Origin of the sequence: Ruegeria sp. THAF57 (genome assembly GCF_903914075.1) — a bacterium.
In the GTDB taxonomy this organism is placed as follows: domain Bacteria; phylum Pseudomonadota; class Alphaproteobacteria; order Rhodobacterales; family Rhodobacteraceae; genus Ruegeria.
In genome coordinates, this window is the sequence record NZ_CAIWNQ010000001.1 from 396068 (window position 1) to 620964 (window position 224897).

215 protein-coding genes, 5 tRNA genes and 1 other RNA gene (1 of these 221 cut by a window edge) are annotated in these 224897 nt (G+C 58.3%); 90 read left to right on the top strand and 131 right to left on the bottom strand.

Annotated features, from left to right (window positions below; genetic code table 11):
- Nucleotides 1–42: 42 nt before the first annotated feature.
- The 19 genes from nuoG to RUESEDTHA_RS01995 form a co-directional block, all read right to left on the bottom strand.
- Nucleotides 43–2064, bottom strand: a complete 2022-nt coding sequence (nuoG, locus tag RUESEDTHA_RS01910) for an NADH-quinone oxidoreductase subunit NuoG (RefSeq protein ID WP_180883862.1) — start codon at nt 2062–2064, stop codon at nt 43–45.
- A 3-nt stretch (nt 2065–2067) separates the two neighbouring features.
- Entirely contained in the window at nt 2068–2517 is a 450-nt protein-coding gene (locus RUESEDTHA_RS01915; protein ID WP_180884580.1) for a DUF5333 domain-containing protein, read from the bottom strand.
- Between the two features lie 26 nt (nt 2518–2543).
- On the bottom strand, nt 2544–2939 hold the full coding sequence (locus tag RUESEDTHA_RS01920) for a hypothetical protein (protein ID WP_255431591.1): 396 nt from the start codon (nt 2937–2939) through the stop codon (nt 2544–2546).
- Nucleotides 2939–3355 (bottom strand): MAPEG family protein, encoded by a 417-nt coding sequence (locus tag RUESEDTHA_RS01925; RefSeq protein ID WP_180883864.1) that lies wholly within the window; start codon nt 3353–3355, stop codon nt 2939–2941. Before RUESEDTHA_RS01925 ends, RUESEDTHA_RS01920 begins: the two co-directional genes overlap by 1 nt.
- A 5-nt stretch (nt 3356–3360) precedes the next feature.
- The gene (gene nuoF / locus RUESEDTHA_RS01930) at nt 3361–4659 is read right to left on the bottom strand and encodes an NADH-quinone oxidoreductase subunit NuoF (protein ID WP_171120784.1); all 1299 of its coding nucleotides are present in this window, start codon (nt 4657–4659) and stop codon (nt 3361–3363) included.
- A 12-nt stretch (nt 4660–4671) separates the two neighbouring features.
- Entirely contained in the window at nt 4672–4890 is a 219-nt protein-coding gene (locus RUESEDTHA_RS01935) for a DUF5337 domain-containing protein (RefSeq protein WP_180883866.1), read from the bottom strand.
- A gap of 31 nt (nt 4891–4921) precedes the next feature.
- Nucleotides 4922–5971 carry an NADH-quinone oxidoreductase subunit NuoE gene (gene nuoE, locus RUESEDTHA_RS01940; RefSeq protein WP_180883868.1) on the bottom strand — a complete coding sequence of 350 codons (1050 nt, stop codon included), beginning with the start codon at nt 5969–5971 and terminating at the stop codon, nt 4922–4924.
- Entirely contained in the window at nt 5971–7194 is a 1224-nt protein-coding gene (locus RUESEDTHA_RS01945) for an NADH-quinone oxidoreductase subunit D (RefSeq protein ID WP_180883870.1), read from the bottom strand. The genes nuoE and RUESEDTHA_RS01945 overlap by 1 nt, the downstream gene beginning before the upstream one ends.
- The gene (locus RUESEDTHA_RS20800; protein ID WP_255431592.1) at nt 7194–7316 is read right to left on the bottom strand and encodes a hypothetical protein; all 123 of its coding nucleotides are present in this window, start codon (nt 7314–7316) and stop codon (nt 7194–7196) included. The genes RUESEDTHA_RS01945 and RUESEDTHA_RS20800 overlap by 1 nt, the downstream gene beginning before the upstream one ends.
- Before the next feature lies 1 nt (nt 7317).
- The gene (locus RUESEDTHA_RS01950) at nt 7318–7494 is read right to left on the bottom strand and encodes a hypothetical protein (RefSeq protein WP_171120778.1); all 177 of its coding nucleotides are present in this window, start codon (nt 7492–7494) and stop codon (nt 7318–7320) included.
- A gap of 5 nt (nt 7495–7499) precedes the next feature.
- On the bottom strand, nt 7500–8099 hold the full coding sequence (locus RUESEDTHA_RS01955; RefSeq protein ID WP_180883872.1) for an NADH-quinone oxidoreductase subunit C: 600 nt from the start codon (nt 8097–8099) through the stop codon (nt 7500–7502).
- A gap of 12 nt (nt 8100–8111) precedes the next feature.
- Nucleotides 8112–8645: an NADH-quinone oxidoreductase subunit B family protein gene (locus tag RUESEDTHA_RS01960; protein WP_037307875.1), complete on the bottom strand. Its 534-nt coding sequence runs from the start codon at nt 8643–8645 to the stop codon at nt 8112–8114.
- Nucleotides 8636–9001, bottom strand: a complete 366-nt coding sequence (locus RUESEDTHA_RS01965; RefSeq protein ID WP_050602775.1) for an NADH-quinone oxidoreductase subunit A — start codon at nt 8999–9001, stop codon at nt 8636–8638. The genes RUESEDTHA_RS01960 and RUESEDTHA_RS01965 overlap by 10 nt, the downstream gene beginning before the upstream one ends.
- 187 nt (nt 9002–9188) lie before the next feature.
- On the bottom strand, nt 9189–9977 hold the full coding sequence (locus RUESEDTHA_RS01970; RefSeq protein WP_180883874.1) for a crotonase/enoyl-CoA hydratase family protein: 789 nt from the start codon (nt 9975–9977) through the stop codon (nt 9189–9191).
- A gap of 8 nt (nt 9978–9985) precedes the next feature.
- A complete protein-coding gene (locus tag RUESEDTHA_RS01975; protein WP_180883876.1) occupies nt 9986–10840 on the bottom strand; it encodes a hydroxymethylglutaryl-CoA lyase in 855 nt (284 codons plus the stop codon).
- A 66-nt stretch (nt 10841–10906) separates the two neighbouring features.
- A complete protein-coding gene (locus tag RUESEDTHA_RS01980) occupies nt 10907–12835 on the bottom strand; it encodes an acetyl/propionyl/methylcrotonyl-CoA carboxylase subunit alpha (protein ID WP_180883877.1) in 1929 nt (642 codons plus the stop codon).
- Between the two features lie 5 nt (nt 12836–12840).
- Nucleotides 12841–13260: an ASCH domain-containing protein gene (locus RUESEDTHA_RS01985; RefSeq protein ID WP_180883879.1), complete on the bottom strand. Its 420-nt coding sequence runs from the start codon at nt 13258–13260 to the stop codon at nt 12841–12843.
- Nucleotides 13261–13265: 5 nt separating this feature from the next.
- Nucleotides 13266–14873 (bottom strand): carboxyl transferase domain-containing protein, encoded by a 1608-nt coding sequence (locus RUESEDTHA_RS01990; RefSeq protein WP_180883881.1) that lies wholly within the window; start codon nt 14871–14873, stop codon nt 13266–13268.
- Nucleotides 14874–16403, bottom strand: coding sequence for an AMP-binding protein (locus RUESEDTHA_RS01995; protein WP_180883883.1), 1530 nt, complete (start codon nt 16401–16403; stop codon nt 14874–14876).
- Nucleotides 16404–16539: 136 nt separating this feature from the next.
- On the opposite strand from RUESEDTHA_RS01995, the gene RUESEDTHA_RS02000 reads away from it, so the two are divergent.
- Complete coding sequence (locus RUESEDTHA_RS02000) at nt 16540–17148, top strand: OmpW family protein (RefSeq protein ID WP_180883885.1); 609 nt, start codon at nt 16540–16542, stop codon at nt 17146–17148.
- 50 nt (nt 17149–17198) lie between these two features.
- Here RUESEDTHA_RS02000 and RUESEDTHA_RS02005 read toward each other — a convergent pair whose 3' ends face one another.
- From RUESEDTHA_RS02005 to RUESEDTHA_RS02015, 3 genes are all read right to left on the bottom strand, one after another.
- Nucleotides 17199–18362 (bottom strand): isovaleryl-CoA dehydrogenase, encoded by a 1164-nt coding sequence (locus RUESEDTHA_RS02005; protein WP_180883887.1) that lies wholly within the window; start codon nt 18360–18362, stop codon nt 17199–17201.
- A gap of 155 nt (nt 18363–18517) precedes the next feature.
- Nucleotides 18518–19708 (bottom strand): DegT/DnrJ/EryC1/StrS aminotransferase family protein, encoded by a 1191-nt coding sequence (locus RUESEDTHA_RS02010; RefSeq protein WP_180883889.1) that lies wholly within the window; start codon nt 19706–19708, stop codon nt 18518–18520.
- 39 nt (nt 19709–19747) lie between these two features.
- Nucleotides 19748–20419 (bottom strand): HAD-IA family hydrolase, encoded by a 672-nt coding sequence (locus RUESEDTHA_RS02015; RefSeq protein ID WP_180883891.1) that lies wholly within the window; start codon nt 20417–20419, stop codon nt 19748–19750.
- Nucleotides 20420–20553: 134 nt separating this feature from the next.
- Here RUESEDTHA_RS02015 and glmU point away from each other — a divergent pair, with 134 nt between their 5' ends.
- Genes glmU through RUESEDTHA_RS02030 form a run of 3 tightly spaced genes read left to right on the top strand, consistent with a single transcriptional unit; the run spans nt 20554 to nt 24420 of the window.
- The gene (glmU, locus tag RUESEDTHA_RS02020) at nt 20554–21906 is read left to right on the top strand and encodes a bifunctional UDP-N-acetylglucosamine diphosphorylase/glucosamine-1-phosphate N-acetyltransferase GlmU (RefSeq protein ID WP_180883893.1); all 1353 of its coding nucleotides are present in this window, start codon (nt 20554–20556) and stop codon (nt 21904–21906) included.
- 3 nt (nt 21907–21909) lie between these two features.
- Nucleotides 21910–23730, top strand: a complete 1821-nt coding sequence (gene glmS, locus RUESEDTHA_RS02025; protein ID WP_180883895.1) for a glutamine--fructose-6-phosphate transaminase (isomerizing) — start codon at nt 21910–21912, stop codon at nt 23728–23730.
- 6 nt (nt 23731–23736) lie between these two features.
- Nucleotides 23737–24420, top strand: a complete 684-nt coding sequence (locus tag RUESEDTHA_RS02030) for a DNA alkylation repair protein (protein WP_180883898.1) — start codon at nt 23737–23739, stop codon at nt 24418–24420.
- On the opposite strand, the gene RUESEDTHA_RS02035 is transcribed toward RUESEDTHA_RS02030, so the two are convergent.
- Entirely contained in the window at nt 24408–24830 is a 423-nt protein-coding gene (locus RUESEDTHA_RS02035) for a hypothetical protein (RefSeq protein WP_180883902.1), read from the bottom strand. The genes RUESEDTHA_RS02030 and RUESEDTHA_RS02035 overlap by 13 nt on opposite strands.
- 90 nt (nt 24831–24920) lie before the next feature.
- Between RUESEDTHA_RS02035 and moaA the strand changes: the two genes are divergently transcribed.
- Both moaA and RUESEDTHA_RS02045 read left to right on the top strand, forming a co-directional pair.
- Nucleotides 24921–25931: a GTP 3',8-cyclase MoaA gene (moaA, locus tag RUESEDTHA_RS02040; protein WP_180883905.1), complete on the top strand. Its 1011-nt coding sequence runs from the start codon at nt 24921–24923 to the stop codon at nt 25929–25931.
- 1 nt (nt 25932) lies between these two features.
- The gene (locus RUESEDTHA_RS02045) at nt 25933–27255 is read left to right on the top strand and encodes a 3-deoxy-D-manno-octulosonic acid transferase (RefSeq protein ID WP_180883908.1); all 1323 of its coding nucleotides are present in this window, start codon (nt 25933–25935) and stop codon (nt 27253–27255) included.
- Between the two features lie 45 nt (nt 27256–27300).
- Here the strand turns inward: RUESEDTHA_RS02045 and RUESEDTHA_RS02050 are convergent, their stop codons facing one another.
- From RUESEDTHA_RS02050 to RUESEDTHA_RS02080, 7 genes are all read right to left on the bottom strand, one after another.
- The gene (locus RUESEDTHA_RS02050; RefSeq protein WP_180883911.1) at nt 27301–28464 is read right to left on the bottom strand and encodes a M20 aminoacylase family protein; all 1164 of its coding nucleotides are present in this window, start codon (nt 28462–28464) and stop codon (nt 27301–27303) included.
- Between the two features lie 40 nt (nt 28465–28504).
- Entirely contained in the window at nt 28505–29647 is a 1143-nt protein-coding gene (locus RUESEDTHA_RS02055) for an MFS transporter (protein ID WP_255431593.1), read from the bottom strand.
- A gap of 69 nt (nt 29648–29716) precedes the next feature.
- Nucleotides 29717–30994: a DUF3422 family protein gene (locus RUESEDTHA_RS02060; protein ID WP_180883914.1), complete on the bottom strand. Its 1278-nt coding sequence runs from the start codon at nt 30992–30994 to the stop codon at nt 29717–29719.
- A 108-nt stretch (nt 30995–31102) separates the two neighbouring features.
- Nucleotides 31103–31459, bottom strand: coding sequence for a VOC family protein (locus RUESEDTHA_RS02065; RefSeq protein WP_180883916.1), 357 nt, complete (start codon nt 31457–31459; stop codon nt 31103–31105).
- Nucleotides 31460–31622: 163 nt separating this feature from the next.
- Entirely contained in the window at nt 31623–33074 is a 1452-nt protein-coding gene (locus RUESEDTHA_RS02070) for an NAD(P)(+) transhydrogenase (Re/Si-specific) subunit beta (protein ID WP_180883919.1), read from the bottom strand.
- A gap of 13 nt (nt 33075–33087) precedes the next feature.
- Entirely contained in the window at nt 33088–34659 is a 1572-nt protein-coding gene (locus RUESEDTHA_RS02075; protein ID WP_171123554.1) for a Re/Si-specific NAD(P)(+) transhydrogenase subunit alpha, read from the bottom strand.
- Between the two features lie 131 nt (nt 34660–34790).
- On the bottom strand, nt 34791–35240 hold the full coding sequence (locus RUESEDTHA_RS02080; RefSeq protein WP_171120732.1) for an isoprenylcysteine carboxylmethyltransferase family protein: 450 nt from the start codon (nt 35238–35240) through the stop codon (nt 34791–34793).
- Between the two features lie 195 nt (nt 35241–35435).
- Between RUESEDTHA_RS02080 and kynU the strand changes: the two genes are divergently transcribed.
- A complete protein-coding gene (gene kynU / locus RUESEDTHA_RS02085; protein WP_180883922.1) occupies nt 35436–36629 on the top strand; it encodes a kynureninase in 1194 nt (397 codons plus the stop codon).
- Here the strand turns inward: kynU and RUESEDTHA_RS02090 are convergent.
- Nucleotides 36622–37215 carry a TetR/AcrR family transcriptional regulator gene (locus RUESEDTHA_RS02090; protein WP_180883925.1) on the bottom strand — a complete coding sequence of 198 codons (594 nt, stop codon included), beginning with the start codon at nt 37213–37215 and terminating at the stop codon, nt 36622–36624. The genes kynU and RUESEDTHA_RS02090 overlap by 8 nt on opposite strands.
- Nucleotides 37216–37297: 82 nt before the next feature.
- On the opposite strand from RUESEDTHA_RS02090, the gene RUESEDTHA_RS02095 reads away from it, so the two are divergent.
- Nucleotides 37298–37762, top strand: a complete 465-nt coding sequence (locus tag RUESEDTHA_RS02095; RefSeq protein ID WP_180883926.1) for a (2Fe-2S)-binding protein — start codon at nt 37298–37300, stop codon at nt 37760–37762.
- 3 nt (nt 37763–37765) lie between these two features.
- Nucleotides 37766–40006, top strand: a complete 2241-nt coding sequence (locus RUESEDTHA_RS02100; RefSeq protein WP_180883928.1) for a xanthine dehydrogenase family protein molybdopterin-binding subunit — start codon at nt 37766–37768, stop codon at nt 40004–40006.
- A gap of 46 nt (nt 40007–40052) precedes the next feature.
- Here RUESEDTHA_RS02100 and RUESEDTHA_RS02105 read toward each other — a convergent pair whose 3' ends face one another.
- The 3 genes from RUESEDTHA_RS02105 to RUESEDTHA_RS02115 form a co-directional block, all read right to left on the bottom strand.
- A complete protein-coding gene (locus tag RUESEDTHA_RS02105) occupies nt 40053–40832 on the bottom strand; it encodes a gamma-glutamyl-gamma-aminobutyrate hydrolase family protein (protein WP_180883930.1) in 780 nt (259 codons plus the stop codon).
- 204 nt (nt 40833–41036) lie between these two features.
- Nucleotides 41037–41462 carry a heme-binding protein gene (locus RUESEDTHA_RS02110; RefSeq protein ID WP_171120723.1) on the bottom strand — a complete coding sequence of 142 codons (426 nt, stop codon included), beginning with the start codon at nt 41460–41462 and terminating at the stop codon, nt 41037–41039.
- A gap of 82 nt (nt 41463–41544) precedes the next feature.
- Nucleotides 41545–43680, bottom strand: a complete 2136-nt coding sequence (locus RUESEDTHA_RS02115) for a malate synthase G (protein ID WP_180883932.1) — start codon at nt 43678–43680, stop codon at nt 41545–41547.
- Nucleotides 43681–43884: 204 nt separating this feature from the next.
- Between RUESEDTHA_RS02115 and pepN the strand changes: the two genes are divergently transcribed.
- Nucleotides 43885–46437: an aminopeptidase N gene (pepN, locus tag RUESEDTHA_RS02120; RefSeq protein WP_180883934.1), complete on the top strand. Its 2553-nt coding sequence runs from the start codon at nt 43885–43887 to the stop codon at nt 46435–46437.
- Entirely contained in the window at nt 46434–46862 is a 429-nt protein-coding gene (locus RUESEDTHA_RS02125) for a hypothetical protein (protein ID WP_180883936.1), read from the top strand. Before pepN ends, RUESEDTHA_RS02125 begins: the two co-directional genes overlap by 4 nt.
- Before the next feature lie 22 nt (nt 46863–46884).
- On the opposite strand, the gene RUESEDTHA_RS02130 is transcribed toward RUESEDTHA_RS02125, so the two are convergent.
- Nucleotides 46885–47061: a hypothetical protein gene (locus tag RUESEDTHA_RS02130; RefSeq protein ID WP_180884625.1), complete on the bottom strand. Its 177-nt coding sequence runs from the start codon at nt 47059–47061 to the stop codon at nt 46885–46887.
- Here RUESEDTHA_RS02130 and RUESEDTHA_RS02135 point away from each other — a divergent pair.
- The 3 genes from RUESEDTHA_RS02135 (at nt 47060) to RUESEDTHA_RS02145 (ending at nt 50399) form a co-directional block, all read left to right on the top strand.
- On the top strand, nt 47060–48250 hold the full coding sequence (locus tag RUESEDTHA_RS02135; RefSeq protein WP_255431594.1) for a hypothetical protein: 1191 nt from the start codon (nt 47060–47062) through the stop codon (nt 48248–48250). The genes RUESEDTHA_RS02130 and RUESEDTHA_RS02135 overlap by 2 nt on opposite strands.
- Before the next feature lie 71 nt (nt 48251–48321).
- Nucleotides 48322–49833: an Asp-tRNA(Asn)/Glu-tRNA(Gln) amidotransferase subunit GatB gene (gatB, locus tag RUESEDTHA_RS02140; protein WP_180883941.1), complete on the top strand. Its 1512-nt coding sequence runs from the start codon at nt 48322–48324 to the stop codon at nt 49831–49833.
- Nucleotides 49834–49991: 158 nt separating this feature from the next.
- Nucleotides 49992–50399, top strand: a complete 408-nt coding sequence (locus RUESEDTHA_RS02145) for a DUF4177 domain-containing protein (RefSeq protein WP_180883944.1) — start codon at nt 49992–49994, stop codon at nt 50397–50399.
- 12 nt (nt 50400–50411) lie between these two features.
- On the opposite strand, the gene RUESEDTHA_RS20805 is transcribed toward RUESEDTHA_RS02145, so the two are convergent.
- Nucleotides 50412–50636 (bottom strand): GDCCVxC domain-containing (seleno)protein, encoded by a 225-nt coding sequence (locus RUESEDTHA_RS20805; protein ID WP_255431595.1) that lies wholly within the window; start codon nt 50634–50636, stop codon nt 50412–50414.
- Between the two features lie 31 nt (nt 50637–50667).
- Nucleotides 50668–50922, bottom strand: coding sequence for a BolA family transcriptional regulator (locus RUESEDTHA_RS02150; protein WP_180883946.1), 255 nt, complete (start codon nt 50920–50922; stop codon nt 50668–50670).
- A 107-nt stretch (nt 50923–51029) separates the two neighbouring features.
- On the opposite strand from RUESEDTHA_RS02150, the gene RUESEDTHA_RS02155 reads away from it, so the two are divergent.
- From RUESEDTHA_RS02155 to RUESEDTHA_RS02185, 7 genes are all read left to right on the top strand, one after another.
- Nucleotides 51030–51656 (top strand): J domain-containing protein, encoded by a 627-nt coding sequence (locus RUESEDTHA_RS02155; protein ID WP_180883949.1) that lies wholly within the window; start codon nt 51030–51032, stop codon nt 51654–51656.
- A gap of 320 nt (nt 51657–51976) precedes the next feature.
- Entirely contained in the window at nt 51977–52960 is a 984-nt protein-coding gene (gene cobS, locus RUESEDTHA_RS02160) for a cobaltochelatase subunit CobS (RefSeq protein ID WP_180883951.1), read from the top strand.
- 7 nt (nt 52961–52967) lie between these two features.
- On the top strand, nt 52968–54452 hold the full coding sequence (locus tag RUESEDTHA_RS02165) for a glycosyltransferase family 25 protein (RefSeq protein ID WP_180883954.1): 1485 nt from the start codon (nt 52968–52970) through the stop codon (nt 54450–54452).
- Between the two features lie 169 nt (nt 54453–54621).
- A complete protein-coding gene (locus RUESEDTHA_RS02170) occupies nt 54622–54999 on the top strand; it encodes a hypothetical protein (protein ID WP_180883956.1) in 378 nt (125 codons plus the stop codon).
- Nucleotides 55000–55091: 92 nt separating this feature from the next.
- On the top strand, nt 55092–56969 hold the full coding sequence (gene cobT, locus RUESEDTHA_RS02175) for a cobaltochelatase subunit CobT (protein ID WP_180883958.1): 1878 nt from the start codon (nt 55092–55094) through the stop codon (nt 56967–56969).
- Nucleotides 56970–57023: 54 nt separating this feature from the next.
- On the top strand, nt 57024–58805 hold the full coding sequence (locus RUESEDTHA_RS02180; RefSeq protein WP_180883960.1) for an aminopeptidase P family protein: 1782 nt from the start codon (nt 57024–57026) through the stop codon (nt 58803–58805).
- 60 nt (nt 58806–58865) lie between these two features.
- Complete coding sequence (locus tag RUESEDTHA_RS02185) at nt 58866–59207, top strand: DUF427 domain-containing protein (RefSeq protein WP_180883962.1); 342 nt, start codon at nt 58866–58868, stop codon at nt 59205–59207.
- Here the strand turns inward: RUESEDTHA_RS02185 and RUESEDTHA_RS02190 are convergent.
- Complete coding sequence (locus RUESEDTHA_RS02190; protein ID WP_180883964.1) at nt 59204–60529, bottom strand: hypothetical protein; 1326 nt, start codon at nt 60527–60529, stop codon at nt 59204–59206. The two genes, RUESEDTHA_RS02185 and RUESEDTHA_RS02190, sit on opposite strands and share 4 nt — an antisense overlap.
- Before the next feature lie 599 nt (nt 60530–61128).
- The gene (locus RUESEDTHA_RS02195; RefSeq protein WP_180883966.1) at nt 61129–62754 is read right to left on the bottom strand and encodes a PQQ-dependent sugar dehydrogenase; all 1626 of its coding nucleotides are present in this window, start codon (nt 62752–62754) and stop codon (nt 61129–61131) included.
- 239 nt (nt 62755–62993) lie between these two features.
- Between RUESEDTHA_RS02195 and RUESEDTHA_RS02200 the strand changes: the two genes are divergently transcribed.
- Complete coding sequence (locus RUESEDTHA_RS02200) at nt 62994–64361, top strand: DUF3179 domain-containing protein (RefSeq protein ID WP_180883968.1); 1368 nt, start codon at nt 62994–62996, stop codon at nt 64359–64361.
- Here the strand turns inward: RUESEDTHA_RS02200 and RUESEDTHA_RS02205 are convergent.
- The 16 genes from RUESEDTHA_RS02205 to RUESEDTHA_RS02280 form a co-directional block, all read right to left on the bottom strand.
- Complete coding sequence (locus RUESEDTHA_RS02205; protein WP_180883970.1) at nt 64358–66043, bottom strand: chloride channel protein; 1686 nt, start codon at nt 66041–66043, stop codon at nt 64358–64360. The genes RUESEDTHA_RS02200 and RUESEDTHA_RS02205 overlap by 4 nt on opposite strands.
- 80 nt (nt 66044–66123) lie before the next feature.
- Entirely contained in the window at nt 66124–67773 is a 1650-nt protein-coding gene (recN, locus tag RUESEDTHA_RS02210) for a DNA repair protein RecN (RefSeq protein ID WP_180883972.1), read from the bottom strand.
- A gap of 35 nt (nt 67774–67808) precedes the next feature.
- Nucleotides 67809–68651, bottom strand: coding sequence for an outer membrane protein assembly factor BamD (locus RUESEDTHA_RS02215; RefSeq protein ID WP_171122526.1), 843 nt, complete (start codon nt 68649–68651; stop codon nt 67809–67811).
- 127 nt (nt 68652–68778) lie between these two features.
- Nucleotides 68779–69699: a UDP-3-O-acyl-N-acetylglucosamine deacetylase gene (gene lpxC / locus RUESEDTHA_RS02220; protein WP_180883974.1), complete on the bottom strand. Its 921-nt coding sequence runs from the start codon at nt 69697–69699 to the stop codon at nt 68779–68781.
- Nucleotides 69700–69912: 213 nt separating this feature from the next.
- Nucleotides 69913–71535, bottom strand: a complete 1623-nt coding sequence (ftsZ, locus tag RUESEDTHA_RS02225; RefSeq protein WP_180883976.1) for a cell division protein FtsZ — start codon at nt 71533–71535, stop codon at nt 69913–69915.
- Nucleotides 71536–71882: 347 nt separating this feature from the next.
- On the bottom strand, nt 71883–72296 hold the full coding sequence (locus RUESEDTHA_RS02230) for a hypothetical protein (protein ID WP_180883978.1): 414 nt from the start codon (nt 72294–72296) through the stop codon (nt 71883–71885).
- Nucleotides 72283–73617, bottom strand: coding sequence for a cell division protein FtsA (ftsA, locus tag RUESEDTHA_RS02235; protein WP_180884586.1), 1335 nt, complete (start codon nt 73615–73617; stop codon nt 72283–72285). The genes RUESEDTHA_RS02230 and ftsA overlap by 14 nt, the downstream gene beginning before the upstream one ends.
- Nucleotides 73618–73625: 8 nt before the next feature.
- A complete protein-coding gene (locus RUESEDTHA_RS02240) occupies nt 73626–74627 on the bottom strand; it encodes a cell division protein FtsQ/DivIB (RefSeq protein ID WP_180883980.1) in 1002 nt (333 codons plus the stop codon).
- Nucleotides 74615–75538 carry a D-alanine--D-alanine ligase gene (locus RUESEDTHA_RS02245; RefSeq protein WP_180883982.1) on the bottom strand — a complete coding sequence of 308 codons (924 nt, stop codon included), beginning with the start codon at nt 75536–75538 and terminating at the stop codon, nt 74615–74617. Before RUESEDTHA_RS02245 ends, RUESEDTHA_RS02240 begins: the two co-directional genes overlap by 13 nt.
- Before the next feature lie 101 nt (nt 75539–75639).
- A complete protein-coding gene (gene murB, locus RUESEDTHA_RS02250; protein ID WP_180883984.1) occupies nt 75640–76566 on the bottom strand; it encodes a UDP-N-acetylmuramate dehydrogenase in 927 nt (308 codons plus the stop codon).
- Nucleotides 76567–76611: 45 nt separating this feature from the next.
- Nucleotides 76612–76866, bottom strand: a complete 255-nt coding sequence (locus RUESEDTHA_RS02255; RefSeq protein ID WP_180883986.1) for a DUF2484 family protein — start codon at nt 76864–76866, stop codon at nt 76612–76614.
- Nucleotides 76863–77111, bottom strand: a complete 249-nt coding sequence (locus RUESEDTHA_RS02260; RefSeq protein ID WP_171210420.1) for a DUF2484 family protein — start codon at nt 77109–77111, stop codon at nt 76863–76865. Before RUESEDTHA_RS02260 ends, RUESEDTHA_RS02255 begins: the two co-directional genes overlap by 4 nt.
- 74 nt (nt 77112–77185) lie before the next feature.
- Entirely contained in the window at nt 77186–78595 is a 1410-nt protein-coding gene (gene murC / locus RUESEDTHA_RS02265; protein WP_180883988.1) for a UDP-N-acetylmuramate--L-alanine ligase, read from the bottom strand.
- A complete protein-coding gene (locus RUESEDTHA_RS02270) occupies nt 78592–79689 on the bottom strand; it encodes a UDP-N-acetylglucosamine--N-acetylmuramyl-(pentapeptide) pyrophosphoryl-undecaprenol N-acetylglucosamine transferase (protein WP_180883990.1) in 1098 nt (365 codons plus the stop codon). The genes murC and RUESEDTHA_RS02270 overlap by 4 nt, the downstream gene beginning before the upstream one ends.
- Nucleotides 79689–80852, bottom strand: a complete 1164-nt coding sequence (gene ftsW / locus RUESEDTHA_RS02275) for a putative lipid II flippase FtsW (protein WP_171120656.1) — start codon at nt 80850–80852, stop codon at nt 79689–79691. The genes RUESEDTHA_RS02270 and ftsW overlap by 1 nt, the downstream gene beginning before the upstream one ends.
- Before the next feature lie 173 nt (nt 80853–81025).
- On the bottom strand, nt 81026–81424 hold the full coding sequence (locus RUESEDTHA_RS02280) for a rhodanese-like domain-containing protein (protein WP_180883993.1): 399 nt from the start codon (nt 81422–81424) through the stop codon (nt 81026–81028).
- A gap of 139 nt (nt 81425–81563) precedes the next feature.
- On the opposite strand from RUESEDTHA_RS02280, the gene RUESEDTHA_RS02285 reads away from it, so the two are divergent.
- A complete protein-coding gene (locus RUESEDTHA_RS02285; protein ID WP_180883995.1) occupies nt 81564–82742 on the top strand; it encodes an NAD(P)/FAD-dependent oxidoreductase in 1179 nt (392 codons plus the stop codon).
- Here the strand turns inward: RUESEDTHA_RS02285 and RUESEDTHA_RS02290 are convergent.
- The 9 genes from RUESEDTHA_RS02290 to mraZ all read right to left on the bottom strand — a co-directional run bounded on the left by RUESEDTHA_RS02290 (nt 82739) and on the right by mraZ (nt 92419).
- Entirely contained in the window at nt 82739–83113 is a 375-nt protein-coding gene (locus RUESEDTHA_RS02290) for a glycine zipper family protein (RefSeq protein WP_254428667.1), read from the bottom strand. The genes RUESEDTHA_RS02285 and RUESEDTHA_RS02290 overlap by 4 nt on opposite strands.
- Nucleotides 83114–83218: 105 nt before the next feature.
- The gene (gene murD / locus RUESEDTHA_RS02295; RefSeq protein WP_180883999.1) at nt 83219–84619 is read right to left on the bottom strand and encodes a UDP-N-acetylmuramoyl-L-alanine--D-glutamate ligase; all 1401 of its coding nucleotides are present in this window, start codon (nt 84617–84619) and stop codon (nt 83219–83221) included.
- Nucleotides 84620–84767: 148 nt separating this feature from the next.
- Nucleotides 84768–85850: a phospho-N-acetylmuramoyl-pentapeptide-transferase gene (gene mraY / locus RUESEDTHA_RS02300; RefSeq protein WP_180884002.1), complete on the bottom strand. Its 1083-nt coding sequence runs from the start codon at nt 85848–85850 to the stop codon at nt 84768–84770.
- A gap of 24 nt (nt 85851–85874) precedes the next feature.
- Entirely contained in the window at nt 85875–87269 is a 1395-nt protein-coding gene (murF, locus tag RUESEDTHA_RS02305; protein WP_180884005.1) for a UDP-N-acetylmuramoyl-tripeptide--D-alanyl-D-alanine ligase, read from the bottom strand.
- Complete coding sequence (locus tag RUESEDTHA_RS02310) at nt 87266–88747, bottom strand: UDP-N-acetylmuramoyl-L-alanyl-D-glutamate--2,6-diaminopimelate ligase (RefSeq protein ID WP_180884007.1); 1482 nt, start codon at nt 88745–88747, stop codon at nt 87266–87268. The genes murF and RUESEDTHA_RS02310 overlap by 4 nt, the downstream gene beginning before the upstream one ends.
- Nucleotides 88748–88769: 22 nt before the next feature.
- Nucleotides 88770–90557: a penicillin-binding protein 2 gene (locus RUESEDTHA_RS02315; RefSeq protein WP_180884009.1), complete on the bottom strand. Its 1788-nt coding sequence runs from the start codon at nt 90555–90557 to the stop codon at nt 88770–88772.
- Complete coding sequence (locus RUESEDTHA_RS02320) at nt 90554–90922, bottom strand: cell division protein FtsL (protein ID WP_180884011.1); 369 nt, start codon at nt 90920–90922, stop codon at nt 90554–90556. Before RUESEDTHA_RS02320 ends, RUESEDTHA_RS02315 begins: the two co-directional genes overlap by 4 nt.
- Nucleotides 90919–91911 (bottom strand): 16S rRNA (cytosine(1402)-N(4))-methyltransferase RsmH, encoded by a 993-nt coding sequence (gene rsmH / locus RUESEDTHA_RS02325; RefSeq protein ID WP_180884013.1) that lies wholly within the window; start codon nt 91909–91911, stop codon nt 90919–90921. The genes RUESEDTHA_RS02320 and rsmH overlap by 4 nt, the downstream gene beginning before the upstream one ends.
- A gap of 4 nt (nt 91912–91915) precedes the next feature.
- Nucleotides 91916–92419, bottom strand: a complete 504-nt coding sequence (gene mraZ / locus RUESEDTHA_RS02330) for a division/cell wall cluster transcriptional repressor MraZ (protein ID WP_180884015.1) — start codon at nt 92417–92419, stop codon at nt 91916–91918.
- A gap of 912 nt (nt 92420–93331) precedes the next feature.
- Here mraZ and RUESEDTHA_RS02335 point away from each other — a divergent pair.
- A complete protein-coding gene (locus RUESEDTHA_RS02335) occupies nt 93332–93556 on the top strand; it encodes a DUF1127 domain-containing protein (protein ID WP_180884017.1) in 225 nt (74 codons plus the stop codon).
- A gap of 524 nt (nt 93557–94080) precedes the next feature.
- On the opposite strand, the gene RUESEDTHA_RS02340 is transcribed toward RUESEDTHA_RS02335, so the two are convergent.
- On the bottom strand, nt 94081–96474 hold the full coding sequence (locus tag RUESEDTHA_RS02340; protein ID WP_180884019.1) for an ATP-dependent helicase: 2394 nt from the start codon (nt 96472–96474) through the stop codon (nt 94081–94083).
- Nucleotides 96475–96720: 246 nt separating this feature from the next.
- Here RUESEDTHA_RS02340 and RUESEDTHA_RS02345 point away from each other — a divergent pair, with 246 nt between their 5' ends.
- The 8 genes from RUESEDTHA_RS02345 (at nt 96721) to RUESEDTHA_RS02380 (ending at nt 104144) form a co-directional block, all read left to right on the top strand.
- Nucleotides 96721–97857 carry an alpha-hydroxy acid oxidase gene (locus tag RUESEDTHA_RS02345; protein ID WP_180884021.1) on the top strand — a complete coding sequence of 379 codons (1137 nt, stop codon included), beginning with the start codon at nt 96721–96723 and terminating at the stop codon, nt 97855–97857.
- 146 nt (nt 97858–98003) lie between these two features.
- Complete coding sequence (locus RUESEDTHA_RS02350; protein WP_180884022.1) at nt 98004–101441, top strand: pyruvate carboxylase; 3438 nt, start codon at nt 98004–98006, stop codon at nt 101439–101441.
- A gap of 77 nt (nt 101442–101518) precedes the next feature.
- Complete coding sequence (locus RUESEDTHA_RS02355) at nt 101519–101902, top strand: MAPEG family protein (RefSeq protein ID WP_180884024.1); 384 nt, start codon at nt 101519–101521, stop codon at nt 101900–101902.
- 332 nt (nt 101903–102234) lie between these two features.
- Nucleotides 102235–102309: transfer RNA gene (locus RUESEDTHA_RS02360), tRNA-Gly, on the top strand.
- A gap of 37 nt (nt 102310–102346) precedes the next feature.
- A tRNA-Gly gene (locus RUESEDTHA_RS02365) sits at nt 102347–102421 on the top strand.
- Nucleotides 102422–102458: 37 nt separating this feature from the next.
- Nucleotides 102459–102533, top strand: a tRNA-Gly gene (locus RUESEDTHA_RS02370).
- An 84-nt stretch (nt 102534–102617) separates the two neighbouring features.
- Nucleotides 102618–103484, top strand: a complete 867-nt coding sequence (locus RUESEDTHA_RS02375; protein WP_180884026.1) for a GNAT family N-acetyltransferase — start codon at nt 102618–102620, stop codon at nt 103482–103484.
- A gap of 57 nt (nt 103485–103541) precedes the next feature.
- Nucleotides 103542–104144 (top strand): hypothetical protein, encoded by a 603-nt coding sequence (locus tag RUESEDTHA_RS02380; protein ID WP_180884028.1) that lies wholly within the window; start codon nt 103542–103544, stop codon nt 104142–104144.
- A gap of 1 nt (nt 104145) precedes the next feature.
- On the opposite strand, the gene RUESEDTHA_RS02385 is transcribed toward RUESEDTHA_RS02380, so the two are convergent.
- Nucleotides 104146–104385, bottom strand: coding sequence for an Lrp/AsnC family transcriptional regulator (locus RUESEDTHA_RS02385; RefSeq protein WP_050602861.1), 240 nt, complete (start codon nt 104383–104385; stop codon nt 104146–104148).
- Between the two features lie 155 nt (nt 104386–104540).
- On the opposite strand from RUESEDTHA_RS02385, the gene hisB reads away from it, so the two are divergent.
- Together hisB and hisH are read left to right on the top strand one after the other, a co-directional pair.
- Nucleotides 104541–105128: an imidazoleglycerol-phosphate dehydratase HisB gene (gene hisB, locus RUESEDTHA_RS02390; protein ID WP_180884030.1), complete on the top strand. Its 588-nt coding sequence runs from the start codon at nt 104541–104543 to the stop codon at nt 105126–105128.
- Nucleotides 105129–105767 (top strand): imidazole glycerol phosphate synthase subunit HisH, encoded by a 639-nt coding sequence (gene hisH / locus RUESEDTHA_RS02395; RefSeq protein ID WP_180884032.1) that lies wholly within the window; start codon nt 105129–105131, stop codon nt 105765–105767. It begins immediately after the preceding gene.
- 4 nt (nt 105768–105771) lie between these two features.
- Here the strand turns inward: hisH and RUESEDTHA_RS02400 are convergent, their stop codons facing one another.
- Nucleotides 105772–106173 (bottom strand): DUF2147 domain-containing protein, encoded by a 402-nt coding sequence (locus RUESEDTHA_RS02400; RefSeq protein WP_171120614.1) that lies wholly within the window; start codon nt 106171–106173, stop codon nt 105772–105774.
- A 134-nt stretch (nt 106174–106307) separates the two neighbouring features.
- Here RUESEDTHA_RS02400 and hisA point away from each other — a divergent pair, with 134 nt between their 5' ends.
- Nucleotides 106308–107027, top strand: coding sequence for a 1-(5-phosphoribosyl)-5-[(5-phosphoribosylamino)methylideneamino]imidazole-4-carboxamide isomerase (hisA, locus tag RUESEDTHA_RS02405; protein ID WP_180884034.1), 720 nt, complete (start codon nt 106308–106310; stop codon nt 107025–107027).
- 1 nt (nt 107028) lies between these two features.
- On the opposite strand, the gene RUESEDTHA_RS02410 is transcribed toward hisA, so the two are convergent.
- Entirely contained in the window at nt 107029–107475 is a 447-nt protein-coding gene (locus tag RUESEDTHA_RS02410) for a DUF302 domain-containing protein (RefSeq protein ID WP_255431596.1), read from the bottom strand.
- A 118-nt stretch (nt 107476–107593) separates the two neighbouring features.
- Here RUESEDTHA_RS02410 and hisF point away from each other — a divergent pair, with 118 nt between their 5' ends.
- Genes hisF through RUESEDTHA_RS02425 form a run of 3 tightly spaced genes read left to right on the top strand, consistent with a single transcriptional unit; the run spans nt 107594 to nt 109296 of the window.
- Nucleotides 107594–108355, top strand: coding sequence for an imidazole glycerol phosphate synthase subunit HisF (gene hisF, locus RUESEDTHA_RS02415; protein WP_180884036.1), 762 nt, complete (start codon nt 107594–107596; stop codon nt 108353–108355).
- Entirely contained in the window at nt 108352–108669 is a 318-nt protein-coding gene (locus tag RUESEDTHA_RS02420; protein WP_180884038.1) for a phosphoribosyl-ATP diphosphatase, read from the top strand. Before hisF ends, RUESEDTHA_RS02420 begins: the two co-directional genes overlap by 4 nt.
- A gap of 60 nt (nt 108670–108729) precedes the next feature.
- A complete protein-coding gene (locus RUESEDTHA_RS02425) occupies nt 108730–109296 on the top strand; it encodes a hypothetical protein (RefSeq protein ID WP_180884040.1) in 567 nt (188 codons plus the stop codon).
- Between the two features lie 4 nt (nt 109297–109300).
- Here RUESEDTHA_RS02425 and RUESEDTHA_RS02430 read toward each other — a convergent pair whose 3' ends face one another.
- The 4 genes from RUESEDTHA_RS02430 to rlmB all read right to left on the bottom strand — a co-directional run bounded on the left by RUESEDTHA_RS02430 (nt 109301) and on the right by rlmB (nt 111597).
- Nucleotides 109301–109771, bottom strand: coding sequence for a CoA-binding protein (locus RUESEDTHA_RS02430; protein ID WP_180884042.1), 471 nt, complete (start codon nt 109769–109771; stop codon nt 109301–109303).
- A gap of 199 nt (nt 109772–109970) precedes the next feature.
- Nucleotides 109971–110420 (bottom strand): YHS domain-containing (seleno)protein, encoded by a 450-nt coding sequence (locus RUESEDTHA_RS02435; RefSeq protein ID WP_255431597.1) that lies wholly within the window; start codon nt 110418–110420, stop codon nt 109971–109973.
- Between the two features lie 108 nt (nt 110421–110528).
- Nucleotides 110529–110843 carry a hypothetical protein gene (locus RUESEDTHA_RS02440; protein WP_180884590.1) on the bottom strand — a complete coding sequence of 105 codons (315 nt, stop codon included), beginning with the start codon at nt 110841–110843 and terminating at the stop codon, nt 110529–110531.
- Nucleotides 110824–111597, bottom strand: a complete 774-nt coding sequence (gene rlmB, locus RUESEDTHA_RS02445) for a 23S rRNA (guanosine(2251)-2'-O)-methyltransferase RlmB (protein WP_180884046.1) — start codon at nt 111595–111597, stop codon at nt 110824–110826. The genes RUESEDTHA_RS02440 and rlmB overlap by 20 nt, the downstream gene beginning before the upstream one ends.
- Nucleotides 111598–111713: 116 nt before the next feature.
- Here rlmB and RUESEDTHA_RS02450 point away from each other — a divergent pair.
- Nucleotides 111714–111797, top strand: a tRNA-Tyr gene (locus tag RUESEDTHA_RS02450).
- Nucleotides 111798–111831: 34 nt separating this feature from the next.
- Here the strand turns inward: RUESEDTHA_RS02450 and RUESEDTHA_RS02455 are convergent.
- The 7 genes from RUESEDTHA_RS02455 to RUESEDTHA_RS02485 form a co-directional block, all read right to left on the bottom strand.
- Nucleotides 111832–112953 (bottom strand): alanine racemase, encoded by a 1122-nt coding sequence (locus RUESEDTHA_RS02455; RefSeq protein WP_180884048.1) that lies wholly within the window; start codon nt 112951–112953, stop codon nt 111832–111834.
- On the bottom strand, nt 112950–114197 hold the full coding sequence (locus tag RUESEDTHA_RS02460) for a D-arabinono-1,4-lactone oxidase (RefSeq protein ID WP_180884050.1): 1248 nt from the start codon (nt 114195–114197) through the stop codon (nt 112950–112952). Before RUESEDTHA_RS02460 ends, RUESEDTHA_RS02455 begins: the two co-directional genes overlap by 4 nt.
- 87 nt (nt 114198–114284) lie before the next feature.
- A complete protein-coding gene (locus RUESEDTHA_RS02465) occupies nt 114285–114806 on the bottom strand; it encodes a DUF2478 domain-containing protein (protein WP_180884052.1) in 522 nt (173 codons plus the stop codon).
- Between the two features lie 69 nt (nt 114807–114875).
- Nucleotides 114876–115541 (bottom strand): NnrU family protein, encoded by a 666-nt coding sequence (locus RUESEDTHA_RS02470; RefSeq protein ID WP_180884054.1) that lies wholly within the window; start codon nt 115539–115541, stop codon nt 114876–114878.
- A gap of 103 nt (nt 115542–115644) precedes the next feature.
- Entirely contained in the window at nt 115645–117705 is a 2061-nt protein-coding gene (locus tag RUESEDTHA_RS02475; protein WP_180884056.1) for a proline/glycine betaine ABC transporter permease, read from the bottom strand.
- Nucleotides 117702–118751, bottom strand: a complete 1050-nt coding sequence (locus tag RUESEDTHA_RS02480) for a glycine betaine/L-proline ABC transporter ATP-binding protein (RefSeq protein WP_180884058.1) — start codon at nt 118749–118751, stop codon at nt 117702–117704. The genes RUESEDTHA_RS02475 and RUESEDTHA_RS02480 overlap by 4 nt, the downstream gene beginning before the upstream one ends.
- A gap of 10 nt (nt 118752–118761) precedes the next feature.
- A complete protein-coding gene (locus RUESEDTHA_RS02485) occupies nt 118762–119712 on the bottom strand; it encodes an ABC transporter substrate-binding protein (RefSeq protein ID WP_180884060.1) in 951 nt (316 codons plus the stop codon).
- Nucleotides 119713–120103: 391 nt separating this feature from the next.
- Here RUESEDTHA_RS02485 and RUESEDTHA_RS02490 point away from each other — a divergent pair, with 391 nt between their 5' ends.
- Both RUESEDTHA_RS02490 and RUESEDTHA_RS02495 read left to right on the top strand, forming a co-directional pair.
- Entirely contained in the window at nt 120104–120766 is a 663-nt protein-coding gene (locus RUESEDTHA_RS02490; protein WP_180884062.1) for a DNA-3-methyladenine glycosylase I, read from the top strand.
- Nucleotides 120767–120807: 41 nt separating this feature from the next.
- The gene (locus tag RUESEDTHA_RS02495) at nt 120808–121494 is read left to right on the top strand and encodes a hypothetical protein (RefSeq protein WP_180884064.1); all 687 of its coding nucleotides are present in this window, start codon (nt 120808–120810) and stop codon (nt 121492–121494) included.
- A 3-nt stretch (nt 121495–121497) separates the two neighbouring features.
- Here RUESEDTHA_RS02495 and RUESEDTHA_RS02500 read toward each other — a convergent pair whose 3' ends face one another.
- A complete protein-coding gene (locus tag RUESEDTHA_RS02500; protein WP_180884066.1) occupies nt 121498–121902 on the bottom strand; it encodes a c-type cytochrome in 405 nt (134 codons plus the stop codon).
- Between the two features lie 92 nt (nt 121903–121994).
- Between RUESEDTHA_RS02500 and RUESEDTHA_RS02505 the strand changes: the two genes are divergently transcribed.
- The gene (locus RUESEDTHA_RS02505) at nt 121995–122432 is read left to right on the top strand and encodes a DMT family transporter (protein ID WP_180884068.1); all 438 of its coding nucleotides are present in this window, start codon (nt 121995–121997) and stop codon (nt 122430–122432) included.
- Here the strand turns inward: RUESEDTHA_RS02505 and RUESEDTHA_RS02510 are convergent.
- A complete protein-coding gene (locus RUESEDTHA_RS02510; RefSeq protein WP_180884070.1) occupies nt 122416–123102 on the bottom strand; it encodes an ABC transporter ATP-binding protein in 687 nt (228 codons plus the stop codon). The two genes, RUESEDTHA_RS02505 and RUESEDTHA_RS02510, sit on opposite strands and share 17 nt — an antisense overlap.
- Nucleotides 123095–124390, bottom strand: a complete 1296-nt coding sequence (locus RUESEDTHA_RS02515) for a lipoprotein-releasing ABC transporter permease subunit (RefSeq protein WP_180884072.1) — start codon at nt 124388–124390, stop codon at nt 123095–123097. The genes RUESEDTHA_RS02510 and RUESEDTHA_RS02515 overlap by 8 nt, the downstream gene beginning before the upstream one ends.
- A gap of 367 nt (nt 124391–124757) precedes the next feature.
- On the opposite strand from RUESEDTHA_RS02515, the gene RUESEDTHA_RS02520 reads away from it, so the two are divergent.
- Nucleotides 124758–125120: a hypothetical protein gene (locus tag RUESEDTHA_RS02520; RefSeq protein WP_180884074.1), complete on the top strand. Its 363-nt coding sequence runs from the start codon at nt 124758–124760 to the stop codon at nt 125118–125120.
- On the opposite strand, the gene RUESEDTHA_RS02525 is transcribed toward RUESEDTHA_RS02520, so the two are convergent.
- Both RUESEDTHA_RS02525 and proS read right to left on the bottom strand, forming a co-directional pair.
- Nucleotides 125117–126028 carry a glycosyltransferase family 2 protein gene (locus RUESEDTHA_RS02525; RefSeq protein WP_180884076.1) on the bottom strand — a complete coding sequence of 304 codons (912 nt, stop codon included), beginning with the start codon at nt 126026–126028 and terminating at the stop codon, nt 125117–125119. The two genes, RUESEDTHA_RS02520 and RUESEDTHA_RS02525, sit on opposite strands and share 4 nt — an antisense overlap.
- On the bottom strand, nt 126012–127352 hold the full coding sequence (gene proS / locus RUESEDTHA_RS02530) for a proline--tRNA ligase (RefSeq protein ID WP_180884078.1): 1341 nt from the start codon (nt 127350–127352) through the stop codon (nt 126012–126014). Before proS ends, RUESEDTHA_RS02525 begins: the two co-directional genes overlap by 17 nt.
- Before the next feature lie 167 nt (nt 127353–127519).
- On the opposite strand from proS, the gene RUESEDTHA_RS02535 reads away from it, so the two are divergent.
- The 5 genes from RUESEDTHA_RS02535 (at nt 127520) to RUESEDTHA_RS02555 (ending at nt 133316) form a co-directional block, all read left to right on the top strand.
- Complete coding sequence (locus tag RUESEDTHA_RS02535; RefSeq protein WP_180884080.1) at nt 127520–128884, top strand: FAD-dependent oxidoreductase; 1365 nt, start codon at nt 127520–127522, stop codon at nt 128882–128884.
- Nucleotides 128884–129858 carry an isopenicillin N synthase family oxygenase gene (locus RUESEDTHA_RS02540; RefSeq protein ID WP_180884082.1) on the top strand — a complete coding sequence of 325 codons (975 nt, stop codon included), beginning with the start codon at nt 128884–128886 and terminating at the stop codon, nt 129856–129858. The genes RUESEDTHA_RS02535 and RUESEDTHA_RS02540 overlap by 1 nt, the downstream gene beginning before the upstream one ends.
- A gap of 91 nt (nt 129859–129949) precedes the next feature.
- Nucleotides 129950–131032: an AI-2E family transporter gene (locus RUESEDTHA_RS02545; RefSeq protein WP_180884084.1), complete on the top strand. Its 1083-nt coding sequence runs from the start codon at nt 129950–129952 to the stop codon at nt 131030–131032.
- Nucleotides 131033–131722 (top strand): DnaA ATPase domain-containing protein, encoded by a 690-nt coding sequence (locus RUESEDTHA_RS02550; protein ID WP_180884086.1) that lies wholly within the window; start codon nt 131033–131035, stop codon nt 131720–131722.
- A gap of 49 nt (nt 131723–131771) precedes the next feature.
- On the top strand, nt 131772–133316 hold the full coding sequence (locus RUESEDTHA_RS02555; protein WP_180884087.1) for a Ppx/GppA family phosphatase: 1545 nt from the start codon (nt 131772–131774) through the stop codon (nt 133314–133316).
- Nucleotides 133317–133319: 3 nt separating this feature from the next.
- On the opposite strand, the gene RUESEDTHA_RS02560 is transcribed toward RUESEDTHA_RS02555, so the two are convergent.
- From RUESEDTHA_RS02560 to scpA, 6 genes are all read right to left on the bottom strand, one after another.
- Complete coding sequence (locus tag RUESEDTHA_RS02560) at nt 133320–133709, bottom strand: hypothetical protein (RefSeq protein ID WP_180884089.1); 390 nt, start codon at nt 133707–133709, stop codon at nt 133320–133322.
- A 38-nt stretch (nt 133710–133747) separates the two neighbouring features.
- Nucleotides 133748–134752 carry an endonuclease/exonuclease/phosphatase family protein gene (locus RUESEDTHA_RS02565; RefSeq protein ID WP_180884091.1) on the bottom strand — a complete coding sequence of 335 codons (1005 nt, stop codon included), beginning with the start codon at nt 134750–134752 and terminating at the stop codon, nt 133748–133750.
- A gap of 5 nt (nt 134753–134757) precedes the next feature.
- Entirely contained in the window at nt 134758–135438 is a 681-nt protein-coding gene (locus tag RUESEDTHA_RS02570) for a molecular chaperone DjiA (RefSeq protein ID WP_180884093.1), read from the bottom strand.
- A 9-nt stretch (nt 135439–135447) separates the two neighbouring features.
- On the bottom strand, nt 135448–135972 hold the full coding sequence (locus RUESEDTHA_RS02575; RefSeq protein WP_180884095.1) for a GNAT family N-acetyltransferase: 525 nt from the start codon (nt 135970–135972) through the stop codon (nt 135448–135450).
- A complete protein-coding gene (locus tag RUESEDTHA_RS02580; RefSeq protein ID WP_180884097.1) occupies nt 135969–136571 on the bottom strand; it encodes a VOC family protein in 603 nt (200 codons plus the stop codon). The genes RUESEDTHA_RS02575 and RUESEDTHA_RS02580 overlap by 4 nt, the downstream gene beginning before the upstream one ends.
- Before the next feature lie 100 nt (nt 136572–136671).
- Nucleotides 136672–138798: a methylmalonyl-CoA mutase gene (gene scpA, locus RUESEDTHA_RS02585; protein ID WP_180884099.1), complete on the bottom strand. Its 2127-nt coding sequence runs from the start codon at nt 138796–138798 to the stop codon at nt 136672–136674.
- 169 nt (nt 138799–138967) lie between these two features.
- Here scpA and RUESEDTHA_RS02590 point away from each other — a divergent pair, with 169 nt between their 5' ends.
- Complete coding sequence (locus RUESEDTHA_RS02590) at nt 138968–139414, top strand: DUF4174 domain-containing protein (protein WP_180884101.1); 447 nt, start codon at nt 138968–138970, stop codon at nt 139412–139414.
- 76 nt (nt 139415–139490) lie between these two features.
- Here RUESEDTHA_RS02590 and RUESEDTHA_RS02595 read toward each other — a convergent pair whose 3' ends face one another.
- Nucleotides 139491–141536, bottom strand: coding sequence for an acetyl/propionyl/methylcrotonyl-CoA carboxylase subunit alpha (locus tag RUESEDTHA_RS02595; protein ID WP_180884103.1), 2046 nt, complete (start codon nt 141534–141536; stop codon nt 139491–139493).
- Nucleotides 141537–141650: 114 nt separating this feature from the next.
- Entirely contained in the window at nt 141651–141854 is a 204-nt protein-coding gene (locus RUESEDTHA_RS02600; protein ID WP_180884106.1) for a hypothetical protein, read from the bottom strand.
- A gap of 650 nt (nt 141855–142504) precedes the next feature.
- Between RUESEDTHA_RS02600 and RUESEDTHA_RS02605 the strand changes: the two genes are divergently transcribed.
- Nucleotides 142505–143659: a DcaP family trimeric outer membrane transporter gene (locus tag RUESEDTHA_RS02605; RefSeq protein ID WP_180884109.1), complete on the top strand. Its 1155-nt coding sequence runs from the start codon at nt 142505–142507 to the stop codon at nt 143657–143659.
- A gap of 86 nt (nt 143660–143745) precedes the next feature.
- On the opposite strand, the gene RUESEDTHA_RS02610 is transcribed toward RUESEDTHA_RS02605, so the two are convergent.
- From RUESEDTHA_RS02610 to RUESEDTHA_RS02620, 3 genes are all read right to left on the bottom strand, one after another.
- Nucleotides 143746–144099, bottom strand: coding sequence for a hypothetical protein (locus RUESEDTHA_RS02610; protein WP_180884112.1), 354 nt, complete (start codon nt 144097–144099; stop codon nt 143746–143748).
- Between the two features lie 124 nt (nt 144100–144223).
- Nucleotides 144224–144709: a DUF6497 family protein gene (locus tag RUESEDTHA_RS02615; RefSeq protein WP_219635807.1), complete on the bottom strand. Its 486-nt coding sequence runs from the start codon at nt 144707–144709 to the stop codon at nt 144224–144226.
- 101 nt (nt 144710–144810) lie between these two features.
- The gene (locus tag RUESEDTHA_RS02620) at nt 144811–146343 is read right to left on the bottom strand and encodes an acyl-CoA carboxylase subunit beta (protein WP_180884115.1); all 1533 of its coding nucleotides are present in this window, start codon (nt 146341–146343) and stop codon (nt 144811–144813) included.
- A 183-nt stretch (nt 146344–146526) separates the two neighbouring features.
- On the opposite strand from RUESEDTHA_RS02620, the gene RUESEDTHA_RS02625 reads away from it, so the two are divergent.
- Together RUESEDTHA_RS02625 and RUESEDTHA_RS02630 are read left to right on the top strand one after the other, a co-directional pair.
- Complete coding sequence (locus RUESEDTHA_RS02625) at nt 146527–147732, top strand: multidrug effflux MFS transporter (protein ID WP_180884118.1); 1206 nt, start codon at nt 146527–146529, stop codon at nt 147730–147732.
- A 65-nt stretch (nt 147733–147797) separates the two neighbouring features.
- Entirely contained in the window at nt 147798–149198 is a 1401-nt protein-coding gene (locus RUESEDTHA_RS02630) for a short-chain fatty acyl-CoA regulator family protein (RefSeq protein WP_180884120.1), read from the top strand.
- Between the two features lie 75 nt (nt 149199–149273).
- On the opposite strand, the gene RUESEDTHA_RS02635 is transcribed toward RUESEDTHA_RS02630, so the two are convergent.
- The 6 genes from RUESEDTHA_RS02635 to RUESEDTHA_RS02660 all read right to left on the bottom strand — a co-directional run bounded on the left by RUESEDTHA_RS02635 (nt 149274) and on the right by RUESEDTHA_RS02660 (nt 155051).
- On the bottom strand, nt 149274–149513 hold the full coding sequence (locus RUESEDTHA_RS02635; protein WP_171120501.1) for a YdcH family protein: 240 nt from the start codon (nt 149511–149513) through the stop codon (nt 149274–149276).
- Nucleotides 149514–149590: 77 nt separating this feature from the next.
- Entirely contained in the window at nt 149591–151249 is a 1659-nt protein-coding gene (betA, locus tag RUESEDTHA_RS02640) for a choline dehydrogenase (protein WP_180884123.1), read from the bottom strand.
- Between the two features lie 86 nt (nt 151250–151335).
- Nucleotides 151336–152844, bottom strand: coding sequence for a choline-sulfatase (gene betC, locus RUESEDTHA_RS02645; RefSeq protein ID WP_180884126.1), 1509 nt, complete (start codon nt 152842–152844; stop codon nt 151336–151338).
- Nucleotides 152841–153413 (bottom strand): transcriptional regulator BetI, encoded by a 573-nt coding sequence (gene betI / locus RUESEDTHA_RS02650; protein ID WP_171120494.1) that lies wholly within the window; start codon nt 153411–153413, stop codon nt 152841–152843. Before betI ends, betC begins: the two co-directional genes overlap by 4 nt.
- Nucleotides 153414–153502: 89 nt before the next feature.
- Nucleotides 153503–154411: a DMT family transporter gene (locus RUESEDTHA_RS02655; protein WP_180884129.1), complete on the bottom strand. Its 909-nt coding sequence runs from the start codon at nt 154409–154411 to the stop codon at nt 153503–153505.
- 40 nt (nt 154412–154451) lie between these two features.
- A complete protein-coding gene (locus tag RUESEDTHA_RS02660) occupies nt 154452–155051 on the bottom strand; it encodes a LysE/ArgO family amino acid transporter (RefSeq protein WP_180884132.1) in 600 nt (199 codons plus the stop codon).
- Between the two features lie 84 nt (nt 155052–155135).
- Here RUESEDTHA_RS02660 and RUESEDTHA_RS02665 point away from each other — a divergent pair, with 84 nt between their 5' ends.
- Nucleotides 155136–156023: a LysR family transcriptional regulator ArgP gene (locus tag RUESEDTHA_RS02665; protein WP_180884134.1), complete on the top strand. Its 888-nt coding sequence runs from the start codon at nt 155136–155138 to the stop codon at nt 156021–156023.
- Between the two features lie 8 nt (nt 156024–156031).
- Here the strand turns inward: RUESEDTHA_RS02665 and RUESEDTHA_RS02670 are convergent, their stop codons facing one another.
- Together RUESEDTHA_RS02670 and RUESEDTHA_RS02675 are read right to left on the bottom strand one after the other, a co-directional pair.
- Nucleotides 156032–157306 carry an MFS transporter gene (locus RUESEDTHA_RS02670; RefSeq protein ID WP_180884136.1) on the bottom strand — a complete coding sequence of 425 codons (1275 nt, stop codon included), beginning with the start codon at nt 157304–157306 and terminating at the stop codon, nt 156032–156034.
- Nucleotides 157307–157470: 164 nt separating this feature from the next.
- Nucleotides 157471–158211: a YebC/PmpR family DNA-binding transcriptional regulator gene (locus RUESEDTHA_RS02675; RefSeq protein ID WP_180884137.1), complete on the bottom strand. Its 741-nt coding sequence runs from the start codon at nt 158209–158211 to the stop codon at nt 157471–157473.
- 110 nt (nt 158212–158321) lie between these two features.
- Between RUESEDTHA_RS02675 and RUESEDTHA_RS02680 the strand changes: the two genes are divergently transcribed.
- From RUESEDTHA_RS02680 to RUESEDTHA_RS02695, 4 genes are all read left to right on the top strand, one after another.
- Entirely contained in the window at nt 158322–160094 is a 1773-nt protein-coding gene (locus RUESEDTHA_RS02680) for an SLC13 family permease (protein ID WP_180884139.1), read from the top strand.
- Nucleotides 160095–160110: 16 nt separating this feature from the next.
- Nucleotides 160111–160845, top strand: coding sequence for a glutamine amidotransferase (locus tag RUESEDTHA_RS02685; protein WP_180884141.1), 735 nt, complete (start codon nt 160111–160113; stop codon nt 160843–160845).
- 71 nt (nt 160846–160916) lie between these two features.
- Entirely contained in the window at nt 160917–161774 is an 858-nt protein-coding gene (locus RUESEDTHA_RS02690) for a bile acid:sodium symporter family protein (protein WP_180884143.1), read from the top strand.
- 11 nt (nt 161775–161785) lie between these two features.
- Nucleotides 161786–163447: an FAD-binding dehydrogenase gene (locus RUESEDTHA_RS02695; protein WP_180884145.1), complete on the top strand. Its 1662-nt coding sequence runs from the start codon at nt 161786–161788 to the stop codon at nt 163445–163447.
- A 12-nt stretch (nt 163448–163459) separates the two neighbouring features.
- On the opposite strand, the gene RUESEDTHA_RS02700 is transcribed toward RUESEDTHA_RS02695, so the two are convergent.
- The 3 genes from RUESEDTHA_RS02700 to RUESEDTHA_RS02710 all read right to left on the bottom strand — a co-directional run bounded on the left by RUESEDTHA_RS02700 (nt 163460) and on the right by RUESEDTHA_RS02710 (nt 166972).
- The gene (locus tag RUESEDTHA_RS02700) at nt 163460–164200 is read right to left on the bottom strand and encodes a YbaY family lipoprotein (protein ID WP_180884147.1); all 741 of its coding nucleotides are present in this window, start codon (nt 164198–164200) and stop codon (nt 163460–163462) included.
- A 97-nt stretch (nt 164201–164297) separates the two neighbouring features.
- Nucleotides 164298–166076 (bottom strand): SLC13 family permease, encoded by a 1779-nt coding sequence (locus RUESEDTHA_RS02705; protein WP_180884149.1) that lies wholly within the window; start codon nt 166074–166076, stop codon nt 164298–164300.
- Between the two features lie 80 nt (nt 166077–166156).
- Complete coding sequence (locus tag RUESEDTHA_RS02710; RefSeq protein WP_171239662.1) at nt 166157–166972, bottom strand: TIGR00282 family metallophosphoesterase; 816 nt, start codon at nt 166970–166972, stop codon at nt 166157–166159.
- A gap of 88 nt (nt 166973–167060) precedes the next feature.
- Between RUESEDTHA_RS02710 and RUESEDTHA_RS02715 the strand changes: the two genes are divergently transcribed.
- On the top strand, nt 167061–167288 hold the full coding sequence (locus tag RUESEDTHA_RS02715; RefSeq protein ID WP_180884151.1) for a DUF333 domain-containing protein: 228 nt from the start codon (nt 167061–167063) through the stop codon (nt 167286–167288).
- Nucleotides 167289–167296: 8 nt separating this feature from the next.
- Here the strand turns inward: RUESEDTHA_RS02715 and RUESEDTHA_RS02720 are convergent, their stop codons facing one another.
- Nucleotides 167297–167860 (bottom strand): 5-formyltetrahydrofolate cyclo-ligase, encoded by a 564-nt coding sequence (locus RUESEDTHA_RS02720; protein ID WP_180884153.1) that lies wholly within the window; start codon nt 167858–167860, stop codon nt 167297–167299.
- Entirely contained in the window at nt 167857–169251 is a 1395-nt protein-coding gene (gene mgtE, locus RUESEDTHA_RS02725; RefSeq protein WP_180884155.1) for a magnesium transporter, read from the bottom strand. Before mgtE ends, RUESEDTHA_RS02720 begins: the two co-directional genes overlap by 4 nt.
- A gap of 140 nt (nt 169252–169391) precedes the next feature.
- On the opposite strand from mgtE, the gene guaD reads away from it, so the two are divergent.
- Complete coding sequence (guaD, locus tag RUESEDTHA_RS02730) at nt 169392–170681, top strand: guanine deaminase (RefSeq protein WP_180884594.1); 1290 nt, start codon at nt 169392–169394, stop codon at nt 170679–170681.
- A 68-nt stretch (nt 170682–170749) separates the two neighbouring features.
- On the opposite strand, the gene RUESEDTHA_RS02735 is transcribed toward guaD, so the two are convergent.
- From RUESEDTHA_RS02735 to RUESEDTHA_RS02745, 3 genes are all read right to left on the bottom strand, one after another.
- Nucleotides 170750–172084, bottom strand: a complete 1335-nt coding sequence (locus RUESEDTHA_RS02735) for an 8-oxoguanine deaminase (protein WP_180884157.1) — start codon at nt 172082–172084, stop codon at nt 170750–170752.
- A 115-nt stretch (nt 172085–172199) separates the two neighbouring features.
- A complete protein-coding gene (gene hisN, locus RUESEDTHA_RS02740; RefSeq protein ID WP_180884159.1) occupies nt 172200–172991 on the bottom strand; it encodes a histidinol-phosphatase in 792 nt (263 codons plus the stop codon).
- Nucleotides 172992–173035: 44 nt separating this feature from the next.
- On the bottom strand, nt 173036–173407 hold the full coding sequence (locus tag RUESEDTHA_RS02745) for a helix-turn-helix domain-containing protein (protein WP_171120458.1): 372 nt from the start codon (nt 173405–173407) through the stop codon (nt 173036–173038).
- Between the two features lie 338 nt (nt 173408–173745).
- Here RUESEDTHA_RS02745 and RUESEDTHA_RS02750 point away from each other — a divergent pair, with 338 nt between their 5' ends.
- Complete coding sequence (locus RUESEDTHA_RS02750) at nt 173746–174702, top strand: NADPH:quinone oxidoreductase family protein (protein ID WP_180884161.1); 957 nt, start codon at nt 173746–173748, stop codon at nt 174700–174702.
- On the opposite strand, the gene RUESEDTHA_RS02755 is transcribed toward RUESEDTHA_RS02750, so the two are convergent.
- Entirely contained in the window at nt 174699–175580 is an 882-nt protein-coding gene (locus tag RUESEDTHA_RS02755) for a LysR family transcriptional regulator (protein WP_171120455.1), read from the bottom strand. The two genes, RUESEDTHA_RS02750 and RUESEDTHA_RS02755, sit on opposite strands and share 4 nt — an antisense overlap.
- A 127-nt stretch (nt 175581–175707) precedes the next feature.
- Between RUESEDTHA_RS02755 and RUESEDTHA_RS02760 the strand changes: the two genes are divergently transcribed.
- Together RUESEDTHA_RS02760 and RUESEDTHA_RS02765 are read left to right on the top strand one after the other, a co-directional pair.
- Nucleotides 175708–175917 carry a DUF1127 domain-containing protein gene (locus tag RUESEDTHA_RS02760; RefSeq protein ID WP_171120453.1) on the top strand — a complete coding sequence of 70 codons (210 nt, stop codon included), beginning with the start codon at nt 175708–175710 and terminating at the stop codon, nt 175915–175917.
- Between the two features lie 181 nt (nt 175918–176098).
- Nucleotides 176099–176875 (top strand): Bax inhibitor-1/YccA family protein, encoded by a 777-nt coding sequence (locus RUESEDTHA_RS02765; protein WP_180884163.1) that lies wholly within the window; start codon nt 176099–176101, stop codon nt 176873–176875.
- Nucleotides 176876–177042: 167 nt separating this feature from the next.
- Here the strand turns inward: RUESEDTHA_RS02765 and RUESEDTHA_RS02770 are convergent, their stop codons facing one another.
- Nucleotides 177043–177549, bottom strand: coding sequence for a hypothetical protein (locus tag RUESEDTHA_RS02770; RefSeq protein WP_180884165.1), 507 nt, complete (start codon nt 177547–177549; stop codon nt 177043–177045).
- A 216-nt stretch (nt 177550–177765) separates the two neighbouring features.
- Entirely contained in the window at nt 177766–177933 is a 168-nt protein-coding gene (gene rpmG / locus RUESEDTHA_RS02775) for a 50S ribosomal protein L33 (protein ID WP_005630270.1), read from the bottom strand.
- 490 nt (nt 177934–178423) lie between these two features.
- Between rpmG and RUESEDTHA_RS02780 the strand changes: the two genes are divergently transcribed.
- Both RUESEDTHA_RS02780 and RUESEDTHA_RS02785 read left to right on the top strand, forming a co-directional pair.
- On the top strand, nt 178424–179059 hold the full coding sequence (locus tag RUESEDTHA_RS02780) for a DUF1326 domain-containing protein (protein WP_171120449.1): 636 nt from the start codon (nt 178424–178426) through the stop codon (nt 179057–179059).
- A 48-nt stretch (nt 179060–179107) separates the two neighbouring features.
- Nucleotides 179108–179914 (top strand): DUF2182 domain-containing protein, encoded by an 807-nt coding sequence (locus RUESEDTHA_RS02785; RefSeq protein ID WP_255431598.1) that lies wholly within the window; start codon nt 179108–179110, stop codon nt 179912–179914.
- Nucleotides 179915–179923: 9 nt separating this feature from the next.
- Here RUESEDTHA_RS02785 and rnpB read toward each other — a convergent pair.
- The 5 genes from rnpB to gatC all read right to left on the bottom strand — a co-directional run bounded on the left by rnpB (nt 179924) and on the right by gatC (nt 183619).
- Nucleotides 179924–180321, bottom strand: an RNA gene (rnpB, locus tag RUESEDTHA_RS02790) — RNase P RNA component class A.
- Between the two features lie 122 nt (nt 180322–180443).
- Nucleotides 180444–181046 carry an N-acetylmuramoyl-L-alanine amidase gene (locus RUESEDTHA_RS02795; protein ID WP_180884596.1) on the bottom strand — a complete coding sequence of 201 codons (603 nt, stop codon included), beginning with the start codon at nt 181044–181046 and terminating at the stop codon, nt 180444–180446.
- A gap of 64 nt (nt 181047–181110) precedes the next feature.
- Nucleotides 181111–181800: a hypothetical protein gene (locus tag RUESEDTHA_RS02800; RefSeq protein WP_180884169.1), complete on the bottom strand. Its 690-nt coding sequence runs from the start codon at nt 181798–181800 to the stop codon at nt 181111–181113.
- 40 nt (nt 181801–181840) lie between these two features.
- Nucleotides 181841–183328: an Asp-tRNA(Asn)/Glu-tRNA(Gln) amidotransferase subunit GatA gene (gatA, locus tag RUESEDTHA_RS02805; RefSeq protein WP_180884171.1), complete on the bottom strand. Its 1488-nt coding sequence runs from the start codon at nt 183326–183328 to the stop codon at nt 181841–181843.
- A 3-nt stretch (nt 183329–183331) separates the two neighbouring features.
- Complete coding sequence (gatC, locus tag RUESEDTHA_RS02810) at nt 183332–183619, bottom strand: Asp-tRNA(Asn)/Glu-tRNA(Gln) amidotransferase subunit GatC (protein ID WP_170325838.1); 288 nt, start codon at nt 183617–183619, stop codon at nt 183332–183334.
- A gap of 227 nt (nt 183620–183846) precedes the next feature.
- Here gatC and RUESEDTHA_RS02815 point away from each other — a divergent pair, with 227 nt between their 5' ends.
- Nucleotides 183847–184005 carry a hypothetical protein gene (locus RUESEDTHA_RS02815; protein WP_180884173.1) on the top strand — a complete coding sequence of 53 codons (159 nt, stop codon included), beginning with the start codon at nt 183847–183849 and terminating at the stop codon, nt 184003–184005.
- A gap of 145 nt (nt 184006–184150) precedes the next feature.
- The gene (locus RUESEDTHA_RS02820; RefSeq protein ID WP_180884175.1) at nt 184151–184714 is read left to right on the top strand and encodes a DUF4202 domain-containing protein; all 564 of its coding nucleotides are present in this window, start codon (nt 184151–184153) and stop codon (nt 184712–184714) included.
- Here RUESEDTHA_RS02820 and RUESEDTHA_RS02825 read toward each other — a convergent pair.
- Nucleotides 184705–185361 (bottom strand): ceramidase domain-containing protein, encoded by a 657-nt coding sequence (locus tag RUESEDTHA_RS02825; RefSeq protein ID WP_180884177.1) that lies wholly within the window; start codon nt 185359–185361, stop codon nt 184705–184707. The genes RUESEDTHA_RS02820 and RUESEDTHA_RS02825 overlap by 10 nt on opposite strands.
- A 59-nt stretch (nt 185362–185420) precedes the next feature.
- Here RUESEDTHA_RS02825 and RUESEDTHA_RS02830 point away from each other — a divergent pair, with 59 nt between their 5' ends.
- Nucleotides 185421–186113: a metal-dependent hydrolase gene (locus tag RUESEDTHA_RS02830; RefSeq protein WP_180884179.1), complete on the top strand. Its 693-nt coding sequence runs from the start codon at nt 185421–185423 to the stop codon at nt 186111–186113.
- Between the two features lie 19 nt (nt 186114–186132).
- On the opposite strand, the gene RUESEDTHA_RS02835 is transcribed toward RUESEDTHA_RS02830, so the two are convergent.
- On the bottom strand, nt 186133–186594 hold the full coding sequence (locus tag RUESEDTHA_RS02835) for a nucleoside deaminase (RefSeq protein ID WP_180884182.1): 462 nt from the start codon (nt 186592–186594) through the stop codon (nt 186133–186135).
- Between RUESEDTHA_RS02835 and RUESEDTHA_RS02840 the strand changes: the two genes are divergently transcribed.
- From RUESEDTHA_RS02840 to RUESEDTHA_RS02910, 15 genes are all read left to right on the top strand, one after another.
- The gene (locus tag RUESEDTHA_RS02840; protein ID WP_255431599.1) at nt 186575–187465 is read left to right on the top strand and encodes a pseudouridine synthase; all 891 of its coding nucleotides are present in this window, start codon (nt 186575–186577) and stop codon (nt 187463–187465) included. The two genes, RUESEDTHA_RS02835 and RUESEDTHA_RS02840, sit on opposite strands and share 20 nt — an antisense overlap.
- Nucleotides 187466–187640: 175 nt before the next feature.
- Nucleotides 187641–188555 carry a 5-bromo-4-chloroindolyl phosphate hydrolysis family protein gene (locus RUESEDTHA_RS02845; protein WP_180884184.1) on the top strand — a complete coding sequence of 305 codons (915 nt, stop codon included), beginning with the start codon at nt 187641–187643 and terminating at the stop codon, nt 188553–188555.
- A 28-nt stretch (nt 188556–188583) separates the two neighbouring features.
- Nucleotides 188584–189774, top strand: a complete 1191-nt coding sequence (locus RUESEDTHA_RS02850; RefSeq protein WP_180884186.1) for a toxic anion resistance protein — start codon at nt 188584–188586, stop codon at nt 189772–189774.
- A 4-nt stretch (nt 189775–189778) separates the two neighbouring features.
- Entirely contained in the window at nt 189779–190735 is a 957-nt protein-coding gene (locus RUESEDTHA_RS02855) for a DUF2927 domain-containing protein (protein ID WP_180884188.1), read from the top strand.
- A 22-nt stretch (nt 190736–190757) separates the two neighbouring features.
- Nucleotides 190758–191906 (top strand): SPFH domain-containing protein, encoded by a 1149-nt coding sequence (locus tag RUESEDTHA_RS02860; protein ID WP_180884190.1) that lies wholly within the window; start codon nt 190758–190760, stop codon nt 191904–191906.
- A gap of 38 nt (nt 191907–191944) precedes the next feature.
- Nucleotides 191945–193033, top strand: coding sequence for a TFIIB-type zinc finger domain-containing protein (locus RUESEDTHA_RS02865; RefSeq protein WP_180884191.1), 1089 nt, complete (start codon nt 191945–191947; stop codon nt 193031–193033).
- A gap of 100 nt (nt 193034–193133) precedes the next feature.
- Complete coding sequence (locus RUESEDTHA_RS02870) at nt 193134–193802, top strand: nitroreductase (RefSeq protein ID WP_180884193.1); 669 nt, start codon at nt 193134–193136, stop codon at nt 193800–193802.
- 20 nt (nt 193803–193822) lie between these two features.
- On the top strand, nt 193823–194260 hold the full coding sequence (gene dtd, locus RUESEDTHA_RS02875; protein WP_180884195.1) for a D-aminoacyl-tRNA deacylase: 438 nt from the start codon (nt 193823–193825) through the stop codon (nt 194258–194260).
- Nucleotides 194260–195363 (top strand): DUF4147 domain-containing protein, encoded by a 1104-nt coding sequence (locus tag RUESEDTHA_RS02880; protein WP_180884197.1) that lies wholly within the window; start codon nt 194260–194262, stop codon nt 195361–195363. Before dtd ends, RUESEDTHA_RS02880 begins: the two co-directional genes overlap by 1 nt.
- Nucleotides 195364–195414: 51 nt before the next feature.
- A complete protein-coding gene (locus tag RUESEDTHA_RS02885) occupies nt 195415–197406 on the top strand; it encodes a CocE/NonD family hydrolase (protein WP_180884199.1) in 1992 nt (663 codons plus the stop codon).
- A gap of 124 nt (nt 197407–197530) precedes the next feature.
- The gene (locus RUESEDTHA_RS02890; RefSeq protein ID WP_180884201.1) at nt 197531–199117 is read left to right on the top strand and encodes an ABC transporter substrate-binding protein; all 1587 of its coding nucleotides are present in this window, start codon (nt 197531–197533) and stop codon (nt 199115–199117) included.
- Between the two features lie 16 nt (nt 199118–199133).
- Entirely contained in the window at nt 199134–200090 is a 957-nt protein-coding gene (locus tag RUESEDTHA_RS02895) for an ABC transporter permease (protein WP_171120413.1), read from the top strand.
- Nucleotides 200087–200902 carry an ABC transporter permease gene (locus RUESEDTHA_RS02900; RefSeq protein ID WP_171120411.1) on the top strand — a complete coding sequence of 272 codons (816 nt, stop codon included), beginning with the start codon at nt 200087–200089 and terminating at the stop codon, nt 200900–200902. The genes RUESEDTHA_RS02895 and RUESEDTHA_RS02900 overlap by 4 nt, the downstream gene beginning before the upstream one ends.
- Nucleotides 200899–202536: an ABC transporter ATP-binding protein gene (locus RUESEDTHA_RS02905; RefSeq protein WP_180884203.1), complete on the top strand. Its 1638-nt coding sequence runs from the start codon at nt 200899–200901 to the stop codon at nt 202534–202536. The genes RUESEDTHA_RS02900 and RUESEDTHA_RS02905 overlap by 4 nt, the downstream gene beginning before the upstream one ends.
- A 138-nt stretch (nt 202537–202674) precedes the next feature.
- Nucleotides 202675–203511 carry an alkaline phosphatase family protein gene (locus RUESEDTHA_RS02910; protein ID WP_180884205.1) on the top strand — a complete coding sequence of 279 codons (837 nt, stop codon included), beginning with the start codon at nt 202675–202677 and terminating at the stop codon, nt 203509–203511.
- Here the strand turns inward: RUESEDTHA_RS02910 and RUESEDTHA_RS02915 are convergent, their stop codons facing one another.
- The 8 genes from RUESEDTHA_RS02915 to RUESEDTHA_RS02950 all read right to left on the bottom strand — a co-directional run bounded on the left by RUESEDTHA_RS02915 (nt 203512) and on the right by RUESEDTHA_RS02950 (nt 212377).
- The gene (locus RUESEDTHA_RS02915) at nt 203512–204435 is read right to left on the bottom strand and encodes an alpha/beta hydrolase (protein ID WP_180884207.1); all 924 of its coding nucleotides are present in this window, start codon (nt 204433–204435) and stop codon (nt 203512–203514) included. It abuts the gene before it with no gap.
- 13 nt (nt 204436–204448) lie between these two features.
- On the bottom strand, nt 204449–206338 hold the full coding sequence (locus tag RUESEDTHA_RS02920; protein ID WP_180884209.1) for an acyl-CoA synthetase: 1890 nt from the start codon (nt 206336–206338) through the stop codon (nt 204449–204451).
- Between the two features lie 157 nt (nt 206339–206495).
- Nucleotides 206496–208316: an ABC transporter transmembrane domain-containing protein gene (locus tag RUESEDTHA_RS02925; RefSeq protein ID WP_180884211.1), complete on the bottom strand. Its 1821-nt coding sequence runs from the start codon at nt 208314–208316 to the stop codon at nt 206496–206498.
- 126 nt (nt 208317–208442) lie between these two features.
- Nucleotides 208443–208517, bottom strand: a tRNA-Gly gene (locus tag RUESEDTHA_RS02930).
- 142 nt (nt 208518–208659) lie between these two features.
- Nucleotides 208660–209793 carry an N-acetylglucosamine-6-phosphate deacetylase gene (gene nagA, locus RUESEDTHA_RS02935; RefSeq protein WP_180884213.1) on the bottom strand — a complete coding sequence of 378 codons (1134 nt, stop codon included), beginning with the start codon at nt 209791–209793 and terminating at the stop codon, nt 208660–208662.
- Complete coding sequence (locus tag RUESEDTHA_RS02940) at nt 209790–210818, bottom strand: SIS domain-containing protein (protein WP_180884215.1); 1029 nt, start codon at nt 210816–210818, stop codon at nt 209790–209792. The genes nagA and RUESEDTHA_RS02940 overlap by 4 nt, the downstream gene beginning before the upstream one ends.
- Before the next feature lie 19 nt (nt 210819–210837).
- On the bottom strand, nt 210838–211587 hold the full coding sequence (locus tag RUESEDTHA_RS02945; protein WP_180884217.1) for a GntR family transcriptional regulator: 750 nt from the start codon (nt 211585–211587) through the stop codon (nt 210838–210840).
- Nucleotides 211574–212377, bottom strand: a complete 804-nt coding sequence (locus RUESEDTHA_RS02950) for a BadF/BadG/BcrA/BcrD ATPase family protein (RefSeq protein ID WP_255431600.1) — start codon at nt 212375–212377, stop codon at nt 211574–211576. Before RUESEDTHA_RS02950 ends, RUESEDTHA_RS02945 begins: the two co-directional genes overlap by 14 nt.
- On the opposite strand from RUESEDTHA_RS02950, the gene RUESEDTHA_RS02955 reads away from it, so the two are divergent.
- The 7 genes from RUESEDTHA_RS02955 (at nt 212360) to RUESEDTHA_RS02985 (ending at nt 220743) form a co-directional block, all read left to right on the top strand.
- Nucleotides 212360–213511, top strand: coding sequence for an N-acetylmuramic acid 6-phosphate etherase (locus tag RUESEDTHA_RS02955; RefSeq protein WP_180884221.1), 1152 nt, complete (start codon nt 212360–212362; stop codon nt 213509–213511). The two genes, RUESEDTHA_RS02950 and RUESEDTHA_RS02955, sit on opposite strands and share 18 nt — an antisense overlap.
- Before the next feature lie 17 nt (nt 213512–213528).
- Nucleotides 213529–214782: an ABC transporter substrate-binding protein gene (locus tag RUESEDTHA_RS02960; protein WP_180884223.1), complete on the top strand. Its 1254-nt coding sequence runs from the start codon at nt 213529–213531 to the stop codon at nt 214780–214782.
- Between the two features lie 65 nt (nt 214783–214847).
- Nucleotides 214848–215762: a carbohydrate ABC transporter permease gene (locus tag RUESEDTHA_RS02965; RefSeq protein WP_171120388.1), complete on the top strand. Its 915-nt coding sequence runs from the start codon at nt 214848–214850 to the stop codon at nt 215760–215762.
- Nucleotides 215763–215772: 10 nt separating this feature from the next.
- Nucleotides 215773–216612, top strand: a complete 840-nt coding sequence (locus tag RUESEDTHA_RS02970; RefSeq protein WP_170384640.1) for a carbohydrate ABC transporter permease — start codon at nt 215773–215775, stop codon at nt 216610–216612.
- Nucleotides 216609–217643, top strand: a complete 1035-nt coding sequence (locus RUESEDTHA_RS02975; protein WP_180884225.1) for a Gfo/Idh/MocA family protein — start codon at nt 216609–216611, stop codon at nt 217641–217643. Before RUESEDTHA_RS02970 ends, RUESEDTHA_RS02975 begins: the two co-directional genes overlap by 4 nt.
- Complete coding sequence (locus RUESEDTHA_RS02980; RefSeq protein ID WP_180884227.1) at nt 217640–218632, top strand: ABC transporter ATP-binding protein; 993 nt, start codon at nt 217640–217642, stop codon at nt 218630–218632. The genes RUESEDTHA_RS02975 and RUESEDTHA_RS02980 overlap by 4 nt, the downstream gene beginning before the upstream one ends.
- A 221-nt stretch (nt 218633–218853) precedes the next feature.
- On the top strand, nt 218854–220743 hold the full coding sequence (locus tag RUESEDTHA_RS02985) for a PhoX family phosphatase (RefSeq protein WP_180884228.1): 1890 nt from the start codon (nt 218854–218856) through the stop codon (nt 220741–220743).
- A 45-nt stretch (nt 220744–220788) separates the two neighbouring features.
- On the opposite strand, the gene RUESEDTHA_RS02990 is transcribed toward RUESEDTHA_RS02985, so the two are convergent.
- Both RUESEDTHA_RS02990 and RUESEDTHA_RS02995 read right to left on the bottom strand, forming a co-directional pair.
- Nucleotides 220789–221355, bottom strand: a complete 567-nt coding sequence (locus RUESEDTHA_RS02990; protein WP_180884230.1) for a tetratricopeptide repeat protein — start codon at nt 221353–221355, stop codon at nt 220789–220791.
- Between the two features lie 42 nt (nt 221356–221397).
- Nucleotides 221398–221874 (bottom strand): Lrp/AsnC family transcriptional regulator, encoded by a 477-nt coding sequence (locus tag RUESEDTHA_RS02995; RefSeq protein WP_180884232.1) that lies wholly within the window; start codon nt 221872–221874, stop codon nt 221398–221400.
- 103 nt (nt 221875–221977) lie between these two features.
- Here RUESEDTHA_RS02995 and putA point away from each other — a divergent pair, with 103 nt between their 5' ends.
- Nucleotides 221978–224897, top strand: the 5' portion of a protein-coding gene (putA, locus tag RUESEDTHA_RS03000) for a bifunctional proline dehydrogenase/L-glutamate gamma-semialdehyde dehydrogenase PutA (protein WP_180884234.1). Its footprint extends 482 nt past the window's final position; the window shows 2920 of its 3402 coding nt (coding positions 1–2920); it begins with the start codon at nt 221978–221980; its stop codon lies beyond the right edge, outside the window.

Sequence of the window (224897 nt, forward strand, 5' to 3'; positions counted from 1 at the left end):
TCCTCACACCGTGGGTCGTCAGGGAAGTGTCAGCGGGTCGGATCATTCTGCGGCCATCCTGTCAGTCTTGAGGGCCTGCGCCTGCGCCGACAGCTCGGCCATCAACTGCGAGGCCCGTGCTATCGGGTTTGTCAGGTAGAAATCCTTGATCGCGGGGCGGAAGCTGGCCTTGCCCAGTGGCCCGGCCTCAAGTGGTTGAATTTCATTTTCAATCACTTCGTCAATGCGCGCCAGATGTGGCACCGCTTCGATCAGGGCCATGCGCAATTGCGCCAGCGAGTCAAATGGCAGCGCAGCACCCAATTCGGCTGAAAGCGCGCGCAAAACGGCCCAGTTCTCTTTCGCCTCTCCGGGTGCGAACCCGGCCCGCATCGCCAGTTGCGGGCGGCCTTCGGTGTTTACGAACAACCCGTTTTCCTCGGTATAGGCCGCGCCCGGCAGGATCACATCGGCACGGTGCGCGCCCCTGTCACCATGGCTGCCCTGATAGATGACAAAAGCGCCTTCGCCGATCTCGACCTCATCCGCACCAAGGTTATAGATCACGTCCGCCGCATTGACGGCGTCCATCCCTGCATCGTTCGTCGCGTCTACATCCAAGGCGCCCACACGCGCAGCGGCGGTATGCAGGATGATCAGCCCGCTTTCGGTATTGGCGGCAATGGCTTGCGCTGCGGCCAGAACGGCGGCTCCGTCAGCCTCTTGCAGGGCACCTTGCCCAACGATGATCAGCGACGGCTTGCCCTTGATCTCATCATCACCGCCCATATCGACGACTTCTTGCAGCGCCGCCCGGTCTTCGCCCATATGGTGATAAGGGTAAGTCAAATCTGCAGCAGGCCCAACCAACGCAATGTCTGCCCCATGAGCCCAAGCCTTGCGGATACGTGCGTTCAGAACCGGAGCTTCGTCCCGCGGGTTGGTGCCGATCAGCAGGATACGCTCGGCCATGTCGATGTCTTCGATGGCAGCAGTCCCGGCATAGGCCCCACGGTTGCCCGCAGGCAGCTTGGCCCCATCGGTGCGGCATTCGACAACACCGCCCTGCCCCTCGATCATCTGTTTCAGTGCAAAAGCGGCCTCAACCGGGGCCAGATCACCTACGATCCCGGCCGGTTTTTCGGCCCCTTTCAGCGCCTCAGCAGCTTTGGTCAATGCCTCGGGCCAACTCGCAGGGCGCAGCTTGCCATTCTCGCGCACATAAGGCTTGTCCAGCCGCTGACGGCGCAGGCCGTCCCACACAAAGCGCGTCTTGTCGCTGATCCATTCCTCGTTCACGCCGTCATGGTTGCGCGGCAAGAAACGCATCACCTCACGCCCCTTGGTGTCCACCCGGATGTTCGAACCCAAAGCGTCCATAACATCAACGCTCTCGGTCTTGGTCAGCTCCCACGGGCGGGCGGTGAAGGCATAAGGTTTCGAGGTCAGCGCCCCAACCGGGCACAGGTCGATAATGTTGCCCTGCAGGTTCGATTGCAGCGTTTCATTCAGGTACGAGGTGATCTCGGCATCTTCGCCACGCCCGGTCTGCCCCATCTGAGTGATCCCCGCAACCTCGGTCGTGAAGCGCACACAACGGGTGCAACTGATGCACCGGGTCATCGCGGTACCGACCAGTGGCCCCAGATCCAGATCATCCACCGCGCGCTTGGCCTCTTTGAAGCGTGAGCCCGACACGCCATAGGCCATCGCCTGATCCTGAAGGTCACATTCGCCCCCTTGATCGCAAATTGGGCAGTCCAGTGGGTGATTGATCAGCAAAAACTCCATCACCCCTTCGCGGGCCTTCTTGACCATGGGCGAGTTTGTTTTGACCTCAGGCGGCTGGCCTTCCGGACCCGGACGTAGATCACGCACCTGCATCGCGCAGGAGGCGGCGGGTTTCGGCGGCCCGCCCACGACTTCAACCAGACACATCCGGCAGTTCCCGGCGATCGAAAGACGTTCGTGATAGCAGAAACGCGGCACCTCGACCCCGGCCTGCTCACAAGCCTGGATCAGGGTCATCGCACCATCGACTTCAATTTCCTGCCCGTCGATATTGATCTTGCGGAGGTCAGACATGGTCTAGTTCGCCCTCAAATACACGCCGATGGCGCTGTTTCTTTCGATTTCCTTCTGCCCCAATGCGCAGAAAGTTGTGGGGTTGTCATAAGAGACACCGTTCTGCGCCAGGTATGCTTCGCCTTTTGAGCGCATCCTGTCTTTCTCAGAATCGGATTCCACATAGGCCCGGATTTCCTTGTCCGAGTACCCCAGCTTGTTTGCTTTCGACCGCAAATCCCACATCACGCCAATCGCCTTCAGGCGGCGCCCACTGATCGAAGGGCAAACCTCTGAAATCTCATTCGCTACCGCGATATAGTACAACTCGTTGTCGATCTCTTTCACATCTCGCAAAGGCGGCTTTGCGTCAGCCGGCACCGGTGACGCAAACACGCATATCGCTGCAATCAACGTCACCGCGCCCAATACGGACCCTCGCAGATTTGCTGGCCCCCGGCATTCAGCGCGCATAGCTGCGTGATATGCGAAACTGCGTGTCATGGGCGGAGGCATTTTCCTGCGAAAGTCAGTTTGTCGTCGGTGATCCGCAGGTTTTGCGGTTCGGTATCCGGCCCGACCTTCCAGTCAATTCGCGAAGACCCGTATTTTGCGATACAAAACTTGGTGCCTTCGTACCGTCCCGCCTCGCGCGCTCCGTCCAATGAAGCTGAAACACCGTTCACCACGACCGTGAAATCTGTAGGTGCTGTTTTCTTGTCCACGACTTTCGCTTTAGCGCGGAAGTATTGACCGTCAAAAACCACGCGGTCTGACGATGGGGTCACCAAACCACAGGACGCGACAAGTGCAGCCGAGGCACAGACCACCAATGCCCGACCACAGGTTTTCATCCGGCGCGTTTTACCGGTGACATGATGAACAGCGCTTAACATCAGAACGCGGCCACCATTGCCATAACCCCCATGATGAACATGCACGCCCATCCCAGAACATAAAGAACACTCCGCAAGCCCGTGTTAGGTTTGCCAATTCCCTGAATGTGAATGACCAGCATCACCAATCGTGCCAATAGCGCGGCCGAGGTCAGCAGATTTACCCAAAACGGGCTTACCGCCATCAGAATGGCCGCAATGGTCACAGCCGCATATGCCGGAAGGGTCTCAGTTCCGTTCAGATACGCTCGGTTCAGGCGATAGGTTTTATCGGCATAGTCCTGCTCGGGCGTGGAACCCGGAGCCAAGCCTTTTCCTTGCTTTGCCAAAGCCGTGAATGGGGCAAGTAACAACACAACCAGGGTGAAGATCATCAGCGAAACGATCGCATGGCCATATTCTGCAAATGCTTCCATAGGTTCTACTCCGCAGCCATTGCACCAAGGCGACCCGACTTTTGGGCCTTGATACGGTCTTCGATTTCGTCCCGGAAATTGCGGATCAGGCCCTGGATGGGCCAAGCCGCAGCATCGCCGAGCGCGCAGATCGTGTGCCCTTCGACCTGTTTGGTGACGTCAAACAGCATGTCGATCTCTTCCAGTTCGGCCTCGCCACGCACCAGTCGATCCATCACACGCATCATCCAGCCTGTGCCTTCGCGACAGGGCGTACACTGACCACAGCTTTCGTGCTTGTAGAACTTGGACAACCGCCAGATCGCCTTGATGATATCGGTGGACTTATCCATCACGATCACCGCCGCCGTCCCAAGGCCCGAGCCCAAATCGTTGCGAAGATAGTCGAAATCCATGATCGCATCGCGCATGTTTTCACCGCGCACGCAAGGAACGGACGAGCCACCGGGGATCACCGCCAGCAGATTATCCCAGCCGCCGCGAATACCACCACAGTGGGTCTCGATCAGTTCCTCGAACGAGATCGACATCGCCTCTTCGACCACACATGGGTTATTCACATGGCCCGAGATCGCAAACAGCTTGGTGCCCGCATTGTTCTGACGACCAAAGCCCGCGAACCAATCCGCGCCCCGGCGCAGGATGGTGGGCACAACGGCAATGGATTCCACGTTGTTCACCGTGGTCGGGCAACCATACAGCCCCGCCCCCGCCGGGAACGGGGGTTTCATCCGCGGCATGCCCTTCTTGCCCTCAAGGCTTTCGATCAGGGCGGTTTCTTCGCCGCAGATATACGCACCCGCGCCGTGATGCAGGAACAGGTCAAAATCCCAGCCCGAACCCGCGGCGTTCTTGCCCAGCAAGCCAGCGTCATAGGCTTCGTCAATCGCAGCCTGTAGCGCCTCACGCTCACGGATATATTCGCCGCGCAGGTAGATATAGCAGGTATGCGCATTCATCGCGAAGGACGCGATTAGGCAGCCTTCGATCAATGTATGCGGATCATGACGCATGATCTCACGATCCTTGCAGGTACCCGGCTCGGATTCGTCCGCGTTCACAACAAGATAGGCCGGGCGACCGTCGCTTTCCTTGGGCATGAACGACCATTTCAGACCGGTGGGAAAGCCCGCACCGCCACGACCACGCAGGCCGGAATCCTTCATCGTCTGGATGATCCAGTCGCGGCCCTTCTCGATCAGGCCAGCCGTGCCGTCCCAATGCCCGCGCGCCTGTGCGCCACGCAATGTGCGCTCGTGCATCCCGTAGATGTTGGTAAAGATCCGGTCCTGATCCTTCAGCATCGTGTATTACCTTCAGCTGTCCTGACGCATGCGCCAGAGTTGAAAAATGTTGACGCCCGCATAGATGAATCCTGCCAGAGCGGCAAAATCAAAAAGCAACGCATAGCGGCCCGGCAGTCCCAACTGCGGGCCAACAAATGTCATGACAAGCCACAGCACCATCGTCGCGGCGATGACTATGCCGATGTGACGGCCCTTTCGGGCTATGGCCTGTTCCTTGTCCTTGTCCATCTCATCCCGATGCCCCGAGTGGGCACCTATCTTAGTCCTCGTTCCCCGCGGCAAGGCTGGTTGCCTGCTCGACCCAGCCGTCGCGTTCGATCCGGCCCTTGAACTTCAGCTGCGTGTCCACCCAGGCAATATTCCCGGCCGTCCAGGTTGAGATCTGGTCGTAGTGATAGATCCCCAGATCGTTCAGCTTTTCTTCCAGCTTCGGCCCAACGCCCTTCAGCACTTTCAGATCATCCGCCTTCCCGTCGCGCGCTTGCGTCAGCGTTTCGGGCTTGTCTTCCGTAGCTTCCTGGGCCTGCTTCGCCGCCGGTTTGCCAACCTCACGCTCTTTGGGTGGTTTCGGAGCTGCCTTGGTCGCCGCCGCCTTGCCATCCTTACCCAACCACGGGGTCAGGATCGGTACCTCGGTCCCGTCGATGCGTTTGACCGTGTCGCCCAGATCAACAGCCAGTTCGACACTCGCATTATGCTCGGGCTTGTCCGTTGCATACTCGGTCAGGCTGCTCAAACCTTTCAGCGGCTCCGCGGCATAGCGACCGTTCTGTGGACCCGGCACCGGCACCTTGCCCGCGGCCAGATCGTCGATGATCTTGCCAAAACTTTCGGCTGTCAGATCTTCATAATAGTCCTTGCCGATCTGTGCCATCGGCGCGTTCGCGCAGGATCCGAGGCATTCAACCTCTTCCCAACTCAACTTACCATCAGCGGACAATTCATGAGGCTTGGCAGCAATCTTTTCCTTGCACACCGCGATCAGATCTTCGGCCCCACAAATCAAACATGAGGTCGTGCCGCACACTTGGATATGCGCAACTGTTCCAACGGGTTGCAACTGAAACATGAAGTAGAATGAGGCCACCTCAAGCACACGGATATAGGCCATACCCAGCATGTCGGCGACAGACTCGATCGCCGGGCGAGACAGCCAACCTTCTTGCTCTTGCGCGCGCCACAACAGCGGAATAACCGCACTGGCCTGACGGCCCTCGGGGTACTTGGTGATCTGCGCTTCGGCCCACTGCTGGTTAGCAGCGGTGAAGGCAAAGCTTTCGGGTTGATCGGGGTGAAGACGGCGGAGCATTAGCGGTCAATCTCTCCAAATACGACGTCCATGGTACCGATAATCGCGGCGACGTCGGCCAGTTGGTGACCCTTGGCGACGTGATCCATGGCTTGCAGGTGCAGGAAACCGGGGGCGCGCAATTTGGCGCGATAGGGCTTGTTGGTGCCGTCGGCGACCAGATAGACGCCGAACTCGCCCTTGGGGGCTTCGACGGCGGCGTAGACTTCGCCCGCGGGGACGTGGAAGCCTTCGGTGTAAAGCTTGAAGTGGTGGATCAGGCTTTCCATCGAGGTTTTCATGTCAGAACGTTTTGGCGGGGTGATCTTGCCACGCGCCAGAACATCGCCGGGGCAATCGCGGATCTTGGCGATGGCCTGACGGATAATGTGCAGCGACTGGCGCATCTCTTCCATTCGAACCAGATAGCGGTCATAGCAATCACCATTCTTGCCGACTGGGATCTGAAACTCGAACTCGTCATAGCATTCATAGGGCTGCGCGCGGCGCAAATCCCAAGCCAGACCCGATCCGCGCACCATCACGCCCGAGAAGCCGTATTTCTGGATGTCATCTTCGGTCACGATGCCAATATCGGCGTTACGCTGCTTGAAGATGCGGTTTTCAGTCAGAAGACCATCAATATCGTCCAAAACGGCAGGGAATTCGTGACTCCATGCCTCGATATCGTCCAGCAGTTCTGGCGGCAGGTCCTGATGTACGCCCCCGGGGCGGAAATAGGCGGCGTGGAGGCGCGCACCACAGGCACGCTCATAGAACACCATCAGCTTTTCGCGTTCTTCAAAGCCCCACAGCGGTGGAGTCAGGGCGCCAACATCCATCGCCTGCGTCGTTACGTTCAGCAGGTGGTTCAGGATGCGCCCGATCTCGGAATACAGAACCCGGATCAGCGAGCCCCGGCGTGGTACTTCGACCCCGGTCAGCTTTTCGATTGCCAAGCACCAGGCATGTTCCTGGTTCATCGGTGCCACGTAATCCAGACGGTCGAAATACGGCAGGTTTTGCAGATACGTCCGGCTTTCCATCAGCTTTTCGGTGCCACGGTGCAGCAGACCGATATGCGGGTCGCAACGTTCGACGATCTCGCCGTCCAGCTCAAGCACAAGACGCAAAACCCCATGCGCCGCAGGGTGTTGCGGGCCGAAGTTAATGTTAAAGTTGCGGATCTTCTGTTCTCCGCTCAGCGCGTCCGTGCTGCCGTCATCGTATCTTGAGCCGTCCATCAACGCCCTCGTTTCTTCTTCGCTTCGGCCCGAACCCGGACCTTTTCGGCCTCGGCCGCCTTCGCTGCGGCCCCTGCCAGCAACACTCCCAGCACGCCCAGAACAATCAGTTCGCCTGTCATATCAGCGTCGCTCCATCTCTTGCAGCTTCAGCGCCATCATCCACAGCAGGACGATCACGACCGGAGAGATGATGCACGCAAACGCCCAGTTCTTGTTGATCCCGAAATGCGGTAGCAGCTTGATCATTGGCACAACCGTCGCCACCACCAGAACAATCCAGATCAGGAACTCAAACATGGCGGCTACTCCTGCTTCTCATCCCCTGGCAGAATATAACTCGCACCTTCCCAGGGGCTCATGAAGTCAAACTGCCGGTACTCCTGCACCAGGCTGACCGGTTCGTAAACGACACGCTTCTGCGCCTCGTCATAACGCACTTCGGTATAGCCGGTGGTAGGGAAATCCTTGCGCAGCGGATAGCCGCGGAAACCATAATCCGTCAGAATGCGCCGCAAGTCCGGGTGACCCGAGAACAGAATGCCGAACATGTCGAACACCTCACGCTCGAACCAGTTGGCCGAGGGGTGAACATCTGCGATCGAGGGCACCATGTCTTCCTCACGAATGGAAACCCGCAAGCGAATGCGCTGGTTCTGATACATCGACAAGAAGTGATAGACCACGTCGAACCGCTTGGCGCGCTCGGGATAGTCGACGCCCGTAATGTCCACAAGGGTCGAGAACTTGCAATTCTGATCAGACCGCAGGAACTCTACAAACTCCACAAGGCTCGACGGTGCGACATCGACGTTCAATTCGTCATGGGTCACATCCCACGACACAACACAATCAGCCCGTTTAAGCTCCAACTGCGCGCCGAGTTCTTTGAGTGCTTCGCTCATCTTCCCTCTCCCTCAGCGCACGATGGTTCCGGTGCGGCGGATCTTCCGTTGCAACTGCATTAGACCGTAAAGCAGAGCCTCGGCGGTCGGAGGGCAGCCGGGGACGTAGATATCCACCGGAACGATGCGATCACAGCCCCGCACAACGGAGTAGGAATAGTGATAATACCCACCCCCATTCGCGCAGGACCCCATCGAGATCACATAGCGTGGCTCGGGCATCTGGTCATAAACCTTGCGCAGCGCCGGGGCCATCTTGTTGGTCAGGGTTCCGGCAACAATCATCACGTCGGACTGACGCGGCGAGGCGCGCGGTGCGATGCCAAACCGTTCCGCATCATAGCGCGGCATCGAGGTGTGCATCATCTCAACCGCGCAGCAGGCCAGACCAAAGGTCATCCAGTGCAATGACCCGGTGCGAGCCCAGTTGATGATGTCCTCGGTCGAGGTCAGCAGAAAACCTTTGTCCTGCAATTCAGCGTTCAGGGCCTGGGTTGCAACTTCCTTGTCGACGCCTGCGGTATTTGCACCCGTCATCACTCCCATTCCAGGGCCCCTTTCTTCCATTCATAGGCAAAGCCAATGGTCAGAACGCCCAGGAACACCATCATGGACCAGAACCCAACATCGCTGATGTCTTTGAAACCGACGGCCCAGGGGAACAGGAAAGCAATTTCCAGATCGAAAATGATGAAGAGAATCGAAACCAGATAGAACCGAACGTCGAACTTCATCCGCGCATCATCAAAGGCGTTGAAGCCACATTCATATGCGCTAACCTTTTCAGGGTCTGGATTGCGGACGGCCAGAACCACAGCAGCCAGAATCAGAACGATTCCAAGGCCAACGGCAACGGCCAGAAACACCAGAATCGGGAGGTACTCCCGCAACAGGTCTTCCACGTAAAGCTCCTTTCCTGTGCAGCGCTCGCAGCGACGCACCGTCAATTGGCGTGTTGACTGGACATTCTCTATCCCTGCGTGATCAGAGGGTCAACCGAACAGAAGCGCGCAGGCACCTAATATTCCGTTTCCCTCGTGGGATATTGAGTATGTTGGTTCTGTTTGCGCGTTAAGTGACTGTTGGAATTCAGACCTTACTGTTCCAAACAGGTTTTCTTTTAGCAAAAAACGCGCCGATTCCTTCTTGGGCTTCTTCAGTTTCCCAACGATCCACCAGCGCCCGGATCGTCCCGTCGATCACAGTATTGTCAATCGTCGGTCCCAGCATTCGCACCAAAGCTTTGGCCGAGGCCACGGCCCCCGGCGCACAGGACAGGTATGGCTCGACCTCGGCCTCGACCGCCCCGGCCAGATCATCGGCATTGACCGCCCTGGCAAGCAATCCCAGTTCCACAGCCTCGGACGCTTCAAAAAGACGTGCCGACATGACTACGCGCCGTGCCCGCGCCTCGCCCATGCGTGCAACAACATAGGGACCAATGGTCGCCGGGATCAGGCCCAATCTCGTTTCTGTCAGGCCCATTTTCACTGACTGAACACCAATTGCCACGTCACACACTGCGGCCATTCCAACGCCCCCTCCAAAAGCGTTGCCCTGAACAGCGCCGATCAACGGTTTCGGCATCGTGTTCAAAGCCTGCAACATTTCGGCCAGCTTACGCGCTTCGACAAAGCGCGTTTCGGGGTCGGCGGCCATTTGATCCTGCATCCAGCTTAAATCGCCTCCGGCGCAGAAGCTTTTGCCCGCGCCTGTCAGGACAACCACCCGCACCGCGTCGTCCCGTCCCAACTGTCCTGCCGCCTGTGTCAGTTCCGATATCATCTGCGCTGACATCGCATTGTGTTTTTCCGGACGGTTCAGCGTCAGCGTCGCGACGCCGCGCGGGTCCACTGCGATTGAAATGGTGTCGAGCATGGCCTTTCTTATTCCCCTCGCATGGCGCGCGCCATCTGCCCGGCCTGTTCCACGATCTCTGGGGTGATGCCGGTCTCATATCCCAGCCGATGTAAGTGCGACACAACCGTTTCGGTCGCTACATTGCCGGCCGCGCCGGGGGCGTATGGACACCCCCCCAAACCGCCAACCGCAGAATCGAACGTGCGCACGCCCAGCGCAAGGGCAGCGTCTATATTGTCGATCGCCCGCCCGTTGGTGTCGTGGAAATGGCCCGCCAGTCTGGTGACGGGCACCCGCTTTAGCACCGCCAACAGCATATGCGCGACAGTATCAGGCGTGCCCTGCCCAACCGTATCCCCCAGAGACACTTCGTAACAGCCCAGCGCAAACAGCGTATCCGCGACTTCAGCAACTTTTCCAGGGTCTGTCGGGCCATCATAGGGACAGTCCGTCACGCAAGAGACATACCCCCGCACGGGAAGGTCAATATGCCGAGCAGCCTCTAGAATCGGGGTAAACCGTTCGATCGACTCCGCGATCGAGGCATTGATGTTGGCCTTAGAAAAACCCTCGGAGGCTGAGGCGAAAACAGCAATCTCATCCGCCTTGGCCGCAAGCGCGTCGTCGTACCCGCGCATGTTCGGTGTCAGCGCGGCATAGCGCACACCGTCGGCACGGGAAATCCCGGCCAGCACTTCGGCACTGCCAGCCATCTGTGGCACCCACTTGGGCGAGACGAAGCTGGCCACCTCGATCCGGTTGAAGCCGGCGCGGCTCAGACAATCGACCAACGCGACCTTTTCGGCCACCGGGATTTCCCGCTTTTCATTCTGCAGACCGTCGCGCGGCCCCACTTCGAAGATTTCAACCCGATCACCCATGGCTGCGCCCCTCCCTTATTGCCGCTATGAACCCGACCTTGCCACGTTGCGCCCGCACGGGACAGATCATTCCTCCTCCAACCGGACCAGAGCGGCACCGGCTTCGACCTGCTCCCCGGCTTCGGCGAGCACTTCGGCAACGACGCCATCGCGTGCTGCCAGCAAGGAATGCTCCATCTTCATGGCTTCCAGAACGGCCAGTCGATCGCCTTCCTGCACCGTTTGCCCCACTGTCGCGAACATGGCCTTTACCAATCCCGGCATCGGTGCCTCGATCACATTGGTGTCGCCAACGGCGCTTGCGTCGCGGTCCAGAGGATCGACGATATCGAACGTCTGACCGTAGCATTCAAAAACCGTGATCCTCGACCCTGCCACAGCAACGCGCGGCATGGGCTGGCCGCCCACTATCCATCTCCCGGTCTTTCGTTCGGCCAGAACCGAGTCGTCCCCCACCTGCCAAAGCTGTCGGTCCGGCCCTTCGACCTGAACATCCAGATCAATCACGTCTTCCGCCTTCAGTTGGGCCGCCCGGTGCAAGGGTGCCCAAAGAGAGAACCCACATTCTTCGTTCGTATCCACCAGCCCCAACGCCGTCATCGCCGCCGAAACACAGGTAGACGCCGCAACCGGGATGGGCTTGATCAACGCGTCCAAGTCCCGCCCGATCAGTCCTGTATCCACATCCCCCGCCGCAAAACCGGTATGCCGTGTCAACGCCCCCAGAAACCCGAGGTTTGTAACTGTCCCGGCAACTTCGGTACGCGACAACGCCCGGTGCAGTTGCTCCAACGCAATCTGGCGTGTTGGCCCATGCACGATGACTTTGGCGATCATCGGATCGTACCAAGGGCTGATCGTATCGCCCGCCCGAACGCCGCTATCTGCCCGGCACGCCGCCGGGAACTTCAGATGAGTCAGCTTGCCCGTCGCAGGCAAAAACCCTTTGGGCACATCTTCGGCGTATAGCCGCGCCTCGAACGCGTGGCCGGTGATCGACAGTTCACTTTGTTTCTTTGGTAGCGTCTCGCCCGAGGCAACGCGCAATTGCCATTCGACCAGATCAACGCCCGTAATGGCTTCGGTCACAGGGTGTTCCACCTGCAACCGTGTGTTCATTTCCATGAACCAGAACCGATCCGGCCGCAGCCCTTCCGAGGCATCGACGATAAATTCAACCGTGCCTGCACCCTTGTAGCCAATCGCCTCGGCTGCCCTGACACCCGCCTGCCCCATCGCCTCGCGCATTTCGGGCGTCATACCGGGCGCAGGCGCTTCCTCAATCACTTTTTGATGTCGCCGTTGCAGAGAGCAGTCGCGTTCGAACAGTTGCACAGCGTGTGTGCCATCTCCGAAAACCTGCACTTCGATATGGCGCGGTTTGGCGACGAACTTCTCGACCAGCACGGCATCGTTACCAAAGGCTGTACGCGCCTCGCCACGTGCGCTGTCCAAGGCTGACGCAAATTCCTCGGGCTGCTCAACCAGCCGCATCCCCTTGCCGCCACCTCCGGCAACAGCCTTGATCAGTACGGGATAGCCGATGGTTTCCGCCGCACCGGCCAAATGCTCGGGGTCCTGATTGTCACCGTGATAGCCGGGCACAACCGGCACGCCCGCCTGCTCCATCAAAACCTTGGCCGCATCCTTGAGACCCATCTTGCGGATCGCATCCGCAGAAGGCCCGATAAACGTCAACCCAGCGGCTTCGACCGAATCCACGAAATCCGGATTCTCGGACAAAAACCCATATCCGGGATGGATCGCCTGCGCGCCGGTATCCAGCGCTGCCTGAATGATCACATCACCTTTCAAATAGCTCTCAGCCGGAGCCGCACCGCCGATATGCACCGCCTCGTCCGCCATTTGTACATGTTTGGCCGAGGCATCCACATCGGAATATACCGCAACGCAGGCCACACCCAACTTCTGAGCAGTTTCCATCACGCGGCAAGCAATCTCACCCCGGTTGGCAATCAGGATTTTGTTGAACATGTTTCTTACTCCTCCGACGCCAAATCTTCGATCAGCCGAAACCGTTCGCAAAGAAGTTCCATCTCTGGGTCAAATCCACCGTTGCGCTCAAAGTATCGACGGTGATCCTCGCGCCATCCTTCAAGCGTTTCATTCTCGCCCTCCGCCAGGGCAAACGCCTCGGTCATATCGCAAAACCGGCTGACCGTGACCTCAAGCGTCTCGATCACCAACGCCGGACGACCATCCCATTCAAGGGCGATATCACGCCGCCCGACCATTGGTGTCTCTGTGCTGCCATCCGGATAGTCCCGCAACGCGCCACAGGTTGCTGTTTTCCGCCCTGCACGAACCAACCCCAACAGTTCAGCGCTCATCGACGCGCTGTCACCAAACTTGAAGGTTTGCGCCCCGGGATAGCGGGTCAAAACGTCCTTTAAGGTCATGACGATCACATCCTGAACACGCCGAAACGTGTCTCTTCAATCGGCGCGTTTAGAGCGGCGCTCAATGACAATGCCAAGACATCGCGCGATTTGCGCGGGTCGATGATGCCGTCATCCCATAGCCGGGCCGAGGCATAGAGCGGGTGCGACTGTTCCTCGAACATGTCCAGCGTCGGACGCTTGAACTCGGCTTCTTCCTCGGGCGACCACGTGCCACCCTGCCGCTCGATCCCGTCGCGTTTGACCGTGGCCAGAACGCCCGCCGCCTGCTCGCCCCCCATCACCGAGATGCGCGAGTTCGGCCACGTCCACAGGAACCGAGGCTGATAGGCGCGACCCGCCATGCCGTAGTTTCCCGCGCCGAACGAGCCGCCCACCAGCATCGTGATCTTGGGCACCGAGGTTGTCGCCACAGCCGTCACCATCTTGGCCCCGTGGCGTGCAATCCCCTCGTTTTCATATTTCCGACCGACCATGAACCCGGTGATATTCTGCAGGAAAACAAGCGGCGTTTTGCGCTGCGAACACAGTTCGACAAAATGCGCGCCCTTCTGCGCGGCCTCGGAAAACAGCACACCATTGTTGGCGATGATCCCAACCGGGCAGCCTTTGACATGGGCAAAGCCAGTCACCAACGTCTCGCCAAAACGCGGCTTGAACTCATCGAACCGAGAGCCATCGACCAGCCGCGCAATCACCTCTCGGATATCGTAAGGCGTGCGCAGGTCGGCAGGGACGACACCCAGAATTTCCTCAGGATCATAAGCAGGTTCTTCCACAGCCTCGAACCGTAGGCCGGGCTTCAGCCCGGCACCGCCCAAAGACCCAACGGCGCGCCGCGCCAAAGCCAATGCGTGCGCATCATCCTCGGCCAGATAATCTGCCACGCCAGACAGACGCGTATGCACGTCGCCGCCGCCAAGGTCTTCGGCGCTCACCACCTCTCCGGTCGCGGCCTTGACCAAAGGCGGCCCGGCCAAAAAGATCGTACCCTGTTCTTTCACGATAATTGTCACATCCGACATCGCAGGCACATAGGCTCCGCCCGCCGTACATGACCCCATCACCACGGCGATCTGAGCAATGCCTTTGGCGCTCATCCGCGCTTGATTATAGAAGATGCGGCCAAAATGATCGCGGTCAGGGAAGACCTCATCCTGGTTGGGCAGGTTCGCGCCGCCGCTGTCGACCAGATAGATGCAGGGCAGATGGTTTTCCTCGGCAATCTCCTGCGCCCGCAGGTGTTTTTTGACCGACATCGGATAGTACGTGCCGCCCTTCACGGTGGCATCGTTGCACACCACCATGACCTCACGCCCCTGCACCCGGCCAATCCCCGCGATCACCCCAGCACAAGGCGCGGCGCCCCAATACATCCCATGCGCCGCCGTCGCGCCGATCTCCAGAAACGGAGACCCCGCGTCCAGCAGGTTCGCCACCCTACGCCGAGGCAACATTTTACCCCGCGATTCATGCCGTGCACGGGATTTTTCACCGCCGCCCATGCGGGCCGCTTCGGCGGCTTCGGAGATCTGTGCCAGTGCGTCCAGATGAGCGCTGCGGTTTGCCTTGAAGCCCTCAGAGGCGGGCATGGCTTTGGATGTGAGTTTCATTTACGTTGTCTCCAATTCCAACTTCGCACGACGCTTCAATTCCTTCCGAATGACCTTCCCAGTCACCGTCATCGGCAATTCCTCTAGAAACGCCACCTCGCGCGGGTAGGAATACTGCGCCAGACGGTCCTTGACCCAGTCTTGCAACTCCGTCCCTGACGCCTCGGCTCCCGGTTTCAGCACCACATAGGCCTTCACGATCTCGGTCCGCAGCGGGTCGGGCTTGCCGACTACGCCGACCGTTGCCACCGCAGGGTGGGTCAGCAGGCAATCTTCGATTTCGGCGGGGCCGATACGGTATCCGGCTGAGGTGATTACGTCATCATCTCGGCCCACGAAGCGCAGATATTCGCCCTCCCAAACGCCGCGATCACCGGTGATCAGCCAATCGCCCCGGAACTTCTCAGCCGTCGCCTCGGGCCGGTTCCAGTATTCCAGCAACATCGAGGCCGAGCCGCGCCGGATGGCCACGTCGCCCTCGTCCCTCGTGGGTGTGCCGTCCTCATCAATCACCGCAACCTCATGGCCCGGAACCGGTTTGCCGATGCAGCCGGGACGCACTGGAAAATCCTCGGCACAGGACGAGACGACCATGTTGCACTCGGTCTGGCCGTAGAACTCGTTGATTGTCAGGCCGAACGCCTGCTGCCCCCAGGTCAGCATCTCGGCCCCCAGAGGCTCCCCACCCGACGCGACCGAGCGCAGGCCGGGGATGGCCTGATCCGCCGCTTTCAGCATCCGCAGCGCGGTGGGCGGAAAGAACACGTTATGTACGCCACCGCGCGCGATCACGTCAGCGCAGATTTCTGGGGCAAATTTCTCAAGCCGCGCGGCGACCACCGGGATGCCCAGCGCCAGACCGGGCATCAGCACATCAAACAACCCGCCAATCCATGCCCAATCGGCAGGGGTCCAAAGGCAATCGCCGTCGCGCAGGTGATTGTGGCTTATGGATACGCCCGGCAGATGCCCCGTCAGAACCCGGTGCCCGTGCAGCGCCCCCTTGGGGCTTCCGGTTGTGCCCGAGGTATAGATCAGCACCGCAGGATCTTCGGGGCCCGAATCAGCAAAGGAAACCGGGTCATCCGAAGGTGCAATCTGGTCAACCCGCACCGAGTGAGCCAAAGCGCCCAACAGTTCCTCGCCTTCTGCATCCGTCAAAACTATCTGCGCACCTGCATCCCGAACCCTTGAGGCCAGCGCATCATGTTTGAATAGCTTGAACAGCGGAACCGAGATCGCGCCGATTTTCCAGATCGCCAGATGCGCTGCCGCGCACCATGGCGATTGGCTGAGAAGTACGCCCACCCGGTCGCCGCGTTGCACAGATATCAGAAGATGGCGCGCGATACCGTCCGCCATTCGTTGCAAGCGGTCAAAGGTGACGTCGTCCTGCGTACCCCCGGTTAGGTCGCGAATAGCCACGCGATCACCCGGTTGCGACAGACATTGCCGCGCAATGTTCAAGCGGTCGGGAATCGCCCAGCCACCATCGGGATGCAATCCGGGTATGCGCCTAGCGGGACACATTGCCGAAACCCCCTGTTTTCATGGCATTTCTTTGACGTCGGGCACGTTCGCCAATCACACGAACTTGACACAGATCAGAGTTGGCAGCGGCCCGTTCGCGCAAAACGCCTGCATCAACAAACCTAAAGGCAGTACAATGACCAACAAACTCGCCGCTCTGACCCTCTCCACCGCGCTTGTTGCGCTGGCTGTCCCAGCTTTCGCCCAATCTCGGGGTGATTGGACCGTCGGACTTGGTGTGGGCTATCTCGACCCGAAATCCGACAACGGCACGCTGAGCAATGGCGCCAGCGTCGAGGTTGACTCGGACACGCGCCCGATCTTCACGGTAGAATACTTCGTTCGTGACAACCTTGGCGTCGAATTGCTGGCCGCAACGCCCTTCAGCCATGACATTACCCTGGCTGGCAGCATCGACGGCGGGACCGTCAAGCACCTGCCGCCCACACTGTCGCTGAACTATCACTTCCCGACCAATAGCGCGTGGAAGCCTTACGTTGGCGCTGGTATCAACTATACCATCTTCTTTGACGAAAGCTCGGCTCTGGGCGATCTGGAACTGGATGACTCGGTTGGTGTCTCTCTGCAGGCTGGTCTGGATTACATGGTCACCGAAAAAGGCGCCGTGCGTCTGAACGTGCGCTGGTTCGACATCGACTCGGATGTCAGCCTCGACGGAAACGACCTCGGCACTGCCGAAATTGATCCGTGGCTGGTCGGCGTTTCCTACGTCCATCGCTTCTGATCCTTCGAAGAAACGCCCCGCAGTTCCCTCGTCTGCGGGGCGTTTTTTCATCACTCCATCCCGCTCATCAGTTCCCGGCCGATCAGCATCCGGCGGATTTCACTGGTGCCCGCGCCGATCTCCATCAGCTTGGCATCGCGGAAAATCCGGCTGACGGGAGAATCCGACAGGAACCCGGCCCCGCCCATTGCCTGCACCGCCTGATGCGCCTGCGTCATCGCCGCCTCGGACGCGTAAAGGCAGCACGCCGCCGCATCCTGACGCGTCACATCCCCGCGATCACACGCCTTGGCCACTTCGTACACATAGGCGCGGGCTGAATTCATCGCCGTATACATATCCGCGATCTTTCCCTGCATAAGCTGGAAGCTACCGATGGGTTTCCCAAATTGCTTACGCTCGGCCAGATAGGGCATGATCTCATCCAGACAAGCGGCCATGATGCCGGTGCCGATTCCGGCAAGCACCACACGCTCATAGTCCAACCCGGACATTAGAACCGCGACACCCTTCCCTTCTTCGCCAAGCACGTTGTCGAAAGGCACTTCGACGTCTTCAAAGATCAGTTCGGCCGTATTCGACCCGCGCATCCCCAACTTGTCGAAATGGGGTGAGGTGGAAAAGCCGGTCATCTCTTTCTCGATCAGAAAGGCGGTGATTCCACGCGACCCGGCCTCTGGGTCAGTCTTGGCGTAAACGACCAGAGTATCCGCGTCCGGCCCGTTGGTGATCCAGTATTTGCTGCCATTCAGACGATAGTGATCATTGCGCTTCTCGGCCCGCAACTTCATTGACACCACGTCGGATCCTGCCGACGCCTCGGACATCGCCAGTGCACCCACATGTTCACCCGAAATTAGGCGCGGCAGGTATTTCGCCTTTTGCTCATCCGTTCCGTTCAGCTTGATCTGATTGACGCACAGGTTCGAGTGGGCACCATAAGACAGTGATACCGAAGCCGAAGCCCGGGCAACCTCTTCAACGGCGACGGTATGGGCCAGATACGACATGCCCACCCCGCCGAATTCTTCGGGCACCGTAATGCCCAACATCCCCAAATCGCCCATTTCCTTCCAAAGCTCATTGGGAAACGCGTTCGAGGCGTCAATCTCTGCGGCCATCGGCTTGACCCGCTCCTGCGCCCAGCGGTGAACCATTTCACGCAGAGCATTCACATCCTCGCCCAGATCAAACTGCATGGTCGCCGCGAACATATGCGATCTCCTCCCTCGCATTAATGAACAGTTGTTCAATAAGTATCAGCGAATCTTTTCCGGGTCAACGACGGCCAAGCAGAAACACACCACCGCCCCGTCAGGGGTGGTGGTGTCAAAGCATCAAGCGTGCGCCTTCAGCGCACTCCTTTGGATTACGATTGGTAGACGGCCCCGACCTCGGCCCGGATGATCCGCGCAATCAGGCGGCAATCGTCCAGCGAGAATGTCAGCGGCACGCGCATGTCCATGATCCCGGCCAACACCCGGTCACTGGCAGGCAAAGGCGCGCTGTCGGCGTAGCGCCAGCTATCATAGCGCGAGGTAAACCCGGTGGGCTCGGCCCCGCCAAACCACTTCAGCTCGACCCCGCGCGCAGCACAGCGGCGGATCACTTCGGCAATGCGCTCGGGTGACCAGTCCAACAGCAGGAACTGAATGGACGAGCCCACATAGGTCTCACCCTCGGGCCGCTCCACAATCGTCAAGCCAGGCGTGCCGCACAGCCCCTTTTCAATCTCGGCATAACGCTCATTCCACCGTGCGACCTGTCTATCCAGATCCCGTAGCTGAGGCCGCAGGATCGCCGCCCTCAGATTATCCATCCGACCCGAGACATTGGGCGTAGTATATTTGATCCGTTCGAACACTTCAGGTCCCGGCGCGGCCAGATGGCGTTCATACAGCATATAGGATCCCGACAGCATTGTGGCCTTGGCCGCCAACTCCTCATCATCGGTGATCAGCAAGCCGCCCTCGCCCGAGTTCACGTGTTTATAGGTCTGACAAGAATAGCACCCGATGGCCCCCTGCCGCCCTGACAGTTGCCCACGCCACGCGGCACCCATCGTATGCGCGCAATCCTCGATCACAGTCACACCCGCGGCGTCGCACATCTGCATCAGCCGATCCATGTCACACAGATGCCCGCGCATGTGGCTAAGCATCAGCACCCGCGCCCGATCCAGCTTGGCCTCTAGATCCTCCAGATCAATCACCAACCCCTCGGTGACGCCCACGAAAACGGGCTTTGCCCCGACCGAGGCGATGGACCCCGGCACTGGGGCCAGCGTGAAGGCATTGGTCAGAACCGGATCACCGGGCCGCACACCCACCGCACGCAATGCGGTCGCCAGCGCATAGCCGCCCGAGGACACAGCCAGACAGTATTTCGCCCCCATCTGCGCGGCAAATTCTTGTTCCAGCAAAGCAGTTTCACCCAGCTCTCCGGGCGTCACGTTATAGCGATGCAAACGACCGTGACGCAGAACCGCCAATGCGGCCTCGATCGCTTCGTCGGGGATGGGTTCCTGCTGCGTGAAACTGCCAGTGAATGTCTCGGTCATATGCCCGTTCTGAGGCCGCGCGTGCGCAGCGTCAAGGGTTTACGCCACCGCTCCGATAAGGCTGGTCACAACCTCGGGCAGATCATCGAAGTGATGCAGCAACGCTTCGGGTTCCAGCGCAGCCATATCCGCGCCCGACGGACCAAACGTTACCAACACCGAAGGAACCCCAGCTGCACGCGCTGTATTACGGTCGGTATCGGAATCTCCGATCAGAACACAAAGATCGGGATGCCCCCCAGCCCGTCGCGCGGCCTCGCGCAGCGGTTCAGGATCGGGCTTGCGAACCGGCAGGGTGTCGGCCCCCACCAATGATGAGAACTGATCCCGCACGCCCATCTGGGTCAGCAACTGATCGGCAAGAGCTTCGGGCTTGTTCGTGCAAATCCCCACGCCGTACCCCGCGACCTTCAATGCCTCAACCGCATTAAGTGCACCGGGGTAGAATTGCGTATGGGTATCAATGGCCTGCGCATATGCGTCCAGCAGCATCGGATAATATGCGTGAATCGCCTGTTCATCATAAGCCCCGACACGCTTCAATCCGTGCGTCAGCATCATCCGGCCACCCCGCAGCGCGACCGCAGCATCCTGCCCGTGAACCAGAACATCCCCGTGCCCCATATGGCGAAAACAGTGGTTCGCGGCCTCAAGCAAATCACCCGAGGTATCGGCCAATGTCCCATCCAGATCGAAGATAACCGTTCGCATCGTGCCTCCTGCTTCGGCGGTTTTTCGCCGTATCCTGTTGCAAACGGCAATCTTGTTTGATGGCTGAACCGCTTGCGCCTTTGCACTCAGCGGATAAAACGGACCGCAACAAAACACAAAGAGAAAACGATTTCATGAGCACCGCCCTTGTCATCCTTGCCGCAGGTAAAGGCACCAGGATGAATTCGGACATCCCTAAGGTCCTTCATCCGATTGCCCAGACACCGATGCTGGCTCACACCATGCGCGCCGGATCGGTCCTGTCGCCCGAGCGTACCGTGATCGTCACCGGACACGGGTCCGAGGCCGTGGCGAAAGTGGCGACCGCCGAAGACGAAACAGCCCGGATCGCAGAGCAGACCGAACAGTTGGGCACCGCTCATGCCGTCGCTCAGGCACGCACTGCGCTGGAGGGGTTCAGGGGTGACGTGGTGGTGTTGTATGGCGACACTCCGTTCCTTCAACCCGAGACACTGGAGCGGATGATCGAGGCGCGCGCTCAAAACGATCTGGTTATCCTCGGGTTCGAAGCCGCCGATCCCGCGCGCTACGGTCGCTTGGTCATGAACGGAGATCATCTTGAACGAATTGTCGAATTCAAGGATGCCTCAGATGAAGAGCGCGCGATAACTTTTTGTAATTCTGGTCTTTTGGCGTGCAACGCAGAGGTGTTGTTTTCCCTGATCGACGCGGTGAGTAACGATAATGCGGCCGAGGAATACTACCTGACCGACGTCGTGGAAATCGCCCGCAGCCGTGACTTGAAAGTCACCGCAATTGCCTGCGACGAGGCCGAGACGCTGGGGATCAACTCGCGCGCTGATCTCGCCGCTGCCGACGCTGTATTCCAAACCCGCGCGCGGTCAGAACTGCTGGACCTTGGCGTGACTTTGATGGCCCCTGAGACCGTTTATCTTGCCTCGGACACGATTATCGGACGCGACACGGTTATAGAACCGAATGTGGTATTCGGCCCCGGCGTCACGGTCGAAAGCGGCGCGACGATCCGAGCCTTTTCGCATCTGGAGGGCTGTCACGTCAGCCGAGGCGCTATCGTCGGCCCCTATGCCCGCCTGCGCCCCGGCACCGAATTGGCGGAAGACACGCGCATCGGAAACTTTGTGGAAATCAAGAACACCGAGATCGCTGAGGGCGCAAAGGTCAACCACCTGAGCTATGTCGGCGACGCGATTGTCGGCGCGGCCACGAATATCGGTGCGGGTACGATCACATGTAACTATGACGGCGTAATGAAACACAAAACGACCATTGGTCAGAACGTGTTCATCGGATCGAACACGATGCTGGTGGCTCCTGTGACCATAGGCGATGGTGCCATGACAGCGACCGGAACAGTGGTGACGCGCGACGTAGAGCCTGATGCGCTGGCACTGGCCCGAGCCAAGCAGGACAACAAACCCGGCTATGCGCGCAAATTGTTTGAGATGCTCAAGGCGAAGAAGGCTCGCCGCGATAAAGGAGCTTGACCTATGTGTGGAATTGTAGGCGTTTTGGGGCGGCACGAAGTCGCCCCCATTCTGGTTGAGGCGTTGAAACGTCTGGAATATCGCGGTTATGACAGCGCCGGGATCGCAACAGTGAACGGTGGTGATCTGGGGCGTCGCCGGGCCGTGGGAAAGCTGGTGAACCTCAGCGATCTGCTGGTGCATGATCCCCTACCTGGCAAGTCCGGCATCGGCCATACACGCTGGGCCACCCATGGCGCGCCCTCGGTAACAAACGCGCACCCGCACAGGGCAGGTCCGGTGGCCGTGGTGCATAACGGCATCGTCGAAAACTATCGCGATCTGCGTACAGAGCTAGCCGAGCACGGCGTGGGCTTCATGACCGAAACCGACACCGAAACCGTCGCGCTGATGGCCGAGCACTACCTGTCTACGGGGCTATCCCCGGTTGAGGCCGCCTTTAAGACAATTGACCGTCTGGAAGGCGCGTTTGCGCTGGCGTTTCTCTTCGAGGGGCACGAAGACCTGATCATCGCCGCGCGCAAGGGATCGCCGTTGGCGATCGGGCATGGGGATGATGAGATGTTCGTTGGTTCGGATGCGATCGCGCTGGCGCCGCTGACGGATCGCATCACCTATCTTGAAGAAGGCGACCGCGCGGTGCTGACCCGTACCACGTTGGAAATTCGTAACGAAGCGGGCGATCTGGTCAACCGCGACGTCCGCCGGATCAAGCTAGACACTGCGCGCACCGACAAAGGTGGGCACAAGCACTTTATGGCCAAGGAAATTGCGGAACAGCCCGTGGTCGTGGCCGAAGCGATCCGTTCGTATTTGCCCACCGGCGGAGATGAGGTCACCCTGCCAGCAGAACTGGACTTTACCAAGCTCGACCGTCTGACGATGGTTGCGTGCGGCACCGCCTTTTTTGCCTGTCTGACCGCCAAGTACTGGTTCGAGAAGCTGGCCAAAATGCCGGTCGAAGTCGATATTGCCAGCGAATTCCGATACCGGGAACCTCCGATCAGTGACCGGACCGCGGCGCTGTTCGTTAGCCAGTCCGGGGAAACAGCAGATACGTTGGCGGCCTTAAGGTACTGTGAAGGCAAGGCGGACAAGATCGTTTCGGTGGTCAATGTCCCCGAAAGCTCGATCGCGCGCGAGAGCGATGTGGCGTTGCCCATTCATGCCGGGGTCGAGATCGGAGTGGCATCGACCAAGGCTTTCACATGCCAATTGAGCGTGTTGCTGATGCTTGCATTAAAAGCCGCCTCGGATCGCGGGACGTTGACGGCAGAAGAACTGGCCGACCACGCCGCCGCATTGCGCGGCTTGCCTGCGGTGCTCAACGTCGCGTTAGAGCAGAACGACGCGATACGCGCATCAGCCCAACGACTATCTGAGGCGCGGGACGTTCTGTTTCTGGGGCGCGGCCTGATGTATCCGCTGGCCATGGAAGGCGCGCTAAAGCTAAAGGAAATCAGCTATATACACGCCGAAGGTTATGCGTCTGGCGAGCTGAAACACGGCCCCATCGCCCTGATCGACAAACATATGCCGGTGGTTGTGATGGCGCCGCGTGACGCGGTTTTCGACAAAACCATATCGAACATGCAAGAAGTGATGGCGCGCAAAGGCAAGGTCATTCTGATTTCGGATGGCGACGGGATCGCCGAGGCTGAGGACGGCGTCTGGAGCACGATCCGCATGCCGCTTGTTCACGAAAGCCTCGCCCCGATCCTCTATTCGGTTCCTGCGCAGTTGCTGGCGTATCACACGGCCGTCGCCAAGGGCACAGACGTGGACCAGCCACGCAATCTGGCAAAATCTGTTACGGTGGAGTAGCGACACTTGGACGCCTATCTGGATCAGATCAAAGAACATGCCGATCCCGAGCGCGCTACGCAGATGGCGGCCTATCACAAAGCCGCCCGTCCTTATTTAGGGGTCGCAAACCCTATCTTGAACGACCTGACAAAAGCGTGGCGGCAAGACCTCGACGTGGCCTCTCGGGTTCAATTGGCCGATGACCTTTGGCAGACAAACATTCATGAGGCTCGCTTGGCCGCCGCCAAATTGCTGACTCAGGCGCGCATACGGCCGGATGATGCAGTTTGGGATGTGCTGCAAAGTTGGTTGCCGGATTTCGATGCCTGGGCCGTTGCGGACCACGCGTGCATGGCCATGCAAAAGCGATTGTCAGCCGACCCAGACAGGCTGATTCAGGTCGAAGGTTGGACATCCTCAGACCACATGTGGACACGTCGCGCAGCATTGGTGGCGACCCTGCCGTGGACCAAGCAAAACCACCCCAAGCCGGATGATCTGGACCGTCGGGATCGCATTTTGACCTGGGCCGCAGGATATGTCCCCGACCGTGATTGGTTCATCCAGAAAGCCATCGCATGGTGGTTGCGCGAGCTATCCAAGCACGACCCATCCCGCGTTGTCGCGTTCCTGCAGACATATGGGGATGCAATGAAACCCTTTGCGCGCAAAGAGGCCGGAAAGTACCTGAAGGATCAGTTTGAGTAGACCTCAAGCTCGACCAATTCATCGAAAGGCAGCAGCAATGCCCGCATCGCATCTAACGACAACCGGCTGCCCCCGCCTTCCGGCCCAGAAGCAGGCACCAGCGTAATGTAGGCCTGAGCGCCAGTTTTCGGAACCACCACCCGCCCGGTGAATTCGGTCTCGACCAGCGGTGTTTCCAGCCAACGCCCCGGTGTTGTGGGGTCGCCTAGGCTGGCCACAGTGGTTTTCGGTCCAGCCCAACTGGGGGCAGACACAGCAACAGGCTCGGGGTCAGCTTCGTCTGCGACTTCTACTGCTTCGGGCTCGGCTTGAGCCTTCTCACTGTCGGCGCCAAAGACGCGATCTGTCGTGGATCGGACGGTGTCGCACCCCGCAACAACCGCGAACAAAACAAAAAATGCAATCCTCATACCGGTAATCTACCGTTCCAACGGCCTCTGATCTAGACCAAAGCACAGTTCGCCCTTGTCGCAGCGGGGTCACCGCTTTACCTATGGTGCATGACTGCTGCTCCACTAATCGACCCGTTTGCCCGTGCAATCACCTACTTGCGTGTTTCCGTCACGGACCGCTGCGACTTTCGCTGTGTTTATTGTATGTCCGAAGACATGAAGTTCCTGCCCAAAAAGGATCTTCTGACTTTGGAGGAACTGGACCGGATGTGTTCGACCTTCATCAACATGGGCGTCGAAAAGCTGCGCATCACGGGGGGTGAACCTTTGGTGCGCCGGAACATCATGGCGTTCTTCAACGCGATGACACGCCATCTGGAAAGCGGGGTACTTAAGGAGTTGACCCTCACAACCAACGGATCGCAACTTCATCGTTTCGCAGACGACCTCTACGCAGCCGGCGTGCGCCGCGTGAACATCTCGCTGGATACGCTGGACGAGGACAAATTCGCCCAGATCACACGCTGGGGACGCCTGAAACAGGTCTTGAAAGGCATTGACGCAGCTCAGAAAGCCGGGCTGCGCATCAAGATCAACGCCGTTGCCCTTAAGGGTTTCAACGAAGAGGAGCTCCCTCAAATCACGCGGTGGTGCGCCGAGCGCGACATGGATCTAACCTGGATCGAAGTCATGCCCATGGGTGATATCGGCAATGAAGACCGCCTTGATCAGTACTGGTCGCTGAAGGACGTGCGCAAAGAGTATGAAAACCACTACACAGTCTCTGATCTGGCCGAGCGCACGGGCGGACCGGCGCGCTATGTACGGCTTGAAGAAACCGGACAGAAAATCGGGTTCATTACACCGCTGTCCCACAATTTCTGCGAAAGCTGCAACCGTGTACGCCTGACCTGCACCGGTGAATTGTATATGTGCCTTGGTCAGGAAGACATGGCCGACTTGCGCAGCTCACTTCGGGATCATCCAAACACCGAAGAGCCGCTGGAACACGCAATCCGCGCGGCCATCAATCTGAAACCCAAGGGCCACGATTTCGACTATTCCCGCCAGTCCGTCGACGGAAAGATGAGCCGTCACATGAGTCACACAGGCGGCTGACATGCCCGATCATTCAGAACGACCAACGCTGCTATACACCCTGTATTGCGGCCTGACCGGCGTTGCCGCGCCAATCGTTTGGCAGACGGTTCGAAAGAAACTACAGGCGGCCGATGTCCCGGTCGAGCGTCAGCACGAACGGTTGGGCCATGCAAGCCTGCCGCGACCAAATGGCCAACTGATCTGGTTTCATGCGGCAAGCGTCGGCGAAACCCTGTCCGTCATCACCCTGATCAAACGCCTGGGTCAACGCCTGCCCCAGGCCGAGTTCCTCATAACGTCCGGCACGCCGACCTCAGCCTCGTTGATCGCAAAGCGGATGCCCCCGCGCACGCGCCACCAATTCCCACCGCTTGACACGTCCGGACCCGTTCAGCGCTTCCTCAACCACTGGCGACCGGACGCTGGTATTTTCGTCGAAAGCGAAATCTGGCCCCGGCTCATCGTTGAAAGTGCAGATCGCAAAATCCCACTGGCCTTATTGAACGCCCGTCTCTCAGACAAATCTGTGGAGGGATGGAAAAAGCGGCCAGTAACCGCACGTTTCATTCTGGATAAGTTCAGTCTGTTCCTGACCCAACATGACAAGGCGGCCGAAAACTTGCGCCAAATGGGGGCTACACCCGAACGGGTTCAGTCAGGCACCAACCTCAAAGCTATGTCCGACCCCCTGCCTGTTGACCAGAACACAGTATCGCAAATCCAAAACCAGATTTCAGGCCGCCCCATGTGGATTGCCAGTTCCACCCATCAGGGCGAGGAAGGCGCCGTTCTTGGCGCACATGCACAGTTGCTCAAACATCGCCCCGACTTGCTATTGCTTCTGATCCCCCGCCACCCGGAACGACGGGACGAGGTTGCCGCCCTTATCAAACAAGCTGGACTAACAGCCGCCTTCCGGTCCTCTGACCAAGCGATCACGGACACAACACAAATCTACGTGGCCGACACTTTAGGGGAAACCGGCACATGGTACGCAATCTGCCCCATCGTGTTCCTCGGCGGCTCATTGAAGGAAATCGGAGGGCACAATCCCTTTGAACCCGCGCAAGCTGGCGCTGCGGTCATCACCGGGCCCGGCTACTACAATTTCGCTGAAACATTCGCGCCCCTGATCGAAGCCGGAGGTGCGGTGGAAATAAACTCTGCCCCGCAACTGGCAGCTATCGTTGACAAATGGCTATCGGACCCAAGCGCACTGAATTCAGCCCGAGCAGCCTCAAAATCCTGCGTCAATACACAGAAATCGGCCCTGAATGATGTCGTTGAAACCCTCCGTAACAGGCTTAATCTGGGGCCAAAGGATCCCTCTTCATCTGGCTAAAATATCCCGGGGGTGTGGGGGCAGCGCCCCCACCTACGCCGCCATTCACGCAGCGGGCATTCGCTGTTCCACAATCTCCGCCCACCAACTGCACCCCGCAGGAATGGCCTCATCGTTGAAATTGTATTCAGGGTGATGCACAGCCGCTGAATCGCCGTTTCCTACAAGAATATAGGCTCCCGGTCGCTCCTCTAGCATAAAGGCAAAGTCTTCGCCCCCCATGACCAAAGGTGCCTCGGCGCACTCACCGGCCACGGATCGCGCGACATCCGCTGCAAAATCAGTTTGCTCTTCGCTGTTCACCATCACGGGATAACCGCGGTAATACGTGACTTCTGCCGCTCCGCCGAATGTGGCGGCAACCCCGTTGCAAATTTCGCCGATCCGCTTTTCAGCCAGCCCCCGCATTGCTTCGCTCATCGTGCGCACCGTACCTTTTAACCTGACCGTCTGGGGGATCACGTTGAAAGCTGTCGAAGACGTTTCAAAAGAAGTGACCGACACGACAATCTGATCAATGGGATCGGCATTGCGCGACGCAATGGTCTGCAAGGCCATGACCGCTTGCGCGGCAAGGACAGTCGTATCGACTGTTTCATGCGGCTTGGCCGCATGGCCCCCTTTACCTTCAAATACGATATCGAACTGGTCGGTCGCTGCAAAAAAGGCACCGGGGCGTATCGAAAAGCTTCCGACCGGACGTCCGGGCCAGTTGTGCATCCCATAAACTTCCTGAATGCCCCAACGGTCCATCATCCCGTCTTCGCACATCTCACGACCACCGCCGCCGCCCTCTTCGGCGGGCTGAAAGATGACAGCCACAGTGCCATCAAAGTTTCGCGTCTCCGAGAGGTATTTCGCCGCCCCCAACAGCATGGCCGTATGCCCGTCGTGACCGCAGGCATGCATGGCGCCCTCGGTCTTGGACGCATAGTTCAACCCTGTCGCCTCATGAATCGGCAGCGCGTCCATATCAGCCCGCAATCCGATCACCTTGCCCTTTGTATCGACCTTGCCTTTGATGATGCCCACGACACCCGTGCGCCCGATCCCGGTCACGACCTCGTCACAGCCAAATTCCCTCAGCTTTTCCGCGACCAAAGCACTGGTGCGATGGGTTTCGAACAGGATTTCGGGATTCTGGTGGATATCACGCCGCCACTCGGTGATTTCGTTTTGCAGTTCCGCGAACCGGTTCTTTATCGGCATGTCTACCTCCCATATTGTTCTTGTTCCCTGCTCTTGGCAGTCAATCCAGTGCAGCAGGTCGCAACGCACCGGACAAGATAACTATCATGATTGCAAGCGGCAGCAGGGCCATAAACGCCAACCGCAATGTAAGCATCTCTGCCAAAAACCCAATAAGCGGAGGCCCGATCAACAACCCGCCATATCCCAGTGTGGCTACGCTTGCGATGGCTTGGCCGGGCGGGACATTTGGATCGTTGGCCGCTCGACTAAACGCCAAAGGCATAATGACCGCATAACCGATGCCCATCAGCGCAAAGCCTGCCAGCGCCAATTGGGGCTGCACCGCGGAAACGACGCCTAGAACACCCAATGCCGCGCACACGCCACCAAATCTGGCCGTCGCGACAGGCCCAAACCGGGCGATGACGACGCCTCCGGCCAACCGAAAGGCAACCATGGTGACTGAGAATACAGCGTACCCCAAGGCCGCGACACTCTCGGCTGCGCCCGTCACGTCCCGCAAGAAAATCGCGCTCCAGTCTGCAACTGCGCCCTCTCCCAATGCACCGCAGAGGGCTGTAAATCCAACAAGGATCAGGGCCCCGGATGGCAGGGCAAAAACCGCCCCGCCGGGCGAAGCCGACCGGCGCGACGTCCAGCGCACCCAAGACAAAACCAGCGCCAAACCAACCACGACGCCGCCCGCAAGAAGAAAGTGCTGCATTACAGTCATTCCAAGCTGAACGGCACCGTACCCACTCAGCGCACCCAGCCCGGCCCCAAGGCTCCACATCGCGTGAAACGAAGACATGACGGGCTTATCATAGGCTTGTTCAACTTCAGCAGCCCATGCGTTCATCGCAACGTCCATCGATCCGTGAAACGCCCCGAATATGAATAGAAAGGCCGCCAGCGCCCAAAAACTACCGGCAACAGCCAACAGAACCAGCGAAAGCGTGTAGAGAACCGCGATGACACGCGTGATGGAAACCGCCCCAAACTTATCCGTCAAACGACCGGTTATCGGAAAGGAACAAACGGCCCCGGCCGCCATGAACAGCAAGCCAAGACCCAAAGCCTCGTGCGTCAAGTCCAGCCTGTCCCGTACCGCGGGGATACGGGACGCCCATATGCCAAACAACGCACCATTCAGGATGAACATGGCGGCTACAGCCCGCCATGCGGCTACGATTCCAATCACCGGTCTACCCTCAGCTCTCCGCCTGCCCCGGTCAGTACTACAGACACGGCACGGAATGGCAAACGAGGTTTACTCCAACCGTCTGCGAATTTGCCGGATCGCAAACCAAACGATAAGCACAACCGGGATCGTGACAATCGCCGTCAGCATGCCTTTGCTTATCCCGGCCTTGGTCAAAGGGTACAAAAGGTAGCTGACCAAAGAGACCGCATAATAGCTGATGGCAACCACCGACAACCCCTCGACCGTATGCTGCAAACGCAGGGCCAGATCAGCGCGACGGTCCATACTTTCCAACAGCGCCTGATTCTGCGCACTGCGTTCCACATCCACCCGGGTCCGCAACAGCTCTCCTGCGCGGATGGCCCGATCCGACAGGGCCTGCAAGCGTCGCTCGGTCGACTTCACGGTGCGGATCGCGGGGTCATAGCGCCGCATCATGAAATCGGCAAAGCTCTGACGGCCCTCAAACCTCTGCTCGCGCAACACCTCGATGCGTTGATTTACGATGGCTTCATATGCGCCCGTTGCACCGAACCGAAACGAACACCGGGCAGACAATGTCTCCAGCTCAATCGACGTGGCAAGCAGGTCCGGCAAAAGCTCGTCAGGATGGGCCGAATTGTCGGTCATCTGCCCCATCAAATTGGTAAGTTGCGCGTCCAACTCACCAATCCGGGGCGTCAATTGCTTGACGCGGGCAAAACCCAACATCGACATCGCCTTATATGTTTCGATCTCGCACAAGCGCTGAATGATCCGCCCCGTCCTGCGCCGCCCGGTGCCTTGGTTCACAAACAGCGCGAAGCGCATATGTCCAGCCGGATCAATCCGAAAGTCGCTCGCGCATATGGCCGCATCATCCAACACTCTCGCCACAGCAAGACTTTCCGGTTCGAACCAATCGGCCAAGGCGTCCTTGGCCGCCGCATCGCTTTCCAGGTCCACCACCCGCATCATGGCCGAGGTGACACGCTGACCCGGACTCGCCATCAGCCAGTCCTGTGGGAACACCTCAAAATCGGCAGGATTGAAGGCACGGTCGCTGACATTCTGCGTGATCGCAGTATACGTCACAAACTCGGTATGCTGCTCCCACTTGAGCCAATGACGGCCAATCTGACCCGCATAATGGGTGGCCTCAGGCTGCGGATGCGGCGCGCCATGGCGATCCAGCAGATTGATCAAATGCACCATATCTTCGTGCCGATCCCGCCCGACAGCCTCAGTGGTTTTCTTTATGGCCAGAAACACCACCGTGCAGGGCGTCGACGCCACCGGAAATGGGCGCGCATGCAGTTCGTTGGCCAGCGCATAGCGCAGCGGATGATCATCAATAGGCGTCATTCAGGGCTCCGGGTCTGACCAGCGCACTATACGATACCTTAAAAATACATCAATTCTCTTTTTATTTCATATGCTTACAAGGATACTACGGTATACAAATCCGCTATCTCATTGATTTGGTTGCCACAGCTCGATCGGGTTGCCCTCGGGGTCGTGAAGTCTGGCGAATTTTCCGACCTCGCTGTCCCATTCGGCCCGAGTCTCCACAGGGATACCAGCGGCCTCAAGCTGCGCGATCATCCCGCCCAAATCGTCCACTCGAAAATTAATCATCCATTGCTGTTCGGAGCGCCCGAAATAGTCCGTATCCTGAGCGAAGGGCGCAAAGACCGTGTACCCAGCGCTCTGTTTCCAAGGCAGCGGGTTGAGCTGGTTCACACCAAGATGTTCTTCATACCACCGTCCAAGCGCCTCCGGATCACGAGCGCGAAAGAACACACCGCCTATGCCATTTACTTTCTGCAAAACCTACCCATTCGCGAACACCTTCTCCCCAAAGATACCACATCTCGCCCGCTTCATCTGGCCAAAAATATCCTGGGGGGTTTGGGGGGCAAAGCCCCCCATCATTCACCAAAAAGAAAAGGGCGCCCATCGGCGCCCTTTCCAATCTACCTGTACGAATAGATCAGTCGATCATCGGCAGCAGCTTGTCCAGCGAAGCCTTCGCGTCGCCATAGAACATGCGCGTGTTTTCCTTAAAGAACAGCGGGTTTTCGATGCCCGAATAGCCAGTACCCTGACCACGTTTGGACACAAACACCTGCTTAGCCTTCCAGCATTCCAGAACCGGCATCCCGGCAATCGGGCTGTTGGGATCTTCCTGCGCCGCAGGGTTCACGATGTCGTTCGACCCGATCACGATGGCCACATCCGTGTCCGGGAAGTCCTCGTTGATCTCGTCCATTTCCAGAACGATGTCATAAGGCACCTTCGCCTCGGCCAACAGCACGTTCATGTGACCTGGCAGACGACCCGCAACGGGGTGGATCGCAAAGCGAACCTCTTTGCCCTCGGCACGCAGCTTGCGGACCAGTTCGGAAACCGACTGCTGTGCCTGCGCAACCGCCATGCCATAACCTGGAATGATGATCACACTGTCAGCGTCGTTCAGGGCTGCTGCAACGCCATCGGCGTCAATCGCCACCTGCTCGCCCTCAACTTCCATCTGCGGCCCCGAAGTGCCACCAAAGCCGCCCAGGATCACGCTGACAAAGTGACGGTTCATCGCCTTACACATGATGTAGGACAGGATCGCACCGGACGAGCCAACCAGCGCACCAACCACGATCAGCAGATCGTTGCCAAGGCTGAAACCAATCGCTGCCGCAGCCCAACCCGAATACGAGTTCAGCATCGACACAACCACCGGCATATCCGCGCCACCGATACCCATGATCAGGTGATAACCGATGAACAGCGCCGCCAGCGTCATCAGGATCAGCGGGAACAGACCACCCGACGCGGTGTACCAGACCAGACAGATCAGCGAGAGCCCCGCCGCCGCCGCGTTCAGCGCATGACCACCAGGCAGCTTGGTCGCCGCAGATGTCACTTTGCCCGCCAGCTTGCCATAAGCCACGACAGAACCGGTAAAGGTGATCGCACCGATGAAGATTCCCAGGAACAGTTCCACATGCAGGATCGTCAGTTCCGCCGCCGTTTTCTTGGCGATCAGCTTGGCAAATGCGCCAAGATCGGACAGGTCCGCTTCTTTCGCACTGTCGGCAATCGCCATGACCTGCGCAACGTTGCCGATCTCAAAATGAGCGTTGAAGCCAACGAACACAGCCGCCAGACCCACCAGTGAGTGCATCGCGGCCACAAGCTGCGGCATCTCGGTCATCTGCACGCGTTTGGCCACGTAGGAACCAATCAGACCGCCGCCTGCGATCAGCAGCAGCGACAGCAGCCACAGGCCGGAACCCGGACCAACCAGCGTGGCGAAAACCGCCAGCGCCATACCGACAATGCCGTACCAGACGGCGCGTTTGGCGCTTTCCTGGTTCGACAACCCGCCCAGAGACAGGATGAAAAGGACAGCCGCGACAACATAAGCGGCAGTGGTGAAGCCAATCATCTACCCGGCCTCCTTAAGATTTCTGGAACATGGCGAGCATGCGCCGGGTGACAAGAAAGCCGCCGAAGATGTTGATCCCGGCCATAAAGACAGACAGCGCCGCCAGCAGAATGACCAGGAAAGAACCCGACCCGATCTGCATAAGCGCCCCAACGATAATGATCGACGAGATCGCGTTGGTGATCGCCATCAGCGGGGTGTGCAAGCTGTGTGCCACGCCCCAGATAACTTGGAAGCCGACGAACACGGCCAGCACAAACACGATAAAGTGCTGCATGAAGCTGGCCGGAGCGACCAGACCAACCAGCAGCATCAGCGCGCCGCCGACACCCAGCAGGGTGAACTGCTGCTTGGTCTGCGCCTTGAACGCCGCAATCTCCTGCGCCTTTTTCTCTTCCGGGGTCAGCTCCTTGACCTCGGGCTTTTTCTGCGCCGCGATGGCCTGCACTTTCGGCGGTGGCGGAGGGAAGGTGATCTCACCCTCAAAGGTCACGGTCGAGCCGCGGATCACGTCATCTTCCATGTCGTGATTGATCTGACCGTCCTTCTCGGGCGTCAGATCCGACATCATGTGACGGATATTGGTCGCATACAGCGACGAAGACTGCGCCGCCATCCGGCTGGGGAAGTCGGTATAACCGATGATGGTCACGCCATTGTCGGTCACGATCTTCTCATCCGCGACGGTCAGCTTACAGTTGCCACCCTTTTCCGCCGCAAGGTCAACGATAACCGAACCCGGCTTCATGCTTTCGACCATATCCTTGGTCCAAAGCTCGGGCGCTTCGCGGTTCGGGATCAGCGCGGTGGTGATCACGATGTCCATTTCAGGGGCCAATTCACGGAATTTGGCAAGCTGTGCGTTGCGGAATTCTTCCGACTGAACCGACGCATAGCCACCGGTGGCTGCGCCATCCTGCTGCTGCTCTTCAAAGTCCAGATAGACGAACTCGGCGCCCATGGATTCGACCTGCTCGGCCACTTCGGGGCGCACGTCGAACGCATAAGTGATCGCACCCAGCGAGGTCGACGTCCCGATCGCGGCCAGACCGGCCACACCGGCACCAACGATCAGGACTTTCGCCGGGGGCACTTTGCCCGCAGCTGTGACCTGACCGGTGAAGAAACGGCCAAAGTTGTTGCCGGCCTCGATCACGGCACGGTAGCCTGCGATGTTCGCCATCGACGACAGCGCATCCATCTTCTGCGCACGGGAAATACGCGGAACCATTTCCATGGCGATCACGTTCGCGCCCTTGGACTTGGCCAGCTCCATCCCTTCTTCATTGCCCGCCGGGTTGAAGAACGAAATCAACGTCTTGCCCTTGGTCAGGCGCTTCAGCTCGGTTTCATTCGGCTGACGTACCTTGGCAACAATATCCGCCGCCTTCCAAAGGGCCGCGGCGGTTTTGACAATCTCAACGCCTGCGGCTTCATAGGCTGCATCCGAAAATCCGGCCGCAGCACCCGCACCGGTTTCAATGGCACAGTCATAGCCCAGTTTTTGAAGCTGAACGGCAGAGTCCGGAGTCATCGCGACCCGGTTTTCACCGTCCATAATCTCTTTTGGTGTTCCTATCTTCACCGGCATTATCCCCCTAATTTTCACTCACATTGAGCGGGTGGTCGGTATTGTTCATCAAGCATCCATGTATCCTGCGCAATATTATTTCGCAAGCGCAGCAATATTAACGTGGTGTCATTTTACGTGAGTCCTCAGATCCATCGGCGCGTGCTGCGCTCATATCGCGCGAAGTCTGCGCGGAACGTTCTGCGCATTCTATCTTCTTCGGGAAGAATAAAACGCCGTTCCAGCAGCCAGACAAAAACAGGTATCAGTGCCAGCGATAAAACTGCATCAAAGCGCAGAACAAGCCCCGTCAGAATCAGAACGTCACCCAAGTAGATCGGATTGCGGCTGCGTTTGAAAATACCGCTTTGAATCAAAGAACTGGGCGTTTCATGCGGGATAACTGTTGTCCGGTGTTTGCGGAACTCGGTAATGGCAAGCAGGATAAGGATAAGCCCGCCTCCGATCAGAATGCCACTAAGCAAATCCGTGAAGCCACCGTCCAGCGACAATCCCATCGACAGGTATCGGGCCTGTAGCCACGCCAGAACCGCGCAGCCCAACAACCAGACCGGAGGAATGTCAATTTTGCGCATGGTCAAGTAACTTTCTGCTCGGTAGCGAGGCTAAATGTCGCTTTTGCAAGATGATCTATCGCTTTCCGACAGGAATCGCAAAATCGCAGAAAGTCGCAGGAAATTTATCTCACCCTTTGCCCTCTCCGCCCCCGATAGACAGACAAGGTCGGATGAGCTAGCCGTTGGTCGACACACAGAGACGAAGGCCCGCCAATGACTGACTTCAAAGCAACCAAGGCTATGTTCGACCTGCCGGATGGCGTGGTTTATCTGGACGGCAATTCGCTGGGCCCCGTACCCAAGGCAGCGACGTCGCGCGTTGCTGAGATGATGACCGAGGAATGGGGCAAGATGCTGATCACCGGCTGGAACAAGGCCGGATGGATGGGGTTTCCGATCGGATTGGGTGATCGCATCGGCCGACTGATCGGAGCAGAGCCCAGCAGCGTGGTAACCGGCGACACCTTGTCGATCAAGGTTTATCAAGCGGTGGCCTCGGCGCTGGAACTGTGCCCGGATCGCAAGGTCGTGTTGTCGGACAACGGCAACTTCCCATCCGACCTTTATATGGTGGACGGGCTGCTGCGCTCTTTGGGGCCGGACTATGAATTGCGCGTTGTCGCACCCGAGGATGTGGCTGCGCACATCACCGAAGACGTGGCCGTTTTGATGCTGACCGAGGTCGATTACCGGTCGGGCCGGATGCACGACATGAAGGCGCTGACGGAACTTGCCCACGCCAACGGAACCATAACGGTCTGGGATCTGGCCCACTCTGCCGGGGCGATTCCTGTGGACTTGTCTGGCTGCAATGCCGACTTTGCGGTGGGATGCACCTACAAATACCTCAATGGCGGCCCCGGAGCGCCTGCGTTCATCTACGTCGCACCACGCCTGACTGACCGTGTTCGCCCCGCGCTCTCAGGTTGGCTTGGGCATGAGGCACCCTTTTCTTTTGACCTCGAATATCGTCCGGGCAGCGGGATCGAGAGGATGCGGGTAGGCACCCCTCCGATCATCCAGATGACCGCCCTGTCCGCTGCAATGGATATCTGGGACATGGCTGACATGGCAGACGTGCGCGCCAAGTCCATCGCGCTGACTGAATTGTTTATCAACCGGGTCGAAGCCACCTGCCCCGAGTTGCGCCTTGCCAGTCCGCGCGACGCAAAGCAGCGCGGCAGCCAGGTCTCATTCCGCTTTGAAGAAGGCTATGCGGCTATGCAGGCGCTCATCGCACGCGGTGTTATCGGAGATTTTCGTGCGCCCGACATCATGCGGTTCGGATTTACGCCGTTATTCATCGACGAGCAGGATGTTGAACGCGCGGTGGACATTCTGGCCGATATTATGGCGAACCGGTTGTGGGACACCCCGGAGTACAAGCAACGCCAGCGGGTTACCTGACCACAAGCCCAGCACCGACAATCGTGGCAAAGTTCGTGTTCATGCGGTCGAACTGCTGGTAATCAGTGGCGGCGATCTTGTTACCGCGCAGCGCAGCGCCAATCATTCTGGCCGTTTCTCGCGGGCTGTCGAACAGGCGTATCCGCCCGTTTTCTGCCTCGCGTTCAAGCCAGTTTGCGTAAAGCTCCAGCAACTGCGCCTCGCCTTGCGTGACAATGTCAGATGCCATTGAAATACCTGCGTCCAGCAGTTCGAGCCCATGTGCTGAAGACATGATCTCTGCCATCCCGTCCGTCTGAACGCGGATCGCGTTTCCGAAAACCTGTGACACAGGCCCGTCCACATTCAGCGCCTTGGCAACGGCCGCTGCCTTTTCCTCGTAGTGCAGCTCTGTCAGTTTTCGCAGGATGGCTTCTTTGTTCTCGAAGTACAGGTACAAAGCTGGGCGCGACATCCCCGCACCTTTGGCTATGTCATCCATCGAGGTCTTCTTGAATCCATAGGTCGAAAAGACCCGCAGCGCGGATTCAAGGATAGCCCGGGTTTTTTCGTCGAGCGCAAAGTCTCTCATCTGAACCTTTGACATTTTTTGTTTCATTTGTCAGTTGACTGACTGACATCTCGTATTAAATATGTCAGCACGTCAGCAAAGCCAAGAGGGGAACACCATGGCGACCAATTTGAACGTTAACGGTACGTCGTATCAGGTAGATTTGCCTGACGATGTTCCCCTGCTGTGGGTTCTGAGGGATGAGGTCGGCCTGACCGGCACCAAATTTGGCTGCGGTGTTGCCGCCTGTGGTGCCTGTACTGTCCATATCGACGGCGAGGCCGTGCGGTCCTGCCAGGTTGCGTTGTCTGATGTCTGGGGCGACGTAACAACCATCGAAGGTCTCGGCACGCCGGACTCGATGGCCAAGATCCAGCAAGCCTGGGTCGACCATCAGGTTGCGCAATGCGGATACTGCCAATCGGGTCAGATCATGCAAGCGGCGGCCTTGCTGGCCGAGAACTCCTCTCCGACCGATGCTGACATCGACGACGCGATGCAGGGCAACCTGTGTCGTTGTGGAACCTATCCACGCATCCGGGCCGCAATCCACGATGCGGCTTCCAAGTTGAAGGAGGCGTGAGCAATGGCATCTGTTGGTAAAATCCTTCGCCGCACATTCCTGATCGGTTCGGCAGCTATCGTCGGCGGCGTTGCCTTTGGTGCGTATTACGTTACCCGCCCGGCAGCGAACCCGCTGAAGCCGGCAAAAGGTGAAACCGCACTCAGCCCGTTTATCCTGATTGACCAGCAGGGCGTGACCTTGTTCGCCCCACGCGCCGAGATGGGACAGGGCGTGATGACCACCTGGGCTGCCCTGATCGCAGAAGAACTGGACGTGGAAATGGACGATATCCGCGTTCTGCATGGTCCTGCTGCGGCAGCCTACTATAACTCTGCTCTGGTTGGTGAAGGTCTGCCGAACAAGGGATATGACATCTCCGACTTCCAGCACAATCTGGGTGAAGCCCTTGGTGTCCTCGGCAAAACCCTCAGCTTGCAAGTCACCGGCGGCTCGACCTCGATGAAAGACGGATTTGAGCGTATGCGCGAGGCCGGAGCAACCGCGCGGGAAACCTTGAAACAGGCGGCGGCGGATCGGCTGGGCGTTGACCGTGCGCAGTTGAAAACCGAAGCGGGCGTGGTGATCGCACCGGATGGCACACGCATCCCCTATACGGAACTGGCCGAAGCCGCAGGCCGGATCGACCCGCCTCATGCGGAACTGCGCGATCCATCGGACTGGCGTCTGCTGGGGCAGAATCTGCCGCGCGTGGATATCGTAGGTAAAACCACCGGCACCGCCGAGTACGGCATAGACGTGCGCCCCGAAGGTCTGAAATTCGCTTCGGTTCGGATGAACCCCAAGCTGGGCGGCGCGATGAACAGCTTTAACGCGAGCGCGGCCCAATCCATGCCCGGCGTTGAAATGGTCGTGGATCTGGGCAATGGCGTTGCGGTTGTCGCCACCAACACATGGCTGGCCATTCAGGCGGTCGAGGCGATCGACGTCGATTGGGCCGACGCCCCCTACCCGTCTGAGACCGACGACCTGTTCGCCACGATCGCCCAGGCGTTTGAAGACGCGCCGAACTCGACCATGCGCGACGATGGCGATGTGGACGTGCTGCCCGACGGCGCGACCGAGATCACCGCCGAATACCGCGTGCCCTATCTGGCGCATTCCACGATGGAGCCGATGAACGCCACCGCGCTGTTCACCGGCACCAAATTGGACCTGTGGTGCGGCAATCAGGCCCCGACCCTGTTGCAAATCCGCGCCGCAAACACCGCCAACCTGGACAAGGAGGCGGTCGAAGTTCACACCACTTATCTGGGCGGCGGCTTTGGGCGGCGCGGAGAGCTGGATTTTGCGGAAATCGCCACGAAGGTCGCGATGGCCATGCCCAACGTTCCGGTCCAGACCACCTGGAGCCGCGAAGAAGATATGCGCCACGATTTCTACCGCCCCGGCGCGCTGGCGCGGATGCGGGGTGCGGTAAAGGATGGCGCGGCGGTTCTGATCGACGGCAAGGTTGCGGCCCAATCCTGCACCCAGCAAGCTGTCGAGCGGTATACCGGTATGCCGGGCGGCGGCCCTGACAAGGTGCTGGTCGAGGGGCTGTTCAATCAACCCTATGCGGTTCCGAATTATCGCATCAGCGGTCACATTGCCGATCTGGACGTGCCTGTGGGTTTCTGGCGTTCGGTCGGCAACAGCCATAACGGATTCTTCCACGAGACGTTCATGGACGAGATGGCCCATGCCGCTGGCCGCGACCCGTTGGAGTTCCGTCTGGAACTGGCCAAGGCCGAATTCGCCCCGGCTGCGGGTGTTTTGCAGGCCGTAAAGGAAATGTCGGGCTGGACCGGCCAAACCCCAGATGGCGTCGGACGCGGCGTTGCGATGACCTACAGCTTTGGTACGCCAGTCGCACAAGTGATCGAAGTTGTTGACGAAGATGGCACCATCCGCATCGCTAAGGCGTGGATCGCCTGTGACGTCGGCCTCGCGCTGGACCCCGGCACGGTCAAGGCACAGATGGTCGGCGGCATGATCTATGGACTGTCGGCGGCGGTAACGGGCGAGATTACTTTCTCGGACGGTGAAGTCGAACAGTACAACTTCCCCGACTATGACGCCCTGCGGATGCACAACGCTCCGCTCACCGAAGTTCGGGTTCTTGAAACTAACCCCCGTCTGGGTGGTGTTGGTGAGCCTGGAACACCTCCGTCCTTGCCAGCTTTGGGAAATGCGCTTTTTGACCTGACAGGTGAACGCGCGCGGACGCTACCCCTGATCAATCAGTTCAATCTGCTGGTTTGATCGCGTTGCGCCGGTCTGGTTCTTCCCTCCCGGACCGGCGCACGAATTACGCGCTCTGCTGGATGAGCCTCGCGCCGGACCCTTCAGACCAAGCATGAACGGCTGCTCCGAACGCTTTGAACAATGGGCGCGACACGGGATCGTTTTCAGCATCCCATTCCGGGTGCCATTGAACCGACAGGGTAAAACCCGGCGCATCCTTAACATAGATCGCCTCTGGCGTCCCGTCCGGCGCATGGCCTTCAATCACGATCCTATGTCCCACGGTTTTGATACCCTGCCCATGCAGCGTGTTTGTCATCACCTCACAAGCGCCCATAAGTCGGTGGAACACACCACCATCGGACAGGGTCACGATATGGCGCAGCGCGAATTTCTCCTCCAGTGTTCCATCGGGCGGCATACGGTGGTTCATCCGACCAGGCAGCTCGCGGATTTCCGGATACAACGTCCCGCCCATTGCGACGTTGACCTCTTGAAACCCCCGGCAGATTCCAAAGAACGGCTGCCCTCGCTCGACGCAGGCTCGCACCAACGGCAGGGTGATCGCGTCACGGGCACGGTCAAATTCACCATGTGCTTCAGTCTCGGGTTCACCGTATTCTTCCGGGTGCACGTTGGGCCGACCACCCGTCAGTAGAAAGCCGTCGCACACCTCAAGCAATTCCTCGACCGAGACATAACGCGGATCAGCCGGGATCAGCAGCGGCAGACAGCCCGACACGTTCGCCACGGCTTCAGAATTCATCGTCCCGCCCGCATGGGTCGGGTATTCATCGTTCATAAGGTAAGAGTTGCCGATGATACCGACGACGGGCCGAGACATTCCGTTTTCCTAATCTGTTGCGCGTTTCACGAAAGCTATCCGCAGGGTCAAAAGCGTGCAATAGCACACCCCCTGTGTATCAGCGCAAGTACTTGTTCAACCCTGCACATTGGGGCACCTGCGACGGCACTTGCCCATTTCTTCGTCGTTCCGCGAACTCCGCAGATCAAAGAGCATCTGCTGCTCGCGGAAAATTTCAACCAATCAGACTTCGCCGACCAGACCAGCAGCCTCAATCCCAGCCATCGCCGCAACCGCATCATTGTCCGAGGTATCGCCAGTCACGCCAACAGCCCCAATCACAGCGCCCTTCTTATCGCGCAGCAACACGCCGCCCGGAACCGGGACGACCTGTCCCCCATACACTCCGTTCACGGCGGCCATGAAATAAGCCTGCGCCTCGGCCCGCGCCATCTGCGCCGTACCCGCCATGCCCAGCATGACCGAGCCATAGGCCTTGCCCTGCGCAATCGCAAAACGACCCGGCGCAGCACCATCTTCGCGTTCAAACGCGATAACATGCCCGCCGGCATCCAGAACCACAACCGAAAGCGGTTTCAATTCCAACTCACGGCCCTTTTCCAAAGCCTTGCGCACAATGGTGCGCGCCTTACGCAATGTAACAACCATCCCTGATCCCTTTCATCTGGCTAAAAATATCCTCGGGGGAGCGCGAGGGGGCAGACAGCCCCCTCGTTCCCGCCGTACCCACTCACGCCAGGCTGGCTTTCAGCTCCAAACGGCGGGCGTGCAGGACCGGCTCGGTATAGCCCGAGGGCTGCACCCGACCTTTGAAAACCAGATCACAGGCCGCTTGAAACGCAATACCGTCAAAATCAGGAGCCATCGGGCGGTAGCTTGGGTCGCCCTCATTCTGACGATCCACCACGGCGGCCATCTTCTGCATCGCGGCCATCACCTGTGCCTCGCTGACCACATCATGATGCAGCCAATTGGCTAGCGCCTGAGACGAAATCCGGCAGGTCGCGCGGTCTTCCATCAGGCCGATATCGTTGATGTCGGGCACTTTCGAACAGCCCACCCCCTGATCGACCCAGCGCACCACATAACCAAGAATGCCTTGCGCGTTGTTCTCGACCTCACGCGTGATTTCATCATCGCTCAGATTGCGGCCTCCCAGCAACGGCACGGTAAGCAGATCATCCAGAGTGCCCCGTGCACCGCCTGCGGCCAGTTCGTCCTGACGGGCCAAAACGTCGACCTTATGGTAATGCGTGGCGTGCAGGGTCGCAGCGGTCGGTGACGGCACCCAAGCGCAGGTTGCGCCGGATTTCGGATGGCCGATCTTCTGATCCAGCATGTCCCCCATCCGGTCGGGCATCGCCCACATACCTTTGCCGATCTGCGCCTTGCCCTTCAGGCCACAAGCCAAACCGATATCGACATTGCGATCCTCATAAGACGCAATCCACGGCGTCACCTTCATATCGCCCTTTGGCAACATCGGGCCCGCCTCGATCGAGGTGTGAATCTCATCCCCCGTGCGGTCCAGAAAGCCGGTATTGATAAAGGCGACGCGCGACTTCGCAGCGCGAATACATTCCCGCAGGTTGGCCGAGGTGCGGCGTTCCTCATCCATGATGCCCAGCTTGACGGTGTTGCGCGGCAGGCCAAGGATGTCTTCGACCATATCGAAAATCTCGACCGCAAAGGCCACTTCGGCGGGGCCGTGCATCTTGGGCTTGACCACATAGACCGACCCCTTGACCGAGTTCCCGCCCTCACGCTGAAGGTCATGCATCGCAATCAGCGTGGTGCAGAGCGCGTCCATCAGGCCCTCGCCAATCTCATTGCCATCACCGTCCAGAACGGCCGGATTAGTCATCAAGTGACCCACATTTCGGATCAACATCAGCGAACGGCCTTTTAGTACGTCCTGTTCGCCGCCTGCGGTGATATAGGTCAGGTCGTCAGACAGCTTCCGAGTGAAGGTCGTGCCTCCCTTGGTCACCTCTTCGGCCAGATCGCCTTTCATCAGACCCAGCCAGTTGCCATAGGCCACGACCTTATCCTCGGCATCCACACAAGCGACCGAGTCCTCGCAGTCCATGATGGTAGACAGCGCCGATTCCAGATGAACATCGGCAATCCCAGCCGGATCAGCCGCGCCAATGTTGCTCGAGGCATCGACGACAATTTTCACATGCAGGCCGTTGTTCTTCAGCAGAACGAAATCGGGCTTCTCAGCCTCAACGCCAAAGCCCACAAACGCCGATGGGTCGGCCAGCGCGGGTACCAGCGCGCCGCCTTCGACGCGCAGTTTGGGCACATCGGCCCACGACCCTGCGGCCAGCGGCACAGCATCATCCAGAAAGCCTTTGGCCCATGCAATCACACGGGCACCGCGCGCTTCGTCATATCCTCCTGCAGAAGGCAGATCGCCCATGGCGTCGGTGCCGTACAGGGCATCATACAGGCTGCCCCAACGTGCGTTGGCGGCGTTCAGCGCAAAGCGGGCATTGGTGATTGGCACAACCAATTGCGGGCCGGGCGTTGAAGCTATCTCGGGGTCGACATTGGCGGTTTCGATCTGGAAATCTTCGCCTTCTTCGACCAGATAGCCGATCTCACGCAGGAAGGCTTGATAGGCGTCGGCGTCGTGATCCTGACCTTTGCGGTCCACGTGCCATGCGTCGATCCGGCCCTGAAGCTCTTCTCGTTTGGCTAGAAAGTCTCGGTTCTTCGGCCCCAGCTCGGCTACCATCCGCGACAGACCATCCCAGAACGTATCGGCGGATACACCGGTTCCCGGCAGGGCCTTGCCCTCGATGAATTCGGCCAGAATCGTATCGACCTGAAGTCCGCTGCGTGCCTGTCTGCTGCTCATTTGGTGTCTCTCCGCCATTGTGCGCCATTGTATGCAGCCAGCATTTAGGCCGATTGTTTCCGATAGGCAACTTTCGACGTCACATTTAAAGCCTTCGGCGTTGCACGAAGCTGCTTCAAATACGACAAGGCAATGAAGCCGCGGTTGCAGCCCATCGCCTCAGACCATAACGTCGCGCCAGTTATCAAATGATGCGAGGTCCCGATGCGCGACGCTGCCCCCCAAACGATCTACCTGAAAGACTACACGCCATTCGGCTACATCGTGGATAGCGTGCATCTGACCTTTGATCTGGCGGCCCATGCGACCCGCGTGACCGCGCGCATTGCGTTCCGCCCCAACCCCGAGGCGACGGACCCCACATTCTTCTTGCACGGCGAAGACCTGACCCTGATACGCGCGACCATTGACGGCGTCGATGTCACGCCCGAGATCACCGACAAGGGCCTGACCGCCCCCGCCCCCGATGCGCCCTTCATCTGGGAGGCCGAGGTTGAGATCGACCCCGGCAACAACACCGCGCTTGAGGGGCTTTATATGTCGAACGGCATGTACTGCACCCAGTGCGAGGCCGAAGGGTTCCGCAAGATCACGTATTACCCCGACCGGCCCGATGTGATGTCCACCTTTACCGTGCGCATCAATGGCGATCTTCCGGTATTGCTGTCCAACGGCAACCCAAGCGGCAAGGGCGACGGATGGGCCGAATGGACCGACCCATGGCCCAAACCTGCCTATTTGTTCGCGCTCGTCGCGGGCGATCTGATCGCGCATCCCGGCCAGTTCACCACCATGTCGGGCCGGGACATCGAACTGAACCTCTGGGTCCGTCCCGGCGACGAAGGCAAATGCGCCTTCGGCATGGAGGCGCTGAAAAAGTCGATGAAATGGGATGAGGACGTCTATGGCCGCGAATACGATCTGGACGTGTTCAACATCGTCGCCGTGGACGATTTCAACATGGGCGCGATGGAGAACAAGGGGCTGAACATCTTCAACTCCTCCGCAGTTCTGGCCAGCCCCGAGACCTCAACCGACATGAATTTCGAACGGATCGAGGCGATCATTGCCCATGAGTATTTTCACAATTGGACCGGCAACCGCATCACCTGCCGCGACTGGTTCCAACTGTGCCTGAAAGAGGGGCTGACCGTGTTCCGCGATGCGCAGTTCACCTCAGACATGCGATCAGCCCCGGTGAAACGCATCCACGACGCCATTGACCTGCGCGCACGGCAATTCCCCGAGGACAACGGGCCTTTGTCCCATCCGGTTCGACCCGAAAGCTTTCAGGAAATCAACAACTTTTACACCGCCACCGTCTATGAAAAAGGCGCTGAAGTCATCGGGATGCTAAAACGGCTGGTCGGGGATAAGGCGTACGCGAAGGCGCTGGACTTGTATTTTGATCGTCACGACGGTCAGGCCTGCACCATCGAAGACTGGATCAAAGTGTTCGAGGATACGACGGGCCGTGATCTGTCACAGTTCAAACGCTGGTACAGCCAATCCGGCACCCCCCGCGTGACCGTGGCCGAGGATTGGGCCGACGGCACCTATACTTTGACCCTGTCGCAACGCACCGAACCCACGCCGGGGCAGGACGAAAAGCTGCCTCAGGTGATCCCGGTTGCCTTGGGCTTGTTGGGCCCTAACGGGGATGAGGTCCGCGCGACCGAGGTGCTGGAACTGACAGAGGCCAGCCAGAGCTTTACCTTCACAGGGCTGGCCGCCAAACCGACGGCTTCGATCCTGAGGGATTTCTCGGCCCCGGTCATTCTTGAACAAGATCAGAGCAATAGCGAACGCGCCTTCCTGCTGGCCCATGACACGGACCCGTTCAACCGCTGGCAGGCCGGGCGTTCGTTGGCCGAAGACACTCTGTTGGCGATGATCCAAACCGGCGCGTCGCCTGATTCCGACTATCTTGACGGGCTGCTGGCCGTGCTGCGCGATCGTGATCTTGACCCGGCCTATCGTGCACTGATGTTGGGCCTGCCGACACAATCGGAACTGGCGGCAGCTCTGCACGAACGCGGTGTAACACCTGATCCAATGACGATCTGGACCGCCATAGAAACCCTGCGGCAGGTCACGGCGCAACACGTGCAGGACTTGCTGCCGCGCCTGCACAGCGAAACCATGATTGATGCGCCCTTTAGTCCTGACGCCGATCAATCAGGCAAGCGTGCACTGGGTGGGGCGGCACTGGCGCTGACCACGCGATTGGACAGCGGAGCCAAGGCCGCTGACAGCTATGAGACCGCCGACAACATGACCCTGCAACTTTCCGCCCTATCCTACCTTTTGCGCGCTGGCAAAGGTGAGGCTGAGTTGACCGCCTTCTACGATCAGTGGAAGCACGATCGGCTTGTGGTGGACAAATGGTTCGGTCTACAGGTCGCTATGGCCGCGCCTGAATCCACTGCGGATGTGGCACGCAAACTAACCAAGCATCCGGATTTCAACTGGAAAAACCCCAACCGATTCCGCGCGGTCATGGGGTCTTTGGCGATGAACCACGCAGGCTTCCACCGCGGAGACGGCGCTGGGTATGCGTTGCTGGCCGACTGGCTGATCAAGCTGGACCCGGTCAACCCGCAGACTACTGCAAGGATGTGCTCGGCCTTTCAGACTTGGAAACGCTATGACGCGGACCGTCAGGACCTGATCCGCACACATCTGAGGCGCATTGCAGATACAGCGGACTTGTCGCGCGATACGACCGAAATGGTCTCGCGTATTCTGGGCGCATGACACCGTTCACTTATACACGTCACAACCGAACACCCCGGACGGTCGTGATCCTGATCCTTGTGTATGCGGCATTGATTTCGCTGGTGATCCTGTTTGACGCCGTCTGGTGGCTGATTGGCTTGCTGGCGCTTCCAACGCTGCCGGCCCTTTGGGACGTTGTACGGGATACAAGCGCGGGCCTGTCGCTTGATCAGAACAAGCTGAATTGGTTCACCGGCAACCGAACAGCCGAGGTGAAATTGTCGGAAATTGACTATGTCCGCTTTGACACCCGCTGGGATTTTTCCGTGCGCGTTTCGTTGATTACGATCTCGGGAAAACGAATTCGGCTGCCGGATGAGTCGATCCCCCCACACGCAGAGTTTGAGTCCATCTTTGAGCAGGCTGGGATCCGAGTGGAACGGCATCACTTCAGTGTATTCTGACAGCAATACCGGGAAAAAAGTCTCACTGTTCACCAAAACGACACAAATACTCCCCCAAATCTTGAATTTGATGCAAATTCCAGAGAAGCTTGGTTCCTAAGTTACCAGTTTTTACAGTTCCGAGTTTCACCATGTTACGGTTGTTCCGCACCTCTTCATCCAATGCACAGGCTTCTTCTCTGACGATGCCGTCCGACATGGCGTTTTCGCCTGAGGTCGCTGCGGCAATGCCTGATCAGGGGCAGTTGAATATCCCTGTAGCAGAGCTTCAGGCCGAAGATCTGGTGGGGCGCAAGACGATCGAATCCGGGCGTCATCTGGCGCGTCAGGGACGCTGGTCCGAGCTGTCGCGGCAAATGCGAGCCGCGGACGATGCTCGGGAGTCGGCGCCTGACGGTATGCCGATCGCAGACCTTCTGGCCTTTGGTGCCCGCGCCGACGTCGTTTTGGCGGTCGAGCACGCGCTTTCTGATTGGAAAGCGCTGTCTGACTACGACGTGCTGTGTGGCATTTCCGAACTGGAAGATGAAATGCGCGATCACGAAGGCGATCCGATGATCGCGTTGGTTGTTGCTCTTGCGCATATTGATCTGGCCTGGGCATGGCGCGGAACGTCCACGGGCACCAAATTGCCGCCCCTGCACCAATCGCGCTGCGCTGCACATTTCGACCGGGCGGCAGCAATCCTTCCGAAATGCCGCGAGGCCGCGCCCGAAAGCCCGCTGGTTGCTGCGGCTGACTGCGCTCTGCTGGCCGGGCAACGTAAGTCGAACATCCGGGTGGCCGACAAATACGAGCGTCTGATTACTCTGGACCCGCACAATCAGCGTCACATGCGTGCTATGGGCACACACCTGCTGCCGCGTTGGTTCGGCAGCTATGAAGAGCTTGAGGTTCAGGCCCTTCGCAACGCCGCACGGACACACGAAATCTGGGGTGCTGGCGGGTATACCTGGGCGCAGTTCGACGCGATTGCCCTTGATCCGGAGGCATGTGCCCGGCTGGACGTGGAATATTTCCTGGAAGGGCTGCGTGACATCCTGCGTCAACGCCCCGATCAGGAGACCGTCAATATGTTGGCCGCTTATTGCGCCATCACCATTCAGAACGGGCGTGGCCTGAACGAAAAGGCTGATGAAGTACGCGCGCAAATTCATGAGGCCGCGAACTGGCTGATCCGCGATCACATGACCGAGCTGCATCCGTTGATCTGGGCGCATGCTGCGAATGGGTTCAACAACTCGGTCCGCATCACCTCGCCCGAGAGGTTTGCGGCGCGTGGTCACCGCGATGCCCTGCGTGCGATTGGCGATTTGTTCCGTGAAGAATTGCGCAGCGGCATGGACGTCACCTTTACGCCTTCGGGTCTGCACCTGTCAGGTCACTGATTCCCCCTTGCTCCTTTGGCGCAGCGCGCCTAATACGCAGGCTTAGACTTCTGCGGAAATAGAGGCGCGCCATGCTCGACCTGACATACGAAATGCCCAAAATCAAAACCATTGCCGGGGCCAAGCACGATTGGGAACTGGTGATCGGGATGGAGGTGCACGCGCAGGTCTCATCCAATGCCAAGCTGTTCTCCGGTGCCTCGACCCAATTCGGGGCCGAACCGAATTCGAACGTGGCCTTTGTGGACGCCGCGATGCCGGGGATGCTGCCGGTCATCAACGAATATTGCGTGGAACAGGCGGTGCGCACCGGGCTGGGCCTAAAGGCGGATATCAACCTGAAATCGGCCTTTGACCGCAAGAACTATTTCTACCCCGACCTTCCGCAGGGCTACCAGATCTCGCAGCTTTATCACCCCATCGTGGGCGAAGGCGAAGTGCTGGTTGAGATGGGCGACGGCACTGCGCGCATGGTCCGTATCGAACGTATCCACATGGAGCAGGACGCGGGCAAGTCGATCCACGACATGGACCCGCATATGTCCTTCGTCGATCTGAACCGGACGGGCGTCTGCTTGATGGAGATCGTCTCGCGCCCCGACATCCGTGGCCCCGAAGAAGCCGCCGCCTATATCGCCAAGCTGCGCCAGATCATGCGCTATCTGGGCACCTGCGATGGCAACATGCAGAACGGCAACCTGCGGGCGGACGTGAACGTGTCGATCTGTTTGCCGGGGGCGTATGAGAAATATCAGGAAACACAGGATTTCTCGCAACTGGGCACACGGTGCGAAATCAAGAACATGAATTCGATGCGCTTTATTCAACAGGCCATTGAGGTTGAAGCCCGCCGTCAGATCGCCATTGTCGAAGGTGGTGGTGAGGTCGAGCAGGAAACTCGCCTGTACGACCCGGACAAGGGCGAAACCCGTTCGATGCGGTCCAAGGAAGAAGCGCACGACTATCGCTATTTCCCCGACCCTGACCTGCTGCCGCTTGAGATCGAGCAAGCGTGGGTCGACGACATCGCCTCCAAACTGCCCGAACTGCCCGACGCCAAGAAAGCGCGCTTCATTGAGGTGTTTGGCCTGACCGATTATGACGCCTCGGTCCTGACCGCCGAAGTAGAAAGCGCCGCGTATTTCGAAGAAGTCGCCAAGGGTCGCAACGGCAAACTGGCCGCGAACTGGGTGATCAACGAACTGTTCGGCCGGTTGAAGAAAGAAGACCACGATATCACCGATAGCCCCGTGTCTCCGGCACAGTTGGGTGGGATCATCGACCTGATTTCCTCGGATGCCATCTCAGGCAAGATCGCCAAGGACCTGTTCGAGATCGTCTATACCGAAGGCGGCGACCCCGCGCAGATCGTGGAAGAGCGCGGCATGAAGCAGGTCACCGATACCGGTGCGATTGAGGCTGCGCTGGACGAGATCATCGCCGCCAACCCTGCGCAGGTCGAAAAGGCCAAGGTGAACCCCAAGTTGGCAGGCTGGTTCGTGGGTCAGGTGATGAAAGCCACCGGCGGCAAGGCCAACCCCAAGGCTGTGAACGAGCTGGTGAGCAAGAAACTGGGCGGCTAAGTCATCGAAAATTAGTGCAAGGGCGGCAAGGGGCATCCCCTCTGCCGCCTTTCTTTTGCGCTGTGCCGTGGCAACACACGCTGCGGACTGCGCGAAGATGACTTTCCCAATAGCCTCAACATGCTAGATTGCCGGGAACGAACAGGTAGGAAGAACCGATGCCGCGCTACGAATACAAAGTTGTCCCCGCCCCGCAAAAAGGCGGCAAGGTGAAAGGGGCCAAAACCGCCGAAGACCGGTTCGCCGTCTCGATTGAACAGGTGCTGAACCAGATGGGTCAGGACGGCTGGGAATACCAGCGCGCGGAATTACTGCCCAGCGAAGAGCGTTCGGGCCTGACCAGTTCCACCGTGAACTGGCGCAACGTTTTGGTCTTTCGGCGCGAAATTGAAGTGAACTTTGTCTCAACCCGTGGCCCGAGCGAAACGCCCGAGGGTGTACCGCTGGCGCAGCCCTTGCCCGGACCCGAGACCGTTGTAGCCCCGGCCCCTATTGCCGAAGAGGTGAAAGAACCCCCACTGTCGCTGAAAGGGGCAGAAGCACCCGAGCAACAAGAGAAACCCTAGCGAAGTTCGAACTTATCCGCAGCACGTCTGCCCCGCCTGAATCGGCGGGCATGGTACTGTCGCGTAAGAGCAATAGACACAGCAATCACCTTCCAGCGGCTTCAGAACTTCACGACACGATTTGCATTCGTAAAACCACTGGCACGCGTCTGTTGGCATATTTTCCGTTTCGGCGTGTCCACAAGCGGGACAAGTCAAAGTCGACTCGAGAATTATGGTTATCTCTGTTGCTTCCATTTACCCCTCACCGCTCAGCGTATTGGCGCGTTCACACCCCAATATCCAGCGCCAGCGCGTGAATACGTGGAACGATATCGCCGAGCGCCTTATGCACAGCCCTGTGACGCGCGACGCGTGATTGCCCCTTGAAGGCAGCCGCGCGGATACGGACGTTGAAATGGCTCTCGCCGCCCTCTTGATACCCCGAATGCCCACGATGGCTTTCGCTGTCGTCAACCACCTCAAGCTCATGCGGATCAAAGGCCGCTTGCAGGCAAGTACGGATTTCGTCGGTCACAGTCATTTTTACGCCTAGCGGCAAAAATTTTACCGCTCCCCTCTTCTACTTTCGGCTGCTTAGACTAAACTGCTGCCTCCGAGTCGAGAAGATGCGTTCTTAAGGATCACAGCATGACGAAATCAGACCCTTTCGGATTCGATATGTCCGTCTCCAGCGCCAAGAAAAAGAACCCGCGCGGGCGTCGGGGGATGTCGGGCGCGTCTGAGACATCGGTGCGAATCTGCGATCATCCCGGTTGTGAAGAGGCCGGTAAGTTCCGCGCGCCCAAAGCCCCGGATGTACTGGATGATTTCTTCTGGTTCTGCCAGCAACACGTGCGCGAATATAACCAGAAGTGGAACTTCTTCGACGGCACGACCGAGGCCGAACTGAACGCGCAGCGGTCGAAGGACAAAGTGTGGGAACGTGAAACCAAACCCATGGGTGACCCCGAAGCCCGCGCATGGGCCCGTCTGGGCATCGAAGACCCGCATCAGGTTCTGGGCGCAAACGCCACCAAGAACCCCGGGCGCACTTCGGGCGGTGGTGGTCGTCGTTTGCCCCCCACGGAACGCCGCGCGATTGAGATTCTTGAAGCGAATGACAGTTGGACCAAAGCCGAGGTGCGCAAGGCCTACAAGAAGCTGATCAAGGTGCTGCACCCGGATATGAACGGCGGCGACCGGTCCCAGGAAGAACAGCTGCAAGAAGTCGTCTGGGCCTGGGATCAGATCAAGGACAGCCGGAACTTCAAATAAATCGGCAGATCACCACTACAAACCTTGCAATGGGTTGGCTTCGGCCCGCTCGAGGCATGGCAACCGCGCTTGCAGCTTTGACGTGACGCGCTCCAGAAGGCGAAGGGCGCAAGAAACTCGGCCGTGTCATCACGATCGAAGGCCATCAGCGACATTTCTCAGTGACGAAAAATACACGACTTTTGGGCTGGCACCGAAGAAACACCTGCCTGCGCCACCGCACAGGCGGCTTTCCCTTGCCCTTGCTCTCAATATGTTGCACCACACACAGTGTCGAAGGCCCCTCGTGAGGCTGCGGTATCAGGATAAGGACGACAGGCATGGATTGGCCGATTGACGCAAACGCAAAACCATCAGAAGAGATTTCGGTTCGCGAAGTCTTCGGCATCGACACCGACATGCAGGTCAAACGCTTCTATGAGTCGACCGAGCGGGTGCCCGAGATTGATCCGACTTACAAGTTCGACCCTGATACCACGCTGGCGATTTTGGCAGGATTTACCCACAACCGCCGGGTCATGATCCAAGGCTATCACGGCACGGGTAAATCGACGCATATTGAACAGGTCGCCGCGCGTTTGAACTGGCCTGCCGTGCGCGTTAACCTCGACAGCCACATCAGCCGGATCGACCTGATCGGCAAGGATGCGATCAAACTGCGCGATGGCGTTCAAATCACCGAATTCAGCGAAGGCATTCTGCCTTGGGCCCTGCGCAATCCGGTTGCGATCGTGTTCGACGAATATGACGCCGGGCGTGCGGACGTGATGTTCGTGCTGCAGCGCGTGCTGGAAGCCAACGGCAGCCTGACCCTGCTGGATCAGAACGAAATCCTGACGCCGCACCGGTATTTCCGTATGTTCGCCACCGCCAACACTGTTGGTCTTGGTGACACAACGGGCCTGTACCATGGCACCCAGCAGATCAACCAGGCGCAGATGGACCGCTGGTCTCTGGTCGCAACGCTGAACTACCTCAGCCATGATGCCGAAACCATGATCGTTCTGTCCAAGGCCCCCCATTATAACACGGCGGAAGGACGTAAGATCGTTAGCCAGATGGTCACCGTTGCAGACCTGACGCGAACCGCCTTCATGAATGGCGATCTGTCCACAGTCATGAGCCCCCGAACGGTCATCAACTGGGCACAGAATGCCGAGATTTTCCGCAATGTCGGCTACGCATTCCGCCTGTCTTTCCTGAACAAATGTGATGAGCTGGAACGTCAGACGGTTGCCGAGTTCTACCAGCGCTGCTTTGACGAAGAACTGCCTGAAAGCGCGGCAAACGCCTCATTGGGGTAAGCCGTAAATGCTGTTCGGATCTGACCCGCGTCCGTCCACCGGGCTAGGTGTCTTTGAGGGCATTGTCGACCGGATCATTGTCCTAAGCCTACCTGAGGCTCAGGAGCGTCGCGATCGCATCCCCTCTCATCTGGCAGAGTTCGGGATCACTGCATTTGAATGGCATGACGCTTTTACGCCGGATCATCCAGCCGTTCAGTCGCTCTATGAAGAACAACGCATAGCGACGTTCCCGCCGTGTTTTCGGTGCGGGATGGACGATTGCGACTGCCCGAACAACGTACTGATTCCTCAGCAAGTTGCCAATTTTGCCAGTCACCTGGACATTTGGCGCCTGACCAGTCGACAGGACGGTCGAATCCTCGTCATGGAAGATGATATTGTGCTCCACCCGTGGACGCGCCGCGTGTCGCGCAAGCTTTGGCAGGGGATCGAGCGTGGAAACATCGACTTCACTCCAAAATCAACAACGTTGCTGCGACTAGGGTGGGCGTTGTCCAAGGATCATGGCCGTTTCAAACGGTTCCGCACAAGTCACAAGGTCAGGATGTCGAACCCGTGCTATGCGTTGACCCCGGGGTTTGCGGTTAATCTGATTAATCACTTCGACCGGGTGGAAACGACGTCGGATGTGTTTCTGCATGACGAAGTCGCGACATCCGAGGATTCTCTCACGATTTTCCCGCCTGTTGCTTCGGATTTGTCCTGGTCCGAAGGCGCAACGGATTCCTACATTCACCCCAAGAAAAACCGCTTGGAATACCTGAAGAAACACAATCGGGACACTGAACTTGCCGAGTTTGAGCGTCGGTTGAAGCACCATGTTCAGCATGTATATCAACGAGCAATTTTATGCGTAGGTCATCCTCGAACCGGAACTGGTTTCGTGGCTGAACTGTGTACCAAGTCCGGGGTGGAAGTTGGCCACGAAGCTGACGGTAAGGACGGCATTAGTTCATGGATGTTTGCGGTGGACGCGGCTGAAAACCCTTGGGCTGCTGACCCGGTCGCCCAAACACGCAAGGCCTTGAAGTGGCAGTTCATGATCCAGACGGTTCGGGATCCGGCCACAGCCATTCCCTCGATTATTCGTGAAAACGCGCATGCCCCTGCATCATACGAGTTTCGCCGCTCGCACATTCTTGCAGAAACAGGGATTGATCTGAACGGCTTTGAGACTGACATCGAACGGGCTGTCGCGTCGCTTTGCTTATGGGCGTCCATCATTCGTGGGCAGAACCCGGACTATGTATTCCGAATTGAAACGGGCTCTGAGGCTCTGATCGACTTTCTTAGCGAGAATGGTTTCGAGGTTCACAAAGACAATTTGGATATCGGCCCTGTTAACGCCGAGAAGCTGTATAAGGGCAAGCACCACGAAAAACCTCAGATCGACGCGGAACAGTGGGAAATGATCGGCCCACAAGCCCAGGCGCTTCTGAGTGAATACTGTGAGGAATACGGCTACAACTCCCCCGTGGGAGCAACCTAGTCAAATTTTCCGCCTTATCGGGCCCCGATTTAGCGTTCACATTGGTTAAAACCATATATCAATGTTGTGTTTTGATCACGTAGCGCGATGTATTTTGTATAAGTAAAGTATATACAATCAATATCCATACTACATTCACCACATGTCATGTTTCAGATTACTTTTAATCGTGGTCACGATTGCCGTTACGTTTTCCTCACCGGTTGCGGGCCTCCCTTCCAAGCCCACTGACCGGGCAGAGTTGTTTGCCGTATGTTCAGGACGGCTCGAAGCATTGGCCGCGCGTCAAAAGGCTCACTTGGGTGAAACGGCGGGTTCGGCAGAGACCCTTCACATTCAATTCGACCAGATGCTCGAAGCGGTCTTGCCATGGGCACTGTCCGAAGGTGTTGAAGAGCATCAGCCCAAACGCTGGCGTGTGCGAGGCTGGGTTGAGGTCGCGTATCTATTGGCCGATATGGATTACAGCTTTGACGCCCAGATCGCTGCTGGAGCTGAACGCCAGTTGGAGCACCACATATCCGAATGCCGCGCTATCCTGTTGTAACCCTGTTTGCATGAAAACAGGGCTGGCCCTATGGTCAAGACCCCGGAATGGTTCTAGGTTGCCGGGACAGAACACAACCGGACCTGCCGCCGATGAGCAAACCAATCGATAACCCCGCTGATCCGTTCAAGAAAGCTTTGGCCGAAGCCACGAAAGTGATGGCCGATGATCCCGAGCTGAACGTCTCATACACGGTCGATCCGTCGGGCATGTCGGGTGAATCGATGCGCCTGCCGCAAGTCAGTCGTCGCATGACGCGCGAAGAGGTTCTGCTGGCGCGCGGAACCGCCGACGCGCTGGCGCTGCAACGCAGGTATCATGACGACGCCACCCACGCACGCTATGCTCCTCCGGGAGATATGGCGCGCGATCTGTACGAAGCGATGGAGACCGCCCGGTGCGAGGCGATGGGCGCGCGGGACATGCCCGGCACTGCATCCAATATCGACGTCAAAATTGAACATGAAGCCATCCGCCGTGGGTATGACCAGTGCAAACAACCTGCTGATGCACCTTTGGCCGTCGCGGCAGGTTACCTGATCCGCCATCTGGCCACTGGTCGCGACCTGCCCCAGGCAGCAGATAACATCATGAACCTTTGGCGCGGATTTATCGAGGAACAAGCTGGGGGAACGCTTGAAAGCCTCGATGATATACTCTCGGATCAGGCAGAGTTTGCAAAGTTTGCCCGCCAGATGATCAAGGATCTGGGATACGGCGACCAATTGGGGGATGACCCTGACGAGCTGGACGAAGAACAGGAAGATCAGGCCGAGGACGACGCGGAAGAACAGCCCGATCCTGATAGCACCGGCCAAGACGATCAGGATGAACAAGAAGCCGATGCCACCCCTGAGCAATCTCAGGAAGAGCAGCAGGACCAATCTCAGGCCCAGGTCTCGATGGACGAAATGGCCGACGACGAGATGGGCGAAGAGGCAGAGATGCCCGAGGGCGAAGCCCCGCTAGAGCCGCCCGCGCCGCCTCCGGCCTCTGAGGCGGACCCTGATTACAAAGTCTACCTGAATACCTTTGACGAAGAAATTGCCGCCGAAGATTTGGCTGAACCGGCCGAGCTGGAACGCCTGCGCGCTTATTTAGACCAACAGCTTGAACCCTTGAAAGGGGCAGTCAGCCGTCTGGCCAACAAATTGCAACGCCGCTTACAGGCTCAGCAGAACCGCTCATGGGAATTCGACCTTGAAGAAGGAATTCTGGACGCAGGCCGTTTGGCCCGGATTGTAGCTAATCCCACGACTCCGCTGAGTTTCAAAGTCGAGAAGGATACCGAATTCCGCGACACCGTCGTGACGCTTTTGCTGGATAATTCCGGGTCGATGCGCGGGCGTCCGATCTCGATAGCGGCGATTTGCGCTGATGTTCTGGCGCGGACGCTGGAACGCTGCAACGTAAAGGTCGAAATTCTGGGCTTCACCACCCGTGCTTGGAAAGGTGGACAGGCGCGCGAGGCGTGGTTGAACGACGGCCGCCCCCAACAGCCCGGTCGGTTGAACGACCTTCGCCATATTATCTACAAGGGCGCGGATGCTCCGTGGCGTCGCGCGCGCCCCAATCTCGGCCTGATGATGAAAGAAGGTCTGCTGAAAGAAAACATCGACGGCGAGGCGCTGGAATGGGCGCATCGTCGGATGATGGCCCGGCGCGAACAGCGCAAGATCTTGATGGTGATTTCCGATGGTGCACCGGTGGATGATTCAACTCTCAGCGTTAACCCCGCGAATTATCTGGAAAAACACCTGCGCGACGTGATTGCAATGGTTGAAAAACGCAAGATGGTCGAACTACTTGCTATCGGGATTGGCCATGATGTGACGCGTTATTACGACCGCGCGGTTACAATTACGGACGTCGAACAACTGGCCGGTGCAATGACCGAACAATTGGCAGCACTGTTTGACAGCGACCCAAGGGCGCGCGCCAGGGTCATGGGGATGAGGAAAGTAGGCTAACGCGCCTAATCCTAAAACTAAACGGAGTGCACTCCGATCTGAATGAGGTGAGACATGTTTCAATCCTTTGCCGTGACCGCACGTCCGGAACAAGGCCCCCCGCGCTTGGCTGCGCTACGGGCCGAGCTAGCGCAAGCGGGGTTGGATGGGTTCCTGATCCCGCGTGCGGACGCGCATCAAGGCGAATATGTCGCCCCCCGGGACGAGCGTCTGGCGTGGTTGACTGGATTTACCGGATCGGCCGGATTTTGTGTTGCCCTGTCGGACATCGCGGGCGTGTTTGTTGACGGACGCTACCGCACTCAGGTCAAGGCTCAGGTCGCATCCGACTACACCCCGGTGCCTTGGCCCGAAGTCGGCCTAAGTGCGTGGTTGAAGGAACAACTGCCGAACGGGGGAAAAGTTGGCTTTGACCCTTGGCTACACGCCGCCGGGCAGATCTCAGCCGCCCAGAAAGAACTGTCCGGCAGTGGTATCGAACTGGTGCGCAGCGATAACCTCGTCGACCGTGTTTGGAACGACCAACCGGAGCCGCCGTTAAACCCCATCAAGGCTCACCCACTGGAATTCGCCGGAGAAACCGCAGAAAGCAAAATCACGCGTTTGGCCAAGGGCCTGCGCGATGCAGGATGCTCGGCCGCTGTGATTACCCTGCCGGATTCGATCATGTGGCTGCTAAACATTCGCGGCTCGGATATCGGCTACAACCCCGTGGCACATGGTTTCGCGATCCTACATGCCGATGGGCTGGTGGATCTGTTCATGGCCAAGGAGAAACTGGTCATTCCTCTGGGTGACAGTGTGAATATCCACGAACCGAACGCGTTCTTGGACAGCCTCGCTGCGCTTGATGGCAAGGTACAGGTCGATCTGGGCACGTTGCCACAAGCCGTAGCGGATATCTTGTCAGATCGGATGATAGACGGCGGCGATCCATGCGCCCTGCCCAAGGCCTGCAAAAACCCGGCCGAAATCGCTGGCAGCGCCGAGGCGCACTTGCGCGACGCTGTGGCGGTTGTGGAAACCCTGTGCTGGCTAGATGCACACTCCCCTGGCACAGTGACCGAGACCCAAGTCGTTACCCGGCTGGAAGAAAACCGACGCAGGGACAATGCGCTGCAGGACATCTCGTTCGACACGATCGCCGGAACCGGACCGAACGGTGCGATCATGCACTATCGGGTGACAGAAGAAACCGACAGTCTGCTGAAAGACGGGCACATACTGGTTCTGGACAGCGGCGGCCAGTATTTGGATGGTACAACAGACATCACCCGGACCATCGCCATCGGAGAGGTTGGCGAAGTGGAAAAAACCTGCTTCACCCGCGTGTTGAAGGGCATGATTAACATGTCCATGTTGCGCTGGCCCGTTGGTTTGGCAGGGCGCGACATTGAATGCATTGCGCGCGCGCCGCTCTGGGCGGCGGGGCAGGATTTCAATCACGGGGTCGGCCACGGGGTTGGCGCTTATCTAAGCGTTCACGAAGGCCCCCAGCGCCTGTCGCGTGTCAGCTCTGTCCCGCTGCAACCCGGTATGATCCTGTCGAACGAACCGGGCTACTACCGCGAGGACGCTTTCGGAATCCGGATCGAAAATCTCGTGGCTGTGCAAGAAGCCCCCGCCCTGCCCGGTGGTGATGCCGAACGCGCGATGCTGAACTGGCGTACTCTGACCTTTGTCCCGATTGACCAACGATTGATTGTAGTTGAGATGCTTACCACTGACGAGCGCGATTGGCTGAACGCCTATCACCGCGACGTTGCGGAAAAAATCAGGCCTAGGCTGGGCGCAGAGGCGCAGCTGTGGTTGGATGCCGCAACAGGGCCGGTCTGACACCGGACTGTTACAAACACCGGGCAGAGGAGAAGCCCAGAACAAAGGGATGGAATACGTATGACCAAGATCACAATCCGTAAAGCGCCGGGGAAATGGAGCGTCCGTTCCGGCGGCGCTGTCCTTGGTGAAAGCACGAATGCGCTGGAGCTTTTGGAAGGCGATCTTGACCCTGTAATCTACTTCCCTCGGTCAGACATTGCCATGGCGTTTCTGGATCGCACCGAAAAACGCACACATTGCCCGCACAAGGGCGATGCCACGCATTTTTCGATTGTGAACAAATCCTCTGTCACTGAAAACGCAGCGTGGAGCTACGAAGACCCGATCCCATCAGCCCTGGAGATCAAGGGCTACGTTGCCTTTTATAAGATCGATTCGGTCAAGGTCGAACAAATCTAAATCGCCTCTTTCATCGCCTCGACAGTTGCCATGTCATGACGGACACGTCCGAACGCCTGCGCCATTGACGTCAACGTATGCGGAGGGCACCCAATCTCAGGCAGGCAGGATGCGTCGATCACACGGACCTTGCCGTTGAAAGCAGATCGCACGACCTGATCCACGGGATCATTCCGCTGCCCTAGGGTCAACCTGTGATAGTGAAACCCTTGACCGGGGTCAGTGATGCCCAATGCGCTGCGCACGCCGTGAGAGGCGAGCCAGTCGAGAAGATGCTGCAAGTATTCGTCCATATCCGGTTTCGGCGTCTGTATCGCCTCAATCCGGCCCTGCCCCGGCAAATGGCGAAACTGTACTAGCGTTTTGGGTGTCCAGATCCGCACTGGCTGAACAAAATCAATAATGCGTCCTATACGTCGACCACGGAAATGAGGCCCCAGACCGAACCGGGTCGTCAGCATACTCAGCGGGGCTTGGGACACCGTGTAGACCGAGGCAAACAGCTTACAAAGTCCGTCTTGTTTCCACTTGAGTGTTAGCGCGTTGAAATTCCCCCGGTTCGTATAGCTGCGCGGCGACCCAAGTATACGGGCGAGCCTGAGGCAATTGATCGTGTAGGGTGCATGATCACGAAATCTGATTTCGGTAGCCGCCCTTAGGCTACGTGCCAGCAAAGTTGCCGTGCCAAGAACACCGGCAGCCAGAAACACACGGCGAGCCTTAATTCTGGTACCGTCGTCAAGCTCTAACCGAACAAGTTCCTGTTCGGTTTCTATACGCTGTACGCGACCGTTGTGGATTTCGACATCCGGCATTTCACACAGGCGCTTTTCCACCGCATTAGCCATAGCGCGCAATCCAGACCCGGGCTTGTCCTTGGTTCCCGTCAGAAGACGCGGTGCGCTTTTTTCAAATCCGTTTTCCAGTTTCTGCCGACGAACGCCGCCAACCACTTCGAAATCGGATTGGACTGCGTCGCACGCATCGCGGTAAGCCTTCCAGTTTTCAAGGAATCGTCCCTGCCCCCAAGGGTCATCCCTGTCATAGACCTGAAGCTGTTTTCCCCAATAATTGGCCAAACCACCAATTTCTGCGGCAACAAACATCGGTGGGGCATCTCCGGACACGGCCGTTCGTTCGGCCAAATAGGCGGGCTCGCGCCGTTCATAGGCCACCGAAACTATTTTGGCCGGCCCCCCCTCAAAGGGTTGGGACGTCGCACCCGTAACAACAACCAACGATCCGGAAAAACCCTTCATCGCGGTCAGGGCGGCATAACCAGCAGGGCCAGCGCCGATCAATGCGGCATCAAAAACGCGCATGCAACGACCCTTTTCTACACGAAACCGGATTTTGAATCCGCTTTCCGCCCCGGCAATTCATCGGAACACGGGCGTGAACCAAAGGGTACTCTGCGCATCTGAAAGGTTCAAAGCGGAGTATTCGGAACTTCCACAGGCAATAGATGGCCCAAATTCTGCCAAGCGGCCGCAAAAGGGCCAAACACCATGCGCGCGCAGAGGCAGTAGTGTAATTTGATGAACACAAAGCGAGACGCAGTAAAAACATAATAAGTTGCCCCCAAATCTCATGAGCCTTGGTGCAAGTTCGTATATTTGTCGTCTAGTCGTTTGAAATTACGTGTATTCGTAGTGCCAGATACCCGGTTAAGAAGAACGAATACTAATTGAACTCAATAAATTATCCGGGCCAACTTTGCCGATAATAGCTGAAAATTGCTGTTTGAATCAAGAAAACAAGCCATTTCAAGGGGCGTCGAACATGTTCCACAACGGGTTCGGTGCGTTCTTAAGCACGCAAGAAAGCCCAAAGCCCAACTTTGCGGTCATTACTATTACCAAGCAAAAGTCCGTGCAGCTTAAGACGCGCCCGAAGCCTTCATTCACCCGAACATCCGAGGTTATTCAGCCTGCTCGCGCAGAGAAATCAGGATATCCACCAAGGCGTTAATAACCTCTGGGTCGCCCAGCGCCGGGTCAGGCATCGAGGTGTCCTGGGCCACAGATTGCGGATTGTCCAGAAATGCGACCAACTGCTCGCGTGTCCACTCTCCTCCAGCCGACGAAAGCGACTGCGAATAATCAAAATCCGTGAGACCCGCGATCTTTCTGCCGTAGACCTCGCCCAATGACGGGGCGCTTGCGCTTGGAAGTACGCCAAAGCCGTGACATTCGGCGCAGCCGTCCAGCGCGGTTTCGACCGCGCCGGCGGTTCTGTTCGACAAACCAAGATCGCCAATTTTGGCAACGGCGAACTGGTAGCTTGGATCAAACTCGCCGACCGTCAGATGCAGCACTTTCTTCTGATCGGTCCAAAGTGCGATCGTGTCACCATGCTGATGGACATAGCGGATGCGAAAGCCAAGCGGAATGCGCTCGGCGAACAGGATGCCTTCGCCGTTCGTGCGGATGCGGAACAGGCTGTTTCCGGCCAAGGACCCCGCCAGCATGTCACCGTCCCACGCCGGATGGAAATCGTCCACCGGCGCCAATGAGCTTACGGCGACCGAGGGCAACCACGAATAAGCTGGAAGCTGAAATTCTGGGTGGCGTCCATAGTCGAGCGTATCCGGCAAAGGCAACTTATTGTACCGTGTACCCAGCGAAACCTGCGGCCACCCGTAATCTGAGCCCTCACGAATGAGGTTCAGCTCATCCCCTCCGCGACGGCCATGCTCGACCGTCCACAATCGGCCATCGGCATCAAACGCGATCCCCTGCATGTTCGAGTGGCCCTGACTGAAAACGCGGTGCTCACCGGTTGCCGTATCGATGGCAAGTACCTTGCCGTACATCTGGTCAGGATCCTGCGACAGCGCCACCGGCGAATAGGTTCCGTCCATCGCATAGTCGCCAGCGGCCAGATACAATGTCCCATCATCGTCCACACGGAACCGACCACCCGCCATATGGCCCTGAATCGCGCGCCCGTCCGGGTTGGGCGCAAGACAGGGGTCCGTCGCGTACAGAATGGTCCAGTCATCCGGACTGATAGACACCGCATCGACAGAGGTGCCGTTCAGCGGAGCAGTGGACAAGGTCGTGCGATAGCAATTGTCTGCTTCTACCCACTCGGTGAATGAGACAATCAGCTTACCGTCCACGACGTCTACGTCGTTGTAACGAAAATAGAAATGCGCAAAATTGTAATCCGGGTTGGCCTCTTCGAAATCAAGCATGGCCTGCCACCCGTTGGGCGGCGGCGCAATATCAAGCGTCACGGCTTCATCGCCGCTGACTTCGAAAAACCCGCCTTCATGGGTCATGACGATCAGGTCATTTCCCAAACTGGTCAACGCTCCACCGCTGCCCGCACGGTCAACGGGGACGTCCAGTTCTTTCATGTTGAGGGCGGTGAAAATGGTTTCGACTTGCGCAACGCGATCCCCAGACCAGACCGGAGCGGAATGAGTTATCCCAACATGACTTGTGCGCAGTTGGTGCACTTCCCACATCATCAGGCCCAGCGAACCTGCCAATGTCACCGTGATAACGGGGCTTCTCAACAGTCGTTTCGCGATGCTCATTGCCTGACCTCAACCAAGTTTTTTTGTTATCCGCAATTACTGCGGGTGCTGCTCGGGCTCATAGAAACCGGAAATTTCATCAGTATCAACCCGGCTTGCCAATTCCTGCGAATGATTGCGGCCAATAGACTTCAACCACACCCCAAACCGAACAAACTTCACGCATTCCTCACGCGCCTGTTCAATGCAAGTGAACCGATTTGCGGGCAAAATGGCACAAAACACCATCGGAGGATGCCATGTCGATCACCCGCCGCAGTTTCGTCGGAGCACTTGGCGCTGGGTTTGCCCTGCCCACAGCGTTGTGGTCGCAATCCGATCCTGTTTTGCAAGCCGTGCGCTCCACCCTGTATGGCAGCAATTCCGAATTTGCCGAGGGTATGGCCTATCTGGTCGCGCGCGGAAATCCGGATGTCGTCCCTGCCCTGCTGACCGCGATGCGGTACGGGCGGCAGCGAAGTAACGAGATCACCGGCGTGATGCGCGATCTCACGGGCGAGACTATCGGAACCGATTGGTTCGATTGGATGCTCTGGCAAGAGAACAACCCGCAGCTCACCCCGCATCCGTCGCTGATCCCATTCAAGCGCGAAGTGCTATTGGGGATCGACTCAAATTTCGACGATTTTCTGCGCCCTGAATACCTGCAGCCCGAGAAGATGAAAATCCGGCTGGAAGAGATCACTTGGGGTGGGGTTCACAAGGATGGAATCCCTTCACTAGACAATCCGGCACTGGTGCCGGTGTCTCGGGCGGAATACCTGAACGACAGCGATCTGGTTTTCGGCGTCTCGATCAACGGGGACACACGCGCCTATCCGTTGCGGATTATGGGCTGGCACGAAATGTTTAATGAGGTCATCGGCGGCGTACCTGTCGCGTTGGCCTATTGCACGCTGTGCGGCTCGGGAATTCTGTTTGAAACGCAAGTGGCAGGGCGAAGCAAGCCTCTGGTCTTTGGCTCGTCAGGTTTTCTGTACCGTTCGAACAAGCTGATGTTCGACCGCGAGACACACTCGTTATGGAACCAGTACACCGGCAAACCGGTTGTTGGCCCCTTGGTCAGCAGCGGTATTGAGTTGAAGCAGCGACCAGTTGTGATCACCACATGGCAAAGCTGGAAAACCTCGCACCCCGACACCAAGGTTCTGTCCCTCAAAACCGGGCACCGCAGAAACTATGGATCAGGCGTGGTCTATCGCGACTACTTCGCATCACCCGAGTTGATGTTTCCGGCGCTGGTTGATCAATCCAAACATCAGCAAAAAGACTATGTGTTCGCCATCCGTCAATTTGGCGCGGCACGGGCCTGGCCTTTGGACGCGTTCAGTAAGACCCGCGTGATCAATGACGCAATTGATAACAAAGCGCTGGTTCTGGTTGGAAATCCGGACAAGCGCGCAGTCCGGGCCTATGAGCGGAAGTCAAACCAATTCACGGCATCTGACGGCGGTTTGGTTGATCAGGCGGGCAGGAAATGGACAATGACCGAAGAGGCCTTGATCGGCCCTGATGGCACGCAATTGCCACGCGTTGCGGGACATATCTCATACTGGTTTGCGTGGGACAACTATCTGGGGGACGCTGCGACTGTGTATCCCGGTTAAGAATGCTCCTCGGCCGCCGTCGCCGCCAAAGCCCGATTATAGGCTTTGAGCGCGTCAATGTGGTACAGGGCACCAACGGGGTTTTCGCAGCCGTCCTCATCCACCACGACGACCGGAATGCACGGGATGTCCACCCGATCAAAGTAAGGCATTGCGGCCTCTAATGTGGCGCTGGCCTGAACGCACAGGCCTTGTTCTATCAGCTCCTGTGCTTCGTCCTTGGTGATTGACCGTGGATCACCGATGGGGCGCATCACTGATCCGGCGCGTAACATCGCCAACAGGTAAGCCTGCGGGCCAGCGGCCAGGTGAACATCGCGGCGCTCAAGCTGTGTCAGGAAGAACGACCTGTCGACTAGGCGCGAGGCCAGCGCGGTCGACATGGACACCGAAACCATAACGGCCAGACCGATCTGCCAGTCTCCGGTCAATTCAAAGACTATCATCGTGGTCGATATCGGCGCACCCAGCACCGCGGCGGCAACGGCCCCCATTCCCGCAAAAGCATAGAGGGTATGTGTTCCCGATACATCCGGCAGCAACCCGGTTGCGATCAGGCCGAACGCCAACCCGGTCAATGCGCCAATCATCAAAGAAGGCGAGAAAACTCCGCCCCCCATCCGGCCACCCATCGTGATGGCCAACGCAATTGTTTTAACCACGGCAAAGACGATGGCGGCGGTGAGCACCAAATCTCCGGTCAAGGCACGGACCGTGGTTTCGTATCCAACCCCGATGATGTGCGGGAACCAGATCGCCAGAAGCCCCAGCATCGCGCCTGACACGGCTGGCCGCAACCAACGCGGCAGGGACAATCGGGCCTGAATGTGGTTGCCGAAGTCCTCGGCGAAAAAGATTGATCGCATCAGCAGCAGGGAAACAAGGCCGCAAATCAAACCAAGGATCAGAAAGGCGGGTAGCTCGACATAGAATTGCAGCGAGCCGGGCGTTTCCAAAACGAACTCGGTGACGTCGCCATATTCCAACCTGTTGATCACCGTGCCCGCGACCGACGCGATGACGATCGGCGCAAATGCATGCACCGCAAAATGCCGCAAGACGACTTCGAGCGCGAAAAGCGCACCCGCGATCGGAGAATTGAAGCTGGCCGATACCGCAGCCGCCACTGCACATCCCAAGAGGTCGCGCCCGGTAATGCCGTCGGCGTTAATACGGTCGCTGACCCATGTCGAGATGACACCGGCCATATGCACCACCGGTCCTTCGCGGCCTGTCGATCCACCCGTACTTAGTGTAATCAGGGACGCAAACAAAGACGCAATCCCGGCCTTGCGTTCAACCCGGCCATCCGTAAGCGCCGCGCCCTCAATCACGTCGGCGACAGAACGAACGCGCCCGTCATCAGTGAATCTGTGCAGGATGATGCCAACAACCAGACCGCCAATGATCGGCGTGATCAGGATCACGAACCACGGCAGCTTTTCTGCATGACTATGCAGCAGCAGGATATCTTCGGTGTCATAGACATAGGCCTGAAGTGCCCGGATTGCCTTGCGAAATCCCAGCGCCATGAAGCCAGCCGCGATCCCAATGGCCAAAGCAATGAACCAGAATTGAATTTGACTGGGCCCCCGACGCCGCATCACCCGCCACGCATCCTTCATCGCGGCCAGAGCCTGATTGAGCTGGTTGCGCAAAACGGTGCGGGTCGACTGAGTCATGTGCCCTCGGGGGTCAATTCATATGCCTTACTAAGCCACGGTGGGCACATATAAAAGGCGGATCGCGCGGGTGTGAGCAGCTATGCGTCCAACAAGGCACGGGCGGCGGCGCGTGCTTCGTCAGTTATGGTATCGCCGGCAACCATTCGGGCAATTTCGTCCACCCTGTCAGGATCAGCCAGCGGGATCACCGTCGAAAGCGTCTGACCGTCCGTGACATGTTTCTGAACCCGCCAGTGATGCGCGGCTCGGGCGGCAACCTGCGGTGAATGCGTCACCACAAGAACCTGCCCACCATGCGCCAAAGACGCCAGTCGACGGCCAACAGCATCCGCCGTGGCACCGCCAACACCCCGATCAATCTCATCAAAGATCATGGTGTGCGCACTGTCTTCCCCGGTCAAGCACACCTTGAGTGCCAGCAGAAACCGACTGAGCTCCCCGCCGGACGCGATTTTGTTCAGCGGGCCGGACGGGGCGCCGGGATTGGTGGCAACCGTGAAGGCAACCGCGTCAACACCTTCGGGGCCGGGTTCGCCTGGGATCACTTCGGTCCGAAACACCGCACGCTCCATTTTCAACGGCGCCAATTCAGCCATTACGGCTGCGTCCAACTCGGCGGCGGCCTTTTGCCGTGTGGCGCTCAGAGCCGCAGCAGCCGCGTCATAACATTCCTGCGCGGCCGCAACCGCAGCGCGCTGATCGACCAGATCTGCATCCCCTGCTTCCAGCCGGTTCAATCGATCGCGCAAAGTCTCGGCAAAGCCACTCAGATCATCGGGGGCAACGTCGTGTTTTCGGGCCAGCGCGCGAATAGCAAAAAGACGCTCTTCGGTCAGCTCCAATTCGGCTGGGTTGAACTCCAGCGCGTCAAGACAGGCACTGACACCGTCTTGTGCCTCACCCAATTCGATCAAGGCACGGCCCAACGCGGCAATCGGTTCCTCCAACTGCCCACCGGCATTGTCGGATACACCTTCCAACCAACGCACGGCGTCAGACATCGCACCCTCTGCGCCGTCGCCGCCCAGAAGATCAAAAGCGCGGGCAACGTCGTCACGGATACGCTCGGCACCCTGCATCAATCGACGACGGGCATCCAGTTCGGCATCTTCGCCCGGTTGCGGGTCCAACTGGTCAAGTTCGGCTACCGAATGGCGCAGAAACTCTTCTTCGGCGCGCATCGCTGTCAAAGCAGCCTCGGTCTGGGCAAGAGCTTTGCGGGCGCGCGACGTCTCAGACCACGCGGTACGAACGTCGGCAAGCTGCTCATCGGCGCCCGAATAGCTGTCCAGCATGGCCCTGTGACCGCGCGGGTTCAACAATCCGCGATCATCGTGCTGGCCATGCAATTCCACCAGAGTCTCAGACAGCGCTCGCAGCACCTCGCCCGAGCAGCGCCTGTCATTGACCCAGGCTGTCTTGCGCCCTTCGGCTGTGTTTACGCGGCGCAGGATCAACTCCTCTCCGGCAGGCAATCCGGCCTCCGCCAAGATCGTATGGGCTGGATGGTCCGGGGACAGCTCGAATTCGGCCACAACTTCGCCCTGCACAGCGCCCTGACGCACCAGTTCAGCCCGGCCGCGCCACCCCAGAACGAAGCCAAGGGAATCCAGCAGGATCGACTTGCCTGCCCCTGTCTCGCCGGTCAACGCGTTCAAACCCGGCTGGAACGTCAGTTCCAACCGGTCGATGATCAGCATGTCGCGGATATCGAGGGCGCGCAGCATCGGGTCTTAGCGTCCCACGCCTTTGGTCATGGCGATTACAACCACTCACCCTTGATCGTCTGGCGATAGATCTGGCTGAGCCAATTATTTCCTCGGCTCTTCAAGTCCAGCCCACGCGAGGTCAACAGCTTGTAACCCGCGTCGTACCACTCGGACGACTGATAGTTGTATCCCAAAATCGCACCGGCCGACTGCGCTTCGTCCACCAGACCCAGCGACAGATAGGCTTCGATCAAACGATACAGCGCCTCGGCGGTGTGCGACGTGGTTTGAAAATCCTCTACCACGACACGGAACCGGTTGATGGCTGCGGAATAATGATCTTGGCGCAGGTAATAGCGGCCAATCTCCATTTCTTTTCCGGCCAGATGGTCAAAAGCCAGATCGAATTTCAGCACCGCCGACGTTGCGTATTCACTGTCGGGATAAACTTCGATGACCGTGCGCAAGGACTGAAGCGCCTGAAATGTCAGGCCCTGATCACGCCCGACCTCGTCAATCTGATCATAATAGCTCAGCGCAAGCAGGTACTGGGCATAGGCCGCATCTTCATCCGTGGGGTAAAAGTCGATATACCGCTGCGCCGCTGCGCGGCTTTCTTCATAGTTCTTGTCCGAATGGTATGAGAACGCCTGCATGATCAGCGCGCGTTTGGCCCAATCGGAATAAGGATACAGACGTTCGACTTCCGAGAAGTACCACGCCGCATCATCCGAACGATTCTGCGACAGCTCATATTCGCCGCGCGTGAAAATCTGTTCCGGAGTGAACCCTTCCAGGTTCTGATCGCGGTCTGCGCCTTGTCTGCCGCAAGCCGTCAAAACTGCTGCCAGAAGAATCGCCCCTGCGAATCTGACTGCCGCTTTGGTGCCAACCATTCCGCCTATCCTCGTCGTCTTGATTATTGGGGCAAACCCCGGATTTGGCCTTGGTTTAGCACATATAATTGCGGGGCAAAACGCCTTAGTAAGCCCTCTGGCGCAATTGTCGACAGAGTTGATCCAATCAGGCGACTTCGGGGATTTCGTCCCACACAAGGCCTTGCCCCGGCAGACGCGCGGCCTGTTCGGGCGTGCAAAGGATCGGACGAACGGCCCCTGGCGTTTCAAACAGTTTGCGCAGCAAGGTGTTTGTCATCGCATGGCCCGACTTATCGCCTGTGAAATGACCCAGGATCGGCCCTCCGGCCAGATAAAGGTCACCCAGAGCGTCCAGCATCTTGTGACGCACGGCTTCATCAGCGTGGCGAAGTCCGCCGGGGGTCAACACTTCGTCCCCCTGAACAACCACGGCGTTTTCCAATGTTCCACCAAGCGCAAGACCGTTCTCGCGCATTTCTTCGACGTCTGTGCGGCGGCAGAACGTACGGCAATCACTCAGTTCGCGCGCAAAGGATCCGTTACGCATATCCAACGTCTTGGTCTGGCTGCCAATCGCCGCGTCTTCGAAATCTATATGGAAGTCGATGATCAGGCCATCGGCGGGCGCGATTGAGGCGCTTGCCCCTTCGCGGGTCGCTGTTACGGGCTTGAGCACTTCGTAGGCCAGAACCGGGCTCGCCTGCCGACGCACACCTTTGGCCATGATGCCGCGCACGAAGTCGATCGACGATCCGTCCATGATCGGAACTTCGGGGCCGTCAATCTCGATCAGAGCGTTATGAACACCGCACCCGGCCAAAGCTGCCATGATATGCTCGATGGTCGACACCGACACACCCGCGTCATTCACCAGACGGGTGCAAAGCGGGGTGCGTTCAACCACGTCGTAGATCGCCGGGATCAGCGCGTTGCCCAGTTCGATATCCGACCGCTTGAACCAGATGCCGTGACCGGCAGCCGCTGGTTTCAGGACCATCGTCGCTGGTTTGCCGCTGTGCAGCCCGACGCCTGTAAACGTGATCGGAGTTTTGAGCGTATGTTGCAAAGTGAACCTCAGTGAGTGGTGTCCGGCCCATCCCGACCGTGTTGGACATTCAGTTAAGGAACACGGGCAAAAGGCTCAACTCACTCTTTGTAACTGAATGAAACATGTATGTAACAGATCGGCAAAAGACTGCTTACAGCCGTTTAAACTTGCGTTTTTAAAAGAAAAAGGGCCGCCAAACGGCGACCCCCTAAACGTATATTGTTACCGCGATCAGTTCGCTTGACGCCGCAGAAATGCCGGAATTTCGATGCGATCCTGTTCGGGATCGGCCTCATCCTGTGCTGGTGCCGTAGCGTCAGATTGGCGCATAACCGGCTGTTGGCGCGGTGGTTGCGCCGGTGTATCGGCCGCGTGACCGGTCATCCGGTCGATCAAACGGTTGAAGCCAAACCGGGGGCGATCAGCCTCAGTATGGGCCGTCGGCTGAGGTGCGGGCTGCGGTGCCGCCGGGCGCGGCGCTGGGTGGCCACGCTCGGACGCCGGAACGTTCTGAACCGCGGCTTGCAGGCGCTGCAGGGCCTCTGGCGACGGGGTGCCCGCCGCTGGTTGAGGCTGAGGCGCGACATAGTTTTCCGGAGCAGGTTCAACCGGCTCGGGGGTCGGTTCGAACTCAGCGACCTGCGGCTGATAGGCCGGGGGGGGCAGGCCATCATCGTCTTGCTCGGCACGCGGCTGGTACTGTGGTTCCGCCGGTTCCTCGGTCGTTTCAAACAACGAAGGTTCGCGGTTCACTTCGGGCAGCGACTCAGGGGCTGCCTCTTCCGCTGCAACGGGGGTCTCTTCTTGCAGCGGTTCCTCTGCCGAAACTGTGCGTGTCAGTGGGGCTGACATCGAACGGCGGGCAACGGGGACGTCATCGTGCTTTTCACTGGCGTCAATACCGGTTGCGACAACCGAAACGCGCATGCCGCCTTCCATCGCGGTATCCAGGGTCGAACCAACGATGATGTTCGCCTCGGGATCGACTTCTTCGCGGATGCGGTTGGCGGCTTCGTCCAGCTCGAACAGGGTCAGGTCGTGCGAACCGGTAATGTTGATCAGCACGCCCTTGGCACCCTTGAGGCTGATTTCGTCCAGCAGCGGGTTGGCGATTGCTTTCTCGGCCGCCTGAACTGCGCGATCTTCGCCAGTGGCCTCGCCCGTGCCCATCATCGCCTTGCCCATCTCGTCCATCACGGCGCGCACATCGGCAAAGTCGAGGTTGATCAGACCGGGACGGACCATCAGATCGGTCACGCCTTTGACGCCCTGATACAGAACATCATCGGCCATCGAGAACGCTTCGGTGAAGGTGGTCTTTTCGTTAGCCAGTCGGAACAGGTTCTGGTTCGGAATGATGATCAGCGTGTCGACGACCTTTTGCAATGCCTCAACACCGTCTTCGGCCTGACGCATCCGCTTGGCCCCTTCGAACTGGAAGGGCTTGGTGACAACACCAACTGTCAGAACGCCCAACTCACGCGCAGCCTGAGCGATGATCGGAGCAGCGCCCGTACCGGTCCCACCGCCCATGCCGGCGGTGATGAAACACATATGCGCGCCCGCCAGATGATCGACGATCTGTTCGATGCTTTCTTCTGCAGCCGCAGCCCCAACCGTCGGTCGCGCACCAGCGCCCAGACCCTCGGTCACTTTGACGCCCAATTGCACCCGCGCCGAGGAATGGCTTTGCTGAAGTGCCTGTGCGTCAGTGTTGGCGACCACGAAATCCACGCCATCCAACTGTTTTTCAATCATGTTATTGACAGCGTTACCGCCCGCGCCACCAACGCCAAATACAGTAATCCGAGGCTTCAGTTCGTCGTGCCCGGGCATCGAAAGATTCAATGTCATGCTCTGTCCGCCTGTTTATATGATCCGCCAAAGCGGTGTTTTTCTTACCTATCCTTCAACAATCCTACCGACCGAAACGCCAAACGTCACGCCAAAAATCGCCAGAATCCACAAAATATGGAGGAAATAAGGCGGATCACCGCCGTATTTTGCATTGATTGTCAGATGTTGCGGATTGAACTCAAAGCACCACGAAAAATGCGACCGGCACACCGCAATTGATGGGCGCGTCACCTGAAAAATCATCATCTTCTGTATGCGGAAAACTGCTCAGTTCCTGCCGCGGGACCTCTGACGGGCCTTGTGGATATTTTGCGGGATTTCAGCGGCGTCCGCAACACATTTCTTTAGCCAATTGGGGCACTTGGACAGTTCAGGCCGTCTTCGGAAACATCACGAACTTCTTGGATTTCAGTATAGGCGAATGTTGCCAGACGAACCATCAGCCGATCCTCATGCACAAAGGGCCACCAGCAAACCGGAATGCCGTCGACGTCATCATCATAGAGAAAGCAGATCTGCCCGTCAGGAGTTGTAATCTGGCCATAGACACAACCCCTGCCCTCCATTCGCCAAACGGAGAGAGTCGGACTGAGGAATTCTTCGGTCCCCACCAGATCGCCGCTCGGGTAGTCGTGGAACTTGACGGTTTTGCCCTCGACCGCACTTAGAAACGCCTCGGGCGAGATGCGTGTCTGAGCTGATGGGGCAGTGGGAATCGCAGCGACAAGCGCCGCGACCAGAACCCTACCAATTGTCACGGAACCAGCGCACCGCGCGCTTGAAAGGGCGCGCCGCATAGGTATCGACCGGGATTTCAAAGTCCCACCATTCATCCTGCGGATGCGCCGCGAACAGGCTAAGGCCGACCGCCGAGGAAAATCCAGGCCCGGTTGCCGATTGCGGCAACCCATGAACGCGAAGGGGGCGCCCCAAGCGGACGCGCTGACCCAGGATACGGGTCGCAAGCCCATCCAGGCCCATGATCTGACTTCCACCGCCCGTTAGCACAATCTGCTGACTGGGCATGTGTTCGAACCCCGCAGCATCCAGACGAATGCGGACTTCTTCGAGGATTTCTTCCACACGGGGACGCATGATCCCGATCAATTCGGCCCGGCTTACGGTCCGGCGATCGTGTTCCCAGTCGCCAGTATCGCCACCGATGTCGATCAGGTCCCGGTCATCTGCGCCGGTCGCATGAACCCCACCATTGAATGTTTTGATACGTTCAGCCACATGGGCCGGAACACCCAGCCCCATCGAGATATCCGAGGTCACGTGATCACCGCCCATGCGCACGCAATCGGCGTAGATCATGTGTTTCTTCATGAAGATCGACACGCTGGTCGTGCCACCACCCATGTCAATACAGGCCGCGCCCAGCTCCTGCTCGTCCTCGACCAAGGCCGAAACACCCGACACATAGGCCGAATTCGCGATTCCAGCGAGCTCCAGATCGCAACGCTTGATACAGCGCACGATGTTCTGGATCGCAACGGCGTCAACCGTGAGCATGTGCATGTCAACGGCCAGCGATTGCCCCATCTGACCGCGTGGGTCGATCAGACCAGAGCGGTTATCCAAAGCAAAGTTCACCGGCTGCGCATGCAGCACTTCGCGCCCCGCACCGTAATCCGGAACGTCGCAAGCATTCAGAACGCGACCGACCTCGGCCTCGGTCACGACCTGCCCTTCCAGATCGACCTGAGCGTCCAAACCGTAAGATCGGGGATTGGCCCCCGAGAAACACGCGATCACGTGATCCACGCGGATATCGGCCATCTTCTGCGCTGTTTGCAGCGCCGTCCGAATGGCGCGCTCAGTCTCCTGCATGGCCGTAACTTCGCCGAACTGCACGCCACGGGACCGGGTCGTTGCAGCACCGATCACGCGAAAGCCGGACTGACCGGCGAGCGATCCGATCCCGCTGTCTTCGTTCAGGCGACTGGCACCATCAAACCGAAGCACAAGGCAGGCAATCTTTGAGCTGCCGACATCCAGAATGGCAACCACCCCGCGCTGCATCGCCTGTCTGCGCATTTGCCGCATGGCCCGTTGAGACTGATAAAGGTCGGTCATCATAATCGTTACTGCCCGCTACTTACATCTACTTTTGTATTCCACCAGTCTTCGCTGGCAGCTTTGGTCATTCGGATGGTTGGTCGCTGACCCAGACGCATGTCGACCACGGCCACGTCGCGTTCCAGCAGATCCTGAACTTCGTTTACGGCCAGTACGCGCTCCAACGCCCGGACGGGGCGTTCGGTTGGCAGCATGATGCGCTGACCCCGATCCAGCACCAGATCCCAGCGGCGTTCGCCTATACGCACAAGCCCGCGCACCCGGTTGCCAAGGCTGCGCGCCGTCGCCAACAGTTCCAACGCTTGCTGCACATGGGCATCGGCACCCTTGCCCGCGATCAAAGGCAGGCCGGAATGGTCCTTGCGCGAGACAATTCGTTCGACATGCGCGCCAGTGTCATCCAGCAGTTCGATACCGCCACGGGTTCGCCAGACGACAACAGGCTGTCGCTCGACAACGTCCACCTGAAGGATTCCACCTGGGCGCACGCGCACAGTCGCTGATTTGACAGGGTCCAACCCCGTGATCGTGTCGCGGATCTGATCGGCATCCAGATCCCAAGAACTGATCGGGAAATCCAACGGCACCACCGCACGGATATCATCCGCCAGACCGGGGCCTGCCCCATCGATCGCCAACAGGTTGACCATGAATTCGGGGCGTTGCTGGATAGAAGTCTTGATATCGTTGGCATAAGCCACCAACGCGTCGCGCCGCTCTGCCGCGCTGAAATAGAGGCCAACAGCCGCGCAGATCGCAAAAATCGGCAGTCCAACCTTCAGGCCACGCCGCACACCCGGTGTCAGCATCCAGCGCTGCATCCGGTAGCTGAGGCGCGAGGGCGCAGGGTCAAAGCGACGGGACTTGCGGCCAAACAGCTTTGCGCCTTGCAAACGCAGTTTCGGCTCAACATCGTGATGTTCGCCCGACGCGAAATCCGCATCCGGCCCTGACAACGGTTTTGATCGGTGTATGACAGGTGCGCGGGTGGCTCTTAACGGTCGCATGAAGCATCCTCCACCATCCAGGCGCATAGCTGTCCGAACGTCATACCGCAATGTTCTGCCTGCTCGGGCACCAAAGACGTTGGCGTCATGCCCGGTTGCGTGTTGGTCTCAAGCAGGAACAACCCGTCCGCGCCCATACTGTCATCCCAGCGATAGTCGGTACGGCTTACGCCCTTGCAGCCCAAAGCGTTGTGGGCCTTCACCGCGTAATCCATACAAAGTTGGAAGATGTCCCGCGGAATATTAGCAGGCAGTACGTGCCACGATCCGCCCGGCTTGTACTTGGCGTCATAGTCGTACCAGCCGCCATCCGTCATGATTTCGGTCACGGTAAGGGCGCGATCCCCCACTACCGTCACCGTCAATTCACGCCCGGCCACGTATTTCTCGACCATGACATGCTCGGGCATATCATCCGACAGTTGCGGCGGTCCGTTGGACCCTTCGTGAACGATGTAGATCCCTACGCTGGACCCTTCGTTATTGGGCTTGGCCACGTAGGGTGGCTCCATCACGTGAACTTCGACAACCTCGACCTTGGGCACGATCACGCTGGGTACGATAGGCAGACCCTCGGTCTGGTAAATTTCCTTGCTGCGCTGTTTGTCCATCGCCAAAGCCGAGGCCAGCACGCCGGAATGCGTATAGGGTATCCGAATCCATTCCAGCAGACCCTGCACGCAGCCATCCTCACCCCAGCGGCCATGCAGGGCGTTGAAAACAACATCTGGCTTGATGTCCAAAAAGCGCGCGTAAAGGTCGGGACCCGCGTCCAGCTCGACCACTTCAAAGCCTTCTCCCCTGAGGGCGGCTGCGCATTCGCGCCCGCTGCTGAGTGACACCTCGCGTTCTGCCGAGGGGCCACCCATCAATACCGCCACCTTGGGGTGTGTCCTGCTCGACTTACCCACTTAGCGCCTCAATGTCCCCGGACCTTATCTGGTGGTCCGTATACGTTTATACCCTTGATCCGTCGCCTGAATTTGCCTGTTTTGGTCTGACGGTTGGGGTCTTAATCTGTCTGCGGATCACCGACCCGCATGATTTCCCACTCTAGCGTGATGCCGCTTGTTTCGTAAACCTTTTTTCGCACCTCTTCACCGAGACCTTCGAGGTCGGCGGCGGTTGCGGTGCCAGTATTGATCATGAAATTCGAATGCTTGGAGCTCATCTGCGCGCCGCCTCTGGTCGCACCGCGCATTCCCGCATCGTCAATCACCTTCCACGCCTTCAGATCATGCACATCATCGGCTTGGCCAGTCGAGGAATAACCCGCCGGATTGCGAAAAGTGGACCCCGCGCTGCGGTCCTTGGTGGGCTGGGTTTCGTCACGTTTCTTCAGTTGCGCGGTCATGCGATCATGCAAAACCTGCGGATCAGCAGAAGGCCCCTCAAACGTCGCCGAGATCAGCACCGCGCCTTCGGGCAGGTCCGACTGGCGATAGCTGAAGTTCAGCTCGTCAGGGGTCAGGTCCACAACGTCGCCCTTACGGGTCACGATGGTCGCTTTGCGCAGGACATCCGCCGTGTAACTGCCATAACACCCCGCGTTCATGCGCACGGCACCACCGATGGACCCGGGAATGGTGCGCAAGAACGTCAGATCAACCCCCGCATCCGCCGCTTTGCGCGCCACATGCGCATCCAGCGCAGCAGCCCCTGCCGTTACGCGGTTGCCTTCGACGGAAATGCCATTGAAACCCCGCCCCAAACGGATCACAACCGCCCTCAGCCCCCCGTCGCGCACAATGAGGTTAGAGCCGACACCCATCGGAAAAACCGCCATTTCGCCGGGAAGCCGCCGCATGAATTCCCGCAGGTCCTCCAAATCGGCTGGCTGAAACAGATAATCCGCCGGCCCACCAACGCGCAGCCAAGTGAGATCGTTCAAAGGTCGGTTTTCAGAGAGTTTGCCGCGTGGCGTGGGAAGAGCTGTCATGCCTGCTAATTCGCGGATTTGCCCCCGCAACGCAAGCTGTATTGGTCAGAGCGTCGCGCGAAGTACTTTGCGCACCCACCGCCCCAGATAGATCACCGGCCAGCGCAACACGGACATTCCCGCCGCCAGAACGACCAAGCCAATCCAGGGACCGTTTTGCAAAGTCACGTAGCCAAGGATCGGAATGCCAACAGCAATCAGAACATAAGCCCTGGTCCAGTGGTTGTCTTTGCTTGGTATCATTGCCAGCACATTCGCAGCAATCCCCCAGACGAAAGCAAGGGCAAGAGACACGTTCACTCTTCTACCTCCTGCCCGGTCCAACGGTGCCAGTAATGACGGATTGGATTGCGGAACATTGACGCAAAGGCAGCAAAGGCCAGCACTGAAAAGAACCAGCCGAAATCATGGCCTAACCAGACGATAAGTGCAGGTGCGGCCACAAACAAAACAACGCCGGGTGGAAATTGCAGACGCATCGGCAGCATGGCCACGACGGTCGAGGCCACCACCCACAATCCTGCAAATACCACTGAATAAACCATTCGCCCCTCCAAGGACGCTTTCTGGCGAGTCCGACCACGCTCTTTAAGGTTGCGCGCCGGCAGAGTCCATTACCTTATCCAGCCTGCTTACGCAGCAACCGTTCCGGCAAACCATTGGCCCATGCGCTGATCGTACCGGCCCCCAAACAGACGACCATGTCGCCGGGGCGGGCTTGTTCGCGGACCAGCCGTTCCAGATCGTTTTCATCCAGCAGCGCGCGGGCATGGCGGTGGCCGTGACGGATCAGGCCCTGCACCAGATCATCGCGGGATGCCCCCTCGATCGGGTCTTCTCCGGCGGCAAAGATTTCGGCAATGGCGACCACGTCGGCGTCATTGAAACAGGTGCAGAAATCATCAAACAGGTTCGACAGGCGTGAATACCGGTGCGGTTGATGCACTGCGATTACGCGGCCTTCGGAAGCCTGACGTGCTGCTTTTAGTACGGCGGCGATTTCAACCGGGTGGTGGCCGTAATCGTCGATAATGGTGACACCGTCGACCTCTCCTACCTTAGTAAAACGGCGATTGACGCCGCCGAAATTGGCCAAAGCCTCGCGAATTTCCGCGGTTTTCATACCCAGATGACGGGCAACGGCCACGGCGCTTAATGCGTTCGAGACATTGTGGTCGCCCGGCATTGGCAGCGTGCAGCCTTCGATCACCGTGTCTTCATATTGCAGATGAACATCAAAATGCGCGACTCCGCCCTTATAGGTCAGGTTCACAGCCCGCACGTCGGCCTGCGCGTTAAACCCATAAGTGCGCACGCGGCGGTCGGTGATACGACCCACCAACGTCTGCACCTCGGCATGATCCGTGCAACAGACCGCGAGGCCGTAGAAGGGAAGGTTCGAGACAAACTCATAGAACCCGTCGCGAAGCTTGTCGAAATCGCCCCAATGCTCCATATGCTCGGGGTCGATATTGGTGACAATAGCAATGGTCGCGGGCAATCGGTTGAACGAGCCATCCGATTCGTCGGCCTCGACCACCATCCATTCGCCCTGCCCCATCCGCGCGTTGCTGCCATAGGCGTGAATAATACCGCCATTGATCACGGTGGGGTCGAAATCGCCCGCCACCATCAACTCGGCCATCATTGTGGTGGTGGTGGTTTTGCCATGGGTTCCGGCGATAGCGATGTTGGACTTCAAGCGCATCAGCTCGGCCAGCATGTCGGCACGGCGCACCACTGGCAGTCCTTGCGCGCGGGCCCCGTCCAATTCGGGATTGCCAGCCTTGATCGCGGTAGACACCACAACAACGGCTGCGTTTTCAAGGTTTTCGGCGCGCTGACCCACGAAAATCTCGGCCCCCAAACTGGCCAGACGGTCGGTGATCTTGGACGCTTTCAGGTCCGAGCCCTGCACCCTGTAGCCCAGGTTCAGCAGAACCTCGGCAATCCCGGACATCCCAATCCCGCCGATCCCCACAAAGTGGATCGACCCTACGTCTTGCGGCAGTTTGGTTGCTGGATTCATGTGGTCTCCTTCTGCGCCAACTGTTCGACGAGGTGCACCAGACGCTCGGTCGCATCGGGCGCGCCAGTCGAGAGGGCGGCGTGGGCCATCTTTTGCGCGGCTTCGGGGTTTGTCAGAACTGCGGTGATTTGCTGCGTCAGCGCGGGAACGTCAAGCAGGTTTTCTGGGATCATGATCGCGCCCCCGGCCTGCACCAACCCACGCGCATTGGCGGTTTGGTGATCTCCGGCAGCAGCGGCAAATGGGATCAGGATCGAAGGCCGCCCGATTACCGAGATATCGGCAACGCTGGAGGCACCCGAGCGGCTTATGACAAGTTGCGCATCGGACATGCGTCGCGGGACGTCATCGAAGAATGGCAGGACTTCGGCGCGAATTCCGTTGTCAGCATAAAACGCGGTGACACGTTCGCCGTCCTCATCCCGCGCCTGATGAGACACCCGGATATGAGCACGCAGGTCTTCGGACAATGCCGCAATCGCACCGGGCACAACGTCGCTGAGGATACGTGCCCCCTGCGAGCCGCCCATAACAAGCACAGACATCGGGTAGTCGCCGGGGGGGATGTACCCAGACGCTGCACGCTCTAACACGGCTGCACGGACCGGGTTGCCGGTGTGAACCCCCTGCGCGCCGTCTGGCAGGTCCGTGGGCCACACGCCGCAAGCCACCTGCGCCACGCGCTTGGCGAACAACTGGTTCACGCGGCCCAGCACACCGTTCTGTTCGTGGATCATGCGCGGGATGTTCAGCAACGTTGCCGCCCCCAACGCAGGGATTGAAGGGTATCCACCAAAGCCAACAACCACGTCTGGTCTGTCGCGCATCATCTGCATTGCCATGCTGGTCACGCCGCCCGCGATCTTTGGGCCCACCATCGCTTTGGCGGCCAAACCGCCCCGCGCGAACGTGGCCGAGGATGCCTCGACTATCTCGGTCGAATGGGGAAAGCCACCTGTATAACGCGCACCGCGCGCATCAGTTGACAAGCGGACGCGCCAGCCTTTGTGCAGCATTGCCTCGGCCAGCGCCTGTGCCGGGAACATGTGCCCCCCGGTGCCGCCCGCCGCAATCAGAAGGTAAGGTGCTGTCATCAACCTCGTCCGCGCAGAATATCGCCCAGTTCGCCCTGTGGCCGGGTACGGGTAAAGGCCAGCAGCATGCCGACTGCAATACCACCCGCAATCAGCGAGGAACCACCATAGCTGACGAACGGCAGCGTCATGCCTTTGGCGGGCAGCAGACGCACGGCCACCCCCATATTGATCATCGCCTGAACACCAAACATGCAGGCCAGACCTGTCCCTGCCAGACGGATAAACATGTCGCGTTCACGCATCAGCCGCAGGAGCGAACGCACGACGATCAGGGAATAAAGCGCGATGATGATCAACACCAGGATCAGGCCATATTCCTCGGCCGCGACAGCGATGATGAAATCCGTATGCGCATCGGGCAACGACCATTTCACCTGCCCCTCACCCACGCCCACACCGAACAGCCCACCCTCGCGGATCGCATTGGTGGCATAGCCAAGCTGCGTGGTCGGATCGACCTCTTGGTTCAGGAAACCGTCAATGCGGCGCGCAAAATGTTCCGAGTTCGAGTAGGCGAACATCCCGCCCAGAACGACCGCGCCCGCCATGCCGACCAGCAGCAGCATCGGCGCACCGGCCACGAAATACATTACGCCCCAGCCAAACAGGATCAGGCAGGCCTGACCAAAGTCGGGTTGCAGCACCAACATCGCCACGATCGCCATACACAGCGCAAAAGACCACAACCGCCCCGGAGGGCCGTTGATTTCCTGCGACGCGGCCAGCAGCCATGCAGCCACGACGATGAAACCGGGTTTCAGAAATTCGGACGGTTGCAGCGAGGCAAAGCCCAACGAATACCAGCGCACCGCCCCTTTACCGAAATCGGTCCCGAAGACAGGCAGAAAAGCCAGCGCCACAAACGCGCCGAGAAAGCCCAGCACGGCCAGTCGCCGCACCAAAGTCGGCGACATCATCGAGGTCAGCAGCATCGCAATCAGAGCCAAGCCGCCGAACAGCGCCTGCCGCTCAACGTAGTGAAAAGGATCAAACCCATTGCGGCTTGCCAGCGGCGGCGAGGACGCCAACCCCAGCAACAAGCCAATGACAAACAGGATCAGAACGCAGGACATCGTCCAGCGGTCAATCGTGCGCCACCACTTTGGTAGAATCGGTTCGCCGCGCTGGTCCTGGACCGCGCCATACACCATCTCAGTCATGAGATACCGCCACTCTCTGCCTCGTTCACGTCCCGTTTTCGGGATCTAATTGGGAGTCTATCCCGGTTTTTACCTTTGGGCCAGTAAAATGAGGGGTTTGAGCGAAAACAAACCGCCGTCAGCAAAGTCCCGCCGGGACGGGGGTTTGCAGAATGATGTTGGCCTAAATCTGACTACTCAACTTCTTCAACCGGTGAACCGGACTTGGCCCAAGCGGTAAACCCACCGTCGATATGAACAACCGGCTTTAGCCCCATCTCCATCGCGATTTTGGCACTAAGCGCCGACCGCCACGCGCTGGCGCAATAGAACACGTATGTCTTGTCCTGATTAAAGACGTCCTTGTGATACGGGCTTTCGGGGTCAATCCAGAATTCGAGCATCCCTCTGGGGCATGAGAATGCCCCGGGGATCTTGCCAGACCGCTTTAATTCACGAAAGTCGCGCAGGTCGATCAGAACGTAGTCCTCGCTGTCTAGCATGGCTTGGGCCTGCTCAACCGATACTGACGAAACAAGTGCATTCGCTTCGGCCAGCAGTGCCTTGATTCCCTTTGTTATTGTCTGGGGCATATTGGACCTTTCCTGAAAACATCATGCGCCGATACAGAGAATACCTGACAGTTCATAGCATCAAAGAAAGGGACGCGACATAAAAGGCACGCACCATGTCCCCCTTGCCATCCCCGGTAATCCGCGCCATGCGCAGCACATGGACTTTGACACGATCATCCTTGGTGCCGGGGCAGCCGGTATGATGTGCGCTTTTCACTGTGGAGGGCGCGTATTGGTGATCGACCATGCGAAGGCCGCTGGTGAGAAAATCCGTATCTCCGGCGGTGGACGCTGCAACTTTACGAACATGTACGCAGAGCCCGGTAATTTCCTGTCGCATAACCCGCATTTTTGCAAGTCCGCATTGGCACGGTACACCCAGTGGGATTTCGTCGATCTGGTCGGGCGGCACAAGATTGCGTGGCACGAGAAAACGCTGGGGCAGTTGTTCTGCGACGGTTCCTCAAAACAGATCATTCAGATGCTGATGGATGAGATGGCGAATGCAGGGGCCGAATTGTGGGTCCGGACCGAGTTGCGGGACCTTCGCAAAACCGAAACCGGCTTCGCCCTTGATGTTGATCGTGAAGGACAGCGCGTTTCCCTGACCTGCGCCAATCTTGTGCTGGCCACGGGCGGCAAGTCGATCCCCAAAATGGGTGCGACGGGGCTGGCTTATGACATCGCGCGACAATTCGGGTTAGGCATTACTGATACAAGGGCGGCGCTGGTGCCATTCACGTTTTCGGACGAAAAATTCAAAGAGCTTTCAGGCGTTTCCCTGCCTGCCCGATTGTCGAACACCCGCACCAGTTTTGACGAAGCGCTGCTGTTCACCCATCGCGGCCTAAGCGGTCCGTCTGTTCTGCAACTGTCCTCTTACTGGCGCGAGGGCGAAGACATCAGCGTCAATCTGATCCCAGATCTCGCTCTGTTTGATGTGCTGCGCGATCAGCGGCAGGCTGGGGGGCGCAAAGCTCTGACCACTGAGCTGGCCCGGCACCTGCCCGGTCGTCTGGTGGAATTCCTCAGCCGCATCATCCCCATGCAAGGCAATCTGGCTGACCAATCCGATGCCGCGCTGAGCGAACTGGTCAAAGCCCTGTCAGACTGGCAACTGACCCCATCCGGCACTGAGGGCTACCGCACCGCCGAGGTCACATTGGGTGGGATCAACACCGACGACCTTTCGTCCAGAACGATGGAGGCCAGGGATGTCCCCGGCCTCTATGCAATTGGCGAAGCAGTGGATGTCACTGGCTGGCTGGGCGGATACAACTTCCAGTGGGCGTGGTCATCGGGCCACGCCGCCGGAACTGCAATCGCAGGCCGTTAACCTACGACGTTATACCCACGTCCGCGCATACAATTGCGCACGATCACTTCCTGATTTTGAGTATTGTTAATCGCGCTCGCACCCGCACCTACAAGCGCACCCGCAACGGCGGCACGTCCCAGATCGCTGGCGCTGTCGTCAATGATCGCCTTGGTGCCAGCAGCACCCGCCGCGCCGATGGCAGCAGCGCCAGCCGTCCGGCTATCCACTGTCGGCTGAGACCGTGCAAGCGCCTGACACTGGGCCAGATCTGCATTGTAGTTTGGCCCAACCGGTCCATCGACAACCGGCTGGTAATTGGCACCGACATTGGAGCAGGCTCCGACCACCAAAATAGCAGGCAGGATCAAAGAGAATTTACGGTATGGCATAATCATAACCTCACGTTGAATTTGAAGGCAGGCAAAACCAATAATCTTGGCGCGTCAAGCTGATAGCAACTCAGCTTCGCTCAACCGGCGATCAATTGCAAACCTCTATTCTGACAGCCTCTGCCGAACCTGCGCCTCAAAGTCTTCTCCGCGTCGCTCGAAACTGTCGTATTGGTCGAAACTGGCCGCCGCTGGTGCCAATAGCACAGTTTCGCCCGGCTGGGCGTCCGACATGGCCTGCGCCACGGCCTCGGCCATCGTCGTGCAAACCAGCGTTTCTGCGTCAAGTTGCATGGCAAATCCGGCCGCCTCGCGCCCGATCACATAGGCTTTGATGACCCTGTCCGAAGCTGCGTTCAATGCCGACAATCCGCCCTCTTTCTCTAGCCCACCGCATATCCAGCGGATTTTGCCAAATGCGTTCAGCGCCTTCAGAGCACTGTCCACGTTGGTGGCCTTGGAGTCATTCACAAAGGTAACGCCATCTGCCTCGGCGATGATCTGGCTACGATGCGGCAGGCCGGGATAGCTGTGCAAGGCGTCCTCGATCACGCGAGGGGCCAATCCCAGCGCGCGACAGGCTGCGTAGGCTGCGCAAGCGTTCTGGTGGTTATGCGAACCGGGCAGTCCCTTGATCCCACGCATGTCAATCGACCCGGCCTGCCGACCTTTGCGGTATTCCGACAAGAACCCCTTGCGCGCGAAGACCTGCCAACCGGGGCCCGTCAATTTGCGTGCGACCGATACGCGGATCACCCGGTCGTCAGAAGGCCCCTCGGCAAGCTGACCAGCCAAAAACGCTCCTTCTTTCTCGTCGATGCCAATCACAGCGCGATCCGGTCCGCCTTCGGCGAACAGCCGACGCTTGGCCGCAAAGTACCCGCCCATCCCGCCGTGTCGGTCCAGATGATCCGGCGAAAGATTGGTGAACACCGCGACATCCGGCGTCAAAGCGCGGGCAAGTTCTGTCTGATAGCTGCTCAGCTCCAGCACCACGACAGAGCCATCCCCGCCCGGCTCAATATCCAGGACACCCCGCCCGATGTTCCCCGCCAACTGAGCCTCTCGCCCCGCTTCGGTAAGGATATGATGGATCAAAGCGGCCGTGGTCGATTTACCGTTCGACCCCGTCACCGCAATCACGCGCGGAGGCATATCGTAGTTGTTCCATTCCGCACCCGCGAAAGAGCGGAAGAACAGCCCGATGTCGTTGTCTACCGGCACGCCCGCATCCAATGCAGCGGCCACCACAGGGTTCGGGTCAGGATAAAGATGCGGAATACCCGGCGAAACGATCAGCGTGGCGATGTCGTCAAACACGCCGTGGCGCAAAAGGTCGGCGCAGGCAAAACCTTCACCTTCGGCCTTCTCGCGGGCCGCTGGGTTGTCATCCCAACAGACCGGCTCTGCGCCGCCAGCCCTTAATGCGCGTGCAGCGGCCAGCCCTGACCGACCAAGCCCCAGAACCGCAACTTTATGTCCTGAAAACCCTTTGACCGGGATCATGCTGCCCACCCTTTTTTGACTTTGGCTTGGGCGTCACCCTGCGCAGAAGACCCCCTCATTGGCAAGGGAATAGACAGGCTCGCGCCAGCGCGAGCCGGGCCCAACAGGTGGCAGGTGGACCGGAGGTCCGCCGAACCTGGCGGGAGCGCTACCGAACTTTCAGCGTTGCCAGACCGATCATCGCCAGGATCAGGGAAATGATCCAGAACCGGATCACGATCGTCGGTTCCGCCCACCCCTTTTTCTCATAGTGATGGTGGATCGGCGCCATCAGGAACACGCGGCGACCGGTGCGTTTGAAGTACAATACCTGAATGATCACGCTCAGGGCTTCGACGACAAACAGGCCGCCGACAACAGCCAGCACCAACTCGTGTTTGGTGGCAACTGCGATAGCACCCAGCGCGCCCCCCAAGGCCAGTGACCCGGTATCGCCCATGAACACAGCAGCAGGCGGCGCGTTATACCAAAGAAACCCAAGCCCCGCGCCGAAAAGCGCCGAGGTAAAGATAAAGATTTCGCCCGTTCCCGGCACATAGTGCACGTCCAAATATTCGGTAAAATCGACCCGGCCCACCGCATAAGCGATGATCCCCAACGTCGATGCCGCGATCATGGCAGGCATGATCGCAAGCCCATCCAACCCATCCGTCAGGTTCACGGCATTCGCCGCTCCCACGATCACAATAATCGAGAACGGAATATAGAATATCCCCAGATTGACCAGCGTGTCCTTGAAGACCGGCACGGCAAGCTGGTTCTGCAAAGCCTCGGGATGGTGCAAAGTCGCCCATAGCGACGCCAGAACCGCAATAATGATCCCCAGAGCAAGCCTCATTTTACCCGAAACACCCTTGGTGTTCTGCTTGGAAACCTTGGCGTAATCGTCGGCAAAACCAATGGCTGCGTAAGCCAAAGTCACGAACAGCACCATCCAGACATAGGGGTTGTCCCACCGTGCCCAGACCAAAGTCGACGTCACAAGCGCCCCGACGATCAGCAAGCCGCCCATGGTTGGCGTTCCCGCCTTTGAGAAATGCCCTTCGGGACCGTCATCCCGGATCGGCTGACCCTTGCCCTGCTTCTTGCGCAACACGTTGATCAGCGGTTTTCCAAACAGGAACCCAAAGATCAACGCAGTCATGAAAGCCCCGCCTGCACGGAACGTGATGTACCGAAAGAGGTTAAAGAAATCCCCCCCGTCCGACAGGCCGGTCAACCAATAAAGCATCTTAAAACCTTTCTCGTGCGGCGATCATGGGTCAGGCGCGCTCCCTTGCCCCATTTTCCGCAAACCGTCAACAATCTGCGCCAATGCCATGCTCAGAGAGCCTTTGGCCAATACGGTATCACCGGCTTGGATCAGCTCTGGCAAATGCGCGGTCATTTCAGTGCTGGTTTCAAACCAAAGGCCGCGTTTTTCGTCCGGCAAAGCGTCGTTAAGCGCCTTCATCAGCGGGCCAATACAGTGAACGCGATCAACACGTTGCATGGCATCCACGTTGGCCATATTGGCGTGCATTTCGACTTCTTGTGCGCCCAACTCTTTCATATCGCCCAAGAACGCGATCCTACGGTCACCCTGCGACGCGGCCAGCACATCCAGCGCGGCCTCCATCGAGGTTGGGTTGGCGTTGTAGCTGTCGTCCAGCAATTCGACCTGACCGCCCCCAATCAGCGCAATCTGCTCTCGCACCCCGCGCCCCTTGACCGGAGACCACCTGGCCAACCCAGCAATCGCGTCGTCCAGTTCAACGCCCATCTCGACACAAGCGGCCAATGCCCCCAGCGCGTTCATCGCAAAATGCGTGCCGGCAGATTGTACGTCAAACGTGAATTGGACATCGCCAACGGTCGCCGACGCATGTATAGAAGCCGAGGCCTGCGTGACATCGTTCAGCACATAGTCCACTGCGGATCGTCCGAACTCCACGACCCCAGCCCCATTTTCCATGGCACACTCACGTAGAATTTCTGCGTGTTCCACATCCGCGTTGACAATCGCAGCGCCACCTTTGGTCAGACCTTCGAAAATCGCGGCCTTTTCATGGGCGATCCCGGCAACAGATTCGAACGCCTCTAGGTGGACAGCCGCCACAGTGGTCACCAACGCCACGTGCGGGCGGGCCTGCCGCGCCAAGGGCGCGATCTCTCCGGGGTGGTTCATGCCAATCTCGATTACCGCATACTCGGTGTCGCGCGGCATCCGAGCCAATGTCAGGGGAACACCCCAATGATTGTTGTAGCTGGCTACGCTGGCATGGGTTTTTCCCTGCGTTTCCAAAATAGTAGAAAGCATTTCCTTGGTTGAGGTTTTCCCGACGCTGCCAGTAACTCCCATAACCCGCGCGTGCGTGCGCGCGCGCGCGGCCTGCCCCAGCGCCACCAACCCTGCCTGAACGTCGTCCACGATCAGCAGGGGCGCATCTTCGGGCACACCTTTGGGCACACTGGACACAAGCGCCGCACCTGCCCCTTTTTCCAATGCCTGCGCAACGAACTCATGCCCGTCGCGCGCCGCTTTCAACGCTACAAAAAGATCGCCGGGCTGCAGGGTTCGCGTGTCAATGGACACGCCGTTTGCTGTCCAATCCCCCGTCGCACGCCCACCAGTAGCTTGAGCGGCTTCGGATGCGGTCCACAAGGTCATGCAACCCTCCCGTCAAGTGCTGCGACGCTTATGCTGGCCTGTTCCACATCGTCAAATGGCAGAACCTGATCGCCAACAATCTGGCCTGTTTCATGCCCTTTGCCTGCTATCAGCAGCGCGTCGCCGGGTTGCAAGGCATCGACACCGCGCAGAATGGCCTCGGCCCTGTCTCCGACTTCGGTTGCACCCGGTGCCCCTTGCATCACGGCCTCGCGGATCACTGCGGGGTCTTCGCTGCGCGGGTTGTCATCCGTTACAAATACCACATCGGCGTTGTTCGCCGCAGCCTTGCCCATCAAAGGGCGCTTTCCTGCATCCCGATCGCCACCGGCACCAACGATAGCAATCAGCCGACCCATGACATGCGGGCGCATCGCCTTAAGCGCGGTCGCAACCGCGTCCGGAGTATGGGCGTAGTCCACGAACACTGCCGCCCCGTTCTCTCGTGTTGCGGCCAGTTGCATGCGTCCACGCACGGTTGTCAGGTGCGGCAAGGTTTCGAAAACGCGATCGGGGTCATCTCCGCCCGCGATCACAAGCCCGCAGGCCAAAAGGACATTCTCGGCCTGAAACCCCCCAATCAGGTTCAGGCGCGTTTGAAAGACCTTTCCTTTCCACGAAAAGCGCAGGTCTTGACCCGTGGCATCGAAACGCTGGTTCATCAGACACAGGTCTGCATCACCCAAACCAACGGTCAGCACATCCTGCCCCCGGTCTTCGGCGATCTTGAGGACTTGCAGTCCTTTGGGGTCACTCATGTTGATAACGACCGTTCCGTCCTGCGGCAGAACGCGATCGAACAAACCGGCCTTGGCCGCAAAATAGGCCTCAAACGTTTCGTGGTAGTCCAGATGGTCCTGCGTGAAGTTTGAAAAGCCCGCCGCAGTCAGATTCACCCCGTCCAGGCGCCGTTGTTCCAAACCGTGCGACGACGCCTCCATCGCGGCGTGGGTCACGCCGTTTTCTGCCGCTTCTGCCAGACACCGATGCAAGGTTATAGGCTCTGGCGTAGTATGGGCCAGTGGCGCGGTCCAGGCACCTTCGACACCGGTTGTGCCAAGATTGACCGCAGCGTGGCCCAGTTCCATCCAGATCTGACGTACAAAGGTTGCGACCGACGTCTTGCCGTTTGTCCCGGTCACGGCAACGATGGTCTGCGGTTGAGAGCCAAACCAAAGCGCCGCACATCCCGCCAGCGCCTGACGAGGGTCTTCAACGACGACCAGCGCAGCGTCCGAACCCGACAGCTCATCCGCTGCGATCGCAGCCCCCTCGGCATCCGTCAGGATGGCCGCAGCGCCCATCCGCAAGGCAAACTGAATAAACTCGCCCCCGTGAACCCGCGTACCGGGAAGGGCTGCGAACAAATAGCCGTCCTTGACCTCTCGGCTATCGACGGCCAACCCGGTAATTTCCGGGTTTGCACCACCTCGGGCGGTCAGGGCCAGTTGGCTGAGTTTCTTTGTCCTTGTGCCCATCGCCCACCTCTTGCCGGACAGTCTAATTTGAGGTCAGCGTTATAGCAGCGCGCGCCTCAGGCTCAAGCCGGGGACGCAAGCCCAGCAAGGGCGCGACACGACCAATCAATTCGGCCGCCACGGGCACCGCTGTCCAGCCCGCCGTGCGGCGCTTTTCGCCGTAGGCTACGATGGAAGGTTCATCCAACGTGACGATCAGAACGTATTTGGGATCATAGGCCGGAAAGATCGTCGCGAACGTCGCGATGACCTTGTCGTCATAGTAACCGCCGCGTGGCTTCGGCTTGTCGGCTGTACCGGTTTTACCGGCGACGTCATACCCCGCCACGTCCCCAAAACTGGCCGTCCCGTCCGTGACCACCTTGCGCAACATCTTTTGCGCCTGAAGCGCGGCACCATGTGACAGCACGCGGGGACCATACTGAGGGCCGTTCTTACGCAACACCGTTGGACTGACGTAGTGCCCGCCATTGGCGATCGCCGCGTAACCGGCTGCCAGATGCATTGGGCTGGTCGACAGCCCATGACCATAGGAAATGGTAACGGTACTCAGCTCGCCCCACTTCTTGGGCTTGAGGGGCTCGCCACCCGCGGCTTCGACAATCTCAAACGGTGTGGGTTCGAACATACCAAGCGCGCGTAAGAATTCCTGTTGACGCTGCGCGCCGATCTGCAGCGCCAGCCGCCCGGTCCCCCGGTTCGAACTGTGGACAATCACGTCCGCGACGCTGATCTTGCCATAGTTCTTGCCGTTGAACTCACCAATTGGAAAGCGTCCGATCCGCATAGGCCCAGACGTGTCGATGATTGTCTCAGAGTTCACCAGCCCCAGTTGCACCGCCTGCGCGGCCGTGAAAATCTTGAAAACTGATCCCAGCTCGTACACGCCCTGCACATAGCGGTTGAACAAGGGGCTGTCAGACGGATCAAACCCCGAGGTCGGCGGGCGCGGACGGTCGTTTGGGTCAAATGACGGCAACGACGCCGCCGATATCACTTCGCCCGTATGCGCGTTCATCAAAACGGCCGAGGCACCCTTGGCGTTCATGATATTCATACCGCCGTACAAGACCTGCTCGACCGCGGCCTGAATGGTCAGGTCCAGCGACAGTTGCAGCGGCTTGTTGCCGTTCGCCGGGTTGCGCAGATAGTCGTCGAACTGTTTCTCGACCCCGGCAACACCAATCACCTCGGCTGCGCTGACGCCTTCACGCCCGAAACCCGAGCCGCCCAGAATATGGGCAGCCAGCTTGCCGTTGGGATACAGCCGCATCTCACGCGGGCCGAACAGGATGCCGGGGTCACCAATGTCGTGAACGGCCTGCTTCTGTTCCGGCGAGATACGTTTTTTGATCCACAGGAACTTGCGGTCGCCGGTGAAATCCTTGACCAGACGTTCTTTTTCTAGATCAGGGAAAATCGCGACCAACTGATCTGCAGCAGCCACCGGGTCGATCATCAGGGGAGGTTGGGCATAGACTGAATAGGTATCCAGATTGGTTGCCAGAATACGCCCCTCGCGGTCGACGATATTGGCCCGCTGCATGGCGATCGCGGCACCAGGGGCGCTGGCCAGCGGCTCTTGCGCCTCGGATGTTGCCAGCATCCCCATGCGAAACCCAACCACTGCAAAGGCACAGAAGAAGAACAGGCCAAGCACCAGAAGTCGCCCTTCCGCACGGGCGCGGGCGTGGTCCTTCATGTCTTCGTGGCGCTTCCTGATGTTTTCACGCTCGATGGCCTTGGGGTTTTCCCCGCGCGCGCGCGCGTCCAGGACACGGGCCAAAGGTCGGAGGGGCGTGCGCGTCATGGAATCTGCACCTCGCCCAAAGCCTGAATGTTGGTCAGCGACTGCAGCTCAATCGGGTCTACGATCGGCAAGTCGGGGTCTTCTGCATATGCAATCTGGTCGGCGCGCCCGAACTGCTCGGCACGCAGGGGAAGCAAACCCAGACGTTCAAAATTCAGATCAGCCAGTTCGCGCAGACGATCGGGGCGATTAAGATACGCCCATTCCGCGTTCAAAACCGCAAGCCGGACCTGAGCCACGCCAATCTCGCGCTGTAACTTCTGCGTTTCCTTAACGACCTGCTGGGTACGGTAGTTCTCTTGATACGCCCAAAGCGCCAATCCGAACACGGCCAAGGCAGTCAACGCATACAAAACACTTTTCATTTTGCCCTTCCCCCAAGTTGCGGCATCCCAATGGCGCGGGCATCAATTTCCCCCGCCGGTGCCTCGGTCCGCACAGCGACACGCAGCTTAGCCGAGCGCGCGCGCGGATTTTCCTGTAATTCCTGTTCATCCGGTCCAACAGCCTTGCGCGTCTTAAGCGTAAACTGCGGCTGGTCCTGCTCCACCTCAGGCGCATAGCGGTTTGCACGCCCGGTCTTGCCAGCACGCGACTGAAAGAACCGTTTGACCATGCGGTCCTCAATAGAATGGAATGTCACAACGGCCAGTTGCCCGCCCGGCTTCAAAGCACGCTCCGCAGCCATAAGGCCTTGGAACAGCTCTTCATATTCCGCGTTCACCGCGATCCGCAGACCCTGAAAGCTGCGTGTAGCTGGATGCGATTGACCCGGTTTCGGACGCGGGAGGCAGGATTCGATAATCTCAGCCAGTCGCAGTGTTGTGGTAATCGGCGCCTCGGCCCGCGCCTTCACAATCGCCTTGGCAATCCGGCGGCTAGCACGTTCCTCGCCAAAATGGAAAAGGATGTCGGCCAGTTGCGCCTCGGTCGCCGAATTGACCAGATCGGCGGCACTCTCACCTTCCTGACTCATCCGCATATCCAACGGACCGTCCTTCATGAAGGAAAAGCCACGCTCGGCCTGATCCAACTGCATGGACGAGACCCCAAGGTCCAGCACCACCCCATCCAGACCCTGCGCGTATTCATCCATGCGAGAGAACACACCCTGCTGCATCACCAGTCGGTCACCGTATTCGCCGACCCAATCAGCGGCCATCTCAAAGGCCAGCGGATCACGGTCCACACCGATAACCTTCTCGGCCCCAGCTTCCAGCAAGCCGCGCGTGTACCCTCCCGCTCCAAAGGTGCCGTCGAGCCAGATGCCCGAGACAGGCGCCACGGTCGCAAGTAACGGGCGCAGAAGGACAGGGATGTGAGGTTTGTCGGAAGGGGTCTCAGCGCCGGCCATGCCGTTACGCATCCCCGGTGCCGTCTAGGAACTCCAGAGGGTCAAAGTCCCCCGGCTGTTCGTCCAACCATTCTTCGGCCGAAGCCAGTTCTTCCGCTTCATATGTTTCGGGCTTCCAAATCTGGAACGTATCCCCGGCGGCAATAAAGAACGCTTCGCCCTCAAGTCCGATCTTGTTGCGCAGCTTGGCCGGCAACACCAGCCGACCGGTCTCATCCACCGTGGTCGGGAAAGACTGACCATGAAACATGCGTTGCAACAGTTTCCGCTGCATCGAACCGCGCGGCAGCGCGTCGATCTTGTCATCAACCTCGTCGATTGCCCGCATCGTATAGCATTCAAGAAACTTCCGGCGGTGATCGCCGTAGACAATTACAAGTTCTGGATTATCGCCGGGCTGCCAATTGGGGTCGCAGGATTCAAGCACACGGCGAAAAGAGGCCGGGATCGAGACCCTGCCCTTCGTGTCCACCTTATGGTGGCTTTCACCTCTAAACCTGCGCGCCAAGACGACTGTCCCTTTCGCTTGCGCCCCACCTAAAATTCACGTTCCCCCGGATGAAAAACGGCGGGTTGATCTGCTGCCACTGATCAACCCGCCGCATTGACCCGCTGAGCGGGAAGTCCAGCTGCGCGCGCCACCTGGGGGGATGTCTGCTCGCCCGCGCGCCGGATCTCTTGAGTGATGAAAGCGAGATGCCTGTATGAAACCTGAATTTTTTTGGTTCGGGGTCGTTTGGTGCCCCATGTGCCTCGTCCTCATCGGATGAATAAGGGATGACATGGGAATTCATGGAAATCAACAGAAAAAATCACCATCGCAACGCGGAAGAACCATCCTAATAAGGTCACAGCTAAAAGAAAAGATCACTTATTGCACTACAATTTGACTACTAGCGTAGGCAGAACACCACATATAGACAAAGTTGCACCAACCCAATCTATCCCACGATTTCCCAAAAAATTTTCACTTTAGGTGATTCTTGGCCCAGTCACACAGCAACGCCACACAAAATCAGTCGAATCACCCAGCCTCAGACACGGCTACTCCACCCGAATTCAACTGCAGCCCAAAGCGCGGCCCATGAATTCCCATAACCCTGATTTTCGCCCAACCCGCGCCTCAAGTCTCAACACGGGATTTACAATTTGCACAAATTTCGGAATATGCCGCCCAATCAAGGGGCAAACCCAAGCGCCCTGAAATCGCGCCAAGGCTATGCCCCTCATGCGCAAGCGGCCAAAAGTCATATTTTAAAGGCACTTTCACCGCCAGGTTTACAACTTGTTGATATCCATGCGTTTGCTGCATAGCAGCAATGATCACGTTGGCTATTGTGCAGGCGCAGCATTTGCCTATTTTTGTAATCAAGCAAGCGCTGGAACACTCCGGCGACAACATACAAACCGGGTTACGCACATGGCTGTAGCAACACATCATACTGCGCTGAAGAACGCGCCCGCAACCGGCTTGGCTTCGCTGATCGAGGTCGCGAAAGCCCGGTACGCACGTCACCGCGTCTATCGCCAGACCGTAAATGAACTGTCTGAACTTTCGAACCGCGAACTGGCTGATCTGGGCCTGCACCGTTCGATGATCCGCCGGCTGGCACTTCAGGCCGCAGAAGAATTCGCCGCGCGTTAATCGCGGCACGACATAACCGAGATCAGGTCCTTCCTCCTCCCTTTAGGACCTGTATTACAGCAGCGGCATCTCTCCTCCTCCCTGATGCCGCTGCACCAAATACCGGCCCAACCTGCCGGAAACCGACACACCGGGTACTCCTCCTCCCTTTCCCGGTGTTGAAAGCGCGCGGCGACGTCTCTCCTCCTCCCTGACGTCGCCGCGTCTTACAGATACCGGGGTCAGACCCGGAGACGGATACATCGGGGCTCTCCTCCTCCCTGCCCTGATGTTGAAAGAGCGCGACGACACCTCTCCTCCTCCCTGGTGTCGTCGCGACTTACACATACCGGGATCAAACCCGGGTTCGGATACATCGGGACTCTCCTCCTCCCTGTCTCGATGTTGCAAAGAACGGCGGTTTCCTCTCCTCCTCCCTGGAAACCGCCGTTTTTCTTTGCCCAAAAACAAAAAAGGGGACGCAAACGCCCCCTGCTTCTTCTGTTCAAAATACTTCGGAGCGCGAGGCAGAGCCTCGCAATAACTCAGAACGGCACGTCATCCTTGGCAGATAAGAACCGCGAGACGACCTTCTTCACCCCGGCCTTGTCGAAATCGACTTCGACCTTGTCACCCTCAATTCCGATCACCGCGCCATAGCCGAACTTCTGGTGAAAAACCCGTTCACCCAAGGTAAAACTGGCCACCGCTGTCGCATCAATCACAGTGCTCCGGCTTTCGCGGGGCTGAGACGTCCCATATTGCCCCTGACGCGCCTGCATCCTTTTCCAACCCGGGGAATTATAGACATTCGCTTCGGCTGCCCGGCTTTCGATGCTGGCCGTTACCTGCCCGCCACCGTAAAGACCCGGAGGCGTCAGAACCTCCACGTGATCTTCAGGCAATTCGTCGATGAATCGCGAAGGCATGGAGTTCTGCCACTGCCCGAACACCCGCCGATTGGCGGCAAAGGAAATCGTGCAAACTTCTTCGGCGCGGGTAATTCCCACATACGCCAAGCGCCGCTCTTCCTCGAGCCCCTTGATCCCGGATTCGTCCATCGACCGCTGCGAAGGGAACAAGCCATCTTCCCAGCCCGGCAGGAATACGGCCGGAAACTCCAACCCCTTGGCCGCGTGCAGCGTCATGATTGAGACTTTGGCCCCGTCGCTGTCCTGCTCGTTATCCATAACCAGACTGACATGTTCCAAGAACCCTTGCAGATTCTCGAAATTGTCCAACTGGTTGACCAGTTCCTTGAGGTTTTCCAACCGCCCCGGAGCCTCGGGCGTTTTCTCATTCTGCCAATGGGCGGTGTAGCCGGATTCATCCAGAATGATCTGCGCCAACTCGATGTGCGAGACCTCGGGCTCGCCAAACCGCAGCGGCGCGCCGTCGTCGATGACTGAAACATCCTCAACCTCGATACGCGGCCCGCGCGTCATCGCGTTCCAGCGCGCCAACCCCTCGATTAACTCGCGCAGTGCCTTGCCACCTTTACCCTTGATCAACCCGTTATCAACCGCGATCCGTGCCCCGTCGACCAATGACACGCCATGCTCGCGCGCAGTCATCTGGATCGTCTGCTGCGCCTTGTCACCCAAACCGCGCTTGGGCGTATTCACGATCCGCTCGAACGCCAGATCATCTCCGGGGCTGACCACCAGCCGGAAATAGGCCATTGCATCGCGAATCTCCATCCGCTCATAGAACCGAGGGCCTCCGATCACCTTATAAGGCAACCCGATGGTCAGGAACCGATCCTCGAAGGCGCGCATCTGGTGCGAGGCGCGGACAAGGATGGCGATCTCGTCCAGAGTCATCGGACGAATCCCGCGCGTGCCGCCCTGCAAGGCGTCGATTTCCTCACCGATCCAGCGGGCCTCTTCCTCGCCGTCCCAATGGCCGATCAGATTGACCTTGTGGCCGTCCTCGGCATCCGTCCAAAGCTCCTTGCCCAGACGGTTTTCATTGCCACGAATGACATTCGAAGCCGCGGCCAGAATATGCGGGGTCGAGCGGTAATTCTGCTCCAGTCGCACCACAAATGCGCCGGGAAAATCCTTTTCGAACCGCAGGATGTTGCCCACCTCGGCCCCGCGCCAGCCATAGATCGACTGATCGTCATCGCCCACGCAGCAGATGTTCTTATGGGCCCCGGCCAGCAGCCGCAGCCACAGGTATTGGGCGACGTTGGTATCCTGATACTCGTCCACCAGAATGTACCGGAACCAGCGCTGGTATTGCTCAAGAACATCCGCGTGGGTCTGAAAAATCGTGACCATGTGCAGCAGCAGGTCACCGAAATCGACCGCGTTCAGCTCGCGTAGGCGGGTTTGGTATTGGGCATAAAGCGCAATACCTTTGTTGTTATACGCCCCCGCATCCGCAGCTGGCACTTTATCAGGCGTTAAAGCACGGTTCTTCCAATCGTCGATAATCCCCGCCAGCATCCGCGCAGGCCAGCGTTTGTCATCAATATTAGCGGCCTGGATCAGTTGTTTGAGTAACCGAAGCTGATCATCCGTATCCAGAATGGTGAAGTTCGATTTCAGATCGACCAGTTCCGCAAGACGGCGCAGCAGCTTGACGCAAATCGAGTGGAACGTCCCCAGCCACGGCATTCCCTCGGCAGGCTGCCCAAGCAGGCGGCCCACACGCTCTTTCATCTCGCGCGCGGCCTTGTTGGTGAAAGTGACCGACAAAATTTCGTTGGGTCGTGCGCGCCCAGTACTGAGCAGATGTGCAATCCGCGCCGTCAGCGCTTTGGTTTTACCTGTCCCGGCACCGGCCAACATCAGCACAGGACCATCCAACCGCTCGACAGCTTCACGCTGCGCTGGATTCAATTCGTCCAGATAAGGCATAGGCCGCGCGGCCATGGCCCGCGCAGACAGCGATGCGCCTTCGAAGGCGTCCATTTCGTCGAAACTGCTCATATCGTCAAACTACGCTGGTTATGTCGCGAGGGAAAGAGTTTGTTCACGCCTTGTTCACAAGACATTCTGCATTGATTTCACACCAATTCTACGCGGATTGGTATGGTGGCCCGACAGACCGTTGGCCTTCTTTCAACGCTTGTGTGCGATGTTTACCGTCGGATTTACGGGTGCCAGAAAGTGAAACCAAACGCGCCAAAAGGCTAATGTCCTTGCCGAATCGCGCCTTAGGTCTGATCAATCCGTATGGACCTACACAGCAGCTATCCCGGAATTGCCGACCTAAAACACCGCGCCAAACGCAGGATTCCGCATTTCGTGTGGGAGTATCTGGATAGCGGAACCGGGTCCGAGGCAACTTTGCAGCGCAACAGGGTCTCACTGGATCGCGTGGGCTTTTTGCCGTCGATCTTGCATGGCCCGTTGGAGTTTGACACACAGCGTCAATTTTTGGGTCAAACCTATCCATTGCCGTTTGGGGTCGCACCGATCGGCATGGCGGGGTTGATCTGGCCCGACGCCGAGGGGTTGTTGGCCCGGGCGGCAGCGACGGCTGGCCTTCCCTTTACCCTGTCAAACGTCGCCACGCAAAGCCCCGAGGATGTGGCCCCTCATCTGGGGCAGAATGCGTGGTTTCAGCTTTACCCGCCAAAAGACCCCGACATTCGCCGGGACTTGCTGGATCGGGTAAAGCAGGCAGGATTTTCGACACTGGTGATGACTGCTGATGTTCCGGTCGCCTCACGACGCGAACGCCAGACGCGGTCTGGCCTGACCAACCCACCTAAACTGACCCCGCGCCTTCTGATGCAGATTGCGCAGCGTCCGGCATGGGCCATGGCAATGGCACGTAGTGGCCCGCCAAGGATGCGGACACTGGACAAGTACACCGACAACTCCAGCAACCTGCCCCCGACGGCGCATGTCGGATATCTGCTTAGAACATCGCCGGATATGGAGTATGTGCACTGGCTGCGCGATGCATGGGATGGCAACCTAATCGTCAAAGGCGTGATGCGGGCCGAGGACGCAGGGCCCCTTAAGAAGGCCGGCGTTGACGCGATCTGGATTTCGAATCACGGGGGGCGGCAGTTTGATGGCGCACCATCCAGCATTGAGGCCCTGCCAGCGATCCGGGCGGCGACAGACCTTCCCCTTATCTTCGACAGCGGGGTTGAAAGCGGGCTGGACATACTACGTGCGCTGGCACTTGGGGCTGATTTTGTCATGCTGGGCCGTGGTTTCATGTATGGTTTGGCAGCATTGGGTCAGAATGGACCGGCGCATGTGATCGACATATTACGGCAGGATCTACAGGCGAATATGGGCCAACTGGGCGCCGAAAATCTGGAACAAATCCGACCCATCCTAACACTGGATTGATGCCGCAGCGCAGCACGTGTAATAAGATAGCGCTAACAGAAGGCGTTTGCGAGCGTTAACATGCCGGTTCTACCCAGAACGACTGATATACGTGCGCGTATTGTCCGCCTATCAACACGGCCAAAGAAGTAGGACCGGGAACTGACATGACCGACTTTAACAAGATCCTGATCGCCAATCGCGGCGAGATTGCCATTCGCGTGATGCGCGCGGCCAACGAGATGGGCAAACGCACCGTCGCTGTCTTCGCCGAAGAAGACAAGCTGGGCCTGCATCGCTTCAAAGCGGATGAGGCATATCGCATTGGCGAAGGGATGGGCCCGGTAGCGGCATACCTCAGCATTGATGAGATCATTCGCGTCGCCAAGGAATGCGGTGCTGACGCGATCCATCCCGGCTATGGCCTGTTGTCGGAAAACCCCGATTTTGTGGATGCCTGTGTGCAAAACGGTATCACCTTCATCGGCCCCAAGGCCGAAACAATGCGCGCCCTTGGTGACAAGGCCAGTGCACGGCGCGTTGCGATCGAGGCGGGCGTGCCGGTCATCCCGGCGACCGAGGTTCTTGGTGACGACATGGACGCGATCCGCGCCGAGGCCGCCGAGATCGGCTATCCTCTAATGCTGAAAGCATCTTGGGGCGGCGGCGGACGCGGGATGCGTCCCATCGAATCCGAGGATGAACTGGAAGAAAAAGTTCTGGAAGGCCGCCGCGAGGCCGAAGCCGCCTTTGGCAATGGCGAAGGTTATCTGGAAAAGATGATTACCCGCGCCCGTCATGTCGAAGTGCAGATTCTGGGCGATAAGCATGGTGAGATTTACCACCTCTATGAACGCGATTGTTCGGTGCAGCGCCGGAACCAGAAGGTCGTGGAGCGCGCCCCTGCCCCGTATCTGTCCAACGAACAGCGCGCGGAAATATGTGAACTGGGCCGCAAGATCTGCGCCCATGTGAACTACGAATGCGCGGGCACGGTCGAATTCCTGATGGATATGGAAACCGGAAAGTTCTACTTCATCGAGGTAAATCCCCGCGTACAGGTCGAACACACCGTCACCGAGGAAGTCACCGGTATCGACATCGTGCAGGCGCAAATCCTGATCGCCGAGGGGAAAACTCTGGCCGAGGCCACCGGAGCAGCCAGCCAGTCGGATGTGCATCTGAACGGCCACGCGCTGCAGACCCGCGTCACCACCGAGGACCCGCAGAACAACTTCATCCCCGATTATGGCCGCATCACTGCTTATCGCTCGGCCACTGGGATGGGCATCCGTCTGGATGGCGGCACGGCCTATGCAGGTGGGGTGATCACGCGGTATTATGACTCGTTGCTGACCAAGGTGACAGCCAAGGCCCCCACACCGCAGGCCGCAATAGCGCGGATGGACCGGGCCCTGCGTGAATTCCGTATTCGCGGCGTCAGCACAAATATCGACTTTGTCATCAATTTGCTGAAACACCCGACCTTCCTGTCGAATGAATACACCACCAAATTCATCGACACGACACCTGACCTGTTCAGTTTTCAGCGCCGCCGCGACCGGGGCACCAAGGTTCTGACCTATATCGCGGACATCACCGTGAACGGGCATCCTGAAACCAAAGACCGGCCCGAACCCCGCGCCGACCTGAAAGAGGCCAAGCCCCCCGCACTGAAGGCCGAGCCGCAGATGGGCACGCGTAACCTGCTGGAACAAAAAGGTCCGCACGCCGTGGCCGACTGGATGAAGGCCCAGCGGCAGTTGCTGATCACCGACACGACCATGCGCGACGGGCATCAGTCGCTGTTGGCGACCCGGATGCGGTCAATCGACATGATCAAGGTCGCTCCGACTTATGCGGCGAACCTGCCGCAACTGTTCAGCGTTGAATGCTGGGGCGGTGCGACCTTTGATGTGGCTTATCGGTTCCTTCAGGAATGCCCATGGCAACGACTGCGCGACCTGCGCGAGGCGATGCCGAACTTGATGACCCAGATGCTGCTGCGTGGCGCGAACGGGGTTGGGTACACCAACTATCCCGACAATGTGGTGCAGGAATTCGTCCGGCAAGCATCGCAGAATATCGACGTGTTCCGCGTGTTCGACTCGCTCAACTGGGTCGAGAATATGCGGGTGGCCATGGATGCGGTCGTCGAGAACGGCAAAATCTGTGAAGGCACCGTTTGCTATACCGGCGATATTCTGGACCGCGATCGCGCCAAGTACGACCTGAAATACTATGTCGGCATGGCGAAAGAGCTGCGCGACGCGGGCGCGCATGTCCTGGGCCTGAAGGATATGGCGGGGCTGATGAAACCGGCCTCGGCCAGGATCCTGATCCGCGCGCTGAAAGAAGAGGTTGGCCTGCCGATCCATTTCCACACGCACGACACTGCAGGCATTGCCAGCGCCACCATTCTGGCGGCGTCCGAGGCGGGCGTAGACGCGGTGGATTGCGCCATGGACAGTTTCAGCGGCAACACCTCTCAGGCGACGTTAGGCACCGTGGTCGAGGCCCTGCGCCACACGGATCGCGACACCGGGCTGGACATCAAGGCGATCCGCGAGATCAGCGATTACTTCGAGGCCGTGCGCGGCCAGTACGCGGCCTTCGAATCCGGCCTTCAGGCTCCTGCGTCTGAAGTGTATCTGCACGAAATGCCCGGCGGTCAGTTTACCAACCTCAAGGCACAAGCGCGGTCATTGGGGCTGGAGGAGCGCTGGCACGAGGTTGCACAGATGTATGCGGATGTGAACCAGATGTTCGGCGACATCGTGAAAGTGACGCCCTCATCCAAGGTGGTGGGTGACATGGCGCTGATGATGGTCAGCCAGGGCCTGACACGCGCCGACGTGGAAAGCGCGGATACGGATGTGGCCTTCCCCGACTCGGTCGTCGATATGATGCGCGGCAATCTGGGTCAGCCTCCGGGCGGGTTCCCCGACACGATCATCAAAAAGGTGTTGAAGGACGAAGCCCCCAACACCGAACGCCCCGGCAAGGACGTGCCCGCCGTCGATCTTGAGGCCACCCGCGCCGAGTTATCCAAACAGTTGGAAGGCAAAGAGGTCGATGATGAGGATCTGAACGGGTACCTGATGTATCCCAAGGTGTTCCTCGACTATATGGGCCGCCACCGGGTCTATGGTCCGGTCCGAACCCTTCCCACACGCACCTTTTTCTATGGCATGGACCCCGGCGAAGAGATCACGGCCGAAATCGACCCCGGCAAGACGCTGGAAATCCGCTGTCAGGCGATCGGTGAGACTGACGAGAATGGCGAGGTCAAAGTCTTCTTCGAACTCAACGGTCAGCCCCGTGTGATCCGGGTTCCTAACCGTCTGGTGACGTCATCCACACAGGCCCGACCCAAGGCCGAGGCCGGCAATCCCAACCATATCGGTGCGCCAATGCCGGGGGTTGTTGCGACCGTGGCCGTATCCGCCGGTCAAGAGGTCAAAGAAGGTGACCTACTGTTAACCATCGAAGCCATGAAGATGGAAACCGGCATCCATGCCGAACGTGACGCGGTGGTCAAGGCCACTCATGTCCAGCCCGGTGGCCAGATTGACGCAAAGGACCTGCTGGTCGAACTGGAGTGAACGCTCTAGTTTCATGATCAAGTGACGGGCCGCTCGGACAACCGGGCGGCCTTTTTCGTAAGCTAAGGAAGGAAACCATGTTGTCCATTACACCGATCTACGCCGCTTTGCTGGCAATCGTTTATGTCTTTCTCAGCGGATGGGTCATCAATACGCGCCGGACACAGAAGATTTCCTACGGCGACTCTGGTGACGACAGTATGCTCAAGTCCATCCGCACGCATTCCAACTTTGCGGAATACGCGCCGTTTGCCTTGTTGCTGATCGCGATGGTCGAGCTTCAGGGTGCCGGGGCCGTATTGGTGAACATTCTGGGCCTTGGCCTACTGACGGGCAGGGTGTTCCACGCCTATGGGTTCGGCAAAACCCCGCAGATCGTCATTCTGCGTCAGATGGGCATGATTCTGACATTCGCTGTTTTGCTGATTGCTGCTGTCGCCAACCTTGTTCTAGCGCTTTGAGTTGTTCTCGGGCTGAAACGCCGAAAGGCGTTCAGCCTGTCAGAGGTTTGGACACTATCGTATGGGCTGACCTCCAGACCTGAGTTGGCTCGGCACTCTGTTCTGCAGGAATATGCGATAAGATCGCGGCAATTGTCATCAAAATGGCCAATGCCGTGATTTTATATCTTTCTTTGGGTTTCACCTGTCACCTCCGTCGTTTTTTACAACTCTCTGAACCTTCAACGCATTCACAGAAGAGTTCCGTCGCCGAAAAAGAAATTTTCCAAGAGATGCGTTTTTCCGCTTGCAGCCCCGCTTGGGAATTTATACATCCCTCCTCACTCAACGGCGCGGGCGTAGCTCAGGGGTAGAGCATAACCTTGCCAAGGTTAGGGTCGGGCGTTCGAATCGCCTCGCCCGCTCCATTGAGAGGTCTTTAGGACCGACACATATGTATCTGATGCGGGCGTAGCTCAGGGGTAGAGCATAACCTTGCCAAGGTTAGGGTCGGGCGTTCGAATCGCCTCGCCCGCTCCATTGAGAGGTCTTTAGGACCGACACATATGTATCTGATGCGGGCGTAGCTCAGGGGTAGAGCATAACCTTGCCAAGGTTAGGGTCGGGCGTTCGAATCGCCTCGCCCGCTCCAGATACGATTGTTTCCTAAACTTTTCTGGTTTCCTGCCGAATGTTGCGCCATTGTATTGGCATTAACGATTGCAGGATTTTAACGATGTCAGATTATTCTATCCGGCCCCTTTCGGCCGCAGAGTTGCAGTATGCCGTCGATTGGGCAGGCAGCGAGGGATGGAATCCGGGCCTGCGCGATGCGGAATGTTTCCGCTCCACCGACCCAGATGGGTTCTTGGGCGGGTTCCTTGATGGGGACATGATCGCCTCGGTCTCAGCGGTGAACTACGATGACGCGTTTTCCTTCCTGGGCTTTTACATCGTGCGCCCCGAGTTTCGTCACCACGGTCACGGGCTAGAGATCGCGCAGCACGCTCTGGCGCATTGCGAAGGGCGCAACATGGGGCTGGATGGCGTGGTGGAGCAACAGGACAACTACCGAAAGTCAGGCTTTTCCTTTGCTTATAACAATTATCGGTTCGCCGGGACCATCGGTGAAGTCCTGCCGGAACTTGGTCAGGTGCTGGGTAACGGCGTTGCGCCACTGGAATCTGCCTCAAGTGCGCTGCGCGCCTATGATCGCAAATTGTTCCCTGCCCCGCGCGACGCGTTCCTGCAAAGCTGGCTGGGCGCATCGGATCATATTTCACGTGTTTATTCCGAGAACGGTCAGATAAAGGGCTATGCCACCCTGCGCCCCTGCCAATCGGGTTACAAGGTTGGTCCACTTTTTGCGGATGAGGTGGGCATCGCGCGGGCGCTTTTGGCCAGCTTACTGGCCGCTGTACCCCAAGATCATCACGATCACGACGTCTTTGTCGACATGCCACAACCCAACGATGCCGCGTTTGCAATGGCCAGACAGTTAGGGTTGACCAAAGTCTTCGAAACCGCCCGGATGTATTCTGATCACGAACCGGAAATTGACCTCAACCGAATCTTCGGAGTGACCACGTTCGAACTTGGCTAACGCCAGATTTCGAGACCCCTACTTCGACGTCCAACCTTATGCGCAGGGACTTTATGTATGCTGGGAGAACACCAAAAACGGTTGTTGCAAGACATGTTCGAGAACCTGCCGGGGATCAGCTTTTTGATCCTGTCCCGCGCCACTGACGATTTGCGCCTGGCCGGGTGGGTCGGAACCGTGCTCGCGACCCTTGTGTGCCTGGCGTATGTTAAACGGGTTCTGCGCGCGCATCCCATCTTGTTGGGGATCAATATTTTCATGGTAGTTATAACCCCGCTGATAGAAATTCTGGTGCTGTCAGGCAGTCGGAACTCGGCTGATCTGTTGATCGGCAATATCGACTCACTTGTGCTGGGCAGTGTTTTCGTAACGGGCGTTGTGTTGACCCTATTCACAGCCAAAGGCTTTCTGACCTATGACGCAAAAAGCGCCAAGCAAATGCGCATCCATTCCACGGCGATGTTGACGCTGTGCGTCGCCGGGATTGTCTGGTCCGCAGCCATGGGACAGAACTACCTGATAACGCTGGCGGTTCCGCTCATGGTGCTTTTTGGATGTCAGCGCTTTCTGCGTGCGGGCGCAACAGACCGTCAATCGCGCGGAGGCGTTTTACTAGGCGGGACCATACCGATAGACCCGCCCGCCGAGACCGTCGCCTGACCTAGAACGCCTTGAAGGTCATCGTGGTCAGCGACCTTTCTATGTTCGGTATCACCAGCAGATGTTCGTTGATGAAATGCCCGACATCTTCGGTCTCGGGGATATAGAGCTTTAGCAGCAGATCGTATTCGCCGCTGGTCGAATACAGCTCGGAATGGATTTCGCGCAGGGCGATTTCCTCGGCCACCTTGTATGTTGTGCCGGGTTTGCAGCGGATTTGGATGAAGACGCAGGTGGACATGGGCCGAGCCTTGGTTGTTCAAGTTGCTTGCAGGCTGGCACGGGCCGCGCCGGGGTGCAATCCCCTGCAACAGTTTGGCGGGAATGACAGATGCGGTCTGGAAAGTGCTGCCCCTCCGCGTCTATAAGCGCGGCTGTAGCAAAAGGAATTCGCCCATGCGCAGCGCAAAGATCAGCCGTCAGACCGCCGAGACCGAAATCTCGGTCGAGGTCAATCTGGACGGCACCGGCCAGTATGACAACCAGACAGGCGTCGGGTTCTTCGATCACATGCTGGACCAGCTTGCGCGCCATTCGCTGATCGACATGACGATCCGCGCCAAGGGTGATTACCACATCGACGACCACCACACCGTCGAGGATACGGGGATTGCGCTGGGTCAGGCGCTGACGCAGGCGTTGGGTGACAAGAAGGGCATCCGCCGATATGGCGAATGCCACCTGCCCATGGATGATGCGCAGGTACGCTGCGCGCTGGATCTGTCTGGCCGCCCGTTCCTGATCTGGAATGTCGAACTGCCCACGCACAAGATCGGCACGTTTGACACCGAGTTGGTGCGAGAGTTCTTTCAGGCACTGGCCACCCATGGCGGCGTCACGCTGCATATCGACCAATTGCACGGGTTCAACAGCCACCACATTGCCGAGGCCGCGTTCAAGGCGGTCGCGCGCGCGTTGCGTCTGGCGGTTGAAACCGACCCGCGCAAGGCCGATGCGATTCCGTCCACCAAGGGCGCGCTATAAATGCTGACAGCCATTATCGACTATGAAAGCGGCAATCTGCACTCGGCAGAGAAGGCGTTTCAACGCATGGCGCGCGAGTTGAATGCGGGCGAGGTGGTTGTGACCGCGGACGCAGACGTCGTTGCGCGCGCGGATCGTCTGGTTCTGCCGGGCGACGGCGCGTTTCCCGCCTGCGCTGCCGAGTTGCGGGGCCACAAAGGTATTTATGACGCCATGGTCGAGGCGGTCGAACAAAAGGGAAGACCGTTTCTGGGTATCTGCGTCGGGATGCAGCTTATGGCGTCAAAAGGCCATGAATACACCGAGACTGACGGTCTGAACTGGGTTGCCGGGGACGTAGTGCGTATCACCCCTTCGGACAGCGTGCTAAAGGTGCCGCATATGGGCTGGAATAATCTGGTGCTCGAAATTGATCACCCGGTCTTTGACGGGGTCAGGTCGGGCGACCATACATATTTCGTCCACTCCTACCATTTTCGCGTCACCGATCCGGCGCAACGGCTGGCCTATGTGGATTATGGTCAGGAAGTCACGGCCGTGATCGGCCGCGACACGATGATTGGTATGCAATTTCATCCCGAAAAAAGCCAGGATGTGGGCCTGCGTATGATCGGGAATTTCCTGACCTGGGCCCCCTGAGCCCTTATTGAACGCGGGTCCAGGTCTGACCACGGCAGACCAGACCACCCGCGACACAACCCTTGACGGTCAGCGCATTCTGGCTGTCCAGCGTCATCTTCGAGTTATAGGTCTTGTCCCGGTCCGGCGCCCAGATCTTGCCGTTGTCATAAGCGCCGTTGCCCTCGGGCTCCATGTCCCAGATGATCTTTTTGCCCAGATTCTCATAGGAAAGTTGCTGATTGCCGTTGCCATCAAACGCGGTGTCGATGGTGCCGCAGATCGCACTGCCGCACGGCGCGATCGTCACGTGCAGATAGCCGCCTTCGTCGCCGGGTTCGGTCTTCCACAGGCCGTCAACTGGGTCAGCCGATGCAACCGTGGAAAAAACGCACAGGGCTGCCGCTGCAATGATTGAGTGTTTCATGATGTTCTCCCTTAGATGGCGGTACTGTGTCGCGCAGCAACCGAACCAGCAAGATTAACCCCACGTCGCGTTGCATCCCCTGTCCGGCTTGTGCGATATCCCGCGCGTACAACTCTGATATAGGGCCGCCCAAAATGATCCTCTACCCCGCTATCGACCTCAAAGACGGCCAGGCCGTGCGCCTGCTGCGCGGTGAAATGGACAAGGCAACCGTGTTCAACGAAGACCCTGCGGCGCAGGCCAAAGCCTTTGTTGATGCCGGGTGTGACTGGCTGCATCTGGTTGATCTGAACGGTGCCTTCGCGGGCGAGCCTGTCAATGCTGCACCGGTCGAGGCGATTCTGGCGGCCTGCAACGTACCCGCACAACTGGGCGGCGGCATCCGCGACATGGCCACCATCGAAACATGGATCAGCAAAGGACTGGCGCGGGTTATTCTGGGCACTGTGGCAGTGGAAAACCCGGACCTGGTGCGCGAGGCGGCGCGTGAATTCCCCGGCAAGGTCGCCGTGGGCATCGATGCCCGCAACGGCATGGTTGCCACCAAAGGCTGGGCCAAAGAAACGGACGTGCAAGTTACCGATCTTGCCCGCAGCTTCGAGGACGCCGGCGTCGCGGCCATCATCTATACCGATATCAACCGGGACGGAGCCATGCAGGGCCCCAATATCGAGGCAACTGCCGACCTTGCCCGGGCCGTGTCAATTCCAGTGATCGCGTCAGGCGGCGTCAGTTCTTTGGACGATCTGATCGCTCTGCGTGATTGCGGCGTGGAACTGGACGGCGCGATTTCAGGGCGCGCACTCTACGACGGCGCGATTGATCTGGCCGAAGCCATCCGCGCCCTGAACTAGGCTATTGCGCAGCCGCAGCGGTCAACTTGGCCAATGCGCCGCGCATTTTGTCGATAACCGGCGAATCCTCGACCTCGTCCAGCTCGTCCATCGTCTCTTTCGGGTCTTCGTAGGCCAGCCAAACCTGACCATCAGCGTCTTGATAGGCTTGAACCTTCAACGGCAGGAACAGTCCGGCCCTTGGGTCGATTTGCATCGCGGGTGTGCCCAACGCAGGGTTGCCAAAGATCAGAACCTGATTGGCGGGAATCGGGGTACCAACTTTTTCGGCACCGGCTGCATGGTCGACCCGGGCGAATACAGTTGCACCCGCATTGCCGACGGCTGCCTCGAGCGCATCCAGTGCTTCAGCGACAGATTTGTCTGTAGGGATTTTGATAATATCGTCAGCCATAGCGGACAGAGCACCTCCGAAAATCAGAAACGTTGCCAGTATCAGTTTGTGCATATCGGAATTCCTTTGTTGAATTTCACCCCAGTTTTCACAGCTTTGCGCCGTGCGGCAATCACAAGTCTGGCATCGGCGGGGCTTTGCCGTTAGAGGTGCCGACTATAGAGGATACCACATGCTAAAAACCCGCATCATTCCCTGTCTGGATGTCGCCGATGGCCGGGTGGTCAAGGGCGTCAATTTTGTTGGCCTGCGTGATGCGGGCGATCCGGTGGAGTCGGCAAAAGCTTATGACGCAGCCGGAGCTGACGAGATCTGTTTTCTCGACATCCACGCCACCCATGAAAACCGAGGCACCATGTTCGATGTGGTCCAACGGACTGCCGAACAGTGTTTTGTGCCTCTGACCGTGGGCGGCGGTGTGCGCACCAAAGAAGACGTGCGCGCCCTGCTGCTGGCCGGTGCTGACAAGGTCAGCTTCAACTCGGCGGCTGTGGCGAACCCGGATGTGATCGCGGAATCGGCGGATCAGTTTGGCAGCCAGTGCATCGTCTGCGCGATCGACGCCAAAACTGTCAGCCCCGGAAAGTGGGAGATATTCACCCATGGCGGGCGCAAGCCCACAGGTATCGACGCAGTTGAATTCGCGAGAACCGTAGTCGCCAAGGGTGCCGGGGAAATCCTGCTGACTTCGATGGACCGCGACGGCACGAAAGCTGGGTTCAACCTGCCTCTGACCCGCGCCATTTCCGACGCCGTAGACGTTCCGGTTATCGCTTCTGGTGGTGTTGGCAATCTTGACCATCTGGTCGAAGGCGTGACCGAAGGTGGCGCAAGTGCTGTTCTTGCCGCCTCGATCTTTCATTTCGGCGAATACACGATCCGCGAGGCCAAAGAGCATATGGCCGCCGCAGGCATACCGATGAGGCTGACATGAGCATCCTGCAAGATCTGGCCGCAACCATTGAGACCCGCAAAAAGGCTGATCCAGACAGCAGTTGGACCGCCAAGCTGCTGGCCAAAGGCCCGGAAAAATGTGCCGAGAAGTTCGGAGAAGAGGCCATCGAAGCAATTATCGAGGCTGTCAAAGGTGATCAGGCAAAGCTGACCTCCGAGGCTGCGGATGTGTTGTATCATCTTCTCGTAATGCTGGCCGCGCGTGACGTCGCTTTGGACGATGTGCTTGATGAGCTGGCGCGGCGCCAAGGCGCCAGCGGTCTGGAAGAAAAGGCAGCGCGACCAAAGGGGTGACGCCTGCCCTCGCAATCTCGTAGTGTGGTTCGGCAAGGTTCACGGATTGAAGGCGCGGATATGATCAAAGCTTTGGCGTTTGTATTTGCGCTTGCAATACTGGGTGCCTGCTCAGTCGCACCGTCGTCAACCGGAGACGAGGTTCAACGGCTTGCGGCCGAAATTCGCAGCCTTGGCCCGGATATCGACCCCGAAGAAGCAGACCGCGCGGCGCGCATCGCTTATTCCTATACCGCGCAGTTAGCACAGGAATACGAAATCACCGATCCCCCACTGATTCACAACGCCAAGGTCAACAAGGGTTTGCGCCCCCGGGGGTTGTGCTGGCATTGGGCCGAAGACATCGAGCGGCGGCTGGATCAGGAAGGCTTTCAAACGCTGGAGATGCATCGCGCCATCGCCAATGCGGACAATCCGTTCCGCATCGACCACAGTACCGCCATCATCAGCCGCAAAGGGGAAACTATGTACGATGGCGTCGTACTGGACCCTTGGCGATATGGTGGCACCTTATTCTGGTCTCCGTTGCCGGAAGATACGAAATACGAATGGGTACCGCGCGAAATTGTTTTGGAAAAACGGCGGCTAGAGCAGGTCGCACGACTTAAGCCCCTGCCCGGCACCTGAACTTTCAAAGCTTGGACGATATGAGCCCGGTCGCGAAGCCGCCCATGCGCAGCTCTCCGAATAGGCGTTGATATTCGATTTTCGGGCAACGATTCATCACAACATCAACACCACGTGCTTCGGCTACGGCGGCGGCATTGTCATTTTCCACGCCGATCTGCATCCAGATTGTGCGTAGACCAGGAAACGCCCCAAGCGCATCATCAACGATTGGCGGAACTGCTTCTGAGCGCCGGAAGATATCCACCATATCCACCTGCTCTGGAATATCAGACAGCGAAGCCCGCACTGTTTGACCAAACAGTTCCTTGCCTGCATGGCCCGGATTCACAGGAATAACGGTGTACCCCTTGAGCGAAAGGTAACGCGCCACATAGTAACTTGGCCGCACCGGATTCATCGAAACACCAACAACGGCAATCGACTTGGTTCGCTGGAGGATGTCTTTAAGAAACGCATCAGAGTATTCGGTCATGCGCCCACCCTATTCGGACCATACAGAATAAAAAAGCGCCCAGGTAAAAACCTGAGCGCAAGTTGTTGGAACGAGGGACAGTGAAATGACCCGCGGCAGTTCCGTTCCGCGGTCACTGTGACATTTAGGCATAAGTTGAGAGAAAAAAAGAGGGGGTGCGCGATTTTGTGATGACAGATCACAAAAAGCGGAAACCCGCCTATTGCTCGTACAGGGCGGTGGGCCAATGTGCTTCGGCCATGCGGATGTATTCTGCGGTGTCGGTGTTCCATACTTGCTCGATCCCCGGTGAGTGCGTCAGGTACAGTCGTCCGTCAATCACTGTCCAAAGCTTGGGGTCTGTACTCACCAACTCTCCCATCGCCATGGCATATGCGCAGTATCCGCCGAACTGCGGCGCATAGGCCCGTGGGTTCATCTCGAAAGCATCGCGATTCTCGGCCGAGGCAAAGTGCCATTCGGCACCCTTCCACTTTACCGAAAATTCAGGAAGCCCAAGGCGCGGGGTGTCTTCGGTGAAATACGAAACCGCATCATACCCGGCCATAACTGCCCCGTCCGTCTGAAAAAAGACGGGCATGTCCTGGGCAAACGCCGCCGGAGCAAACACGGTGGCGGCCATCGCGCCAAGTAGGAAACGTCGGTTCATAATCACCAAGTCATGGTTTGAGGTTCAGTGTATCAATTTGCAATTTTTTGACACATCCGAAACCCCCATTAACGAGGTTGTGATCGCCTGAGATGCGAATACGTCCCCTCAATCAAAGATATCTTCAACCACGTCCCAGGCTTCATCCAGAACGCGCGAAAACAAACCCTTTTTCCTTTTTTTCTTCTTGTTCTTGTACGGGTGCTGGTTTTTCGCGGCACTGCGAACCGGCTTGGTGTCCGAAAGTTTGCGCTTGGGCACCATTTTCAGGTCGTGCAGAGGTGCGCCGCAGCTTGAACAACTTAGCTCATGACGCTGCTTTCCTTTTAGAACCAGCGCCGCGCGGGTTCCACAATAGCAGCAGGTGGCGATTTTTGAGGGCGTGGAAATGGTGCTCTCCTGTTTATCTGTGCCTTGAGGCATATAGGGCAATCGCAGCCGCATTTGAGACGTTCAAGGACCCAAACCCACCCGCTGCGTCGATTTTCACCAGATGATCAACGGTTTCCTTGGTCTTCTGGCGCAAACCCGGCCCTTCGGCGCCAAGCACCAACGCCACCGGTTGATCCAGTTTGCCGTCCAAAGTGGCCTCGATCGTAAGGTCCGCTTCGCCGTCCAGCCCCAGCACCAAAAAGCCCATGCCCTGCAACTCGACTATTGCGTCGGCCAGATTGCGAACACGAAGGTACGGCTGCCTTTCCAGCGCCCCACTTGCAGTTTTTGCCAATGCCCCCGTTTCCGGCGCCGAATGATGGCGCGTTCCGATAACTGCGCTAGCCCCCAGCACTTCGGCCGAGCGTAGAATCGCACCGACGTTGTGCGGGTCTGTAACGCGGTCCAATAGGATCACACGCGGGTGCTCGCGCCCGATACAGTTCTCGGCCAGCCCACCCCAGTCCAAAGGCTTCACTTCCAACGCCGCGCCTTGATGCACAGACCCCGGATCAATCGGGGCGGTGAATTTGCGTGGATCGACCATCTCGGGCTCAATCCCTGCAAACTCAATGGCTTCGGTCAGCTTGTCCCGCGCGTTTCGGGTCACAATCAAGCGCAGTTTCTGCCTATCCGGGTTCATTAGGGCGTCGCGCACAGCGTGTAGACCAAACAGCCAGACGGTTTCCGACGCCGCAGCTTTGCGCGCCTGCTCCTTTTCAACGACCCACTTGGGTTTCTTCATTTCTTGGGCCTCCGGGCCGGGAAATCGGTTTCCTGCGTCAAAGCGATATTTTCCTGTTGACGCTCCTTTAAGGCGCTAGTAATCACGCCTCCACGTCAGGTGCAACGCCTGACAGTGGGCGACAGGCCGCAAGGTGTGGCAGGGGACTGTAACTCCCTCGCGGAGACGCACGCCTGGTTCGATTCCAGGGTCGCCCACCATCTTCTTCAGATGGCGGGAAAGTTCAACAGGCCGTTAATTCGGCAGGCATTGCCATTCATCCACCACCTGCCCTCCTTTCAAAACCAAAAGCGGCCCGAACTGGTTCAGTACCGCCTCGCTTTGCGTTGGTCGCAATAGGGCGATGTCCCCGGGTTTCACGCTGGAATCCAAGGGACCGGTCCATACTTCCTGATTGCTTGATCGGCCGAAAATCGACGAGTAGGAAAAACCGTCTGGAGACACGGGCTGCCCAAGAAAGTGCCCGCCGAATATCGCCAAGTCCGTCTTCCGTCTGGGCAGAAAGTCCAAACCCGGCAACGCGTTGCCCTGCATCACCTTCAGGATTGGCGAGGCGATAAAGGCCGCTGGTTGGAATGCTGCCGTCGTCGGGTGGTCAAAGTCCGTGGGCTTGACCAGAACGGACCCAAAGGCGACCTCATTTGCGGCGCTGCCAGCAGCATAGGACTGGAACGTCAGGCTGCCCCCTGTATTCAGGCAAAGCCCCTCACCTGCATTTGGCAGCCCTGCTATCGCACGTTGGAAGGCGTTTGCGCTGGACCGCATGGCGCGGGATTTCAGAACATGCGGCAGCTTGGCCAGATGCGCCTCATACCCCATGACCCCGGCCAACGTCGCATAAGGATGACTGCCAATACGTTGCGCGATCTGAGGAATGTCTTCAGGACGCAACCCGCCCCGGTGTAAGCCGATATCAACTTCAAGCGACAGACGAAGCCGAAGATTGAGAGCTTGGGCCAACCCCAGATAGGCATCCAGATTTTCAGCCGTGTCGATAAGCCATTGGACGCGTTCCGCCGCGGTCGGGTTCTTTTTCAGCACACGTGCCGCCGAACTGATTGGCAAAGGCTTACCGATCAAATGGTCGGTATCAGGCTCTGCATCCAGCAGCGCCGACAGCATGGGCTCGGAAAAGGTCATGAGCCCTGACGCCGGAACCTTCGCCCGAATGTGATCCAGCAGCGGCAGACAAGGCAGGGATTTAGCCACAAGACGGCTTGCCAAGCCCGGAGCAACCAAACCAACCGCCAGCGAGCAATTTGCGTCGAGCCGATCAAGATCGACGACGGCCACTGGTTTATCTACCCCATAGTCACGCAGTGCTGCGGACAAGTTTTGCAAATATTCCGCCGTCATGGTCGGAACAGTTTGCTCAAAGCGGGCGTAAGAAACTTTCCGTTTGGGTCCAATTGCTCTCTCATCGCGCAGAAACGGTCGAAGTCGGGATACAGGCGTGAAAGCTCTTTATACGTCAAACTATGGATCTTACCCCAATGCGGGCGCCCTCCGGCCTCAAGGAGAATTGGCTCGATATCGGCAAAGTAACGCGTGTGATCTTCGGCGGCGTCGGTATGGATCGCAACCGAAACACGCGGGCCACCCTGAAACGGTGAAATACAGGCCGTATCGCCAGCGGTCTGTCTGACCTCAATCGGAAAATATATGTCCGGATGGTCACGGTGCAGACGCGTGAACACCTCCCGAAGCGCATCCCCGGCGACATCGGGCGGCAGGTGATACTCCATCTCATTGAACCGAATGTGGCGATCACTGCACAGCACGCGCCAGCTTTCGCCGACATAATCCTCATCCGACTGGGCCAGCGTCAGCAGCTTGAGTAGCGCACTGCGCAAACCGCTGCTGTAGCGTCCCGCGTTTCTAGCCAGCTTCAGCACCTTGACCGCAATCATGTCCAGATCGCGCGGGGCCTTGGTCTCGGACGCGTCGGTCATTTCATGGCGAATCTCCACGGCCTTGCCGGTGAAGGGAATGTAAAAAAACTCAAAATTCCGAAACTCCGCCCATTTTCGGTGCATGCTGGCAATCGTTTCTTCAAGCGGTGCCAAAGTTACACGACGACGTAAGTTAAACTTCGGAATTACGGCGATTTGCGCGTCGGTCAGTACGCCAAGTAACCCAAGCGAGACCTGAGCCATCTCAAGGGGGATATCCTCGGTCGACAGGATGTCTCCGCATGCCCCGACAAAACTGGCCGCCGTGATTTCGGCGGAAATGCAGGGTAATTCCCGGCCGGTTCCGTGTGTTGCGGTCGCAGCCGCACCCGCCAGCGATTGCGCGTTGATGTCCCCAAGGTTACGAAAGGCCAACCCGTGATCGGCCAACGCCGGAGAAAGATCGCGCAAACGCGCGTTGGCGTTCACCCAGACACGATCTTCGCTGACCTGACCCAATGTCGGTAAATTCAGATTGGACAAATCCAGAATGCGATCCGCACCAACGACGATCGGCGTAAAGGAATGCCCCGCCCCAACAACGCGCATACCGTCTGGCTGTGCGACGGCGTGTTGTACTTCAGCAAGGGTAGAAGGGCGCAATATGGGTGCGCTTGAGCTTTGGCCACCTGACCAGTTGGTCCACATCTGCAATCTCCTCCCAATTGAAGGATTGCAGCACATCAGCCCCAAAACAAGTCAGGTTTCCAGCAAGTTACCCAACGGCAAGTAAGATCAGGCGGCCGCCGCGCGCTCTGCTGTTACGCGGGCGAACCACTCAATGATCGCGTCGACCTCGGGTGCGATCTGTTCGGCTGCGCCATCGGTGAAGGCTTCGAATTTTTCCCGGTTCAACCCGTTCACCCCGACCAGAACCGGAATGTCCAACGCAAGCGCCTCGGCGATAACAGGGCGAAAACCGCGCCCGTCGGCTTCGTGTTTGCCGAACTTGTTCACGACCAAGAGTTGAGGTGCATCGGCCAGTGACGAAGTGACATACCCCACGGCCTGCTCTAGTGCGGCGGGGTCCAGACGACATCCGCGCGACTGTTCGCCCAGCGACTGAGAAATGCGGATCGTTTCGCCTGCGGGCAGAACACGTACATCCATGTCGCATTTGCTGCTGTCCGCGCATTCGGTGTTGGTTTGCACGACACCCGATAGCTGCGCACCGGTTTTTAGCAACTGCTCAGCGGCCGCGCTAAGCAGTCGATCGGTTGCGCCACGCTCTGTCGTGGTTACGTAGGCCAGGTACATTCAAAGACCCCTTGATAAAACTGTGACATTCCAGATAGCACGCAAGTCGCCTTCGGACCACTCTTTGCATTATGGCAGCGGTGAAAGTCCGATCACAGACTCGTGCGCGCCAAGCAGAACCAGGTACGCCACCAGTGACGCGACCCAAACCCAAGCACGTGGCCATGGCTGCGGGACTAGCAGAGACAGCCGCGCAGTGTTGCGCGACAAACGAACCCATTCCGGTCCCATCTCCCGAGACTTGCGGCGGTCAATCACGGCCATCCCCATGGCTGCGAACCCAGCGAACAGACCAAATAGGATCACATGTGACAAGCTGCCATTGGCCAACAGATGCGCCACAGCCCACAGCATCAGGGCGGCCAGAACAGGATGGCGGGTGGTGCGCAATATGCCGGGGTTCTCGGGATCAAACGGACGATGACCCAAGCCACCGAAAGAGAACGGGTTTTGCACAGACACACCACTGACAGCCAACCAGCACACAACGGGCATACACAATAGCGGAATCCACCTCAGGATCGCGAGTGGCGGAATGACCTCAACATAGGGCGCGTGGGCGGCTGCGACGATCAGCCAGACGAGAACCACCAGAGACAGGACAGAATATGCGCTGTAATACCCCCGCCGACCAAGCAATGAGATCAGGTATCCGCGCACAGCGGGCCGCGCTGGAATCATATGGCTCAGAAGAAATACAATCAGCGCGGCAAAGAATGGTCCCCAGCCCATCATCATAGACTCCGTAAGTTCTGCACCTGATTTACGGCAGCGCGGCTGGGCGAAACTTGTCCAAAATCAAGTCGGGGCGGGGCAGTCGCGCTGCCCCTGCCCTTTTTTATAGGCCCAGCGCCTTGCGGCGTTCTTCGGCAAAGCCCTGCACCATGCGGTCGGCGATCAGCGCCAGAATCGCCATTGCAGCACCAGCCGAGATGCCCAGACCGACATCCGCCTGCCCCAGCGCCAGATAGATCGACTGGCCCAGACCGGTGGTGCCGATCAGCGCCGCAATCACCAGCATCGCAAAGGCATAAAGGATGGTCTGGTTCAGCCCCAGAAGGATGGTCGGAGCGGCATAGGGCGCACGCACATCGCGCATGATCTGCCACTCGGTCGCGCCGCTGGAGATCGCGGCCTCCATCATTTCCTCGGGCGTGTTGACCAGCCCATGCCGCGTGTAGCGGATCATCGGCACGATCGCGTAGGCGCAGATCGCAAGGAAGGCCGAGAACTCTCCGATCTGGAACACCATCAGCACCGGGATCAGGAACACGAACAGGGGAATTGTCTGCAACATGTCGCAAACGGGTCGAACGACCTTCCACACCGGCGTCCAGACCGCGCTGGCCAGACCGATCAGCCCGCCGACCACAGCGCAGGAAAACACCGCCGCACCGCTGAGGTAGAGCGACAGCAAAGCGCGCTCCCAAAGCCCCGAGACAAGGATGGTGCAAAGCAGCCCCACCGACAGCACCGCCAGCCGCCAGCCGCCCGCCACATAGCTGAGCGCGGCCGCCCCGGTCAGAACGAAGGGCCACGGCAGGTTTGCGATGCCGGTTTCCAACATGCCGATCAGGATCAGCACGACCAACCCTCCGGTCAGATGCCCGCGCCATGCCATCAGTGCGGCGATGACGGCGGCAACGATGAACAGGCCATAGCTCATGCCCGGCGTCCACTGAAATCCCCATGTGAACGGCAGCACCGCTTGATCCAAGCCAATCCGCAGCGGCAGCAGCACGTAGAACAGAGAATTGTTCTTGAGCGCATCCAGCCACGGGCCGTTGGCCTGCGTAAAGGCGGTCAGGCCACTGTCGATCGCCTCGGCCATCGGGTCCAGCAGGGTCAGCTCGGACGGGTTCGGCAGCCACAGCCAGAAGGCGGCCGTGAACAGCACGGTAAAGCCCAGAACCGCCCAGACGACACGCTGGTCATATCGTTTGCGCTCGGTCGCCAGCGTCCCGCTCATCCGGTCGATGACGACGGCAAAAACCACGATCACCAGACCGGCCATCAAGGATTCGCCGAACTGCGCCTTGCGCATGGTCAGCAGAACCTCCCAGCCGATATCATTGAAGCCACCGATTACCGCCGCGATGATCACCATCGAAAGCGCCGCCATCAGGCATTGGTTCACACCGACCATGATCTGCGTTGCCGCCGCCGGGATTTCCACCTGAAACAGCTGCTGGAACCGCGTGCCGCCGGACATGATAGCGGCTTCTTTGATCTCGGGTTCGACCCGTTCCAGCCCCAGCATCACATTGCGCGCCATCGGCGGAGCGGCGTAGATGGCCGAGGCGATCAGCCCCACCACCGGGCCAAAGCCAAAGAGCAGAAGCAAAGGCGTCAGATAGGCGAATGTCGGCACCGTCTGCATGACGTCCAGCACCGCCTGAACAAAACTTTTCACGCGGGGGATTTCATTGGCCAGAATGCCGATCCCCCCGCCCGCAACCAGCGCCACGGGAACTGAGACAGCGACCAGCGCCAGCGTGTTCATGCTCTCGGCCCAATAGCCCGAGGCAAGTACGAATGTCAGGCCAAAAAATCCAAGCGCCGCCATGGGCAACCCGCCCAGATACCAGCCCAGCGCGGTGACAAGCCCGATCAGGATCGGCCACGGGGTATTCCCCAGCACGAAATTGGCCGCATCCATCGGATAGGTCATTAGGTCCGAGAACAACCGCATCGCCGGTTTGATGCCGTTCAGGAACCAATCAAGAAAGGCTCCGACCCACTGGGTTGCGGGCAGCTCCCACGCGGTGGGCCATTTGACCAGCCACGGGGCAATGCCCTCAAGCGCAAGACACAGCGCGCCAACCACAGCGGTTATCAGCGCGGCCTTGGCCCCGACCGTCAAACGCGCCTGCGCGGGAACGTCGGTCATCGCGGTCATGTCTCGTCCACCTGAAGTGCCGCAGCCAGATCGGACGGGTGTACCGTGCCAACGATATTGCCCGCCTCATCACGCACAGGCACCGGTTCATACAACTCCATGCAATGGGCCAGCGCGGCGTCCAGCGTCATACTGGTGGTCAGACCGGGATCATCCGGGCCACGCTCGGAATCATCACGCATGACCGAGGCGACCTTGGCGTGCTGACCCTTGGCAACATCTTTCGAAAATTCGCGCACATAGTCATCGACCGGGCGTAGAACGATGTCCGTCGGTGTCCCGATCTGAACGATCTTGCCATCGCGCATGATGGCGATGCGGTCGGCCAGCTTCAGCGCCTCTTGGATGTCGTGGGTGATGAACACGATGGATTTCTTCAACGTCGCCTGAATGCGCAGGAACTCATCCTGCAACTGGCGACGGATCAACGGGTCGAGGGCCGAGAACGGCTCGTCCAGAAACCAAATATCGGGGTTCACGGCCAAAGACCGCGCAATGCCCACACGTTGCCTCTGACCACCGGAAAGCTGCCGGGGGAAGCTGTCTTCGCGCCCCTCCAGACCCACCAGCGAGATCACCTCTTGCGCGCGGGCCAGACGTTCCTTTTTGCCGACGCCCTGAACGCGCAGCGGATAAGCCACGTTTTCGGCAACAGTCATATGCGGGAACAGGCCAAAGTGCTGGAACACCATGCCCAGCTTTTTGCGGCGCAGATCGGTCAGCACCTTTTTCGACGCGCCCATGACATTCTCGCCATCCACGCGAATCTCGCCACCCGTACCGGGCAACAATTGCGAGATACAGCGGATCAACGTCGATTTACCTGAGCCCGACAGGCCCATGATGACGAACAGTTCGCCCTCTTTGACCTCGAAATTGGCGTCTTGCACGGCGGGGATGAAGCCTTGTTCCCTCAGATCCGAGGCGGCCTTGTCGGCGTCATTCCCTGACCGAGACAGCGCGTCGGTCAGGGCCTTGTCAGCACCTTGGCCAAAAACCTGCCAGAGGTTCTGGCAGGCGATGGCTGGCGTTTTAGCGTCAGTCACTTAGGCTGGCTCACTGCGTTGCTGCGTCAACGACCGGACGCCACTTGCCTTCGTTCTCGGCCATCCATGTCGCGACGACCTCTTCGACTTTACCGCCGTCGACGTCAATCGCGCCCATCATCGGCTGCTGGTCTTCGACCGCCAGTTGATAGTTGGTCAGAATCTCATAAGCAGCAGGCCATTTGTCTTCCATGCCGCTCCAGCTTGCCTTGAAGATGCGCGAGGGCGAGAAATCACAGTCGTTTACCGCGTTCGGGTTCGGCCCCCAGGATGGGTCATTAAAGCATGCTTCTTCACCTGCTGGCAGCTCGACGAATTGCACGTCATAGGCCGACATCGCCCAATGCGGCTGCCAGAAAGTGATCAGCAACGGCGATTTACGCTCGGTCGAGGCACGCAGTTCTGCAATCAACGCGCCTTCAGACCCGGCAGGAACGGCTTTGAACGGCAGCTCCAGGCCAGTCATCCGGTCCGCGCCGGGAGTGCCCCAATCGGCTGGGTAATCCACCAGTCGACCGCCGGGCAGCGTTTCCGCCGTTGCAAAGACCTGTGCGCAATCTTTCAAGGCTTCCCAGGCAGGCAGCCCCGGGCACAATTCGGCCACGTGCGCGGGATATGCAATGCCTTCCTTGGCATCGAGGCCCAGATCACCGATTTCAACGACGGTGCCTTCCTCGACCTTCTTGGCATATTCATCCGAGACATTCGACGACCAGATTTCCAGCGTCGCATCGATGTCACCATCGGCCAACGCCTGGAATTGGTTCATCATGCCTGCAGTCACATATTCCACGTTATAGCCCGCAGCCTTGAGCATTTCACCGGCAACATGTGTCGTGACATGCTGACCGGTCCATTCATTGATCGCCAGTTTGATCGGTTCGTCCACAGCGCCCATATCGGCTGCGTATGCAGATCCAGCTACCGTCATCGCCAAAAGGCTTACACTCAGTTTTTTCATCGACATTCTCCCTGTCTTCTATTCTTTGCCCAGACCGGCGCGATCACGCGCCGGAAAGCTTGTCGCATGACAATACCATGTCGCAACATGCACAAATTTGGCTGGGAAAGGAAAGTGAACAGTTTGATGCATGGTCGGATCGCCATGATCGAAATCCCACCTGATTCCCTGCCTTTCACTATGCGCCGTGCCCCACCCCTTGTGTTTACGCCCTATTCATCGAGGCGGGAAGTTGATTGACGAGTCAATCACAAACCAAAATCCTACAGTTTGTCGAGCATTTCTTTTAATTGATGTGTGATTTTCTGACCCTCGCCCAGGAATTGATCTTCCGTACATGCCTTGCATCACCAGCACTTAAACGCGACCCTATGGTCGGAGGGCGTTTTTCATGCATCATTTCGACGAGATCTTTTCCATAGCAGCCAAACGGCATGGCGGTCACGACGCGCTGGATCAAAAACTCAGCAAACCCAAAACCATAGATGAACTTGCTGCGCTTCCGGATGACCGCTGGCTTGCGATCATTACCAAGTGCATATTTCAGGCTGGGTTCAACTGGAAAGTCATTGAGGCCAAATGGGATGGTTTTGAAGCGGCCTTTGATGGGTTTGATGTCGGGCGCTGTGCTTTCATGGATGACGAAAAGTTCGACTCGCTGCTGCAAGACACCCGAATCGTGCGAAACGGTACAAAAATCGCGACCGTCAGAGACAATGCGGCCTTTCTTCTTGAACTGCGGCAAGAAGGAGGTGCAGGCAAGGTGCTGGGCGGATGGCCTTCGACAGATTTCATCGGATTGCTAACGATGCTGGGCAAGCGCGGGTCGCGCCTGGGTGGGGCCTCTGCCCAATACGCCATGCGGTTTGCCGGGCGCGACAGCTTCATCCTTTCGCAGGACGTGACCGCCCGGCTGATTGCAGAAGGAGTTGTGGACAAGGCTCCGACGTCCAAAAAAGCTATGACTGCCGTTCAGGATGCGTTCAATGTCTGGATGGACCAATCGGGTCGGTCGCTAACCGAAATCAGCCGTGTTTTGGCAATGAGTGTATGAAAACGGGTTACAGAGCGATTGCAACGCATTAGGCTTTGAACATGACGCGCCTTATTTTGATGACGTTTCTATTGCTGTTTGCCTCCTGTGGGCGGCCGCTGACGGATCAGGAGGTTGCCTTTGCCAGCGCTGTTCAGGGCGACACGCTGAATCTTGAAAGCGTGCGACTTGTCGAGGGCGCCCCGGTCGCGCCGATTACGTTTTATCGCGAAAAGCGACCGCGCCTTGCCTGCCGGGAACGTATTCTGCCCCCCGCCGAAGAAGGTGTCGTTACAGCGAAGCCCGCAGCCGTTGCCCTGTTCAATCGCGTCTACTTCACACGCGAATGGTATCTGGAAGACTATATGTCTGACTTTCCGGAACAAATGAACCTGATCGCCGCGATGCTTCTGGCCCACGAACTGACCCATGTCTGGCAGTGGCAGAACCGCAAGACAACGGGATATCACCCCTTGCGGGCGGCGGCCGAGCATGGCGGCAACAAGGACCCATACCTGTTTGATCTGGATACCTCGCCTGATTTTTTGTCCTACGGGTTTGAACAACAGGGCGCGATTGTCGAGGAATATGTGTGCTGCCGGGCGCTGGACCCGACCGCTCCGCGTACAATGCGGCTGCACGAAATGCTGGGCCAGCATTTCGACCTGTCGCCATTGCCACAGCAGGAACGGGAACGGGCCGTGGTTATCCCCTGGTCCGAGGCAAAGGTTGAAGGCATCTGCCGCTAATAATCAGCCACCCTGTATCGTCTCAAGATACGCGACCAGATCAACGATCGGCTGGCTGGTCAGGATAGGCTGACCTTCGGGCGTTTTCATTGAGGTATCCTGCCCGTCAAAATAAGGCCCGTATACCGGCATAGGGCTGCCGTGGCTGACCAGAGGGTCGCGCCCGTCAATGCGGGCCACAACCCGGGCCGTCGGGAACACACCGCCGTCACCGGCAAGCTGGGTCAGGTCGGTCGGTTGAATAACCAGAACACCGGCCATAGGCCCATGACCAGTTGCGTCGATCCCGTGGCAGGTCGCGCAATAGTGTTGATAAAGTTCGGCCCCGGTCTCAACGTCCTGGGCGACTGCCTGAGAGGCCACCGCCATCAGCCCTAAAGAAACAGCCCCGAGTATCTGTCTGGTCATCCTATCCTCCTGTCGTGATTGACATTTGCAGGCTTGCCCGAAGCCCCACTTGGCGCAATGATCCAGATCAACGAAGCAGGAGGGTTCGGGCGATGACACAATACGCAGCTATTATGCTGGCAGCCGGGATTGGTGTGCCAATCCTTGCGGCCCTGAACGCGGCATTGGGAAAACTGATCGGCTCACCTACCACAGCCGCAGTGATCCTGTTTGCCATCGCCTTTCTGTCATCCGCTTTGGTGATGCTGTTGTTTCCCGGTGTCAGCGCATTGTCCAAAGTCACTGACGCCCCCAAACACCTTTTGCTGGGCGGCGTCCTGATCGCCTTTTACGTCCTGTCGATCACCCATGTCGCGCCACATTTCGGCGTTGGCAACGCGGTGTTTTTCGTGCTTGTGGGGCAGTTAATCAGCGCGGCCGCCATCGACCACTTTGGGCTGTTTGGCGCGCAGGTCGCACCTTTGACCTGGATTCGCGCGGGCGGCATCGCAGTTATGGCGGTCGGGGTCGCAATTACTCAACTGGCTTAAGCACACCACTGTCCAGCCGCAGCTTGCGGTCCATCCGCGCCGCAAGATCCATGTTATGTGTCGCGATCAGGGCTGAAAGCCCTTCGTCCCGCACCAACGCCATCAGCGCGTCGAACACCTGATCCGAGGTCTCGGGGTCCAGATTGCCCGTGGGCTCATCGGCCAGCAAAACACGGGGTTTGTTGGCCAAAGCACGGCAAAACGCCACCCGTTGTTGCTCGCCCCCGGACAAGGCCGCCGGACGGTGATGAGCGCGTGCCGAAACGCCGACCCGATCCAGAAGGGTCATCGCTCTTCTCTGAGCATCTTTTTCCGAAACGCCATTGGCCAGTTGCGGCAGGGTAATGTTCTCAAGCGCCGTGAACTCGGGCAACAGATGATGAAACTGATAGACGAACCCGACATCCTGCCGCCTGAGTGCAGTACGGGTGCGGTCGCCTTTTCCGGTCACGCTTTGCCCGGCTATTTCCACCGTCCCCGCATCAGGCGTGTCCAACAGCCCGGCGATATGTAAAAGGGTCGACTTGCCCGCGCCCGACGGCGCGACAAGCGCAACCGCCTCACCCGTGCGCAGGTCCAGATCAACGCCGCGCAGAACCTGCACCTCGCCCGGTGTTCCTTTCAGGTAGGTCTTGGTCAGACCATCCAACCGCAACGTGACATCACTCATAGCGCAGCGCCTCTACCGGGTTCAGCCGCGCCGCGCGACGGGCCGGGAAATAGGTGACAAAAAAGGACAGACCCAGAGACAATCCAACCGCCTTTAACACGTCGGCCAGGTGCAACTCGGCGGGCAAAGCGTAGATCCCGCGTATGGATGGATCCCAGACCCCGCCGCCCATGACAAAGTTCACAAAACTGAAAATCGGATCGATATAGATCGCGAACAAACACCCCAAGGCCACACCTATCCCGGTGCCGATGATCCCCGTAAAGGCCCCGCAGATAAAAAACACCCTGAGCACCGACCCTTCGCTCAGGCCGATTGTTCGCAGAATTCCGATGTCGCGACCCTTGTTTTTGACCAGCATGATCAACCCAGACACAATGTTCATCGCGGCAATCAACACAAGGATCGACAGGATGATGAACATGACGTTGTCCTCGACTTCAAGCGCGCGCAGAAACCCGCCCGACGCGTCCTGCCACGTCCAGATACGGCTGTTTTCTCCAGCGGCCTGCAAGATCAGATAAATGGTCGGGTCCAGCTCTTCGGGCTGGTCCACCATGACTTCGATCTCGTCAGCAACGCCTTCGCGGTTAAAAAAGCCCTGCGCCTGTTCGAACGGCATGTAGACCCGTGTGCGGTCAATGTCATAGCGTCCCGCCGAGAACACATAGACCACGCGATAGGCATTGACCCGCGGCGACGTACCAAACGCGGTCTTCACGCCGTTGGGCGATGTCAGTTTGACCGTGTCCCCAACGGTCGCGCCGATGCTGCGAGCCACCCCTGATCCGATGGCGATCACGTCCTCGCCGTTCTGAAATTGCGAAAGATCCCCGGCGGCCTGCTCACTTTCGGCCACACCCGGCAGATCAAGCAGGTCATCAGGCTGGATGCCAAATACCTCGACGCCGCTGCTGCGGTCGCGGTTGGTGATCAACACCTGTCCTTTGACCAAAGGCGCGGCTCGGTTCACTCCGGGGACCTCTGCAATACGCCCAGCCATGTCTGTATAATCCGCGATGGTGCGATCCAAGCGGCCCTGCGCATCCAACTCTCCGGCCGAGTAAACCGTGACATGCGCATTAGCCCCCAGAATGGTCCCCACAAATTCAGACCGGAACCCAGACCGCACTGCCAATGTCGCAATCAGAGCGAAGACTGCCAGTGTGATCCCGATCAGCGAGATCCACGTCATGACACTTACGCCACCTTCTGCACGCCGCGCGCGCAGGTACCGCCAGGCGATCTTCCATTCAAAGGGGGCAAAGGGCGGGGGCGTCGTGGCCATGTCTGCTCCGGTTCTTATTGCTTGGCGCGACCCTTTCGGCATTTCACCCGATGGTCAAGTTCGTTATGCGCCACGTGGGCGCTGATGGGCAACAGCACCTTCTGACCCAACGCGAATCACCCGCGAAGCCAGATCACCCACTCTGGCGAAAGGAGAGAGGTGCGGCATTCCCTACACCCTTGGTTGTGACGCCCTTCACAGACAGACAGCAATTGTTTCAGCTATGAAGCTAATGTGGCAGTTGCGTGAACGACTGAACTCGAAATGCAACATTCATCAAGCAACTTTATTTCGCCTTTTGCTTATTTTCAGAAACTTTGTCACCCTGAATGTAAGGGGGATACCATTTTCAGAGCGGGAGACGCTCATGTTAGTAAAGAGTAGTACGGAATTGATGGACCCGATATTGGTCCGAAATGCATCTTCAGAGTTGGATTGCGAAACCGCTGCGCTATTGCGCGCAACCATCCGCCCGATATTCGACACTGCGGCAAGCTGGGCAAGTTTGTCCGATATCCTAAGAGATAAAGGTTACCGCCTCGCCTTTCGCGAAGGGCGGATGTGCATCACAGATCGCACGACGGATGAACGTGTCTGCGGGATTCGTTTTCTTGGGTTCGAGTTCAAGGAACTGGTCAAACGTCTGGGACGCCCGATTGTCGTTGCACGTGGCAACAACAGCGCGGATGGCGACATTCTTTCTGAACGGCCGGACGCACAGCGCGGCTAGTAGCTGCGCCAGAATTGAGCTTTGCGTCTTAGTGTCTTTGACAGGCTGTATAGCGCAGCGCGTGCGATCGCTGGATTCGACAGGGAATTCATCAATATCGCACCGGACACCCGAACCGGCAGATGGCCTTGTTTGTACCACCCCACTCGATCTTCATCGGTATATCGGGACATATCGCAGAACTGGCTATAGTTCTTGAGCCAACTCGCGGCCATTTCAGCACCCGCGGCATCTGTGTCCGCAGATACCCCACCAATCCGAAACAGAGACACCGGCATCTGTAACCGATGACCAGAATGGCCGGACAAAATCATCCGCAAAACCATGTCGTAATCCGCAGCAATCTGAAACTGCAGGTCATGTCCACCCATTTCCAGAAACAGAGATCTTTTCAGGACCATCGCATTGTGACCGAATGGCAGGCGTAGAAGAATGGACTTTGGTGTCAGTCGGCGCGCGTGGCGCCGGTTGCCTTCATCGTCAAAGAAAACCGTTTCGCCATAAACGAAATCAGGCTTCCCGGGCACGATGGCTTTCTGGACATTCGCCAGGCTGTCTGCATCCGCGATCAAGTCGTCCGAATTCAGAAACAGCACATATTCCCCGGTACAACGCGCAACCGCTTGGTTCATCGCATCATAAAGGCTTTTGTCCGTCTCACAGAAATACCGCACCGGGATCGGATCGCCTGAGTTTTCGATCTTTTGAATCGCGCCCTCAAGCAGCTCTTGCGTGCCATCGGTGGACTGGCCGTCCCAGACCACATGCTCAACGTTGCGGAACGTCTGCGCCTGCACGCTGTCGAGCGCGGCGAGGACTTGGTCACCCCGCCCCGCTTCGATCAGGTTTCTGGTAACAGTAACGACCGAGATCAACGAGCCGGGATGCTGTTCAGGCGAATTGCTCATAGATTTCGGCAACTTTCGTAACGGCAGCCTCTGGACTAAGCTCTTCGCTTTCACCGGTTCGGCGGCAGGTCAGTTCAACCACACCGTTTTTCAAACCGCGCGGGCCAACGGTGATGCGCCACGGCAGACCAATCAGGTCCATAGTCGCGAACTTGCCCCCTGCCCGTTCGTTGCGGTCATCATAAAGCGGCTCAAGCCCCAGAGCGGTAAGCGCGGCGTAGAGTTTGTCACAAGCGGCATCCGCCTCTTCATCGCCCTGTTTTAGGTTGACGATACCACAGTGGAACGGGGTCACGCCCTCGGGCCAGATGATGCCCTTGTCGTCATGGCTGGCTTCGATGATCGCGCCAATCAGGCGACTGACGCCGATGCCGTGGCTGCCCATGTGAACGGGGGTCGGTTTGCCATCGGGACCCTGTACCGTTGCGCCCATCGCCTCGGAATACTTGGTGCCGAAATAGAAGATTTGCCCCACTTCGATCCCGCGCGCCACGCGGCGGCGCTCTTCCGGTACTTGGTTGAACAGCCCCTCGTCGTGAGTTTCATCGGTGCGCGCGTATTTCGAGGTGAACTCCTCGAGAATGGCCTGACATTGATCGCGGTCGTCATAGTCGATCTGACGATCACCAAAACTCAGGTCGGTTACGGCGCTGTCATAGAAGACCTCGGATTCGCCGGTATCGGCCAGCACAAGGAATTCGTGGGTATCATCGCCGCCAATGGGGCCAGAGTCCGCACGCATCGGGATGGCTTGCAGGCCCATACGTTCATAGGTGCGCAGATAGCTGACCAGATGGCGGTTATAAGCGTGCAGCGCGTCCTCTTTGGTCAGGTCGAAATTATAGCCGTCCTTCATGTAGAACTCGCGCCCCCGCATCACGCCGAAACGCGGACGGATTTCATCGCGGAACTTCCACTGAATTTGGTACAGGGTCAGCGGCAGGTCTTTATAGCTGTTGACGTGACCACGAAAGATGTCGGTGACCAACTCCTCGGCGGTGGGGGTGAACAACATATCCCGATCATGCCGGTCCTTCATCCGCAGCATTTCCTGACCGTAATCGTCATAACGCCCGGATTCGCGCCACAGGTCTGCCGATTGGATGATCGGCATCTGGATCGCGATGTGACCCGCGCGCGCCTGCTCTTCGTGGATGATGTTCTCCAGCTTGCGCAGCACTTTGAAGCCCAGCGGCAGCCACGAATAAATCCCGGCGGATGCCTGCTTGATCATCCCCGCGCGCAGCATCAGCCGGTGGCTGACGATCTGAGCCTCGGAGGGGTTTTCCTTGAGAACGGGCAGAAAGTATCGGCTCAGGCGCATTGGGTGACCTTCAAAGGTGAGAATTTCGCTGCAAGGTGATTATGCCAAAGCCTCGCCGGGGGCAATCACGCATTGGCGTTTTTGCGACCTCGGGTCAGTCGCATTTTTTATTGACCCACCAGTCAGGAACCTCAAATGTGACGGGAATGTAAAAGCAAGAGGCCGCGATGCAGACAATCTCGGAACCCGCCCGCCAAATTCCTGTTGTTCACCAGACGGATGTTCTGGTTGTGGGTTCCGGCCCTGCTGGACTTGCCGCTGCGCTGGCCGCCGCACGCGCAGGGGCCGAAGTGTCGCTGGTCGACCGGTTCGGCTGTATGGGCGGCAACATCACCGCCGTGGGGGTCGAAGGGTTCGCCTGGTATCGCCATGAACAAACGGTCGAGGCAGGCGGTATCGGCATGGAGTTCGAAACCCGTGCCAAGGACATGGGCGCGGCGGTGCCTGAAAGCCAATCTCTCAGCTATGAGCTGGACAGCGAAGGGTTCAAGCTGGTGGCTGATAAACTGGTCGAAGAAGCAGGCGTGCATCCCATGCTACATCGTCAGTTCGTTGCGCCCATCATGGAGGGCGACCGGATCACCGGCATCATCACCGAATCCAAAGCCGGACGCGAGGCGATTCTGGCGCGCGTGGTAATCGACGCCACCGGCGATGCCGACGTCGCCCACCGCGCAGGCGCCCCCACCCACAAAACCGCGCGCGAGGATATGATGGCGGCCTCGGTCATGTTCCATCTGGCCGGTGTCGACAAACGCGCGTTTATGGAGGGCGTAAAGGCCGATCCCCAGACCTATAAAGACTGGGGTGGCGGTGGTGAGTGGAACATCGAGACCTCGGGCAAAGAAGACGACATGTTCTCGCCCTTTGTTCACAAACCCTTCCAACAGGCGATTGATGCGGGGATGATTCCGCCGCACCTGAATACGATCGCAGGCACATGGGGCGCGATGCACGACACGGGTGAGCTGACCTATATGAACCTCATCCATCTGGCTGAAATCGACGGCACAGACCCCGACAGCCTCACAAAGGGTGAGATCGAAGGCCGGCGTCAGTCCATGCTGGCCATCGAAGCGCTGCGCCGTTTCATGCCGGGGTGCGAGAACGCCCGTCTGCGGAATTTCGGGATGACCATCGGCATCCGCGACACGCGCAAGATCGACGCAGTTTACAACATGACCGAGAATGACGCCCGCCATCAGGGTCGGTTCGAGGATACGATCGGCATCTACCCCGAGTTTATTGACGGGTACGGGATCCTGATCCTGCCCACCACGGGGCGGTATATGCAGGTGCCCTATCGCTCGATGCTGCCCAAAGGCATCAAGGGGCTTTTGGTTGCCGGGCGCTCGCACGGGGCCGACAAGGTGGCACATGCGGCCACGCGCAATATGGCGTGCTGCGCCGTGATGGGGCAAGGTGCGGGGATCGCCGCCGCGCTGTCGTTGAAAAGCAATCAGGACGTTCACGACATGAACCTGGCCCCCGTTCACAAGGAACTGGACCGCCAGGGCGTCAGGATTCACTGATGGATCACATCCCGACGATAGACATCGCGCCGCTGTTTGAACCGGACCACCCGCTTTATGGGCAAAAGGTGGATCAAGTCATCGACGCCTGCACCGGCATCGGTTTTCTGTCCATCACCGGCACTGGAATTGAGCCCGAAACAGTAAAGACGGTACGTGCCTGTGTTCGGGAAATCTTTGCTGTCGAAGAAACCTCGAAATGGGATCAGGCGATCACGCGCGAGAATTACAGGGGGTATATCCCCATGGGGTTTTTCACCCCAAATGACGGGACGGGTAAAGCCGACAAATACGAAGGCTATAAGCTGCACTATGACGTTGCCCCTGACGCAACTGTCCGGACGGATTGCAGTCTGTACGGCCCCAACATCTGGCCCAGGGAAGTGCCAGAAGCCCGCGGGATCATTCTGGACTATTGGGCCCAACTGGATGGTGTCACTGACGTGTTACTGTCCGCGCTGGAAGCCGGGTTTGGGTTGGAAGACAAGGTGTTAGGCAAGGCATTTCACACTCCGATGACCAATATGACCCTGCTGCACTATCCGCCACAGGCCGCCGACGAAGCCGGTTATGGCATTCATCCGCACAAGGATACTGACGCCTTGACGATCATCGCGCCAGATCCGGTCGGCGGCTTGGAGGTGCAGACCCGCGACGGAGGATGGATCACCCCGGACTGCCCACCGGATGGGTTTATCGTGAATATCGGCGACATGCTGGAGCTGTGGTCAGGCGGCAGGCTCAAGTCGACGCCTCACCGAGTCGTCAATCGCTCGGGAAAAGAGCGATACTCGTTCCCCTATTTCGCGGTGCCACGCCATGATGTAGTTGTCTCACCCTTGCTGCGCCCCGTCGACGGCTTTGATCGTCCCTCGGTCCATTGTGGCCATTGGTCTGCTGAAATCTGGCGCACCAACTGGCCCGACGAAATAGCCCACGATCAGACGCCCGAACTGGGCACGCTAGGCGGTTAACCGCGCCAATAGTCCAAAGAAATGAAACGCTTGCATCACGGGCGTTCATAAGCCAATAACTTGTCCAAGAACCGATAAAAAGGGGATGAGCATGGCTTTGCCCGTGAAGGATCAACTCAGATACTGGGGCATTGCAGCGGCAATTTTTGTGCTTCTGTTATGGGCACTTGGCGACGTTTTGCTGCCTTTTGTGATCGGTGGCGCAATTGCTTATTTTCTGGATCCCGTTGCCGACCGGCTTGAGGGGTGGGGCCTGTCGCGGATCGCGGCAACCGGCCTGATAACCGTCGTTGGCGTATTGGGATTCGTCCTGATGGTGCTGATGGTCGTGCCAGCGCTTGTCACGCAGTTGATCGAACTGATCGAGGTCCTGCCCAGCCTGATCAAGCAGCTGCGCGGTTTCATCGAACAACAATTCCCCTCACTTCTGGACCGCGAATCCAGCTCGCACCAGTTCCTTGTGTCGTTGGGGGAAACACTGAAATCCAAGTCCGGCGACGTGCTGCAGTCTGTCGCCGCATCGTTCAGCTCGGCCATCAATGTGGTTGTCCTGCTGGTGATCGTGCCGGTTGTTGCCGTTTACCTGCTGTTGGACTGGGATCGCATGGTCGCCCGTATCGGAGAACTGCTGCCGCGCGATCACGCCCCCACCATCAAACGACTTGCTGGGGAAATTGACGGCGTCCTTGCCTCGTTCGTGCGCGGCATGGGCACGGTCTGCCTGATCCTTGGTACATATTATGCCGTGGCGCTGATGGCCGTTGGTTTGCAATTCGGCCTTATCGTCGGATTCATCGCCGGGCTGGTTACCTTTATTCCCTATCTCGGCGCGCTCATCGGCGGCATGTTGGCCATTGGGCTGGCCCTGTTTCAATTTTGGGGAGATTGGGTGCAAATTGGCCTGGTCGCCGGGATATTTGCATTGGGTCAGGTGACCGAGGGGAACTTTCTGACCCCGAAACTGGTCGGTAATTCAGTCGGACTGCACCCGGTGTGGTTGCTACTGGCCTTGTCGGTATTCGGGGCCTTGTTCGGATTTGTCGGCATGCTGATTGCCGTCCCGGTGGCTGCGGCGTTGGGCGTATTGGCACGGTTTGCCACGTCGATCTATCTGGAAAGCCGACTATACACCGGTTTAGAAAGCCCCGAACCGGCTGACCAGAAAGACGAATAAATGGCCCAACAACTGAGCTTTGATCTTCCGGCCAAGACTGCGCTGGGGCGAGAGGACTTTTTCGTTTCCCCGGCAAACGCGCTGGCCGTTGCCATGATCTCTGCAACGTCATGGCCGGGAAACAAGCTGGTCCTCAGCGGCCCCGCCGGGGCAGGCAAGACGCATCTGGCCCATGTCTGGGCTGCCGAAACGGGCGGGCGCATTGTACAGGCCAAGGACATCGCGCACGACGACGTACCAAACCTTGCCCAATCAGCGATAGCCATCGAGGATGTGCCCATGATCGCTGGTGATATCGAGCAGCAGAAAACGCTGTTTCACCTGCACAATCTGGTTCTGGCCGAAGGAAATGCCCTGCTGATGACAGGGCGCATGGCTCCGAAGTTCTGGGAATTGCCCCTGCCCGATCTGCAAAGCCGGATTGAAGGCGCACATCATGTTGCCCTGGACCCGCCGGATGACGCGCTGTTGGGGGCGGTTCTGGCCAAGCTATTTGTCGACCGGCAACTGAACCCCGGCCCCGAGGTCATAGCATATCTGGTCAAGCACATGGACAGGCGGTTCGAAACCGCCGCCAGTGTCGTCGCACAACTGGACCAATTGGCGTTGTCGGAAAAACGTGAAATTACGCGGGCTTTGGCCGTACGTGTCCTAAGTTCAGAGCGTAATGAATTCCAATCTGGTAATTGACCCGCACACGGCGATTTCGCATTCTAAGCCCGGAATATCTGGAAGAAACATGGATCAGACCGTCGAAACCGACATCCCCGATTGGGGACCTTTCGGAAAACCTCTGTTCGACGACCCCGAGGCTCGCGCCCTGTCGCGGGTGGGTGTCGTTGATGTCGGCTCAAACTCGGTCAGGATGGTGATCTTTGACGGGGCCGCGCGATCTCCGGCGTATTTCTACAATGAAAAAGTCATGTGCGAACTTGGCGCTGGCCTCTCTGAAACTGGTCGCCTGAACCCGCGCGGACGCGTGCGTGCGCTGTCTGCCTTGCAGAGGTTCAACCAACTGGCCGAGGATCTGGGCCTTCCGGGGTTGCATGTCGTGGCCACCGCCGCCGTACGCGAGGCCGAAGACGGACCTGAGTTTTGCGCAGAGGTTTACGACCAAACCGGCCTGACGGTATCGGTTATCGACGGCGAAGAAGAGGCGCGCCTGTCTGCGCAGGGTGTCCTGTTGGGGTGGCCCGGCGCCTATGGTTTGATCTGTGACATTGGCGGGTCTTCCATGGAGCTGGCCGAAATCGGCGGAGGAGAGGTCGGACGACGTGTCACCTCGGCCCTTGGCCCGCTTAAGCTGAGGGATATCAAGGGCGGTCGACGCGCGCGTAAGGCCCATATCAAAGAGACAATGGAAGACCTGCGCGCCCGGATGGGCCCGCAACGTGACCGTCTGTTTCTGGTCGGGGGTAGTTGGCGGGCCTTCGCACGTCTGGACATGCTGCGGCGGGGGTATCCGCTGAACGTCTTGCACGAATACCGCATGACGACGTCGCAAGTTCGCGAAACCATTAAGTTCATCGAAAAGAGCGACCCTGAGAAACTGCGCAGTCAGGCCGGGGTTTCGGGATCTCGGATGTCGCTGATCCCCTATGCGATGGACGTGCTTGCGCGGCTAGTTCGGACGTTCAAACCCAAGGACATCGCCATATCCAGTTATGGCATCCGCGAGGGCCTGCTTTACGAACAGATGCCGCAAGTCTTACGGGACCGTGATCCGCTCATTGAAGCCAGCCGGTTTTCCGAGGCCAAAGACGCGCGTCTTCCCGGGTTTGGCAAACACCTCTTTGATTTTGTGATGCCGCTTTTCAAATCGGCCCCCCCTGCACAGGTCAGGCTGATCAAGGCTGCGTGCCTTCTGCATGACGTAAGCTGGCGCGCCCATCCCGACTATCGTGCGGAAGTCTGTTTTGACAATGTTACACGTGCCAATCTAGGCGGGCTGAAACATTCTGAACGCGTTTTCATCGGCCTTGCGCTGCAACATAGGTACCGCAACAAACGAGAAGGCAACAGGTTCGCGCCTCTCTATGAATTGCTGGGCGAGAAGGACCAGAAGCAGGCCGAAATTCTGGGCAAGGCCATGCGGTTTGGCGCAATGCTTTGGATGCAAAGCAACGCAAAAATGGGAACATTGCGGTTCTATCCCAAAAAGCGGCAGCTAGATCTGTATCTGCCGAAATCAGCCTGTCTGCTGTTCAACGAAGTTGCCGAAGCGCGGCTAAATTCGCTAGCGTCCGCGCTGAAATCTGACACGCGCGTCATCACAAAAGGCTAAAGCTCAGATATCGGTCGCGCCTTCGGGCAGGTCCTCGGATTGATCGGGGGCAATTTCTGGTTTCGGAGTATCTTCGGAAACGGGCGGCTTTTTCCTGATGATGATATCGCCATTGGGCAGAATTTCCGGAGCTTCATACGCGCTCCAATCCTGAATCTCGCTCGCCAGCTCTGCCAACGCCGGCCCCATTTCTTCAAAGAAGGACTGCATGGCCGGACCAAACTGATCGGCCAGTCCCAGCAAATCCTCCAGCGCCGGTTCCATTTCCTGACGCAGCCCTTCAAAGAACAGTTCTGCGCCCTGCTCCATCAAGGACGGCCCGGCTTCATCCTCTGCGTACGCAGGCGTCGCCAGAGCCAGTGTGACTGCACAAATCGAAACAAGGTTTTTCATACTAAAAGATATATGCGTTTGAGGCAGTTGATTAAAGATCAAAGGTCTATATCCAAAGTGACCGGGAAATGATCCGACGCTGTCAAAAGCGCGTCGTGCAGGTCTGTTTGGGCTTTACAGATCGGATCATGAAATGGGTGCCAGATACGCCACTCGGGGCGGTGCGCGCGTAATCTGTCGCAGATCATGATGTAGTCCAGCAGCGCCTCAAGATGCCCACCAGTATTGGGTCTTGGAAAACGCGCGGTCGAGGGCGCGACACCCGGCTCTGGCCCATATGCCGTGGTTGCATTCGGATCGAACAGCCCCGCCCCAAGCAGAATCTCGACCGAAGACCGCCCAAACAGGTTCTCAAACTCATCAAGTCCCGGCCCGTCATTCAGGTCACCCAAAAGAATGACGTCTTCGTCATCGGCGATATGGGCCTTGATCCGCCGCGCTAACCAAACCGCTTGCGCAAGTTGCTTTCGGCGATTGGCGATAGAAATTCGGACCGCTTCATCCCGACTGCCCGCCCCGTGCGGGGCCTTAGACTTCAAATGCGCTCCGATTAAGCGAAACGAGGCACCGGCCCGAGTCCTGACGGCCAATTCCATAGGAGGCTTAGAAAATTGTACCTGATCCTCGGTCGCGTCGATATCGAGGTCAATTTCAAACACCGAATCGAAACGGGGCGCATCCGATCGCGCGCCATCATCACCGATCGGATCGTGGCGTACCGAAAGACAGGCCGGATCATACAGCAAGGCCAGTTCCTGATGCGTGTCGTTCGGAAAACCCATGACCGCATGACTTGTCCGAAGGTCAAAAACCTCGGCAAACCGCTGTAAGGCACGGACAGTATTCTGAGTTTTTCCGGTATTCGGCGCTTCCACGATCAAAATGGCGTCGGCGTCTATTGCGGTCAGGACCTTGGCAATCGCTTCGACCTGCTGGGCGGTCGTGACATCATGTCTGCCTGACCACGTATCGTCGCAGATCAACCGGTCTTTGCGATCAAAAAGATTGGCAAACCACTCGATATTGTAGGTCGCCAACCGCATGGGTATCAGGCTCGGGCGCCGTTGATCTGATCCCAAGCGCGATTGATGTCGATCATCTTCTTTTCGGCCAGGCGAATGGCTTCTTCGGGGACCCCGCGGGAAATCATTGCATCGGGATGAGTTTCGCGCACCAACTGCCGCCAGACCTTGCGGATATCGGGCAAAGGCATGTCGCGCGGGACGCCCAGCACCGTATAAGGATCCTTGGGCGCATCCGGTACAAACCTTTCCCGCAGCGCAAGAAACTGGGCTTCGGTCTGCCCGAATATACGGCTAACCTCTTCCAGAAACTCATTTTCGTTCGGGTGATAGAACCCGTCAGCCATCGCGATATGGAACAGCCCTTCCATCAAATCGCAAAGCGTGGTGCTGTCATCGGCGAACATTCCGGCGATCTTGCGGGCATATTCCTGATACCCGGCGACGTCAGTCCGGGCCATGTCGAAAACGCGGGCAGCGTTGGCTTCATCTTCGCGCGCGATCTGGAACACATCACGAAAGGCTGTGACCTCGTCCCGCGTCACCTGCCCATCGGCCTTGGCCATTTTTGCGCCCAGCGCAATAACAGCAATGGTAAACGCGACCGACCGTTCAGGCGGTGTGCGAAGAATTTCAAAAACAGCGGTCAGGCTTTCGCCCTGTGCAAGCGCGCTTAGCGCGTCGGATATGCGGGTCCAGATCGACATGAGGGCACCCTAGCGCCCCAATTCGCCGGTGTCAGGTGCAACCAATGGGTCTGCGGCAAGAATTTTCTGCATCAGCACAAGATCCAGCCTTTTGCCCCACTTGGACCCAACTTCTGGCATGCACCCAACTTTTTCGAATCCGATGGCCGCGTGAAACGAAATTGCCGCCGGGTTTGCCGACGATATTCCTGCAACCAAGACATGAACGCCCTCGTCCCTTGCCGCGGCCTCTAGCGCGGCCATTAACGCTCGGCCGGTGCCATGCCCACGCGACTTGGGAGCGAGTTGGACGGAGTGTTCCCGGCATTGGGCGTATCCGGGGCCTGAGCGAAACGGGCCGTAAGTGGCAAAACCCACAACCTGCCCGTCCAACTCGGCCACCAGAAAAGCGGGCCCACGGGCTTGGATGTCGCTTGCTATACTGCCCACATCCCGCTCGGCTATGGTAAAGGTCACAAGCGTATCCCGAATGATCTGGTTGGTGATCTTGGCAACGGCATCAGCGTCCGTAACTTTTGCCTTACGGATGATCATTCCAACACGCGTAGGCCATGGGGCGTTTCAAATTCCGCACGCATCGCGGCTGGGCCGGAATCAAATACCACGCGGTCCAAAGCGCCAAGCAGTCTTGCCAGCTCCAGTGCTTCGGGATGGAACACAATCAACTGCCGCAGGCGGCATCCGCTATCTTGCAACATCTGTGCCGGGTGAAGGTCACCGCGCCATTGGATTAGCGCGGGAAACAGATTGTCAAAAGGCAGCCGTCCGCTGGGGGGAACAGCCATACGCCAGCGCAGCGCGCCTCTGGTCAGGTCAATAGGATGTCCGACGCCATCCGGGAACACATCCAGCGATGCTTCGATGTTCGGAACACGACAAATCCAGTTCGTCAGCCGCGGGCTTCCCTGAAACCGGTCAAGATCGAACCAGCGTGTCCGTTCGGGGCGAGGTGCGGACGGGTCAATCGCGATCGCCTCAAGGTACAGGCCATCCGCCAGACCCAGAAGCCGATTATAGGTTCCGAATTTTTCGTGCTTTCCGCCGTCCTGTAGGGAAATACCCAACGCCTGCTCGACATGAGCAGCGGCTTCTTCAAGCGTTTCACCCGCAACAGCCAGATGATCGAGCAACATGCGCGCCCTCCTGCAAAAAAACGACCAGACCCAAGCGGATCTGGTCGCATGTTTCCGTCAAAGACGCGGGATCACAAGAGGTTTCGGCAGGAAACCCGTATTATCCCTTGGTCTTGCCGATCAGGCCCAGAATGTCCTGCGCCGCCTCGGGGATGTTTGTCCCCGGACCAAAGATCGCCTTGACGCCGTGATCGTAGAGGAACTGATAATCCTGCTGCGGGATCACGCCGCCACAAATGACGATGATATCCTCGGCCCCAGCCTTTTTCAGCTCTTCCACCAGTTGCGGCGCGAGCGTCTTATGTCCCGCCGCCTGAGATGAGATGCCGACCACATGCACGTCATTATCCACCGCATCCTGCGCCGCCTCGGCGGGTGTCTGGAATAGTGGGCCAACATCCACGTCAAACCCGATATCGGCAAAGGCGGTCGCGATCACTTTGGCACCCCGATCGTGACCGTCCTGCCCCATCTTGACCACCAGCAAACGCGGACGGCGGCCTTCAGCCTCGGCGAATTCCTCGATGGACTTCTGGATCGCGGCAAAGCCTTCGTCGCCCTCATAGGCGGCACCGTACACACCGGCCAGCGTTTTCACTTCGGCGCGGTGGCGACCAAATTCCTTTTCCATTGCCATGCTGATCTCTCCTACGGATGCGCGGGCGCGCGCGGCTTCGACCGCAGCAGCCAGCAGGTTTCCGCCCTCTTGGGCAGCCTTCGTCAGGGCGTCTAGCGCCTGTTCGCACGCGGCCTCGTCACGGGTAGCGCGGATGCGCTCCAGACGTGCCACCTGCGCTTCGCGCACGGCGACGTTGTCGACGTCCAGAATGTCGATCGGGTCTTCCTGTTCCTTGCGGTACTTGTTGACGCCAACGATCACCTCTTCGCCCCGGTCGATCATGGCCTGACGGCGCGCAGCGCTTTCTTCGATCCGCAGCTTGGGCATGCCTGAGGCGACGGCCTTGGTCATACCGCCCATCTCTTCGACCTCTTCCATCAAGGCCCAGGCTTTTTCGACCAGCTCATTGGTCAGGCTTTCGATGTAATAGGACCCCGCCAACGGATCGACCACATCGGTCACGCCAGTTTCTTCCTGCAGCACCAATTGCGTGTTCCGCGCAATACGGGCTGAGAAGTCGGTAGGCAGGGCAATCGCCTCATCCAACGCGTTGGTGTGCAGCGACTGTGTGCCGCCCAGAACCGCGCTCATCGCCTCGTACGCCGTGCGGATCACGTTGTTATAGGGGTCTTGTTCCTGCAACGAAACGCCCGAGGTTTGGCAGTGGGTGCGCAACATTTTCGAGCGCTCGAATTTCGCGCCAAAATCGGTCATCACGCGATGCCACAGGGTGCGGGCGGCGCGCAGTTTGGCGATTTCCATGAAGAAATTCATGCCGATAGCAAAGAAGAACGACAAACGACCAGCGAACTTGTCTACGTCCATCCCGGCCTGCGTCGCGGCGCGCACATATTCGCGACCATCGGCCAGCGTATAGGCAAGCTCCTGCACGAGGTTCGCGCCAGCCTCTTGCATGTGATAGCCCGAGATCGAGATCGAGTTGAACTTGGGCATCTCGTTCGAGGTATAGTCGATAATGTCCGAAATGATCTTCATCGAAGGCTCGGGCGGGTAAATATACGTATTCCGCACCATGAACTCTTTTAGAATGTCGTTCTGAATGGTGCCGGACAGGACGGATTTGTCGTGCCCCTGCTCTTCACCAGCCACGATGAAGTTTGCCAAAATCGGGATCACCGCACCGTTCATGGTCATCGAGACCGAGACCTTGTCCAACGGGATGCCATCGAACAGGATTTTCATGTCCTCGACACTGTCGATGGCGACACCAGCCTTACCCACATCGCCCACAACACGCGGGTGGTCGCTGTCATATCCGCGGTGCGTAGCCAGATCGAAGGCCACGGACACACCTTGCTGACCCGCAGCCAGATTGCGGCGGTAAAAGGCGTTCGATTCCTCGGCTGTTGAAAAGCCCGCATACTGGCGGATCGTCCACGGACGACCTGCGTACATCGTGGCCTTCACGCCCCGTGTAAACGGGCCGAACCCCGGCAGCGTGCCCATATGCGGTAGATCGGCGGTGTCCTCGGCTGTATAAAGAGGTTTGACGTCGATGCCTTCCAGCGTTTCCTTGGTAAGGTCGTCCAACGGACGCCCGCGCAGCTCTTTCTCGGCCAGTGCCTGCCAGTCTTTGGTATCGGTCATGGCGATTTCCTTTTCCTATTTCGGATCGCGCGCAGAGAGGAACCTGCCCGCAGTTATGTATCGGATTGCCCGGTCCATTCGGGCTGCGCGCAACAAATTGAGCGCACAGTGCATTTCACTGGTCGCATTCATCGGCACAGGGGCTATATTCGATGGGACAGGAGGCCCAATGACACGAACGCTTGCCCTTGTTTTCTCGGCACTAATCCCGCTGGCGGCCCTTGCCGCTGACGGGTCTGCGCCTGCCGAAGACGAATTCGTCCGCCCCGCTGGTGACAGCGACCTCAGCGAGTTTTTGTGGGTCAGCCGACCCATCGTCGTCTTTGCCGACACCCCTGCGGATCCACGGTTCCAGCAGCAGATCGACATGCTGGTCGAGGGCGAAGCCGCCATGCGGGACCGCGACGTCGTGGTATTGACCGACACCGACCCATCGGCCCGATCCCCGATCCGGTCGCAGTTGCGCCCGCGCGGGTTCCAGATGGTATTCGTCGACAAGGACGGCGTGGTCAAACTGCGCAAACCGTCCCCGTGGAGCGTGCGCGAGATTGGCCGGTCCATCGACAAGACCCCGCTGCGCGAACGCGAAATTCGCGAACGGCGCGAGGGCGGTTGAGCGTCTTCGTCACGCCCCAGCCCCCCGGCGCAGAACGCCGGGACACCAAAGGGATATGACAAAAACGCCGCCATGATCACTCGAACTCGATGATCACATCGTCCACGGCAAGGCTGTCGCCGGGGCCAGCATTGATCTTGGCGACAACGCCTTTCTTCTCGGCGCGCAGGATGTTTTCCATCTTCATCGCCTCGACGGTGCACAGCGCCTGACCTTCCTGCACTTCCTGCCCTACTTCGACGTCGATCTTCACGATCAGGCCGGGCATCGGGCAAAGCAGCATTTTCGAGGTGTCGGGCGGCAGCTTTTCAGGCATCAGCTTGGCCAATTCCGCCTGATGCGGACGGCGTACATGCACTTTCAGGTCCGCACCCCGGTTGCGGATGCGGAACCCGCCCGAGATTTTTCCGACCTTCATGACCAGCGGATCACCATCGACATCCAGCACAGCCAATTGGTTGCCCGGCGTCCAGTCCGAAGCGACGCGAAGGGCCGTGCCATCGGCAAAAGCGACAGTCGCGCCCTCTTTGTCGGCCTCGATCTTGACGTCAAACTCGTGCCCTTGCAGCGCGACATTCCAATGTGCGCCGACCTTACGTTCGTGGTTATCCATACGGCCCGACACTCGGGTCCGGCGGATTTCAGCAACTCGATACATGGCCGCGCAAGACGCTGCGATACGACGCAAGTCCGCTTCGGGCAAGGTCACGCCTTCGAACCCCTCGGGGTATTCCTCGGCAATGAATGCGGTGGTCATGTCGCCGCTAATGAATTTCGGGTGATCCATGACGGCAGACAGGAACGGCAGGTTATGGCCGATGCCTTCAACCTCGAAACTGTCCAGCGCTACGCGCATCGCCTCGATCGCCTGATCGCGGGTCGGGGCCCAGGTACACAGCTTGGCGATCATCGGGTCATAATACATGCTGATCTCGCCGCCTTCATAGACGCCGGTATCGTTGCGCACCGCGGCCTCGCCTTCGGGCGCGTCGCCTTGCCATTTTCCATTCACCAGCATCGGACCGGCCGCCGTTTCCATCGGCGGACGATACCGGGTCAGACGACCAATCGAGGGCAGGAACCCGCGATACGGGTCCTCGGCATACAGGCGGTTTTCAATCGCCCAGCCGGTCAGGGTCACATCATCTTGGGTGATGGTCAGCTTCTCACCAGCCGCCACACGGATCATCTGTTCCACCAGATCGACACCAGTGATCAACTCGGTCACCGGGTGTTCCACCTGCAGGCGGGTATTCATTTCAAGGAAGTAAAAGTTCTTTTCCCCATCCACGATGAACTCAACAGTCCCGGCGCTGGCATAGTTCACGGCCTTAGCCAGTGCGACCGCCTGTTCGCCCATCGCTTTGCGGGTTTCGGGATCAAGGAACGGCGACGGGGCCTCTTCCACAACCTTTTGGTTTCGGCGCTGGATCGAGCATTCGCGCTCGCCCAAGTAAATGCCGTTGCCGTGGCTGTCGCACAAAACCTGAATTTCAATATGGCGCGGCTGGGTAACGAATTTCTCAATGAAAATCCGGTCGTCGCCAAAGGAGTTCGCAGCCTCGTTCTTGGAGGATTGGAAGCCTTCGCGCGCTTCGTCGTCGTTCCACGCGATCCGCATGCCCTTACCACCGCCACCGGCGCTGGCCTTGATCATCACCGGATAGCCGATGTCGTTGGAAATCTTCACCGCCTCATCGGCGTCTTCGATCAGCCCCATATAGCCGGGCACTGTCGAAACGCCTGCATCCTGAGCGATCTTCTTCGAGGTGATCTTGTCACCCATGCTTTCAATCGCACCAACCGGCGGGCCAACAAAGGCCACGCCCTCGGCCTCCAGCGCCTCGGCGAATTTGGCGTTTTCCGACAGGAAGCCGTAACCAGGATGAACCGCCTGTGCGCCACTTTGACGGATCGCATCCATGACCTTGTCGATCACGATATAGGACTGGTTCGCGGGGGGCGGGCCGATATGGACAGCTTCATCCGCCATCGACACATGCAATGCGTTCTTGTCCGCGTCCGAGTAGATGGCGACAGTGCCAATACCCATTTTACGCGCGGTCTTGATGACCCGGCAGGCGATCTCGCCCCGGTTGGCGATCAGGATCTTGTTGAACATGGGACGTCCTTTGTCTTGGTGTTCTGGGAACGCAAAACGCCGCCGCAGGGCCTAAACCCCACGACGGCGTGTTGCGCGATGACGGTCGAGGCGACGCGCGCCCCGAAGACTACGTTAGTAGCAGTTTCTTTGTGTTTTGCAGAAAAGCACGTTGCCTGCGGCACCGACCGCAGCCCCGACAAACGGGTCGGCGCTGAGGACGGCCGCGCCCAACGCGCCGGCGCCGCCACCAAGCAGCGCCTGTTCGCCCGTGTTTTCGCCGCAGGCCGCAAGGCCCGCACAGGTCGCCAATACGAGGACGACTTTTGAAATTCGCATGTTATCTGCCCCTTCAGGTTATTTGATGCATTCGGGGGCACATGTCGGATTTGCGCCTTGTTATTCAATATCAGGCGGATCAAACTTGGTGATTGCGCAGAACTATGCCGCTTTTTGCGCAATTCATGCGCAAAGAAAAACGCGGGCAGGGAATTGTGAGTTTCACAAGCCTGCCCGCGGAAGGAAGGGGTACGGAATAGTAGGTGCATGTGCGGCGCAGGCAAAGTAGAGCCGCACGGCCTATCAACCATGCACGTCGCCAATTCGGCCGCCAACCACTCATCGTTTCCATTTGATTTTCCGGCTGAATCCTGCCCATACACCGAAACCTCGCGCAAATATGCGCCGACGGGAATTTGTAGACATGTGTTCACGGACGCTCTGCTAGTCGTCACATAGCCGTTACACAAAGCTATCAATTCGACACTTCGCGCCAAATCGATCTCACGGCGTGCTGCGGCTGCGAAGATAACAAAATCCATGTTTTGCAACGCATTGGTATTTGCGTTCACCCCGCCGTGAAAACCGGCGAGCGAAATAACACAGTCGCATGAGAAATCCGGCCCAAATCCTCCCGACTTGGTGATTTCCCTCCGCAAAGCTTGCGTGAAACCTTGGCCTTGCACACTCGCATACAAGGAATTATCCCCATGAAAACAAAGGGTAAATACGCTCGCCTGCTTGCTGCCAGCGCGCTCTGCGCGGCTGGTGTGCCGGCCTTGGCGCAAGATGCTGAAACCCAGGCCGAACTGGAGAACCTGCGCCTCCGGGTCGAGGCGCTGGAGTCGCAGGATCCGAACTCGACCCCCGGTGAGTTCCGGATTGGGAACACGACCCTGGACCTGTACGGCTATGTCAAAGCCGATTTCTTCTACGACTTTGACTTTGATCAGGGCGACACGGCCTTCGTGAACGTCGTGGGTGAGCCCTCTGCCGCAACCAGCGGGACGTTCGGCGCAACCGTTCGGCAATCCCGGCTCGGGCTTCTGACAAGTACGCCCAGCGCGATTGGCGATATCGGCGGGCAACTGGAACTTGACCTGTTCGCAGGTGGAGGTGCCGCCGAATTGCGCCTGCGTCACGCCAACATCCGCATTGGCGAACAATGGTTGATCGGTCAGTTCTGGACCAACTTCCAGCCACTGGACACTTACCCGACCTCGGTCGAATTCAACGGCCCGGTTGGTATTGCCTTCGCCCGTGTTCCACAGGTGCGTTATACCAATTCGTTCTCCAGCAACGCTGAATTCGCACTGTCCATCGAGGAAAATGTCGGCGGTTCGAATTCGGATGATCCGGTCCTGACGGCCTCGGCCGAGTATAATGATGGTGGCAGGTTCATCGCACGCGGTGCCCTGCTTTACGGTAAGGCCGAGGGTGGCGGTGTCGAAGTCGATCAGACCGGCCTGACCCTGTCTGGTTCGGCGCGCCTGTGGGAAGGCGGCCTGTTCCAGGTCAACTACGTCACCGGCGAGGCGCTTGGCCCGTGGCTGATCGGCCTTGGTGATGCGGTCGTCGGAGGCGAGGCGAACGACGTCGACGGATTCACCGTCGAACTGCGTCAGCAGCTGAACCCCAAATGGAATGTGGGTATCGCCTACGGCTATGAAGACTATGACTTGGCAACCTCGACCGGTACGCTGGCCTTTACCGAGCTTGAGACGATTCACGTCAACGCCTTCTATCAGGCGACCGACAACCTGACGCTGAGCGCCGAATACATCTTTGGCGAACGCAACGACGCCCCCACCGGACGGACGTTCGACGCCAACCGTGTTCAGGTGGCCGCGCAGCTTAACTTCTGACGCACGAACCTGACCCTGCCCCACACGGGGCGGGGTCAACCAGTCAGGACCTGACGTCCGCAGATATGTAGCGGCCAAAGGCACGTTCAGCGCACCCCATCGAAAATATCGGGAAATGACTGCCGCGCAGCGTCGACGTCAATCACCAAAAGCGCATCATAGCTGGCGGGGTCAAACGGATCTTCGGCCGGGATCACCTCTCGCTGGAACAGCCAGCTCAGCCGCCCTGCATCCAGATTTCCACGCTCAAATGGCTGATCCCCGAAATGCTCCCACAGTGCCTGCATGAAAGCTGTATCCGCCCGCCTGTCCGCCGGTTTGCGGTCGCGAAACCGCTCGCGGGGGGTTATCGGGGTTACCCCCTTCGGATTGGCCCGACGAATGGTGAACTGAAAATCTGTTCCGGCCAGTCGGCCCGGGAAACCGCGATGTTTCAACATGCTGCCACCTCGCGAAAATAAGAACAAAACACACATCCGTTGCAGGACGAAGCCATTTCAAACACCCCCATAGCATCTTTGCTGGTCAGAAATGCTTTGACTGGTTTAAACGCGGTCATCATGGTCAAAGCCCCTCCCAGATACACCGGGACTGTTCCAGCCGGTAGGCCTCGAAAAACTGCGTGGCATCAGGCGCAGAGCGGCCAAATTCCGTGGGACGATCAGATAGGGAAATAACGACGCGGGCCGGCTCAAGCTCGTAGTGTGCGACGTAGGCAACAGCCAGTGTCTGACATAGATGCTCCATATCGACCGAAGCGACATCATAGCCAATTCGCCCGACATCGGACCCGATCTTTGGCGCAATAAACCGAAACCGCACCCACAGCTCTCCGGGGTTGTTGTCCAGAAGAACGTCGCGCAGGTGTACGGGCTGACCTGACGGGACCGGCAACAGCGCCGAAGTCTCGGCAAAAGTCGTCGCGGGTTGTGCAAGAAGGGTCAGAATAAAGGCACGACCCCAGACCCGCCAATGGCAAGCTCCTCTCTCCGGGGTCGTGCGCGCATGGCTTTTGGCCCGCGCTTTCCTATTTCTGATAACCACATTCATTTAACAGCTTTGACCTCAAAGTCAAACTTGACTTTCATTAAGCCTAGTCGCCCAGTTCGAGTTCTGCCCTCGAACCAAGCAACCTGTTCTGCACCAATACCTTACAGCGGGATATTGTCGTGCTTCTTCCACGGGTTCTTGAGCTGCTTGTTCCGCAGGCTGGCAAAGGCACGGGACACGCGGCGGCGCGTTGACTGCGGCATGATCACCTCGTCAATGAAACCACGCTCAGCAGCAACAAAGGGATTGGCAAAACGGTCTTCATAGTCCTGCGTATGCTGTGCAATTTTCTCAGCATCCCCCAGATCAGCGCGGTGAATGATCTCGGTCGCGCCCTTGGCACCCATCACAGCGATCTCGGCAGTCGGCCACGCATAGTTAAAGTCGCCGCGCAGGTGCTTGGACGCCATAACGTCATAGGCCCCGCCATAGGCTTTGCGGGTGATCACGGTAACCTTCGGCACGGTTGCCTCACCATAGGCAAACAGCAGCTTTGCACCGTGTTTGATGACGCCGCCATATTCCTGACTGGTCCCCGGCAGGAAGCCCGGCACATCAACCAGCGTCAGGATCGGAATTTCGAAGCAATCGCAGAAACGCACGAACCGAGCCGCCTTGCGGGAACTGTCGATGTCCAGACAGCCTGCCAAAACCATTGGCTGGTTTGCGACAACACCAACGGTCTGGCCTTCCAAGCGGATAAAGCCGGTGATGATGTTCTTGGCGTAGTCTTCCTGAATCTCGTAGAAATCGCCCTCATCCGCCACTTTGGTGATGAGTTCCTTCATGTCATAGGGGGTATTCGGATTATCTGGAATCAACGTGTCCAGAGAAGCCTCAATCCGGTCAGGTTCGTCAAAGAAGGGGCGGACCGGCGGTTTTTCACGGTTGTTCAGCGGCAGGAAGTCGACCAGACGGCGCACTTCGGCCAGTGCTTCAACATCATTCTCGAACGCGCCGTCCGCGACCGAGGATTTCTTGGTGTGGGTCGAAGCACCGCCCAATTCCTCGGCAGTAACAACTTCGTTGGTGACAGTTTTCACAACGTCGGGGCCCGTCACGAACATGTAAGACGTGTCTTTGACCATGAAGATAAAGTCGGTCATCGCCGGGCTGTAGACCGCGCCGCCGGCACATGGCCCCATGATCACGCTGATCTGCGGCACCACGCCCGAGGCCATGATGTTGCGCTGGAAAACTTCTGCATAACCGGCCAGCGACGCGACGCCTTCCTGAATCCGCGCACCACCCGAGTCATTGATACCAATCACTGGTGCGCCGTTCTGGATCGCCATGTCCATGATCTTGCAGATTTTCTGCGCGTGGGTTTCCGAAAGGGATCCGCCAAAAACGGTAAAGTCCTGGCTGAACACATAAACCATGCGGCCGTTGATCGTGCCCCATCCGGTCACGACACCGTCGCCAGCGGGCTTTTGGTTCTCCATCCCGAAATCAGTGCAACGGTGGCTGACGAACATGTCGAATTCTTCAAAGCTGCCTTCGTCCATCAGCAACTCGATCCGCTCACGCGCGGTAAGTTTACCCCTTGCGTGCTGTGAATCGATACGTTTTTGCCCGCCCCCTAGACGGGCATCGTTGCGGCGGCTTTCTAGTTCGGTCAGGATGTCTTTCATGACGATGATCCCCTCTAAAATTTGTCGGGACACTATACGCATCGCCCCAAGGACCAAAGCACCATTCGGCAAATTTGCAAATCTTTGGAAATATCCTTTCGGAAAATTGTAAATTTGCTAATATTGTATCGAGTTCGGCAAGACGGATGGTAATTGCGACGCCGCTCACTATACATGTGAACCATGCAGTTCAGTTCACCTTCGACGCGACGTTCGCCGCCCACGATTGCCACGCTCGTCCTTTTGTCGGGACTGTCTGCGCTAAGCCTGAACCTGTTCCTGCCCAGCCTTCCGAATATGGCACTGTATTTCAACGCGGACTACAAGGTCATGCAGTTGTCAATTGCCCTGTACCTGCTGGTCAACGCAGTTCTGCAAGTTCTGATCGGACCGATCGCGGACAAGGCCGGTCGCAGGCCAGTGCTCCTTTGGGGATTATCCTTGTTCCTGCTTGCCACACTCGGCAGCATCTACGCACCCAATGTCGAAGTTTTCTTGGCCTTCCGCATGTGTCAGGCGGTCATTGTGGTTGGAATGGTGCTTAGCCGTGCCGCTGTGCGCGATCTTTATGATCAGGCCCAGGCTGCCTCGATGATCGGATATGTCACGATGGGGATGGCCGTCGTCCCCATGATCGGCCCTGCAGTTGGTGGCCTTCTGGAAGAGAGCTTCGGCTGGAAGGCAAACTTTTGGCTGCCATTCGTCCTTGGCGCGTTGACTCTGCTTCTTGTATATTTCGACTTTGGCGAAACCAGCGCCAAAAGCGGCAAGACGTTGGGACAGCAGTTCAAGGAATACCCCGAGTTGCTGACGTCGCCGCGGTTCTGGGGATATTCGCTGTCATCGGCCCTGTCATCTGGTGCCTTTTTTGCCTATCTCGGCGGCGCACCCTTTATCGGCACCGAGCTTTTTGGCCTGACCGCATCCGAGGTTGGAATTTACTTTGGCGCACCCGCAATCGGGTACTTCTTCGGGAACTTTATCAGCGGGCGGTATTCGGTTCGATTTGGCGTAAACCGCATGGTTCTTTGGGGGAGCGCATTGAACGCCGCGGGCGTCTTACTTTCTGCCGTATTATTCCTTACCGGTTTCGGCACTGCGCTCAGCTTTTTTGGCTTCATGACTTTCGTCGGTGTTGGCAATGGCATGACGATACCGAACGCCACCTCGGGCGCACTGTCCGTTCGTCCCCATTTGGCCGCCACAGCCTCTGGACTCAGCGGCGCTATCATGCTCGGCGGCGGCGCTGGCCTTAGCGCACTGGCTGGCACCATGTTGACGCATGAGACCGGCGCGATGCCCCTGTTGTGGCTGATGCTCGCCACCGCTGCACTCGCGGTTTGCGCAATCGCAACGGTGATCCGACGCGAGCGGCAATTGGGCCTATAAGACGGCTTGCACCCAATAGTTTGCAAAGTTAGCCTAGCGCGACAGAAAAGTTGCAAAGGCAGGCCATGGCGACCCAAAAGCTATATGCTGGTGCGAAACTGCGCGAAATGCGCACACGTCTTGCGCTGACCCAAAAGGAATTCGCAACCAAACTGGGTGTTTCGCTGCCATACTTAAACCAGATGGAGAACAACAACCGCCCGATATCGACGACGGTTGTTCTGGCTCTGGCGCAAGAGTTTGGAATGGACGTGACCGAACTCAGCACAGGTGACAGCGAACGGCTTGTCTCGGACATGCGCGAGGCTTTGGCAGACCCTGTGTTCGATGACGCGACCCCTCCGCTGGCGGACCTGCGCTTGACGGCGTCAAATGCACCTGCGCTTGCTCGTGCGTTTATCGCGCTGCACCGCACGTACCGGCAGACCCACGAAAGACTGGCGTCGCTTGATGAAGCGCTGGGTCGTGAGGACGCCCAGATACAAGCAAGCCCCTGGGAAGAAGTTCGTGACTTCTTTCATTACTGCGACAACTACATCGACGCCGTCGACCGCGCCGCTGAAAGGTTCTCCAGCCGGGCTTCAGACGCCGGCGATATTCGCACAGCCGCCATAGAAAGCCTAAGCGAACGCGGTATCAGAGTTCAGTTTCCGGATATCGCAGAAACACGGAAATACGACGCAGACAGTAAAACGCTATTCCTATCGTCGCGAATTGCGCCCCAGACGCAGGTGTTCCAGCTGTTATTGCAGGTTGCTTTGATCGACCAGGACAAGCTGCTCGAAGCGACATTGGATTTTGCAAAATTTCAAAGTGACGAGGCCCGCGCAATTGCGAAAATCGGTCTTGCCAACTACTTCGCGGGCGCCTCCCTGATGCCATACAGCAAATTTCTAGCGGCGGCACAGGAATACAGGCACGATCTGGAATTGCTCAGCAACAGTTTTGGCGCGTCGATTGAACAGGTGGCCCACCGGCTTTCCACCCTACAACGCCCCGGGGCCAAGGGGATTCCGTTCTTTTTCGTACGTGTGGATCAGGCCGGAACGATTACCAAACGCCACTCGGCCACCCGACTGCAATTTGCCCGGTTCGGTGGCGCATGTCCGCTGTGGAACGTGCACCGTGCCTTTGAAACGCCCGGCCACTTCCTAAGACAACTTGCCGAAACGCCGGACGGCGTCCAGTATATCTCCCTCGCGCGGGACGTGTCCAAATCGGGGGGATCGTTTGGCGCGCCGGTGCGCCGCTACGCCATAGCGCTTGGATGTGAAGTGCGCCACGCCGAAGCGTTGGTCTACGCCGACAATCTGGATATCAACAATGCCAGCGCATACGAACCAATTGGCATATCGTGCCGCATCTGCGAACGCCAGAATTGCCACCAACGCTCGGTACCACCGCTAGAGCGACGCCTTTCAATTGACGCTCATACCCGCGGCACACTGCCATACAAAGTCACCTGAACTTCACCTGGCACATAAATATCCCCGGGGAGGCGCGTCCTGCCGCGACGGGGGCAGGGCCCCCGCCCTTTTGGTTCAGGCTTTCGACAAGATCGACCAGATCTCGTCCTTCAGGGCTGCGCGTTTCTTGCGCAGCTCGCCTTCAGCCAGTTCCTCCATCGGTTCAACGTTGGTTTCCGCGCGGTGAACGCTGCGGTTAATCTCGTGATACTCATCTGCCAGCCGCGCGAAATGCGCGTCCGACTGCTTGAGCTGGCTCATCAGGTCAACTTTGTCTGGGAACTCTTCGGCCAGTTCATGCGGGGTGTGGGACATTCCTGTTCGCTCCTTGAATATGTCGTTGCGATTCAGACTATAGATGATTCCCATACCCCGCTTTGACGCGGATCAAATTACCGTTGTGCGGTAGCCCATTGCGGGTGAATCCACGGCCGGTCATTGGCCTTTGGCAATGGGTCACGGCCCAGAAGATGATCCGAGACTTTCTCACCCACCATGATCGACGGCGCATTCAGGTTCCCGTTGGTGATCTGCGGAAAGACCGAACTGTCGGCGACCCGCAGCCCATCCACGCCAATTACACGGCCCTGCGGATCTACGACAGCATTTCTGTCATCCGCCCGCCCCATGCGACAGGTGCCGCAGGGATGATACGCGCTCTCGGCATGCTCGGCGATAAAGCCGTTTAGCTCTTCATCGCTTTGAACGCCGTCACCCGGCTGAATTTCCTTCCCGGCAAATGGCTTGAAAGCCTCCTGCCCGAATATTTCACGCGTCAGTCGGATACAGGTCCGGAAATCCTCCCAGTCCTGCTCGTGGCTCATGTAGTTAAAGCGGATCACGGGTGCATCCTCGGCCCGCGCTGAACGCAAGGTTACAGACCCGCGCGACGGAGACCGCATCGGCCCCACATGTGCCTGAAACCCGTGCCCTTCGGCCGCCGCCTGCCCGTCATACCGCACAGCGATCGGCAGGAAGTGGTATTGGATATCAGGGTACTCGACCCCTGGCTTCGACCGAATAAAGGCCGCACTTTCGAACTGGTTCGATGCCCCAAGCCCTGTTTTGGTGAACAACCACTGCGCCCCGATCAAACCCTTGCTGATCAGATTCCAATGCTTATACAACGTGATCGGCTGCAACGACGCTTGCTGGATATACAGTTCCAAATGGTCTTGCAGGTTTGCCCCCACACCGGGGCGATCGGCGACAACCTCGATCCCATGTTCAGCCAATTGTGCTGCAGGGCCAATTCCCGACAGCATCAACAGCTTGGGTGAGTTGATCGACGACGCCGCCAGAACCACCTCGCGCCGCGCGCGGATGATCTCTGTCTTGCCGCCGCGGATCAGTTCGACGCCCGTGGCGCGGCCATTCTCAATCACGACCCGTGAGGCAAGACCGCGGACAATATCGCAATTCTCACGCTTGAGGGCGGGCTTCAGATAAGCATTAGCCGCCGACCAGCGCCGCCCCTTCCAGACGGTCTGCTCCATCGGGCCAAAGCCTTCCTGCTTTTCGCCGTTATAGTCGCCCGTGACCTCGTACCCGGCTTGCTGACCCGCATCGACAAACGCCTTGAACAGTGGGTTCTCACGCGGGCCGCGTGACACGTGCAACGGACCATCCGTGCCGCGCCACGCGGTGTCACCTCCATGACCTCCGTCGTGCCACGTTTCCATGCGCTTGTAGTAGGGCAGCACATCCGCATAGGACCAGCCATCCGCTCCCATTTCGGCCCAGGTGTCAAAGTCCCGCGCATGGCCACGTACATAGACCATGCCGTTGATTGAGGACGATCCGCCAATCACCTTGCCACGTGGACAGGCCAGCCGGCGGTTGTTCAGATGCGGCTCGGGCTCGGACTGGTAGCCCCAGTCATACCGCGCCATGTTCATCGGATAGCTGAGCGCGGCAGGCATCTGAATGAACGGTCCGGCATCGGTGCCGCCATGTTCTATTACCAGTACCGAGGCCCCGGCCTCGCTCAGTCGATATGCCATCGCGCAGCCAGCGGAGCCTGCGCCAACGATGACGAAATCTGCTTCCATTTTCGGGTCTCCATTGCCGCTTCAGCGCCAAGAACTCTTTTGAATACTCTCAGCAAGATTGAAGGGGGTATTTCTAAATCAGTCAGTTATTCTCCTCGGGGAAAGCGCTGGCTTTCCTCGACGATGTTCAGGTCCATGTGGTTGCGCATGTAACGTTCGGACGCCTTCTGCAGCGGCTGATAATCCCACGGGTAATAGCCGCCCTGCCGCAACGCCTCGTAGACGATCCAACGGCGTGCCTGGCTTGCACGGACATCCGCGTCAAAGCGGTCCAGATCCCAGCGAGCCTCGGACTTGGCGCGCAAAGTTTGCAAGGTGCCTGCGTGTTCGGGCTTGTCAGCAAGGTTGTCCAACTCGTGCGGGTCGGCCTCAAGGTCGAAAAGCTGATCGGAGTCCAATGCACAGCGATTGTATTTCCACTTGCCATAGCGCAGCGAAACCAGCGGGGCATAAGACGCCTCGGCCGCGTATTCCATTGCAACGGGGGCCGTGCGCTCTGATCCCTGCGCAAGCGGAACAAGGTTCTCACCATCGGTCCACGGCGCAATCTCGGCCATATCTACACCAGCCAACGCACCCAGTGTTGGGGTCACGTCGATGGTTGAAACAGGCGTATCAATTCGGCCCACCGGAAGGTCAGGCGCTGAAATCATCAACGGCACACGGGACGAGCCTTCAAAGAAGGTCATCTTGAACCACAAACCCCGTTCGCCCAGCATGTCACCATGGTCCGAGACGAACAGGATGATCGCTTCCTGGCGCGTGGTTTCCAGCACCTCAAGAATCTCGCCGATCTTGTCGTCCAGATAAGAGATGTTTGCGAAGTAAGCCTGCCGTGACTTGCGGATATCATCCTCAGTGATATCGAAGCTGCGCCAGTCGTTTGCGTCGAAAATCCGTTTCGAATGTGCGTCTTGATTGTCGTATCCGAGGTCCGCGACCTCGGGCATCAGATGCTCGCAATCTTCGTACATGTCCCAGTATTTTCGGCGGGCCACATAGGGATCGTGCGGATGGGTAAAGCTGACGGTCACGCACCAAGGCCGCTCATCCTTGCCTCGCGCCAGATCATACAGTTTGGCCTTGGCGTTGTAGGCAACCTCGTCGTCATATTCCATCTGGTTCGAGATTTCGGCGACGCCCGCGCCCGTCACCGAGCCCATGTTGTGATACCACCAGTCGATCCGCTCACCCGGTTTGCGGTAATCCGGCGTCCAGCCGAAATCGGCAGGGTAGATATCGGTGGTCAGGCGATCCTCGAACCCGTGTAGCTGATCGGGGCCGACAAAATGCATCTTGCCAGACAAACAGGTGTAATACCCCGCCCGGCGCAGATGATGCGCATAAGTCGGGATGTCGCTGCGAAATTCAGCCGCGTTATCATAAACACCAGTCCGAGAGGGCAACTGCCCGGACATGAAGCTTGCCCGCCCCGGCGCGCATAATGGCGATGCCGTATAGGCATTGGCAAACCGGGTCGAACGATCAGCCAGCTTCTTCAGGTTCGGAGCATGAAGCCATTCTGCGGGACCGTCCGGAAAGAGGGTCCCGTTCAACTGATCCACCATCAGGATCAGAATGTTCGGTTGTGTCATTTTTCAGCCTCAAGAAAGGTGTTGAGCACCCGGATGGCATGATTGACCGCCAGTTGCGGTTCTTCCGGGGCACTCAGCGCTGCGCGGATATAAAGTCCGTCGATCAGCGCGATCATGTTTTCGGCCGCTTCGACCGGATCAGACAACAGCGGCCGCAGCGCAAATATCAGATTTGACCGGATGCGGGCCTGATAGATCTGCCACAATCGAAGCGCGTCTTCGTTTGTTTGCGCAAGGACATAGAATGTCATCCATGCAGCGATCACGTCTGGCGTGAAACAGGACGGCGCAAAGCAGGATCGGATGATGGCTTGGGCACGCTCATCAGGTGCTGCTGACTTGAGCTCCTCCCGCGCCTCGGCCCCGAAGTCGGACAGGATTTGGCGCATCGCTGCAAGGAATATCTGATCTTTCCCACCGAAATAGTGATGGGCCAGCGCGCTGGACATCCCTGCCCGTTTCGCAATCTGGCTTACAGTCACATCAAGGGATTTCTTGGAACCAAGCTCGGCAATCGTCGCCTTGACGATCGCATCACGACGAATTGGCTCCATTCCGAGTTTCGGCATCACGGCCCCCTCACCTGCTACTGGTAAGGAAACGCTATGCGGTTTTTATTGACTCGTCAATCAATAACGATTTTTCGGCCGCTACACGCTTAAAGTTTGGGCGCGATACTGGGCGTGGTCAAGCTGCTGCGGTTCAGAACAGCTTCGCGCCATGCAATGAAACTTACGGCTGCAAGAATCAAAGTTCCCCCGGCAACGACCCAGATGTCGACACTCTCGTGGAACACCAATGCGCCAAGCAATGTGGCCCAGATCAGTTGCAAGAACGTCACTGGTTGAGTGACGGCCACAGGTGCTGCCTGAAGCGCAAGCGTCATGAAATAATGACCAAGTGTCGCAAAACTGGCGACCAGAAAGAGAACGCCCAGATCATACAGACTGGGCGGGGTCCAGACCGCAGCGGCAAAGGGGATCAGCGCAAGCGTGACCCAAATCGACATATGCGCGACAACGACCGAGGGCGGTAGGTCCCGCACCAGCGTTTTGGCCAACAGGTATGACGCCCCCAGCATCAGGGATGTCCCCAACATCGCCAGATGACCGGCCGAGATTTCACGAAAACCCGGGCGCAGAATGATGGCAACCCCGATCATGGCAACAAGGATCGCTGCAATCCGGCGAAAGGCCAGCTTCTCGCCCAGAAACAGCGCCGCACCCAGAGTCACATAGACCGGCGTCATGTAATTCATGGCCGTGACCTCGGCCAACGGGATTTGCGTCATGGAAAAAAACCACAGCATGACCGCGACGGCATGGACCAGACCACGCACACCGAACATCGCAACATGCTTGCGTGTCAGATGCGTGGTAACGATCAGGCGTAGCGCAGGCAGCAAAAAGACCAACCCAAAGGCAAACCGCAAAAAGGCCGCTTGAATAGGGTTCATGGAAGTCCCCAGCGATTTGACCAGCGCTGTCATAACGACAAACGCCAAACCGGCGGAAAACATCCAGAACATGCCCGCGACGGGGCGATACAAAGCGGCTTGAGTTGTCATGTTAACGATTCAATACCGAATTGCCGTTGGGAACAACCCTTCACATCGCAACAAGCTTTGCCGCAAGCGTCAGCATCACGACCCCGATTACCACGTCCAGCACTTGCCACGCTCTGGGTCGGGCAAAGACAGGGGACAAAAGGCCCGCCCCGTATCCGAGGGAAAAGAAGAAAACGAAACTGGCAGACATGGCCCCCAACGCAAAAGCCAATTGATCTTCGTACTGGGCGGAAATCGAGCCGATCAACACAACCGTATCCAGATAGACATGGGGGTTGAGCCACGTAAACGCGAGCACTGTCAGCAAAACAGATTTCAGGCTGGCTGTCTGCCCCTGCCCGACCTCCATAACGGCCCCGCCACGCCAGGCCGAACTGAGGCTGCGTAACCCGTACCACGTCAGGAATATCGCACCGCCATAGCGCATGGCCGTTTCAAACCAGGGAAAAATCTGCGCCAGTGTGCCGAAACCCGCGACGCCCGCCGCGATCAGAATTGCGTCTGAAACAGCACATGTCAGACACAAGGGAAACACATGTTCGCGCCGCAGCCCCTGACGCAGCACGAATGCGTTCTGCGCACCAATGGCAAGGATCAGACTAAAGCCAAGCACAAAGCCTGCAATCAGAGATGTGGACATGTAACCTCCTGTGTTTGGACGTTGACTATGCCCATCCTTGCGATCTATCAAATTAAAGATGTTGACGCTGATTAAGTCTTACTAATGATACTGGATCCCCATCACCTGTCTGCATTGTCGGCCATTTTGCGACACGGCAGCTTCGAGGCCGCGGCCGCTGATCTGTCTGTAACGCCGTCGGCGATTTCTCAGCGGATCAAGGCCTTGGAAGATCGTGTTGGGGCGGCTTTGATACATCGCGGCACGCCTTGTACGGCCACCCCAATGGGCCTGCGGATCGCGCAACACGCCGAGGATATCGGATTGCTCGAGGCGAAACTGGCACGAGAGCTTACCCTCGATCGCAAATCAGGTCCGGCGCGGGTGCGTATCGCAGTCCCGGCAGATTGTATGGCAACCTGGTTTATTGATGCGATGGCCCGGGTCGACGACCTGCTGTTCGATCTGGTCATTGACGATCAGGACTACTCGGCCGAGTGGTTGCGGCGTGGCGAAGTTAGTGCAGCGGTAACCGTCGGCGGGCAAACAGTTGCCGGATGTGATGCGATTGCCTTGGGCGCGCTGAGGTATCTTCCCACGGCCAGTCCGGAATACCTGCGGACGTGGTTCCCAAACGGTGTCAATGAAGCCAGTTTAACCCGCGCGCCCTGTCTGACCTTCAATCGAAAGGACAGTTTGCAAAAGGAATGGATCGCCCTGCAAACGGGCCGCCGTCTTTCTCCGCCTTCGCATTTCCTACCCTCTTCACAGGGGTTCGTGGATGCGGCCATTGCAGGATTGGGATGGGGGATGAACCCGGTGGGTCTGGTGGACACAGCCTTGTCGGACGGACGGCTGGGATTGCTGGTTGAAGATGCGCCGCTGGATATCCCGATGACGTGGCAGGTCGGGCGTATTCTAGCCCCAGCGCTCAGGCCGTTAACCGCCGCTGTCCTGAAATGCGCCCAGCGCGCCCTTCGGCCTGACGTATAAATCGCTGATCAAGACTGAACCGGAACTTTGGAACGCGGAACAACCACGCGATAACATGCGATGGCTGCAAAAAGGCTTACAATAACGATGAACAGGATCGCCCAGGCCACTTCGTGCATATGAGCGACTGCAGCGAGGGCTGCCGAAAGAATAACCCCGGAAATTCTACAGATGCTCTTGATTGCTGCCGCCCCTTTCACCCGCTGATCTTTGGGCGCAACGTCCAGAAAGTACAGCTTTCGCGCGCTGCTGATGCCCGTAACGGCGACCGTCACAATAAACAACGCAACCGCGTGCAGGTGAACGTCGTGATCGAAATCCAAGTAGTGAACGGACAAAAGGGCTGCTCCGGTCACAGCGACCATCAGGTTTCCCGTGACCATGACCGCGCGATGCGATTTCATATTTACCAATTGCCACAACGGGGCCGACACCAGGTAGCCTGACGCCGATGAGATTATCATCGCGGTCAGACCCTTGGCCGAGCTGTGGTGTGCCTCGGCTGCGATCAGGGCGAAGAACGGCACGGACAGGGACACCACGACAAGCGGCAGACGCATGATCATATAACGCCGGAACCACGCCTCGTTAAACATGGCTGCGATGTCCGTGAAATTCTCGGTGAACTTCCGTTTTCTCACGGAAGAGCCTTGGTCGCCCATATCTGGCCGCGAGTTACCTTCGGACATTGCCAAAATGGACAAACCGGACAACACAAAGAACGTCACAGACACCGCAATAATTGCGGAATGGCGCGAAAATGGTGGGTTTTCCTTTGTAATTTCGTGAACCAAAAGCGCCAGCCCGATGGCACCCAACCCACCAACGCCAAGCTGCAGATAATGCATGATCATCCGCGACCTTGATTGAACGTGATCGCCCAGAAGATCCGTGTACATCAGCGATTGGATCTCTTCGATCAGACCGATCAGAAAGAACGCGGACACAAAGGCAATCGCGATAAGGGGAACCTTTCCGGTCGCGGCAATAACAAGTGCCACAACAAGGCATGCGCCTATTGCGATTTCCGTCATTGCGATACCGCGCTTCTTGCGCTCGCGGGCTGAAATTGGCTGGGCAAGGAACACGTCGGAAATCATGCTGCCGACCATGCGCACCGATACCAGCGCACCCGCGACGAACATCGGCAATTCCAGCGAGACGGCAAGAAAAGGCAAAACGATGGACGGGCTGCCAAGTGTCCAAGCGACCTGAGACAGAATGCTCTGCCCGGTCAGAACGGGGATGTTCCGTTTTGAAGTATTAGCAGGGCTGTTCGTCATTCACTCGATCATGTGGCGCCCCTTTTTCGGCCTGAATTAAACCTAGGGGTCGGTTGCGTTTCATGGCAGCTTACCGAGTTTAACAGCACCGGCCAAGCATCCAGAAAACACAAACAAAAAACCCGACCAATGGCCGGGTTCTTGCAGAGTAATTCAGGTTCGGATCAAAGTTGAGCCATAACCTCGTCCGATGCCTCGAAATTGGTTGTGACGCGCTGGACGTCATCATCGTCTTCCAACGCATCGACCAGCTTCATCAGCTTCTGCATATCGTCCAAACCCAACTCGGTGGTCGTAGTCGGTCTCCAAACCAGCTTGGTCGACTCGGTCTCGCCCAGTGCCGCTTCCAATGCGCTCGACACGTCATTCAGATCGGTATCGGCGCACCAGATGATGTGCCCCTCTTCCGAGCTTTCGACGTCTTCGGCACCTGCCTCGATCGCCGCTTCAAACACGGTATCAGCGTCGCCCACGGTTGCGGGGTAAACAACTTCGCCCTTGCGTTCGAACATGAACCCGACCGAGCCGGTCTCGCCAAGGTTTCCGCCGTTTTTCGAAAAGGTCGAGCGCACGGTCGACGCGGTCCGGTTACGATTGTCGGTCATTGTTTCGACAATTACAGCCACACCGTTCGGGCCATAGCCCTCGTAGCGGATTTCTTCGTAATCGTCGCCTTCACCTGCGACCGATTTCTTGATTGCGCGGTCGATCACGTCCTTGGGGACCGAGTTCGACTTGGCTTCTTTCACCGCCAGACGCAGGCGCGGGTTCTTGTCGGGATCGGGGTCGCCCATCTTGGCGGCAACGGTGATCTCTTTCGACAGCTTGGAAAACAGTTTGGACCGCGCGGCGTCCTGACGTCCCTTGCGGTGCTGGATATTGGCCCATTTGGAGTGGCCTGCCATGGTGCGTCCTCGTGATAGTGATTGCGTATTCGGCGCTCATATAGACGTTTGCGGGCCTCGGGATCAAGAGAGCGGCTTGTCCGGTGGCCACTTGCGGGTATGGTGTCGGCATGACGACGGATCAGATTATTCTTTTTACCCTTTTTGCAACTGTATTTGGAATGCTGCTGTGGGGGCGTTACCGGTATGATCTTGTGGCGTTTTCCGCCCTGTTGATCGGGGTCGTGCTTGGGGTCGTGCCAGTAGATGATGCCTTTGCCGGGTTCGGTCATCCCGCCACGATTATCGTGGCGCTGGTTCTTGTTGTTTCCGCCGGGCTTGTGCGGTCGGGTGCCGTGTTCATGATCACACGCACGTTGGTCGATGCGTCGCGCGGCCTTGGTGCGCACATCGCCTTGATGGGCGGAATCGGGGCTGTCCTGTCTGCATTCATGAATAACGTGGCAGCGCTGGCCCTTCTGATGCCGGTCGACATTCAGACGGCGCGCAAGGCAGGGCGATCTGTCGGGCTAACGCTGATGCCGCTCAGCTTTGCGACCATTCTGGGCGGTATGGCCACGCTGATCGGCACGCCGCCCAACATCATCATTGCCTCGATCCGCGCGGAAACACTGGGCGAGCCATTCCATATGTTCGATTTTGCCCCGGTTGGCGGTCTGGCGGCCCTTGCGGGCCTGGCTTTTGTCTCGTTGGTTGGCTGGCGGCTGATCCCCAGTCGCGGACCGCAAGAAGAAAGCTCCGAGGCGCTGGCCGAGTATATTGCCGAACTCACGATCCCGCCGGATTCGGCCCAAATCGGCAAACGGGTCAGCGAACTGTACGAGGTCGCCGAAAAATCGGACGTCGCCATAATCGGCTTAATCCGGGATGGCAAACGGCGGTACGGCCGTTCGGCACATGCTACCCTGCACGAGGGCGACGCGCTTGTGCTGGAAGCCCGCCCCGAGGCGCTGGACGAATTCCGCGCGGCACTGAACCTGAATTTCTCGGACACGCGCCGACAGGAATTGCTAACGGCCGAAGGTGACGGGCTGGAAGTGATCGAAGTCGTCGCCACCGAGAGCGCGCGCATCACCGGGCGTACCGCGCAAGGGTTGGGTTTGGCGTGGCGTCAAAGCACGGTTCTCATGGGTATCTCGCGTCAGGGACGCCGGATCACCCAGCAGGTTCGGAAAACCGAAGTCGAAGCCGGTGATATCCTTTTGTTGCTCTGCCCACGCGACCGGAGCGCGGATGTCACCGAATGGCTCGGATGCTTGCCTTTGGCTGAACGCGGGTTGAATGTCACCGCCAATGACAAGGCTTGGCTGGCGATTGGCTTGTTTGCTGCTGCCGTTATTGCGGCCAGCGTTGGGCTGATCTACCTGCCGATTGCGCTGGGGCTGGTGGTTGTTGCCTACGTGCTGACCAAAATCATGCCCATTGCCGATCTCTACAACCATATAGAATGGCCTGTGGTCGTCCTGCTGGGGTCAATGATCCCCTTGGGCAGCGCGCTTGAGACCTCTGGCGGCACAGAACTGATTGCAAACGGGCTGATCCAGCTTACCAATGGAATGCCCGCTTGGGCTATCCTGACGGTGCTGATGGTCGTCACGATGACACTGTCCGATGTGCTGAATAACACGGCAACGGCGATCGTCGCGGCCCCGGTCGGCATCCAGATGGCCCGCACTCTTGAGGTTTCACCCGACCCGTTCCTGATGACGGTCGCCGTCGCAGCCTCGGCTGCATTCCTCACGCCGATTGGGCATAAAAACAACACGCTGGTGCTGGGCCCCGGCGGTTATCGCTTTGGCGACTACTGGCGCATGGGGTTGCCGCTGGAAATTCTGATCGTCGCGGTTTCGATCCCCGCAATCCTTGTGTTCTGGCCGCTGTGACGGGTAAAGGCTGCGTATGAAACGATTTCTGATCCTGCAATTGCGCCCTGAAACCGATGCATCTGACGCTGAGTATGCCTCGATCCTGGACAAGACCGGGCTGACACCCGACCAGACGCATCGTTTCCGGCTGGACCGCGAAGACCTGCCCGAAGGGTTGAACGTGACGGATTATGCGGGCGTGATCGTCGGCGGCGGCCCCGGTTGTGTCAGCGACGACCCGGCGACAAAATCTGCGGTCGATGCGCGGGTTGAGGCGGCGATCATGGGACTGATGCCGCAAATCACCGCGCAGGACCATCCCTTCATGGGGTGCTGTTACGGCTTGGGGATACTGGCGGCCCATCTGGGCGGAGAGGTCAGCAAGGATCGCTTCGGTGAACCCGTCGGCCCATCTACTTGCCGCCTGACGGAAGACGGAATGAAGGACCCGCTGACCTTGGGGCTAGAGCCACACTTTGACGCCTTTGTTGGCCACAAGGAAGCGGTTCAGGCCTTGCCCGAGGGTTGCGTGCATCTGTTGGCCTCTGACCCCTGCCCGTTTCAGATGATCCGTTGGGGCCAGAACGTATATGCCACTCAGTTCCATCCCGAAGCCGACGCGCGCGATTTTGAAGAACGGATCAACATCTACAAGCATCACGGCTATTTCCCGCCCGAAGATGCCCAGCGCCTGATCGACATCTGCCATGCGGCGGACGTCACCCAGCCGCGCGAAATCCTGCGGCGGTTTGCACAACGGTATGGATGACCCTACGGCGCTGTTGCCTGATCGCGCGCCCCTCGCATAGGCTGCCGGAACGGCTTTGGGAGGAGTTGTTCTTGGATCTCATAATTAATGTCGGCCTGCCCTTGTCGCTGGCCATCATCATGCTGTCATTAGGCATCGGGCTGGAAGTCGCCGATTTTCGCCGTGTTCTAAGCAGGGGCTACCCGTTCGCGATCGGCGCCATATCGCAGATAATCCTGCTGCCCGTTGCGGCCTTTGCGACGGTAAAACTGTTTGCCTTGCCTCCGGAAATCGCGGTCGGCTTCATGCTTCTCAGCTTTTGCCCCGGCGGGGTCACAAGCAATATCCTGTCCAAACTGGCCAAGGGCGACGTCGCGCTTTCCGTTAGTCTGACAGCGGTTATAAGCCTGTTGTCCATGCTGACCGTTCCCATTCTGGCCGCTTGGTCCATTGCTCATTTCATGGGAGAGGACGCGCCCGAAGTCTCGATCGCCGGGTTGGCCATCGCCCTGTTCCTGATCACCACACTGCCCGTCGCCATCGGCGTCAGCATCCGACATTTCGCAACCGGGTTCGCAAACCGGGTCGATGCGACGTTATCCAAGCTTGCCACGGTCTTGTTTGTCCTGATCGTCATTGCCGCGCTTGCAGGTAACTGGCAGTTGTTCGTGGACAATCTCAGCATTATGGGCGCAGGCTTGATCACACTGAATATCGCCTTGCTGTTGATTGGCCTTGGTTTAGCGCGCGCTGCAAATCTGTCGTGGGATGAGAGTAAGACGGTCTCAATCGAAACCGGCATTCAGAACTCGACCTTGGGAATAACACTGGCCGCATTGATTACAGGCACGGAAAGCGGGTTCAGCCCGCTTGCACTTCCATCCGCCGTTTACGGGATCACGATGTACGCGGTCGCCCTTCCCCTGATCCTTTGGTTCCGCCGCCGCTGAGAGGAGTTTTCATGTCCAACAATACTGCTGACGCCATTGTCGTCGGGGCTGGTCTGGCTGGTCTGGCCGCCGCAGCCGAACTAGGGGATCGCGGTAAGAAAGTGATCGTAGTGGATCAGGAGCCGCAGCACTTTCTTGGCGGACAAGCGTTCTGGAGCCTTGGCGGACTGTTCATGGTCGACACACCAGAACAGCGGCGGATGGGAATCCGCGACAGTCATGAACTGGCCATGAGAGATTGGCTGGGCAGCGCCCAGTTCGACCGGGACGACGATGCATGGCCGCGCAAATGGGCCGAAGCCTATGTCGAGTTCGCAGCCGGGGAAATGCGTCCGTGGCTACATGATATGGGTCTGCGTTGGTTCCCGATCGTCGGCTGGGCAGAACGCGGCGGCTCCTATGCGGACGGTCACGGAAACTCGGTTCCTCGGTTCCACATCACATGGGGTACCGGTCCGGGCGTTTTGGAGCACTTCATCCGCCGCGTGAAGGAGCATGTCGCCACCGGACTGGTCGAGATCAAGTTCCGCTATCAGGTCAGCCACATCATCATGCAAAATGGCTGCGCCAAAGGTGTCTCTGGCGAAGTACTGGCCGATGACCCCGCCCAGCATGGGGCCAAAACCAACCGCGACGAAGTCGGAGAATTCGAAATCTACGCACCATCTGTCATCGTTAGTTCCGGCGGGATCGGTGGTAATTTCGAAATGGTCCGCAAAAACTGGCCCCGCGACCGGCTTGGGGAGCCCCCGAAAGATATGGTTGCGGGCGTGCCCTTTCACGTTGATGGCCGAATGATCGCGATCAGTGAAAAGGCTGGTGGGCACGTGATCAATGGCGACCGGATGTGGCACTATACCGAAGGGGTGCGAAACTGGAATCCGATCTGGCCGTCCCACGGAATTCGCATCCTGCCCGGCCCAAGTTCGATGTGGTTTGATGCGCGTGGAAACCGGATGAAACCACCTTGTCTGCCGGGGTTTGACACGCTGGGCACCCTTAAGGAAATCCTGAAAACCGGGTATGAATACAGTTGGTTCGTCCTGACCCAGAAGGTGATCAAAAAGGAATTCGCTCTTTCGGGGTCCGAGCAGAACCCAGACATGACCGATGGTGGTTGGCGCGAAGTTCTGTTGCAGCGCATTTTGACCGGCTCAAAGGCAACAGCCCCGGTTGAAGCATTCAAAGAACACGGTGAGGATTTCATAGTCGCCAATACATTGACCGAGCTGGTGAGCGGCATGAATCAAATGGGCAGTGGCCTGATCGACGAAGCCCACCTGCGCGCCCAGATCGAAGCACGGGATTCACAGATCGACAATCCTTTCACCAAAGATGCCCAGATGGCGGCGATTCTGGCGGCGCGCAACTATCGCGGCGACCGCCTGATCCGAACCGCCAAACCGCACAAGTTTCTTGACCCGGCCAATGGGCCACTGATCGCAGTTAAGCTGCACGTTCTGACCCGCAAAACACTGGGCGGGCTGCAAACAAACCTCGACAGTCAGATGATCGGAGCTGACGGTCAGGTCGTTCCCGGCCTGTTTGCCGCCGGAGAGGTCGCCGGGTTCGGTGGTGGCGGCTACCACGGGTACAACGCGCTGGAGGGCACGTTCCTTGGAGGCTGCATTTTCTCTGGCCGCAATGCCGGGCGCTCTCGGGCCGTCGCTTGACGGCCCCGGCTATTAACTCGCCCGTGCGAACTGAATGACAGCCTGTCCTGCGCTGTCTAGTAGCACAAGCGTATCGCCTTTGAACGCATAAGCCGTCACGCCGGACAGGGCTTTGAAGAACTCGCGCTCGATCTCATCCAGCGGCGGCGGGCAAGCCATCAGGGTCGCGGCCATGTTGTCAGGGAAGTCAATCTGACTTCCGGCAATCTCGGCCTCGCCTGCGAACCGGTTGCAGCCGCCGCTGCCTGAAAACGCCCCACCTTCGGCAAAGGCCAGTTCCGGGCGTTTTTCTGTCTCAAGCGGTTTTCCGTTCAGCCCGGTCGCCATCCACTTTGTGTTTTCCAACGTGGCGACCCCCTGTGGTTGGGCTTGGACCAGAACCAGATCGACAGTGTTTCCTTCCTCGTTCGTCAGAACCGGATACGCCGTGTCCGTAGTGAACAGCAGCTTGTCACCCTGAAAGATAGACCCGCGCACGACATACCGCATCCTGTCGCGGATCAGCGCATCATCATAGCTCAACTCGAATTGGGCAGGCACTCCGGTCAATGCGTAGCGTTTCGAGGACAGTGTCACTGACGGTGCATCGGCGCGCGAGACATCTTGCAACTGCACCAACAGGGTTGCATCAGGCGGCACCGCAATACGTTCGCGATAGGTGGCCGTGCCTTCAATCGTTCCGGCACTCGCAGCGCCCCCCAGAACCGTGGACAGCACGACAACGGCCAAGGCAGAATATCCGGATTTGAGCATATGTTTGCTCCTTCCTGCAAAATCATTTCCAGAAACATTGTAATAGAGGTCGATTTTACAAGGACTTCGCCGGAAAACCAGCGGTAATACGCCGATCTTACAAAGGCCAGATCAGAGGGATTAGAAGCGACGCCAGCAAGCCCACGGTCAGGTTCAGTGGGATACCCACCTTCATGAAGTCGACGAACCTGTAACCGCCCGGACCATAAACCATCATATTGGTCTGATACCCAATCGGCGTTGCGAATGACGCCGAGGCCGCAACCATTACCGCAACGACAAGCGGGCGCGGGTCAATACCAACGGCCTGCGCCAACCCAATGGCGATGGGCGTCACAACGACAGCAACCGCATTGTTGGACACCAGTTCGGTCAGCACTGAGGTCAGCAGGTACACGGCCCAAATGATCAGGAAAGGCGGCAGCGCGCTAAGTCCCGGCGCGATAGCTTCGACGATCAACGAGACTGCGCCCGATTTGTCCAGCGCGGCACCAATGGCGAGCATGGAAAAGATCAGCGCCAGCAGGCGGCCTTCGACAAAGGAAAACGCCTCGTCCGCGTCGATACACCGTGTCAGCAGAACCACGGCAACGGCCAGAACCGACAACAGCAGAATTGGTGCAATGCCCAGCGCGGCCAGCACGACGATGCCTGCAAGTGCACCGATCGCAATTGGCGCATGGCTACGGCGGAACGCGCGGGCCGAGGGTTGTGTGACATCAACCATCTCCATATCTGCCGCAAGCCGCTGAATATCCTCGGGAGAACCTTCCAGCAGCAGAGTATCGCCTACCCGCACCACAAGTTCATCCAGTTGCCGCCCGATATTCTGGTTCCGGCGGTGTACCGCCAGCACATAGACGCCATAGCGCCGCCGCAAGCGCATCGCGCCCAGCGTACGCCCAACCATGCGACAACCCGGAGTGATCAGAACCTCGACCGTTTTGGTCTCAACGGCTGAAACCTGATCCACGCGCTTCAGTTCCTTGTTGCGCTGCAGGCTTAACAACTCGGTCATCTGGGTACGCAAAACCACGCGATCACCAAGCTGTAGCTGAACGCCTTTAAGGTTCCGACGCAGCGATTCGTCACCACGGATGACGTCGATCAGGCGCACGCCGGGGCGTTTGAAAAGCTGAACACCGGTGACTTCGCGGCCGATCAGATTGCTTTCCGGGGGGATAACCGCCTCGGTGAAGAACTTCATCTTGGACCTGTCGCTTAACAGCGACGCCATGCTGTCCCGTTCGGGCAGCAATCGTGGTGCGATGAATCGAAGATACACCATTCCATAGATCACCAGAGCGATCCCCAGCGGCGTAACCTCGAATATCGTGAACGGAGTCATGCCCTGCGACCGGGCGACGCCGTCTACCAAAAGGTTGGTCGACGTGCCGATAAGGGTCAGCGTTCCGCCCAGAATGGCCGCATAGCTGAGTGGGATCAGCAGTTTTGAGGCTGGGACGTTAAGCGTCCGCGCAATCTGCACAAATACCGGGATCATCACGACAACGACCGGTGTGTTCGACACAACGGCCGACGCCAGCACCACAAAGGCCATCAGTAATCCGATAGCGATACGCGGGTTCACCTGCGCCTGTTTCTGGGCAGTCGAGGTGAACGCATCCAACGCTCCGGTACGTACCAGCGCCCCCATGATGATGAACATCGCGGCGATGGTCCACGGCGCGGGGTTCGACAGGACAGCCAAGGCGCTTTGGTATGGAAGAATGCCTGTCACCAGCATCACGGCCACGCCGCCAATGGCGACGACCTCGGTCGGATAGACCTCTCGCAGGAACATGACGAACATGCCTGCGACGACCAACAGCGCCAGTATCGCGCTTCCTGTTTCTGTCAGTTGGTGGAATTGCATTCTTGGTATTCTGTCCGAACCCTGGCTTGGCATACGCGCCCGGCACGCAGTTTCCCGCATTGCGCGGGTCAGAGCAAGCCTTACTGCGGCCCCGCCTGCTGTAACCGCCCGCCAACGCGTACCATTTGAACAGATTTTGCCTGCCCGTTCTGATCGTCGGTCTCAACGAACACCCCGCTGAGAGTCGCCTCACCATTGGCCGGAGTGAATCTTGCCTTGGGCATTCCGGTGATAAAACGGCGCATGGGTTCGACCTTGTCCATGCCGATAACCGAGTCATAATCCCCGCACATACCCGCATCGGTCAAATAGGCTGTGCCACCCGGAAGGATCTGCGCGTCCGCCGTTGGCACATGCGTATGCGTGCCCACCACAAGGCTGGCGCGTTTGTCGCAATAATGACCCATCGCCATTTTTTCCGAGGTCGCCTCGCAATGCATGTCTACGATGATTGCCTGAGCTTGCCCACCACGTGGATGTGACTTCAGGATTGGCTCAACAGCCGAAAACGGGTCATCAAAGGGCCGCTTCATGAACACCTGCCCCAGCACCTGCACCACCAGCACCTTGCGTCCCCCCGGCGCGGTATACAGACGATGCCCCCGTCCCGGCGCGCCTTTAGCAAAGTTCACGGGGCGCACAATGCGCGGCTCATTTTCGATGAACTGCAGCATGTCCTTTTGGTCGAATGCGTGATCGCCCAGCGTCAGGCAATCCGCGCCGGCATCCAGCAGCAGTTTGGCATGATCCCCGCTCAGCCCCATCCCGTTCGAGGCGTTCTCACCATTGACCACAACAAAATCGAGCCGCCATTCGTCGCGCAAACGCGGCAAGTGCTGCTGAACGGCCGAGCGTCCCGCCCGGCCCATGACGTCACCCAAAAACAGAATCCTCATTTCAACCGTCCTAAGTGTGGCATTCATCAAGCACAAGTGGTTAAACTGGCGCCATAAACAGCAAATTCCCATTCAAAAGGAGCTCTTGATGAACCGATTCCTTGTGTTGGCTGCAATTCTGACGCCGCTTGCCGCCTGTGACCCTGTGCCTGAACAATCAGCAGAACTGGCTAATCCCGCAGCGACATTCTGCGTTGAAAGCGGTGGAACATACGAAATCCGTGACGGCGCCGACGGGCAGACCGGGGCCTGCAAACTGGCGGACGGTCAGGAAGTCGATGCCTGGGATTATTTCCGCGAGAACCACTCGGGATAATGCACCATTCACGACGGAAAGGTCAGTACACGGCTTTCTGTAACGACCATGTCCAACGGTTGATCGGTTGACTCAAGAGGCAACCGATCGGCCTGTTGCGCATCGAACGCAAAACCAACGGCAAGTGTTGGCCGCTTTGCCCGCAGCCCTTCCAGCGTGCGGTCATAAAAGCCGCCGCCATACCCCAGCCGCCCCCCTTGTGTGTCAAATGCGACCAGTGGGACGATCAGGATTTCCGGTTCAAAATAATCATCGACCTCGGGAACCATGGCCCCGAATGGCCCGTCCTTCAACGCACCCTCAGGTGTCCAGCGAGAGAACTTTAAGGGCTGCCCTGCGGCCTGTATGACAGGCACTCCAACCGGACCATAAGCCGATGCCTCGGCCATTGCAGGAACTGGGTCAATTTCGGTTCGGATCGGCATATAGCCAGACAGCGGCACACCCCGGTGACCCGCCAGAACTTCGGACAGGCGCCCGGCCGCACCAGGTAAGCGCGTATCAAACGCGGCCTTTCGGCGGGCGAACGCCTCTTTCCGGGCTGCGGCCTTAATTTCAGTCAGATCGGTCACAATAGCACCACGCTGGCAAGTCCAAGGAACAGGAAGAACCCCATGACATCCGTCGTGGTTGTCACAAAGGTGCCGGACGCAAGCGCCGGGTCAGCGCCCAGACGGTCCAGCACAACCGGTACTACCGTACCAACGAAACCGGCGATGATCATGTTCACGACCAAGGCGGCCCCGATCACGACACCCAATAGCGGCGAATCGAACCACAGCATCCCGACCGTTCCCAGCACGATGGCGAAGCACAGGCCGTTCAACATACCCACCAGCAATTCACGGCGGATCACCCGCAACACGTTCGATGGCGTCAGGTCGCGCGTTGCCAGTGCGCGCACGGCAACGGTCAACGACTGTGTCCCGGCATTACCGCCCATCGACGCCACGATCGGCATCAGGATCGCCAGCGCCACCAACTGATCAATCGCCGCCTCGAATTGCGAGATCACCAGAGAAGCACAGATCGCCGTGCACAGGTTCACGGCCAACCACGGCAGACGCCGCTTACTGGTTGCCGCCACCGAGTCGGACAGCGAGCTTTCGTCGCTTACCCCCGCCAGACGCAGGATGTCCTCCTCATGCTCTTCGTCCAGAACGACCATTGCGTCGTCGATTGTGATGACCCCAACCAGCCGACCGTCGGCATCGACAACCGGGGCCGAAATCAGGTGGTACTGGTTGAAAGCATAAGCCACATCTTCCTCATCCTGATCGACGGGAATTGTGTGAAATTCCTCTTCGGTGATGTCCAGCAACGGCACGTCGCGCCGCGCCGCCATAAGCTTACCCAACATGACCTGAGCCGAGGGCTTCAGGCGGGGATCAACCAGCACGACGTGATAGAACTGCTCGGGCAGACCATCATTGGCGCGCATGAAGTCGATGGCTTGCCCAACCGTCCAATGCTCGGGCGCCATGACAACCTCGCGCTGCATAAGACGACCGGCCGAGTTCTCGGGATAAGACAGGGCCTGTTCCGCCGCGATCCGCTCGGAATCCTCCAACGCGTCCAGAATGGCTTCTTGCTGCGGTTCTTCAAGGTCCTCGAGCAGGTCAACGACATCGTCGCTTTCCATGTCGCGAACGGCGTCGGCCAGAACGTCCGGCTTGAGGATGCCGATGATCTCCTCTCGAACGGCCTCATCGAGTTCCGACAGAATATCGCCGTCGAATTCCTTGTCATACAGCCGGATCAGCCGGGCGCGGTCATAGGGGTTGATCTGCTCAACAAGGTCCGCGATGTCAGCCGGGTGCAACGGCTCCATCAACTCGATCAGCTTGTCGCGATCATCCACATCCACCGCGTAAAGGATCGAAGCCACGGTTTTGCGATCCAGCGCATAGACGTCTTCGTCGCTGTGCGTATCGATTACGGGTTCATCAAAGCCTGTGGTCATATCTGCCCCCGTTTCGCTCGGTCATTGCCCCCTAATTAGAAGAAGCAGCTACCGGAAAACAATGACAATGCGCCGATTTACCGGCAAGTTTCCCGCCCTTATGCTGTTTCGCAGTCCCATACAGGCGGAGATGAATGAAAATGGCGCAAAAAACGCTGCTGAAAGGGCGTGTTCTGAGCTTTACCGGTTCCCCCTTCGAAGGAGAGCCGACCGAAGCCGTCAAGATCAGCGAGGCCGTTCTAGTCGAAGACGGTCGGATTTCGGCGGTGGCGGATGCTGACAGCCTGCGTTCCGCACATCCTGAGGCCGCCGTGGTTGACCACGGCAATCATGTTATCATGGCTGGGTTCGTGGATGCGCATGTGCACTATCCGCAGACCGCGATGATCGCCAGTTGGGGAAAACGCCTAATAGACTGGCTGAACACCTATACCTTCCCCGAAGAGATGAAATTTGGCGATCCGGCCTATGCCTCGGAGATTGCGAACCGCTATCTCGATCTGACGGCGGCCCATGGCACGACGACGATGTGCAGCTTTTGCACCATCCACCCCGAAAGCGTCGACGCCTTTTTCACGGCGGCGCAGCAGCGCAATCAGCGCGTGGTTGCGGGCAAGACCTGCATGGATCGCAACGCGCCCGCGCGACTGCGGGACACAGCGCAGACGGCCTATGATCAGTCCCAAGCGCTGCTGGAGAAATGGCATGGGGTCGACCGCCTGTCCTATGCCATCACGCCCCGCTTCTCTCCGACATCCACGCCCGAACAGCTTGAGGCGATGGGTGCACTCTGGGCTGAACACCCGCACTGCCTGATGCAAACTCATCTCAGCGAGCAGACAGACGAAATCGCGTGGGTTCGTGAGCTGTTCCCCGAGGCGCGGGATTATCTGGATACATATGAGAAATTCGGCCTGTTGGGATCGCACGGTGTCTATGGCCACGTGATCCATCTGGAGGCGCGCGAGCGCGACCGACTGCGCGAAGTGGATGCGGCCCTGATCCACTGCCCGACGTCAAACACGTTCATCGGTTCAGGCTTGTTCGACATGACTGGCCTGATGCAGGACGGCCACCGCGTCGGCTTGGCGACGGATACAGGCGGCGGGTCGAGCTTTTCGATGCTGCACACCATGGCTTCGGCCTACGAGATTGGCCAACTGCGCGGCGCTCCTTTGCACGCGGCGCAACTGCTATGGCTGGGCACTGTCGGTTCTGCCCGCTCGCTGCGACTGGATGACAGCATCGGCAACGTCGCGCCGGGGATGGAGGCGGATTTGGTCGTGCTTGATCTCGCCTCAACCCCCGCGATTGCCCAGCGTGAAGCCTGCGCCGATGATCTATGGGAAGCCATTTTCCCAACCATCATGATGGGCGACGACCGCGCCATCGCCGAGGTTTGGATCGGCGGGCGGGCCGTATCGCGCTGAAGGGAATGGGCCTACGGCCCATGCCTCCGGCGGGGATATTTTTGGCCAGATGAAAAGCGGACCCTCACCTAGCCTGCCAAAGAGCGGGCGAGGCGGTTTTGGGTTTCGATAGTTCTGGGCAGGTCGAGCGTTGTGATCTGCCCGTCACGCACGATCTGGCGGCCTTCAACAAACAGGTGCTTGACCTTCATCGGCCCCGCCAGCAGCAAGGCTGCCGGGTCCCAACTGCCGGCGCTTTCGATGCCGCGCGTATCCCAGATGGCAATATCGGCGCGTTTGCCGGGCTCTAACCGTCCGCAATCAGGGCGGTTCAGCACATCTGCGCCGCCTCGGGTTGCGATTTCCAGTGCCTCGCGCGAAGACATTGCATCTGCTCCGTTAGCGACCCGTTGCAGCAACATGGCCTGCCGTGCCTCAAGGACCAAACTTCCATTATCATTGCTGGCGGACCCATCCGCGCCGAGCCCGACTGGTACGCCGCGATCTCGCATGGCGCGCACTGGTGCGATGCCGGACCCAAGGCGGCAATTCGAACAAGGGCAATGAGCCACCCCGGTTTGTGTGCGGGCAAACAGGTCGATCTCAGCCCCGTCCAGCTTGACGCAGTGGGCGTGCCAGACATCAGATCCGGTCCAGCCCAATTCTTCGGCATATTGCCCCGGACGGCAGCCAAACTGCGCCTGCGAATAAGCGATATCCTCGTCGTTCTCAGCCAAATGTGTATGAAGCATTACACCCTTGTCGCGGGCCAGAACCGCGGAGTCCCGCATAAGGTCGCGACTGACCGAGAAAGGTGAACAGGGTGCTAGCCCCACCCGGCACATGGCTCCGTCAGAAGGGTCGTGGAATGTATCAACCACGCGGATCATGTCCTCGAGAATGGCGGGTTCGGCTTCGACCAGAGAATCCGGCGGAAGGCCACCATCGCTTTCACCTATGCTCATCGCGCCGCGTGTGGGATGAAACCGCATACCGACCTCAGCCGCCGCAGCAATGGTGTCGTCCAGCTTGGCGCCGTTCGGATACAGGTACAGGTGATCTGAGCTCAGGGTGCATCCCGACAGGGCAAGCTCTGCCAGTCCAATCTGTGCTGAGACAAACATCTCTTCCGGTCCGAACCGGGACCAGATTGGATAGAGCGTTTTCAACCAGCCGAACAACAGCGCATCCTGCCCCCCCGGAACAGCGCGCGTCAGGGTTTGATACAGGTGGTGATGCGTGTTCACCAGTCCGGGGGTCACAACGCAACCCGAAGCATCGTGGATATCGCCGCCCGTCTGCAACGCATGCCCGACCTGGGCAATCTGGCCGTCACGGATCAGGATATCCGCGCCCGAAAGCTCTTGGCGCGTGTCATCCATTGTCAGGATTGTGTCGGCATTTTTGATAAGGATTTCGGTCATTTCGCCCTCCTTGCACAAGCCCGTTTCATGCATGGAGTGCGAAGGCTGGCGGAAAACGGGCATAAGAACCAGCCGGACAGAACTTACCCGACCGGCCCCACCACGGCAACAGGTTTCAATAGTTGCGCAGGATTTTCAAAGCTGCGGCGTGGACATCCGCGTTTGCCGCGGCCAGTGCCCGCCCACCATTATGGGCAGCGCCGCCTTGCCAGTCGGTGACGATACCGCCTGCGGCCTGGATCACCGCAATTGGGGCTTGGATGTCATAAGCGTTCAGACCCGCCTCGATCACCAGGTCAACCTGACCGGCGGCCAGCAAGGCGTAAGCGTAGCAATCCATGCCGTACCGGGTCAGTCGTACGTGCTGTGCGACAGCCTCGAACCCTGCACGATCATGCAAAGATCCGACTTCGGGGAACGTCGTGAACAGGATCGCCTCATCCAACGTGCGTGTCGACCGTGTGCTGAGCTGCATCGTCCCAGTCGGCCCGACCGCCTGAGCGACATCTGCGGAACCCAAAAACCTTTCTCCGATATAGGGCTGATCAATAACGCCCATTATCGGGCCGTCCTGACCGCTCAACGCGATCAGAACACCCCATGTCGGCGTGCCGCTGATGAACCCCCGCGTACCGTCGATCGGGTCCAGAACCCACGTACGACCTGTGTTGCCTTGGACCTGTCCGAATTCCTCGCCGAAAATGCCGTCATCGGGCCGGTGACGGGCAAGAACTTCGCGCATGGCTTTTTCAGCCTCGCGGTCGGCAATGGTGACGGGATCGAACCCACCAGACAGTTTATTGGATGTTTCCAGGTTGGATTGCCTGAAATAAGGAAGAATAGCCCCGCGCGCGGCGTCGGCCATTTCTTCAGCGACTTCCAAGTCATTCAGCGAAGTATTTTGCATGCGCTACCCGTGCGGCCCGCACGCACCGAAGTCAACCCGGCAATTTACGCGACATCGCTTAGGACACGCGCCAGTTCGAACAAACGGCGGCGCTGATTTTCGGGGATCGCGTAATAGGACCGGACCAGATCCAGCGCTTCCTTGTCGCCCATCAGATCGGCAGGAACAGATTTCTTGCCGGCTGTATCTTTCTCAGTCTCTTCCAGACCTTCAAAGAAAAAGCTGACTGGAACATCCAATGCTTCGGCAATATCCCACAGGCGAGAGGCGCTGATCCGATTGGCGCCGGTCTCGTATTTTTGGATCTGTTGAAACTTAATACCAACCTGCTGCGCCAGCTGCTGCTGGGTCATGCCTATCAGCCAGCGGCGATGCCGGACGCGTTTGCCCACATGGACATCGACGTGATGAGTCATTGGTATTCTCCTCTCCTACACACACAACCACAGGGAGCGCGCGACCGCTTTCACTGCCGCATCACTAGTGAGCTGTGCTTAACCACTCCCTAATTTGGATCATGCCCCCAAATCAGCACCATAGCGCAATATTGCTTCTTTTGGTTATTTTTTCAAGAAGGTTGAATCTTCGTCCGGTAACAAAGGTTTATGGTTGTACGTACCAGCCAAAGCCTGCACGTGTACTTATTACAAATTATGTTCAATTTTGAGATTTCCGCCCCAATTGTCTCGTGGGGTAAACGATTGACATTCGCAGGCCAAAACGAATCTATGCACATAAAATACGGAGCGTGATCATGCTGGCCTATCGAATTCAATCCAAAGGGGCTGAGGCCCAACTTTGCAACATGCCCCAGCCCGAACCCGGCCCCGGCGAAATACGCATCCGGATCAAGGCCTGTGGTTTGAATTTTGCCGACCTTCTGATGCAGAAAGGCACGTATCAGGACACACCTGATGCGCCGTTTACTCAGGGCATGGAAGTCGCAGGAGTCGTGGATTCATTGGGCGCAGACGTCACGCATCTATGCCCCGGAGATCGCGTGGCGGTGTATTCCGGCCAAGGCGGACTGGCTGAGTTTGGTGTTTTCGACGCCGCCCGCGCGATTTCTTTGCCCGACTCGATGAGCTTTGAAGACGCAGCGGCGATCCAGATTGCCTACGGCACAAGCCATATCGCGCTGGACCATCGCGCGCGCCTTCAGCCCGGTGAAACGCTGTTGGTCACCGGTGCGGCTGGGGGCGTGGGTCTGACGGCTGTCGAGATCGGTAAACTGATGGGGGCGACGGTCATCGCGCAGGCGCGCGGCGCCGACAAGCTTGAAGTGGCCCGGGCCGCTGGCGCTGACCATCTGATCGACGCATCGGAAGACCTGCGCGAGAGGGTTCGGGAATTGGGCGGGGCAGACGTTGTTTACGACGCGATTGGCGGAGAGGTTTTCAAAGCGGCGTTTCGCGCGACAAACCCCGAAGGCCGCCTGCTTCCGATCGGTTTCGCCGGTGGGGATGTTCCCCAAATCCCCGCAAACCACCTGCTGGTCAAAAACCTGACCGTGATCGGCTTCTACATTGGCGGATACCTGAAATTCCGCCCCCAGATCGTTCAGGACAGCTTTGACACTTTGTTTCGGTGGCATACCGAAGGCCGGATCAAGCCCCACATCAGCCACACCCTGCCTCTGACCGAGGTCGAAAAAGGGTTGCAGCTTTTGCGGGACCGCACCGCGACAGGCAAAGTCGTGATAACCCCCTAGCCCACTACGGCCTTCAACTGCGTCCCGCCAACCAGACGGAAATTCTGCCGAACCAAAGAGGCCAATGCCTCAACAACCGCGCCGCGACCGGCTTCACCGCCGTAGAGGTTGATCATGTGCGCCGGGAGTTCCGGCAAAACACCCCCGTCGTCTATTTGCGCAAGATGCGCCGCTTCGGTTCCGTCCAGCATCGCATGAACGGCCAGATCCGCGCTGACCGTCGCTTCGATCGTGCGGTCGTTTTCGGTTTCGACTGACAGCTCCCACGGGATTTCTGCCTCGTCCAAGGCTGCGATCACCTGCGGGCGGAACAAACACCGACGACCAAGCGCCAAGGGTAAGGGGCGTTTGCGCCAGGCAGAGCCGCCGGGGGCCCCAATCCAACGCAGCGGAAGCTCGGCAATTGTTTCGGCCCCATCGCCGACAGACGCTTCTGTTGTCAGGATTAGGTCGCACTCTCCCTTTTTGTACATATCCTTCAGTTGCAGCGAATAGGACGACACCAACTGAACACGCACGCGCGGGAAATCGGCATTGAAGCGTTGCAGTACCCGAGGGATAGCCGGGTAGACGATGTCATGGGGCACACCCAAAACAACCTCTCCTTCAAAGGCCTGATCCGTGAGCTTTGAAATCACCTCATCATTCAGGGCGATCATACGACGGGCATAGGCCAGCAACTGTTCTCCAGACGCGGTCAACGCGATCGTCCTGCCGCTGCGGTCCAGCAGTTCAAGGCCCAACAGTTCCTCCAGACGTTTTAACTGCATGGAAACGGCGGATTGCGTCAGATGCAAAAACCCTGCCGCCCGCGTCACACCGCCCTGATCGGCAACCGCCACGAATGAGCGCAACGTGGTGATGTCCAGATTTCGCATGTTCACGATTCCTTATGCATGGGTTCATAAATATTCATTTTTAAAATGTGTCATATCGAGCCATATAAATCAAGGAAGTTGATAAGACAGAAGCAAACCATCGAAATTGACGGAAAGGACAAAAGCTATGACCCAATTGACACTCGCTTCGAATTGCAATCCACGCAGCCGTTTTTCAGTAACTTCTCTTTGGGACGCGCTGTCGCTCATGCGTCAACGCCGCGCCCTTGGCCAACTGGACGACCGGGCGTTAGAGGATATTGGAATCACAAGAGAACAAGCCCAATCAGAGGCAACCCGTCATATTTGGGACGCGCCGGAGTTCTGGCAAAAGTGACCATAGGATGCATCTTTTTTCGCTGAATGGCGGCTCGTGTCAGCAGGCCGCCATTTTTGTAGCGTGTTTTAGCCAGTTTCCGGTGTTAAACCCTTGAAACGTAGCTCGCACTTGCCGATATTTGCGGGGAACGCGCACTGATTTCAGGGCGCAACAAGAATAAGTAAAGGGAGACCCTTTAATGGCACAATTTGACACGATCCGGACAGCGACCGGTGCCCGCGCTGCCGAGATTGATGAGGGCCTGCGCGCCCATATGAACAAAGTCTACGGCACCATGTCCGTCGGCATGCTGATCACATTTGCTGCGGCTTGGGCGATTGCCGGTCTGGCAACGACAACCGACCCGTCGGCTGCTGCCGCTCAGCTAAGCGCCAACAAATACCTGACCTCGTTCGGTGCAACGCTTTTCGCGTCGCCCCTGAAGTGGGTCATCATGTTTGCACCGCTGGCCTTTGTTTTTGGCTTCAGCGCCGGAATCAATCGTTTGTCCGCATCGGGTGCGCAGTCGGTATTCTACCTGTTCGCCGCCGTCATGGGTGTGTCGATAAGCTGGATTTTCCTGGTCTTTACCGGTCAGTCGATCATTCAGGTCTTCCTGATCACGTCGATCGCCTTTGCCGGTCTGTCGCTATACGGCTACACCACCAAGAAAGACCTGTCCGCAATGGGCACGTTCCTGATCATGGGTGTTATCGGCCTGATCGTCGCGTCCATCGTAAACATCTTCATCGCCTCTTCCGCGGTGGCCTTCGCAATTTCGGTGATTGGCGTTCTGATCTTTGCTGGTCTGACGGCCTATGACACGCAGAACATCAAAACCACCTACCTGCAGATGGCGCACTCGGGCGATCAGGAATGGTTGGGTAAAGCCGCGATCATGGGCGCGCTGAGCCTCTATCTGGACTTTATCAACATGTTCATGTTCCTGCTGCAACTCTTCGGCAACCGGGAATAACATACGAACAAGCTTCGGCTTTTTGGGGCGGGCCATTGGGTCCGCCCTTTTCTTTTGGCCAGTGGTGCAAGATTTTCCTGTGGCGCACTGCCCCCAATTACGTCAAGCAATACAAGAAAAAGCCCCCACCGATTGGTGAGGGCTTTTCTGAATTAAGTGACTTGCTCTTAGCTACAGTTCAGAGGAACCGCGAAGCCCGAGCTGCGCTGCGACGACCCCTTGCGGAACACGTCACCTGCTGCAAGGCATCCGGTAAACTGTTCCGCGTTCTGGCCGAACGCTGCGCCAATTTGATTATCGACCCGGGTACTGTTGTTTTCCGTGCGCAGGACGCCATAGAGCGTGCCGTTTACGCTTACAGTGCTCAGGAACATGTTCGTGGACAGTCCGGTCAGAACAACCGAGTTTGTGTCGCTGCGCCCGCCATTATCAATGGCAACCCGCGCAACTTTCTGCGGATCGGTCTCACCGGAAGTCACGCGGATCGGCGGCAACACGGCCAATTCTGCGGGGACGTTGGTTGCCCGAGGCAGGAAAGCCACGGCTCCGGGGACATCAGACAAGGTTCGTGGTTCACCATCGATACCCGTGAACCCGACCCCCTGACGGTTGTAAGGGTCTTCACAAGCCGCAAGGGCCAACACAGTGATTGTGGATAACAAGATTTTTTTCATGACGGCCAACATTTTGGAACGAGTTGTTGAAGCGTAGTGGCAAGCCATTCAAAAAAGCAACCCATGCCCCATTCGATTGATCTGACCGCTGATGCTTCGTTGCAACGCGTACTTTTCGATCGAGGGTCCGTTTTTTGTCTACCACCCCATTATACAGCAAAGAAAAAGGGGCCTGCAGCAGCAGACCCCTGAACTTTGTCCAAGCTGGACGGCAGATTACTTAATCTTGCCTTCCTTGTACTCGACATGCTTCCGAGCGACCGGATCGTATTTACGAACAGTCATCTTCTCGGTCATGGTGCGCGCGTTCTTCTTGGTCACGTAGAAGTGGCCCGTGCCCGCGGTCGAGTTCAGGCGGATCTTGATTGTCGTCGGCTTCGCCATGGTTATCTCCTGCGTCCGAAAAGGCAGGGCCTTTCGGTTGAATTCCTATGAGCGTGCGCTTTTACGCCCTGCACCGCCCATGTCAAGCGCAATCGCACTTGATAACCAGCCTAAGCGGGATTGGCATCAGACGGACGGGTTGGTGGGCTGAAACAAGACTGAATCTGACCTGAATTAACTGCACGCAGTGCACTCCGCAGCACTTTCTGCATCAAGTCCGATGCTCCATGATCGGTACCCGCCCGAATCGCGCACTGCTCTCAGGATGTCAGATTTGGCGATCCGTTTTGCCTTAGAGGCCTCGCGAAAAGCGGCATCTCAATAAAACGATTTACGGCGAAACCCTCTAAGTTTGTGACAATCACTTAACCGTGATAACTTCCCCTCAGTTCCAAAATCGAAGAAGCCACTGAACGGCTCGTTTTCGAGGCACCAAAAAACAGGCAAGCACGAATGACAGCGGTGTTTGTAGCTTTATTTGGGGGACATTATGACGGAATGGACAATTCAGGGCGAAGAACTGGCCAATTGCAACTGCAACTTCGGGTGCCCATGCCAGTTCAGCGTGTTGCCGACACACGGCAATTGCGAGGCGGTCGTCGCGTATGACATTCAATCCGGGCATTACGGAGACACCGATCTGGCTGGGCTGCGCGCGGCAGGCGTCTACTACTGGCCGGGCCCCATCCACGAAGGCAATGGCCAGATGCAATTGATCATCGACGAAAGCGCCTCGGCGGATCAAAGGGCTGCTTTGGAAGCCATCATGAAGGGCGAAGACACGGACGAGATGGCGACCTTCTGGTACGTCTACAGCGCGATGGCACCGAAAAAACACGAAACCCTCTACCTTCCGATTGAGCTGGATTGGTCCCGAGAAGACCGCAAGGGTTATGCAAAGGTAAAAGGTATCTTCGATCTTGAGGTGAACCCCATCCCTCATATCGTTTCCGGGCTGCCGCATCGGGCGTCCATCCAACTGCCCAACGGTTTTGAGTATCGGCACGCTGAGTCCGCATCCGGGACAACAAAAACCACGGGTGGGGAAATCAGCCTGACCTTTGATGCGACGCACGCGCATCTGGCCCACCTCAACATCTCTGGCCACGGCGTAATCGGCGCGTGATCCCCTGCCGATATGACCTCTGAGACAAATCAATCGCACGCAGGAGCTGTGGATTACGTTCTGCGGCGGGACAGCGGCGTCGTATTGCTTTGCGTCGTCCTGATCGTGTTGGCGGCCGCGTGGTACACCATTGTCGGCATCGGGATGAACATGACCGCCGTCGAGATGACCCGCATGGCCGGGCCAATTGGCGAACCTATGCAGATGGGCGGACCAGTCGTCTGGTCCCTGCCCTACACCATACTGATATTCCTCATGTGGTGGGTCATGATGATCGCGATGATGACGCCCAGTGCCGCCCCAACCGTGCTATTGTACGCAGCCATCAAGCGTATGGGGCCAGATAAGAAGCGCACAACATGGCTCAGCCTGATATTTCTAAGCGGCTACCTCGTCGCTTGGGCTGTGTTCAGCGCGCTTGCGACTGGTGGTCAATGGGGGCTGGAGCAGATTGGTCTGTCGGACGGTCCCATGATGACGATCCGGTCCAAGGTGTTTGCCGGGTGTGTTTTGCTAGCAGCGGGTCTGTATCAATTGTCCAGTCTGAAGTCCGCTTGTCTGCGACACTGCCGTAGCCCAGCCCAGTTTCTGGCCGAGCACAATCGACCCGGCGCAACGGGTGCATTTCGCGTGGGCGCAGTGCACGGCGCATATTGTCTAGGCTGCTGCTGGGCCTTGATGCTGCTGCTGTTCGTCGGAGGCGTGATGAACCTCTACTGGATCGTCGGTATTGCGATTTATGTGGGGCTGGAAAAGCTGCTGCCACGAGCGCGATGGCTAGGCCCTGCAACTGGGATTGCCCTGATCGTTGCGGGTCTGTGGCTGATTGGAAGCGAGGTTACGGTCGCGACCTAATGGAAGAATACGCGCGGAGGGCCTGTAAGCCGGATCTTGTTCCGGGGTTGCCCCCTTCGATGACCATTCCTCTAGGCCGTGCATTGCTGCGCGGCTCAAGCTGCCAACCCGGTCCCTCTCGGCCAAGACGCGCTTAGCGGCGGTATCGGCTTGCGCCGACCGGCCCGCGCGGGGACCCTATTTGGCATTGCTCCCGGTGGGGCTTGCCGTGCCGCCCCTGTTGCCAGGGGCGCGGTGGGCTCTTACCCCACCGTTTCACCCTTACCATTGACCGAAATCGCAGGCGGTCTGATTTCTGTGGCGCTTTCCGTCGGGTTACCCCGCCCGGGCGTTACCCGGCACCGTTGTCTTGTGGAGTCCGGACTTTCCTCTCGGGCCAAGGCCCCAGCGGCCATCCGGCCCTCCGCGCAGTGCGGTGGGTATGCTTTGGGTTGGGTGGCGTCAAGGGGTTAGGACGTGAAGGGGCCAGCCCCTTCTTGGCCTACGGCCAATTCAACCCCGGGATATTTCCAGCCAGATGAAGAACGGATCAGCTTGATCCGGTTTTCCTAATTAGCGGAGTGAGGTCGTGAGGTGTCAAAGGGCCCGTGGCCCAAGGTCGATATCGAAGGCGAACTGTATTTAGAAGTGTCTGATCGTCGACGTTTGCGGTGAAACCAGCTTTGCGGGCCAAGTTTATGAACTCTGGCAATTCAACTGTCTGTGGGAGCTCGCCACTGCCTCGCGGCTTTGCCAGTCCCTGATGCTCGAGGCGTAGCCAGTCAAATCGGGAACCCGGGTCCAGCTTGCGGCCGGGCGCCATATCAGAATGGCCGATGACGCCATTGGGGGGGATCTTCCACCTATGCAATAGAGCGGTCAGCAAACGCTCAAGAACCATCATCTGCGGCTCTGCGAACGGGTGGTCGCCGCGATTATCGAGTTCGATACCGATTGACCGCGAATTGATGTCGGCCTGACCATGCCACTCTCCTGCTCCGGCGTGCCAGGCGCGATCCTTTTCGCGCACCATCTGCCAGAGTTTACCGTCTGAACCGATCAGGAAATGGGCGGACACTTCGTGTTGGGGATCGCACAGGCGCTGCAACGCCTCCTGCGCGCTGTCCATCGCGGTGTAGTGGATAACCACCATCGACGGCTTCAAACCGCTCCGGCGTTCCCCGAAATTGGGTGACGGGTACCAGATCGGATTGAGGTCAGTTATTGACGGCACTGCGGAACGCGCTTGGGTCCCAACCACATGCGTAGCCGTCCCCGTCCGGGTCCAGCCCTTTGCGATCGCGCTGGGGGCCGCCGCTTGCGAGGAATTCGATCTGTGCCTGATCTGACGACGGATACCGGGCGCAATTGCGTTGCGCTTTGGCCTGCAAGTTAAACCCCGCGCGGCTGTAAAGCTGTGTGCCAACCGGGTTCGATGTGTTCAGAGCGTATTGCACGATATTGGGCTGACCATCTGTGCCCCGCTGCGGCACGGCGGTCGGAGTTACAACTTCGTAGGTTTGGCGGTTTTGCTCGATCCGGGCCGCGTCGGATTCGATGGTGCGGCGCCCGGACACAGCCTCAAAATCCTGCTCATCGGAAATCGCGTTATTGCTTGCGATTGGCCTCGTCGCAGGAACAGAGGTGTTGGCCAGGGCCACGGCGGTTGCCGACGCGATATCCGCGTTCTCTCCGGTTGGTGGAAGCGGATCACCGGGGGCGCCAAGCTGTTGTTCTGTCACGTCGACCGGTCCCAGCAATGGGTTACCGGTCAGCCCCTGCCCTGCCAATTCAGCCTCGCGCTGCGCCTGATATTGCGGCGTATTGAAGCTTGTGCTTTGTATCGGGGCCACCGTATTGCAGGCGGCCACCAAGCCAATGGCGGGAATCAGAAGCGTAAGGCGCATTCGGCTGCTCCGTTTTAAGTCGTCTTGCCTGAACCGAGATTTACCACCATTTGCCCGGCTTGGCTACAAAACCCGCCGCGTTTTCCAGCGCGTAAGCCGTGTTCAGCAAATCGCCTTCGTCCCATGGACGACCGATCAATTGAAGACCCAGCGGCAGACCCTGCGCATCCAGACCCGCAGGCACCGAAATGCCCGGAAGACCAGCCAGGTTTACGGTCACGGTAAACACGTCATTTAGGTACATCTGCACCGGATCGGCCTCGGTCATCTCACCCAGGCCAAACGAGGCCGATGGGGTGGCCGGGGTCAGGATCGCATCGACGCCTGCGGCAAAGACATCTTCGAAGTCTTTCTTTATCAGGGTACGGACACGGCGGGCGCGGTTATAATAGGCATCGTAGAAGCCAGCCGACAGCACGTAGGTGCCGACCATCACGCGGCGCTGGACTTCGTGACCGAAGCCTTCGGCGCGGGTTTTCTCGTACATCTCGGTGATGCCGTCACCCTGCGCCAGCGTCGCGCGGCGGCCATAACGCACACCGTCATAGCGCGCGAGGTTCGAGGACGCCTCTGCCGGAGCAATCACGTAGTAGGCTGGCAGCGCGTATTTGGTGTGCGGCAGCGAGATATCGACGATCTCGGCGCCCGCAGCCTTGAGCATCTCGGCCCCATCGGCCCAGAGCTTTTCGATCTCGGCGGGCATACCGTCCATACGGTATTCTTTCGGAATACCGATTTTCTTGCCCTTGATGTCGCCAGTCAGCATCGCCTCAAAGTTCGGCACGGCCAGTTCGGCACTGGTGGAATCCTTGGGGTCGTGGCCGCACATGGTTTCCAGCATGATCGCCGCGTCGCGCACGTTCTTGGTCATTGGACCGGCCTGATCCAGCGAAGATGCAAACGCCACGATGCCCCAGCGCGAGCAGCGCCCATAGGTGGGCTTGATGCCGGTGATGCCGGTGAAGGCCGCAGGCTGACGGATCGAGCCACCCGTATCGGTGCCGGTTGCAGCCAGACACAAGTCGGCGGCCACCGCCGAGGCTGATCCGCCCGACGAGCCACCCGGTGTCAGTTGCACATCGTCATTGCCGCGCCGCCACGGGCTGACGGCATTGCCATAGACCGAGGTTTCGTTGGACGAGCCCATGGCGAATTCGTCCATGTTCAGCTTGCCCAGCATGACGGCACCAGCATCGGCCAGTTGCTGAGACACGGTGGATTCGTATTCGGGCTTGAAGCCCTCCAGAATTTTGGATGCCGCCTGCGAGGGCACGCCCTTGGTGCAGAACAGATCCTTGATGCCGATCGGCAGACCACACATGGACGGCGCGTCGCCGCCCTTGATACGCGCGTCTGCGGCCTTGGCGCGCTCCAGCGCGATTTCGGGCGTTTTGTGGACGAAAGCGTTCAGCGCATCAGCGGCGTCAATGGCCGCCAGGCAGGATTCGGTCAGTTCGACCGAGGTCACGTCACCCTTGCACAGCGCGTCGCGGGCCTCGGCCAGGCCCAGTTTGTTCAGATCGCTCATGTCTTACTCCACCACTTTGGGGACTGCGAAAAAGCCCTCGCGCGCGTCGGGGGCGTTGGCCAAAACCTTGTCCTGCTGGTTTCCGTCGGTGACCACATCCTCACGACGCTTCAGGCGCATAGGCTCGACCGAGACCATCGGTTCGACGCCTTCGACATCCACTTCGTTAAGCTGTTCGATAAACCCAAGGATGGTGTTGAATTCGGATGCCAGCGCAGGCAGCGCGTCATCCTCGACCTTGATCCGGGCCAGTTTAGCCACCTTTGCGGCAGTGCTTTGGTCAATCGACATCGGAAAACCTCATATGCGTTAGGGGGCGTTTACCTGTCTGATGCTTCGGTCGCAAGGGCACCGCTTAGCTGATCTGAGACTAGGGCGCAGAGTTTTCCAGGGTGATCATTCATTTTTGCATATCGGGTATGTAAAAAAGTGAACCGATTAGTTCACTTTTGGTCTTGAAAAAGTAAACTGAACTGTTCATTTCAATAACACAACACAGCCATCACCGGAGTAAGACGATGAAAACTCTCATGACTGCCTTTGTATTGGCGACCACGGTTCTTACCGCGCAAGCCCATGCGTTTGGGCCAACAATGGACAGCATGTTTCCAGATCTGAGCTTCCCCGATCAGGTCTCGGAACCGGTATCACAAGATAAGGCGAAGCCTGCCAGCTAATGTGCCCGCTTCGTCCGGGCCGGGTACTCCTCTCCCCGGCCCGAAAATTCATTTGACTGCTGCACGCAACGCGGCAACTCGATAGGGTAACTTTGGATTACCGGCCAGACATGACCGCTGAACCGGCACAACAACGGAGCACCCAATGAGCCCCCGCAAGCAAGCAGTACTGGACGCAATAGATGCGGCCAACGCCAAGGACCCCAATCTGGAAGACGGCCAGCCCGCCGCCCTGCTCTATGGTCAGCGCATGAGCGCCGAGCTGGACCGGTTGTTTCCAGACGCCTCGGATGCTCTGACAATTGCCGCGCGCGGTCAGCACGTTGAACGCTGGAAGCTGGCGCGTACCGAATTCCCGGAAGGGCGCGCAGGATATTTGGCCTGGCGAAAAGCCCAGGGTGTGCATCATGCTGAGATTGTCATGGGCCTGATGGAGCTGAGCGAATATGGCGCCGAGGACACCGAAGCGGCCGGTCGGATGCTGCGCAAACAGGGACTCAAGCGCGATGACGAGGTTCAGGCGCTTGAGGACGTGATCTGCTTCGTTTTCCTAAAATGGTATTTTGCCCCTTTCGCTGCCAAACATTCGGCTGAAAAAATTCAAAGCATTGTCGAAAAGACAGCCCGCAAGATGTCAGCCGAAGGGCGCTCACGTGTGCTGGAAGAATTTGACCTGCCCGCAAACCTTGCCGCTGCTTTTCAGGCCTGAGACGTTCGTTTCAGGTGCCTGCGGTATACTTCGATCATCCAGCCCAACATGGTCGCGTTCAAGATGTGCCACATGAAATGCGTTCCAGTTTCGAATTGAACGCAGATCGGTTCATCCAGTGCGCGGAACGTAATTGAGGCAATCAGGATCACAGCACCAAACGCCAGCCCTGCTGCCGTCTCGGGAAACCTGCGGCGCAGGAAGACTGCGTAGATCAGGATCAGCAGCGGAACCGGCGCGTAAGCCGCCGACCCGCCCAGGCCGGGCACCAGTTGAAAGACCGGGATTGTCGCAGCGGCATAGGGTACAAACAGCGCGGTGGCGACACCGGCATAAAGCGGGCGCATTTGCCAGACGTCGCGATTGATCGCGTAGATATAGACCAGAATATACAGCAGGATTGGAGCCACGTCCGCCAGTGCAGCCCAGACCTGCGCATGGGTGTGAAACAGATAGCTGCCCAATCCGATCGCGGCCAGAATCGCCACCAATGCCACTGCCAGCGGCATCCCCTGCCCGCGCACCCGCCTCCACATGATGAAAGCGGCGACGATAAATGCGGCGTTTGTCACCGCATTGATCGGCTCTGCCCAATAGTCGGGCGACACTCTCTCGCAATATCCGTCAATTTCCTGAAACCAATCCATGAAATTTTACATAGCCGATGCTAGGTTAATGCCAACAGTCTGTTTCGGAGGATTTTTTCATGAACATCATTTGGCTGGGCCACGGCAGTTTCCGCATCGAGACCGGAGGGCAAGTGCTGTTGATCGACCCCTGGCTGACCGGCAACCCCGTCCTGCCCGAGGATCAGCACGACGCGGCCCTTGACGGCGCGACGCATATCCTTCTGACACACACGCATTTCGACCACGTAGCCGATGTGGTCTCGCTGGCCAAGCACCTCAAGGTGCCGGTTGTGGGTCAGTACGACCTGATGGGGTATTGGAGCGAGTCCGAGGGGATCGAGACCGTAGGCTTCAACAAAGGCGGCACTGTGAACTTGAACGGGGTGATGGTGTCGATGGTTCCGGCCTCGCACAGTTCGACCTTTTCCACACCCGACGGACTGCGTACCGGCGGCAGCGAGGTCGGGTTCATGATCGCGGGGGATGGTCACATGCTATATTTGTCAGGCGACACAGATATCATGGCCGACATGGACTGGATGGGGGATTATTATAAACCCGACATCGGCATTCTGTCGGCAGGCGGACACTTTACCATGGACATGAAGGGCGCAACTTACGCCGCCAAGCGCTATTTCAACTTCAAGACCGTGATCCCCTGCCACTACAAGACTTTCCCGATTCTGGAACAATCGGCGCGGCCTTTGGTCGAGGGCTTGCCCGGCGTCGATGTAATCGAGCCAGAGGTGATGCAGCCCATCAAGTTGTAAAAAATCTGTAGGCTGGGCTTCAGCCCGGCACATCTCCCCGACGCGCCGCGAAGAATGCCTTTAGCAGTTCGGCAGCTTCCTGCCCCGCGATACCATCATAGACCTCAGGCACATGGTGCGCCTGCGAATGAGTGAAAACCCGCGCGCCATGGGCCACGCCACCCGATTTCGGGTCAGCCGCGCCATAGTAGATCCGCCGGATACGCGCCGCCGCCAAAGCCGCCGCACACATCGCGCAAGGCTCCAATGTGACGTACAGGTCATGATCCGGCAAACGCTCAGACCCAACAGCGGCACAAGCCGCGCGCAAGGCAAGGATTTCGGCGTGTGCCGTCGGATCATTCATCTCGCGCGTGCGGTTGCCTGCTGCGGCCACGACACGGTCGCCTGCGACAATCACGGCCCCCACCGGAACCTCGCCCCGGTCCGCTGCGGCGCGTGCCTCTTGCAGTGCGATATTCATGAACGATCTGAACTCCATGCCTTTGACTGCATCAGAAACGCGTCTTTCGCAAGGCAGCGGGATGCGCTATGGGCTGCGGATGAGTAAAACCCCTCCTCCCGGCGACCGTATCGCCAAAGTGCTTGCTCGCGCGGGCGTTGCCTCGCGCCGTGAAGCCGAACGCATGATCGAAGCCGGTCGTGTGAGCGTGAATGGCAAGACCATCACCAGCCCCGCCCTGAACGTCACCGCCAAGGACAAGATCACCGTGGACGGCAAGCCGGTGTCCGAACCCGAGCCGTCGCGCCTGTGGCTTTATCATAAACCACCGGGTCTGGTGACGACGACGCGGGACGAGAAGGGTCGCGCGACGATCTTCGATAACCTGCCCGAGGACATGCCCCGCGTCATGAGTGTCGGCCGGCTGGACCTGAATTCAGAAGGGTTGCTGCTGCTGACGAATGACGGCGGCATCAAGCGCAAGCTAGAGCTGCCCTCGACCGGCTGGTTGCGCAAATACCGCGTGCGGGTGAATGGTCGCCCCAAGGACGAAGACTTCGCCCCCCTGCGCAAGGGTCTGGTGATCGACGGCGAACGGTTTCTGCCGATGGATGTCTCGCTGGACCGTCAACAGGGCGCAAACGCATGGCTGACAATCGGTCTTCGTGAAGGCAAGAACCGCGAAATTCGCCGCGCGATGGAGGATATCGGCTATGCCGTGAACCGGCTATTGCGCGTATCTTATGGCCCATTCCAACTGGGCAATCTAAAGCCCGGCGAAGTCGAAGAAATCCGACGCCGTGTGATGCGCGACCAACTTGGGCTGGACGCTGATCCCGCAACTCAGGCCAAACGCCCCGCACGACCGCAAAGAAAACGGGCGCCCATCGGCAAGAAACCTCGCAAGTGACGCCAGTTAAACAACCTTCCCCCTAGCTTCGCAGGGTCTCTTGCCCTAGATTTTCCAGTAGGAAAGTCTTTGGGGGGCGTCATGTCCGGGACCGGAGTACAAAAACTGGCCTATGTGGTCCTACTTGTACTGCTCTTCGGTGTTTGCACCGGCGTACTTGGGGGCTTGTGAGCAGATGGCCAAACGCTATGGCGGTAAATTCAGTCCTCAGGGCGACGCTTCTCAGCCAGACCAACCCGCGCGCGGCCAATTCGAAGGCGCGCGCGTAGAACCTGCAGGCGCGCGCTCAAACCTGCTTTTTCTGCCTGCCGTGCCGCTGGTTTTCCTATCGCTCAACGATGGCGCGGTTGGAATGACGATCGGCTTGATCGCGGCGGGCGTTCTGACCGCGGCCGCGTTCCTATTGCGTGAAGGCTTGCGCGCCGAAGCCGCGTATAACGCGCGCCGCGTTGCGCGAAAGCCCGCATTTCCACGAAAAATTTTCGCAAGTATTCTCACCGGCATCGGCGCAGCGCTGGCCTCCTACCGTTCCGAGTTTCTGGACGCGACCTCCGCGTCTGAGGTCAGCTTGATCGCGCCAATCCTGTTTGGCTGTGTGGCGACAGTATTGCATTCGGTTTCGTTCGGGTTTGATCCGCTTTCAGACAAGGGGATGGAGGGCGTCGACACATTTCAGCAAGACCGCGTTGCACGGGTTGTGGAAGATGCCGAACAGCACCTGACTGAGATGACAGACGCCATTAAACGCGCTGGCGACCGAAGGATCGAGGCCCGCGTGGAACAGTTCCAGGACACCGCCCGAGATTTGTTTCGAACCGTCGAAGAAGACCCCCGCGATCTGGCCGGGGCGCGCAAATACATGACGGTGTATTTACAGGGCGCGCGGGATGCGACGATTAAGTTTGCTGATGTATATGCACGTACCCGCGACGCGCAGGCTTTGGCCGACTATTCGGCCCTTTTGGATGATCTTGAACAGAATTTCGCGGCGCGAACCCGTAAATTGCTTTTGGATGACCGCAGCGACCTGACTGTTGAAATTGACGTGCTGCGCGAAAGGTTGCAGCGCGAAGGCGTTCGGTTGGATTGACCGGCCATTTTTTGAGAAAGGATTTCAAATGTCCAATGAGATCAAGAACAAGGCGGTAGAAACAGAAACGCTTGTGCAGGAAGTAACGGCTGTCGCGTTACCCGATCCCACAGCCGAAGTGGTTTCGCTGGAAGAAGCGGATGAACCCGTCAGCGCGGAAATTCGCAAACGCATGGACGAGATTGACATGGACAACACGAATTCGATTGTCGCGTTCGGTTCATCCGCCCAGGCCGAGTTGCAGGAAATCAGCCAGGCGATGCTGGCAGACGTGCGAAACAAGGACGTCGGCCCAGCCGGAGACAGCCTGCGCAATATCGTCACCACGATCCGGGGATTCTCGGTTAGTGAGCTGGACGTGCGCCGTGAAAGAAGCTGGTGGGAAAAGCTGATCGGAAAAGCGGCCCCATTTGCAAAGTTCACCGCGCAATACGAAGAGGTCCAGGGCCAGATCGACAAGATCACGGACGACTTGCTTGGGCATGAACACACGTTGCTAAAGGACATCAAGTCGCTGGACTTACTGTATGAAAAGACGCTTAGTTTCTATGACGAACTTGCGCTTTACATCGCCGCCGGCGAAGAAAAACTGACCGAGCTGGACAGCCATGACATTCCTGAAAAGGAAGCCGAAGTTAATGCTGCGCCCGAAGAAGAACAGGTGATGAAGGCGCAGGAATTGCGCGACATGCGCGCCGCCCGTGACGATCTGGAGCGCCGGGTCCACGACCTGAAGCTGACGCGGCAGGTGACGATGCAATCTCTGCCCTCGATCCGGTTGGTGCAGGAAAACGACAAGTCGCTGGTCACCAAGATCAACTCGACATTGGTAAACACCGTCCCGCTTTGGGAAACTCAACTGGCGCAGGCCGTCACCATCCAGCGCAGCGCTGAAGCAGCATCGGCTGTGCGGGATGCGAATGATCTGACCAACGAGTTGCTGACATCCAACGCGGCCAACCTGCGGCAATCGAACAAGATGATCCGCGAGGAAATGGAACGGGGCGTATTTGACATCGAAGCGGTCAAACAGGCCAATGCCGACCTGATCGGGACAATTAACGAAAGCCTGGCAATTGCAGACGAAGGCAAAGCGCGACGCGCAGCCGCAGAACAGGAATTGCAAAAGATGGAGGTCGAGTTGCGCGATACTTTGGCCTCGGCCAAAGCACGCAAGGACGGAACTGGCGACAACGCCGGCACCGCCGTGCCGGGATAACAGAATGCGGCGACCGGGATTTCCAAAAGCTGTTCTGGGCCTTGTTTCGCTGTTGGCGCTGGCCAATTGTGATGAGACACTGACGTCTTCCGTCGTCCCTGAAACGCGGCCTGCCCCCCCAGCCCCTGCGGCGAATGCCTATGTCGCTCCGTCTGCCGCCAGTCAGGACCTTGCGCGGTTTTATGAACGGGTTGAGCGTGATTTGCTGACACGCGGTTTGCTGCGCACGGATGGCGGCGGGCCGGACACCCCGTTCGATGCAGACGACTTAGCGCGGAACTTTGAAGCAATCGCTTTCTACAGCGAATATCCCGATCACGCGGTCGCGGCATCGTCCCGGCAGACGGACGGGCAGCTCAGTCGCTGGTCCGGGCCTGTGAGGGTACAGACAGAGTTTGGCCCCTCGGTCCTGCCTGCCACACGCACGCAAGATGCAACCGAGGTTGAATCCTTTACCGCACGGCTGGCAAAGCTGACCGGGCACCCGATCTCGGTCGTGAATCGCCGCGCAAACTTTCACGTCTTTTTCGCAGGCAAGGATGACAGCGCCTATGTCGTGACCCGTCTGAAAGAACTGATCCCGAATATCAGTCAGGCCTCGCTGGAACTGGTTGCCAATCCGCGCGCGAATATCGACTGTTTCGTCTTTGCCTCAGCCACCAGTTCTTCACCCTATAAATACGTGCGTGCCGTCACCTTGATCCGAACCGAGCTGCCGGAATTGCTGCGTCGTAGCTGCATCCACGAAGAAATCGCGCAAGGGTTGGGATTGTCGAACGACAGCCCTGCAGCGCGGCCTTCGATTTTCAACGATGATGATGAATTTGCGCTGTTGACCAGCCATGACGAAAAGCTTCTGACCATGCTGTATGATCCGCGCCTCGAACCCGGCGTGACGGTGGATAGCGCGCGCCCGGTGGTCCGGATTATTGCACGCGAATTGATGGGCCAGCCGCTCTGAGCCCCCTGAAAGGAGACCCCAAATGGGTATTTTCGATTTTCTGACCGGCGAATTTATTGACGTCATTCACTGGGTCGACGACACCCGCGACACAATGGTCTGGCGGTTCGAGCGTGAAGGCCATGCCATCAAATATGGCGCTAAGCTGACGGTTCGCGAGGGACAGTCAGCCGTGTTCGTGCATGAAGGACAGTTGGCGGATGTGTTCACGCCGGGCCTTTATATGCTTGAAACCAACAACATGCCGATCCTGACAACCCTGCAGCATTGGGATCACGGGTTTCAGTCGCCGTTCAAGTCCGAGATCTATTTCGTCAACACCACCCGGTTCAACGACCTGAAATGGGGCACCAAAAACCCTATCATGCTGCGCGACCCCGAATTCGGACCAACCCGCATCCGCGCGTTCGGAACCTATACGATCCGCGTCAAGGATCCGGCGAAGTTCATGGTCGAGATTGTCGGCACAGATGGCGAATTCACGATGGATGAGATCAGCTTTCAAATCCGCAACATCATCGTGCAGGAATTCAGCCGCGTGATCGCCGGATCGGGCATTCCGGTCCTGGACATGGCCGCCAACACCGCTGATCTGGGCAAGCTGATCGCAGCCGAAGTCTCTCCGGTATTGGACAGCTACGGGCTAGAGATGCCCGAGTTTTACATTGAAAACATCTCGCTTCCGCCTGCGGTCGAGGCGGCGTTGGACAAGCGCACCTCGATGGGGCTGGCGGGCGATCTGGGCAAGTTCACGCAATATTCAGCGGCCGAGGCAATGACGGCGGCTGCCAACAATCCCGGTCAGGGCGGCGGTATGGGCGCAGGTCTTGGAATGGGCATGGGAATGGCGATGGCCCAGCAGATGTCGAACATGGCAGCGGGTCAACAGAGCGGCCCGTGGGGAAGCCCTGCCCCCGCTGCCCCGCAACCGTCGGCACATGCGGCACCACCGCCCCCGCCACCCGTCGAACATGTCTGGCATATCGCCGTGGATGGGCAGACCAGCGGACCATTCTCGAAAGCTAAGATGGGGCGCATGGCCGCCGAAGGTGAAGTCACACGCGATACCCACGTTTGGACAGCAGGTCAGGATGGGTGGAAAAAGGCCGGCGATGTTCAGGAGCTTGCTCAGTTGTTCACCATCCTGCCACCACCTCCGCCGGGGACCTGATCCGGTCCGCGTTTGTTTTTGATGAACGAGGGGGCAACATGACCAAAGAGCACAGATTTCCCTGCGATCAATGCGGTGCGGACTATCGGTTCAATCCGGGCGACGGAACGCTGACGTGCGATCATTGCGGCCATTCCCAAAGCATCGCCGCCGGCCCCTGGGGCGGCGCAAGCCTGAAAGAGCTGGATTTCAACGCCGCCCTGTCAGAAAACCTACCGGAAGGTGAAATCGAAGAAACCCGCGTTCTGACCTGCCCCAATTGCGCAGCCCAAGTCGAGTTTGACCCCGATACCCATGCTGCGGAATGTCCGTTTTGCGCCACACCAGTGGTCACAGGTACCGGCGTCAGCCGACATATCAAGCCACGCGGTGTTCTACCCTTTGCGCTGGACGAGCGTTCTGCGCACAAAGCGATGGGGGATTGGCTTGGTCGTTTGTGGTTCGCGCCCAATGGTCTCAAGGACTATGCCCGCAAGGGGCGCAAGATGCAGGGTATCTACGTACCCTACTGGACATTCGACGCGGATACGCAATCCTCTTACCGGGGCGAGCGCGGGACGGTTTATTACGAAACCCACACGGTGATGCGCGACGGAAAGCGGGTGCAACAGCAGGTCGCCAAGATCCGCTGGTCACCGAAATCGGGACGGGTCGCGCGCTTTTTCGATGACGTTCTGGTCTTGGCTTCTCGGTCTCTGCCCAAAAGCTATACGGATGCGCTGGAACCGTGGGACCTGCCTGCGCTGGAACCTTATCAACCCGAGTATCTGGCAGGCTTTCGTGCTGAGGCTTACACCGTTGAACTGAACGAAGGTTATACTGAGGCTCGGGGGTATATGGCTCGTGTGATTGAACGTGACGTTCGGTTCGATATTGGTGGTGATCGCCAACGCATTCATTCGGTCGATACGGACGTTCGGGATGTGACCTTCAAGCATGTTCTGCTGCCGGTCTGGATGGCCGCCTACAAATACCGCGGTCAGACCTATCGGTTTGTGGTCAACGGACGCACTGGCCGCGTTCAGGGTGAGCGGCCATGGTCGGCGATCAAGATCACGATCGCGGTTATTGTCGGCCTGCTGGTCGCAGCAGGGGTTGGGTATCTGCTGGCGACAGGGCAACAGTGATCGAGCGTACGGCATTAGGACCGGTTTCGCCGTTTAATCGCTTGAACATCCTCAAACCACGCGCCATCCTCGCCCCGTCGACGCCGATGGGGAGGCCAGTGTGACGTTATCGGACCTGAACACGCTATTGGCTGCGCGCCACTCCTGTCGGGCATTCAGCCCTGATCCGGTTCCACGGGAACACATCGAGCAAATCCTGACCAGCGCGGGGCGTGTGCCCAGTTGGTGTAACGCACAACCTTGGAATGTCGTAATCACCAGCAGCACTGAAACCGAGCGTTTTCGCATTGCCCTGCGAGAGGAGGCAATGTCCGGCGCGCCAGCCCCTGACTTGCCTTTCCCCACATCCTATTCGGGCGTCTACAGGGATCGCCGCCGAGAATGCGGGTGGGCCCTTTATGAAGCCGTCGGCGTGGAACGTGGCGACCGCGCGGCTTCGGCACGACAAATGATGGAGAACTTCACTCTGTTTGATGCACCGCACTGCGCGATCCTGTCCAGCCCGGCTGAGCTTGGGCCTTATGGGGCGATGGATTGCGGCGGGTTCGTCACCGCCTTTACGCTTGCGGCCCAAGCCCTTGGCGTGGCCACCATTCCGCAAGCGGCAGTTGCAAGTTATGGCCCGTTCCTTCACCGCTATTTTGACATCCCCGAAGACCGCCTGATCCTGTGCGCGATTTCCTTTGGCTATGCCGACAAGGACCACCCCGCTAACGGTTTTCGTACGGATCGCGCCAGCCCGGACGCTTTTGTCGACTGGCTCGGCTGAGAAAATTTTGGAGAAACAGTTTGCGCGCAGTATTACAACGGGTCACTCACGCCAAAGTTTCCCTGGCGGGCGAGGTGATCGGACAGACCGGCCCCGGCCTCATGGTGCTTGTTTGTGCGATGCAGGGGGATGACGAGGCGTCCGCACAGCGGCTTGCGGCCAAAATCTCCAAGCTGCGCATATTCAAGGATGATGCAGGCAAGATGAACCGGTCCGTTCTGGATATTGGCGGATCCGCTCTTGTGATCAGCCAGTTCACGCTGGCCGCTGACACATCGCGCGGAAATCGCCCCGGGTTCTCAGAAGCGGCCTCGCCTGAGCTTGGCAAGCATCTGTACGAGGTGTTCGCCGCACAGTTGAGTAGTCTCGGTATTCCTACGGAAACAGGGCAGTTCGGGGCGGATATGGCGGTGGAACTAGTCAATGATGGCCCCGTCACGATTTGGGTAGAAAGCTGATGGATCAAAAACAACGTGCAATTCGCATCTGGCAAGCCGGTGTGGATGCAGTCGGCGGGCACGCGGCGACCACAGCAGTCTTGGACAGCATTGCGGCACCCGATCAAATTCTGGCCGTTGGGAAACCCGCCGCAGCGATGGCGCGGGCCGCGCTGGAACACTTTGGGCCTAAACCGACATTGGTTGTCACCAAAGATGATCACGGACGCGATCTGCCTGACCATGTGACGATTATCGAAGCCGCGCACCCCGTGCCGAATTCTCGCAGCCTTGACGGGGGCCGCGCCCTGCGTGAGGCGGTAGAAGCGATGGGCCCTGCCTCGCATTTGCTGCTGTTGGTGTCAGGCGGCGCATCCTCGCTTGCAGAGGATCTTGTTCCCGGCAAAACGCTGGCTGATTTGGAGCAGTTGAACCAAAAGCTGCTGTCTGAAGGGCTGGACATAACGGCCATGAACGCCGAGCGTCGCAAGCTGTCGCGCATCAAGGGCGGTGGGCTTCTTTCGCATTTTCGCGGCGATGCGGTGACTGTACTTGCGATATCTGACGTGCCCGGCGATGACCTGAATGTCATTGGGTCGGGAATTGGAGCGTTGCCCGACGCACCAAAGTTTCAAGCCTCGACTCAGATCGTGGCCTCTAACGCCATTGCCCGGGCTGCTGCAGTTGATGCCGCAAAGTTGGAAGGCTGCGATGTGATTGCGGATGAAGAATGCCTGCACGATGATTATCTGAGTGTCGCAAGGCACTTAGGGTCGCGTCTGCGCGACATGCCGAAGGGCGTCATGGTCTTTGGCGGAGAACCAACGGTTGTTCTGCCAAAAAACCCCGGACGCGGTGGGCGCAATCAGGCGCTGGCGCTGGCCTTGGCCAAAGAGGTTTCGGGCATTCCGGGCTTAACGATCGTGGTCGGCGGCACTGATGGAACCGACGGCCCGGCACAGGCAGCAGGGGCCGTGATTGATGGGTCCACCTGGAATCCAACAGCGGAAGAGTTTCTGAATAACGCCGATAGCGGCAGCTATCTGGATCAGGTTGGGGCTTTGCTGGTTACGGGTCCGACCGGGACAAACGTAATGGACTTGCTTGTCGCAATCCGCACGTAATTTGACGATTTTCAATGAACCGAAAAAATCAAAGACGCTGAGACTGAGACAATGACGCCCAATCCCAATTCGCTGTACGATATTCAGGAACTGCCGGATGTCGGCATTCACATGCCGGACGGTTGCCGCCTTTCCGCGCGAATCTGGATGCCCGAAAATGCCACCGAGACCCCCGTTCCCGCCATTCTGGAATTTTTGCCGTATCGCAAGCGTGACGGGACCGCGACCCGCGACGCGCTGACCCATCCCTGGTTTGCCAAACGCGGTTACGCCTGCATTCGTGTCGACATGCGCGGCAATGGCGACAGCGAAGGGCTGATGGAGGATGAATATACCCAGCAGGAATTGGACGATGCTGTCGCGACGATCGAATGGTTGACGCAACAGCCTTGGTGCACGGGCCGCGTTGGCATGATGGGCATCAGTTGGGGGGGCTTCAACGCGCTACAGGTCGCGGCCATGCAGCCCGAGGCGCTGAAGGCGATCATCACGCTCTGTTCGACGGCCGATCGCTATGCGGATGACATCCATTACAAGGGCGGTTGCCTGCTGAATGAAAACCTCGGATGGGGCGCAACAATGTGGTCCTATTCCTCGCGCGCGCCAGATCCGGCCTTGCGTCCGAATTGGCGTGATCTGTGGCTGGACCGGCTTGAGAATGAACCGTTCCTGCCCTCGGTCTGGCTCCGCCATCAGACACGGGATGCGTATTGGCAGCATGGCTCGGTTTGCGAGGATTTCAGCGCGATCCAAGCTGCGACTTTGGCCGTCGGGGGCTGGGGCGACGCGTACAAAAACACGGTTCCCTTGCTCGTTGAGCAGTTGAAGGCCCCGGCCAAAGGCATCGTTGGGCCTTGGGTTCACAAGTACCCGCATTTCGCCGTGCCCGAACCCCGGATCGGGTTTCTACAAGAAGCGTTGCGCTGGTGGGACCACTGGCTGAAAGATACAGATACCGGGGTTGAGAGCGACCCGGATTACCGCGCATATCTGATGGACGGGGTTCGCCCGCAACGCTGGTACAACGACCGCCCCGGACGCTGGATCGCTGAGAATGAAGGCGCAACATCCCATTTTCCGACGCAGGATTGGCACCTGACCAATTCCGGAATAGGCGCGTCGGGTTCTTTGGATGTCAGGGTTTGTTCGCCTCAGACATGCGGTATGGAAAGCGGTGAGTATTGCGCCATCTGGCTGGGTCCGGACATGCCGGGTGACCAGCGCACAGACGATGCCATGTCCGCCTGTTTTGACGGCGAACCATTGAGTGCGGATCTTGATATCGTCGGTGCACCCCGCATTCGGTTGCGGATCAGCGCAGACCGACCTCAGGCGCAGGTTGCCATACGTCTGAACCACCTGCACCCGGACGGGGCCTCTACGCGCATCACATATGGCGTGTTGAACCTGTCCCATCGTGACAGCCACGCCCAACCTGCCCCCTTGTCCCCCGGCGTCGCGTATGATGTCACGCTGGATCTGGACCACATCGCCTATCGGGTTCCGAAAGGTCACCGTCTACGCGTGGCTGTTTCAAGTGCCTATTGGCCCTTGATCTGGCCGTCGCCGGAACCTGCTGAGCTGCACCTGACTCAGGGCGAAGTCTCGATCCCTGTTCGTCCGACAGAAACAGATGAATATGTTTTCCCGCCCCCCGAATCCGAGGTGCCGCGTGACGCCACCATCCTACGCAAGGCCCAGAACACCAGACGTGTCGAAACGGATATGAACACCGGTGAGACCCGCCTGATCATCGAAGATGACTTTGGCATGACCAAGGACAATCACCACGGCCTCACAAATGGCGGAACCGCTTACGAATGCTGGTCGATCCACCCGGATGACCCTCTTTCAGCCAAAGGGCATTGCCTCTGGACGCAGGAATTGCGGCGGGACGGTATCGAATTGCGCACCGAAACATCCTGTCAAATGTGGTCAGATCGCACTAGTTTCTTCCTCAGGGCGAAATTGACAGCCTATGAGGGGGAGGTTGAGGTGTTTTCAAAGGAACTGGAGGATACCATACCGCGCAACCAGATGTGATTTTCAGGCCGCAAAGGTAAGACATTTATCCTTGCTCATAAGGCCGAATTACGCCTAACTTGACTCATGCGTCAATAAAAGCCCGCAAAGGGCCAAAAAATCCAACCAATTGGGAGATCATTGGATGAACGAACAAATCACTCACATGACCAAAGAGGTCACAGCGGGCAAGCTGACCCGCCGCGAATTCATGGGGAAAGCCGCGGCCTTGGGTGTATCGGCAGCGATGGCCAGCACCCTGTTCGCGGACGCTGCACGCGCGGCAGGCCCGAAAAAAGGCGGTGATCTGAAATTTGGTCTGCAAGGCGGCGAATCGACCAACTCGCTTGATCCGGCAACCTATGCAAGCTCGGTTCCGTTCCAAAACGGTAAGCAATTCGGCGACCAACTGGTCGAAGTTGCGCCTGACGGCTCGATCGAACCACGCCTTGCTGAAAGCGTTGAAGGCAGCGCCGACGCCAAGGTCTGGACCTTCAAGCTGCGTCAGGGCGTGGAATTTCATAACGGCAAAACCATGACCAGCGAAGACGTGCTGAAGACCATGGAGCGCCATTCGAACGAAGACTCCAAGTCCGGTGCTTTGGGCATCATGAAGGGTATCGAGTCGATGAAGGCCGATGGCGACAACTTCCAGGTCACTCTGACCGAGCCGAACGCCGACCTTCCTTACCTGATGGCCGATTATCACCTGATCGTTCAGCCCGATGGCGGCATGGACAACCCAGGCGCGGGTATCGGCACCGGCCCATACCAGTTAGAAGTCGATGAGCCCGGCGTGCGTCACGTGTTCAAGAAGTTCGCCAACCACTGGAACCCGGATTTCGGCAATTTCGACAGCGTCGAAGTGGTCGTCATCAACGATGCCACTGCGCGTACCGCCGCACTGCAATCCGGTCAGGTTCACGCGATCAACCGCGTCGAGCCCAAGGTCGCAGACCTGCTGGGTCGTGCGCCCAACCTGACCGTACACTCGACGGCCGGTCGCGGGCACTATGTGTTCATCATGCATTGCGACACCGCACCGTTCGACCAGAATGAACTGCGTCTGGCGCTGAAACACGCAATCAACCGTCAGGAACTGGTGGACAAAGTTCTGCGTGGCTATGGCACCATCGGGAATGACATGCCGATCAACGCGGCTTATCCGCTGTTCGATGGTTCGATCCCGCAGCGTGAATTCAGCCTCGAGAAAGCGGCTGAACACTATAAGAAATCCGGCCATGACGGCTCGCCGATCATTCTGCGTGTTGCAGACGGCGCCTTCCCTGGTGCTGTCGACGCGGCAGCGCTGTTCCAGCAGACTGCAGCGCAAGCTGGTATCCCGCTGGAAATCAAGCGCGAGCCCAATGACGGCTATTGGTCCGAAGTCTGGAACGTACAGCCTTTCTGCGCCTCTTACTGGGGTGGCCGTCCGGTGCAGGATCAGATGTACGCGACCGCGTATCTGTCCACAGCGGATTGGAACGACACGCGCTTCAAGGTCCCGGCCTTTGACGAGATGCTGTTCCAGGCCCGTGCAGAACTGGACAACGACAAGCGTAAGGACATCTACAGCCAGATGGGTCATATGGTCCGCGACGAAGGCGGCCTGATCTGCCCGATGTTCAACGACTTTGTCGAAGGCATCAGCAACCAGCTTGCCGGGTGGGAGTCCGATCCGACCCAAGAGATGATGAACGGCAACGTTTCTCGTAAGATGTGGTTCGCCTGATACGGGTCACGGATTTATGCATCCTATATTGAAACTGGTTTCCCAGCGCCTGGCGCTGGGACTCCTTTTGCTGCTCGGCGCTTCGGCCCTGATTTTTGGCATGACCGAAGCCCTTCCCGGAGACGCCGCGCAAGCCGTCCTGGGGCAGTCCGCAACTCCCGAGGCCCTTGAAAACTTACGCGAAGAGATGGGCCTGAACCGGCCTGCGCTGACCCGCTATTTCGAATGGCTGGGGGGCCTTGTTCAAGGTGATCTGGGACAATCCCTGACCAACAAGCTCGACATTGCCGAATCCGTCGGTGGCCGTCTGAGCAATACCCTGTTTCTTGCATTCTGGGCGGCGGTTATTTCCGTCCCGCTTGCTATCTTTCTGGGCCTGCTGGCCGTGCGCTACCGCAACCGCTGGCCCGACAAGCTGATCTCGGCGGTCACCCTAACCACGATCTCGATCCCCGAATTCCTGATCGGCTATGTTCTGGTCTATTTCGTGGCTGTGAAGTTGGGCATGTTCTCACCGCTTGCGATGATCAATGACAGCATGACGCTGGGCCAAAAGCTGAACTCGATCGCTTTGCCCGTTATCGTTCTGACGCTGGTGGTCCTTGCGCATATGATGCGGATGACACGCGCGGCGATCCTGAACGTCATGCAGTCGGCCTATGTCGAGACTGCTGAACTGAAGGGGCTGACCAACTTCAAGATCATCTACCGCCACGCGCTGCCCAACGCGGTCGCGCCGATTGTCAACGTGGTGATGCTGAACCTGGCCTATCTGGTGGTCGGTGTCGTCGTGGTCGAGGTGGTGTTCGTCTATCCCGGCATGGGACAGTACCTGGTGGATCACGTGACCAAGCGTGATGTTCCGGTGGTTCTGGCCTGCGGCGTGATCTTTGCCGCGATCTATATCGGGTTGAACATGGTTGCCGACATCGTTGCCATTCTTGCCAACCCAAGGCTGAGGCATCCGAAATGAAGAACATCCCAATCTCTGCAATGATCGGGCTGGCCTTCACAGCCCTCTACTTCATCATCGCTCTACTTGCGCCGCTGCTGGCCCCTTATGGCATGGCCGAGGTCGTGGGCGACGTGTGGGAGCCTTCGAGTTCTCAGTTCTGGCTTGGCACCGACAATATCGGGCGAGACCTTCTCAGCCGCATGATCTATGGCGGGCGGACGACGATCTTTATCGCTACCGCTGCGACGATCCTCAGCTTTGTGACCGGTTCTATCCTTGGGTTTCTGGCCGCCGTACTGGGTGGCTGGGCCGATCAGGTCATGTCGCGAACCGTCGATCTGATCATGTCGATCCCGACGCTGATCAGCGCACTGGTGGTTCTGGCGATGGTCCCCGTGACCATCCCGGTTCTGATCCTGGTTATGGGGCTGCTGGATTCCACCCGCGTCTATCGTCTGGCCCGTGCGGTCGCGGTAGATATCGCTGTGATGGACTATGTCGAGGCCGCAAAACTGCGCGGCGAAGGTCAATCGTGGATCATCTTCCGCGAAATTCTGCCCAACGCTTTGTCACCGCTGGTGGCGGAACTAGGTCTGCGCTTTATCTTTGCGGTTCTCTTTGTGTCGACCCTGTCGTTCCTTGGCCTTGGCGTGCAACCGCCGCTGGCTGATTGGGGCGGGATCGTGAAGGAAAACAAGGACGGCATCGTCTATGGCATCGGCGCCGCGCTGTACCCGGCTGTGGCCATCGCAACGCTGGCCATCTCGGTCAATCTGGTGGCTGACTGGGTCCTGAACCGCACCACATCGCTGAAAGGAGGCCGGGGATGAGTGATACCCTTCTCAAGGTCCGCGACCTCAAGATTGGCGCGACCGTTTATCCACCGGGTGAGAAACCCCATGACATCGAGATCGTGCACGGGGTCAACTTTGACCTCGAACGTGGCAAGGTGCTGGGGCTGATCGGTGAATCCGGCGCTGGTAAGTCAACCATCGGTCTGGCCTCGATGGCCTATGGCCGGGGCGGTGTGCAGATCACTGGCGGTGAGGTTTGGGTCAACGGGCGTGACATCCTGAAGACCTCATACGGCGATATCCGAAAACTGCGTGGGGGTGAGGTCACATACGTGTCTCAATCTGCCGCGGCGTCCTTCAACCCCGCCAAGAAGATCATGGATCAAGTGGTTGAGGCTGCGGTGGAACAGAAGAAGTTCAGCCGCAAAGAAGCCGAAAAACGCGCGCGCGAGCTGTTCGCTAAGCTGGGTCTGCCCGACCCCGACAATATCGGTGAGCGTTATCCGCACCAAGTGTCCGGCGGTCAGCTACAGCGCTGTATGACTGCTTTGGCGCTGTGTCCCGAACCCGATTTGGTGGTGTTCGACGAACCCACCACGGCGCTGGACGTGACCACCCAGATCGACGTTCTGATGGCCATCAAAGAGGCCATCGCAGATACCGGTGTTGCCGCGCTTTATATCACGCACGACCTTGCCGTGGTCGCGCAGGTCAGCGACGACATCATGGTTCTGCGCATGGGCAATACGGTCGAGTACGGCAATACCGACCAGATCATCAACAACCCGCAGGAAGAGTATACCAAGGCTCTGGTCTCGGTCCGCTCGATCGAGCACGAAGAGAAACAGCCGACGCCAGAACCGGTGCTGAGTGTTGACGGCATCACCGCGCGCTATAAGGGGCTGAATTTCGACGTGCTGCACAACGTCAATGTCGAGCTTCACCCGGGGCAGACGCTGGCGGTTGTGGGTGAATCCGGCTCGGGCAAGTCGACGCTGGCGCGGGTGATCACTGGCCTTTTGCCACCGCGCGATGGTGAGATCACCTTTGCCGGGCGTAAGCTGTCATCCGACCTCAAGGGACGCACCCGTGAGGACCTGCGCGAGTTGCAGATGATCTACCAGATGGCCGACGTTGCGATGAACCCGCGTCAGACCGTGGGCACCATCATCGGTCGCCCGCTGGAGTTCTATTTCAACATGCGCGGCGCGGAAAAACGCAAGCGGATCGTTGAGCTGCTGGATGAGATCGAGCTGGGCGAAAAGTTCATCGACCGTTATCCGGCGGAACTGTCTGGCGGGCAGAAACAGCGTGTCTGTATCGCCCGCTCGCTGGCAGCCAAACCCAAGATGATCATCTGTGATGAGGTCACTTCGGCGCTGGACCCGCTGGTGGCAGATGGCATCCTGAAACTGCTGCTGGACCTGCAAAAGATCGAGGATGTGGCCTATCTGTTCATCACGCACGATCTGGCGACGGTCCGCGCGATCAGCGACAGTATCGCGGTGATGTATCAGGGCCGTGTGGTCCGTTACGGCCCGAAATCACAAGTGTTGAGCCCACCGTTCGACGACTATACCGACCTTCTGCTCAGCTCGGTCCCCGAGATGCATCTGGGCTGGCTAGAAGAGGTTGTCGCCCATCGCAAGATGGAGAGTGCGGGGAACTGATCCCGCGCAAAACACTCATGAAATCCCGGCACTTGTCACAAACAGGTGTCGGGATTTTGCTATTTGGGACGATAATGGGCGGCTTATCCAAGGCGAATCCCCTAGGCTCGCCCAAGGATCTAGCAAAAAGGCCGAACCATGGACCGCAAACTCCTCCTCATTATCCTTGACGGCGTGCCGTGGCGCAATTTCCGCCGTCTGTTCGGCAACCTCGAAGGGTGGGTCGACAGCGGCGAAGCGCGCGTGTGGAAACTGCGTTCGGTGCTGCCATCGACCTCGGCCAGTTGCTATGCCTCGATCCACACGGGCGTCACTCCGCAGGAACATGGGTGCACCGGAAACGGCAATGTCTTCCGCCTGAGCCATAAGGACGTGTTCAGTCAGGTGCGCGAGGCCGAGGGCATCACCGGGGCGGTCACCCACAGCTATTGGTCACAATTCTTCAATCGGCACCCGTTCGATTACGTGCGCGACGTAGAATATGACGAGCCCGACAGCAAGACGATCAATCATGGCCGGTTTCACACCATGACCGGCTATGGCAAGGCCAACCAGATGACGCCCTGCGACGTAGACCTATTTGCCCAGCTCACCAACATGTGCCTGCGCTTTGGGCTGGATTACGGCATCCTGCACACCTGTACGCTGGACAGCATGGGACATCGCTTTTTCCATGAAAGCGAGGAAATGGACCACGCCTGTTTTGTCATGGATGAGATGCTGGCCCCTTTCATCCCCCGTTGGCGGCAACTGGGGTACGAGGTGATCGTCACGGCTGACCACGGCCAAGATGAACGTGGCCACCACGGAGGCCGCAGCCCATTGCAGCAGGAAACTGCGCTGTATTATTTCGGCGATGCAGAAGGCCCCGAGGCGGATGCGGTCATCGACCAGCTTCAACTAGCCCCAACGATCCTGACCCGGATGGGCGCGCCCGTGGCCGAGACCATGAAGGCACAGCCATTCCTCAAGTAATCAGTCATAAGGCCATATCTGCTGACCCAGCGCTTCGATCGCCACGGATATCCGCTCAAAACTGTCTGCGGCACGCTTGACCGAGGTGCGCGCCCGTAGATAGCCGTGCACCAGCCCCGCTTCGTTGATGCAGTGTGCTTTGCCGCCGGCCTCGGTGATCCGGGCGCAATAGTCTGGCCCGTCATCGCGCAACGGATCGCAGTCTGCCGTTACGACCACAGTCGGCGGCAGGTTTGAGAAATCGCTGTCGTGCAACGGAGCATAGGTCGGATCATCCTGCGGCGCTGGTCCGCCGCACCGCACCTTTTCGTAGAAGACGATATCCTCAAGCGTCAAAAGCGGCGCATGGGCATGTTCCAGATAAGACCCCTTCGACCGGTCCCCGCCCAGACCGGGATAGATCAGCACCTGCCCCAGAATCATATCCAACCGTCCGCGCGCGTGATGAGCGACAGCAGCGGCCAGATTCCCTCCGGCGCTGTCTCCGGCCAGTACCAGCGCATCCCCGAATTCCGTTGCAGCCCAATTCACTGCAGTCCAGGCATCCTGAAACTGGGCGGGATGAACATGTTCCGGGCACAGCCGGTAATCCACTGCGACCACCCGATATCCTGTTTGCGCGCAAATCTCGGCGCAAACATCATCGTGGCTGTCCAAGCCGCCTACGACAAAGCCGCCACCATGCAGATAAACTACGGTTCGTGTGGGATCGCCTGCAGCATAGACGCGAACAGGCACGCCATCGGCATGCCTGTCTTCTGTTTCTACCCCCGCAGGTCGCGGTTGGCGAAAGTCCTGACACATCGCGTCATAGACGCGGCGCTGGTCGTCAATCGACAATTCGACCGCGTCATCGGGATAGCTTTCGGCGGTACGTCTTATGAACGCCCAGGTTTCTTCGTCAATCAGGCGTTCATAATCCATGTCCCCTCCGCGATCAGGCAGCCCATTCCCATGGCTGGGTGAAAGAGCCCAGCACTTTGCTGACATCGTCGTCCGAGGAACCGTTCGCGTCAAGCTGCGCAACCAGCCCGCGCTTTTTGTCGTCAATCACCGAGACAACGCGGGCATCGACGCCTGCTTTTTCCAGCGCGCCGTTATAGATACGTGTGATTGCCTGTTTGCGCAGTTCGGGTTTGAACACCTTGCCAACTGCGGTCTTGGGAAGCTCGTCCAGAATGGTCATGTGCTTGGGCTGCGCCGCACGTTCGTGAACATGGACGTCGCAATATTCCAACAGCTCCTTTTCGGTAACCGAGGCGCCCTCGACCAGTTCGACAAAGGCACAGGGTACCTCTCCCGCATAGGCATCGGGCTGTCCAATGGCACCGGCAAAGGCAACAGCGTCATGTCCCAGCAGCGCCTCTTCGATTTCAGCGGGATCGATATTGTGACCGCCTCGGATGATCAGGTCCTTGGCGCGGCCTGTGATCCACAGATAACCGTCCTCGTCGAAACGGCCCAGATCGCCGGTGCGCAGATACGTGTCAAAGTGGTAAAGATCCACGTTCTTGTCGGCTTCGGTATAAGTGTTGCCAGCATAGACCCCGGGGTTCGAGATACAGATTTCACCGATCTCGTTAGGCGCGGCTTCGGCTGGGCCATCCTGTCCATCGTTCAGGATTTTGACATCCGTATACGGGAACGGAATCCCGATCGAGCCGATCTTCTTCTCGCCATCAGTCGGGTTACAGGACACCAGACAGGTCGCCTCGGTCAGGCCGTATCCTTCGATGATGGTCACACCGGTCGCTTCTTCGAAGCGGCGGAACAGCTCTACCGGCAGCGGGGCCGAGCCCGAGAACGCAGTTTTTACGGTCGAGATATCGGCATCCACCGGGCGCTGCATCTTTGCAGCAATTGCGGTGGGCACGGTAATGATGAACGTGACTTTCCAACGCTCGATCAGTTTCCAGAAATTGTCGAAAACGCCGTCGCCGCGATATCCGGCAGGTGTCGGGAACACCACATGCGCACCCGAAGACACAGCGGACATCATGATTACATGAACCGCAAAGACGTGGAACATCGGCAAGGGGCACATCACCACGTCCTGGTCCGTAAACAGCAATGTGCCGCCCAGCCAACCATTGTAAATCAGGCCAGAATACTTGTGCTGCGCCACCTTCGGCATACCCGTGGTTCCGCCGGTGTGGAAATAGCAGGCGACGCGGTCTTCCTTGCTGTCCTCGAAGGTCAGGGTCGTGGGTTGCTTTGCCAGCTCTTTGTTGAAATTCTTGTAGTTCGCGTGGGCCAGATGTTCCTTGTCGCCCATCTTGGGACGCAGGAACGGAACCAGCCACGATTTGGGGGGCGTCAGATAACGGTTCAGGTCAATTTCAAGAATGGTGTTGACCGTGGGCGCATGGCGCACGGCCTCTTCGACCTTTTGCGCCACATCCGTCTTGGGAAAAGACTTCAAAGTGACAACAACCTTGGCGCCGGTTTCACGCAGAATGGCCGCGATCTGCTCGGGTTCCAACAGCGGGTTGATCGGGTTCACGATCCCTGCCACTGCACCGCCCATCATGGTGATCAGCGTCTCGTTACAATTGGGCAGGATATAGGCCACCACATCCTTTTCACCCACACCCAACGAGCGGAACAGGTTCGCCGCCTGATTGACCTTTCCAAGCAGTTCAGACCACGTCAGCGTTTCGGCCTTGTCCGTCGGACCGGACATAAGTTGAAAACTGATCGCGTCGTTATTGGGAAACTTACCCGCAGTCCGGGACAGCAGTTGGTGGAATGTGACCGGAACGTCCCGATCCTCCCACGGCATTTCCTGCTCTAGTTTTAGCTTGTCTTCCACTCCGACAAAGGCCATGCGGCACCTCCCTGATTGCTTCCCGCGTCGCGCACGGGTTTTAAGTCCACCGTAGGATGGAAGCAAAACCGTATACGCGCAAGCAGGCGCATAGCCAAAAAATGTGCAATTAAGCAGCGTGACGCAGCGGAGTATTCAATTCTGCCCCGACGTCAGTTTATTCTGTGGCGACTCCATCAGTAAACTGCAGCCGCGCCAAACGCGCGTAAAGCCCGTCCTGCGCGACCAGATCATCATGAGTACCCTGTGCCACGATCTGCCCAGCCTCCATCACAACGATCCGATCTGCCTTTTTGACCGTTGCCAAGCGGTGGGCCACGATCAACGTCGTCCGACCCGCGCGCATCTGATCGACCGCACCCTGAACTGCACGCTCACTTTCGGCATCCAGCGCCGAGGTTGCCTCGTCCAGCAAAAGAACTGGCGCATCTCGCAGGATTGCCCGCGCGATGGCGATACGCTGTTTCTGCCCACCTGACAGCATCACACCCCGTTCGCCAACGAAACTGTCATACCCTTCCGGGAGGGCCGAGATGAAGTCATGCGCAGCGGCAGCACGAGCAGCAGATTCCACTTCCGCGTCAGAAGCATCCAGACGCCCAAAGCGAATGTTTTCCCGCGCAGATGCCGCGAAAATGATCGGGTCTTGCGGCACAAGGGCCATGTGGCTGCGAAAATCACTCCTGTCCAGATCGCGCAAGTCGACACCATCAAGGCTGACACGGCCTGAATCCGGATCGTAGAAACGCTGGATCATCTGAATGACCGTGGTTTTTCCAGCGCCAGATGGCCCAACGAAGGCCACGGTTTCACCGGGCTTGACACTAAGGGACAGGCGATCCAGCGCGACGACATCGGGTCGCGCGGGATAGTGGAATGTAACCTGATCAAAGTTGATCTCGCCCCGCACAGGCGTCGGCAAGTGAGAGGCGGATATAGGATCGGTCACGGTGTCCTGCGCGTTCAGCAATTCAACCAAACGCTCGGTCGCACCTGCCGCGCGCTGCAATTCGCTCCAGATCTCGGACAGGGCAGCGACCGAACCCGCCATTATGATCGAGTAGATAACGAACTGGATCAAAACGCCTTCGGTCATCACACCGTTACGAACGTCATTCGCCCCCATCCACAACACCCCGACAATACCGGAGAACACCAGAAAGATCACAATCACGGTCAGCACGGCGCGTGTGCGAATACGGCGCAGCGACACGATATACGAGGTCTCGGTCATCTCACCAAACTGCTGACGACTGGCCTGTTCATGGGTGAAGGCCTGCACAGTCTGAACGGCCGTCAGCGCCTCGCCAGCATTACCGGATGAGGCGGCGATCCAATCCTGATTTTCGCGGCTGATCACCCGCAAACGACGGCCCAGCACCAGAATCGGAACCACGACCAGCGGGATCAACAGCAGCACCATTCCCGTCAGCTTGGCCGAGGTCAAAAGCATCAGGATCAGCCCGCCAAAAAACATCAGCATGTTCCGCAGTGCGATGGAAACCGATGAACCGATGACAGACTGAATCAGTGTCGTGTCCGTCGTAATTCGGCTAAGGACCTCGCCCGTCATAATACGTTCATAGAACTCGGGGCTCATCCCAATCACCCGATCGAAAACAGCCTTGCGGATATCCGCCACCACGCGTTCGCCCAACTTGGTAACCAGCGCATAGCGGATGCCCGTCCCGACAGCCAGAACAGCAGCAATCGCAAGTGCGGCAAGAAAATACCAATCAAGCAGCTCGCCATCTTCGATCCGAAAATTGTCAACCACGCGCCGCACCGCCAGGGGCAAGGTCAGGGTCATGCTAGCCGTCAAAACCAAGGCAAGCCCAGCCCCCGCCATGAGCAATCGGTAGGGTTTCATAAAGGGCCACAAAGACCCAAGAACGCCTATCTTCCGTGAGCGCGCACGCTCTTCGGTCGCGCTGGGGGCGGAATTTCCTGCGGGCTTGGCGGCGTCGGATCTTGCCATGTCTGGGCCTTATATCGTGTTCGCACTTGGGTGAACGCTTCTTGACCGCAGGAACAGTTGGGGTCAAGCAAAGCACCAGATTTTGGGCCTTCGCAGGGCCTTTTGACGCAGAGATTTGGGCTGATTTGGAGCGGGCGGCGGGAATCGAACCCGCTTCATCAGCTTGGAAGGCTGAGGTAATAGCCAGTATACGACGCCCGCTCAGCGGAGGTCGGTTTAAGCGATGCGAAAGGTGCCGTCAAGCGCAGTTCTTGGGCTGATTTCGATTTCATCCGATATAGGTTCAATCGGGTCATCCATGCCGGGGCGGGCCCGGAAATCGGACTGGGCCGGGCGATGTCAGTCAATCCCGCTGCGGCAGCCAATCGCACGACTCCAGCGTCGCAGAGATACGGATCATCGACGCATACCGAAGCTGCTGCGCACCAGAATGCGCGATCAATTGCGATGGATAGGACGTCGCCGCAGCCAAAGCTTGCGGCAAGGGTACACCAACCTGCGTGACCAATACGCGAATGGCCGTCGTCAAATCCAAGTCTGCACCGGCCAATGTGCCATCCTCAAGCGTGAGTTTCCCGTTTGCCCGCGTGATCCTGCGGCCCTCCAACTCGAACGTGGTCTGGTCGGTGCCCGCAACGGCCATCGCGTCGCTAACAAGGAAAATCTGCCCCGGAGACGTCTTGGCCGCCCATGCAGCCCGCATGACTTCGGGATGCACGTGAATTCCATCAGCGATCAAACCGGCGGAAAGCCCGCCATTTGCCAGCGCAGCCCCCACCAGACCGGGTTCGCGGTTTCCAAGCTGGCTCATGGCGTTGAACAAGTGCGTCACACAACGCGCTCCTGCCGCCGCATAACGCTGACACGTCGCGAAATCCGCATCACTATGACCCAGAGATACCAGAACCCCGGCATCATGGAGCACGGCGACTTGCTGCTCGGTCACGGCTTCGGGCGCGACCGTGACCATCAGACAGGGCAGCGCGTCTGCCGCGGCGATCAGCGCGGCCAAATCCGTGTCGTCCATCGGCCGGATCAGATCCGCGTCATGGGCGCCTTTGCGCGCCACCGACAAATGAGGCCCCTCCAGATGCAGCCCCGCTACACCCGATACACCTTCGCGAACAGCCTGTATGGTCGCATCAATTGCTGCCTGCGTTTTCTCTGCCGTATCTGTAATCAATGTGGGCAACAGCGACACAACGCCCAAACGACGGTGAGCCGCCGCGATCCGCTGGATCGTCTGCACCGAGGGGTCGTCATTGAACATGATCCCGTCGCCGCCATTGACCTGCAGGTCGCAATAGCCGGGGCTTAGAATATCACCCTTAAGGTCGACAATTTCACCTCCAGCCGCATCCGAATCTGGCCGGATTTCACCTTCCTCCCCATCACGGAAGGTGATCGCGTGGTCGTACAGCAAACGGTTACCGTCGAAGATGGGACCGTTTCGGAAGGTTACCGAGTGATTTGTCATACCGTCTCAGTCACTTTCTTCAGATGCCGCGGTACATCGGGGTCGATCCCACGGGCGCTGGCCACGGATTCAACCATACCATAGAAGGCGGTGATCGCGGTGATCGGGTCGGTGATCCAATGGCCGGTCTTGACGACCGGAAGCGGGCTGGCCTGTGTGACTTTGTCCGTGGTTGCAAAGACAGCCGCGCCCTTCCCCGCCAATGCATCGGCGGCTTCAGCCGTTGCTTGCTCGGCCGCGTCACTTGCGGCGAACACAATAGCTGGGAAGCCTTCCTCTACGATCGAGACCGGCCCATGCAGGACTTCGGCCACCGAATAGCTTTCTGCGTGGATCTGACAAGTTTCCTTGATCTTCAACGCTGCCTCGCCCGAAATTGCAAAGGAAGGGCCCCGTCCAAGGGTAAACAACGACCTTCCGGTGATCGTGTCAGCTGCGGCAGACCAATCACAATGAGCGGCTTTTTCAAGCAACGGCGGCAAGGCATGTATGGCCTTCAAAAGATCTGCATCACGCTTGACCTCTGCCAGCAGCCAAAGCCCGGCAACCAGCGATGTCACGAAGGTTTTGGTGGCCGCTACACTTAACTCGGGGCCTGCGTGCAACGGCAGGACGGCACCGGCGACCTCGGCCAAACGAGAGCTGGTGTCGTTGGTGATCGCGACCGTTGCAGCACCTGACCGACCCAACGAGCGCGCGAGATCCACAATATCCGGGCTTTGCCCGGACTGCGAAACGGACAGGCAGACCGCCCCCTTCGCCTGCAACTCAACACCATAGATCGAACTGACCGATGGCCCGACCGAAGCAACGGGAAGGTTCAGCAATAGCTCACTGGCATATTTGATATAGCTGCATGCGTGATCGGACGATCCGCGCGCCACCGTGATCAGAAAGCGCGGGTCAGCCTCGCGGAAAACCTGAGCGGCATTCAGGATGTCGGGCGCGCCTTGGGACAGCAATCTGTCAACCGCCGCAGGGATTTCCAGAATCTCCTGGCGCATTTTCGAAGTAGTTTCTGACATGAATTTCCGGTCCTTCCGGTTACAACCGTAGCTCGGCCACAAAGTCGTAGGCGTCGCCGCGATACAACGACCGGGTCAGTTCTGCGACCCGCCCGTTCTTGAGAAATGAGATGCGTTCGATATTCAAACCGGCAGCACCTTCGGGAACTTCCAGCAACTCAGCCTCGCGCGCAGCAAGGTTGAGTGCCGAGATTTTTTGAACCGCCCGCACCGGACGGCGCCCCAGACCTTCGAGAACCTCGTAGAGTGAGGTCGTCACCTCAATCGGATTTGGCAGGATATCCAAAGGCAACGCAGCGCGCTCAAGCGCAAGGGGGCGACCATCGGCCTCTCGCAATCGGTAGATGCGGGCAATCTGTTCGCCCTCCGACAGGTTCAGCGCGCTGATTTCTTCGGCAGTCGGCGCAAAAACTCCGCGCTCAAGCCATTTGGACGCGGTTCTCATACCGCGAGTCGACATATCCTCGGTGAACGATGTCAGGTGAGTCAGAGATTGTTCGACCTTTGGAACGCGTTCGCGAATAAAAGAACCCGACCCCTGTCGCTGCTCAATAACGCCTTCCTGCACAAGCTCTTGTATCGCTTTGCGCACAGTAACACGAGACAGGTCGGTGATTTCTACCAATTCACGTTCGGACGGCAGCGACGAGTTGGGGGCAAGCACACCTTTGTCGATCCCTTCTTGCAACCTGCGTCGCAGTTGAACGTATCGTGGGCCGTTTTCGGGTGAAAGCCAAAGGTCTGCGCGCAGGAAATCAGTTATACTCATGCTGAATCTCCTTCGCCAATTCCAATGCTCCGACCAAAGGTTCCGCCAAAGGGGCAATCACGGCAGACTGCATCTCCGCTGGCAAGTAATCTGCGTAGTGCGACGCGATCCCTCCTGTCAGGCAAAACGCCTGATCTGGGCGCCAGCCCAATTTCGCTGCCATCGACGCTATGTAATCGCCCCCTACCTGCATGATCCGCTTGGCGATCGCATCGTTTTCCCGCGCAGCCGCAGTCACCTCAGGCGCGAGCGCGCCGAACTGGTCAGGAGTCGCAGTCCCGGCAAAACCGACGATACCGGCGGCGCCGTCGAAGCGGTCCAACAGATTGCGCGTTAGGCCGGTTTCCACTTCGACCCCGTCCACCACATTCAATGTCTCGGTCAGGGCACGGCGACCAACCCACTGAGCCGAAGCTTCGTCGCCCAAAACAGGCCCCCACCCGCCAGCGAACCGCATTTCTCCATCCATCTGCGCCGCAAGAAATGAACCAGTGCCGCAGTGTGCAATCAAGCCGTCACGCGCACCCAAAGCACCGCGCAGCGCCGCGGGCCGGTCGTCCTTAATCCGCGCCTGCGCCAATCCCAAAGACACGCGCAATCGGGACGCTATCCCGGCGTCCGTAACCCCGGCCAGCCCAACAAAGGACGGCCAGTGCAGCATGTCATCTGTTCTGCAGCCAACAATTTTGGCCAACCGTTCAATACCGATGTTGATCTGCTTAACCGCGCCCTCAAAATCGCTCGAAACATTGGCTGGTCCGGTTTCTACTGAATGGACGGCACCATCCATGTCACAGGCAACCCGGCAACGCGTTCCACCCCCATCAACCGCCAACACAGCATTATTTCGAGACTCAGTCATAGCAATACCATTATAATACCTATTGCCGCCGGGAAAGAAAAAAATAGACCAATTCGAACCAATTCCCCCTTTCAATTGCCAATTTCTTCAATTTTCCAGACGTTGGAAGAAAGTCATAGACAAGTGGTATTGAATAGGTATTGTAAAGAAAACCAATGGGGGATTCTCTTGACGCTGCCGTCGACTGAACAACTGCATCAAGAAGCTGCGCGGCTTGACCGCGGCGACCTGACGCTGTCTGCCCGGCTTCTGGCTTCGGGACAGGTTGCTGCTGCGAACACCGCACTTGAGGCGGTGGACGCCATAGCAGGTGGAGCGGAAGCAATGGCAAATACCATTCGTTCTGGCGGAGTGATCCATTACATCGCTGCGGGCTCTTCTGGTCTGATGGCCGCTGCCGACGCGCAAGAGCTTGGGGGCACCTTTTCGATCCCTGCAAGCCAGTTGCGGATTCACATGGCGGGTGGCTTGCCGACCGGCGTGGAAATGCCCGGCGCGGCTGAAGATGAAGACGAAGGCCTCAGAAATGACCTGCAGGACCTTCAGTCCAAAGACACGGTTATCGCGGTGTCAGCTAGCGGTTCCACGCCATACACGTTAGCGGCCCGTGAAATCGCCCAAAAAAAAGGTGCCACCGTCATCGGTATCGCCAACAATGCGCAAAGTCCGCTGCTGGAAGGTGCCGACATCCCGATCCTTTTGGCTACACCGCCCGAGCTGATTTCCGGATCAACCCGCATGGGTGCAGGAACGGCGCAGAAGATCGCCTTGAACATGCTGTCTTCGCTGATGGCGCTGGAACTTGGTCACGTTTATCGGGGCATGATGGTCAACCTGCGCGCAGATAATGACAAGCTCCGCGCACGGGCCGCTGGCATCGTTACACGGATCGCCGAAGTGGATACGGGCACAGCACAATCAGCTTTGGAAACGGCTGAAGGCGAGGTTAAGCCCGCCATTCTGATTGCAGCTCGCGGCCTGTCTCTGGCCGAAGCAACAGAACAACTGAACGCGACAAACGGCATCGTGAGCACCGCATTGAAAATACAAAACAACTGCTAACCAACTGGGAGAATACAATGAAACGCAAAAGCCTGAAACTTGCCCTATTGGGCACAACGCTTATGGCCACCTCGGCCTTGGCCGAGGACGTGACGCTGACCATCGAAAGCTGGCGCAACGACGACCTGACGCTGTGGCAGGAAAAAATTATCCCGGCATTCGAAGCCGCCAATCCGGGCATCAAGGTGAACTTCACGCCCTCTGCCCCCGCGGAATACAACGCGGTTTTGAACGCAAAACTGGAAGCTGGCTCTGCGGGCGATCTCATTACCTGCCGCCCCTTCGACACGTCGCTTTTGCTGTTTGAAAACGGAAACCTGGCGGATCTGAGCGATCTGGGTGCGATGGACAATTTTTCGGATGTAGCGAAATCCGCGTGGCAGAACGATGACGGCTCTGCAACGTTCTGCGTGCCGATGGCATCGGTGATCCACGGGTTCATCTACAACAAGGACGCTTTTGCGGAACTGGGCGTCGACGTCCCCACAACAGAAGACGAGTTCTTTGCCGCTTTGGAAAAGTTCAAGGAAGACGGGACCTATATTCCTATGGCGATGGGGACCAACGACCAGTGGGAAGCCGCCACGATGGGCTACCAGAATATCGGCCCCAACTACTGGAAGGGCGAAGAAGGCCGCTTGGCTCTGATTTCGGGCGAGCAGTCCTTGACCGATCCGCAGTGGGTCGCGCCGTATGAGACCATTGCACGTTGGAAGGATTATCTGGGCGACGGGTTTGAGGCACAGACCTACCCCGACAGCCAGAACATCTTTACCCTTGGACGCGCCGCGATTTATCCGGCCGGTTCGTGGGAGATTTCGGGCTTCAACGCACAGGCCGATTTCGAAATGGGCGCGTTCAAGCCACCGGTCCGCAACGCGGGCGACGAATGCTATATCTCTGACCACACGGATATTGCGATGGGTCTGAACGCAGCGTCGGAGAATGCCGAAGCAGCGCGCACCTTCCTTGACTGGATGGGCACGTCTGAATTCGCCACGATCTATGCCAACGCTCTGCCGGGCTTCTTCTCGCTGTCGAGCCATGACATCGCGATGGAAGATCCGCTGGCGCAGGAATTTGTAAGCTGGCGGAATGACTGCGGCTCGACAATCCGGTCAACCTACCAGATTCTGTCGCGCGGCACGCCGAACCTTGAGAACGAAACCTGGAACGCTGCGGCTCAGGTCGTAAAAGGCGCGGAAAGCCCCGCCGATGCAGGTGCACGGCTGCAAGAGGGTCTGGCCTCGTGGTACGCACCGCATCAGTAAGCTGACACATACCCGGGCGGAACTGTTCGCCCGGGTACACCCTTTACTCCTTTGAAAGCTGATCCATGAACCGCCCCCGCTTCCGCTGGCATATCGTTGTATTTCTGGCACCTGCCGTGCTGGTTTATACGGCGGTGATGATCTTCCCGCTGTTCAACACGCTGCGTCTGGCGCTGTATACAGAGATTGATCAAAGCCGTGTGTTCGTTGGATTGCAGAACTTTCAAACCCTGTTTTTCGATCCGATCTGGTCCGAGCAATTCTGGAACGCCCTGGGCAACAATTTCTGGTTCTTCCTGATCCATATGTTGGTCCAGAACCCCATCGGGATCGCACTGGCGGCGCTGCTCAGCCATCCACGCCTGCGCTTCTCGGCGCTGTACCGGTCGGCAATTTTCATACCGACGATCCTAAGTTTTGTGATCGTTGGCTTTGCGTGGAAACTGATCCTGTCGCCCATCTGGGGCATCGCACCTTCGATGTTGGACGCGGTGGGCCTGAAATCCCTGTTCGCACCGTGGTTGGGGAAAGAGGAATACGCCCTGACCACACTGGCGCTGATCTCGGTCTGGCAATTTGTGGGCATCCCGATGATGCTGATCTATGCCGCCCTGCTGACCATCCCCGAGGAAATCCTTGAGGCCGGAGAGATTGACGGCATCACCGGGGCCTCGGCCTTTTGGAAGATCAAGCTGCCGCTGATCCTGCCGTCGATCGGGATCATCTCGATCCTGACTTTCGTGGGGAACTTCAACGCGTTCGACCTGATCTATGCCGCCCAAGGCGCGCTGGCGGGGCCGGATTTCTCGACCGATATTCTGGGCACCTTCATGTACCGCACCTTCTTTGGTTTCCAGTTGCAACTAGGCGATCCGCATATGGGGTCGGCCATCGCTGGGGCCATGTTCGCGATCATCCTTGTGGGCGTCTGTATTTACCTCTTCGGCATCCAGACCCGGATGCGCCGGTACCAGATGTGAGGGGGCTAAAATGAACAAAGCACGCCATAACCCGATCAACACCGCCGCAATGCACGGGGCGCTGATCCTCTATACGCTGATCGCCCTGTTCCCGGTCTTTGTAATCCTGATCAACAGCTTCAAATCCCGCCGCGCGATCTTCCGGGAACCACTGGCGCTGCCGAATGCCGATAGTTTTTCGATGATCGGGTATGAGACAGTGATGAAGCAGGGGGATTTCTTCCTCTATTTCCAGAACTCGATGATCGTCACAGTGGCGTCGCTGTTCTTTATTCTGCTGTTCGGCGCGATGGCGGCTTATGCGCTGTCGGAATACCAATTCAAGGGAAACCTTGTGATGGGGCTGTATCTGGCGCTGGGGATCATGATCCCGATCCGCATCGGCACCGTGGCGATCCTTGAGATGATGGTGGCGACCGGGTTGGTGAACACGTTGTGGGCGCTGATACTGGTCTACACGGCGCAGGGGTTACCGCTGGCGGTGTTCATCCTGTCCGAGTTCATGCGGCAGGTCAGTGATGATCTGAAAAACGCAGGGCGCATCGACGGGCTGTCGGAATACACGATTTTCTTCCGGCTGGTGCTGCCTTTGGTCCGACCTGCGATGGCGACCGTGGCTGTGTTCAACATGATCCCGATCTGGAATGATCTGTGGTTCCCGCTGATCCTTGCCCCGGCTGAAGAGACCAAAACGCTCACACTGGGCAGTCAGGTCTTCATCGGCCAGTTCGTTACTGACTGGAACGCGGTTCTGTCGGCGCTGTCCATGGCGATCCTGCCGGTGCTGATCCTCTATGTCATTTTCTCGCGCCAATTGATCCGTGGCATCACTTCAGGAGCTGTCAAATGACCAAAGTTCTGATCGCTGGCCTTGGGAATATGGGCCTCAGCCACGCGCTGGCCCATCACAACCACCCCGACGCGCAGATCGTGGGGCTGGTAAACCGCTCAGGCCATGTGGATCACCCCGAACTGGGCCAATACCCCGCCTATTCGGATTTCCAAACCGCGCTGGCCGAGACCAAACCTGATCTGGTGGTCGTCGCCACCTATTCCGACAGCCACGCCGATTTCGCCTGCGCCGCGATGGAGGCAGGCGCGCATGTCTTTGTGGAAAAACCGCTGGCCACCAATGTCGCCGATGCAAAGCGTGTTGTCGAAACCGCCACCCGCCTGAACCGTAAACTGGTGATCGGCTATATCCTCCGCCACCATCCTTCGTGGATGCGCTTGATCTCCGAAGCACGGGATTTGGGCGGACCTTACGTGTTCCGCCTGAACCTGAACCAGCAATCCTCGGGGGCGGAGTGGGAAACGCATAAGGCGCTGATGCAGACCACCTCGCCCATCGTGGATTGCGGTGTGCATTATGTAGATGTCATGTGCCAGATCACCGACGCGCGGCCAGTCCGTGTGCATGGCATGGGCCTGCGCCTGTCTGAGGAGATCGCCGAGGACATGTATAATTACGGCCAGTTTCAGGTGATCTTCGACGACGGCTCGGTCGGCTGGTACGAGGCCGGATGGGGCCCGATGATGTCCGAGACCGCGTTTTTCGTGAAGGACATCGTCTCGCCCAACGGCTCGGTCTCGATCACCGACGGCAACAAGGGCGCCTCAGCGGATATCGACGGGCACACCAAAGTTGGTGGCCTGCTGATCCACACTCCGGGCGGCGACCGTACCGTCGAGATGCCGGATGAACCCGGTCATCAGGAACTGTGTGACGCCGAACAAGCCTTTATGCTGCGTGCCATCACTGACGATATCGACCTGACGCGCCATATGAATGACGCCGTCCAATCCCTTGCCATTTGTCTGGCTGCCGATGAAAGCATTCGCACCGGCCAGCCCGTTTCGCTCAAGGAGCCTACGACATGACCGCTCTGACCCTGACTAATGTGAACAAATCCTTTGGCGAGGTACATGTCCTGAAAGACATCTCGCTTGAGGTCGAGGAAGGTGAGTTCGTCGTCTTCGTCGGCCCCTCGGGCTGCGGCAAGTCCACCCTGCTGCGCGTGATCGCGGGGTTGGAAGATGCGTCCTCGGGCGAGATCAATATCGACGGGCAAACCGTCAATCTGGTGCCGCCGTCGAAACGGGGGATCGCGATGGTATTTCAAAGCTATGCGCTCTACCCCCATCTGAACGTGCGCGGAAACATGACACTGGCTTTGAAACAGGAAAAGCAGTCCAAAGCCGTGATCGAAGAGCGCGTCGCCACCGCCAGCCGGATGCTGAACCTTGAGGATTATCTGGATCGCTACCCCTCGGAACTGTCCGGCGGTCAAAGGCAGCGCGTCGCCATCGGGCGCGCCATTGTGCGCGAGCCGAAACTGTTCCTGTTCGATGAACCCCTTTCCAATCTGGACGCCGCCCTGCGGATGAACACCCGGATCGAGATCGCAAACCTGCACCGCGCGCTTGATGCTTCGATGATCTATGTCACCCATGATCAGACCGAGGCAATGACGCTGGCCGACAAGATCGTCGTGCTGCGTGACGGGCGGGTTGAGCAGATCGGCACTCCGATGGAGTTGTACAACAACCCTGCCAACCAGTTCGTCGCCGGGTTCCTTGGGTCGCCGTCAATGAATTTCTTGCCCGAGGGGTTGTTAGGCGAAGGTCAAAACACCATCGGCATTCGGCCAGAGGACCTGTTTCTGGCGGATGACGGTCCGCTGACAGCGCGCGTCAGCCATGTCGAAAAGCTGGGCGGTGATACAAACGTCATAGCCAAGGTCAACGACCATTCCGTCACCGCGCGCTTGTTCGGCCAGCACGCAATCAGCGAAGGCGAGGAACTGCGATTCGCCTATACCGCCGACAAAGCATATCGGTTTGACACCAATGGGCAGCGTTTGCGCTAGGGGCGCCTATCAACACCGAAAAACCTGAAGCGCCCGAACAAGCACCAAAGCTCTAAATTGCGGCGCTTTGGTTGGAATTACGGCGTGGTGGGACATATATATCTGGCAATGTCGGCCTGACAGAAGACTGGACAGACACATTTGCAGGGTCGTTATTCCACTGTCACAATGGGGTACTAAGTCCGTTTCATAGCTATCCATTTACAGCCAGGAGCCACCCCATGAAAGACGCTGATCGCATGTCTCTCTCTGCAGACGATTGGGACGAACTGCACTTTCCCCGCCCCGAGGAAAACGAATTTGACCGCGTTGTCGAAAGCGCCATCTCTCGCCGTGGGTTTCTGGGTGGCGTTCTGGCGTTCGGCTCAGGCGCGTCCGCAATGGGCGCGGGTCTGATGGGGTCGACTTCTGCGCTGGCGGCCGAAACTTCGCGCTTTGCCTTCACCCCTATTCCGGCGCAGACCGACGGAACCGTCCATGTGCCCGAAGGGTATGACTGGAAGGTGCTGATGCGCTGGGGCGACCCGCTGTTTTCGGACGCGGATGGCTATGACATCGCCAATGGTGGCCCGGTTGAAAAATCGGACCGTATTTTTGGTGAAAACACCGACGGGATGGAGACCTTTTCATTCAAGGGTCACGAACTGATCGCGATCAACCATGAATTTCCAAACAACGGCATCAACCTTCCCACCGCGCAGGAAGGTGTTCCCGCCAACGCGGGAGACGTTCTGAAAATTCAAAATATTCAAGGCGTTACGGTGATGGAGGTCAAGGAAATTGAGGACGAATGGTCTGTTGTAAAGGACAGCCCGTTCAATCGCCGTATCCACCACAATACGCCTATGAAAATCGTGGGTCCCGCTGCCGGTCACGACCTGCTGAAAACCAAGGCCGACCCAACTGGCACGGCGTCGCTGGGCACCATGAACAATTGTGGTGCAGGCAAAACGCCGTGGGGCACTTACCTGACCTGCGAAGAAAATTTTAACGGCTATTTCGGGTCATCCGATGAAACCGCCGTTTATGATCAACCGATCGTGGACGGATATGCGCGCTATGGCGTCAAAGCCAAAAGCTGGAACGGCTACGAACTGTTTGATCCACGTTTCGACACGTCGAAAAACCCGAATGAACCCCACCGCGCGGGCTGGATCGTGGAAATCGACCCGACCAAACCCGACAGCACGCCTGTCAAGCATACCGGTCTGGGCCGCTTCAAGCACGAAAATGCCGAGGTCACTCTGGCTGCGGATGGCCGTGTGGTCGTCTACATGGGCGACGATGAGCGGGGCGAGTACCTGTACAAGTTCGTCTCGAACGGCACCTATCAGCCGGGCGGCGAGACCGAGAGCCTGCTGAACGACGGCACATTATACGCAGCCAAATTCGACGACGACCTGTCGGGCGAATGGCTGCCTTTGACGCCCGAAACAACAGACATGAACGCCGCAGAGATTTCGATCTTCACGCGTCTCGCAGCCTCGAAAGTGGGTGCCACGACCATGGACCGCCCGGAATGGGTTGCCTCCAGCCCGGTTGCGGTCGAGGCATATTGCTGCCTGACCAACAACAAGAACCGAGGTATCAAGCCAAACGCCGGTGGTGACGATACGTCGATCAATGGACCTAACCCGCGTGAGACCAACAAATACGGTCAGATCGTGCGTTGGCGCCCAAGCAACGACGACCACGCAGCAGATACATTCGACTGGGATCTCTACGTCATGGCCGGCAACCCAACCGTGCATACGGATGCCTATGCCGGGTCGCCTAATGTCAATGAAGGCAACCTGTTCAATTCGCCGGATGGTATGGTCATCGACACAACCGGACTGATCTGGATTCAGACAGACGGCAATGACAACAACGCCGAGGACTTTGCCGGAAACGGGAACAACCAGATGCTTGTTGGTGACCCGATCACCGGAGAGATCGCGCGCTTTATGACAGGTCCGAAAGGGTGCGAAGTTACGGGCCTTGCGTGGTCAACCGACCTGCGGACAATGTTTGTAGGCATCCAGCACCCCGGCAGCAATTGGCCCGATGGCGGCACGCCACGATCCTCGATCATCGCCATCAAGCGAACTGACAACGGTTTGGTCGGTTAAGACACCTTTTGGCAGCGCTCTCTTGCAGATGCGATTTGGGCGCTGTCAGATATCTTCGCCCGGCAAAGCCAACGGCCCGCCGGGGGCCATCAGGTGACGCTCGGACAGCCACGGGTTCAATTCCAAAGCCTGCTGCAGAGCTTTGCGCGCTTCGTCCGTTCGCTGAAGACCAAGTAATGTCAACGCACGACCGCTGATCGCGGCGACGTGGTTCGGTGACAGCTCAATCGCCCGGTCCAGATCGGGCAATGCAGCCTGAAAATCCTGCCTAAGATAATGGGCAAAGGCACGCTGGTTATATCCCTCGGCGTAGGACGGGCAGTATTCGATCAGCTTGTCGAAATCCTCGATCGCGCCCAACAAATCCCATGCGTTCCGACGCGTCATACCCCGGTCCAGAACTGCCTGAGCAGTTTCGTCAGGTGCATCCGTCCAGTACTCCCACAATTGATTGGACAGCGCGCGGGCGGCCTGTTCATTTTCAGCCTGTTGTATCTGCGAGATTATTCCGGTTACTCCGACGGAATGATCAGGTGCCATCGGGCAATCATCGGCAAAAGCGGCAAGTGAGGTTGCAGCAATAAAGGCAAAGGTAAGGGCAAGCTGTTTCATACAGCAATGGTGACGCTCGCGCGGCTTTCGTCAACCCGGCCCTCAGAACGTGCCCGAGACGCTGGTTTCCTTGACCGCCTCCATCGCGACAAAGGTCGAGGTGCTGGCCACGTGGGGTAACGAAGAAATTTTCTCGGCCAGAACGGCCCGATACTCGGACATCGAACCGGTGCGGATTTTCAGAAGGTAGTCGAAATTCGATGCAATCATATGGGCTTGCTCAATCTCGGCCACTTTGCGCACGGCCGCATTGAACTCGGCCAATGCCTTTTCACGGGTGTCGGTCAGGCGCACCTCGACAAAGGCCACGTGGTCCAGACCAAGGCGGATCGGGTCCAGCAGGGCGCGGTATCCGGTGATGATGCCATCAGCCTCAAGTCTCTTCACACGTGCTTGAGTGGGCGATTTCGACAACCCGATCCGCCGCGCAAGGTCAGCGATGGGGATACGCCCATCCTCAGACAGAATCGTCAGAATTGACTGATCGAACCGATCAAGACCCGGAAAGTCCTTTTGCACCGCATTACTCCAAAATTTCAGGTCATTCGCCTTGGATTTGGCATAAATAAGGCAATCCTCCTGCCAAATCGACCCTATATTTGTCAAAAGCCCCGGAGGATACATGTCACACAGCCTGCGCGCCCATATCGACGGTCAGACCTATGCAGATCAGTCAGCCATTTTGGATCACCTGATTGCGCAGGCGGATCTTACCCAAGCCGATCGCGAGTCTATTTGCGCGTCTGCCGCACAGTTGGTGCGCGATATTCGCTCCAGCACGTCGCCCGGCATGATGGAGGTATTTCTGGCCGAATACGGCCTGTCCACTGACGAAGGCGTGGCCTTGATGTGCCTGGCCGAAGCACTGTTGCGTGTCCCCGATGCCGACACGATCGACGCGTTGATCGAGGATAAGATTGCGCCATCCGATTGGGGTAAACACCTTGGCCAATCTTCGTCTTCGCTGGTCAATGCCTCAACGTGGGCCTTGATGCTGACGGGTAAGGTTCTGGATGAAGGCAAATTGTCTCCAGTCGGCGCCCTGCGCGGCGCAATCAAGCGATTGGGCGAGCCTGTGATCCGCACGGCCGTAGGCCGGGCTATGAAAGAAATGGGCCGTCAGTTCGTACTGGGCGAAACCATCCAAGCCGCAATGGACCGCGCCAAGGGGATGGAAGCCAAAGGCTATACCTATTCCTACGACATGCTGGGCGAGGCCGCCCGGACCGAAGCCGACGCCGCCCGCTATCACCTATCCTATTCGCGCGCGATTGCGGCCATTTCCGATGCCTGTACCCATGACGACATACGCGCCAATCCGGGAATTTCGGTGAAGCTATCGGCGCTGCACCCGCGTTATGAACTGGCGCAGGAACAGCGCGTGATGGATGAGCTTGTGCCCCGCCTGCGTGCGCTCTGCCTGCTGGCCAAAGCCGCCGGAATGGGCCTGAACGTAGATGCCGAAGAAGCCGACCGCCTGTCCCTGTCGCTGCAAGTGGTCGAAGAGGTCATGGCCGAGCCTGCCCTGGCCGGGTGGGACGGGTTCGGGATTGTGGTTCAGGCATATGGTCCGCGCGCCGGGCTTGTTCTGGACACACTTTATGACATGGCCCAACGTCACGATCGCAAGTTAATGGTCCGGCTGGTCAAAGGGGCCTATTGGGATACCGAGATCAAGCGTGCGCAGGTCGAAGGCGTCGACGGCTTCCCTGTCTTCACCCGTAAGGCGGCAACCGACATCTCGTATATCGCCAATGCGCGCAAATTGCTGGGTATGACCGACCGTATCTATCCGCAATTCGCCACGCACAACGCCCATACCGTCAGCGCGATCCTGCATATGGCCAAGGACCAACCCTATGAATTCCAGCGTCTGCACGGGATGGGCGAAACGCTGCACGGGTTGGTCAAAGATCAGAACTCTACCCGCTGCCGTATCTACGCTCCGGTCGGTGCGCATCGTGACTTGTTGGCATATCTGGTGCGTCGACTGTTGGAGAACGGTGCAAATTCATCTTTCGTGAACCAAATCGTGGATGAGACTGTGCCGCCAGAAGAAGTCGCCGCGGACCCGTTCAACGAGGTCCGCGAACCGGCACGGCCACTGCCCACCGGACCTGAACTTTTTCAGCCCGAACGCCCGAACTCGCGCGGGTTTGACTTGCAACACACGCCCACATTGGATCGGATCGACGCCGCCCGCGATGGCTTCCGAGCACATCACTGGTACGCGCGGCCACTTTTGTCCGGGGATGCAACGCCCAAGGACGACCAGCCTGTCATCAACCCGGCCCAACCTCAGGATCGGCCCGGCGCTGTCGCCCCAGCAAGCGCCGAAGACGTCGAACTGGCACTGGCCTCAGCGGTGCCGTGGCAATCGCCAGCGACCGAGCGGTCCCGCATCCTAAACGCCGCTGCCGACCTGTATGAAGACCATTTTGGCGAGCTTTTTGCGCTGTTGGCCCGTGAGGCTGGAAAATCGCTTCCGGATGCGGTTGCTGAACTGCGTGAAGCCGTCGACTTCCTGCGGTATTATGCTGCGAATATTCCTGATCTTGCGCCTGCTGGAACCTTCACATGCATCAGCCCGTGGAACTTTCCGCTGGCCATTTTCACCGGCCAGATTGCTGCGGCGCTTGCCACTGGTAACGCTGTACTGGCCAAACCCGCCCCGCAAACGCCGTTGATCGCGCATCGCGCCGTGCAGTTGATGCATGAAGCAGGTGTGCCACTGGGTGTTCTGCAATTGCTGCCGGGTGGTCCCATGGTGGGTGCGGCACTGACCTCGGATGCGCGGGTTTCGGGCGTGGCTTTTACAGGCTCCACCGCGACGGCCCTGAAAATTCGCGAGGCAATGGCAGAAAACCTGCGGCCCGGCACCCCGTTGATCGCGGAAACCGGCGGGCTGAATGCCATGATAGTGGACAGCACCGCCCTGCCCGAACAAGCCGTTCAATCCATCATCGAAAGCGCGTTTCAATCGGCGGGTCAGCGCTGCTCGGCCCTTCGGTGCCTTTATGTGCAAGAGGACATAGCGGACGACCTGCTAACGATGCTGAAGGGCGCGATGGAGGCCCTGCAAGTTGGCGACCCGTGGTTGATTTCAACCGATTGCGGCCCTGTTATCGACAACGATGCACGGCAGGTCATCACGGATCACGTTGCAACCGCCCGTCGGGACGGGCGCATCTTGAAAGAGACGCCAACGCCGCCCGACGGCACATTCGTCGCACCGACGCTTATTGAAATCCCCGGCATTGCCGCGCTCGAACGAGAAATTTTCGGCCCGGTTCTGCATGTCGTGCGATTCAAGGCGTCCGAGATTGATCAGGTGATCGCTGACATCAATGCCACGGGATACGGCCTGACCTTTGGCCTGCACACGCGCATTGACGACCGTGTTCAGCACATCACCGAAGCCGTTCACGCGGGCAATATCTATGTGAACCGTAACCAGATTGGAGCGATTGTCGGATCGCAACCATTTGGTGGTGAAGGCCTTTCTGGGACTGGCCCCAAAGCCGGCGGTCCAAACTACATGC

What these genes read in the sequence shown, in the direction of transcription:
- nuoG (WP_180883862.1), bottom strand. Translation starts at nt 2,064, where the DNA reads ATGTCTGACCTCCGCAAGATCAATATCGACGGGCAGGAAATTGAAGTC.
- RUESEDTHA_RS01915 (WP_180884580.1), bottom strand. Translation starts at nt 2,517, where the DNA reads ATGCGCGCTGAATGCCGGGGGCCAGCAAATCTGCGAGGGTCCGTATTG.
- RUESEDTHA_RS01920 (WP_255431591.1), bottom strand. Translation starts at nt 2,939, where the DNA reads ATGTTAAGCGCTGTTCATCATGTCACCGGTAAAACGCGCCGGATGAAA.
- RUESEDTHA_RS01925 (WP_180883864.1), bottom strand. Translation starts at nt 3,355, where the DNA reads ATGGAAGCATTTGCAGAATATGGCCATGCGATCGTTTCGCTGATGATC.
- nuoF (WP_171120784.1), bottom strand. Translation starts at nt 4,659, where the DNA reads ATGCTGAAGGATCAGGACCGGATCTTTACCAACATCTACGGGATGCAC.
- RUESEDTHA_RS01935 (WP_180883866.1), bottom strand. Translation starts at nt 4,890, where the DNA reads ATGGACAAGGACAAGGAACAGGCCATAGCCCGAAAGGGCCGTCACATC.
- nuoE (WP_180883868.1), bottom strand. Translation starts at nt 5,971, where the DNA reads ATGCTCCGCCGTCTTCACCCCGATCAACCCGAAAGCTTTGCCTTCACC.
- RUESEDTHA_RS01945 (WP_180883870.1), bottom strand. Translation starts at nt 7,194, where the DNA reads ATGGACGGCTCAAGATACGATGACGGCAGCACGGACGCGCTGAGCGGA.
- RUESEDTHA_RS20800 (WP_255431592.1), bottom strand. Translation starts at nt 7,316, where the DNA reads ATGACAGGCGAACTGATTGTTCTGGGCGTGCTGGGAGTGTTGCTGGCA.
- RUESEDTHA_RS01950 (WP_171120778.1), bottom strand. Translation starts at nt 7,494, where the DNA reads ATGTTTGAGTTCCTGATCTGGATTGTTCTGGTGGTGGCGACGGTTGTG.
- RUESEDTHA_RS01955 (WP_180883872.1), bottom strand. Translation starts at nt 8,099, where the DNA reads ATGAGCGAAGCACTCAAAGAACTCGGCGCGCAGTTGGAGCTTAAACGG.
- RUESEDTHA_RS01960 (WP_037307875.1), bottom strand. Translation starts at nt 8,645, where the DNA reads ATGGGAGTGATGACGGGTGCAAATACCGCAGGCGTCGACAAGGAAGTT.
- RUESEDTHA_RS01970 (WP_180883874.1), bottom strand. Translation starts at nt 9,977, where the DNA reads ATGCTCGACACCATTTCAATCGCAGTGGACCCGCGCGGCGTCGCGACG.
- RUESEDTHA_RS01975 (WP_180883876.1), bottom strand. Translation starts at nt 10,840, where the DNA reads ATGGGTGATCGGGTTGAAATCTTCGAAGTGGGGCCGCGCGACGGTCTG.
- RUESEDTHA_RS01980 (WP_180883877.1), bottom strand. Translation starts at nt 12,835, where the DNA reads ATGTTCAACAAAATCCTGATTGCCAACCGGGGTGAGATTGCTTGCCGC.
- RUESEDTHA_RS01985 (WP_180883879.1), bottom strand. Translation starts at nt 13,260, where the DNA reads ATGACCTTAAAGGACGTTTTGACCCGCTATCCCGGGGCGCAAACCTTC.
- RUESEDTHA_RS01990 (WP_180883881.1), bottom strand. Translation starts at nt 14,873, where the DNA reads ATGAAACTCACATCCAAAGCCATGCCCGCCTCTGAGGGCTTCAAGGCA.
- RUESEDTHA_RS01995 (WP_180883883.1), bottom strand. Translation starts at nt 16,403, where the DNA reads ATGTGTCCCGCTAGGCGCATACCCGGATTGCATCCCGATGGTGGCTGG.
- RUESEDTHA_RS02000 (WP_180883885.1), top strand. Translation starts at nt 16,540, where the DNA reads ATGACCAACAAACTCGCCGCTCTGACCCTCTCCACCGCGCTTGTTGCG.
- RUESEDTHA_RS02005 (WP_180883887.1), bottom strand. Translation starts at nt 18,362, where the DNA reads ATGTTCGCGGCGACCATGCAGTTTGATCTGGGCGAGGATGTGAATGCT.
- RUESEDTHA_RS02010 (WP_180883889.1), bottom strand. Translation starts at nt 19,708, where the DNA reads ATGACCGAGACATTCACTGGCAGTTTCACGCAGCAGGAACCCATCCCC.
- RUESEDTHA_RS02015 (WP_180883891.1), bottom strand. Translation starts at nt 20,419, where the DNA reads ATGCGAACGGTTATCTTCGATCTGGATGGGACATTGGCCGATACCTCG.
- glmU (WP_180883893.1), top strand. Translation starts at nt 20,554, where the DNA reads ATGAGCACCGCCCTTGTCATCCTTGCCGCAGGTAAAGGCACCAGGATG.
- glmS (WP_180883895.1), top strand. Translation starts at nt 21,910, where the DNA reads ATGTGTGGAATTGTAGGCGTTTTGGGGCGGCACGAAGTCGCCCCCATT.
- RUESEDTHA_RS02035 (WP_180883902.1), bottom strand. Translation starts at nt 24,830, where the DNA reads ATGAGGATTGCATTTTTTGTTTTGTTCGCGGTTGTTGCGGGGTGCGAC.
- moaA (WP_180883905.1), top strand. Translation starts at nt 24,921, where the DNA reads ATGACTGCTGCTCCACTAATCGACCCGTTTGCCCGTGCAATCACCTAC.
- RUESEDTHA_RS02045 (WP_180883908.1), top strand. Translation starts at nt 25,933, where the DNA reads ATGCCCGATCATTCAGAACGACCAACGCTGCTATACACCCTGTATTGC.
- RUESEDTHA_RS02050 (WP_180883911.1), bottom strand. Translation starts at nt 28,464, where the DNA reads ATGCCGATAAAGAACCGGTTCGCGGAACTGCAAAACGAAATCACCGAG.
- RUESEDTHA_RS02060 (WP_180883914.1), bottom strand. Translation starts at nt 30,994, where the DNA reads ATGACGCCTATTGATGATCATCCGCTGCGCTATGCGCTGGCCAACGAA.
- RUESEDTHA_RS02070 (WP_180883919.1), bottom strand. Translation starts at nt 33,074, where the DNA reads ATGATTGGCTTCACCACTGCCGCTTATGTTGTCGCGGCTGTCCTTTTC.
- RUESEDTHA_RS02080 (WP_171120732.1), bottom strand. Translation starts at nt 35,240, where the DNA reads ATGCGCAAAATTGACATTCCTCCGGTCTGGTTGTTGGGCTGCGCGGTT.
- kynU (WP_180883922.1), top strand. Translation starts at nt 35,436, where the DNA reads ATGACTGACTTCAAAGCAACCAAGGCTATGTTCGACCTGCCGGATGGC.
- RUESEDTHA_RS02090 (WP_180883925.1), bottom strand. Translation starts at nt 37,215, where the DNA reads ATGTCAAAGGTTCAGATGAGAGACTTTGCGCTCGACGAAAAAACCCGG.
- RUESEDTHA_RS02095 (WP_180883926.1), top strand. Translation starts at nt 37,298, where the DNA reads ATGGCGACCAATTTGAACGTTAACGGTACGTCGTATCAGGTAGATTTG.
- RUESEDTHA_RS02100 (WP_180883928.1), top strand. Translation starts at nt 37,766, where the DNA reads ATGGCATCTGTTGGTAAAATCCTTCGCCGCACATTCCTGATCGGTTCG.
- RUESEDTHA_RS02105 (WP_180883930.1), bottom strand. Translation starts at nt 40,832, where the DNA reads ATGTCTCGGCCCGTCGTCGGTATCATCGGCAACTCTTACCTTATGAAC.
- RUESEDTHA_RS02110 (WP_171120723.1), bottom strand. Translation starts at nt 41,462, where the DNA reads ATGGTTGTTACATTGCGTAAGGCGCGCACCATTGTGCGCAAGGCTTTG.
- RUESEDTHA_RS02115 (WP_180883932.1), bottom strand. Translation starts at nt 43,680, where the DNA reads ATGAGCAGCAGACAGGCACGCAGCGGACTTCAGGTCGATACGATTCTG.
- pepN (WP_180883934.1), top strand. Translation starts at nt 43,885, where the DNA reads ATGCGCGACGCTGCCCCCCAAACGATCTACCTGAAAGACTACACGCCA.
- RUESEDTHA_RS02125 (WP_180883936.1), top strand. Translation starts at nt 46,434, where the DNA reads ATGACACCGTTCACTTATACACGTCACAACCGAACACCCCGGACGGTC.
- RUESEDTHA_RS02135 (WP_255431594.1), top strand. Translation starts at nt 47,060, where the DNA reads ATGGCGTTTTCGCCTGAGGTCGCTGCGGCAATGCCTGATCAGGGGCAG.
- RUESEDTHA_RS02130 (WP_180884625.1), bottom strand. Translation starts at nt 47,061, where the DNA reads ATGTCGGACGGCATCGTCAGAGAAGAAGCCTGTGCATTGGATGAAGAG.
- gatB (WP_180883941.1), top strand. Translation starts at nt 48,322, where the DNA reads ATGCTCGACCTGACATACGAAATGCCCAAAATCAAAACCATTGCCGGG.
- RUESEDTHA_RS02145 (WP_180883944.1), top strand. Translation starts at nt 49,992, where the DNA reads ATGCCGCGCTACGAATACAAAGTTGTCCCCGCCCCGCAAAAAGGCGGC.
- RUESEDTHA_RS20805 (WP_255431595.1), bottom strand. Translation starts at nt 50,636, where the DNA reads ATGGAAGCAACAGAGATAACCATAATTCTCGAGTCGACTTTGACTTGT.
- RUESEDTHA_RS02150 (WP_180883946.1), bottom strand. Translation starts at nt 50,922, where the DNA reads ATGACTGTGACCGACGAAATCCGTACTTGCCTGCAAGCGGCCTTTGAT.
- RUESEDTHA_RS02155 (WP_180883949.1), top strand. Translation starts at nt 51,030, where the DNA reads ATGACGAAATCAGACCCTTTCGGATTCGATATGTCCGTCTCCAGCGCC.
- cobS (WP_180883951.1), top strand. Translation starts at nt 51,977, where the DNA reads ATGGATTGGCCGATTGACGCAAACGCAAAACCATCAGAAGAGATTTCG.
- RUESEDTHA_RS02165 (WP_180883954.1), top strand. Translation starts at nt 52,968, where the DNA reads ATGCTGTTCGGATCTGACCCGCGTCCGTCCACCGGGCTAGGTGTCTTT.
- cobT (WP_180883958.1), top strand. Translation starts at nt 55,092, where the DNA reads ATGAGCAAACCAATCGATAACCCCGCTGATCCGTTCAAGAAAGCTTTG.
- RUESEDTHA_RS02180 (WP_180883960.1), top strand. Translation starts at nt 57,024, where the DNA reads ATGTTTCAATCCTTTGCCGTGACCGCACGTCCGGAACAAGGCCCCCCG.
- RUESEDTHA_RS02185 (WP_180883962.1), top strand. Translation starts at nt 58,866, where the DNA reads ATGACCAAGATCACAATCCGTAAAGCGCCGGGGAAATGGAGCGTCCGT.
- RUESEDTHA_RS02190 (WP_180883964.1), bottom strand. Translation starts at nt 60,529, where the DNA reads ATGCGCGTTTTTGATGCCGCATTGATCGGCGCTGGCCCTGCTGGTTAT.
- RUESEDTHA_RS02195 (WP_180883966.1), bottom strand. Translation starts at nt 62,754, where the DNA reads ATGAGCATCGCGAAACGACTGTTGAGAAGCCCCGTTATCACGGTGACA.
- RUESEDTHA_RS02200 (WP_180883968.1), top strand. Translation starts at nt 62,994, where the DNA reads ATGTCGATCACCCGCCGCAGTTTCGTCGGAGCACTTGGCGCTGGGTTT.
- RUESEDTHA_RS02205 (WP_180883970.1), bottom strand. Translation starts at nt 66,043, where the DNA reads ATGACTCAGTCGACCCGCACCGTTTTGCGCAACCAGCTCAATCAGGCT.
- recN (WP_180883972.1), bottom strand. Translation starts at nt 67,773, where the DNA reads ATGCTGCGCGCCCTCGATATCCGCGACATGCTGATCATCGACCGGTTG.
- RUESEDTHA_RS02215 (WP_171122526.1), bottom strand. Translation starts at nt 68,651, where the DNA reads ATGGTTGGCACCAAAGCGGCAGTCAGATTCGCAGGGGCGATTCTTCTG.
- ftsZ (WP_180883976.1), bottom strand. Translation starts at nt 71,535, where the DNA reads ATGACATTGAATCTTTCGATGCCCGGGCACGACGAACTGAAGCCTCGG.
- ftsA (WP_180884586.1), bottom strand. Translation starts at nt 73,617, where the DNA reads ATGACCGACCTTTATCAGTCTCAACGGGCCATGCGGCAAATGCGCAGA.
- RUESEDTHA_RS02240 (WP_180883980.1), bottom strand. Translation starts at nt 74,627, where the DNA reads ATGCGACCGTTAAGAGCCACCCGCGCACCTGTCATACACCGATCAAAA.
- murB (WP_180883984.1), bottom strand. Translation starts at nt 76,566, where the DNA reads ATGACAGCTCTTCCCACGCCACGCGGCAAACTCTCTGAAAACCGACCT.
- RUESEDTHA_RS02260 (WP_171210420.1), bottom strand. Translation starts at nt 77,111, where the DNA reads ATGGTTTATTCAGTGGTATTTGCAGGATTGTGGGTGGTGGCCTCGACC.
- murC (WP_180883988.1), bottom strand. Translation starts at nt 78,595, where the DNA reads ATGAATCCAGCAACCAAACTGCCGCAAGACGTAGGGTCGATCCACTTT.
- RUESEDTHA_RS02270 (WP_180883990.1), bottom strand. Translation starts at nt 79,689, where the DNA reads ATGACAGCACCTTACCTTCTGATTGCGGCGGGCGGCACCGGGGGGCAC.
- ftsW (WP_171120656.1), bottom strand. Translation starts at nt 80,852, where the DNA reads ATGACTGAGATGGTGTATGGCGCGGTCCAGGACCAGCGCGGCGAACCG.
- RUESEDTHA_RS02280 (WP_180883993.1), bottom strand. Translation starts at nt 81,424, where the DNA reads ATGCCCCAGACAATAACAAAGGGAATCAAGGCACTGCTGGCCGAAGCG.
- RUESEDTHA_RS02285 (WP_180883995.1), top strand. Translation starts at nt 81,564, where the DNA reads ATGGACTTTGACACGATCATCCTTGGTGCCGGGGCAGCCGGTATGATG.
- RUESEDTHA_RS02290 (WP_254428667.1), bottom strand. Translation starts at nt 83,113, where the DNA reads ATGCCATACCGTAAATTCTCTTTGATCCTGCCTGCTATTTTGGTGGTC.
- murD (WP_180883999.1), bottom strand. Translation starts at nt 84,619, where the DNA reads ATGATCCCGGTCAAAGGGTTTTCAGGACATAAAGTTGCGGTTCTGGGG.
- mraY (WP_180884002.1), bottom strand. Translation starts at nt 85,850, where the DNA reads ATGCTTTATTGGTTGACCGGCCTGTCGGACGGGGGGGATTTCTTTAAC.
- murF (WP_180884005.1), bottom strand. Translation starts at nt 87,269, where the DNA reads ATGACCTTGTGGACCGCATCCGAAGCCGCTCAAGCTACTGGTGGGCGT.
- RUESEDTHA_RS02310 (WP_180884007.1), bottom strand. Translation starts at nt 88,747, where the DNA reads ATGGGCACAAGGACAAAGAAACTCAGCCAACTGGCCCTGACCGCCCGA.
- RUESEDTHA_RS02315 (WP_180884009.1), bottom strand. Translation starts at nt 90,557, where the DNA reads ATGACGCGCACGCCCCTCCGACCTTTGGCCCGTGTCCTGGACGCGCGC.
- RUESEDTHA_RS02320 (WP_180884011.1), bottom strand. Translation starts at nt 90,922, where the DNA reads ATGAAAAGTGTTTTGTATGCGTTGACTGCCTTGGCCGTGTTCGGATTG.
- rsmH (WP_180884013.1), bottom strand. Translation starts at nt 91,911, where the DNA reads ATGGCCGGCGCTGAGACCCCTTCCGACAAACCTCACATCCCTGTCCTT.
- RUESEDTHA_RS02335 (WP_180884017.1), top strand. Translation starts at nt 93,332, where the DNA reads ATGGCTGTAGCAACACATCATACTGCGCTGAAGAACGCGCCCGCAACC.
- RUESEDTHA_RS02340 (WP_180884019.1), bottom strand. Translation starts at nt 96,474, where the DNA reads ATGAGCAGTTTCGACGAAATGGACGCCTTCGAAGGCGCATCGCTGTCT.
- RUESEDTHA_RS02345 (WP_180884021.1), top strand. Translation starts at nt 96,721, where the DNA reads ATGGACCTACACAGCAGCTATCCCGGAATTGCCGACCTAAAACACCGC.
- RUESEDTHA_RS02350 (WP_180884022.1), top strand. Translation starts at nt 98,004, where the DNA reads ATGACCGACTTTAACAAGATCCTGATCGCCAATCGCGGCGAGATTGCC.
- RUESEDTHA_RS02355 (WP_180884024.1), top strand. Translation starts at nt 101,519, where the DNA reads ATGTTGTCCATTACACCGATCTACGCCGCTTTGCTGGCAATCGTTTAT.
- RUESEDTHA_RS02375 (WP_180884026.1), top strand. Translation starts at nt 102,618, where the DNA reads ATGTCAGATTATTCTATCCGGCCCCTTTCGGCCGCAGAGTTGCAGTAT.
- RUESEDTHA_RS02380 (WP_180884028.1), top strand. Translation starts at nt 103,542, where the DNA reads ATGCTGGGAGAACACCAAAAACGGTTGTTGCAAGACATGTTCGAGAAC.
- RUESEDTHA_RS02385 (WP_050602861.1), bottom strand. Translation starts at nt 104,385, where the DNA reads ATGTCCACCTGCGTCTTCATCCAAATCCGCTGCAAACCCGGCACAACA.
- hisB (WP_180884030.1), top strand. Translation starts at nt 104,541, where the DNA reads ATGCGCAGCGCAAAGATCAGCCGTCAGACCGCCGAGACCGAAATCTCG.
- hisH (WP_180884032.1), top strand. Translation starts at nt 105,129, where the DNA reads ATGCTGACAGCCATTATCGACTATGAAAGCGGCAATCTGCACTCGGCA.
- RUESEDTHA_RS02400 (WP_171120614.1), bottom strand. Translation starts at nt 106,173, where the DNA reads ATGAAACACTCAATCATTGCAGCGGCAGCCCTGTGCGTTTTTTCCACG.
- hisA (WP_180884034.1), top strand. Translation starts at nt 106,308, where the DNA reads ATGATCCTCTACCCCGCTATCGACCTCAAAGACGGCCAGGCCGTGCGC.
- RUESEDTHA_RS02410 (WP_255431596.1), bottom strand. Translation starts at nt 107,475, where the DNA reads ATGCACAAACTGATACTGGCAACGTTTCTGATTTTCGGAGGTGCTCTG.
- hisF (WP_180884036.1), top strand. Translation starts at nt 107,594, where the DNA reads ATGCTAAAAACCCGCATCATTCCCTGTCTGGATGTCGCCGATGGCCGG.
- RUESEDTHA_RS02420 (WP_180884038.1), top strand. Translation starts at nt 108,352, where the DNA reads ATGAGCATCCTGCAAGATCTGGCCGCAACCATTGAGACCCGCAAAAAG.
- RUESEDTHA_RS02425 (WP_180884040.1), top strand. Translation starts at nt 108,730, where the DNA reads ATGATCAAAGCTTTGGCGTTTGTATTTGCGCTTGCAATACTGGGTGCC.
- RUESEDTHA_RS02430 (WP_180884042.1), bottom strand. Translation starts at nt 109,771, where the DNA reads ATGACCGAATACTCTGATGCGTTTCTTAAAGACATCCTCCAGCGAACC.
- RUESEDTHA_RS02435 (WP_255431597.1), bottom strand. Translation starts at nt 110,420, where the DNA reads ATGAACCGACGTTTCCTACTTGGCGCGATGGCCGCCACCGTGTTTGCT.
- RUESEDTHA_RS02440 (WP_180884590.1), bottom strand. Translation starts at nt 110,843, where the DNA reads ATGCCTCAAGGCACAGATAAACAGGAGAGCACCATTTCCACGCCCTCA.
- rlmB (WP_180884046.1), bottom strand. Translation starts at nt 111,597, where the DNA reads ATGAAGAAACCCAAGTGGGTCGTTGAAAAGGAGCAGGCGCGCAAAGCT.
- RUESEDTHA_RS02455 (WP_180884048.1), bottom strand. Translation starts at nt 112,953, where the DNA reads ATGACGGCGGAATATTTGCAAAACTTGTCCGCAGCACTGCGTGACTAT.
- RUESEDTHA_RS02460 (WP_180884050.1), bottom strand. Translation starts at nt 114,197, where the DNA reads ATGTGGACCAACTGGTCAGGTGGCCAAAGCTCAAGCGCACCCATATTG.
- RUESEDTHA_RS02465 (WP_180884052.1), bottom strand. Translation starts at nt 114,806, where the DNA reads ATGTACCTGGCCTACGTAACCACGACAGAGCGTGGCGCAACCGATCGA.
- RUESEDTHA_RS02470 (WP_180884054.1), bottom strand. Translation starts at nt 115,541, where the DNA reads ATGATGGGCTGGGGACCATTCTTTGCCGCGCTGATTGTATTTCTTCTG.
- RUESEDTHA_RS02475 (WP_180884056.1), bottom strand. Translation starts at nt 117,705, where the DNA reads ATGACCGCGATGACCGACGTTCCCGCGCAGGCGCGTTTGACGGTCGGG.
- RUESEDTHA_RS02485 (WP_180884060.1), bottom strand. Translation starts at nt 119,712, where the DNA reads ATGAAAAAACTGAGTGTAAGCCTTTTGGCGATGACGGTAGCTGGATCT.
- RUESEDTHA_RS02490 (WP_180884062.1), top strand. Translation starts at nt 120,104, where the DNA reads ATGCATCATTTCGACGAGATCTTTTCCATAGCAGCCAAACGGCATGGC.
- RUESEDTHA_RS02495 (WP_180884064.1), top strand. Translation starts at nt 120,808, where the DNA reads ATGACGCGCCTTATTTTGATGACGTTTCTATTGCTGTTTGCCTCCTGT.
- RUESEDTHA_RS02500 (WP_180884066.1), bottom strand. Translation starts at nt 121,902, where the DNA reads ATGACCAGACAGATACTCGGGGCTGTTTCTTTAGGGCTGATGGCGGTG.
- RUESEDTHA_RS02505 (WP_180884068.1), top strand. Translation starts at nt 121,995, where the DNA reads ATGACACAATACGCAGCTATTATGCTGGCAGCCGGGATTGGTGTGCCA.
- RUESEDTHA_RS02510 (WP_180884070.1), bottom strand. Translation starts at nt 123,102, where the DNA reads ATGAGTGATGTCACGTTGCGGTTGGATGGTCTGACCAAGACCTACCTG.
- RUESEDTHA_RS02515 (WP_180884072.1), bottom strand. Translation starts at nt 124,390, where the DNA reads ATGGCCACGACGCCCCCGCCCTTTGCCCCCTTTGAATGGAAGATCGCC.
- RUESEDTHA_RS02520 (WP_180884074.1), top strand. Translation starts at nt 124,758, where the DNA reads ATGTTAGTAAAGAGTAGTACGGAATTGATGGACCCGATATTGGTCCGA.
- RUESEDTHA_RS02525 (WP_180884076.1), bottom strand. Translation starts at nt 126,028, where the DNA reads ATGAGCAATTCGCCTGAACAGCATCCCGGCTCGTTGATCTCGGTCGTT.
- proS (WP_180884078.1), bottom strand. Translation starts at nt 127,352, where the DNA reads ATGCGCCTGAGCCGATACTTTCTGCCCGTTCTCAAGGAAAACCCCTCC.
- RUESEDTHA_RS02535 (WP_180884080.1), top strand. Translation starts at nt 127,520, where the DNA reads ATGCAGACAATCTCGGAACCCGCCCGCCAAATTCCTGTTGTTCACCAG.
- RUESEDTHA_RS02540 (WP_180884082.1), top strand. Translation starts at nt 128,884, where the DNA reads ATGGATCACATCCCGACGATAGACATCGCGCCGCTGTTTGAACCGGAC.
- RUESEDTHA_RS02545 (WP_180884084.1), top strand. Translation starts at nt 129,950, where the DNA reads ATGGCTTTGCCCGTGAAGGATCAACTCAGATACTGGGGCATTGCAGCG.
- RUESEDTHA_RS02550 (WP_180884086.1), top strand. Translation starts at nt 131,033, where the DNA reads ATGGCCCAACAACTGAGCTTTGATCTTCCGGCCAAGACTGCGCTGGGG.
- RUESEDTHA_RS02555 (WP_180884087.1), top strand. Translation starts at nt 131,772, where the DNA reads ATGGATCAGACCGTCGAAACCGACATCCCCGATTGGGGACCTTTCGGA.
- RUESEDTHA_RS02560 (WP_180884089.1), bottom strand. Translation starts at nt 133,709, where the DNA reads ATGAAAAACCTTGTTTCGATTTGTGCAGTCACACTGGCTCTGGCGACG.
- RUESEDTHA_RS02565 (WP_180884091.1), bottom strand. Translation starts at nt 134,752, where the DNA reads ATGCGGTTGGCGACCTACAATATCGAGTGGTTTGCCAATCTTTTTGAT.
- RUESEDTHA_RS02570 (WP_180884093.1), bottom strand. Translation starts at nt 135,438, where the DNA reads ATGTCGATCTGGACCCGCATATCCGACGCGCTAAGCGCGCTTGCACAG.
- RUESEDTHA_RS02575 (WP_180884095.1), bottom strand. Translation starts at nt 135,972, where the DNA reads ATGATCATCCGTAAGGCAAAAGTTACGGACGCTGATGCCGTTGCCAAG.
- RUESEDTHA_RS02580 (WP_180884097.1), bottom strand. Translation starts at nt 136,571, where the DNA reads ATGTTGCTCGATCATCTGGCTGTTGCGGGTGAAACGCTTGAAGAAGCC.
- scpA (WP_180884099.1), bottom strand. Translation starts at nt 138,798, where the DNA reads ATGACCGATACCAAAGACTGGCAGGCACTGGCCGAGAAAGAGCTGCGC.
- RUESEDTHA_RS02590 (WP_180884101.1), top strand. Translation starts at nt 138,968, where the DNA reads ATGACACGAACGCTTGCCCTTGTTTTCTCGGCACTAATCCCGCTGGCG.
- RUESEDTHA_RS02595 (WP_180884103.1), bottom strand. Translation starts at nt 141,536, where the DNA reads ATGTTCAACAAGATCCTGATCGCCAACCGGGGCGAGATCGCCTGCCGG.
- RUESEDTHA_RS02600 (WP_180884106.1), bottom strand. Translation starts at nt 141,854, where the DNA reads ATGCGAATTTCAAAAGTCGTCCTCGTATTGGCGACCTGTGCGGGCCTT.
- RUESEDTHA_RS02605 (WP_180884109.1), top strand. Translation starts at nt 142,505, where the DNA reads ATGAAAACAAAGGGTAAATACGCTCGCCTGCTTGCTGCCAGCGCGCTC.
- RUESEDTHA_RS02610 (WP_180884112.1), bottom strand. Translation starts at nt 144,099, where the DNA reads ATGTTGAAACATCGCGGTTTCCCGGGCCGACTGGCCGGAACAGATTTT.
- RUESEDTHA_RS02615 (WP_219635807.1), bottom strand. Translation starts at nt 144,709, where the DNA reads ATGAATGTGGTTATCAGAAATAGGAAAGCGCGGGCCAAAAGCCATGCG.
- RUESEDTHA_RS02620 (WP_180884115.1), bottom strand. Translation starts at nt 146,343, where the DNA reads ATGAAAGACATCCTGACCGAACTAGAAAGCCGCCGCAACGATGCCCGT.
- RUESEDTHA_RS02625 (WP_180884118.1), top strand. Translation starts at nt 146,527, where the DNA reads ATGCAGTTCAGTTCACCTTCGACGCGACGTTCGCCGCCCACGATTGCC.
- RUESEDTHA_RS02630 (WP_180884120.1), top strand. Translation starts at nt 147,798, where the DNA reads ATGGCGACCCAAAAGCTATATGCTGGTGCGAAACTGCGCGAAATGCGC.
- RUESEDTHA_RS02635 (WP_171120501.1), bottom strand. Translation starts at nt 149,513, where the DNA reads ATGTCCCACACCCCGCATGAACTGGCCGAAGAGTTCCCAGACAAAGTT.
- betA (WP_180884123.1), bottom strand. Translation starts at nt 151,249, where the DNA reads ATGGAAGCAGATTTCGTCATCGTTGGCGCAGGCTCCGCTGGCTGCGCG.
- betC (WP_180884126.1), bottom strand. Translation starts at nt 152,844, where the DNA reads ATGACACAACCGAACATTCTGATCCTGATGGTGGATCAGTTGAACGGG.
- betI (WP_171120494.1), bottom strand. Translation starts at nt 153,413, where the DNA reads ATGCCGAAACTCGGAATGGAGCCAATTCGTCGTGATGCGATCGTCAAG.
- RUESEDTHA_RS02655 (WP_180884129.1), bottom strand. Translation starts at nt 154,411, where the DNA reads ATGACAACTCAAGCCGCTTTGTATCGCCCCGTCGCGGGCATGTTCTGG.
- RUESEDTHA_RS02660 (WP_180884132.1), bottom strand. Translation starts at nt 155,051, where the DNA reads ATGTCCACATCTCTGATTGCAGGCTTTGTGCTTGGCTTTAGTCTGATC.
- RUESEDTHA_RS02665 (WP_180884134.1), top strand. Translation starts at nt 155,136, where the DNA reads ATGATACTGGATCCCCATCACCTGTCTGCATTGTCGGCCATTTTGCGA.
- RUESEDTHA_RS02670 (WP_180884136.1), bottom strand. Translation starts at nt 157,306, where the DNA reads ATGACGAACAGCCCTGCTAATACTTCAAAACGGAACATCCCCGTTCTG.
- RUESEDTHA_RS02675 (WP_180884137.1), bottom strand. Translation starts at nt 158,211, where the DNA reads ATGGCAGGCCACTCCAAATGGGCCAATATCCAGCACCGCAAGGGACGT.
- RUESEDTHA_RS02680 (WP_180884139.1), top strand. Translation starts at nt 158,322, where the DNA reads ATGACGACGGATCAGATTATTCTTTTTACCCTTTTTGCAACTGTATTT.
- RUESEDTHA_RS02685 (WP_180884141.1), top strand. Translation starts at nt 160,111, where the DNA reads ATGAAACGATTTCTGATCCTGCAATTGCGCCCTGAAACCGATGCATCT.
- RUESEDTHA_RS02695 (WP_180884145.1), top strand. Translation starts at nt 161,786, where the DNA reads ATGTCCAACAATACTGCTGACGCCATTGTCGTCGGGGCTGGTCTGGCT.
- RUESEDTHA_RS02700 (WP_180884147.1), bottom strand. Translation starts at nt 164,200, where the DNA reads ATGCTCAAATCCGGATATTCTGCCTTGGCCGTTGTCGTGCTGTCCACG.
- RUESEDTHA_RS02705 (WP_180884149.1), bottom strand. Translation starts at nt 166,076, where the DNA reads ATGCAATTCCACCAACTGACAGAAACAGGAAGCGCGATACTGGCGCTG.
- RUESEDTHA_RS02710 (WP_171239662.1), bottom strand. Translation starts at nt 166,972, where the DNA reads ATGAGGATTCTGTTTTTGGGTGACGTCATGGGCCGGGCGGGACGCTCG.
- RUESEDTHA_RS02715 (WP_180884151.1), top strand. Translation starts at nt 167,061, where the DNA reads ATGAACCGATTCCTTGTGTTGGCTGCAATTCTGACGCCGCTTGCCGCC.
- mgtE (WP_180884155.1), bottom strand. Translation starts at nt 169,251, where the DNA reads ATGACCACAGGCTTTGATGAACCCGTAATCGATACGCACAGCGACGAA.
- guaD (WP_180884594.1), top strand. Translation starts at nt 169,392, where the DNA reads ATGGCGCAAAAAACGCTGCTGAAAGGGCGTGTTCTGAGCTTTACCGGT.
- RUESEDTHA_RS02735 (WP_180884157.1), bottom strand. Translation starts at nt 172,084, where the DNA reads ATGACCGAAATCCTTATCAAAAATGCCGACACAATCCTGACAATGGAT.
- hisN (WP_180884159.1), bottom strand. Translation starts at nt 172,991, where the DNA reads ATGCAAAATACTTCGCTGAATGACTTGGAAGTCGCTGAAGAAATGGCC.
- RUESEDTHA_RS02745 (WP_171120458.1), bottom strand. Translation starts at nt 173,407, where the DNA reads ATGACTCATCACGTCGATGTCCATGTGGGCAAACGCGTCCGGCATCGC.
- RUESEDTHA_RS02750 (WP_180884161.1), top strand. Translation starts at nt 173,746, where the DNA reads ATGCTGGCCTATCGAATTCAATCCAAAGGGGCTGAGGCCCAACTTTGC.
- RUESEDTHA_RS02755 (WP_171120455.1), bottom strand. Translation starts at nt 175,580, where the DNA reads ATGCGAAATCTGGACATCACCACGTTGCGCTCATTCGTGGCGGTTGCC.
- RUESEDTHA_RS02760 (WP_171120453.1), top strand. Translation starts at nt 175,708, where the DNA reads ATGACCCAATTGACACTCGCTTCGAATTGCAATCCACGCAGCCGTTTT.
- RUESEDTHA_RS02765 (WP_180884163.1), top strand. Translation starts at nt 176,099, where the DNA reads ATGGCACAATTTGACACGATCCGGACAGCGACCGGTGCCCGCGCTGCC.
- RUESEDTHA_RS02770 (WP_180884165.1), bottom strand. Translation starts at nt 177,549, where the DNA reads ATGAAAAAAATCTTGTTATCCACAATCACTGTGTTGGCCCTTGCGGCT.
- rpmG (WP_005630270.1), bottom strand. Translation starts at nt 177,933, where the DNA reads ATGGCGAAGCCGACGACAATCAAGATCCGCCTGAACTCGACCGCGGGC.
- RUESEDTHA_RS02780 (WP_171120449.1), top strand. Translation starts at nt 178,424, where the DNA reads ATGACGGAATGGACAATTCAGGGCGAAGAACTGGCCAATTGCAACTGC.
- RUESEDTHA_RS02795 (WP_180884596.1), bottom strand. Translation starts at nt 181,046, where the DNA reads ATGGTGGTTATCCACTACACCGCGATGGACAGCGCGCAGGAGGCGTTG.
- RUESEDTHA_RS02800 (WP_180884169.1), bottom strand. Translation starts at nt 181,800, where the DNA reads ATGCGCCTTACGCTTCTGATTCCCGCCATTGGCTTGGTGGCCGCCTGC.
- gatA (WP_180884171.1), bottom strand. Translation starts at nt 183,328, where the DNA reads ATGAGCGATCTGAACAAACTGGGCCTGGCCGAGGCCCGCGACGCGCTG.
- gatC (WP_170325838.1), bottom strand. Translation starts at nt 183,619, where the DNA reads ATGTCGATTGACCAAAGCACTGCCGCAAAGGTGGCTAAACTGGCCCGG.
- RUESEDTHA_RS02815 (WP_180884173.1), top strand. Translation starts at nt 183,847, where the DNA reads ATGAAAACTCTCATGACTGCCTTTGTATTGGCGACCACGGTTCTTACC.
- RUESEDTHA_RS02820 (WP_180884175.1), top strand. Translation starts at nt 184,151, where the DNA reads ATGAGCCCCCGCAAGCAAGCAGTACTGGACGCAATAGATGCGGCCAAC.
- RUESEDTHA_RS02825 (WP_180884177.1), bottom strand. Translation starts at nt 185,361, where the DNA reads ATGGATTGGTTTCAGGAAATTGACGGATATTGCGAGAGAGTGTCGCCC.
- RUESEDTHA_RS02830 (WP_180884179.1), top strand. Translation starts at nt 185,421, where the DNA reads ATGAACATCATTTGGCTGGGCCACGGCAGTTTCCGCATCGAGACCGGA.
- RUESEDTHA_RS02840 (WP_255431599.1), top strand. Translation starts at nt 186,575, where the DNA reads ATGAACGATCTGAACTCCATGCCTTTGACTGCATCAGAAACGCGTCTT.
- RUESEDTHA_RS02835 (WP_180884182.1), bottom strand. Translation starts at nt 186,594, where the DNA reads ATGGAGTTCAGATCGTTCATGAATATCGCACTGCAAGAGGCACGCGCC.
- RUESEDTHA_RS02845 (WP_180884184.1), top strand. Translation starts at nt 187,641, where the DNA reads ATGGCCAAACGCTATGGCGGTAAATTCAGTCCTCAGGGCGACGCTTCT.
- RUESEDTHA_RS02850 (WP_180884186.1), top strand. Translation starts at nt 188,584, where the DNA reads ATGTCCAATGAGATCAAGAACAAGGCGGTAGAAACAGAAACGCTTGTG.
- RUESEDTHA_RS02855 (WP_180884188.1), top strand. Translation starts at nt 189,779, where the DNA reads ATGCGGCGACCGGGATTTCCAAAAGCTGTTCTGGGCCTTGTTTCGCTG.
- RUESEDTHA_RS02860 (WP_180884190.1), top strand. Translation starts at nt 190,758, where the DNA reads ATGGGTATTTTCGATTTTCTGACCGGCGAATTTATTGACGTCATTCAC.
- RUESEDTHA_RS02865 (WP_180884191.1), top strand. Translation starts at nt 191,945, where the DNA reads ATGACCAAAGAGCACAGATTTCCCTGCGATCAATGCGGTGCGGACTAT.
- RUESEDTHA_RS02880 (WP_180884197.1), top strand. Translation starts at nt 194,260, where the DNA reads ATGGATCAAAAACAACGTGCAATTCGCATCTGGCAAGCCGGTGTGGAT.
- RUESEDTHA_RS02885 (WP_180884199.1), top strand. Translation starts at nt 195,415, where the DNA reads ATGACGCCCAATCCCAATTCGCTGTACGATATTCAGGAACTGCCGGAT.
- RUESEDTHA_RS02890 (WP_180884201.1), top strand. Translation starts at nt 197,531, where the DNA reads ATGAACGAACAAATCACTCACATGACCAAAGAGGTCACAGCGGGCAAG.
- RUESEDTHA_RS02895 (WP_171120413.1), top strand. Translation starts at nt 199,134, where the DNA reads ATGCATCCTATATTGAAACTGGTTTCCCAGCGCCTGGCGCTGGGACTC.
- RUESEDTHA_RS02900 (WP_171120411.1), top strand. Translation starts at nt 200,087, where the DNA reads ATGAAGAACATCCCAATCTCTGCAATGATCGGGCTGGCCTTCACAGCC.
- RUESEDTHA_RS02905 (WP_180884203.1), top strand. Translation starts at nt 200,899, where the DNA reads ATGAGTGATACCCTTCTCAAGGTCCGCGACCTCAAGATTGGCGCGACC.
- RUESEDTHA_RS02910 (WP_180884205.1), top strand. Translation starts at nt 202,675, where the DNA reads ATGGACCGCAAACTCCTCCTCATTATCCTTGACGGCGTGCCGTGGCGC.
- RUESEDTHA_RS02915 (WP_180884207.1), bottom strand. Translation starts at nt 204,435, where the DNA reads ATGGATTATGAACGCCTGATTGACGAAGAAACCTGGGCGTTCATAAGA.
- RUESEDTHA_RS02920 (WP_180884209.1), bottom strand. Translation starts at nt 206,338, where the DNA reads ATGGCCTTTGTCGGAGTGGAAGACAAGCTAAAACTAGAGCAGGAAATG.
- RUESEDTHA_RS02925 (WP_180884211.1), bottom strand. Translation starts at nt 208,316, where the DNA reads ATGGCAAGATCCGACGCCGCCAAGCCCGCAGGAAATTCCGCCCCCAGC.
- nagA (WP_180884213.1), bottom strand. Translation starts at nt 209,793, where the DNA reads ATGACAAATCACTCGGTAACCTTCCGAAACGGTCCCATCTTCGACGGT.
- RUESEDTHA_RS02940 (WP_180884215.1), bottom strand. Translation starts at nt 210,818, where the DNA reads ATGTCAGAAACTACTTCGAAAATGCGCCAGGAGATTCTGGAAATCCCT.
- RUESEDTHA_RS02945 (WP_180884217.1), bottom strand. Translation starts at nt 211,587, where the DNA reads ATGAGTATAACTGATTTCCTGCGCGCAGACCTTTGGCTTTCACCCGAA.
- RUESEDTHA_RS02955 (WP_180884221.1), top strand. Translation starts at nt 212,360, where the DNA reads ATGGACGGCACCATCCATGTCACAGGCAACCCGGCAACGCGTTCCACC.
- RUESEDTHA_RS02950 (WP_255431600.1), bottom strand. Translation starts at nt 212,377, where the DNA reads ATGGATGGTGCCGTCCATTCAGTAGAAACCGGACCAGCCAATGTTTCG.
- RUESEDTHA_RS02960 (WP_180884223.1), top strand. Translation starts at nt 213,529, where the DNA reads ATGAAACGCAAAAGCCTGAAACTTGCCCTATTGGGCACAACGCTTATG.
- RUESEDTHA_RS02965 (WP_171120388.1), top strand. Translation starts at nt 214,848, where the DNA reads ATGAACCGCCCCCGCTTCCGCTGGCATATCGTTGTATTTCTGGCACCT.
- RUESEDTHA_RS02970 (WP_170384640.1), top strand. Translation starts at nt 215,773, where the DNA reads ATGAACAAAGCACGCCATAACCCGATCAACACCGCCGCAATGCACGGG.
- RUESEDTHA_RS02975 (WP_180884225.1), top strand. Translation starts at nt 216,609, where the DNA reads ATGACCAAAGTTCTGATCGCTGGCCTTGGGAATATGGGCCTCAGCCAC.
- RUESEDTHA_RS02980 (WP_180884227.1), top strand. Translation starts at nt 217,640, where the DNA reads ATGACCGCTCTGACCCTGACTAATGTGAACAAATCCTTTGGCGAGGTA.
- RUESEDTHA_RS02985 (WP_180884228.1), top strand. Translation starts at nt 218,854, where the DNA reads ATGAAAGACGCTGATCGCATGTCTCTCTCTGCAGACGATTGGGACGAA.
- RUESEDTHA_RS02990 (WP_180884230.1), bottom strand. Translation starts at nt 221,355, where the DNA reads ATGAAACAGCTTGCCCTTACCTTTGCCTTTATTGCTGCAACCTCACTT.